We start from the raw sequence: 227580 nt of genomic DNA on the forward strand, positions 1-227580 counted from the left end.
CGCGGTGCTCCTTCTCGGAGCACCGCGGCCGTCCGATGCGCGCGAAGCGCGCTTCCAGGGGCGCGGGGAACTGCGCGACCAGCCCCCGCCGGCCCGCAGCCACCCGGCAACCCCCTGCCTAGACCCGGTCCAAAACCCCCCGCAGCGCTGCGATCGCCGCCTGGTCGACAGGCCCACTGCGCCCCGCGGTCGTACGCCACCCCACGAACCCGTCGGGCCGCACCAGGACCGCGCCCCCGGCCAGCAGCCCGTACCGCCGCCGGAAGGACCCGTCCTGGTCCCACAGCCGCGTCCCCCGCCCGATCCGCACGACCTTCAGCCGGGCCCCCAGCCGCGCGGCCTCCTGTTCCACCGCCCCGGTCCACCGGCCCGCCGCCTCGTCGACGAGCAGGGTGAATCCGTCGCCGTACAGGTCGGTGACCGGCACCGGCCCCTCGGGGCCGTCGAGTTGCAGGTGCGGTGCGCGCGCCCCGGGCCGCGCCGAGGGGTGCGTGGGGTCCTCCACGATCGCGTCGGGCGCCCCCTCCTCCGTGGCGAAGGCCCCGGAGCGGTAGCAGTACCCGAACGTCATGGTCGTCTCGTCGACCAGTTCCGCGGCGACCTCCTGGTACTGCTTGCCCTCCCGCACCGCGAACCGCAGCATCGCCTGCCGGACGGTCTCCTCGGCCACCGGCCGCCGCTCGGCGTCGTAACTGCCCAGAAGCCCGGGGCCGGCCGTGCCGGACAGCACCAGCGCCAGCTTCCAGGCCAGGTTGTACGCGTCCTGGATGCCGGTGCTGGCACCGAACGCCCCGGTCGGCGGCATCACATGGGCGGCGTCCCCGGCGACGAACACCCGGCGCGTCGCGAAGGTGTCCGCCACGCGCGCGGAGATGTCCCACGCGGGCATGTCCACCGACTCGATCTTCAGCGGCAGGTCGGGCATCCCGACCGCGGCGCGCACCAGGGCGGTGCACCGTTCCTCGGTGAAGTCCTCGGCGCGCTGGCCCTGGTCGGGGAAGAACGAGACGTTGATGACCCAGCGGCGGTCGTTGTCGATGGGGATGATCGTGCCGCGCACCTCGGGGTTGTTGACGTACGCGGCGATGATCCGGCGGTCGCGCAGCGCCTCGGTCAGGTCGGCCTCGAAGAAGAAGCTGACGAGGTTGGTGATCGTGCCGCGGCCGTGCGCCCCGATGCCCAGCATCTCGCGCAGCGGGCTGCGGCTGCCGTCGGCCGCGATCACGTACTGTGCGCGAATCTGTGAACTCTCGCCGGTGGACAGGTCGGTGACGTGGGCCAGCACCCCCTCCGCATCTTCTTCGAGCGCGTCGACCCGGGTGGAGAAGCGGACGTCCGCCCCGGCCTCGACGGCCCGCTCCCGCAGGATCGGCTCCAGCTGGTTCTGGTCGATCAGCGTCCACTGGGTGGGGCTGATCCGTCCGATGTCCTCCGGGGAGGCACTGGGCATCCGGACGCGTTCCTTGCCGGCGAGGCTCTCGACGTGCACCAGGTCGGTGTTGCCGGAGATGGGGGAACGCCCGGCCCGTACCCGCTCCTCCATGCCGACCGCGCGGTACAGCTCCATCGTCCGCGGGTTGATGGCACGGGCCTTGGGGTGGGTGGAGGTGTCCGGATGGCGTTCCACCAGGGTGGCGGTGACGCCGTGGTGGGCGAGGAAGACGGCCGCGGACAGTCCGGTCAGCCCGCCCCCGACGATGAGAACGGGGGTCCGGTGCGACGTCATGCTGCCTCCTTGTGGGCGGTGACCAGGGTGTGGGTGCCGAGCAGGGGCTGTGCCTCTCCGTCGGTGAAGCCGGCCCCGCGCAGCCAGGACCTGCAGTCCGCGATCCGGTACTCGGAGCCGTCGGGGCTGACCAGCCGCATGTGCAGGCTGCTCAGCAGCCGCTCCGGGTCGCTGCGGTCGTCGTCGATCATCCGGTCGTAGACGAGGACCGTGCCGCCGGGCCGCACCGCCTCGAAGACCCGGCCGAGCAGCTCGCGCCGGCGGGCGGTGTCGAAGCCGTGCAGGATGTGGCCGAGGACGACGACGTCGGCCGGCGGGATCGGGTCGGTGAAGAAGTCGCCGCCGGCGAAGGCGACCCGGCCGGTCAGGCCCAGGGCCTCGATGTGCTCGGTGAACAGCGGCCGGGTCCGCTCCAGGTCGAAGCAGGTCGCCTTCAGGTGCGGGTGCTGCCGTACCAGGACGGCCGCGAGGTTGCCGCGGGCGCCGCCGAGGTCGACGAAGGAGGAGTGGCGGTCCCAGTCGAGGCGCCGGGCGAGCTCGGCACCCATCCGGTCGCTGTACGCGTCGAGTCCCGCCAGGAAGCGCTTCATCTTGGCGGGGTCCTTGTGCCGGTCCCCGACGAAGCCGCCCTTGTCCGGGTCGAGGTGCTGCGGCTCGCCGGAGCGCATCGCCTCGGTGAGCCGGCCCCAGGTGCCGTAGAGGGTCTCGTTGGTGAGCTCGACGAAGCCGCCGAGGTACGAGGAGGAGCCCGGCACCAGATAGGCCTGCGCGAGCGGGGAGTTGCGGTAACCGTCCTGCGTCCGCTCCAGCAGACCGAGCCCGGTCAGCGCGTCCAGGAAGTCGGGGACCATCCGGTGGTGCGTCCCGGTGCGCCGGGCCAGTTCGGCGGCGTCGGCGGGGCTTTCGGCCAGCGCGCCGAACACGCCGAGGGTGACGGCGCTGTGCAGCACCTTGGCGGCGCAGTCGGCGATGGTCAGCCGGATCAGTGGTCCGGGGTCGACCGCCGGAGCCGTCTGCGGGTCTTCGGTCGTTGTCACACGAGCCTCCTGGTCTGCCTCTGCCGGTTCTCCGGCCTGCGTCCTGCGTCGTACGGCTGTGCAGTGCCGACGATGGTCGCGAGCCGTCGATTCGGGCTCGAAGGGCGCTGAAGGGCTGCCGGGCAGGGCGGACCGGCGCACGGCAGCCGCCGTCCCGTGCGGGACGGCGGCTGTCGACGGGTGGCTGCGGAGGCTCAGTTCCCCTCGGCGGCCACCTCGTGATCCTGGTGGTCCTCTCCGCCCTGGTGGCCCTCGCCCTGGTGCTCGCCGCGCAGCGGGAGGTTCTTCATCGTCAGGGCGGCCAGCAGCCCCAGCACGAGGACTGGTACGGCCGTGAGGAACACGGGGGTGAGCGCGGCGGCGTACGCCTGTTCCACGGCGTTGCGCACGGGCTCGGTGAGCCGGTCCAGTGTCTCGGTCGAGCTCAGCGCGTCGGGGTCGATGCCGCGCAGGGCCCCCGGGGGCGTGCGGTCGGCGATCTCCTCGGTGAGCCGGTTGTAGAAGATCGAGGCGAAGAGGGAGATGCCCACGGTGGTGCCCAGCTGCCGGGCGAAGGACACGGTGGCGTGGACCGCGCCGATGTCGTCGCGGGGTGCGGTGTTCTGCGCGGCCATGGTGAGGACCTGCATGTTCAGTCCGGCGGCGACACCGAAGACCAGCATGTAGGCGATGACCACGGCACGGGGGGTCCCGGTGTCCATGGTGGCCAGGAGCAGCGCGCCCACGATGCCGACGGCCATGCTGAGCACGGGGTACCACTTGTAGCGCCCCGTTTTGGTGATCACCCCGCCGCTGACGACGGAGGAGGCGACCAGGCCGAACATCATGGGCAGCAGCACCACGCCGGACATGGTGGGGCTCGCGCCCGTGACCACCTGGATGTAGATCGCCAGGAAGTTGACCGAGCCGAGGAAGACGATGCCGGCCGCGACGCTCACCAGCACGCTGACGCTGAAGGTGGAGTCGCGGAAGAGGTGGAGCGGGATGACGGGTTCGGGGGCCCGGCGCTCGGCGGCGACGAACGCGACGGCGAGCAGCACCGCCGACGCGGCGAGCCCGAGGATCCGCCAGTCCAGCCACTCGTACTTCACACCGCCCCAGCTGGCGGCCAGGGTGAGGGCGACGATGGCGGCGCTGAGCAGGACGAAGCCGGTGTAGTCGATCCGCGCGACGCGGTCGGCAGGGGGCAGGTGCAGGCAGGTGGAGACCAGCACCAGGATCACGATGCCGACGGGCAGGTTGATCAGGAAGACCCAGTGCCAGCTCAGCAGGTCGGTGAGAACGCCGCCGACGGCGGGCCCGGCCAGCGCCGCGAGGGCGAAGACGATCCCGAAGAGGTTGAAGTACTTGGCGGCCTCACGCGGGTTGAACAGCTCCCCGATGATGGCGAGCACGGAGACGAAGAGGCCGCCGGCGCCGATGCCCTGAACGGTTCGGAACAGGATGAGCTGGTCCATGGACTGGGCGGCGCCACTGAGTGCGGAGCCGGCCAGGAACACCGCGACGGAGATCAGGAAGATCTTCTTGCGGCCGAAGAGGTCGCCGAGCTTGCCGTAGACGGGCGTGGTGACGCTGGCGGCGATGATGTACGCGGTCGTCACCCAGGCGAAGACGTCGAGACCGCCGAGGTCCCCGACGATGCGGGGCAGCGCGGTGGCCACGATCTGCGAGTCCAGCATGGCCAGGAAGACGGCCAGCAGGCAGGCGGTGATGACGGGTTTGATCCTGGTCTGGGGTGGGGCGGCGGCGGTCGTGAGCGGGCCGTCTGCCCCTGTGGTCCGGGAGGGCACGGTGATTCGCCTTTCGGGCTGGAGTGGGTGCCATCCCCGTCCCGCGGGCCGTGACCGGCCGGCGTCGCTGCGGTGTGGGATCCGTCAGGGGATTGCTGTGGACTGCGCCGTACGGCACGAGGGCCTCTCGTGCCGTACGGCGGGTGGCCGGTCCCGAACGGGGGAAGTCGTGGCCGGCCACGTGGGTCGGAGGCGGTGGGTCGCCGGCCCGCGTCAGGGGACGAGGACGACCTTGCCGAGCTGGGCCCGGGCCTCCATGAGTTCGTGCGCCTTGACGGCCTCGTCGAGGCCGAGCCGCTCGTGGACGATCGGGCGCACCTTGCCGGTGGCGATCATGTCGAGCAGGTCGCGCTGTCCCGCGGCGATGGCCTCGGGCTTGTTGTAGAGCATGGCGTACAGCGCGAATCCGGCCACGGTCTTCATCCGGCTGAGCATCAGCGGGTGGATGGGCTTGATATCGCCGCTGGCCGAGCCGTAGAAGACCAGCCGGCCGAACTGGGCGGTGAGCGCGATGGACTTGGCGAGGATGTCGCCGCCGACGGTCTCCAGGACGACGTCCACGCCCCGGCCGTCGGTCGCGGCCCGGACCTGGTCGTCCCAGTCGTCGTCGGTGTAGTTGACGGTGACGTCGGCGCCGAGGTCACGGACGAAGTCCAGCTTGGCCTGCGTGCTGGCGGTGGCGATGACCTTGCCGGCGCCCATCGCCTTGGCGATCTGCACGGCGAGGTGGCCGACGCCCCCGGAGGCGGCGTCGATCAGGATCGACTCGCCGGGTCTGAGCTGGCCGGACTCCTTGATGGCGTGGTACGCCGTCTGGGCGGGGCTCGGCAGCAGGGTCGCTTCGGCCGCGTCCATGGTGTCCGGGAGGGTGATGGCCCAGGCGGCGTCGGCGGTCACGTAGTCGGCGTAGGCGCTGTGGTCGACGTCGACGACGACTCGGTCCCCGACGCTCAGGTTGGTGACGCCTTCGCCGAGTACCTCGACGACACCGGCGACATCGCCGCCGGGGGCGCCGGGCAGCGTGGCGTGGCCGCCGATCGGGATGCCCTGGCGGCGCTGGACCTCGGCGAACGTGACGCCGATGGCCTCGGAGCGGATCAGCACTTCGCCCGGTCCGGGCTGCGGCTTCTCCGCCTCTTCGACACGCAGCACCGAGGGGGCGCCGTGCTCGTAGTGGCGGACGATTCGCATGGTGTTCTCCCAACTAGGAGGTGTTGTCGAGCCGCGGAGGGTGATCGCGCGGCTCCGCCCAGGGATCCGGGTTACATGGTGTGGGACAATTACATGTCCTCATGCATGCACTTGTCAACCGCACATCAGTGATTCGATGCACGACCTGAGGAGGAGTCAGGGCACGAGCACCACACGGCCGAGCTGGGAGCGCGACTCCATCAACTCGTGTGCGGCCGCGGCGTCCTTCAGCGGCAGCTCGGCGTGGACGACGGGACGGACCGTGCCGGAGGTCACCATGTCCAGCAGCTCGCGGGCGCCCCGGGCCATGGCGTCCGGCTTGGCTCCCATCACGCCCCACATGCTGAAGCCCATGACGATGCGGTTGTCGAAGATGTCGGCGACGTCGACGGCCGGCAGCTCGCCACCGGCCGCGCCGTACACGACCGTCCGGCCGAACTGGGCGGTGAGGTTCACGGACTTGGTGAGGATGTCGCCGCCGACGGTCTCCAGGGCGACGTCCACACCCCGGCCGCCGGTCGCGGCGCGCACCTTCTCGTCCCAGCCGTCCTCGCCGTAATCGACGGTGACGTCCGCGCCGAGCGAGGCGGCGAAGGACAGCTTCTGCGCACCGCGGGCGGCGGCGATGATCTGACCCGCGCCGAGCGCCTTGGCCATCTGGACGAGCAGATGGCCGATGCCGCCCGCGGCGGCGGTGATCAGCACGGTCTCACCGGGCTGGAGCTTCGCCGCCGTGACGATCACGTGGTAGGCGGTCTGGCCGGGGATGGGCAGCGAGGTGGCCTGGCCCGCGTCGATCCCCTCGGGGACGGCGAACAGCCAGTCGGCCTGGGTGACGACGTACTCGGCGTAGCCGTCGGCGGCGACGCCGGTGACCACCCGGTCCCCGACCTTCACCTGGTCGACGCCCTCGCCGAGCTGCTCGACGACACCCGCGACGTCACCGCCGGGCGAGCCGGGAAGCGTGGCGGGACCGCCGACCGGGATGCCCTGACGGCGCTGGCACTCGGCGAAGTTGACCCCGACCGCCTCGGCGCGGATCAGCACCTGGCCGGGACCGGGGGTGGGCTTTTCGGCCTCTTCGAGCCGCAGCACCGAGGGGGCGCCGAACTCGTGGTGTCGGACGATACGCATGGACATACTCCTCTTTCCGTGTCGTTCTGTGTCGTTCTGTGTCGTTCTGTGGAGTTCGCGCGCGTGCATGACGGGGAAGCCCTGCCTGCACGGCGGGGGTTCGAAGGGGGGGAGGGAGCGAGCCGGATCAGGTCCGGGTGAGTTCGACGAGCGAGCGCACCGGTCCCAGGTCGACCACGCGGCGCAGGGCGAGCCCGGCGCCGGCGGCCAGCTCGCGCAGCTGCTCGGTGGTGCGCATCCGCCCGCCCAGGTAGATGAGCATCCGCAGGTCCAGGTCCGTCTGGTCGGTCTGCACGTCGAGCAGACCCTCCAGGACCATGACCCGGCCGCCCGGACGGAGGGCCTCGGCGCAGCGCCGGAGGATCTCGACGGCCCGGTCGTCGGGCCAGTTGAGCAGGACGTTGGACAGCAGGTACACGTCGCCGTCGGCGGGCAGCGGGTCGAAGAAGCTGCCGACCACCGCCGCGCAGCGCTCCTGGAGGCCGGCGGCGGCGAAGTCCCGCTCGGCCGCCGCCACGGGCGCCTCCAGGTCGAGCAGGGTGCCCCGCGCGCCCGGGGTGGCGTCGATCACGGCCGCGAGCAGGTCACCGCTGCCGCCGCCCACGTCCACGACATGACGGACGGCCCGCCAGTCGCCTTGGGCCAGCAGTTCGGGGACGACCCAGCGCATGCTCGCGGCCATCCGCCGGGCGAAGGCCTCGGCGAGCGCGCCGTCGGCCTCGACGTCCGTCCAGAACTCCTGTCCGTACAGCGCGGAGTAGACGGGCCCGCCGGAGCGCACCGCGTCGAGCAGGCGGAACACCGCGGCCTCGCCCCGGCCGGTCGGGCCGTCCAGGCGGAGCCAGTCCCGGCCCGACTGCGGGACGTCGTCGCGCAACAGGACACCGAGGTCGGTCGGTTCGTACCCCCCGTCGGGGAGCGTGCGGTAGATCCCGGCGTTGACCAGGTGACCGAGGAGACGGCCCAGGGCGGTCGCGTCCACGTTCACCTCCCGGGCCAGCGCCTCGACCGTGACCGCTCCGGCGGCCATGTGGTCGGAGAGTCCGAGGGTGGCCGCCACTCTGATGGCCATGGGGGTGATCAGGTCGCTCTTTTCCAATAACTCCTGCGACCAGGGGGGATTGCTCACTGCTTCCTCTCACGTGCACAAGCGATGTGGGGGGTGGGAAGGTGCCGTGCCGGCCGAAGGGAGGTGCCCCCCTTCGGCCATCGCGGCCCTTCGTCAGACGGTGCCGAACCAGGTGCTGACGGCCGCGGTCAGCGATTCCCGCAGCTGCGGCTCCGGCATGTCCCGGTCGGCGGCCCAGGCGACATAGCCGTCGGGGCGGACCAGCAGACCGGCCAGCTGCGGCTCTTCGGCGCACTCGGCCCGGACGTGCTGGAGCCGGCCGGCCCAGGAGACGCCCGCGGCCCACTTCTCGTGGACTTGGCCGATCAGCGAGTCGCCGGTCAGGTCGAGCAGCAGACCGGTGCCGCGCTTCAGGAACTTGGGGAGGGGCCGGACGCCGTCCTCGGTCTTCAGTTCCAGGTCGCGGGCGAAGTCGCCGAGCAGCCGGTGCTCGGGGCCGTCGATCGCGTAGCGGACGGTGACACCGCTGAGCATCTCGGCGAGGTACCGGTTCACCTGCTCGGTGCGCATGAGGTCGGTGAACAGCTCGCGCAGCGGGGTGACGTACGGGTCGGGGTTCATCAGCGCGATCTGGGCACGGGTGTTGGCCAGCACCTTGCGGGCCGGCGCCTGGCGCTCCCGGTCGTAGCTGTCGAGGAGGTCCTCGGGAGCCCAGCCGTGCACTGCGGCGGCCAGCTTCCAGCCGAGGTTGAAGGCGTCCTGCAGACCGAGGTTGACGCCCTGGCCGCCGACCGGGAAGTGGGTGTGGGCGGCGTCGCCCGCGATCAGCAGCCGGCCCTCGCGGTAGCGGTCCGCCTGGCACGCGGAGTCGGTGAAGACGGAGAGCCAGCGCGGCGCGTGCGCGCCGAGGTCGTCGCCCCAGATCTCGCGCAGGCTGGCGGTCAGCTCGTCCAGGGTGAGCTCCGTCCCGGGCTCGCGGTCGGCCTCGAAGTCGAACGTGGAGACGCGGTGGTAGGTGTCGTCGAGGGGCACGCAGAACAGCAGGCCGCGTTCGGTGCGCTCCATGCCCATGGGGGCGTTCTCGCGGTCGGCGAGGATCACGTCGCCGAGCCGTGCGGTGACCCGGCCGCCGGTGCCGGGGAAGGCGATGCCGGCCTCCTGGCGGACCAGGCTGCGGCCGCCGTCGCAGCCCACGGCGTAACCGGCGCGCAGCGTGTAGGTGCCGTCGGGTCCGGTCACCTCGGCCTCGACGCCGTCGGCGTCCTGGCGTATCGCGGTGACCTCGTGACCTCGCCGGATCTCGGCGCCGAACTCGGCGGCACGCTCCTCCAGCAGCCGTTCGGTCCGGGTCTGCTCGGAGAGCAGGGCATAGCCGTGCGCGCTGTCGAGGGTGGAGAAGTCGACCCACTCGTCGAGGCCGGCGAAGTGGCCGTTGTTCCAGGAGCGGGCCCCCTCGCGGAACCTCTTGAGCAGGCCGCGCCGGTCGAGGGACTCCAGGGAGCGGGCGTGCAGCCCGAAGGCCTTGGAGTGCGGGGTGCGCTCGGGCAGCCGCTCGAGCACGACCGCCCGGACGCGGGCGATCCGGAGCTCCGCGGCGAGCAGCATGCCGACGGGGCCGCCGCCGACGATCAGCACGTCGAAGTCGACGTCGGTGTCGTAGGCGATCTCGACATTGCGATCGGGGTGCTCGGGTGGCACGGACTGGGACATGAGGTTCCCCCTCGGTTGATGTTCGCGATAGATGTTAGCTCACAGGTATATGCTTAACGTCATGCAGTCGATTGAGAGCATACAGATGCTCGTCTGCCGTAATCAACTCGCTTAGAATGCGGACATGGACACTTCGACTCAGCCCCCGCCGCGGGCAGCGGATCTGCTCGACGCCGTCGGTCCTGCCTTCTCCCGGCTGCGGCGTGCGCAGGCGCTGAATGTGGAGAAGCAGGTGTCCCGCAAGGACTTCACCAGGACGCTGGTGCTCAACATCGTGCAGGACGGGCCCGACCAGGAGGGTCAGGAGATCACCGTGGGTGTCGTGGGCGAGCGCCTCGCCGTCGACCCCTCCGTGGCGAGCCGGATGGTCTCCGACTGCATCTCCGCCGGCTATCTGATCCGTGCGGCCTCGCAGCGCGACGGCCGCCGTACGATCCTGCAGCTCACCCCGGAGGGGCACGAGACGCTGGCCCGCTTCCGCCGCCACCAGCGCGCGGCCTTCGAACGCATCACGCAGGACTGGCCGGAGGAGGAGCGGCTCGAGTTCGCCCGCCTGCTGATCAAGTACGTGGACTCCGTGGGCGAGTTGCAGCACGACGGCTCCGCGTAGCCGCCTCCCCGCACCCCTGGCCCCGGGCGGGCCGCGAACGGCGCCGCCGGGCCGAGGACGGCCCCCGCCGCCCCGGCCCGGCCCACGACGCACCCCGCTACGCGCACCCCCATGTGAGCCGTGGATGCGTCACGGGCATCTCAGCCCCGGTCGAGCACGCCCCGAAGGACCGCCCCCAGCACCGCTTCCTCCGCACCCCCGGGATCCGCGCCCGGCGACCGCCACGCGACGACTCCGTCCGGCCGTACCAGCACGGCGCCCTCGGGGCGCACACCGCCGTAGCGCTCGGACCAGCCGCCGTCCGGGTCGGCCAGCGTGCCCGCTCCGGCGTCCGTCCCCGGCACCACCCGGCGGGCGGTGATCTTCAGGCCCAGTGCGGCGGAGGCGGCGACGGCGGCCGAGATCCACGCCCGGCCGTTCTCCCCGGTCAGCAGGACGAAGTCCCGCCCGAAGAGGTCGAGCGTGGATACGGGTTCACCACCCCGCACGAGCTCCGCGTACGGCGCCCGCGTCCCCGGCTCCCCGCGCAGCGCCCGCGGATCGGAGGCCACCGGCAGGTCCGCACCGCCCGGCTCCGCCACCACCGCGGCGGAACGGTAGGCCTGGCCGGACGTCACGGTCACCGCGTCCGCGACGGCCGCCCGCTGCTCCGGGGTCGCGGTGCCGGAACGCAGGGCGAGCTGGAGGGACCCCTGCTCGGCCGTGTAGACCGCCACGGGCCGCCGCTCGGCGTCGTACGTCTCCACCAGGCCGGGCCCCGCGACGCCCCCGGCCACCAGGGCGAGCTTCCAGGCGAGGTTGTGGGCGTCGGCGATACCGGTGTTGGCTCCGTAGCCCCCGGTCGGCGGCACCACGTGCGCCGCGTCCCCGGCCAGCAGCACCCTCCCGTGCACGAACCTCTCGGCCACCTGCTCCGCCATGTCCCAGGGGAAGCGCGAACGAATCGTCACCTCGACCCCCGGCGCTCCCACCGCGGCCCCCACCAGCTCCGCACAGCGGTCGTCGGTGAAGTCCTCCAGGCTCTCCCCGTCCTCGGGCCGGTACCCGACGATGAGCGTGCCCCCGGTCAAGCTGTCGTCATGCACGAGAATGCCCGTGACCTGCGGGTTCTGCACGTGGACCACGCTGTAGCGGCGGTCCCCCAGCACCGGGCGCAGATCCGCGCCGAAGGCGATGCTCACGTGACGGGACAGCACCCCGCGCCCCTGCCGGGGCACCTTCAGCGCCTCCCGGACGGTACTGCGCGGCCCGTCGCAGGCCACCAGATAGGAGCCGCGGAAGGTACGGGTGCCGGTGTCGTCACCGAGGACGGCGGTGACCCCCTCGGGGTCCTCCGCGAAGGACAACAGCTCCGTACCGAACCTGAGGTCGGCGCCGAGCTCCGCCGCACGGTCCCGCAGCAGCGGCTCCAGCCGGTCCTGCGGCAGCAGGAGCAGCCGGGACGGGGTGAGATCGCCCAGGTCGTCGTCGCCTTCCAGCTCCTCCTTGCTGAACAGCACCTCACCGGCGAGCGACGTCACTCCGGCCCGGGTGCGGTGCGTGGCGAAGCCGGACGCCTCCCGTACGGCGGCGTCCTCGACCCCCGCCTGGCGCAGCAGTTCCCCGGTCCGGGGGTAGTAGCCGACGGCCCTCGGATGGACGGACGTGCCCGGATGGCGTTCCACCAGGGTGCACCGCACCCCGTGCCGGGCCAGGAACACGGCGGTGGACAGCCCGACGAGACTGCCACCGACGATCAGTACGGGTGCGCTGCCGGAAGGGTCGGAAGCGGAGGTCATCACAGGGTCCCTCTCTGGGTGATCGGGCACGGGTTCACGGGGTCGGCAGTCCGGCCCGGCCCAGGGCCAGGTAGTCCACGACCTCCCAGTGCTCCGCGACCTTCCCGCGCTCGATCCGGAACTGGTCGCAGGTACGCATCTCCAGAGGCAGCCCGGACGGGCCGCCCCCGCTCCACGCGCCGGTGAGCGTGCCGGTCCAGGTCACGAAGACCATGACCCGGTCGTCGGCGGCGACGATGTGGTCCACGGTGGTGACCAGGTCGGGGAAGGCGGCGATGTTGTCGGCGAAGAACGCCTTGAACGCGTCGAGCCCGTCCGGCACAGCGTCCGTACGCATGTTGTGGTGCCGGTAGTCCTGGTGGTAGTACTGCTCGGCCAGCTCCAGCCGGTGCTCGCTGAAGACGTCGCGGTACGCGCCCAGCACCAGCTCCGCGTTGGCCCGCTCGGTGTCGCTGTGCGGGCCGTGCAGACCGGGGGCGGCCGGCTGGCCGCTGCGGTCCGGTCCGCCGTCCACGCCGTGCGCGGCCAGCACGTCGCGGTCCACCACGTTCCAGTGCTCGGCGACCCTGCCGTCCGCCAGGCGGTACAACTCGGCTGTGTGCAACCGGAGTTCGGCGCCCGAGCGGGAGCGTCCGGTCCAGGTCGCGAAGAGCATCACCCGGTCGTTGCCGGCCACCAGGTGGTCGATGTCCGCGCGCAGCGCCGGGAACGTGCGGTCCGATGTCCGCCAGTCGGCCGGGGCGTGCTCGACGTGGCCGGTGTGGAAGAAGCGATCCGCCTCCTCGAAGCGGCGCTCGCGGTAGAGCGTCCCGTACAGCTCGCGGATCAGCTCGGCGTTGCGCGTGCGCTGCCCGGCAGGGATCACGGTGGTCATGGGTTCCTCTCGCTCGGCTCTCGATCTGGGTCGTGCTGGGGATCGGGGTCGGTGCGGATGCGCGGGTGCGGTCCGCTCAGGCCTTGAGCGCGTAGGTCGACCAGTACGAGTCGGCCTCGAAGCCCAGCTTCCGGTTGAGCGCGACCACGGCCGTGTCGGCGGTGTCGTTGAAGACCTGGACCAGCGCGAGGCGGCTGTTCTCCCGGGCTGCCCCGAGCAGCAGCTCGCTCTTCAGCCGGGTGGCGAGACCGCGCCGCCGGTGCTGCGGCAGCACCAGCGTCTCGCCGCCGTCCGCCATCGGGCTGTCGCGCACGAACAAGGTGGCGTAGCCGACGATCGCGGTGCCGTGCTCGGGCAGCGCCGCCACGACATGGGGCAGATGCCCGGCCCGCTCCGCCTCGGCCTCCCGCGCCCGTACGTCGCCGGCTGCGGGACGCCGGATCCTGGCCTGGCCGTTGACCCGCTCCTCCAGTGCGCTCCAGGCCCGCGCGTAGGAGTCCACGAGGTCGTCGGGGCAGGGCCCCTGCCACCTCACCAGCCGGTACCCGGGCACCGGCCGGGCCGCCGCGGCCTGAAGCACCGCTGAGGCGGGCCCGGCCAGACGGAGCCGATGCCGCACGCTCTCGCCGATGAGTTCGGCACCGAGCTCCGCCGCGAACCGCTCACCGGCCTCCGCCCTGGGAGCGTCGGCCAGCAGCAGGTCCCGCCCCCGTTCCCGCAGCGCCGCCAGCCCCGCGGCCGCGAGTGCCCGCCCGGCACCGCGCCGCCGGAAACCGGGGAACACCCACAGCGAGCCGTGTCCCGGCCCGCTCGGGTCCGACCGGTCGAGTCCGAGCTTCAGCACACCGGCCGGGGTGCCGTCGTCGTACGCGGCCAGCACGATCCGTTCCGTCCCGTGCCGCCGCTGGAACAGCCGTGCCAGCAGGGCCTGAGTCACCGGCGGGTCCCCGGGCAGTTCCAGGCTCATGGTGTCCCGGAACCCGGGAAGCAACGCGGCGATGGTCGCCGGCTCATCGCCGTCGAGGCTACGAATCTCCATGCCCCACACGGTGACCCGGGCCTCTCGAAACACCGTCGAGGACAACTCGACAGCGGGCGCGGGCACCGGCCGGAACGGAGCGGGCCCCGCCGCACTCCCAGATCCCTGGAATGCGACGGGGCCCTGGCCGGGGCCGGACGCCGGTCCGGCCCGTCAGGCGCCGCCCGTCACGCGGAGCGTCTCGCCGTTGGTGTTGCCGTTGGCGGCCGAGCCGAGGAAGGTGACGGCCCGGGCCACGTCCTCGGGAGCGGACATCCGGCCCGACGGCAACGTCTTGCCCTTCTCCTCCAGGAAGCCCGGGGGCACGTGCGCCCGCACCGTCTCGGTGCTGGTCTGGCCGGGCACGACCATGTTGACCAGGATTCCGTCCGGCCCCAGCTCCCAGGCCAGGCTGCGCATCAGCCCGAAGAGCGCGGACTTGCCGGCGCCGTAGGCCCCCGCCCCGGCCTTGCCGGTGTCCGCGAGCCCCGCGCCGAGCAGCACGATCCGGCCCCACGGCCGTCCGCGCATCCACGGCAGCACGGCCTGGAGCGTGTGGAACACGGCGTCGACGGACGTGCGCAGCACCTCCTGCCACTGCTTCGCGGGTACGTCCTCGAAGCGCGGCACCGGCTGCCCGGGCCGCGGGATCGCCTCGCTCCAGACCACCGCGTTGGCCACCAGCACGTCGATGCCGCCCCACTCCTCGGCGACCCGCCCCACGGCGTCCCGGATGCGGCGCTCGTCCGCGAGGTCGTAGCGCACCACCAGCGGTGTCCCGCCCGCCTCGGTCACCAGCCGTGCCGTCTCCCGGGCCCCGTCCTCGTCGCTGTGGTACGTGATCGCGACCCTGGCCCCCTCCTCCCCGTACGCCACGGCCGTCGCCCGGCCGATCCCCGAGGAGGCGCCGGTGACCAGCACGACCTTGTTCCGCAGATCCGTCCTCATGAGTCCACCTCGGTCGTCGGGGCACGGCCGATGCTCTGCGCGTGCCGGAAGAAGTCCTCCGGGTCGTAGGCCCGCTTCACGGCGCGCAGCCGGAACCGGTTCGCGCCGAAGTACTCCGTCTCCCAGTCCTCGTCCACCCGCGAGCTGGGGAAGTTGATGTACGAGCCGCAGGCGAGCGGCGTGAGGGCCGCGGCCGCCCGGTCCGCCAGGGCGGTGAGCCGCGCCGGTGCCGCCGGGTCCGTCCCCGCCTCGCGGCAGGCGAACTGATAGCCCACCAGGAACCGCGCGTCCCGGTGCGCGTAGGCGGTCGCGCCGCCCGGCACGCGGCTCGCCGCACCGCCCAGGGCGATGCACAGCAGATAGCGCTCCTGCCCCGCCTCGTCGAGCGCGGGGTCCCAGGCATCGAGCAGTGCCGCCGCTTCCGTCCGGGTCGCGGCCCGGCCGGTGAGCCGGTAACTCTGCCGGGTGTACGGGTGGCGGTGCCCCTCGGCCTCGGGCCCGGTGCCCGTACGACGGCACTGGGCCACCGACTTCGAGCCGCACAGCGCCTCGTGCATCACCTCGGCGTACCCGCCCCGTGCACCGACGGTCCTGCTCAACGGCTTGCACCCGGCCCGCTCCGCGAGCTCGTCCAGTCCGTCGCGCAGCGCCTCGTCCGGCCCCAGGTGCACTCCCCAGACCCGGACCACCGGACGCCCGCCGGGCCCGAACATGCCCGGCAGCACGACCAGGGAGGTGCCGAGTTCGTCGGGCCCGTCGACGGCCCACTCCTGCCAGGCCGTCAGCACCTCCACGGCGTCGTCGTACGCCCACAGCGTCTCGAAGCCGGTCATGGCGGGCGCGTCGATCGAGCGCACCTCGAACTCCGTGACCACCCCGAAGGTGCCCCCGCCGCCACCACGCGACGCCCAGTACAGGTCGGGCTCCTCCGTGGGCGAGCAGCGTACGGTCCTGCCGTCGGCGAGCACGACGCGCGCCGCGGCGACCCGGTCGCTGCCCAGCCCGAACTTCCGCGTCTGCCAGCCGATCCCGCCTCCGGTCAGGAATCCGCCCGCGGCGACCGTGGGAAACGTGCCGGTGACGATCTGCCGCCCCTGGGGCCGCAGGGCGTCCAGCGCGTCCAGCGACTGGACGCCCGCGCCCAGCCGCACCACGGGCCCCTCGGCGACGACGTGGTTCATCCGGGACAGGTCGACGACCAGCCCCTCACCGGTCGACCAGCCGTTGAAGCTGTGGCCGCCGGCCCGGACGTGCGGCCGCACCCCCCGCTCCCGGGCGTACCGCACGCACAGCGCGACGTCCCGCTCGGAGGCGCAGTACGCGACGGCGTACGGCTCGATCGTGTCGTACTCGGTGTTCTGCAGCTGCCGGGCCAGAGCGAAGCCCGTCTCGTCCGGCAGAACCAGGTCCCCGTCGAGCCGGTCCCGCAGCGCCGCCGCCCGCATCAGTCGTCGATGCCGAACTTGCCGGCGGTCACCTTGGACCCCGCGTGCCCGCGCAGCTTGGTGCCCTGCGGGTCGAAGAACTCGGCACCGCCGGTGCCCTGCCACTCGGTGTCCGAGACGAACTCGCCCGACACCCGCACGTGCGCCTCGCCCACGTGGTTGCCCTCGGGGTCCGCGGCCAGGATGTGGAAGCCGTACTCGAAACTGCCCGGGCCCGTGGCACGCCAGGTGCCCAGGCCGATGTTCTTCGTGTTGAGCTGGGTGGAGACGACCGTGCCGTCCGCCGAGAAGCTGACGAGCCCGGGGACCGCCTTGCCGTCGTCGTCCAACTGCGTGGTCCAGGTGCCGACCAGCCGTACGTCGCTCATCGCAGATCTCCTCGATTCTCTGGGGGAACTGGGGGAACCGGTGGGTGGGGCTGTCCCGGCCAGGCTTCCGGCCCGCTCTCAAGACCCGCTCGAAACGCCCTGTAGCCGGGCGGCGGCTCCTCCCTCGGCGGCGGGCAGCACGCAGGCCCGAACTCCGGGTGCCAGAGCGCGGCCACGTGCACGGAGCCGAGGGCCACCAGCGCGCGGTACGCCGGCAGCAGCAGGTAACGCACCAGCCCTCGCCACACGACGCGCGGCACGCGGGCGCGGGGCGGGACGGTCTTCTTGTCGGGATGTCCGTCGGGCAGGAACTCCGGGTCGAACGGACGAAGGGACACGGCACTCCTAGAGGGCGGCCGGCCCGGATGCGGTCGGGCGGCGCGTATGCGTCAGGGCGGCGCGGATGCGTCAGGCGGCGCGGACGGCCATTTCCACGCCGCCGCCGTCGCCGTCGCCGTCGAAGGGAAGGGGCAGCGACACGTAGCCGCCGCCGGAGAACCGGACATGGGCGAGGAACTCAGCGCACGGCGCCGGCACGTGCCGCACGCCGAGGGCCACCACCACCGCGCCCGGCAGCATCCGGGGTTCCACCAGCTTCAGCAGCGGCAGGAAGGACTCCGGCGGGCCGCCGAGCAGCAGCAGGTCCACCGGCCCGGGCAGGGTCGCCAGCGACCGTTCGGGACGGCCCACCCGTACCTCCGCGTACCGTCCGAGTCCGGCCTTCTCCACCGCCGTCGCGGCGGCTTCGGCACGTGCGGTCTCCGGCTCGCAGCAGATGACCCGGCCCTGCCCGTTCTCGCTCATCGCGGCCGCGAGCCGGGCGGTGAACGACGCGTGCGGGCAGCCGATCTGGAGCACCGTCAGCGGTCCGGCCGCCAGCACCAGCTGCCGCAGGAGGGTTCCGGTGGCGGCTTCGAAGGAGGAAACGGCGGCATCGGCCGCGGGGTCGGTACAGGAAACGGCACTGGGCATGCGGAACTCCCCGTCACGAGTCTCGAGACGTTCGCGGTCTCTTCGCCGAGAGTTACAGATGCCGTGCCCCCGGGCGACGGCCCTGGATGCCTTCGCGAGCGAGACTCCAGCCGCACTCCAAACCGTGGGCCGGGTGGGCTGGTCCGGCCCCCGTGCTCAGGACCGGTGAGCCGGCGGGCCGTCTAGGAGAGCGCCCCCGCCAGCGTCCCCGCGAGGGTCAGGGCGAGGAAGGCGGCCCCCCACGTCATGGCGTGCCGTATCCGGCGGTGCTTGACGCGGGTGGTCCGGGTCAGGAGCTGCGGCGGGGTGTCGGCGGTCGGGGCCGGGTGGGGCGTCCTCGCCAGGCTCAGCAGGACCAGGGACGGGGCGCAGGCCGCGCAGCCGGTCCAGAGGAGGAGCTGGGGGATCGCGGCGTACTGGGCGGGGGTGATGACACCGGCGGTGATCGCGGTGAGGAGGGCGGCCAGGGCGGCGCCCAGAGTGGCCAGGGTCAGGCCCGCCCGGTGGTCGGCCTTCGCCAGTTCCTCGCGGAACGCCTCGGGCGGAAGCGGTCGGCCGAGGTCCGCCGTGCGCTCGCCCCGGAGTGTGGTCATGCCTACCCCTCGCTGATCAGCGGTCTTCTCCGGGTACCCCAAAAGGACTGCCCCACACCGTAGTTCAGGAATTCCACGTCTCGTCGTACGGGTCGTGCGGAGTGGGGACCGGCCGCGACGTCGTCACCTCGAGGTAGGGGATGGGGCCGTCGTTGACCGGGTCCTTGGTCCGGCGGGGGGTGTAGGTGCCCGTGATCTCCAGCCAGGTGTCCGGCCGCAGGACCGGTGGGGTGTTGCCGGTGAGGGCGATCTTGACCGGCTGGGCGTCGGCGGCACAGCAGTTGAGACCCATGCGGACCAGGTAGGGGGCGCCCTTGCGGTCCAGGGTGACGAAGCCGGTGATCTTCAGCTCGCGGTGGCGGAGGGCCCGGCCGTCGTCGTAGATCGCGCGGCCGGCGTAGTCCGCCACGGCCAGACGCAGGGGTGCGTCGCCGGTGGGAAGGGCCGGGAAGCCGAAGGGTTTCGTCAGGGCCGTACCGGTGTGCGCCGCGCTGTAGGAGCCCAGGGCCGGCGGGGCGACCAGGATCAGGGCGAGGACCGGGAGCGTCAGGAGCCAGGAGACGCGGGGCTCTCGGTGGTGGTCGTGCGTGGGGGCGTTGCGGCGGTCGTACCAGAGGGTGGCCGCCGCCGTGGCGATCAGGACCGCACCCGCGAGGAGGACCAGGGGGCGCAGACCCTCCTTGACGTACCGCAGGTAGAGGTCGGTCGTGCCGGCGTGCAGGAGGGTCGCGCCGAGCAGGAAGAGGAGGGCCGTCTGGGCCAGGCGGTTCACAGCAGGACCGATCCGGTCAGGGCCGACACGACGACGGCCAGGGCGAAGGTCGCGGGGGCGAAGCGCAGGGCGAAGGCGCGGCCGAAGGTGCCCGCCTGCATCGCGAAGAGCTTCAGGTCGATCATCGGGCCGACGACCAGGAACGTGAGACGGGCCGTCAGGGAGAACTGGGTCAGCGACGCCGCCACGAACGCGTCCGCCTCCGAGCAGATGGAGAGCAGGACGGCCAGGGCCGCCAGGAACAGGACCGACAGCAGGGGGTGTCCGGCCGCGACGCCCAGCCAGTCCGCCGGGACCACCGCCTTCAGGGTCGCCGCGGCCATCGCGCCGATCACCAGGAAACCGCCGGCGTGCGTCACGTCGTGGCGGACCGAGCCCCAGAAGGCCGCGCCCTTGCTCTGTCCCTCGTACGACGCACGGGCCGGGGGACGGAGCCAGTCCGTGCGGCCGAGGCGGTGCCAGAGCCAGCCCATCGAGCAGGCCACGAGCAGACTCGCGGCGAAACGGGCCAGGACCATCTCCGGGTTGCCGGGGAACGCCACGGCCGTCGCCGTCAGCACGATGGGGTTGATGGCGGGCGCCGAGAGGAGGAAGGCCAGGGCCGCCGCCGGTGTGACCCCGCGGCGGACCAGAGCGCCGGCCACCGGCACCGACGCGCACTCGCAGCCCGGCAGCACCGCGCCCGCCGCGCCCGCGACCGGCACGGCGAGGGCCGGGTGCTTCGGCAGGGCGCGGGCGAAGAACGACGGCGGCACGAACACCGCGATGGCCGCCGACAGCAGCACCCCGAGCACCAGGAACGGCAGCGCCTGGACCATGACCGCGACGAACACCGTCATCCAGCTCTGCATCACGGGTGCGGCCAGGGCTCCGCGGATCGGGTCCTGGAACATCACCGCCGTGAGCAGCAGAAGGGTCAGCAGGAGCGGCGAGTTGAGCCGCCGGGCCTCTTCCTGGCCGGGGCCCGGCTCCTTGCCCGGGCCTGCCTCCTTGCCGGGTCCCGTCTCCTCGCCCGGTCCCGTCTCTTCGCCCCGGTCCTCCCCGGCGTCGCCGCGCTCGTCGCTGTCCTGCGGGGCTCTGTTCGTGATGGCCACGGGCCCGGTACCTCCGGTGGTGCGCGAGGGCATTGCCCCATTCCCTCCCCTTGCGTACGGGCGGCGACGGCCGGGCGTTCACGCCACGGCCTCTCCGTCTGGAACCGGTCGGCCCGGTGAGGCAGTCTTCTCCTCGTGGCGAGCGTTCCGAACCAAGGTCAGCCGAGTGATCCGGCCACGCACATGATCGTGTGCGGTGACGACGGCCTCGCGCACCGGCTGGCCGCCGAACTCCGCGGCGTCTACGCCGAGCAGGTCACGCTGGTCGTGCCGCCCTCCGGGCGACGGGTGCGGCAGCCCGTGGTCGGACGGGCCCGGGCCGCCTCGGCCGCGCTGCTGGACCGGGTCGTGAACGCGGCCGTCAACCGGACCGGCGCGAGCGGCGAACCGGCCGCGAACGAACAGGTCGTGGAGGCACCGGAGATCACCGAGGCGGTGCTCACCGAGGTGGGCGCCGACCGGGCGGCCGCGCTGGCGCTCGTCTTCGACGACGACGAGACCAACATCCGCGCCGCGCTCACGGCCCGCCGGCTCAACCCCCGCATCCGCCTCGTACTGCGGCTCTACAACCGGCGGCTGGGGCAGCACATCGAGGAACTGCTGGACCAGACCGCCGCCGTCGCCGCCGGGGGCGGTCAGGGAGCGGGCCTCGACGCGTCGACGACCGTGCTGTCCGACGCCGACACGGCCGCGCCCGCGCTGGCCGCCACCGCTCTCGCCGGCACCAGCAAGGTCGTCCAGACGGAAGGGCTCGTGCTGCGGGCGGTGGAACGGCAGCCGCCACGGCCGGGCGAGGTGGCCGACCCGGGGCTGTGCACCCTGGCGCTGCTGTCCGCGACGAGCAACGACCCGGCCGGCGCGGACGGTTCCGAGGGCAGCGGGGAGCACGGGCCGCACCTGCTGCCGGACGAGGCGGCGGTGGCGTCGGCGACCGGGCGCGGGACCGTCGTCCTGGAGCAGGTGTCGTACTCGGGGCCCTCCCTGCCCGCGGGCCGGGGCGGTGTGCCGCCGTTCGCCTCACTGTTCTCGCGGCGGCTGCGGTGGTCGCTGGCCGGGCTGGTGGGCTGTGTGCTGGCGCTCGCCGTCGGGCTGATGGTCGTGGCCGACGAACATCCGCTGTACGCCACGTACATCACGCTGCTCGATCTCTTCGGCATCAACGATCCCGCGCTCCACCAGTCGACCGCCCGGCAGGTGCTGCAACTGCTGTCCGGCCTGGTGGGGTTGCTGTTGCTGCCGGTGCTGCTGGCGGCGGTGCTGGAAGCACTCGGCACGTTCCGCAGCGCCTCCGCGCTGCGCAAGCCGCCCCGGGGGCTCGGCGGGCACGTCGTGCTGCTCGGGCTCGGCAAGATCGGGACGCGCGTGCTGACGCGGCTGCGGGAACTGAACATCCCCGTGGTGTGCGTGGAGTCCGATCCGGACGCGCGGGGTCTGGCCACGGCGCGGCGGCTGCGGGTACCGGTGGTGCTCGGCGACGTCACGCAGGAGGGCGTGCTGGAGGCCGCGAAGATCCACCGCGCCCATGCGCTGCTGGCCCTGACCAGCGCGGACACGACGAATCTGGAGGCGTCGCTGTACGCGCGGTCCGTACGGCCCGACCTGAGGGTCGTGCTGCGGCTGTACGACGACGACTTCGCGACGGCCGTGTACCGGACGCTGCGGGCCGCGCACCCGTTCGCCCTGACGCGGAGCCGGAGTGTGTCGCATCTGGCCGCACCGGCGTTCGCCGGGGCGATGATGGGGCGGCAGATCCTCGGGGCTATCCCGGTGGAGCGGCGGGTGCTGCTGTTCGCGGAGGTGGATGTGGCCGGGCATCCACAGCTGGAGGGGCGGACGGTCGGCGAGGCGTTCCGGGCCGGGGCCTGGCGGGTGCTGGCGCTCAACGCGTCACCTCCCGGGGGCCGTCGGGGAGAGGCCGAGCCCCCGGGGGAGGAGCGCATGCCGGCTTCGGGGCTGGTGTGGGATCTGCCTCCTACGTATGTGCTGGGGCCCGGGGACCGGGTGGTGCTGGCGGCGACCCGCCGGGGGCTCGCGGAGCTGCTGGGACGCAGACGGCGGGAGCGGGCGGGAGCGTGACGGGACGCCGAACGCCCCGAGGGCGCGAAGCGCCCGAAGGGGCGCGGGGAACTGCGCGATCAGCCACGACCCACCCGCAGCCGCCGAAGAACACCCCCCGGGCTACCGGGCGCCCGACACCCCCTTCAGGTGCCGCTCCGCGAATTCCAGCTCCAGCCGCACCTGCTTGATCCGTTCGTCCACCACCAGCGACCCGTGCCCGGCGTCGTAGCGGTACACCTCGTGCACCGCGCCCCGCGCCTCCAGCCGCTTGACGTAGTTCTCGATCTGCCGGATCGGGCAGCGTGGGTCGTTGACGCCGGCCGAGATGTAGACCGGCGCCTTGACCCGGTCGACGTAGGTGAGGGGGGACGACGCCTCGAAGCGGTCGGGGACCTCCTCGGGGGTGCCGCCCAGGAGCGTGCGGTCCATCGCCTTCAGCGCTTCCATCTCGTCGTGGTACGCCGTGACGTAGTCGGCGACGGGCACCGCCGCGATGCCGAGGGTCCACGCGTCGGGCTGGACGCCGAGGCCGAGGAGGGTGAGGTAGCCGCCCCAGGATCCGCCGGTGAGGACGAGGCGCTCGGGGTCGGCGATTCCGGAGCCGACGGCCCATTCGCGGACGGCGGCGATGTCCTCCAGTTCGATGAGGCCGACACGGTGCTTCAGGGCGTCCGTCCAGGCACGGCCGTAGCCCGTGGAGCCGCGGTAGTTGACACGGATCACCGCGTAGCCGTGGTCCACCCAGGCCGCGGGGCCGGCCGCGAAGGAGTCGCTGTCGTGCCAGGTGGGGCCGCCGTGGATGTCGAAGACCGTGGGGAGCGGGCCGGTGCTGCCCGCCGGCTTCTGGACGAGGGCGTGGATGCGGCCGCCCGGACCCTCCACCCACACGTCCTCCACCGGCACCGAGCCGGGCGACTTCATGCCGGGCGGGTCGAGCACCACACCGCCCGCCGTGGAGCGGACCGCCGACGGCTCGGCCGCCGAGGACCACAGGTACTCCACGTTGCCGTCGGGCCGGGCCGTCGCGCCCGAGACCGTGCCCGGCGGGGTCGGGATCTCCGTGAGGGCGCGGCCGGACAGGTCGTAGCGGAACAGCTCGCTGCGGGCCTCGAAGCTGTGGGCGATGAGCAGGCCGCTGCCGTCCGGATACCACTCGGCGCTCACGTCGCCCGGCAGCTCCAGCGCCAGGTCCGTCTCCTCGCCGGTGGCCACGTCCCACACCAGGGGCTCCCAGCGGCCGCGGCGCTGGTGGCCGATGAGCAGGCGGGTGTCGCCGTCGACGGGGGCGAAGCCGAGGACCTCCAGGCCCAGCTCGCGGGTGCCGCCCTCGGTGTCGTCGAGGTCGGCGACCGCAGTGCCGTCGGGCCGCAGGACGCGCAGCGCGGAGTGCATCGCGTCGCCGTGCTCGGTGTGCTCGACGGCGATGAGCGAGCCGTCGTGGGAGAGGTCGCCGACGCCGGCCGACTCACGGTGGCGGTAGATCTCCATCGGGTCCTCGCTGGTGCGGACGAGGTGGATGGTCGTGCCGTCCTCGTCGGTGGAGCGGCCGACGACCGCCGTCCGCCCGTCGCGGCCGAGGGCGAGGCCCGCCGGGTAGGAGGGGCCCAGTCCGGCTGCGGCCGGTTCGTCCGCGCCGCCCTCGAAGGGCTGGCGGCGCCACACGCCGAACTCGTCGCCGTCCTTGTCGTCGAACCACCAGATCCACGCTCCGTCCGGGGACAGCACGCCGTCCGTCGTGCCGTTCGGCCGGTCCGTCACCTGGCGCTGCTCGCCCGTCGCCCGGTCCCAGGCGTACAGCTCGTACGTCCCGGTCGCGTTCGAGACGAACAGGGAGCGGTCCGGCGCGTCCTCCGCCCAGTCGGGCAGGGAGACCCGCGGTGCCCGAAAGCGCTTCTCCCAGTCCGGCATCCGCTCCTGCCGCCCCGCCTGTACCGCTTGCTCGTGCTGGTCCCGCCGGTCGCGTGCTCCGGACCCGTTGCTCTCAGTCATGGCCCCATACTGCCCGCCCCGGCCGACAATTCGCTCGCGAGGTCCCCAGCCTGTGGATAACCTCCACCGGTCCCCCCTCCGAGCAGGCCAGGAGTCCCGCCCATGTACTCCCCCACCCCCGCCGACTGGAACGAGGCCAACCGCGCCCACTGGGACGAGCGGGTCCCGCTGCACGTCGCCGGTGATTTCTACGACCTGGACGCCTTCCGGGCCGGTCAGGACCCCCTGCGCGACTTCGAGCTCGCCGAGGTGGGCGAGGTCGGCAACCGCTCTCTGCTGCATCTGCAGTGCCACATCGGCCTCGACACCCTGTCCTGGGCCCGGCACGGCGCGGCCCGCGTCGTCGGCCTGGACTTCTCCAAACCGGCTGTCGAATCGGCCCGCGGTCTCGCGCAGGACCTGGGTCTCGGCCCGGACCGGGCGGCGTTCGTGGCGGCGGACGTGTACGACGCGGCGGCCGCGGTCCCGGAGCCGTCGTACGACATCGTGTACACCGGCGGCGGCGCGCTGTGCTGGCTGCCCGACATCGGGCGCTGGGCGCGGACCGCCGCGTCGCTGGTGGCGCCCGGCGGGTTCCTCTACCTGGCCGAGTTCCACCCGCTCACCGACGTCCTCGACGACGAGACCGGTTCGCGGATCGTGCACGACTACTTCGCCCGCGACGCCTGGATCGAGGAGAGCGCGGGGTCGTACGCGGCCGAGGGTGCGGAGTTCGCCCACGGCCGGCGGGTGGAGTGGCAGCATCCGGTCGGCGAGGTCGTCTCGGCGCTCGCGGCGGCGGGTCTGCGGATCGAGTTCCTGCACGAGCACGACGTGTCGCTGTTCCGCCGGTTCGGGAACCTCCAGCGGCGGGACGGCTGCTTCCGCTTCCCCGAGGGCCGGCCGCGGATTCCGCTGATGTACTCGATCCGGGCGCGCAAGGGCTGACCGCGGGGAGGTTCACGGCCGTCCGGAACCGGCCGGCGGGCCCGCTCCGTTGCCGACCCCGCGGGCCGGGGCCGCCCGACACCCCCGTACCGTGGGGGTGTGTACCGGTTTCTGCTGACGCCCCGATGGTGGGGGATCAACGTCTTCGTGCTGTTGTCCATCCCCTTCTGCATCTTCATGGGGTCCTGGCAGCTGAGCCGGTTCGAGGACCGTGTGCAGGACCATCGCACCGCGACCGAGCAGGTCTCCGAGGCCCGGCACGAGGCGCCCCGGCCCCTGAAGGACATGCTGCCGGTGGACAAGGCGACCTCCGGGAAGCTGGTCACCGCGAGCGGGCGGTACGGCAAGCAGCTGCTGGTGCCCGGGCGGGAGCTCGACGGCAAGCAGGGCTTCTACGTGCTGACGCTGCTGCGGACCGACTCGGGGGAGGCGCTGCCGGTGGTGCGCGGATGGCTCCCCGGAGCCGCCGCCACGGCGAAGGCCCCCGCCCCGCCGTCCGGTGAGGTCACGATCACCGGGGCCCTGCAGGCGTCGGAGACGCCCGGCGACAACGGGGTCAGTGCGCAGGGCGGCCTGCCGGATGGGCAGACCGCGGCGATCAGCGCGGCGTCCCTGGTGAACCTGGTGCCGTACGACGTGTACGACGCGTGGGTCACCCTGTCGAAGGGCGACGCCGGGATGACGGCGGTGCCGGCCGCCGCGCCGCCGGACTCGGGTCTGGACCTGAAGGCGTTCCAGAACCTGGGTTACACCGCCGAGTGGTTCGCCTTCGTGGGGTTCGTGATCTTCATGTGGTTCCGGTTGCTGCGGCGCGAGGTCGAGTTCGCGCGGGACGCGGAGCTGGGTCTGGTCGCGGACGAGGAGCCCGTCACCGTGGACGCCGCCGTGAAGTGAGTGGCGCCTTCGGCCGCGAGGGGTGGGTCCGCAGCCCCTGCCGGGCCGTGCCCCGCCTACGCTCCCGCCAGCACGCCCGTCCAGTACACCGTGCCCGCGCACGCGTTGGACACCGTGACCGAGGTCCCGCCCGAGCCCGTGCCCGGGGTGTACGACACTGCCACGCTGCCGTCGACCGTGCCGTCCTCCCTGACGAGCTGGGGGGCCGTGCCCGTGTCGCCGCCGGTGGAGGTGCCGGCCGTGGTCGTCGGGTCCTCCGACGGCGTCGGGTCCGGGCTGGGGTCGGGGCCGCCGACACTGCCGCCGGGAGTGGGGCAGGTCTCGGAGGGGACCCAGGCGAACTTCACGTCGTAGCCGATGCCCGGCTGGAGCACCAGCTGAGCGGCCTCCAGGGACGGGTCGGGCAGCAGACCGGCCGCCGCGTCGCCGGCGGTGTGCCGGGCCGAACCGACCTTGCCGGCGTCGGCCGCGCCCTGCGGCAGCGCGTTGACGGAGCCGGGGCCGGTGACGGTGCAGGCCGCGCCGGAGACGTTGACGACACGGAAGGAGCCGGAGACCGCGCCCGTGGAGTCGGGGGCGTTGCTGCTTCCGGAGGCGGGGCCGAGCTGGGCGGCGGTGCACGCCGGGACGCCGGCGGCGACGGTGGAGGAGGGGTCGGCGCCCTGGGAGGCGCCGGTGGAGGCGCCGCCGGATCCCTTGCCCTTGTCCTTCTCCTTCTTCTCGCCCTTCTGCTTGCCCTCGGCCTTGCCGGAGGAGCCGCCCGCGGTGCTCTCGCCGCCGTCCGGGCCCTTGCCCTGGCTCGCGCCGCCCTGGGCCTGTGAGGTGTGGCCGATGGCGGCGGGGTTGGCCTCGGAGCCGGTGGCGTTGGAGACGTGCACGAGGGCGGGGACGGCCGTGCCGATGAAGAGCGCGGCGGCCGCCATGCCGACGACGGCCTGCCGCTTGCGGGCCCGCCGCTGCGGTACCGCCTTGCGCAAGTAGTCCAGGGTGCCGTCGCGCGGTTCCACCTCCTGCACCACGTGGTGCAGCATCGAGCGCAGGTCCAGCTCGTCCGAGTCGAGCCCGTCGAGGCTCTGGTCGTCGGGGCCGTGGTTCACAGTTCCGTTCCCAGCGTGCGATTGCTTCGGATCTTGTCCGTGCCGTGTCGGCACCTGCCACTCGGCCAGGCGCTCGACGGGCTCGGGGCCCTCGCGCCCGTTGCCGCCCGTGCCGTCGCCACCCCTCATGCCGACGCCTCCATGGCCAGCCGGAGCGCAGCGATACCGCGCGATCCGTAGGCCTTGACGGAGCCAAGGGATATGCCGAGCGCCTCGGCGACCTGCGCCTCGGTCATGTCCGCGAAGTAGCGCAGCACCAGCACCTCGCGTTGGCGGCGCTGCAGCCCCTTCATCGCCTTGATGAGGGAGTCGCGCTCCAGCTGGTCGTAAGCGCCTTCCTCGGCGCTGGCCATGTCGGGCATGGGCTTCGACAGCAGCTTCAGGCCGAGTATGCGGCGGCGCAGCGCGGAGCGCGAGAGATTGACGACGGTCTGGCGCAGGTACGCCAGGGTCTTCTCGGGGTCCCGGACGCGCTTGCGGGCGGAGTGGACACGGATGAACGCCTCCTGGACGACGTCCTCGCAGGAGGCGGTGTCGTCGAGGAGGAGGGCGGCGAGACCCAGCAGCGAGCGGTAGTGCGCCCGGTAGGTCTCGGTGAGGTGGTCGACGGTGGTTCCGGCCGCCACGCCGTCCTCTGCGCCGTCACGCTGATTGGGTATGCGGGCCGGCCGCGCTGCGGGCACGGGCGCGATCACCGGCATGCCACCGGGCGTACCGGCCATGCGGGGTCGGAGAGCCGCTGGGCGGGGCGGTCGAAGGACCGTGCCGCGCGCCGCGCTGAAGTCGAGTACCTCTGCCACGCCTGTTGGACACGCTGACCCCCGTGAGGGTTGTACGTGCCGGGCATCACTTTCACGCCGACCGTCGCCGTTGCCGGTCTACCCGCGTCAGGCAGCACAGTCGATGGTGCGTTCATGGCCCTCATGCGTCCCGCTCTTCCCTTATATCCAAATGTGAACGGACGTCCCCACGCCCGGTTCCAGGCGTCCCCACGCCTGTAAGCGCTCCCACGGTCGAAGGGCGACCGCAAAGACGCTCCCCGCCCTTCGCGCGGTTGCGGAGAGCGGGGAGGTAAATCCTCTGATGCCGAAGCGCCACGGACAAGTGGTCCGGATCATCGATCGGCTCACATGTCGTCCACAGATCCTACAAACCACCTCTGACATCGGCCGCGACCAGCTCGGCGATCTGGGCGGTGTTGAGCGCGGAGCCTTTGCGCAGGTTGTCCCCGCACACGAACAGTTCGAGCGCCGTGGGGTCGTCCAGCGCCCGCCGGACCCGGCCGACCCAGGTGGGGTCGGTGCCGACCACGTCGGCGGGGGTCGGGAACTCCCCGGCCGCCGGGTTGTCGAACAGCACGACGCCGGGCGCCGTGGCGAGGATCTCGCGGGCCTTGTCGACGGTGACCTCGCCCTCGAAGCGGGCGTGCACGGTCACCGAGTGCGTGGTGATCACCGGCACCCGGACACAGGTGACGGCCACGGGAAGGCCGGGCAGACCGAGGATCTTGCGGGCCTCGTTCCGCACCTTCAGCTCCTCGGACGACCAGCCGTCCTCGCACGCCGTACCGGTCCAGGGCACGACGTTCAGCGCGACCGGCTCGGGGAAGGGCCCGGTGTCGTCGCCGACGGCCCGGCGTACGTCGCCGGGGTGCACGCCGAGCTCCGTGCCCGCGACCAGGGACAGCTGCCGGCGCAGGGTCTCCACACCGGCGCGGCCGGCGCCGCTGACGGCCTGGTACGAGGAGGCGACCAGCTCGCGCAGCCCGAACTCGGCGTGCAGCGCGCCCAGGGCCACGATCATGGAGAGCGTCGTGCAGCTGGGGTTGGCGATGATCCCGCGCGGGCGCATCCGCACGGCGTGCGGGTTGACCTCGGGCACCACGAGCGGCACGTCCGGGTCCATCCGGAACACACCGGAGTTGTCGACGACGACCGCGCCCTTGGCGGCGGCGACGGGCGCCCACCGCTCGGCGATGTCGTCGGGGACGTCGAACATGGCGACGTCGACCCCGTCGAAGGCCTCCTCGGCGAGCGCGACGACCTCGGTCTCCTCGCCGCGCACGGTCAGTTTGCGGCCCGCCGAGCGCGGGGAGGCGATCAATCGGATCTCGCCCCAGACGTCGGCCCGCTGGGACAGGATCCGCAGCATGACCGTGCCGACGGCTCCGGTCGCACCCACCACGGCAAGCGTCGGACGCCCGGACCGTCCGGTCCGGGCGTCCTGTCGGAATGCGGCCATCAGCGGCCGGTGCCTCCGTAGACGACGGCCTCGTCGCTGTCGGAGTCGAGCCCGAACGCCGAGTGCACGGCGCGGACGGCCTCGGGTACGTCGTCGGCGCGGGTGACGACCGAGATGCGGATCTCGGAGGTCGAGATCAGCTCGATGTTCACGCCCGCGTCGGACAGGGCCGTGAAGAAGTCGGCCGTGACGCCCGGGTTGGTCTTCATGCCGGCGCCGACGAGGGAGATCTTGCCGATCTGGTCGTCGTAGCGCAGGGAGTCGAAGCCGATGCCGGCCTTGTTCTTCTCCAGCGCGTCGATGGCCTTGCGGCCCTCGGTCTTCGGCAGCGTGAAGGAGATGTCCGTCAGGCCCGTGGAGGCGGCGGACACGTTCTGCACGACCATGTCGATGTTGATCTCGGCGTCGGCGATCGTGCGGAAGATCGAGGCCGCCTCGCCCGGCTTGTCCGGCACGCCGACGACCGTGACCTTGGCCTCGGAGGTGTCGTGCGCGACACCGGAGATGAGAGCCTGCTCCACCTGCTTTGCTCCTTGCTTCGGCTCGCTGCTGACCCATGTGCCCTGAAGTCCGCTGAAGCTGGACCGGACGTGGATCGGGATGTTGTACCGGCGGGCGTACTCCACACAGCGGTGGAGCAGCACCTTGGACCCGGAGGCGGCCAGTTCGAGCATGTCCTCGAAGGAGATCCAGTCGATCTTCCGGGCCTTCTTCACCACGCGCGGGTCGGCGGTGAACACGCCGTCGACGTCGGTGTAGATCTCGCAGACGTCGGCGTCCAGGGCGGCGGCGAGGGCCACCGCGGTGGTGTCGGAGCCGCCGCGACCGAGCGTGGTGATGTCCTTGGTGTCCTGGCTGACGCCCTGGAAACCGGCCACGATCGCGATGTTGCCCTCGTCCACCGAGGTCTTGATCCGGCCCGGCGTGACGTCGATGATCCGGGCCTTGTTGTGGACCGAGTCGGTGATGACACCCGCCTGGCTGCCGGTGAACGACTGGGCCTCGTGGCCCAGCTTTTTGATCGCCATGGCCAGCAGGGCCATGGAGATCCGCTCTCCGGCGGTCAGCAGCATGTCGAGCTCGCGCCCGGCAGGCATCGGGGAAACCTGCTCGGCGAGATCGATCAGCTCGTCCGTCGTGTCGCCCATCGCGGAAACCACGGCAACCACCTGGTTGCCGTTCTGCTTCGCTTCCACGATCCGCTTGGCGACGCGCTTGATGCCCTCGGCATCGGCTACGGAGGAGCCTCCGTACTTCTGCACGACAAGGCCCACGTGCGCTCCTCGCTCAATCCGTCTCTATCCGCTCATACGCATTCGTACCGCGGTCGGCTCAGTCTAACGAGCGTCCGAAAAACCCCTCCGCGATATCGCATGGTGAGATCTCGGGCCGCCCGTCCAGAGTCGCTCATGCCCATCTGGGCACCCACCACTCGGAAAAGTGCCCGGCGTCACAATCGCACGAGCCCGCGGTCCCGGTCGCGCAACTTTCAAGCACTAGGGTTCGGCTGTGCGCGTACTCCTGGTGGAAGACGATGAGCCGGTCGCCGAGTCCCTGCGCCGTGGCCTCAAGCGCTACGGCTTCGAGGTGGAGTGGGTCACCACGGGCGAGGCGGCCCTGCGGCACGAGGGCCCCTGCGACGTCGTCCTGCTGGACCTCGGCCTGCCCGACACCGACGGCCTGGACGTCTGCAGGGCGCTGCGCGAGCGGGGCGACGTCCCGATCATCGTGATCAGCGCCCGCAGCGACGAGACGGACCGGGTGGTCGGCCTCGAGCTCGGCGCGGACGACTACGTCTCCAAGCCGTTCGGCGTCCGGGAGGTCATCGCGCGGATCAGGGCGGTCATGCGCCGCACCCGGCCCCGCACCCCCGCGGGGACGCCCGACCCCGGCCCCGACCGCTACGGCACCCGCCTGACGATCGACCGCAAGGCCGCCCGGGTGCGCCTGGACGGCGAGGAGGTCGCCCTCGCGCCCAAGGAGTACGACCTGCTGGCCTTCCTCACCGAGGAGCCCGGGGCGCTGATGTCGCGCGAGCAGATCATGGAAGCGGTCTGGGACGCGAACTGGTTCGGCCCGACGAAGACACTGGACGTGCACGTGGCGGCGCTGCGACGCAAGCTCGCCGGGGCGATAACCGTCGAGGCGGTGCGCGGGGTCGGCTTCCGGCTGGAGATCGCGAAGGACGCGGGCGGAGACGGCGCCGCCTCATGATCCGTCAGCTCGTCCGCAGCTACGTCCTGCTCGTCGCGGTCGCCATCGCGCTGTTCACCGTGCCGGTGGCGTTCACGCTCACGGATCAGCTGCGCGACGACACCAGGTCGGCCGTCACGCGTGAGGCCGACGCCATGGCCCTGCTGCTCGGCGACGGCCGCGCCGCCTCCTGCCGGGCCCTGGAGGAGATGGCCACGGCCTACGACGACGAGATCCAGGTGACCCGCACGGCGAACTGCCCCGCGGACCTGCCGCGGCCCACCCCGGACGCGGCCCTGGCCAGTGCCCTGAAGGACGGCACCCCCACGACGGACTGGGGCTCCTCCTTCATCTGGGGCCCCGAGCTGGTGATCACCGTGCCCGCCCGGGCGGCCGGCACCGACCGGGTCGTCGGCGCCGTACGCATCGTGTACTCGACCGGCGAGATGACCAGCCGGCTGTGGCAGATCTGGGGCTTCCGGGCGGTCCTCGCCGTACTCGTCCTGGGCGTGGCCGCCCTGCTCGGCGTCGCCGTGGCCCGGCGCCTCACCCGGCCGCTGCGCCAGCTCAACGACATGGCCAGCAAGTTCAGCGACGGCGACCTGACCGCCCGCTCCCCCGTGACGGGCCCGCCCGAGACCCAGACCCTGGCGCGCACCCTCAACCAGGGCGCCGAACGCCTGGACACGCTCATCGCGGCCCAGCGCATCTTCGTCGCGGACGCCTCCCACCAACTGCGCACCCCGCTCACGGCGTTGCGGCTGTCCCTGGACAACATCGCCGACGGCGTGGACGACGAGTTCGTGCGGGAGGACGTGGAGCAGGCGACGGCGGAGGTCGTCCGGATGACCCGGCTGGTCAGCGGGCTGCTGGTGCTGGCCCGGGCCGAGGCGAGGGTGACGGCGGCCGAGCCGCTCCCGCTGCTGGACATCGTGCGGGAGCGGCTCGCCGTGTGGAGGCCGGCCGCCGACGAGCGCGGTGTCACCATCGCGCTCGGGGGGAGTACCGACGGCCGGCCGTCCGTGCTGTCCAGTCCCGGTCATCTGGACCAGATGCTGGACAACGTGCTCTCCAACGCCTTGGAGGTCTCGCCCGACGGCGGGACGATCACCGTGCGGGTGGAGCCCCGGGGCGATGTCGTGGAGGTCCGGGTCCTGGACGAGGGTCCCGGCATGTCGGACGCCGAGAAGTCCCGCGCCTTCGACCGGTTCTGGCGCGGCCAGGGCCTGACCGGGAAGTCCGGCTCCGGCCTCGGTCTCGCCGTCGTCCGACAGCTGGTGACGGACGACGGCGGGACGGTCGCGCTGACGGACGTGCCGGGCGGCGGCGGCCTGTGCGTGACGATCACGCTACGGGCGTCCCACCGGGGCGGCGGCTGAGCCGGCTCAGCCCTGCGGCATCTTCGAGGAGTGGTGGTTCACGATCAGCCACCTGCCGTTCGGCTGCTTCTCGTAGGCGTAGGTGTAGCGGGCCTTGACGGTGCTCTTCCCGCCGGTCTCGTGGTCGGTGAGCGCGAACTCGTAGACGCCGGTGTCGATGACGGTGTCGCGGTCGAGGACGTTGACGACGGACTCGACCTTCGTCCCGTGCGGCTTGTTCCGCAGGAAGTGCTCGAAGTAGTCGACGATCCCGGCTCTGTCGGTGCGGACCTGGTTGGAAACGGTCGGCAGCAGGACCGCGTCCTTGGCGTACAGGTCGGCGACCTTCTTCGGATCGCCGGTCTGCAGGGCGGCGTTCCAGTCGTCGAACAGCCCGAGCACCTGCGCCTTGGTCACCGGCTTGGCGTGCTCCTTCCCCTTGCTCCGCGCGTCCGCTCCGGCGGCCCCGGTCCCGAGGGCGAAGGTGCCGGCGGCCAGGACTGCGGTGACGGTGGCGGCTACGGCTATGTGCCGGCGGGCGGGGCGGCGGTCCATGACATCTCCAGTGGGATCGAGGGGAGTCTGCTTCCTTCCGCGTCCTCCGCGGTGGAAGTGACTCCAGCCTCGCGTCCCACCGGTTAGGGCCCGTGCAGCCCGCGTACAGGGGACGTACAAGGCCCCTCCAAATCACCCGGCGTGAGCGGGCCTTGGCGGATACGGTCGGGGCATGGAGACATTGCGCTACGTGGCGTTCAGCACGGATCCCGAGGGCGGCAACCCCGCGGGGGTGGTGCTCGACGCGAGCGGCGCCGACGACGCGGCGATGCTGGCGACGGCGGCCGAAGTCGGCTACTCGGAGACCGCGTTCGTGGTGGACTCCGGCGACGGCCCCCTGGACGTCCGGTACTTCAGCCCGCTCGCCGAGGTGCCGTTCTGCGGCCACGCGACGATCGCCACGGCCGTGGCGCACGCGGAGCGGCACGGCACCGGGCGGCTGCTGCTGCGCACCGCGGCGGGCCTGGTCACCGTGACCACGGACCGGACGGCGGACGGCACCCTCGTGGCGACGCTGGTGAGCGTCGCCCCGCGTACGGTCCCCCTCGATGAGGCCGACCTCGCCGAGTTGCTGGCGATCCTGGACTGGTCCGCCGGCGACCTGGACCCGGCGCTGCCGCCCCGGGTGGCCTTCGCCGGGGCCTGGCACCCGGTCATCGCCGCCGCGAGCCGCGAGCGGCTGGCGGACCTGGACTACGACATGGCCGCGCTCACCGCCCTCATGGCCCGCCGGGACTGGACCACGATCGACCTGGTCTGGCGGGAGTCCCCCACCGTCTTCCACGCCCGCAACCCTTTCCCGCCCGGCGGCGTGGTCGAGGACCCGGCGACGGGGGCGGCGGCGGCCGCGTTCGGCGGCTACCTGCGCGAGTTCGGCCTGGTACCGATCCCTGCGACCCTGACGGTTCACCAGGGCGCGGACCTGGGGCGCCCCGGCACGATCACCGTGACGGTCCCGGCGGAACCGGACACGGGCATCGGCGTGACGGGGACGGCCGTACGGATCTGATCCTCAGCGGTTCAGTGGCCTACGGCTCAACGGCTGAACCGCTGCGACGAACGCCGCCCAGGCAGGCGCGGTGACGTGGAGTTGAGGGCCTGCGGGGGTCTTGGAGTCGCGGATGTGGACCGCTGCGGACCGGGCGACTTCGAGGCAGGCGCCGCCCTCGGAGTCGCTGTGGCTCGACTTGATCCAGCGCAGTTGGTCACTCATGACTGATCCACCATCCGCTCGATGAAACGCACGGACTCGTCCGGACTGAGAGCCTGCGCGCGGATCATGCTAAGCCGCTCCGTGGCGCGGCTGACAGCCCCTGGTTCGGCCGTCATTTCGCTCCCCAACTGGCCTTCGGCGTAGGCGAAACGCTCGTGATCACGCGTTTCCAGCAGCACCAGGGGTCCCAGAAGTGCCGCGGTGATGGCTCCTTCAAAAGGCAGGACCTGTACCACGACGTTCCTCAGCCGGGAGACCTCCAGCAGGCGGTGCAGTTGTTCCACGTCCACCTGCGAACTGCGCAGTGCCGCCTCGTAGATGACGAAACAGAGGGCCACCGGCGGCTTCCGTTCAGTGAGGATCACCTGCCGTTCCAGGCGGGCGGTGATCCGTTCCTCCGTCGTCTCCGCGTCCAGGGGCGGAACATGGTTCTCGATGAGTGTTTGTGCGTAGCGCTTGGTCTGCAACAAGCCGGGGATGTACATGGCCTCGTACCACCAGAGACTGATCGCCTCCCGCTCCCTCTCCATGAAGTCCTGCGCCCGCGCCGGGAACTTCTCCCTCTGCAGGTACTCCTTGGCCGCGCTCAGCAAGCCCTCCGCCCGGCACAGCTCGTCAGCCGCGTCGAGAACTCGGGGCGTCGGCATGCGGACGCCCTGTTCCATGGACTTGATCGTGTCCAGGGAGTAGTTGGCGGCGGTGGCCAGTTCCTCACGGCTGACGTTTGCCTTGGTGCGCCAGCGCTTCAGCTGGTTGCCGCTGTAGCGCCAGGCGACCGGCGGCTGGGAATTGGAGTTGTACTGGCCCGGCACAGCGCCCACCTCCGACGGTTACACCAGCGTGTGTACCACCACAGTCGCTACCGACCGTAGCCGAGCGGGCATCAGAGTGTGGCCATGACGAACGCGATTCACCGCCCTGAGTGGGTTCCGGCGGCAGGTCATCAACTCCACGTGGCGGGTGTGCACTTCGACGCGGTGCGGGTCGAGGGCGTGCGGGGGGAGCTGGTCGCCGAGTGGCTGGTCGAGGTGTCGGACGGGAACGCGGGGCCGATCGTGTGCGAGGCGAGCGGGCCGCGGTGGGTGTACTTCCTGCTCGCCCCCGGGGCGGTACGGAGGCGCGACTGGCCGTTCGGCGTGCAGCAGTTGGGCGGCCGGGACCCGCGTACGGTCACGGTCACCTACATCGGGATCCCGGCCCTCGAGGGAAACACCTGGCCGCTCAGGTGGTACAGCGAGCCGACGCCGACCGCCCCCTACGTCGGCGGGGAAGCCCTGGCCGCCGCCGTGGGCAGGTGAGGGGAACCGGAGGCGACTACGTGGCCGGGCGGATGCCCAGCGGCCCGGCGATCTCCTCCGCCATCACCCGGCCCGCCTCGATCTCCAGCGTGTCGTCGCCCATGCCCTGGTCCGTGTCCAGGCCGTCGAGTTCGGCGAGGGGCTGGTTGAGGCGGACGTGGGCGAGGACCGACTGCAGGGCCCGCAGGCTCGCCGAGGCGGTGGAGCCCCAGTTGGAGAAGTAGGAGAACTGCCACCACCACAGGGCCTCCGTGGTGCGGCCCGCCCGGTAGTGGGACATGCCGTGGCGCAGGTCCGTGATGACGTCCGTGAGGTCGTCGGAGATACGGGCCGGCACCGGGGCCTTGCGGGGCTCGTACGGGTCGAAGACCTCGGAGTAGACGTCGATCGGGTCCAGCAGGCGGGCCAGGTTCTCGCGGAGCTCGTCGACGTCCCCCTCGGGGCCCGTGTCGGGTTCGTAGCGCTCGTCGGGCACGATGTCCTCGTGCGCGCCGAGGCGGCCGCCGGCCAGGAGGAGCTGGGAGACCTCCAGGAGGAGGAAGGGCACGGCCGATTCCGGCTCGTCGCCCTTGGCGACCTCCGTGACGGCGACCAGGAAGCTCTCGATCTGGTCCGCGATCTGGACCGCGAAGTCGTCCGGGTTCTGGTCGGTCGCGTGCAGCGTGGCGTCAGACATCTAGGAGTCGTCTCCCCTCGAAGGCGCGTCCGAGGGTGACCTCGTCCGCGTATTCCAGGTCCCCACCCACCGGGAGGCCGCTGGCCAGGCGGGTGACCTTCAGGCCCATGGGCTTGATCATGCGGGCGAGGTACGTCGCCGTCGCCTCGCCCTCCAGGTTCGGGTCCGTGGCGAGGATCAGCTCGGTGACTGTGCCGTCGGCGAGCCGCGTCAGGAGCTCCCTGATGCGCAGGTCGTCGGGGCCCACCCCGTCGATCGGGCTGATCGCGCCGCCCAGGACGTGGTAGCGGCCCCGGAACTCACGCGTGCGCTCGATCGCCACGACGTCCTTCGGCTCCTCGACCACACAGATGACGGCCGGGTCGCGGCGGGTGTCGCGGCAGATGTTGCACAGCTCCTCCTGTGCGACGTTGCCGCAGGTCGCGCAGAAGCGGACCTTCGCCTTGACCTCCATCAGGGCCTGTGCGAGACGCCGTACGTCCGTCGGCTCGGCCTGCAGGATGTGGAAGGCGATCCGCTGGGCGCTCTTCGGACCGACGCCGGGCAGCCGTCCCAGCTCGTCGATCAGGTCCTGGACCACGCCTTCGTACAACGGACTGCCCTTCCTGGGTCTTCGGAGTCGGTGCGTACCGTCCCGTACGTACCGTAGTTGTCTGCCGCCTGTCCGAGGAAGGCGGTGCGCCGGGTCAGAACGGCAGGCCGGGAATGCCGCCGCCGCCCAGGCCCTGCGCGAGCGGGCCAAGCTTCTGCTGCTGGAGCGTCTGCGCGTTCTCGTTGGCCGCCTGGACGGCCGCCACGACCAGGTCGGCGAGCGTCTCCGCCGTCTCCTCGGCGGACGCGGCCTCCGGATCCACCGCCTTCGGGTCGATCTTCAGCGCGCGCAGTTCGCCGGCGCCGGTGACGGTGGCCGTCACCAGACCGCCGCCCGCCTGCCCGTCGACCTCCGTCTGCGCCAGTTCCTCCTGCGCCTGCGCCAGGTCCTGTTGCATCTTCTGGGCCTGCTGGAGCAGCTGCTGCATATTGGGCTGGCCACCACCGGGGATCACGATCAGCTCCTTGCTCGGTACGGGTTTTCCCGTTCGGCACGAGCCTACGTGGTCGGGGCTGCCGTCGCCCCAGCACTCTTTCGAGTGAGTCCCCCTCGCGCCCTATACCTGATCAAGGAATACTTCCGGGCGGAAAAGAGGCGAAAGCTACGCCTTCGCCACCCATTGGGAGGTAGGAAGAGTCGGGCGCGTTCCGGATACGGGTTTCGTCCATCGCGCAGCGTGATCGGTGAGTGAACCGTACGTGGTCATTCGTGGTCAGTGAGGAGTGCCGGGTGGGTCAGCCGGAGATGCAGCCCGAGGGGCCGCCTCAGGACGGGTGGGGCGAGCAGGCGGCCGGGCTGCGGCCGGGCGATCTGACCGGGCGGGTCTTCCCGCTCGGGGACTGGGGCGAGCCGGCGGTCCGGCTGGACGAGCTGTACCGGTGGGTGGAGCGCGGGGCGCTGCGGACGGCGGCCTGGTATCTCGCCGACCGGGTGTGGAAGCGGCGGTGCGCGCGGGTGCTGCGCTGCGGTGCCGCGGCGGGGGCGGTCACCGGGGTCGCGCTGCCACTGCTGGATCTGACCGGGGTCGCGGGCGGGATCGCGCCCTGGGGGTGTCTGGCGCTGCTGCTGGGGGCGGCGTGCGTGGCCGCCGACCGGTACTTCGGGGTGACGTCGGGGTGGATGCGGGACGTGGCCACCGCGCAGGCCGTGCAGCGGCGGTTGCAGGCTCTGCAGTTCGACTGGGCGGCGGAGAGCGTGCGGGAGGTGCTGGGCCCCGCGGAGGGGACGGCCGGGGAGGCCGCCGAGCGGTGCCTCGGAGTGCTGCGGAGGTTCTCCGAGGACCTGACGGAGCTGGTCCGGGTGGAGACGGCGGACTGGATGGGGGACTTCCGTGCGGGGATCGCCGCGCCGGCGGGGTTGCAGGCGGTGGTGTTCCCGGCGCCGGGACGCGGGGCCGAGGTGGGGGTGAACGGGCGGTTCACGGTGCCCCCGCACGGCGGGACGCGGCCGAACATGCCCCGCCAGCGCCCGCCCGAGCCGAGGTGAGCGGCATCGGCTCGGGCCGCTCCCGTTGCCGCCGGCCCGAAGGTGCCTGAGGTCCGACGCTGCGGCGGGCGAAGGGAGTTCACCGGCCGTTCGGCCACCGACAAGCTGACCGAGAACGTCCGCGAGGTCGTCCCCGGCTCGGCATCGGTCACCGCTTGGTGTACGTCAGCCGTTCCCCGCTGCTCGTGTTCACGCGCTCCAGCGTGCCGTTCGGGAGGAGGGTCACCTCGGTGGCCGCACCCGGGGTGCAGGCGGTGCGCGGCTGCCCGACCTTGACGGTGGTGGGGCCGATCTGCAGCGCGCCGTCGGTGCCGGGTTCCGCGGTCAATCGCCCTTCGAAGACGCAGTGGTAGGTGCCGCCGCCCTTGGTCGGGCCGTCGGCCACGAGGGACAGGACCGTGCCGCCCGGATCGCCCTGCTGGAGGGTGAGCGAACGGCTGTGCTCGCCGTCGGCGTTGTCGATGGTCGTGGTCCAGGTGCCGAGGTATCCGGACGGGATCGTGCCGTCCGCCGGGGAGGGCGAGGTGTCCGGCTGTGAGGTCGTCGGGGACGGGCCCGGGGTGGTCGGGGCCGGGCCCGTGCTCTGCGTGCCGCCGCGGCCGTCGTCGGCCCGGTCGTCGCCGCCGCCCTGCATCAGGGCGTACACCGACCCGCCCGCGGCGAGCGCGACGACCAGGGCGATCACCACGAGCAGCGCGGTGGAACGGCCCTCCCCCCGCGGCGGCTGGGGCTGCGGGGGGCCGTACGGCGGGGTCGTGCCGTAGGGCGGCGGGCCGTACGGCGGGGTGGAGCCGAGGCCCCCGTAGGCGGGGTGCGGCGGGGCCACGCCCGGGGCGCCGGGCTGGGGGTGCTGCCGGGGGTAGCCGTACGCCGGGTACGGGGGCGGCTGGGGCTGCGGGTGGGGCGGGGCGCCCGGGCCCGGGGGCCGCTGGGACGCGGCCATGGTGGGCAGATGGTTCACCGACGGCCCGTCGCCCTGCGGGGCCGGCAGGCCCGGCGGGGGCGGGCCGGGGGTCACCGCGGGCGCTGCCGCGGGGGCCGGGGGCAGCGCCGGGCGCGGTGCCGACTCGTCGGCGGCGGGGGCGTGTTCGGGGGTCGGCCCGGGGTCGGACTCGCCCGCGGGGACCGGACCCGGCTGCTTCGCGGCGCCGCTCTCCGGCTGCGGGCCGGTGGGAGCCGGACGCGCGGCGGAGCCGCCCGTGCCACCGCCCGGCGCCCCTTCGGCGGCGGGCCGGGCCTGCCCCGCATCGCCCTCCGGATCCTCCGTCTCCAGCAACCGCACCGCGTGCCGCCCCAGTTGGGCCACCAGGGCGCTCGGCAGCCAGGGGTCGAGGGCGCGGCCGTCGGAGACGGTGTCGTCCGCGCCCGTGCGCTGCAGGACGCGGTCGAGGGAGGGCCGGGCGGCGGGGTCCTTGCGCAGGCAGTCCCGGACGAGGTCGGCGATGCCCTCCGGGACGCCCTCCAGGTCGGGTTCCTCCTGGGCGATGCGGAACATCAGGGCGTGCACGCCGCTGTTGGCGCTGCCGAAGGGCAGGGCGCCGGTGGCGGCGTAGGCGAGGACCGAGCCGAGGCAGAACACGTCGCACGCCGGGGTGATGCGGTCGCCCCGCACCTGCTCGGGCGCCATGAAGCCGGGCGACCCGACGAGCGCGCCGGTGCGCGTGAGCCCGCCGTCCGTCACGGTCTCCAGGGCGCGGGCGATGCCGAAGTCGATGACGCGCGGGCCGTCGATGGTGACCAGCACGTTGGACGGCTTGAGGTCGCGGTGGACGATGCCGGCCGCGTGGATGTCCTTGAGCGCGTGCGCGAGCCCGGCCGCGAGGATGCGGACCGACCGCTCGGGCAGGGCCCCGTGGTCGTGCCCGACGACCTGCTGCAGGCTCGGCCCGGCTACGTACCCGGTGGCCACCCACGGCACGGCCGCCTCGGTGTCGGCGTCCAGCACCGGCGCCGTCCAGTACCCGCCGACCCTGCGCGCGGCCCGCACCTCCTGCCGGAACCGCTCCCGGAACTCCTCCTGCGCGGCGAGCTCCTCACGGACCAGCTTCACGGCGACCGTACGGCCCCGCCCGGAGCGGGCCAGGTACACGTGCCCCATACCCCCCGCACCGAGCCGCGCCAACAACCGGTACGAACCGATGTGCTGCGGATCCCCCGGCCCCAGCTTCTCCATCGCTCAGCCGCCTTTCCCCCCACACGTGAGCAACAGACCGAGAATAGTGCGGGGCCGGGGCGGGGCGGCCTGGACAACCCCTACGGTTCCGTAACAGGCGGACCCACCTGGTCAAGCACCTTCGACAGCCGTTCCAGCATCCGCACCGCCTCCGCCAGCTCCTCCTCCCCGAACGCCTCCGCCAGCCGGTCCGCGAACGCCGCGTGCCCGGGGTCGATCCGGGCGATCGCCGCCCGCCCCTCCTCGGTCGGCGCGAGGAGCTTGGCGCGGCGGTGCGCGGGGTTCGGCCGGTACTCGGCGAGCCCCTTGCCGACGAGCAGGTCGGCGATGCGCTGGACACTCTGCCGTGTGATGCCCATGGCGCGGGCGATGCCGGAGACGGGCAGCGGCTCCCCGAGGACCGCGCCGAGCACCTGCCACCAGGCGGCGGTGAGGCCGGCCGGCCGGGCCAGTTCCTCCGCGACGGCGAGGAACTGGCCGTTGAGCCGGAACACCCCGAGGGCGCTGCCGCTGAGCAGGTCCTGACGTTCCCGGCTCACAGCGCCCCGGCCTTCTCCAGCACCCCGTAGGCCGCCGCGTCGGAGTCGTGGAACAGCCGGTACCAGGCGTCCAGCACCTCGCCGTCGTGGACGCCGAGCAGCCGGAGGATCTCCCGGGCGAAGGCGACGGGCTCGGTCGGGCCCGCGGTGACCAGTCCGGCGTCTGTGACGGCGTCGGTGTCGACGTAGCGTCCGCCGCCCGCGTAGCCGGTCGCGGCCAGGTAGAAGGAGATCGCGCTGGTGTGGTCGCGGTCGTCGAGCAGGCCCTCGCGGGCCAGTCCGGCGGTGGCGCCGCAGATCGCGGCGACCGGGACGCCCGCGTCGAGGAAGGCCCGGGCCGTGCGGGCGAAGGGGGCGAGGTCGTCCGAGGTGTCCCAGAGGTCGGCGCCCGGGAGGATCAGCAGCGCGCTGTCCTCGGGGCGCAGGTCCGCCAGGGCCAGGTCGGGCTGGATGCGCAGTCCGCCGGTGCTCCGCACGGGGTCCGCAGACGGGCCGACGGTGCGGATCTCGTGGCCGGCGCGGGCGAGGTGGGCGGTGGCGTGGCCGGTCTCCCAGTCGGCGAGGGTGTCGTAGACGGCGAGATGGACGGGCTTGCGGCTCATGGCTCCTCCTCGGCTTCCCTGTATGACAACATGCTGTCGAATAGACAGCAGGTTGTCAATAGGTCCCTCGCGTGACACCTTCCCGTCGACAACCTGTCGCGGAAACCCCCAGACCTCACACACGACGCCGATTTCCCGCCCCCGCCGACCGTGCCTACGCTCGCCCGCATGACCCCTCAGCCGAACCCCGAAGCCGGCGCCGCCGTCAAGGCCGCCGACCGTGACCACGTGTTCCACTCCTGGTCCGCTCAGGAGCTCATCGACCCGCTCGCCGTCGCCGGTGCCGAGGGGTCGTACTTCTGGGACTACGACGGCCGCCGCTACCTCGACTTCTCCAGCGGGCTCGTCTACACGAACGTCGGCTACCAGCACCCGAAGATCGTCGCCGCGATCCAGGAGCAGGCGGCGAAGATGACGACCTTCGCCCCGGCCTTCGCGATCGAGGCGCGCTCGGAGGCGGCCCGGCTGATCGCCGAGCGGACCCCGGGCGACCTGGACAAGATCTTCTTCACCAACGGCGGCGCCGACGCCGTCGAGCACGCCATCCGGATGGCCCGTCTGCACACCGGCCGCCCGAAGGTGCTCTCGGCGTACCGCTCGTACCACGGCGGCACCCAGCAGGCCGTGAACATCACCGGCGACCCGCGCCGCTGGGCCTCCGACAGCGGCACGGCCGGGGTCGTGCACTTCTGGGCGCCCTACCCGTACCGCTCCCGCTTCTACGCGGAGACCGAGGAGCAGGAGTGCGCGCGGGCGCTGGAGCACCTGGAGACGACGATCCGCTTCGAGGGACCCTCGACGATCGCGGCGATCATCCTGGAGACGATCCCCGGCACGGCCGGGATCATGGTCCCGCCGCCCGGCTACCTCGCGGGCGTGCGCGAGCTGTGCGACACGTACGGGATCGTCTTCGTCCTGGACGAGGTCATGGCCGGCTTCGGCCGGACCGGCGAATGGTTCGCCGCGGACCTGTTCGGCGTCACCCCCGACCTGCTGACCTTCGCCAAGGGCGTGAACAGCGGCTACGTGCCGCTGGGCGGTGTCGCGATCTCCGGCGCGATAGCGGAGACGTTCGGGAAGCGGCCCTACCCCGGCGGTCTGACGTACTCCGGGCACCCGCTGGCGTGCGCGGCGGCGGTGGCGACGATCAACGTCATGGCGGAGGAGGGCGTCGTCGAGAACGCGGCCCGGCTCGGCGCGGACATCGTCGGACCGGAGCTGCGGGCGCTCGCCGAGCGGCACCCGAGCGTCGGGGAGGTGCGCGGCACCGGCATGTTCTGGGCGCTGGAGCTGGTGCGCGACCGCGAGACGCGGGAGCCGCTGGTGCCGTACAACGCGGCCGGTGAGGCGAACGCCCCCATGGCCGCCTTCGCCGCCGCCGCGAAGAAGGGCGGGCTGTGGCCCTTCGTGAACATGAACCGGACGCACGTCGTGCCGCCCTGCAACATCAGCGAGGCCGAGCTCAAGGAGGGCCTGGCGGTGCTGGACGCGGCTCTCTCGGTGGCGGACGAGCACACCCGGTAGACACCGGGCACCCACGGTAAACACCTGTAAACCCGTCAGTAACCGACATCCTCGCGCCTCATTCGAACGCGTAAGGTGGCGTGCTCGTAGACATACATATACGCGCACGCCACCCGAACGCGACGAGGGAGACGCCCTGACCATGCCCGCCAGCTCCGGCAACGGCGCCGTGACGCGCAGCACCCTGCGACAGCAGATCGCCGCCGCGCTTCGTGACGAGGTGCTGGCCGGGCGGCTCCAGCCGGGGCAGGAGTTCACGGTCAAGGAGATCGCCGAGCAGTACGGGGTGTCCGCGACGCCGGTGCGCGAGGCGCTCGTCGACCTCTCCGCGCAGGGGCTCCTCGACGCCGACCAGCACCGCGGCTTCCGGGTCCACGAGTACTCGGTCGACGACTTCCGCGGCATGATCGAGGCGCGCGGGCTGGTCATCGAGGGCATGTTCCTCGCGCTGACGGAGGGGCGCCCGGGCGCGGTGCGGCCCGACGATCCCCGGTCCGCCGCCCTGGTCGCCGGGGTCCGCAGGCGCGGCGAGGAAGCGCAGCGGGCGGCCGCGGCCGGTGATCTCAGCGTCCTCATCGGATACGACCTGCGCTTCTGGCGCGAGCTCGGCGCCTGCTTCGGCAACCCCTACCTCGCCGACTTCCTGAACCGGCTGCGCGTGCAGACCTGGGTCTGCGCGGTGCAGCACCTGCGCCGGCTCACCGATCTGCGCGGCGAACTGTGGGCCGGTCACACCCAGCTGGTCGACGCCCTGATCGACCGCGACAACGACGCCGCCCGGGCGATCATCGCCGCGTACAACACGCACTCGCTCACCCTGATCGAGCGGCTCGCCACCGGATGACCCGCGTCGCGGCTGTCCGTATGGGTATGGGACATGCACGGCGGGCGCCGTGACCGCGGCGCACCGCTACCCTTCTTGACCACCGTGCTACCCGACGACCGCGCTGAGCGAGGAGCCTTCTTTGGCCTGTGACCTGTGGCTGGTACCGCTCGTCGACGTGTTGTGCCACACGCCGGACAATCCCTTCGCCGAGGAACTCGCGCAATACAACAAGGTGCTCGCCGAGGCCGGTCTGCCACCGGTGCCGGTGTACCAGTACATGCCGGGTCTGTCCGGCGAGGTCGCCCCGGTCGCGGGCTTCGACTACGACGCGCTGCACTTCCTGCGCCGCGCCTATCTGCTCCAGGTGTGCGGCCTGCCGGTGACGCCGGTGGACGAGCTGGGCGGCGACTACGAGCAGCTGCTGGAGATGTTCGAGTCGACGGCCCAGCAGTCGCACCTGGTCTGGCACTACGACCACGCGGGCGCCTACGTCCCCGTCGACTTCCCCGGGCCGCTCGCCGACGAGGACCTCCTCGCCGGAGGGGGCCCGCTGGGCTCCTCGCACGCCCTGCTGCGGGAGCTGGAGGTGGTCGCCCCGGCCATCGGGATCGACCCGGCCAACCCGCCGGCGGCCCCCCAGCCGCCGCTCGCCCCGACGGAGCTGGAGGAACCCGCCGTTCCCGCCCCGTACGATCCGAGCCCGTTCGCCCGTGAGCGGCACGTCTGGCTCGGACTGCACGCGGCCGTGACCCGCAGTCTGGCCCAGGGGTCGATGATCGTCTTCAGCTGAGTCTGCGGATCACCGTCCCAGCTGGGAGAGGCCCTTCTGCACGTCCTCCATGTTCATCACCGGTGTGTAGGAGATCTCCGCGTCCAGCTGGAGGAAGAAGAGCTCGCTGATGACCGGCATCTGCCAGCTGTCCTGCATGTCGAAGACCACATAGGCGGTGCGCTTGCCGTGGTCGGTGGTGAAGTACGCCGCTTCGGGCTTGATCTGCTCCATCGACTCCTGGATCAGCTTCCCCAGGGTGCCGTTCCGGATGGCCTCGTTGGCCTTCTCCGTGTCCATGGACGCTTTGAGCAGTACGCGCATCGCACTCACCTTCTCCGGCCGACGCGCATGGGGGGTATGGCTTCAGCGTATGCCCGTTCCCGGGAAGTCTCCCGGCGACAGAACGCCGGCCGCCCCCCGTGTGCACGAGGGGCGGCCGGCGGAGGTCGGGGCCTGTCAGAGGAACGAGTTGATCTCGATCGTCTCGTCCCGGCCCGGGCCCACTCCGATCGCGGAGATCGGGGCGCCGGACATCTCCTCCAGCGCCTTCACGTACGCCTGGGCGTTCTTCGGCAGGTCGGAGAAGGACTTCGCCTTGGAGATGTCCTCGCTCCAGCCCGGCAGCATCTCGTAGACCGGCTTCGCGTGGTGGAAGTCGGTCTGCGAGTACGGCAGCTCCTCGACGCGCTTGCCGTCGATCTCGTACGCCACGCAGACCGGGATCTGCTCCCAGCCGGTGAGGACGTCGAGCTTGGTGAGGAAGAAGTCGGTCAGGCCGTTCACGCGGGTCGCGTAGCGGGCGATGACCGCGTCGAACCAGCCGCAGCGACGGTCACGGCCGGTGGTGACACCGCGCTCGCCGCCGATCCGGCGCAGCGCCTCGCCGTCCTCGTCGAACAGCTCGGTCGGGAACGGACCGGCGCCGACACGGGTCGTGTACGCCTTGAGGATGCCGATGACCCGGCTGATCTTCGTCGGGCCCACGCCGGCACCGGTGCAGGCGCCGCCCGCGGTCGGGTTCGACGAGGTGACGAAGGGATAGGTGCCGTGGTCGATGTCGAGGAGCGTGCCCTGGCCGCCCTCGAACAGGACGACCTTGTCGTCCTCCAGCGCCTGGTTGAGCACCAGGACGGTGTCGGAGACGTACGGCGCGAGCTTGTCGGCGTAGGCCAGCAGCTCCTCGACCACCTGCTCCACGGCGATCGCGCGCCGGTTGAAGAGCTTGGTGAGGACCTGGTTCTTGACGTCGAGGGCCGCCTCGACCTTCTGCGTGAGGATCGACTCGTCGTACAGGTCCTGCACGCGGATGCCGACGCGGTTGATCTTGTCGGCGTAGGTCGGGCCGATGCCGCGCCCGGTGGTGCCGATCTTCCGCTTGCCGAGGAAGCGCTCGGTCACCTTGTCCATCGTCACGTTGTAGGGCGTGATGATGTGCGCGTTTCCGCTGAGGAGGAGCTTGGACGTGTCGACGCCACGCTCGTTCAGACCGCTCAGCTCGGAGAGCAGGACCGACGGGTCGACGACGACACCGTTACCGATGACCGGCGTGCAGCCGGGAGACAGGATTCCGGAAGGGAGGAGGTGCAGTGCGTACTTCTGGTCACCGACGACCACCGTGTGGCCGGCGTTGTTGCCGCCCTGGTAGCGCACCACATAATCCACGGAGCCACCGAGAAGGTCGGTGGCCTTTCCCTTGCCTTCGTCACCCCACTGAGCACCGAGCAGCACAAGTGCGGGCACGCGCGTACACCCCTTCCGGGCGGGGCATGTCCATGGTCGAGGGCGAACGCGGAGAATGGCAGCCGCGTGCACCGCGACCGCCGTTGGCCGCCAACCGTCGGACCGGATGCCCCGGAATAGACGAAGCCCCTGGCGCAATAGCGCAAGGGGCTCTTGCACAAAGATGCTACCCGAGGAAGCGAGGCATGGCCGAGGTGGCGACTTCCGCGACGTCCGAGCAGCTGTTGGTGGTGGTCGACCCGGTCGCCCGTAGGTCGGACGGCGAGTCCGTACGGATCGCGAAAGACGTGCTCGGCGCGGGTGCGGGCATGAAGCTGTGCCTGCCGGACGGGCCTGAGGAGTTCGCCCGGGCGCTGGCCCGGCGGGGCTCGCGGCGACCGGTGGTGGTGGGCGACGACCGGACCCTGCTCCGCGCGGTGGCGCTGCTGCACCGTCACCGGGAGCTGGCCGGATGCCCGCTGTCGGTGGTGCCGGTCGGGGGCGCGCTGTCCCTGGCCCGGTCGCTGGGGATACCCACGGGGACGGTGGCGGCGGCGCGTGCGGTGCTCGACGGGGTCGAGCGGCGCATGGACCTGATGGTCGACGACAGCGACGGGGTGGTGCTCGGCACCTTGCGCATACCGCCGCTGCGGCCCGCACCGGCCGGGGCGGCCACGGAGGCCGCGCCGGATCCGGACGACGTGCCGGGCCGGCCCTGGCTGCGGACCTGCCAGTACCTGGTGCGGAGCCTGGTTCCGGCGGGCCGCCCCTCCCGCCTCGCCACCGCGCCCGAGCCTGGGCCGTCCCGGCTGCGGGTCGAGGTGGACGGGGAGACCCTCGTCGATCTGGACCAGCCGGTGGAGGCGGTGTCGGTGGCACCGGCCGCGGCGGGGGTCGCGTCGGTGGAGGTCAGACCGGTGTCGGTGGGCGCGGAGGCCTCACCGCTGCTGGCACAGGGCCGGACGGTGACGGTGTCCGGGGCGCACTTCCGCTACCGCGCGGACACGGTGGTGTCGGGGCCGGTGCGGACCCGGACATGGGTGGTGCGGGAGGGCGCGTGGGGGTTGACGGTGCCGGCGGGGCCGTGAATCAGCCACCGGGGGGCAGGAATCCGGCGGTGTCGAGGGTGCAGCCGAACGGCTCCGGGATGTCGAGCTTCTCACCGAAGGGCTTGGAGAGGCGCAGCTCGTACCCCTTCCCCGACGGGGACCCGTAGACGACCGCCTGCCGCTCCTGCATGTCGAGGATCAGGTAGACGGGGACGCCGGCCTTGGCGTAGACGCCGACCTTGTCGGTCAGGTCGTCGGAACGGGTGGAGGGGGAAGTCAGCTCGGCGACGAGGGACAGGGCTTCGCCGTCGAGGTGGGTGCTCGTGGTCTCGAAGACACGCTCATGCGCCGCGTGGATGTCCGGCCCGAAGGCCCGCTGGTGCTCCGGGAAGACGTAGAGGAACGGCGAACGCTCGATCACATGCTCTTCGGGGAGATGCGGCTCCAGTTGGCTGCACACCAGCCGCATGACGCGGCGGTAGTACCCCTTCGACCACGGCGACACGACGATGCTCCCTCTGACGATCTCGGCCTTGTAGCCGTTGGGCACGTTCAGCTCGTCGAGGAGGCCCAGGAGCTCCTCGAAGTCGCCTCGGGGCTCGGTGCCGCTGATCACCGGTCGCTCTGCCATGAGTGTCATGATGCGCCCTCCCCTTGGATGCGAGCCATCCGCCACCCAGTGTAGTCAGGTGATCACTCCGGGCCGAATGTCTTCTCCCGGTGGGCCCGCCAGCGCTCCATCAGCGCGGCGAGTTCCCCCTCGAGGAACTCGAAGAACGCGAGCGTCTCGCCCAGGCGGCGGCCGGCCGGGGTGTCGGCGCCGAGGCTGGTGACGCCTTCTCGCAGGGCACCCTCCCAGCGCTTCATGACGTTCTCGCGGTTGGTCAGGGCCTCGTACCACTGGTCGCCGTGCACCCGGTAGCGTTCCCGGCGCGAGCCCGGTTCCCGCTCGCGCGAGACCATGTGCGTCTGGGCCAGGTAGCGCACCGCCCCGGACACCGCCGCGGGGCTGATCCGCAGCTGTTCCCCCAGCTCGGCGGAGGTCATCGAGCCCTCGTCGGAGGACAGCAGCGCGGCGAAGACCCGGGCGGGCATGCGCGTCATTCCCGCCTCGACGAGCTGTGCCGCGAAGGACTCCACGAACCTCGACACCGCCTGCGGGTCCCGGCCGCTTCGGGCTGATCCGTTCATGGGACTCATCCTATCCGCGCTTCACACCGTTCCTTAACTTCACAAATTTCTGAAAGAAGCGTACGTTCTGAAGCATGACGAAGGCCATCACCGTCTCCGGGCTGCACAAGTCCTTCGGACGGACGCATGCTCTCGACGGGCTCGACCTGGAAGTCGCCACAGGCGAGGTGCACGGCTTCCTCGGACCCAACGGCGCCGGGAAGTCCACCGCCATCCGAGTCCTGCTCGGCCTGCTGCGCGCCGACTCGGGCGCCGCGCAGGTGCTCGGCCGCGACCCGTGGACGGACGCGGTGGAGGTGCACCGCCGGATCGCCTACGTCCCCGGGGACGTGACGCTGTGGCGCAATCTGTCCGGCGGCGAGGTCATCGACCTCTACGGCCGGCTGCGCGGCGGGCTCGACGCGAGGCGCCGCGCGGAACTGGTCGAGCGCTTCGAACTCGACCCCACCAAGAAGGGCCGCACCTACTCCAAGGGCAACCGGCAGAAGGTCGCCCTGGTCGCCGCGTTCGCCTCGGACGTGGACCTGCTGATCCTGGACGAACCGACCTCGGGCCTGGACCCGCTGATGGAGGAGGTCTTCCAGGCTTGCGTCGAGGAGGAGCGCGACCGGGGCCGTACGGTCCTGCTCTCCTCCCACATCCTCAGCGAGGTCGAGAAGCTGTGCGACCGGGTGAGCATCATCCGGGGCGGCCGTACGGTCGAGAGCGGTTCACTCGCCGACCTGCGCCACCTGACCCGCACCAGCCTCGTCGCCGAGCTCGCGGGCCCGGCCGACGGACTGTCGGCGCTGCCGGGCGTCCACGATCTGGAGGTGCGGGGGCACCGCGTCCGGCTCCAGGTCGACACCGACCGGCTGGACGCCGTCCTGCGGTCGCTGACCGAGTCGGGCGTGCGGTCGCTGACGTCGACACCGCCCACGCTGGAGGAGCTGTTCCTGCGGCACTACCAGGACCAGGCGGCCGAGACGGCCGAGACGGACCGGGCGGTGGCCCGATGACGGCGTTCGCGGTACGACCGGGCAGCTCACGCCACCTGGCCGGCACCGGCACGCTGCTGCGTTTCGCCCTGCGCCGCGACCGGCTGCTGATCCCGGTGTGGATCGCGGTGAACGCGCTGATGGTCCTGTCCATGCCGGGCACCCTGGAGGGTTTGTACGGCACCCCCGCCGATCGCGCGGGCCTCGTCCGGCAGATGGAGACCAACTCCTCGCTGCGGGCGATGGTCGGACCGGTCTTCGGCGACTCCCTGGGCGCACTGACGGCCTGGCGGGTCGGCATCTACGCCGGTGCCCTGGCCGCCGTGATGAGCCTGCTGGTCGTCGTGCGGCACACCCGGGACGAGGAGGAGAGCGGCCGTCAGGAGCTGGTGGCGTCGGGGATGGTGGGCCGCCGGGCCTCCCCGACGGCGGCCCTGCTGGCGGCGGCGGTCACGAACGCCGTACTGGCGCTGCTGGTGGCGGTGGGTCTGGCCGGACAGGGCACGGCCGGGGCCCTGGCCCTCGGGCTCGGGATCGCCGGGGTCGGGATGGTCTTCGCCACCATGGCCGCGATCGTCGCGCAGCTCACGGAGAGCGCGCGGCTGGCCCGCGGCCTGACGGCGGCTTCGCTCGGAGTCGCCTTCGTGCTGCGCGCGGCGGGCGACTCGGGGACGGACGACGGCTCGTCGGTTCTGACCTGGCTTTCGCCGCTGGGCTGGCTGGAGAACCTGCGGCCCTACGCCGGCGAACGCTGGTGGGTGCTCGCGCTCTTCGCCGGGGCGGTGACCCTCCAGGCAGGGGCCGCCTACGCCCTGGCCGGGCGCCGGGACCTCGGCATGAGCTTCCTGCCGACCCGCCCCGGCCCCGCGTCCGGCGGCCTGGACAGCGCGGGGGCCCTGGCCTGGCGGTTGCAGCGGGGCGGTGTGCTGGGCTGGAGCATCGGATTCTTCCTCGCCGGCGTCGTCTACGGCGGTTTGGCCGAGGGCGCGGCGGATCTGGTGGGCGACAACGACAACGCCCGGCGGATCATCGAGCGGATGGGCGGACAGTCCGGCCTCACGGACGCGTTCCTCGCCTCCATGATCGGCATGCTCGGCCTGGTCGCCGCGCTCTACGTCGTTTCCTCGGTGCTGCGTCTGCACGGCGAGGAGACCTCCGGCCGGGCGGAACCGGTGCTGGCGAACGCGGTGGGGCGGCTGCGGTGGGCCGCCGGGCATCTGGTGATCGCCTTCGGCGGCGCCGCCCTGATCATGCTGCTGGCCGGGCTGGGCTTCGCCGTCGGCCACGGCCGGCAGACCGGCCCGGTCCTGGGGGCGTGCCTGGCGCAGCTTCCCGCGGTGTGGGTGGTCGGCGGGGTGGCGGTGCTGCTGCACGGGGCCCTGCCCCGGGCGGCCATGGCGGCGTGGGGAGTCGCCGGGGCGGTGCTGCTGATCGGCTGGGTCGGGCCCGCGCTGGACGTACCGCAGGCGGTGCTGGACGTCTCACCGTTCGGGCACCTGCCGAAGCTGCCGGGCGGGTCCCTGGAGTGGGGTCCGGTGTCCGTGCTGACCGGGGTGGCGGTGGTGCTGGTGGCCGCGGGCCTGGCGGGATTGCGCCGCCGCGACATGTCGACCTGAGCAGCGGCCGGAACTGGCAGCGGCCCGCGTACGTCCATGCCGGGCATGGGACAACGTACGCAGGCTGCAGCGGGATGTCTGACCACCGCGCTCGGGGCGGGCGCGGGACTCGCGGTGTGGGCCGTCGGTGTCCGGGGGCGGTTCCGGCGGTTCGAGGCGGCCCCGGACTGGAGCGTGCTCTACGCCGAACTGCCGCTGGCGGTCCTCGGCGGGGCCGCCGCCGCCCTGGCGGCCTGGGCCCTGCTCCGGCGGCTCAGACCACGACGCTGAGCCCCTCCAGCCCCCTGATCACGAAGTTCGGCTTGCGCACCGGCTCCGCCGCGAGCCGCAGGGTCGGCGCCATCTCCAGCAGCGCCCCCATCGACGCCGCCAGTTCGATACGGGCCAGCGGTGCGCCGATGCAGTAGTGGATGCCGGCGCTGAAGGAGATGTGGGGGTTGTCGGTGCGGGTCAGGTCGAGGGCGGACGGATCGCGGAACACCTCGGGGTCGTGGTTCGCGGAGCCGAACAGCATCGCGATCTCCGCGCCCCGGGGAATCGTCGTGCCGTCGATCTCGATCTCGTCCAGGACCCAGCGTTCGAACAGCTGCAGCGGTGTGTCGTAGCGCATCAGCTCCTCGATCGCGGAGGGGATCAGCGTGTGGTCCGCGCGCAGCTGCTCCAGCTGATCCTCGTTGCGGAACAGCGCGTACCAGCCGTTGACCGTGGCGTTCACCGTGGCCTCGTGACCGGCGTTGAGCAGCAGGACGCAGGTGGAGATCATCTCCTGCTCGGTGAGGCGGTCGCCCTCGTCATGGGCCTCGATGAGCCCGGAGACGAGGTCGTCGCCGGGCTCCTTGCGGCGCGCCGCGATCAGCTCGCGCAGGTAGTCGGAGAACTCGACGGACGCGCGGACGGCCCGGGCCGCGGCGTCCTCGGAGGGGTTCAGCTCGTACATCCCGCAGATGTCCGCCGACCAGGGGCGCAGCGGGCCCCGGTCGGACTCCGGGATGCCGAGCATCTCGGCGATCACCGCGACCGGGAGGGGCTCGGCGACGTCCTTCAGCAGGTCGCCGCCGCCCGCCGCGACCAGGTCGGACACCAGGTCGTCGGCCAGGCCCCGCACATACGGCTTGAGCCGCTCCACCGTGCGCGGGGTGAACGCCTTCGACACCAGGCGGCGGATCCGGGTGTGGTCCGGCGGCTCCAGGTCGAGCATCCCGTGGTCGTTCAGCGTGTGGAACGGCTCGTGCTCCGGCGGGGGCGCCGTGCGGCCGAAGTCCTCGTGCGTGAACCGGTGCTGGTACGTCCGCCCGAGCCGCCGGTCGCGCAACAGGGCCGAGACGTCCGCGTGGTGCGCGACGAGCCACTGGTTCGTGGGCTCGAAGTACCGCACGCGGCCCTGGGCCCGCAGGTCGGCGTAAGCGGGGTACGGGTCGGCGAGGAACGCCGGGTCCCACGGGTCGAACCCGAGGTCGGAGACAGCTGCCATGAACGGACGCTAGCCCGCCACCCCCCACTCTGACCAGGGGCGGCAGCCCCCTGTCACCCCGGCGTCACCAGCCGTGCCTCGTACGCGAACACCGCCGCCTGTGTCCGGTCCCTGAGGCCCAGCTTCACCAGGATCCGGCTGACGTGGGTCTTGATCGTCGACTCGGCGACCACCAGCCGCTCCGCGATCTCCGAGTTCGACAGGCCCTGCGCGATGAGCACCAGCACCTCCGTCTCCCGGTCGGTGAGATCCCCGTAGGCCGCCTGCGCGGAGGGCATCAGCGCCGGCTTCTCGGAGAGCTTGGAGAACTCGGTGATCAGCCGCCTGGTCACCGACGGCGCGAGCAGCGCCTCCCCCGAGGCCACGACACGCACCCCGTCGGCGAGCTGGCGGGCCGAGGCGTCCTTGAGGAGGAAGCCGGAGGCTCCCGCGCGCAGCGCCTGGTACACGTACTCGTCGAGGTCGAAGGTGGTGAGTACCAGCACCTTGGCCGCGCCGTCGGCGGCGACGATCTCGCGGGTCGCCTCGATGCCGTTCAGCTCGGGCATGCGGATGTCCATGAGCACCACGTCCGGGGCGAGCTCGCGGACCTTGGCGACGGCTTCCCGGCCGTTCACCGCCTCGCCGACGACCTCGATGTCCGGCATCGCGTTCAGCAGGACCGAGAAGCCCTCGCGCACCATCATCTGGTCGTCCGCGATCAACACCCGGATGGTCATGAGTCGCCCTCGTCCGGCAGGGCGACCGGCAGGAACACCGCCACCTCATAGCCTCCCTCGTCCGTACGGCCCGCCGTCATCTCTCCGTCCAGCATCGACACCCGCTCCCGCATGCCCGTGATGCCGTGCCCCGCACCGGGCGAGGGCTTGATCAGGCTCGGGTTCGGCGGCGGGCCGTTGACGATGCGCAGGCCCAGGCCGCCGAGCACGTACCCGATCTCCACCCGGGCGGTCGCGCCCGGCGCGTGCCGCAGGGAGTTGCTCAGCGCCTCCTGCACGATCCGGTACGCCGACAGCTCCACGCCCTGCGGCAGCTCGCGCACCGCGCCGGTCACCACCTTGTCGACGCCCAGCCCGGCCTCCCGCACGTTGGCCAGCAGCCCGTCCAGGTCGGCGAGCGTGGGCTGCGGGGCGTCCGGGGCCTCGTAGTCCTCGGCGCGGACGACGCCCAGGACGCGGCGCAGTTCGGTCAGGGCCGCCACCGCGTTCTCCCGGATCGTGGCGAACGCCTTCTCCAGCTCCGGCGGCGGGTTGTCCACCCGGTAGGGCGCGGCCTCCGCCTGGATGGCCACCACCGACATGTGGTGCGCGACCACGTCGTGCAGCTCGCGGGCGATGGTCGTGCGCTCCTCCAGCAGGGTGCGGCGGGAGCGCTCGTGCGCGGTGACCGTCTGCTGGGCGGTGACTTCCTGCTCGGCGTTGCGGCGGATGTGCCAGACGGTGACGCTGAGCAGGATCAGCGCCGAGAGGATCAGCATGGCGCCGGTGTTGCTGCCGTACACGTCGTTCGGGCCGATGCCGCTGTCCGCGACGATGGCGTACAGCGCCGTCAGCACCCACATCCACCCGGCCGTGCGGGGCCTGGTGCGTATCGCCACCACCGTCAGCACGGTCAGATGGCTGACGAAGCTGCCGGCCGCCCACGGCCACTCGAACCAGCGGCTGCCGAGCACGGCCACGAGCGGGGTGGACAGCATGGACGCCCAGAACGCCCCCACCGGCCGCACCATGGTCAGCAGCACCGGGACCGCGCAGAACAGGCCCATCAGCGCGGCGGGCCCACCGGAGTCGACGGTGGCGAAAGCCGTGGCGATCAGGGCCGCCGCGACGATCAGGGCGTGCGGCGTCCAGGTCACGTACTCCCGCAGCCGCCCCGGCAGCCGCCGGGCGAACCACCCGTCCGTGCGCCGGCCCGGCAGCGGCCGGTAGGCGAAGGCGTCGTGGAGGAGGTCCTGGCGCAGTCCGCGCAGGGAGTCCACCGCCACCCGGTACTCCGGGCTGCGGGGCCCGGCCCCGTCCCCCGGCGGCATCGTCTGTGTGTGAGTCGTCTCGGTCACGTACAGAACGGTAAGCGCGCCACGGGCCCCGGTCGTCCCCAGTGAGAGGGGTTCCACAGGGTCCCCCTCAGGTACTACGGGGAGTCGCCGCGCCGCCCCTCAGTACCCCGCCGGCCGCACCAGACCCGACTCGTAGGCGAACACCGCCGCCTGCGTCCGGTCCCTGAGGCCCAGCTTCACCAGGATCCTGCCGACGTGGGTCTTCACGGTCTGCTCGGCCACGAACAGGTGCCGGGCGATCTCCGCGTTCGACAGGCCCTGCGCGATCAGCGAGAGCACCTCCGTCTCCCGCTCGGTCAGATCGCCGACGCGTTCCTTCAGCGGGGCGCGGGGCTTGCCGTCGAGCCGGGAGAACTCGGCGATCAGTTTGCGGGTGATGACCGGGGCGAGCAGTGCCTCCCCGGCCGCGACCACCCGGACCGCCTCGGCGAGCTGCTCGGACGAGGCGTCCTTCAGCAGGAACCCGGAGGCTCCGGCACGCAGCGCGTCGTACACGTACTCGTCGAGGTCGAAGGTGGTCAGGACCAGCACCCTGATGTCCGGGTGGGCGGCGGTGATGCGTTCGGTCGCCACGATGCCGCCGATGCCGGGCATGCGGATGTCCATCAGGACGACGTCCGGGGCGAGCTCGGCGGCCAGGGCGACGCCGTCCTCACCGTTCTTCGCGTCGCCGACGACCTCCATGTCGGGCTGGACGCCGAGCAGCACGGTGAAGCCCTGCCGGACCATCGCCTGGTCGTCGACGATCAGAACCCGGATGGGTTCGCCGGTGCCGCTCGTCATGAGGTCCTTCTCCGGGGTGCGGTGGGTGGGTGGGTGCCCGGGGTGCCGGCGGGCGGGGTGTCCGGGAGGAAGGCGGTGACCTTGAAGCCGTCCCAGTGCCAGGGGTGGGCCGTCATGGTGCCGCCGAGCATCGCGACCCGCTCCCGCATGCCGAGCAGTCCGTGTCCCGCGCCGGTCGACGGCGGGGGCGGCCCGGTCGGGCGGCCGTTGACGATCTCCACCTCCAGGCCGTCCGGCTCGTAGGCGAGACGGACCGTGATCCTCGCGCCGGGCGCGTGCCGCAGGGCGTTGCTCAGCGCCTCCTGCACGATCCTGTACGCCGACAGCTCCACGCCGGGCGGCAGCGGGCGCCGCTCGCCGGTGATGTCGGTGACGACCTCGCGGCCGACGGCCCGGGTGTTCTCCACCAGCGCGTCGAGCCGGTCGAGCGTGGGCTGCGGGGCGTGCGGTGTGCTCTCGTCGCCCGCGTCGGCGAACGGCTCCCCCGGCCCGGGATGCTCCGAGCGCAGCACGCCCAGCACGCGGCGCAGTTCGGTCAGGGCCTCCAGGGCGTTCTGCCGGATGCCCGCGAGGTTCTCCCTGAGCTCGTCGGGCGGGTTCTCCACCAGGTGCGGGGCGACCTGCGCCTGGATGGAGATGACCGACATGTGGTGGGCGACGACGTCGTGCAGCTCCCGCGCGATGCGGCTGCGCTCCTCCAGCAGGGTGCGCCGGGTGCGTTCCTCGGCGGTGAGGGTGGTCTGCTCGACGAGTTGCGCGCGGGCCTCGCGTCGGCCGCGCAGGGCGGTGCCGAGTATCACGACGACGGTGAACAGGGAGAGTGCGAGCACGCCGGTGGACTGGTACCGCGTGCCGGAGTCCGCCCCTTCCTCAAGGAGCAGGGTGACCAGCACGGTCACGGCGAGGGCCTCCGCGGAGACCCGGGTGGGCACCCGCAGGGCCAGCAACAGCATGACGAGCAGCTGGGCGATGATCCCGGCCGCGGTCCACGGCCAGGTGAACGAGTACTCCGGCTCCATCCGGGCGTACACCGAGACGGCGGTCACCGCGGTGACGGCCGTGGACAGCCACCAGGCAGGAACCGGCCGCCACATCGCGAGGAGCACCGCGACACCGTGCCCAAGCGCGAGCAGAAAGGCGTACACGGCGTCCAGATGCCCGTTGTCGTTGAGCTGGGCGGCGTCGCCGAGCGTGATGCCGAAGGCGGCCAGGCACACCAGCCCGTGCGGCAGCCAGCGCAGCCACGTGGACGGCGGCAGCGGGTCCACCCGGACGGTCCACAGGTCCTGGCGCAGCATCCGCAGCCAGCCCCCGACGCGCGCCCGCAGCGCGCGGCCCACCCCCGTGTCCGTCACACGGCCCAGCCTAGACATGGCGCGCCTTCGCCGCCGAGCCCCGGTCGGACGGACGGTGCGCCCGCACCACCCGCGACCTGCGGCCCCGGCCGCCGCCTCGCTCGAAAGAGCGGAAGGCGGCCCAGCAGACCGCGAGGGCCAGCGCGAACACGGGCAGCCAGAGCAGCCGGGCCCCGACCCAGCCGAGGTCGTCGGGCCGGGTGTGCAGCCCCGGAAGCCGGCCGACGAGGAGGCCGGTGGCCGTGGTGGCCATCAGGGCCGTCTGGTGCCACAGGAAGACGGTCATCGCGAAGAGGTTGACGACCGCCACCGCCGCCCACGCCACGGGCCGGCGCATCGCGTGCCGCAGCCGATCGCGCAGCAGCAGGGCGCCACCGCACTGGGCCAGGCCGAACGTGACGACGGCCAGGGTCGGCGGATACAGGTTGGACATGGCCTGGCCCGGGACTCCGACCATCGAGGCCGGATAGCCGGCCCACGCGACGAGTCCCGCGGTCGCCGCCGCACCGCCCACGAGCAATATCCAGCCCGCGCGGCGGCGCTCCAGCTCGCCCCGGGCCCAGGCCGCGCCCAGGGTGTAGGGCACCATCCAGCCGGCCGCCACGTTCACCCAGCCGAGCCAGGCGGGGCCGCCGAGGCCGAAGCGCACAAGGTCCACGTGCAGCACGACGGCCAGCGGCCAGAGCGGGTTGAGCCGGGCGAGCAGCGGGGTGGCCGCCGTCAGGCCGGCGAACACCACGAGGAACCACAGGGGGGACAGGGCGAGCTTCACCAGCGTGCGGACCGTGCCGTACTCGGTGCCCGACAGCAGCAGCGCGACGGCGGCGACCGTCCACAGACCGAGGACGGCGGCGACCGGCTTGAACAACCGGGACAGCCGGGCCGTCAGCCACGAGCGGTACGGGACTCCACGGGCCCGGGCCGAGGCATGGCTGCGGGTGGCGACATGGCCGCCTACCAGGAAGAACACGGCGAGTGTCTGGAACGTCCAGGAGACGGGGGCCAGCCACGGCATGTGCTGCAGCGGGCTCGCCGTGCGCAGCGTACGGCCGTCGGACACCAGGGCCGTGACGAGCCAGTGCCCGAGGACGACACCGAGGACGGCGGCGGCCCGCAGGGCGTCCACGGCCCGGTCACGACCGGGCGGGGTGGCCGCGCCGACGCGGTCGGCGCCTCGGCGTGCTGCCTGCCGGACGGCGCGTACGCCGATGTCAGTCATGGGTCACCGCCTTGGTCTCGCCCAGGACGATCCGGGCCAGGTTGGTCAGGGAGGTCGAGCCGGGCTCGAAGTACGTGCTGTGGCCTGCGTCGCCCGCCGTGAACACCCGGGCGCCGAACGCCGGGGTGACGGGGTCGGTGCCGAAGCCGACGCTGGTGCCGAACAGGTCCACGCTGAGGTGCGGTACGTGCTCCACCCAGTCGTCACCGCCGCGGGCCGCCCAGACCCGGGCCCGGGTGTGCAGTCCGGCGGCGGTGTCCGCGCCGGTGCCGGGGCTGCCGACGAGCGCGATGTCGTCGACGGCGAGCCCGGCGGCGGATCGGCCGCAGACGACCGAGCCGTACGAGTGGCACAGCAGCGAGATGCGCGGTCCGGGGCCCGCGACGGTCCGCAGGTCGGCGACGAGCGCCCGCAGACGGGGGGCCGCCTGCTCCGCCCTGCCGGTCGTGGTGACCGTCGCGCTGACCGTCCCCGGCGTCTCGTAGCCCAGCCAGGCCACGACCGCTGTGTGCGTGCCCGCCGGGGCCTGCCGGGCGAGCTGCCGGTGCAGGGCGGCGGCCGCCGCGTGGAACCGGCCGTAGGTGTCGAGGCTCGTGTCGGAGCCGGGGACCAGGACGGCGATGCGGTCGGCCCGGGCGAGGTCGCCGAGGACCTCCGTCACCCGGCCGGAGCCGCGGCCGTCGAAGTGCAGCAAGTGGTATTCCGGAGAGGCCAGGTGACGGTCCGTGGCGGCGCGGTCCCGGTCGTGATCGGCTGCCGCCATGCGGGCCGCCTCGGCGGCGTTGGCCCGGTTGGCCGCGTAGGCCTCGCCGAGCGTCGACGCGCGCAGCGGTGCGAGCCGGGCGGGGGCCGGGGCCGGGGTCTGCGGCCGTACGGCCGCGGAGAGGGGGAGCACCACCGCACCCGTGACGAGGGCGGCGAGCGTGGCGCGGCACCATCGGCCGGCGCGGTGCCCTCCGCCGACGCGGCGTCTGCCGCCGGCACGGCCGCCACCACGGCGGTACTTCGGTGCGGACCCCATGGTCGTCCCCCTCCAGCGCACCCGGCCATCGGGTCTGCGTGAAAGGGAAGTTACGGAGCGGGCGACCTCGACCGCGTCCCGCCCGGGAACTCACCTGCGGCGTAGCTCTCAGGTACTACGGGTATGACCGGGGCCTGCTCCTACGGGCCCGCCAAGGGCGTCGTCGGCGAAGGCCGCGCGGCGGTGCTCACCAGGCCAGCTGCGCGATCTCCTCCACGACGACCGCGCACGCGTCCGCCGCCGGGTCGATCAGCGGGAAGTGCCCCACGTCCTCCAGCAGCGTCACGCCCACCATCTCCCCGGCCTTGGCCGCCGCTTCCGCGTACGACTCGGCGACCGCCTGCGGCACGTCCTGATCCGCACGGCCCTGGACGAGGGTGGTGGCGATCCCGGTGGGCAGCAGCAGCGCCGGGTCCGCGTATGGCTGCCGCTCGGCGAAGTGCTCGTCCCCGCCCAGGAGTTGGCGTGCAGCGCCGCCGCACACGTCCAGCTTGTCGGCGATCGCGAGGTCCGCGATCGGGGCGAGGGCGACGACGCCGCGCAGCGACACCGGGCTGCCGCTGCGCCAGGGCGAGCCGGGCGGCAGGACGTGCCGGGCGGCGCCCCACAGGGCGAGGTGCCCGCCCGCCGAGTGGCCGGTGAGGACCGTACGGCGCGGGTCGGCCTGCGGCAGCATCTCCCGGACCAGCGCGGGAAGGGCGTCCAGGGCGGCGGCGACGTCGTCGAAGGTGTCGGGCCAGCGGCCCGCGACGGAGTCGCCGTCGCCGCCGCGCCGGTACTCGACGTTGGCCACGGCGAAGCCGCGACGGGCGAGGAAGTCCGCGAAGGGGCTGATGTGACGCCGGTCGTACGGCGCCCGCCAGGCCCCGCCGTGCAGCACGACGACGACCGGAGCCGGCCCCGGGCCGCCCGCCCGGCGCGGTGCGTAGAAGTCGATCACCTGGTCCGGGTGGTCGCCGTAGGCCGCGGTGGCGTCGGGGTCGACGGGCGCGTGGGAGAAGGCAGACTCCTCCTCGGCAGCGGCCCGTGCTGCTGCGACGTCGTCCGTCATGCTCCAACCCTCCAGCGATGTCCCGTACGCGGCGGCCCTGTTGAGGGGCCGGCCGTTGGCCGGGACGGTACCAGGCGCGTGACGTGCGGTGACACCGGGATGTGACGCTCGGTGAAGACCGGACGGGCGCCGCGGGGCCGGACACCTCAGGGGCGTCCCGGCCCCGCCGCCGCTCAGGCCAGCGTCTCGGCCAGCACCCGCGCCGCCCGCTCCACGTCGGCGAACCCGACGTACAGCGGTGTGAACCCGAAGCGCAGCACGTCCGGCGCCCGGAAGTCGCCGACCACACCCCGCTCGATCAGCCGCTTCATCACGTCTCCGGCGTCATCACAGCGCAGCGCGATCTGGCTGCCCCGCTCCGCGTGCGCCACCGGCGTCACGCATTCCACCCGGCCCTCGGGCACATACGCCGCCACGCACTGAAGGAAGAAGTCCGTCAGCGCCAGGGACTTGGCCCGCACCGCCTCGACCGACACCCCGTCCCAGACCTCCAGGGCCGCCTCCAGGGCGAGCATGGAGAGGATGTCGGGCGTGCCGACCCGGCCGCGCAGGGCACCGGGGGCCGGTTCGTAGCCGGGGCGCATGCCGAACGGCTCGGCGTGCGAGTTCCACCCGGGCAGCGGCGAGTCGAAACGGTCCTGCAGCTCCTGCCGCACATACAGGTACGCGGGTGAACCGGGCCCGCCGTTCAGGTACTTGTAGGTGCAGCCGACCGCGAGGTCCACGCCGTGCGCGTCCAGCCCGACCGGCAGTGCGCCCGCGCTGTGGCACAGGTCCCAGACGGCGACCGCCCCTGCCTCGTGCGCGGCGGCCGTCAGTCCGGGCAGGTCGTGCAGCCGGCCGGTGCGGTAGTCGACGTGGTTGAGCAGGACGGCGGCGGTGCGCTCGCCCAGCGCGCCCGGCACGTCCGCGGGTGCCACGGGCCGCAGGGTGCAGCCGGTCATACGGGCGGCGGACTCGGCGATGTACCCGTCGGTGGGGAAGGTCGTCGCGTCGACGATGAGCTCGTCACGGCCCTCCCCGGCCAGCCGCACCGCGCCCACGAGTGCCTTGAAGACGTTGACACTCGTGGAGTCGCCCACGACGATCTGCCCGGGCGCCGCCCCGACCAGCGGGGCGATCCGGTCGCCGATCCGCTCGGGCGCCGTCCACCAGCCGCTCTCCTCCCAGGACCGGATGCGCAGCTCGCCCCACTGGCGGCGTACGACGTCCTCGACCCGGCCGGGGACCACGGCCGGCAGCGCACCGAGGGAGTTGCCGTCGAGGTAGACCCCCGCGGCGTCAGCCGCATGATCAGACGCAGTGTCGAGGACGAACTCGGCCCGCTTGCCGCCCAGTTCGTCGACGGCGTCCAGCTTCTCCGCCACGATGGCCAGGTCAGACATAGGACCGCGCCGTCCACAGCTCGGGGAACACGTTCTTCTGCGCGCGCTTCTCCAGCCAGGCCACCCCGGCGGAACCGCCCGTGCCGGTCTTGGCGCCCATCGCGCGGCGCGTGGCGACCAGATGGTCGTTGCGCCAGCGCCACACCAGCTCGGCGACGTCGCTCAGCGCCTCGCCCAGCCGCGCGACCTCGTCGCTCTCGTCGCCCGAGTAGACGGCCGTCCAGGCCGCCTCCACCTCCGGCGACGGCTCGTAGCGCTTCGAGACGTCGCGCCGCAGCACGGCCTCCGGGATGTCGTGCCCGCGCCGCGCCAGCAGCCTTACGACCTCGTCGTACAGGCTCGGTTCGTGCAGTGCCTTCTCCAGCTCGGCGTGCACCCGCGGTGCGCCCCGGTGCGGGACGAGCATGGACGCGGACTTGTCGCCGAGCAGGAACTCCATGCGCCGGTACATCGCCGACTGGAAGCCGGAGCCCTCGCCGAGCGCGCTGCGGTACGAGTTGAACTGGGCCGGCGTGAGCTGGGCGAGCGGCTTCCAGGAGTGGTTGAGCGCCTCCAGCTCGCGGACGGACCTCTTGAGCGCGGCGACGGCGGTGGGGATGTCGTCACCCCTGAGCGCGCCTGCGGCCGTCTCCCACTCGTGGACGATGACGGTGAACCACAGCTCCATCACCTGGGTCGTCACCAGGAAGACCATCTCTCCGGGATCGTCGGAGAGGGTGTGCTGGAGGTGGGTGAGGACATCCGCTTTGACGTAGTCCTCGTACGGCGTCGTGCCGTGGAAGTCGAGATGCGGGGTCTCGGGCTCGTGAGCCTCGTGGGACATCGCTGTCTCCTGCGTATAACTCCGGGTAGCGGTCCGCCCCTGCCGAATCCGACACGGGGGCCCCGGTCCCCGAGGGCATCTTGCGCAATCGTCCCCCGAAACCGCAAGGCCCGCCTTTCGGGGACGGGCCTCGCGTGCACGGACCGTGTGTCAGCCCAGGACCTGCGCCGCCGTCGGCGAGGAGTCCTTCAGGAACTGGGAGCAGCGCTCGTACTCCTCCTGCTCGCCGATGGCCTGCGCGGCGCGGGCGAGGGCGTGCAGGGCACGCAGGAAGCCGCGGTTCGGCTCGTGCTCCCACGGCACCGGGCCGTGGCCCTTCCAGCCGCTGCGGCGCAGCGCGTCCAGGCCGCGGTGGTAACCCGTGCGGGCGTACGCGTAGGACTCCACGGCCGCGCCCCGCTCGAACGCCTCGTCGGCGAGCTGCGCCCAGGCGAGCGAGGAGGTGGGGTGCGCACCGGCGACCTCGACGGACGCGGCACCCGACGCGAGCATTTCCCGCGGCCCGGGGTCGTCGGGGAGATGGGTCGGGGGAGGGCCCCCGAGAAGGTTCTCGTGAATGGACATGGGTCCAAGTCTGCGCCATGCCGCCCACTGCGGTGCAGCGGGCGGGGGGGATCGACCGGACGACTTCCGCGGCGGGCCGCGCCGGGTCCTGCGAGAGGACCGCCTCCACCGCCCGACGGGGGCCCGGGCCCGGCGGCGGCTGGGCGGACGGTGCCCCGACGGCCCGACGGCCGGGCGGCCCGACGGCATGCAGCACGGCCGGGCGGCCCGAAAGCATGCAGCACGGCCGGGCGGCGCGGCGCCTCCCATGTCAGGCCGGGCACCTCCTATGACGGCAGCCTCTTGCCTACCGGTTCTAGGACGTGCGCGGCGCCTCCCATGTCAGGCCGGGCACCTCCTATGACGGCAGCCTCTTGCCTACCGGTTCTAGGACGGCAACCTCTTGCGTACCGGATCGCCCTCCAGTGGCGGTGACGTCACGCCGGCATGCCGCAGGCACTCCGGGCGCCTGCAGTCCGGGGGCGGCCTGCGGACCGCCGCGGCTGCGATCAGCGCCCCCGCCACCAGCGCCCCCGCGCACCACCCCATGGCCTTTCCGAACGCCGTGTCGAAGGCGGCCGGCTCCCGGTACGCCTCCTCCCCCATGCCCGCCAGCAGCGGCAGCGCCGCCACCGCCATCAGGCCCGCCGCCCGGGCCGCCGCGTTGTTGATGCCGCTGGCCAGCCCGGCGCGCACCACGCTCACCGAGCCCAGCACCGTCGCCGTCAGCGGTGCCACCAGCGTGACCATGCCCAGCCCGAGCACCAGCAGCGCCGGCAGCACGTCGGTGAGGTAGGACGCCCCCGGCCCGACCCGCAGCATCAGCAGCATCCCGCCCGCGCACAGCAGCGGCCCCACCGTCAGCGGGATCCGCGGCCCGATGCGGTCGGCCAGTTCCCCGGAGCGCGCGGACAGCAGCAGCATCAGCACGGTCGTCGGCAGCAGCGCCGTACCGGCGGCGAGGGCCGAGTAGCCCACGACGACCTGGAGCTGGAGCGCGGCGAGGAAGAAGAACCCGCCGAGCGCCGCGTACACGCACAGCGTGACGAGGTTGACGGCCGTGAACTGCCGGGACGCGAAGATGTCCGGCGGCATCATCGGATCGGGCCGGTGCCGTTCGACGAGCACGAACGCGACGGCCGCGGCCAGCCCGGCCACCGCCGAGACGGCCACCACCACCCCGCCCTCACCGGCCTCGATCAGCGCATACGTCACCAAGGCGAGCGCCAGCGCCCCCAGCGCGGCCCCGAGCACGTCGAACCGCCCGTGCGCCTGCTGGTCGCCCGACTCGGGAACGTGCCGCAGGGCCACCGGCACGCACACCAGGGCCACCGGCACGTTCAGCAGGAACACCCACCGCCAGCCCGGCCCGTCCACCAGCCAGCCGCCGACGAACGGCCCGACCGCCGCCCCGATCCCGCCGAAGCCGGACCACAGGCCCACCGCCCGCCCCCGGTCGTCGGGGTGGAAGGACGCCTGGATCAGTGCCAGCGACCCGGGGGTCAGGAGCGCGCCGCCCACCCCCTGCAGGGCCCGCGCGGCGTTCAGCACTCCCACGTTCGGCGCGATCCCGCACAGCAGCGACGCCAGCGCGAACCACACCACGCCGACGACGAACACCTTCCGCCGCCCGAACCGGTCCCCCAGCGCCCCGCCCAGCAGGATCAGCCCGGCCAGCGTGACCATGTACGCGTTGACCGTCCACTGCAGGGCGGACAGGCTCGCGTCGAGGTCCCGGCCGATGCGCGGCAGGGCGACGTTGACGACGGTCGAGTCCAGCATCGCCATGCTGGAGCCGAGGACGGTGGTGAGCAGGACCCATTTGCCCTGCGGGGAAGCCAACCGGACATCGGGCATGCAGGGAGCATACGGAAGAGCCCGGCACCTCAGGAGATGCCGGGCTCTTCCGTGTGCGAGCGGACCGGGACTACTTGATCTTCGTGCCGGTGGAGCGCAGGTTGCCGCAGGCCTCGACGACACGCGCGGACATGGACGCCTCGGCGAGCTTGCCCCAGGTGCGCGGGTCGTAGGTCTTCTTGTTGCCGACCTCGCCGTCGACCTTCAGGACACCGTCGTAGTTGCGGAACATGTGGTCCGCGACCGGGCGCGTGAACGCGTACTGGGTGTCGGTGTCGATGTTCATCTTCACGACGCCGTTCTCCAGGGCGGTGCGGATCTCCTCCTCCGTGGAGCCGGAGCCGCCGTGGAAGACGAAGTCGAACGGCGACGCCTTGCCGTACTGGGCGGCGACGCCCTCGTTCAGCTCCTTCAGCAGCTCGGGGCGCAGGACGACGTTGCCCGGCTTGTACACGCCGTGCACGTTGCCGAAGGACGCGGCGAGCAGGTAGCGGCCCTTCTCACCGAGGCCGAGGGCCTCGGCGGTGCGGATCGCGTCGTCGACCGTGGTGTAGAGGGAGTCGTTGATCTCGTGGGTGACGCCGTCCTCCTCGCCACCGGTCGGGGTGATCTCCACCTCGAGGATGATCTTCGCGGCGCGGGCCTGCTCCAGCAGCTCCTGCGCGATGGAGAGGTTGTCGGCGAGGGTCTCGGCCGAGCCGTCCCACATGTGCGACTGGAACAGCGGGTTCAGACCGGCCTCGACGCGCTTCTGGGAGAGCGCCAGGAGCGGACGTACGTACCCGTCGAGCTTGTCCTTCGGGCAGTGGTCGGTGTGCAGCGCGATGTTCACCGGGTACTTCTCGGCGACGATGTGCGCGAACTCGGCCAGGGCGACGGCGCCGGTGACCATGTCCTTGCTGTACTGACCGCCCAGGAACTCGGCGCCACCCGTGGAGATCTGGACGATGCCGTCGCTCTCCGCCTCAGCGAAACCACGCAGGGCCGCGTGCAGGGTCTGGGTGGAGGTCACGTTGATGGCCGGGTAGGCGAACTTTCCTGCCTTCGCCCGGTCCAGCATCTCGTTGTAGACCTCGGGAGTTGCGATGGGCATGCGTCCGCTCCTTGTATCTGCGGGTTGACGTACTGCTGTGTCTAACGGCCCTGACCTAGACCTTGGGGTGCGACGTCATCGTCGGCCCCATCTTTCCAGACTTGGCCGGAAGGTCCAGGCCACCGTCCACGCCCTGGTCAGTCCCCGGTCAGTCGAGGCCCAGCTCGTCCTTCGAGAAGGCGAAGAGGTACGGCACCCCGGCGCCCTCCTGGATCTTCTCCGCGGCGCCGGTCGCCCGGTCGACGATGGTCGCGACGGCGACGACCTCGGCCCCGGCCTCGCGCACGGCCTCGACGGCGGTCAGCGGGGAACCGCCGGTGGTGGAGGTGTCCTCGACGACCAGCACGCGGCGGCCGGCGATGTCCGGGCCCTCGACGCGTCGCTGCAGGCCGTGCGCCTTGGCGGCCTTGCGCACGACGAAGGCGTCCAGGCGCTTCCCGCGCGCGGCGGCCGCGTGCAGCATGGCGGCGGCGACCGGATCGGCGCCCATGGTGAGCCCGCCGACCGCGTCGAACTCCAGCTCGGCGGTCAGATCGAGCAGCACCTGCCCGACCAGCGGCGCGGCCTCGCCGTCGAGGGTGACGCGCCGGAGGTCGACGTAGTAGTCGGCTTCCAGACCCGACGACAGGGTCACCTTGCCGTGCACCACGGCCTTGTCCTTGATCTGCTGCAGCAGCGCGCCGCGTGTGTCCGTCATGCCGCCCAGCTTAGAGGCGGCGCCAGCTCCAGGTGGTGCTGGCCTCCAGCGGCTCCAGGGGCGTGACCAGGTGCGGCAGGGTGTTGAGGCCGTTGGGCGGGCCGGTCTGCGGCTCCACGCACACGGCCTCCCGCTGCTCGTCGTAGACGACGACCCACTCCTCACCGCTGGTCACCTTCAGCTCCAGCTGACCGGGCCAGGTCAGGGTCGCCTCGACGCCGCCGGGCATGCCGAAGCAGTCGTCCCAGGGGCCGGGCTTCGGGTCGAGGCGGTTGCCGGTGGGCAGGTGGTCCGCGCCGCGCTCCTCCTGCCAGGCGGGGTGGAAGTCGAGGGTGACGTCCTGGCCGCCGAGGTTCCGGTTGAACCAGGGGTGCCAGCCGATCTGCGCCGGGAAGGAGGAGTCGTACGTCTCGACGGACATGGTGAGCGTCAGCGCGTCCTCGGTGAGGGCGACGATCTGGGTGACGAGGCCCTTGTGGGGCCAGGGGTCGACGAGCTCGCAGGTGAGGACGGCCTCGTCCGTACTGGTCCGGGCGGTGCGCCAGGCGCTGTCGCGGACGGTGCCGTGGATGGCGTGGGGCGGGGCGTTGAGGGGCAGCTGCCGCACTTCGGCGCCGTCCAGGAACCGTCCGTCCCGGGTCCGGCCGCACCAGGGCACCATCGGGAAGCAGCCGAAGCGCTCACCCTGGCGCAGCAGTTCGACGCCACCGATCCGCAGTCCTCCGACCCGGCCGCCGTTGCCCGGCTGCACGGTCACCTCCGCGTCACCCGCGGTCAGCGTGATGTCTTCGTCACTCACGGGACGACCCTACTGCGGTGATCAAGAGGGCCTCACCGGTTGCGCGCCGCTTCGGCCTGCGCGCCGGGGCGGACGGGTCCGGCCGCCGGGTGCTGCCGGGGCAGTCCGGCCCCGCCGCCAGGTCCTGCCGGGGCAGTCCGGCCCCGCCGCCAGGTCCTGCCGGGGCAGTCCGGCCCCGCCACCGGGTCCTGCCGGGGCAGTCCGGCCCCGCCACCGGGTCCTGCCGGGGCAGTCCGGCCCCGCCGCCAGGTCCTGCCGGGGCAATCCGGCCCCGCCGCCAGGTCCTGCCGGGGCAGTCCGGCCCCGCCACCGGGTCCTGCCGGGGCAGTCCGGCCCCGCCGCCAGGTCCTGCCGGGGCAATCCGGCCCCGCCACCGGGTCCTGCCGGGGCAGTCCGGCCCCGCCGCCAGGTGCTGCCGGGGCGATCGGGTCCCGCCGCCGGGTTGTCCCGTCCGGCCGCCGGTGGTTCAGCGGCGTCTGCGTAGGGCGCGGACCGCCACGATGGCCGATGCCAGGGCGAGGGCCGCCGCGGGGGCCGCCCAGCGCAGCGGGGCCGGGGCCGTCACGGTCTGGGGCGCGGGCACGGGGGCGTACCGGCCCCGGGGCGGGGCGTGGTCCACCTCCTCGGCGCTGCGTCCGATCATGGTCCGTCGTGCGTGCGCCGCCTCGGCGATGTCGTCGTCCTCGTCGTCGTCTTCGTCGTCCACATCGTCCTCGTCGTCCGCGTCGTCCACGGGTGCGGGAGAGGTGGGCGGGGTATCGGCGCCGAAGGCGGAGGGGCGTTCGGGGGCCGGGGGTTCCTCGGTGAGACCGGGGTCGGTGGAGGCCTTCTCCTCGGCCTCCGCCCGTGCGTCTGCGTCACCCGCGTCCGTGACCGCCGCGGCCAGGTGCTCCGCGAAACGGTTCAGCAGCCGGGTGGCCGCCCCCTCCACCGCGTCCGCCGGGAGGTCCCTGATCCGTCCGTCCGCGGTGGCCGTGCCGTCGTACACGACCGTGCAGCCGCCCTCCGCCTCACGCAGGGTGATCCGCAGGACGAGCTCGACCGAGCCGCTGCCGCGCGACTCCTCCGCCTCGCCCTCGACGACGTACGCACCCTCGCGCCGGGACACCCGCAGGGCACCCCGGTAGGTGACGGAGTGGCTGCCGACGCGGATCTTCAGCCGCCCGGCGACGGGCTCGGCGCCGGCGTCCTGCTGGAGCCCGGGAACGGCCCGGGCGACCCGCGCGGGGTCGTCCAGCACCTCCCTCAGCCGCTCGGCCGGAACCGGAACGAACACCTCGTGCTCCATGTCGACGGACTCTACCCAGCACAGCGCGGAACGCACCCCCGGCTGAGGGATTCACCCCTCGATCCACCCCCACCAGGCGTATCCTCCCGGCCCGCCGGGCGGGTTCCACGAGGAGAGTCCCGCGAGGACGGCCCCGGCAGGGCGGGCACCCGAGGACGGCCCCGTCCCTCAGTAGCGCGGGTGCACCAGCGTCGATGCCGGCAATCCCGTGATCCGCGTCCTGCGCGCCGCCCGTTCCCCCGCGGCCAGGGACGCCTCCGTGAGGACTCGGGACCGCGGGCCGTCCGGGTCGAGCCGCAGTCGCGGGTCCGTGCGGGCGGCCAGGACGAAACCCCAGTCGCGGGGCGCCCGGGAGCGGTCGGCGGGGGTGCGGTCGGGCCCGGCCGCGACATCGGTGTGGCGGCCGCTCGTGCCGTACGGGGCGGTGCGGAAACCGGCCGCGCGCAGGGTCGCCTCGACCGTCCAGTACGCCCGGGGGCCGGACGTGACCGGCCCCGCGTGCACCACGAGCCGTCCGCCGGGGGCCAGTACGCGCCGCGCGAGGCCGTAGAACTCCTGCGAGTACAGCTTCGTGCTCGCGGTGATCCCCGGGTCAGGCAGGTCCGAGACGACCACGTCGTACGTCGCGGGATTCGCTCCGCGCAGCCGGCCGAAGGCGTCGTCGGTCGCCACGTGCACGCGCGGGTCGCCGAACACGTGCCGGTTGAGCTCGGACAGGGCCGGGTCGGTGCGGGCCAGGCGGATCACCTCGGCGTCGAGTTCGACGACGTCGACCCGGTCCACTCCGGGGTGGTGCAGCACCTCGCGCGCGGCCAGGCCGTCCCCGCCGCCCAGGATGAGCACGCGCGCGTGCGGTCCGCTCATCGCGGGGTGGACGAGGGCCTCGTGGTAACGCGGCTCGTCGCGTCCGCTGACCCGCAGCCGGCCGTCGAGGAACAGGTCGAGGGACCGCCCGCTCGTGCCGCCGGTGAGGACGACCTCCTGCACCTCGGTCCGCAGCGCCACGCGGACGTCGTCGCCGTACACCGCCTGCCGCGCGGCCCGTTCGAAGTCGTCGACGAGGACGGCGGCCGAGGCGAGGACCGCGAGGACGAGGGCGTTGCCGACCAGCAACAGCCAGCGGGCGCGCCGGGTCAGGTCCCGGCGGAACAGGCCGAGCACCAGCGCACCGCCGACGACCGCGTTGACCGCGCCGGTGAGCAGCGCGCCGGTCAACTGCCCGAGTAACGGCAGCAGGAGGAAGGGAAAGGCGAGACCGCCGACGAGGGCGCCGACGTAGTCGGCGGCGGACAGGTCGGCTACCGCGCCGCCCGCGTCCTGGCGGCGGATTCTCTGGATCATCTCCATCAGCAGCGGGACTTCGGCGCCGATGAGCAGTCCGGTGGCCAGGGAGAAGGCGACCAGCAGGCAGCGCGGCCCGTTGGCCCACATCCCGCCCCAGTCGCCGGTCCAGGCGAACACCGCGTACAGGGCCATCGCGCTGCACCCGCCGACGAGCGCGAGGGTGGCCTCGACGGCACCGAAGCCTGCCGCGGCGAGCGGGCGCAGCCGCTTCGCGGCGAGGGAGCCGATGCCCATGGCGAAGACCATGACGGAGAGCACTACGGACGCCTGCGTGACGGAATCACCCATCAAGTAGGAGGCGAGCGCGACCAGTTCCAGTTCGTACACGAGTCCGCAGGCCGCGCAGACGAACACGCCCGCGAGGACCAGGAACCGTCCGGTGCCGGGCCGTACGGGCAGTCGCGCCGGGCCGCCGGGGCCGCCCGGGGCGCTCCAGGGCGGCGGGCAACCGGGCGGGGCGGGCGCGTGCGGCTCGATCACGCTGCGACGTTACGTCACACCTCGACCGCGGTACGTCACCCACACGTGTGGTGCTGGTTTACCGGGGACGGGCATCGGTACGGGATGCGGTTCGCAGCACGCGGTGCGGCGGGCCGGGCGACAGCCGGGCAGCGGAGTGCCGAGGTAAGTCACCTTCGCGCCGGGGTCAGTTGACGAGCGCCGCAGCCGGCACGCGCACGCCCACCCTCGTGCGGGTCGCCACCAACTGCCCGTCCTGCGGATAGGCGTGCCAGGTCCGCCAGTGGACCTGGCCCTCGTGATGCTGGGCGAGCAGGGCCGTGAAGGCGTAGGGGCTGCCGGGGAAGACGCCGACGAGACCGTGCGGATGGTCGGAGACGAGGGCCAGCAACTCCTGGGCGCGGCCCGCGAAGGAGCCGGGCGAGAGGACCTCGACGCGGGCCGCGAACTCGTACTCCCAGTCGTTCACCCGCTTCGCGACGCCGAGCGGAAGCGGGGTGCTGCTGCCCGCGATGCACGCCACCGTCTCCGAGCAGATGCCCCGCTCCTCCTCCAGCAGGACCTGGTGGGACGCGCCGAGGAGCCGCAACTGCAGTTTGGTGCCCGCCAGTTCGAGGTCGAGCGCGGCCAGTGCGGGAAGCGGCTCGCGCCCCAGGGCCCACGCGAGATCGGCCGCGCGCGTGTCGGTGTAGGAGGTGTTCAGGGTCGTGAGCATGGATCGGCTCCGCAAGCACACAAGGAGAGGGAGTGGGGTCCGCTGCGCCCCGGTGGCACGGCACCGGGGGATGTCGGCCCGGGGCAGCCCGGTCGGCCGGTTTCGGGAAGGTGTCCGCAGATCGTCCGAGGGGCTGCGTCGGTGACTTAGAGGGAATCACGAACGATGGCGCCGCCACAGCGTTTTTACCCAAGTTCGTAGGGTTTCCATCCCTCAGAGGGCTCCACAGCTCAACTGTTCAACCACGGCGTGCGCCGGTGCCGGGGAGGCGTGCGCCGGTGCGCCGTGGCTCACGCCCGCAGCCGGGACGAAGGGGGTGCCCGGGATTCCGGCGAGATCCCGAAAGGGCCGTTCGGGACGCGAAGTTGCCCGAGTCGCACCAGGTCGGGCGCGAGTTGTCCTACAGACATGGGATGTTGCGGACAGCCGCGCGAAGCCACCCGACAGGAATTCGACGGATCGTCCGTCCGGGCACCGCTGCCCCCTGCCCCCCGGTCCCGTGCCCCCGGTCCCGTGCCCCTGGCTCCCCTGGCCCTCGGTCCCCGGCCCTCGGTCCCGTCCCCTGGCTCACCTGGCCGCAGGGCCCGCTGACCCCACCCCCCTGGCCGCAGGGCCCGCTCCCCCCTGACCGCAGCGTCCCGCCGCCCCCTCGGCATGACAACGCGGGGCCCGCCCCAGGTGCGGACCCCGCGTTCGGTGGATGCGGCTCCCCCGTCGTGAGGAGCGCCGGCGTCAGTCAGCTGCCTCCGCCGCCGCAGCCACCGCCACCACCCCCGCAGGACGACCCGCCTCCGCAGGACGAGCCGCCGCCGCAGGAGTGTCCGCCGTGGTGCCCGCCGCCGGACGAGCCGGAGTCTCCCCCGCCCGCCCACCAGCTGCCGCCGGCGCCGCTGCTGCTCGAACCGCTGGACGCCCACCCCCCGCGACGTGTCGCCCCCCGGGAACCGCCCCCACGGGCCTTGGAGACCAGCGCCCCGACCAGGACGACTCCGACCACCGCCAGGATGATGCCGACGATCATGGCGTCACCCTCCTTCCATGTCCCCCGAAGCGGCCCCCCGTGGGCGCCTCGCTCTTGCGTGAAGCGGTGATGCCCTCCCCGCTTCCGGCCCAACACAGAGTTGAGGAACTCCAGAGCTTCGGCGCAGGATGACCGGTATGACCTCCAGCGCGCGCCCCCTCCTGAACCGCCGGCTCGCCGAGTTCGGGACGACGATCTTCGCCGAGATGTCCGCCCTCGCACTGAGCACCGGCGCCATCAACCTCGGGCAGGGCTTCCCCGACACCGACGGTCCCGAGGAGGTCCGGGAGGCCGCCGTACGGGCGCTGCGGGACGGCCTCGGCAACCAGTACCCGCCGGGCCCCGGCGTCCCCGAGCTGCGCACCGCGGTCACCGCCCACCAGCAGCGCCGCTACGGCCTGGCCTGGGACCCCGACACGGAGGTCCTGGTCACCGCCGGCGCCACGGAGGCCATCGCCGCCGCCCTGCTGGCGCTGGTGGAGCCCGGCGACGAGGTGATCGCCTTCGAGCCGTACTACGACTCCTACGCCGCGTGCATCGCGATGGCCGGCGGGCGCCGGGTACCGGTCACGCTGCGCGCTCAGGAGGACGAGGGCCGGTTCCGTCTCGACCTCGACGAGCTGCGCGACGCCGTCACCGACCGCACCCGGCTGCTGCTGATCAACACCCCGCACAACCCCACCGGCACGGTCCTGACCCGCGAGGAGCTGGCCGCGGTCGCCGAGCTGGCGGTGGAGCGGGACCTGCTCGTGGTGACGGACGAGGTGTACGAGCACCTGGTCTTCGACGACGCCGAGCACGTGCCGCTGGCGACGTTCCCGGGGATGCGGGAGCGCACGGTCACCATTTCGAGCAGCGGGAAGACATTTTCGTTCACGGGCTGGAAGGTCGGCTGGGTGACGGCGGCCCCGGAGCTGGTCACGGCGGTCCGGTCGGCGAAGCAGTACCTGACGTACGTGTCCTCAGGGCCGTTCCAGTACGCGGTGGCCGAGGCGCTCGCCCTCCCGGACAGCTACTTCACCGCCTTCCGCGACGACATGCTCGCCAAGCGGGACCTACTGGCGGGCGGCCTGGCGGAGGCCGGTTTCGGGGTCTTCAAGCCGGCCGGCACCTACTTCATCACCACCGACATCCGCCCCCTGGGGGAGAGCGACGGCTTCGCCTTCTGCCGCGCGCTGCCGGAGCGCGCGGGAGTCGTCGCCATCCCGAACGCGGTCTTCTACGACCACCGGGAGGCGGGCGCGCCGTTCGTGCGGTTCGCGTTCTGCAAGCGGACAGAGGTACTTCAGGAGGCCGTGCAGCGCCTGAAGTCGTAGCTCGGGCCGCAGGGGCTCCGCCCGCCCAGGGGGGTGCCGCATGATCGGATGACAGGTTCTTCAAAGGTTCTTCATCACCTCCGGCCTACGGTCGGGAGGCCTGCCGCGCCCGCGGCCGGGCGCGACAGGAGGCGGGAGAACCGATGAGGACGAACCGGGTGCTGATGGCCGTGGTGACGGCGTCGGTCATGGCGATCACCCTGGCCGGCTGCGGGGACGAGGGCGACACCCCGAAGGTCCCGACCGCGGGCGGTGACAGGGCATCCGGCAAGACGACCGCGCCGAGTGGCGGCGACGACGTGGCCGCGTACGTCAACGCCCAGCGCGAGTGGGTGAATTGTCTGCGGAAGAACGGGGTCGACGCCCCCGACCCGGACGCCAAGGGGCAGGTCGACTTCGGCGACAACGCGGCGCTGAAGAAGAACACGAAGTTCCTGGACGCCTCCGAGAAGTGCGCCTCGCTCAAGGCGGCCGTCCCCGAGAGCCTTGAGAACGCCAACCAGCCCACGCTCTCCCCCGAGCAGATCAAGGTCAAGCGTGACTACGCCGACTGCATGCAGAAGAACGGCGCCCCCGACTTCCCCGATCCCGGCCCCGACGGGACCGCGCAGGGCTCCGAGTGGAACCAGACGTCGGCGGGAGCCAAGCGTGCCACCCGTGTCTGCGCTCCGATCATCGGTGACCCGGCGGACCAGCCCGCGGGCAAGGGCTGACGATGGCGGAGACGGTTGTGCAGGCCGATCACGAGCACGGGGCGGCTCCCGCGCCGCCGCCGCGCGGTCGGCGCGGACGCCGAACGGTCCTGGTGGCGTCGGCTCTGGTCGTCGTGGCGGCAGTCGCCGTGGTCGGTGCGCTGGGCCTCGGCGGAGGCGGGTCGCAGGCGGGCTCCTCCGCCCCGCCCCGCTCAGGCTCCACCGTCCCGGTCACCCGGACCACACTGACCGAACGCACCACGGTGGACGGCCAGTTGGGATACGGCACTGAGATACCGCTGCCCGTCAAGGCGACGGGCACCGTGACCTGGCTGCCCGCGGAGGGCACGACCGTGAAGCGCGGCGGCACTCTGCTGCGCGTCGACGACCGGCCGGTGGTGCTGCTGTACGGGACGCTGCCGATGTACCGGGAGCTGGGCCTGGCCGCGGGCACCCGGCAGAATTCCGGCCCCGCGGGGGACGCCGAGGGCTCGGGTGACCAGGGCCGCACGGACGAGACCTCCGGTGATCCGGACCCCTCCGGATCACCGGCCCCCTCCGGATCACCGACGCCGGGCGGCGCCGGGGCCGGAGGGACAGGGCGCACGCTGCGCGGCATGGACGTACTGCAGTTCGAGAGCAATCTCGCCGCTCTCGGCTACACCGGCTTCACCGTCGACGAGGAGTTCACCGACCTCACCGCCCGCGCGGTCAAGCGCTGGCAGAGATCCCTCGGACTTCCCCAGACCGGCACGGTCGGCATCGGGGACGTCGTCTACTCCGCCGGCAAGGTACGGATCGGCCACGCGGGTGTCCGGCTCGGCTCGCCCGCCACCGATGACGTCCTCACGTACACCGGTACGTCTCGGAAGGTCGTCGTCAACGCCTCGGCGGCGGAGGACTCCTGGGCCGTGCGCGGCGCCGCCGTCACGATCGGGCTGCCCGACGGGAAATCGGTGAAGGGCGAGGTGGCCTCGGTGGGGAAGAGCGCGACCGCGCCCGAGGGGGGAGGCGGGGAGGACGGCCCCGCGGCACCGACGGTTCCGGTGACCATCACCGTCAAGGACCAGAAGTCCGTGGGACGGCTGGAGAGCGCGCCGGTCACCGTCGAGTACGTGGGGCGGGAGCGGGCGGACGTCCTCACCGTCCCGGTCGCCGCGCTGGTCGCCCTGGCCGAGGGCGGCCACGGCCTGGAGACCGCGGACGGCCGGTTCGTCGCGGTGAAGACCGGGCTCTTCGCGGACGGCCGGGTGGAAGTGAGCGGAAGCGCGGTTCGCGAGGGCATGAACGTGAGGATCCCGGAGTGAGCGGAGCATCGGCGGTCGTGGAGTTCGACGCGGTCTCCAAGACGTACCCCGGTGGTGTGGCGGCGGTACGGGACGTGACCTTGCGCATCGGGCGCGGCGAACTCGTCGCGGTCGTCGGCCCGTCGGGCTCGGGCAAGTCCAGCATGCTGAACCTCATGGGCAGCCTCGATCGGCCCTCCGCCGGGCGGGTGCTGGTCGACGGCCACGACGTGGCGAAGCTGACGGACCGTGAGGTGTCGGCGCTGCGGGCCACCCGGATCGGCTTCGTCTTCCAGCAGTTCCATCTGGCGGTGGGGGTTCCCGTCCTGGACTCCGTGGCCGACGGGCTGCTGTACGCCGGAGTACCGCTGCGCCGCCGCCGGGCCGGCGCGGCGGCGGCGCTGGAACGGGTCGGCCTCAGCCACCGCGTCCACCACCTCCCGCACCAGTTGTCCGGCGGCGAGCGCCAGCGGGTGGCGGTGGCCCGGGCGGTGATCGGCGAACCGGCGGTCCTGCTGGCGGACGAGCCGACCGGCAACCTGGACTCCGCTTCGGGAGAGGCCGTACTCGGTCTGCTGCGCGAGCTGAACGCCGCCGGGACCACGGTCGTGATCATCACCCACGACCGGGAGATCGCGGCCGTGCTGCCCCGCCGTATCGAGATGCGCGACGGCCGCGTGGTGGCGGACACCGCGACCGATGCCGCGCCGGACGAGGCGGTCCGATGACCGACGTCACGACGAACGGCCCGCCCATGGACGACGCCCCCGCGACCCCGCCGTCCGGCCCCCGCAGGGGTGGCGGACGTGGCCGCGGACGGGCGGGCGACGACGCCGGTGGCGCGGGCGGCCGACTGCGGGCCGCCCGCCTCGGTCCTCAGGACATCGTGCGGCTCGGCGGGACCGGGCTGCGGACTCGTCCGCTGCGGATCTTCCTCTCCGCGCTCGGGATCGCGATCGGCGTCGCCGCCATGATCGCGGTGGTCGGAATCTCCGGCTCCGGCCGGGCGGAGGTGGACCGCCGACTCGACGCGCTCGGCACCAACCTGCTGCGGGTCGCCCCCGGCGACTCACTCGACGGCACGAAGGCCAAACTGCCCCACGAGGCCGTCGCGATGATCGGCCGTATCCCACCCGTGCAGCAGATCGCCGCCACCGGCGCCACCGACGCGCACATCTACCGCAATGAGCACATCGCCATCGGACGCACCGGCTCCCTCGAGGTCCTCGCGGCCGACAGGCACCTGCTCCCGGCCGTCGGCGGCCACGTCCGCCGGGGCCGCTGGCTGGATTCCGCGACCGAGCAGTACCCCGCGGTCGTGCTCGGCTCCACGGCCGCGGGCCGGCTCGACGTGTACACACCGGGGACCCGGGTCTGGCTCGGCGGCCGCTGGTTCTCCCTCGTCGGCGTCCTCGATCCCGTACCGCTCGCGCCGGAGCTCGACAGCGCGGCGCTGGTCGGCTGGCCGGCGGCCCGGACGTACCTGCGCTTCGACGGCCATCCGTCGACGGTCTACGTCCGCGCCGAGGACAGCCAGATCGCGGAGGTACGAGGCGTGCTGCCGGCCACGGCGTACCCCGAGAAACCGGGACAGGTCCGGATCTCCCGGCCCTCCGACGCGCTCGCCGCCCGCGAGGCCACCGAGTCGGCGCTCACCGGGCTGCTGCTCGGCCTCGGTGGCGTGGCGCTGCTCGTCGGTGGCGTCGGGGTCGGCAACACGATGGTCATCTCGGTGCTGGAGCGGCGCCCCGAGATCGGCCTGCGCCGGGCGCTGGGGGCGACCCGCGGCCAGATCCGGACCCAGTTCGTGACGGAGTCGCTGCTGCTGTCGCTCATCGGCGGCCTCGGCGGAACGGTGCTGGGGACGGTGATCACGGCGGTCTACGCCCTCAGCCGCGACTGGCCGACGGTCGTCCCGGTGTGGGCGAGTGCGGCGGGGATCGGCTGCACCCTGGTCATCGGCATGATCGCCGGACTGTATCCGGCGGTACGGGCGAGCCGGCTGTCACCGACGGAGGCCCTGTCCGGCTCCTGAGCGGCCCGTCCGTCGTACGAGTCAGGGGCGGCCTCGGCGAGACCGCCCCTGACGCACCATCAGTCCTGCTTGGCCGGCACTCTCGCGTAGATGCCGGCGGGCGTGCTAGAAGCCGCAGTAGACGAGACTGCCGCCGTCGCTCAGGAGGTCGTCGCGGACCCAGCCGGACGTACCGGTGGTGTCGTTCCGGAGGTACGTCCAGGTCTCATTGGTGTTGCCGATGCGCGTGTAGCAGTGGTAGTCGAGGCGGTGGGTGTTGTAGGCGATGCCGTTGCTGGCACAGCTGGTGCTGGATCCGCTTCTCTCGTTGGCGCCGTTGGCCGTCCTGTTCCAGGCGCTGCTGTCCATGTCGGAGGCGGTCCTGCCGCAGGACGCGGCCGCGGTGGCCGGGGTGGAGAGGGCGAGCGGGACGGCCATGGCCACCGCCGCCAGGGCGGGTACGACAGCTGCGATTCGACGCTTCACTTTTGAACCCCCATGAATGCGTTCTCGGTTGGCGCTGCTTCCCCAGACCGCTGGACGACACCTGAGCGAAACAGCGACCACAGCACCAATCGGTGCGCAAGTGGCGTCAGTACGATCACAGCCGAAAAGACACTGAAGAAATAATTCCGCCCTCAACCGTCCGATTAATGTCCATGAGAGACCGAAAACACCGGAAGAGGAAATGCGCCACTCCACAGTCGTTTCGGCCGGAAGCGCCCCCTTGACGAACATCCGAGTCCCGTTGGGCACAGACGTCCTGCCAGATGGGCGGGGTGGCGCGCGATGAGCTTCCGGCTTCGGGTACTCGGCCTGCTGATGCTGGTCGCGATGGCCGCCACCGCCGCCACCGGCTGGTTGACCCTGCGTCAGGCGAACCGCCAGGTCCAGGAGAGCGTCACCGCGGGACGGCAGGAGGTCTCCCGGATCACCGGCGACCTCCGCGCGTACGGGTTCGCGCACAGCACCTGGGAAGGCCTCTCGCCGACGGTGAGCCGCCTGGCCAAGGACACCGGCCAGCGCATCCGGGTCGCCACCGAGAACGACGTCCTGCTCGCCGATTCCGACGCGCTCGAGGGCCGTGCCCCCCGCCCGGTGAGCAACCAACCGCCCGTGCTGGTCGACCCGCGCCCCCTCCTGCGGATACCCGCGCGACAGCTACCGCGGACCTCGATGAAGCTGACGGCGACCGCGATCGCCCAGTACCGCGCCGAAGCCGTGTACGCGGCCTGCCTGACCCGGGCGGGGGCCGACGTGACGGTCCGGCCGGACGACACCGGCGTGCCGCGGATCAGCACGGAGCGCCGGACGGAACAGTGCGAGGAGCCGAAAGGCGAACCGGACCCGCAGACTCCGAAGGACCTCGAGGTGATTCGGACATGCGAGTCGGAGCAGCAGCTCACCACCTGCCTGCAGCGGGTGTTCAACGAGCGCGTGGGCTCCGCCGCCCCGCCACGCCTGGTGATCCGTCTCGGCGTCCGGGACGAGTCCCCGCCCGCCCTGGCCGCGGCACCCACGATGGCCGTCGCAGGGGGCGTCGCCCTCGCCGCCGTGCTCGGCGCCCTGCTCCTGAGCCGGGCGGTGCTGCGCCCGGTCCGTGCCATGACCCTGGCCGCCGGGGGGCTGGGCGAGGGAGACCTGGGGAGGCGGGTGCCCGTCTCCGGCCGGGACGAGATCGCCCAACTCGGCCGTGCCTTCAACCGGATGGCGGAGTCCATACAGGCCGGCGAGGAACGCCAGCGCCGCCTCACCGGTGACATCGCCCACGAGCTGCGCACCCCGCTGGCCAATCTGCGCGGCTATCTGGAGGCCCTGCGGGACGGCGTCGTCGAGCCGACCCCCGAGCTGCTCGACTCCCTCCACGAGGAGGCGCTGCTGCAGCAGCGGATCGTGGACGACCTCCAGGATCTCGCGCTGGCCGAGGCCGGTGCGCTCACTTACCACCGGGTGCGCGTCGACCTGCGCGAGCTCCTCGAAGCCGCCGGCACGGCTCACCGTGCGCAGGCCGACGCGGCAGGTGTCGCGCTGCGGCTGGAGGCGCCGCGATCTGTGGAGGTCGTCGCCGACGCCGACCGACTGCGCCAGGTGGTCGGCAATCTGGTCGGCAACGCGCTGAGGGCCACGGCACCGGGCGGCACGGTGACACTGGCGCTGGCCCGGCGCGGCGATCTCGCGTCCGTTCAGGTGCGGGACACCGGAAAGGGGATACCCGCCGAGGACCTGCCGCATCTCTTCGACCGCTTCTGGCGGGCGGACGCGGCACGGGGCCGCGCCACCGGTGGAAGTGGCCTGGGGCTGTCCATCGCCCGCCAGATCGTGACCGACCACCAGGGGACGATCGCCGTGGAGAGCACCGTCGGCGTCGGCACGGCCTTCACCGTCACGCTGGCCACGACCGGGCCGTCGGCCGACGCCGGCTGATCGACCCCGGTCAGGACCCCGCGCGCGCTCGGGTGGGCGCCGAGCCGTCCACCAGGCGGTATCCCCGGCCGTACACGGTTTCCAGGTGGCGCGGCCGGGCGGGGTCGTCCCCCAGCTTCCGGCGCAGGTTGCGCACATGGGCGTCCACCGTGCGCTCGAGTACGTCGCTGTCGAAGCCGAAGGCGCGCTCGATGATCCGGGCCCGGGTGAACACCCGCCCCGGCTCGCGGGCCAGAGCCTCCAGTATCGAGAACTCCTTGGAGGTCAGCGCCACCGGCCGGCCTGCCACCCGGACCTCGAAGCGGGCGGTGTCCAGCTCGACCGCGCCGACCCGCAGCACCTCGCTCCCGGCCGCGCCGGCTTTCCTGGAGCGCCGCAGCAGGGCCCGTACCCGTGCGGTGAGTTCGCGGGGACTGTACGGCTTGGTGAGGTAGTCGTCGGCCCCCAGGTCGAGGCCGAGGAGCATGTCCTCCTCGGTGCTGCGCGCGGTCAGCAGCAGAATCGGTACCTCGCAGGCCTCGGCACGCAGGATGCGGCATACGTCGAGTCCGTCGACGAGCGGCAGCATCACATCGAGAACGATGAGATCGGGCCCCGTCGAACGCGCCCGTTCCAGCGCTGCCCGGCCGTCGGCCACGACCTGCACGGCGTTTCCTTCCCGTTCCAGATAAATCCGGATGAGACGAGATTGTTTTTCGTCATCTTCGGCGATCAGGATGCGCGCGCTCAACGATTCTCCTCAGCGAGGCTCTGCACGATTCCGGCACCGGTGATATCAGCGCGCCTCCGGAATTCCCACCTCCGGAAATCCCCGGGCCGGCCGCACTCGCTGCACAGTACCGCGAGAGACGTACGTCTCGGCCGGCCCGTTCCAGCACGCGATCGCCGAGGCGCACTCGCTGCCCGAGTCGTAATTCACGGACTTCGATCACTGCTACAGGGGAGTCCTTCGTCGGCGGGTGTCCGCCCCGGGCTGGGGATCGCCAGATCGCTCACCGGCTCAGCCGGCCGCACGCAGAGGCTCTTCGGTGAGGCGGTCCCGGCAGCTTCGGCAGTGTCCGGGCTCCTCGGCGCGGAAGGCGCGCTCGCAGCCGTCACAGGTCTGGAAGGGCAGCACGACCGGGCGCCCCACGTCAGACGGAAGTGGCGCAGGGGGCGGCACCGGCAGCGGGGTTTCGCGGAGGCGGAAGGCCAGGACGCTTGCCGGGCGGGCCCGGAAGCGGTCCGGGAGCCGTAGGGTCAGCAACTCCGTGATCTCCCGCGGCCCCACACCGGCCTCCAGCCACTCGGCGACGGCCGGTGCCAGTCGGGCGGCCTCCTGTGCGGAGAGGACGAGTCGGGGGTCGACCCGGCGCAGGGAGGTCAGTACGGCGACGGCCTCGGGGGCCGCGTCGGCGAGTACGGGCACCGCGCTTCCGAGCTCCTCCAGACCGGGCCCGAGCACCGCGCTTCCGGGCTCCTCGACACCGGGAGCGGGGACCGTGTCCCGTCTGGGCGTCTCCCGGACGGCAGTCCGGGCCCGGCGCGGCTTCGGCGGCTCAGGCGGGTCCTCCGGGGCGTCGCCGCCGGGGACGTCGTAGAAGTATGTGCGGGTGCGGACCTGGCCGGTGGGCATGCGCTCACGGCGGCGTTCCAGGTATCCGGCCGCTTCGAGCTCCCTGAGCGCTCGCGAGATGAGGATTTCGCCCTCGCTGAAGTGCTCGCACAGGGCGGTGATGGTGACGGAGGAGCCGTCGGGCAGGGAGGCGATGTACGCCGCGACGCCGATCGTGACCGCGCTGCCGCGCCGCTGGGCGAGGGCGTTGGAGATCACGGTGAAGTCGGCGGTCAGCCGGGTGCGTACATGGATCACGCCGGAGGTCGGAACTCCGGCGTCGGCGCGCAGGCGCGCGTTAGACTGCGAGTCATCCATCGGGAAGGCGTTCACTTCCTGATCGGTCAGGCCCTCGATCGGGATTGCAGTCCCGGCCGGGGGCCGTATCTGTTTGCGGTTGTCGCGGTGAACGTAACGGCCCGTTACCCGCCGCTGCAAGCCGGTCACTCGGACGGGTGACGCCCGCCTTCCGGCGTCGGGAGGGAGGGTGGGCGGGTAGTTCTTTCCCCCGGTTCTTTCAGGAGGTCAGCGGCCCGCCGGACTCTCGTGGGCAAGGGCCCGGTGAGCCCGCAAGGCGGACGGCGACCGGAATCCGGTTCCCTCGGGAACGGTCGCGCCCGGCCTTCACCCCGCAAAAAGCAGACGGCGCGTACAGCGCGTACCCGTTCGTACGCGCCGACGCGCCGCAGGGGCCCCGGCGGGGGACCTACTCGTCGTCCTCGGGCTTCTCCGCCTCGTTGATCTCCTCTTCGAGACCGAGCTGCTCGACGAGCCACTTGTCGAACTCGATCGCCGCGCGCACCCAGCTGACGGTCGAGGAGACGAAGTGCTCCAGGCTGACGCCCATGCCGATCAGCATCTGGGCCTCGCCGATCAGGCGGACCGTGCCGTCGTCGTGGGTGTGGCTGTAGACCTTGGGCCACAGGGTCCGGCGGTTCCAGTCGTCGATCGACTCCAGGATCTGCGGCTTGGCCTCGATCTCGTGGGGCCGGTCGTAGAACGTCCGCACGGAGAAGACCTGCTGGTCTCCCTCTCCCCGGAACATGAAGTAGGTGCGGAACTGCTCCCACGGCGCCGCGAGGTCTCCCTCGTCGTCGACGACGTACTTGAGCTCCATCTGGTCGAGGAGCTGCTTCACGAGGTCCTGATCCGGGACGACGGGGCCGGCCGGGCCGCCGGGCTGCGGCTCGGGCTGGCCCCCGAAGTTCGGAATCGAGGACGGGTCGATGGTCACCGTGAATTTCCCTTCGTACGGATTCCGCCATCCTCCCCCATGCGGGGAGGGGGGTGGCAAGCCCCGACAGAGCCTGTCAGCCCAGGGCTGACACGATCCGGTCAACTGCAACCTCCGGGTACCCGCAACCGTCCTCCTGAGCAGCCGACGAAGGGGGCTGTGCACATGCGGGCAGCGGACAGAGGTCATACCCGGTGGGGCATCGTCCTGCCGTTCCTGGCACTGCCGGTGGTGGTCCTCGGCGTGCTGATCACCGGCCTCTTCCTGTGGGCCTGGTCGGACGACGACGAGCCTCTCGACGACGCCCGCAGGGGCGCGGCGGCGACGGTCCCCTGCACCGAGGCCCTGGCCTTCGGCGCCGCCGAGCGCCCCGCGCACGCCCGCGCCCACGACTGCACCGTGCAGCGGGGCATCGACACCTCGTATTCGGCGGTGTTGCGGATGCCCCGCGAGGACGTCCGCGACTGGCTGCGCGAGACCTACCCGGACGCCCCTGCGCCCCGCACGGGCGGCGGCGCCTGCGGGGCGCTCTGCCTCGACGTGACCCACGAGAACGGTCTCCCCGGCACGGCGGAGGCGCACGTGGTGCGGGTGAGGGTGGAGCACGAGAACGCCGAGACCGCGCTGGTGCGCTTCTCGGCGTTCACGATGTGACCGGGGACGGTCCTACAGCGTCTTGCCCGTGGCCGGTCCGACCAGGAGCCCGTCCTCGAAGCGGTCCACCCGGACCGTGTCGCCGTCCTTGATCTCCCCGGACAGGATCTCCTTGGCGAGCCGGTCGCCGATGGCGGACTGCACGAGGCGGCGCAGCGGCCGGGCGCCGTACGCCGGGTCCATGCCCTCCTCCGCGAGCCAGGCCAGGGCCTCGGGCGTGATGTCGAGGGTAAGCCGCCGCTCGGCGAGCCGCTTGGCCAGGCGCTCCAGCTGGAGCTTCGCGATGCGCTCCAGCTCGGGCTTGGTCAGCGCCGAGAAGACGACCAGGTCGTCCAGGCGGTTGAGGAACTCCGGCTTGAAGGAGCTGCGCACCACCTCCAGCACCTGCTCCTTCTTCTCCGTCTCGCTGGTCAGCGGGTCGACCAGGAACTGGCTGCCCAGGTTCGACGTCAGCACCAGGATCGTGTTGCGGAAGTCGACCGTGCGGCCCTGGCCGTCCGTCAGGCGCCCGTCGTCCAGCACCTGGAGCAGGATGTCGAAGACCTCGGGGTGCGCCTTCTCCACCTCGTCCAGCAGGACGACGGAGTACGGCCGCCTGCGTACGGCCTCGGTGAGCTGGCCGCCCTCCTCGTAGCCGACGTAACCGGGCGGGGCGCCGACGAGGCGGGCCACGCTGTGCTTCTCGCTGTACTCCGACATGTCGATGCGGACCATCGCCCGCTCGTCGTCGAAGAGGAAGTCGGCGAGGGCCTTGGCCAGTTCGGTCTTGCCGACGCCGGTCGGGCCGAGGAAGAGGAAGGAGCCGGTGGGCCGGTCCGGGTCGGCGATCCCGGCGCGGGAGCGCCGTACGGCGTCGGAGACGGCCCGCACGGCCTCGGTCTGGCCGATGAGCCGCTTGCCCAGCTCGTCCTCCATGCGCAGCAGCTTCTGCGTCTCACCCTCCATCAGCCGCCCGGCGGGGATGCCGGTCCAGGCGGCGACGACGTCGGCGATGTCGTCGGAGCCCACCTCCTCCTTGACCATGGTGTCCTTCGCGACCTCCTCCTCGGCCTCCGAGGCGGCCTCCAACTCCTTCTCCAGGGCCGGGATCTCGCCGTAGAGGAGCTTGGAGGCGGTGTCGAAGTCGCCGTCGCGCTGGGCGCGTTCGGCCTGGCCGCGGATCTCGTCGAGGCGTTCCTTCAGCTCACCGACGCGGTTGAGGGACTGCTTCTCCTTCTCCCAGCGGGCGGTGAGGCCGCGCAGCTCCTCCTCCTTGTCGGCGAGGTCGCGCCGCAGCTTCTCCAGGCGCTCGCGGGAGGCGGCGTCGGTCTCCTTGCCGATCGCCAGCTCCTCCATCTTGAGCCGGTCGACGGCGCGCTGGAGTTCGTCGATCTCGACGGGCGAGGAGTCGATCTCCATGCGCAGCCGGGAGGCCGCCTCGTCGACGAGGTCGATGGCCTTGTCGGGCAGGAAGCGGGAGGTGATGTACCGGTCGGAGAGCGACGCGGCGGCGACGAGCGCGCTGTCGGCGATCTGCACCTTGTGGTGGGCCTCGTAGCGGCCCTTGAGCCCGCGCAGGATCGCGATCGAATCCTCGACGGTCGGCTCGGCGACCAGCACCTGCTGGAAGCGCCGCTCCAGGGCGGGGTCCTTCTCGATGCGCTCGCGGTACTCGTCGAGAGTGGTGGCACCGACCATGCGCAGCTCACCGCGGGCCAGCATGGGCTTCAGCATGTTCCCGGCGTCCATGGCGGAGTCGCCGCCCGCGCCGGCCCCCACGACGGTGTGCAGCTCGTCGATGAAGGTGATGATCTGCCCGTCGGAGTCCTTGATCTCGGCGAGGACGGTCTTGAGCCGCTCCTCGAACTCGCCCCGGTACTTGGCGCCCGCGACCATGGCTCCCAGGTCGAGTGCGACGAGCCGCTTGTCCTTCAGCGACTCGGGCACGTCGCCCTTCACGATCCGCTGGGCGAGGCCCTCGACGACGGCGGTCTTGCCGACGCCGGGTTCACCGATGAGCACGGGGTTGTTCTTGGTCCGGCGCGACAGCACCTGCACGACCCGCCGGATCTCCTGGTCCCGCCCGATGACGGGGTCGAGCCTGCCCTCCCGCGCGGCGGCGGTGAAGTCGGTCCCGAACTTCTCCAGGGCCTTGTACTGCCCCTCGGGGTCGGCCGTGGTCACGCGTCGTTGTCCTCGCGTCTTCTGGAAGGCGGCCTGGAGCTTCTTGGCGTCGGCCCCCTGCTTCGACAGCACCTCGCCGGCCGCGCCGCCCTTCGCGGCGAGGGCGATGAGGAGGTGCTCGGTGGAGAGGTACTCGTCGCCCAGGTCCTTGGCGCGGGCCTGCGCGTCGGCGACGACGGCGAGCATCTCGCGGTTGGGCTGGGGCGGCGCGACGGTCGACCCGGTCACGCTCGGCAGCCCGGCGAGCACGCGCTCGGCTCCGGAGCGTACGGCGGCCTGGTCGGCGTCGACCGCGGCGAGCAGGTCGGTGATGTTCTCGTTTTCCTGTCCCTGGAGCAGCGCGAGCAGCAGATGGGCAGGGGTGAGGTCGGCGTGTCCCTCGGTCACGGCCCGGTTGCTGGCAGCGTTGATCGCGTCCCGGCTCCGGTTGGTCAGCTCGGCGTCCACGTTCGCGTTCTCCTCCTTGCACTGACCCGAACGGCTTGCACAAAGTTGAGTCTAGTGCACTCAAGGACGGTTCCGGGAGGATCGGGGGTCTAAGTTCCGGGGGCATGGCGACCAAGTACTCCGTGGACCCCGGCGCTCCGGACCCGTCGTATCTCGATTTCTGGCGGGAGCGGCACCTGTGCACCCTGACGACTCCCCGCCCGGACGGCACTCCGCATCTGGTACCCGTCGGGGTCACATACGATCCCGAGGCCCGTCTGGCTCGGGTGATCACCAACAAGGCGAGCGCGAAGGTGCGGTACGTACGGGCCGCCGGGGAGCAGGGGGCGGCCGTGGCCGTCTGCCAGGTGGAGGGCCGCCGCTGGGCGACGCTGGAGGGCCGGGCCTTCGTCCACGAGGAGCGGGACCGGGTCGCCGAGGCGGAGCGGCGCTACGCGGAGCGCTACGGCAGGACCCCGTCACCGAACCCGTCACGCGTGGTGATCGAGATTCACCTGACCCGGGCGATGGGGCGAGGTTGACCGAAGTGAATATCCACACCGGTGATCGATTGGATCCGGCCACCGCCGGATCATGCCGATACCCGGAAATATCCCTGAAAACTGCAGCGGCGTCACCGTGTTCAGGTCACGGTGACGCCGCTGCGGGGGGAAGCACCTGAGCGATCTGTTACGACGGGGGAATCGCGTCAGGCACTGCGGGGGGTGGCAGAGATGGTCCTCGGGACGGGAGCGTCGGCCTCCACCTGCCGGTGGTCCCGTTGGTCCAGGTTCACAAAGATCATTCCGTACCGTACGGCACATCGCACTGGCTGCGGCGCCCCCCGAGGCCGCCGCAGACACCGGTAAGCCCGTACGTCCTCGTCGTCGTCCCGCGTGACGACCACCGGCTCGCCGAAAACGGTCACCATCAACGAGTCACCGCTGTGGGGGATGGCGGTGACCAGGTCGATGAAGTGCCAGCCGGAGCGGTAGGCGGTGGCCATTTCACGGCGGAAGGAGCGGTCGTCGGGTGGAGTGGTCACGTCAGCTCCCCGCCCCGCCGGCGCCGGGGCTCGGCCACTGGGTGTTGTCCGTAGCTGCTGCGACGCTCGCAACCGCCGCCGGCCACTGCGTGTTCGCCCGGGTTTCGCGCTCCTCATCGGAGAAGCCACTCAGTGCACCGAGGGCTACAACGGCGGAGAAGGCGGCGACAAGCACCGAGCGAAGCATTTTGTTACGCATAGTCGGCTTCGTCCTCACTTGAAGGTCCCCTTTTCCCCCGTCGAGTACGACGATGGCTCATTCGGGCACGTCATGGCCACACAATCGATGCATCATGTTCCTGCATGTTCAGGACCCTGGGGGGTGGAGATTTGGGCGCTAATCGGACTAAGGGTGCGCATACCCACCCGATTACCGAGCTGTGTGAAGCAGGGAGTCGTCTCTATACCACAGCTCTGCGCACCGGACGGGTGGCGCGCGCTGAGGTGGAGTCAGCTCCCTGCCTCGTCGAACTCGCTCTCCTGCACCCCGATCCCGACGATCCGGCCTGGCTGCGCCCGGTGCCCCCGGCGCTCGCGCTGGCACAGCATCTGCACCCCCTCGAGCGGGAGATCACCGAACGCAGGCGTCTGTCCGTACAGCTCGCGGACACCTTCGAGCCGTTCATGGCGATGGGCATGCAGGCGACGGCCACCAGCGACTCCATCACCGTGCTGGAGGGCGGGGAGCGCATCAACGCGGCGCTCAACCTCGCCACCGCCCAGTGCCGGACGGAGCTTTTGACCGTGCAGCCCAGTGACCGTGTCTCCGAACGGAGCCTGCTGCGAAGCCTGGAGCGGGACAAGCCCCTCATCGATCGTGGCGTGAAGGTCCGGAGCCTGTACCAGCACACCGCTCGTTACAACCCGGAGAAGCTGGCCTACGTCGCCCGCCTCTCCGAAGGGAAGGTCGAGTACCGCACCATCGACGAGCTGGTCGAGCGCTTGATCATCTGCGACGAGACCGTCGCGTTCATCCCGGCACGCGACGACCAGCAGGTGGCTCTGGAACTGCGTCATCCCGGGCTCGTCCGCTACCTGATCAAGGTCTTCGAGTACCTCTGGGACCGCGCGGTTCCGATGAGCACCGGCGCGCCCTACGAGGTGGCGTCCGACGGCATCACCGAGATCCAGCACTCCATAGCCAAGCTCCTGGTGGAGGGCCACGTGGACGAGGCCATCGCACGCCGCCTCGGCATGAACGTCCGCACCTGCCGTGCCCATATCGCCAAGCTGGCGTCGGCCCTGGGCAGCGGCAGTCGAGCCCAACTCGGGTACCTCATCGCGCGGTCCGGGATGCTCAAGCAGGACGACGGAACCGGAGGAAGTCCCGAGTGACGTCCGTGCCACACCCGGAGCACGGCTCGGAGGAAGTGTGCCCCGGCGGGGCGGGGCTGTACGAACAGGCCCTGCGTGAAGGCCATGTGACGGCCGATGCCGCCCGAGCCGCGCCGTGTCTCATGGACTTCGGCCTGCTGCAACCCGCCGTCGACGACCTTCATCGGCTGGAGCCCGTCGCGCCGGCCGTCGCCCTCCACCGGCTGCTGCGGACCTCCGGCGAACGGATCGCCCAGGAACGCCGGCGGGAGGAACGGCTGGCCGCCGCCTTCGAACCGCTTATGGACCTCGAAGGGCACCGCGCGGTCGCGGACGCCACCCCGACACTCCGGCTCCTCAGCGGAAAGGGCCGGATCAACGAGGCCCTCACGAAGGCCCTGGCGGACGCGTCCCGGGAGTTGCTCACGATCCAGCCGCGCACCGGCCTGCCCAGGGAACAAGTCGCAGCGGCCTACGCCGTCGCCATCCGCCGCGACCAGGCGCTGCTGGACCGCGGCGGCCGTATCCGCACCCTCTACCCGCACACCCTGCGGCACTCCCCCACGACCGTCGCCTACCACGACCGGCTCTCGGGAGACATCGAGGCGCGGGCGCTGGACGAGATCACCGACCGGCTCATCATCGTCGACCGGGAGGTCGCGTTCATCCCCGCCGACGGCAACGGCGTGGCCCTGGAGATCCGCCACCCCGCCATCGTCGGATACATGGCCACCACCTTCGACCGGCTCTGGCGCCTCGCCACACCGGTCTTCCCCGAAGCCGCCCCCCAGCCCTCCCACGACGGCATCACCCCCCGCCAGCACGCCATAGCCGCCCTCCTCGTCGAAGGCCACACCGACGCCGTCATCGCCGACCGGCTGGGGATGAACATCCGTACCGCACGCGTGCACATCGCCAAGCTGGCGGCGACGCTGGGGAGCCGGAGCAGGGCGCAGCTCGGTTACCTCATCGGGCGGTCCGGGATCCTGGATCGGGCACGCTGAGGGACGGGGACGCGGCCGAGGGGGGCGGGCCGTCCAGGCCCGCCTGGGCGATGCGCACGCCGAGCTGGGTACGGCTGGCCGCCCCCAGCGTCTCCGAGAGCCGCGCGATGTGCGCCCGGCAGGTCCGGACGCTTATGCCCAGCCGTTCCGCGATGACGGCGTCCTGATGCCCCTCCGCCAGCAGCGCCGCGATCGACCGCTCCCGGTGGGAGATGCCCTCGATGCCCGTATCGGGGAGCGGGGCCGTGAGGGGGATGGCGAGGCGCCACAGCCGTTCGAAGACCGTGACGAGGTACTCGACGATCGCCGGGTGCCGTAGTTCGAGGGCCATGGTGCGGTCGGAGTTGGCGGGGATGAACGCCACCGTCCGGTCGAAGAGGATCAGCCGGTCGATCACCTCGTCCAGTGTGCGCGCCTCCACCGCGTCGCCCATCAGCTCCAGGTAGTTCAGCAACCCCTGCCCGTGCCGGGCGACATGGGTGTACAGGTCCCGCATCCGCACGCCCCGGCCGCGCAGCGCCAGCGCCCGGTGCAGCCCCTCGGAGAGCTCCGCCTCGCGGCGGATGCCGCCGGGCTGCACCGTGAGGACCTCGGCCGTGCACGCCTGGGTCGCCTCGTCCATCGCCGCCTGGATCCGGGCGAGCCCGTCCAGGACCCGGATCGCCGGGCCCTCCGCCGCCGGCGCGGCCGGCCGCACCCGGTGGCCCAGCCCCGCGTACCGCTCGACGGCCGCGACGGCCGAACCCACCCGCCGCCGGCTCGCGCTGACCTCGTCGTACATCCCGCGCAGCAGCCGGGTCATGACCTCCTGCGGGGAGGTCGGCACCAGCCAGTCCATGTCGTCGGGGTCCGGGTGCAGCAGGGCGAGTTCCAGCAGGCAGGGCACCGGCTCCGCGTCCCGGCGCGGCACCCGGCCGCGCCGTACGGCCCGGGAATACACGCGATCCCCGGTCTCGCACAGCCGGTCGGCACCATGGGGATGCTCATCCGCCCCGTGCCCGGCCATCGCCCATCCCACCCCCGGTATCGCCGCCTTTCCGCAGCGCAACTATGCGCGGACCGGACGTGCTCCGCAACACGGCTCCCCGCACGACGACCGCCGGAAGCCACCGGTACGCACCGGTATCTCCGGGCTCGGTTCGTCCGGTCGAAGGTCCTGTCGCAGGTCCTGTCACGGCTCCGGTCGCAGCGGAAAACCAGGGGTGGTGAACCCGCCTCTCTGGGCGGCTACTTCAGGCCGATCGCCCGGCACGCCGCCTTGTACTCGGCCGTGCAGATGTCCGACAGCTTGTAGATGTCGTCCGCGACCACCGTGTCCTTGATGTTCTCCTTGGTGAGCGCGACCACCGGCACGAGCTGCGCCGGAATGCCCTTGTCGGTGGGGCTGTCGACCTTGTCGCGGGTGAGGGCGGCGAACTGGATGTCGCGGCCCTGGACCTTGGCGACGGCCATCTCCGCGGCGTTCTCCGCCTCCTGCGGGTAGGACTTGTACACGCTCATGTACTGGTCACCGGAGATGATCCGCTGCACCGCGGGCAGCTCCGCGTCCTGCCCGGTGATCGGCGGCAGTTCGGTCACGCCCGCGGCCCCCAGCGCCTTGACGATGCCGCCCGCCATGCCGTCGTTGGCGGAGTACACCGCCGCGATGTTGCCCTTGCCGATCTTCGCGATGGCCTTCACCATGTTGGCTTCGGCGTTCTCCGGCTTCCAGTCCGTGGTGTCGAAGGACTGGGCGATCGTCACCTTGCCGTTCAGCTCGGACATCGCCCCGGCCTTGAACTGCTTGGCGTTGGGGTCCGTCGGCGAGCCGTTCATCATGACGATCTTGTCGGAGAGGCTCGCCTTCTCACCGATGGCCTCCAGCAGGGAGCGCCCCTGGACCTCGCCGACCAGCTCGTTGTCGAAGGAGATGTACGCGTCGATCGGGCCCTCGGCCAGCCTGTCGTAGGCGATGACCGGGATGCCGGCCTCCTTGGCCTTCTCCACGCCGCTCGCGATGGCCTTGGCGTCGACGGCGTCCAGCAGGATCACGTCGACCCGGTCGTCGATCATCTGCTGAAGCTGGCTCGCCTGCTTGTCCGCGCTCGCCTCGGCGTTGGCGTACTCGACGCGGCCCTTGTCGTTGGTGAGCGACTCGACCTTCGTCTTGATGATCGGGTAGTCGAAGTTCTCGTAGCGCGTGTTCGCCTTCTCCGGCAGCAGCAGTCCGACGGTGATGTCGTTGCCCTTGGCCGGGCTCGCGTCGTCACTGCTCCCCGTCGCGTTGAGCACGCCGCAGCCGGCGAGCGTGACGGACATCGCGGCGGCTGCCACGGATATGGAGAGAGGACGACGCATGCGGGAGCTCACTTCACGTGTGATTCGGACGTGGGCACAGCTTTGCGGCCCATGTGACTGAAAAGCCAACGCGGACGCGCCCCCAGCGTCAAGCGGAACCACTTAACGAGATGGCAACACCACGCTCCGCAAGCGTTGTGAAGACTCTGCGGAATCACCTTCAAGTGGCGTACACCACCCGGTCATCCACGGGAGACCCCGCGAAACCAGGGCAAGACCTGCAAAGCGCGCGAAAAGGGCCGGGAGTCGACTCCCGGCCCTTCACATGCGTACGCGCGTCAGTCGGACTGCTGCTGCCGCTTCGGCCGCCACACCACCAGCGCGCTGGTCTGCTGCACCTCCTGGTACGGCACCAGGTCGCGGCGGTACGACGCGTGCACCGCGGCCTCGCGCTGGCGCATCGCCGCCGCCGCGCCGTCGAGCGCGTCCTGCATCTCGGCCACCCTCGCCTGGAGCGCGGCGACCTGGTTCTCCAGTTCGATGATGCGCTTGATACCGGCCAGGTTGATGCCCTCGTCCTGCGACAACTGCTGGACGGTGCGCAGCAGTTCGATGTCACGGGCCGAATAGCGGCGTCCCCGGCCGGCGGTGCGGTCCGGGGAGACCAGACCCAGCCGGTCGTACTGGCGCAGGGTCTGCGGGTGCAGGCCGGACAGCTGGGCCGCCACCGAGATGACATAGACCGGGGTCTCCTCGGTCAGTTCATACGGATTGCGCCGACGACCGTCCATCTGACTCATGCTCCCTTCGCGGCCTGGAACAGATCCGCCCGCGGATCCTCACCCGCGGTCGCCTCTCGGTACGCCTCGAGTGCGTCACGAGCATTCCCCGACAGGTCCTTCGGAACACTCACCTCCACGGTGACCAGCAGGTCGCCGCGGGTGCCGTCCTTACGGACCGCGCCCTTGCCCCGGGCGCGCATGGTACGCCCGTTGGGCGTGCCCGGCGGCAGCTTCAGCGTGACGGGCGGGCCGCCCAGGGTGGGCACCCGCACCTCGCCGCCGAGGGCCGCCTCGGCGAAGGTCACCGGGACGGTGACCGTGAGGTTGTCCTCCTTGCGGCCGAACACCGCGTGGGCGCCGACGTGCACGACCACGTAGAGGTCACCCGCCGGCCCGCCGCGCTCGCCCGGCGCTCCCTTGCCGCGCAGCCGGATCCGCTGGCCGTCGCTGACGCCTGCGGGAATGCGCACCTGCATGGTCCGCGAGGACTTGGCCCGGCCGCTGCCCTTGCAGACCTCGCAGGCGTTCTCCGCGATCAGGCCGCGGCCCTTGCAGTCCGGGCAGGGGTCGGTCAGGGAGAAGCCGCCGCCGCTGCCCCGGGCGACCTGCCCGGTGCCGACGCAGGTCGGGCACACGCGCGGCGTGCCGTTCTTGTCGCCGGTGCCCGAACAGGCCTTGCAGGGAGACTGCGACGACATGCGCAGCGGGACGGTCGCGCCCTCGATCGCCTCCGTGAAGCTGAGCGTGACCTCGGACTCGATGTCCTGGCCGCGCCGGGGTTGCGTACGCGTCCCCGGCCCGCCCGCGCCGCCGCGGTTGAACAGGCCCCCGAAAACGTCACCGAGACCGCCGCCGAAGCCGCCGGCCCCCTGGCCGCCGCCCTGGGCGCCGCCTCCGAAGAGGTCGCCCAGGTCGAAGTTGAAGGAGCCGCCCGCGCCGCCCGGCCCCGGGCGGAAGCCGCCGTTGCCGAAGAGGGCGCGTGCGTCGTCGTACTCCTTGCGCTTCTTGGGGTCGCCGAGGACGTCATTGGCCTCGGAGATCTCCTTGAAGCGCTCCTCCGCCTTGACGTTTCCCTTGTTGGCGTCCGGGTGGTTCTCGCGGGCGAGCTTCCGGTACGCCTTCTTGATCTCGGCCTCGGTGGCGTCCTTGGGGACGCCGAGGACCTTGTAGTAGTCCTTCTCGATGAAGTCCTTGGTGCTCATCCTCGACGCCCCTCCTTCCCTTCGTCTATGACGTCAGCCCTCGTCCGGGCCACCGCTCTCCTTGTCGTCGGCGTCGGCGGACTCGTCCGCCTTGACCGTCTGCGCCCCCGGCTGGGGTTCGGCCACGGCCACCCGCGCGGGGCGGATGGTGCGCTCGCCGATCCGGTACCCGGGCTGCAGAATCGCCACGCACGTCGTCTCGGTGACGTCCGGTGCGTAGGAATGCATCAGGGCTTCGTGGATCGTCGGGTCGAAGGGCTCGCCCTCCTTGCCGAACTGCTGCAGGCCCATCTTCGCCGCGGTGCTCTCCAGCGACTCGGCGACGGACTTGAAGCCGCCGACCAGTTCGCCGTGCTCCCGCGCGCGGCCGATGTCGTCGAGCACGGGCAGGAGCTCGGTCAGGAGGTTCGCGATGGCGATCTCCTTGACCGCGATCCGGTCACGCTCGACCCGGCGGCGGTAGTTCTGGAACTCGGCCTGGAGGCGCTGGAGGTCCGCCGTGCGCTCGGTGAGCGCCGTGCGGGCCTGGTCCAGCTGGGCCACCAGAGCCACGTCCTGGCCCGTGTCCCCGGCCGGGGCCGCCCCCTCCTCCTCGGAGGGGGAGGCGGCCTTCGGCTCGGCGTCTTCGGAGGTGGCGCCGGAAGGGACGTCGGGCTGCTGCTCGTCGAAGCCCGGGGTCTCCTCCGTCACGCGGCACCGTCCTTCCGGTCCTCGTCGACGATCTCGGCGTCGACGACGTCGTCGTCAGCGGCCTTGGCACCACCGGCGGCACCGGCGTCACCGGCGGGACCACCCGCGGCCTGGGCCGCATTGGCGTCCGCGTACATGGCCTGGCCGAGCTTCTGCGAGACGGCCGCGACCTTCTCGGTGGCGGTGCGGATCTCGGCGGAGTCCTCGCCCTTGAGCTTCTCCTTCAGCTCGGCGACGGCCTCCTCGACCTCGGTCTTGATCTCGCCCGGGACCTTGTCCTCGTTGTCCTTGAGGAACTTCTCGGTCTGGTAGACGAGCTGCTCGCCCTGGTTGCGGGACTCGGCGGCCTCGCGGCGCTTGTGGTCCTCCTCCGCGTACTGCTCGGCCTCCTGGCGCATGCGGTCGACCTCGTCCTTCGGCAGCGAGGAGCCGCCGGTGACGGTCATCTTCTGCTCCTTGCCCGTGCCCAGGTCCTTCGCGGTCACGTGCATGATGCCGTTGGCGTCGATGTCGAAGGAGACCTCGATCTGCGGGACGCCGCGGGGCGCCGGCGGCAGACCGGTCAGCTCGAACATCCCGAGCTTCTTGTTGTACGCCGCGATCTCGCGCTCGCCCTGGTAGACCTGGATCTGCACGGACGGCTGGTTGTCCTCGGCGGTGGTGAAGATCTCGGACCGCTTGGTCGGGATCGTCGTGTTCCGCTCGATGAGCTTGGTCATGATGCCGCCCTTGGTCTCGATGCCGAGGGACAGCGGGGTGACGTCGAGGAGCAGGACGTCCTTGACCTCGCCCTTGAGGACTCCGGCCTGCAGGGCGGCGCCGATGGCGACGACCTCGTCCGGGTTGACGCCCTTGTTGGCGTCCTTGCCGCCGGTCAGCTCCTTGACGAGCTCGGCGACGGCGGGCATACGGGTGGAGCCGCCGACCAGGACGACGTGGTCGATCTCGCTGATGGAGATGCCGGCGTCCTTGATGACGTTGTGGAACGGCGTCTTGCAGCGCTCCAGGAGGTCCGCGGTCAGCTGCTGGAACTGGGCGCGGGTGAGCTTCTCGTCGAGGTGCAGGGGGCCCTCGGCGGAGGCGGTGATGTAGGGCAGGTTGATCGAGGTCTCGGTGGACGAGGACAGCTCGATCTTCGCCTTCTCGGCGGCCTCGCGCAGACGCTGCAGGGCCATCTTGTCCTTGCCCAGGTCCACGCCGTGGCCGGACTGGAACTGCTGGACCAGGTAGTCGACGACGCGCTGGTCCCAGTCGTCACCACCGAGGTGGTTGTCACCGTTGGTGGCCTTCACCTCGACGACACCGTCGCCGATCTCCAGCAGCGAGACGTCGAACGTACCGCCACCGAGGTCGAAGACCAGGATGGTCTGGTCGTCCTTGTCGAGCCCGTAGGCCAGGGCGGCCGCGGTCGGCTCGTTGACGATGCGCAGCACGTTCAGACCGGCGATCTCGCCGGCCTCCTTCGTGGCCTGGCGCTCGGAGTCGTTGAAGTACGCCGGGACGGTGATGACCGCGTCGGTCACCTTCTCGCCCAGGTAGGACTCGGCGTCCCGCTTCAGCTTCTGGAGCACGAAGGCGCTGATCTGCTGCGGGTTGAAGGGCTTCCCGTCGAGCTCGATCTTCCAGTCGGTGCCCATGTGACGCTTCACGGAGCGGATGGTCCGGTCCACGTTCGTGACCGCCTGGCGCTTGGCCACCTCTCCGACGAGCACCTCACCGTTCTTGGCGAAGGCGACGACGGACGGCGTGGTCCTGGCGCCCTCGGCGTTGGTGATGACGGTGGGCTCGCCGCCCTCCAGAACGCTGACGACGGAGTTAGTCGTGCCCAGGTCGATGCCGACCGCACGTGCCATGGTTGATTCCTCCAGCTGACTTGAGTGGAACGGACTCAAGTGTGCACGACGGCCCCCCACCGGTCAACAGAGCTGAGTCGAGCAGGCTCAACTCTTATCCGTTCCTTACGCGCAATGGCGCTCTGACCTGCGTCGATACGCTGCGTCTAGGGCTGTACACCGGTACACGCGAGAGGGTGAACACCACCACGAGCGTCCCTCCCGCGACCCACCACAGGGCGCCCGCCCCGATCCAGCCGGCATGCGCGAGTACCCCGACGAGCATCCCGGACAACGCCCCGGTTCCCAGCAGCAGACTCGCCCCCGGCGCGGTCAGCCCGAGCCGCCGCAGCCGGTGCGCCAGATGGTCGGGCCCGCTGCGCGCGACACTCCGCCCGCCCAGCCGCCGCGACGCCAGCACGAGGACGGCATCGGCGGCCACCACCGCGGTCAGCGCGAACAGGACACCCGCGCTCTCCCCCAACCCGAACCCGGCCCGGGCGTACACGGTCCCCACGGCGATCACGAACCCCGCGGCCATGGACCCGCAGCCGCCCAGCGCCACCCGCGCGGGGTGCCAGTTGTGGAGAAGGAGGCCGGTCAGCGCGGCGGCCAGCACGCTCATCAGCCCCGCGATCCCGTCCATCACCTCGACGGCCGCACAGGCCGCCGCCCCGAAGGCGGCGACCACCCCGACCGTACCCGCCAGCCCGTCGGCGTGATCGAGCCCCCGGAACCCGAACACCACCGCCACGATCCACACGACGGCCAGCAGTCCGGTCCCCAGCCCCGTCTCCCCGTACGGCACGACACACGCCGCCGCCACGGCCGTACCGGCGGCCAGCACCCGCCGCCGCAACCGCAGCACGTCACCGGCGAGCCCGAGCAGGGCGACGGCACCCGCGGCGACGAGCACTCCCCGAGTCCCGTCGGCGGACGGCGCGACCCCCAGCCACTCGCCACCCCCCACGACCAGCCCGGTGACGAGCACGACGGCGAAACCGCCGGACAGCGGCACGTCCCGCTGCCGGCGCCGCTCGACCAGCCGCAGCCGCAGGGCGGGGGCCCGCAGGGCGGCGGCGAGCACGGCGGTGAGGACGAGGGCGGTGGCGGCGGCGGTGATCCCGTAGAGCACGGATATAAGTTAGGCGGGACTATGACATTTCGGTATGAATAACACGACGGGATGGACGACGAGATTCGCGACGGAACCGGCATCGGGACGGCGGCGGCACGCAGGGCGGATCGCGACCGGATCCGGTCCGCTCCTGAGGCAACCCTCAGCGATTCAGATCACTGCCGACCCGGCTACAGTGCGGCGGAGGATGAGGGTAGTCTCAGACGGACTGCATAAGTTACCGCTTAGTAATTTCGGGGAACCGTAAAAACGACAGGTCACCCCGACGAAACCCCTCGCAGGCCCGAGGAGCCCCCATGCAACTCGCCGCGATCATCGTGTCGCTGGTACTGACCGTGGTCGGCGTCGCGCTGCTCGCACGCGCGATCGGCCAGTTCGTCCGGTATTTCAAGCTCGGCCAGCCCGTGCCCGAGGGCGCCCGGACCGACAACCCCTACCAGCGCAGCGTGACCCTGGTGCGTGAGTTCCTCGGCCACACGCGGATGAACCGCTGGGGCATCGTCGGCGTCGCCCACTGGTTCGTGGCGATCGGCTTCCTGACGCTCCCGCCGACCATCATCACCGCGTACGGCCAGCTCTTCCAGGCCGACTGGACGCTCCCGGTGATCGGCGGCTTCCTGCCGTACGAGCTCTACATCGAGTTCATCGCCGCGATGACCACCCTCGGCATCGCCACGCTGATGGTCATCCGCCTGCTGAACCTGCCCTCGCGGCCCGGCCGCAAGTCGCGGTTCGCCGGTTCGAAGATGGGCCAGGCCTACTTCGTCGAGTACGTCATCCTCACCATCGGCCTCGCCATCTACGTGCTGCGCGGCCTGGAGGGTGCGCTGCACCACGTGGACCACTACGAGGCGGCGTACTTCGCGTCGTACCCGCTGGTCCTGGCCTTCAAGGGCCTGAGCGTGGCCGCCCTGCAGAACCTGGTCTACTTCTTCGCGATGATCAAGCTGGGCACGACCATGATCTGGATGATCACGGTCTCGCTCAACACCAACATGGGCGTGGCCTGGCACCGCTTCCTCGCCTTCCCGAACATCTGGTTCAAGCGCGAGGCGAGCGGCGGCACGGCCCTCGGTGCCCTGCAGCCGATGACCTCCGGCGGCAAGCCCATCGACTTCACCGACCCGGGCGACGACGACGTGTTCGGTGTCTCCCAGGTCGAGCAGTACTCCTGGAAGGGCCTGCTGGACTTCTCCACCTGCACCGAGTGCGGCCGCTGCCAGTCGCAGTGTCCCGCCTGGAACACGGGCAAGCCCCTCTCCCCCAAGCTGCTGATCATGTCGCTGCGGGACCACGCGCACGCCAAGGCGCCGTACCTGCTGGCCGGCGGCGGCAAGACGATGGAGGGCGAGGAGAAGGCGTCCGAGGAGGCCCTCAAGGACGTCCCCGCCGCGGCCCTCGCGGAGGCCGAGCGCCCCCTGGTCGGCACGGCCGAGGAGAACGGCGTCATCGACCCGGACGTCCTGTGGTCCTGCACCACCTGCGGCGCCTGCGTCGAGCAGTGCCCGGTCGACATCGAGCACGTCGACCACATCGTCGACATGCGCCGCTACCAGGTGATGATCGAGTCGTCGTTCCCGTCCGAGGCGGGCACGATGCTCAAGAACCTGGAGAAGAAGGGCAACCCCTGGGGCCTGGCGAAGAAGCAGCGCCTGGAGTGGCTCAAGGAGGTCGACTTCGAGGTCCCGGTCGTCGGCAAGGACATCGAGGACCTGTCCGAGGTCGAGTACCTCTACTGGGTCGGCTGTGCGGGTGCCCTCGAGGACCGCGCCAAGAAGACCACCAAGGCCTTCGCGGAACTCCTCCACATCGCGGGCGTCAAGTTCGCGATCATGGGCGGCGACGAGAAGTGCACCGGTGACTCCGCCCGGCGTCTCGGCAACGAGCCCCTGTTCCAGGAGCTCGGCATGGAGAACGTCATGGCGCTGAACATGGCGTTCGGCGAGGAGATGGACGACGAGGGCAAGGTCGTCGCGGAGTCGGCGAAGCCCAAGTCGGCCAAGAAGATCGTCGCCACCTGCCCGCACTGCCTCAACACGCTCGGCAACGAGTACCCGCAGCTCGGCGGTGACTACGAGGTCATCCACCACACGCAGCTGCTGCAGCACCTCGTCGACGAGGGCAAGCTGATCCCGGTCACGCCGGTCGAGGGCATCATCACGTACCACGACCCGTGCTACCTGGGCCGCCACAACAAGATCTACACGCCGCCGCGCGAGATCATCGCCGCCGTCCCGGGCGTCCGCAACGAGGAGATGCACCGCCACAAGGAGCGCGGCTTCTGCTGTGGCGCGGGTGGTGCGCGGATGTGGATGGAAGAGCGCATCGGCAAGCGCATCAACAACGAGCGCGTCGACGAGGCACTGTCGGTCAACCCCGACATCGTCTCGACGGCCTGCCCCTTCTGCCTGGTCATGCTCACGGACTCCGTCAACGGCAAGAAGAACGACGGCAAGGCGAAGGAGTCCATCCAGGTGGTGGACGTGGCCCAGCTGCTGCTGGACTCGGTGAAGACGCCGGTCCCGGCGGAGGACGAGGGCGACGACCCGAACGACGACGGCGAGCCGCCGGCCGGCACGTCGGACTCTACGAGCGCACCGGAGCCGGAGCCGGTGAAGTAGCCGGTCTCCGCCGGCCGTTCCAACCCCTTCGAAGCCCCCTGCCCGATCTTCGGGTGGGGGGCTTCGGCGTTGCCCGCGGTTTATCGGGCAGGACGGCAGGGGTCACGGGTCCGGAAGACTGCGGTGCCTCAGAAGGAGTTCGACGCTGGTCAGGTCCTCCGACTGGGTTGCCGGAAGGGCCCGTTGCGAGACGGATCCGCGAACCGACAGACGCTGCCCGGGATGACTCGCCTCGACCGGGTCGCCATGTCTCAGCAGGACATCCAGCGGTCCACCTCTCGTGCCCGGGTGTCCAACGCGGTGCGGACAGCGGCCGGCGCGGGCCGGGGACTGCCGGGCACCTGCACGTCGGGCTGGACGCCACCAGCCTCGTGGCCGAGCCCGGGAGGCGGTACGTCCACGGCGATCCCGGCGCGCCGCGCAAGTGCGACCGCCGTCGCCACGAACCCCTCGGAGAGCGCGAGGATCACGGAGTGTCCCGTACGGCAGTGCCAGGCGACCAAGCCGCGTGCGAACTCCGCGTACACGGCCGGATCGACCTCGAGTGTGTCCGGGTCGCCCGGGTGCTTGTGGCCGATTCCCGACGGCAGCCCGAGCTCCGCCTCGAAGACCTCGACCTGCCGTACGAAGAGGCGGCCGGCGCCGTTCGAGGGGTTCCACAACGTCTCGTCACCGATGTCGAAGTACATGCTCATCGTCGCTCCCCCTGCTCGGCTGCCCCTGCGCAGGCTAGAAGATCAGGCCGCCGGCAGGCACGTCCTGGCACGTACCCGACGAGGCCGGACCGGCCTGGCGGGGCTGCCGCGTGCTTGGCAGGATCCCGGTATGCAGTTCGACGATCCCGGCAGCCTCACCGACGTGTGCACACAGCGGCTCGGCGAGAGGACCGGCCGGCAGTTCGCCGCCATGGCCCGTCGCGGCTTCCGGCTGGCTCCTGCGACGGGTGTGGCCCGGGCGACAGGCCGGTGCCGGCTCGGCGGTCCCGCGCTCCTCGAACCGGGAACCCCCTGGCCCGAGCTGAGCGGCGTCCCGCTGTCCCCGCACGCCGTCCTGGACACGGACGCCCTCGCCCCCTGGCTGGGTTCCGAACTGCCCGCGCGGCCCGGCCTGCTGAACTTCTTCTACCTGGATCCGGACCTGCCGTACGAGGAGTACCGCAAGCTGGACGTGTACCAGCCCGGGGTGTGGCGCGTCCTTCCCGCCGACCCGGCACGGGCGGTCGCCGTCACCGCCCCCCGGCCTGCGCGGAGTTACCCGGCGATGCCCGTCCACGCGGCCGAGGTGACCATGCTCCCGGACTGCTGGGACGTCGAGGACGACGACCTCGAGTTCGACCGGGACGAACACTGGGGAGTGTCCTCGCTGTTCCTCACCACGATGGCGGATCTCGACGGCAACACCGCGGGCAGCCACTGCGCCTTCGGCTGGCCCGACACCTCGCACACGCTGCCGGTGTCGCCCCGTGACGCCGACGGCACGGCGGCCGTCCATCTGCTCCAGCTCGCCGGGGACACCGACCTGGGGTGGGGCTGGGGCGATGCCGGGACGCTGTACTTCACCATCCCGGCCGAGGCACTCGCAGTCGGCGACTTCGACCGGGCAGTGGCCCAGCTCATCTGCGGCTGACGCGACGCGCGGCGGACTCAAGAGGCCGTTCCACCTGGGCTGACCATGGGTAACCGGTGACCGTGCGGTACCCGCGCGAGAGCACACAGCAGCCGTTTCCGAGCGCGGAACAGCCGTGCCCGGCGGGGTGTCGTCCCGCCGGGCACGGCCGTGCGACGCGTCTCGGGGGCCCGGAGGGGGTCTCCCTCCGGCGAGGCCATCCCCCGCCCAGACCCCAGGGACTCGCGTGACCACCGCGCCCCGCCCCGCGGCAACCCGCAAATTAACCGAACTCACGTACAACCCTTACGTCCCTCCGCAGGTCTCTTGATCGCCGACCGGCCGTGAACCCCCGGACAACGTCCGGCGAACACGGACGGCCCGGCCCTCCATCGACTGTGGATGTCCGCCAGGCATCCCCCGCATGCAGACCTCCGGAGCCCCGCCTTGCGCAACCGCACCCTCCTGCTGGCCGCCGCCCTCACCACCGGCCTCCTCTCCGCCACCCCGGCCACCGCCGCCCCCTCCGGTCTCGCCGGGGACTTCAACGGCGACGGCTACCGGGACGTCGCGGTCGGCGCCGCGTGCACCACCGTCGGCTCGGCCTCCTGCGCCGGTGCCGTCGTCGTCCTGTACGGCTCGGCGTCCGGTGTGTCGGCCACCCGCAAGGCCGTCATCACGCAGAACTCCACGGGCGTGCCCGGCACCGCCGAGTCCGGCGACCTGTTCGGCGCCTCCCTGGCCGCCGGCGACCTGGACCGGGACGGCTACTCCGACCTCGTCGTCGGCGCCACCGGCGAGAGCGTGGGTGACCGGGACGCCGTCGGCTCCGGCACGGTCCTGTGGGGCGGCAAGTCCGGGCTGGCCGGCGGCAAGGGCCTGCCGCAACCGTCGACGCTCTCCGAGTACGGCAGCTTCTCCCGGGGCATCGCCACCGGCGACTTCGACGGTGACGGCGACACGGACGTCACGCTCACCGGCCAGAGCCACACCCGTATCTACAACGGCCCGTTCACCCGCACCGGCGGCCCGCTGAACAACCTCCGCGTCGGTGAGCTCGGCACCACGTCCGAGGTGATGGCGGGCGATCTCACCGGCGACGGAACGGCCGAGCGCGTCTACCCGTTCACCGTCGACGGCGACTCCGGCGGCCAGATCCTCTACTTCCGCTGGAACGGTATGACGCACAAGATGGCCGAGCTGCCGAACGCCGACGGCACCCAGGGCGCGATCGGCGACATCAACGGCGACGGCTACGGCGACCTCGTCCTCGGCGACTCCGGGGACCCGTACGACCTCAAGCCCGGCGGCCACAAGGGTGGCCAGATCACCGTCTGGTACGGCGGTCCGAACGGCCCCGACCCGGCGCAGCAGCCGACCGTCGTCCACCAGGACACGGAGGGCGTGCCCGGCGCGGGCGAGCCGGACGACGGTTTCGGCATGTCCGTGAGCACCGGCGACATCAACGGCGACGGGTACGCCGACGTGGCCGTCGCCGCCCCGGGCGAGGACATCGGCTCGGCGGTGAACGCCGGCTCGGTGACCGTGCTCTTCGGCTCCGCGTCGGGGCTGAAGACCAGTGGCGTGAAGTCGTACACCCAGGACACCGCCGGTGTGCCCGGTTCCGCCGAATCCTGGGACCAGTTCGGTTCCGCGGTCGACCTGACCGACGTGACGAAGGACGGCAAGGCGGACCTGTCCGTCGGCGTCGACGGCGAGAACTCCACGGGCGGCCTGTGGTTCCTGCGCGGCTCCGCCTCCGGCCTGACCACCAGCGGCGCGCAGGGCATCACCACCACCGCCGTCGCCCTCAAGTCCGGCCTCTACTTCGGTTCGGCCATCGCCCAGTGACGCCCCGTCGACCCACCCGTGAGGCACGTACCCGCATGCGCACCCGTATCGCTTCCACCGTCCTCGCCGCGGCCCTGACCCCGCTCGCCCTCACCCTCTCCGCCCCCGCCGCGCACGCCGTGCCGGCCGCCGCCCCCTACGACTTCAACGGCGATGGCCGCACCGACCTCGCGATCGGCGCGCCGGGCGCCACCGTCGCCGGGCAGGCGAAGGCCGGTGCCGTGGCGGTGGTCTACGGCAGCACGAGCGGCCCGAAGAGTTCCACCCGGACCCTGCTGACGCAGAACACGGCCGGGATGCCCGGCACCGCCGAGGCCGACGACGCCTTCGGTACCGCCCTCGCCTCCGCCGACCTGAACACCGACGGCTACGCCGACCTGCTGGTCGGCACGCCCGGCGAGGACGGCAGCGACAACAACGACGGCACGGTCACCATCGTCTGGGGCTCGGCGTCCGGCCTGTCCGGCGCCCGTACGCTGGTCAGCTTCTTCAGCACCGACTACGACCGCTACGGCCAGGCCCTGGCAGCGGGCGACTTCGACGCCGACGGGGACGTGGACGTCGCGGTCGGCTCCACCGGCCCGGTCACCCTGTCCCTCGTGAACGGCCCGATCACCAACACCAGCGCGCACGACGGCGGCTCGGGCAGCGGCTGGGGGTCGTCCTCCAACGGCATCACCCACCTCTCCTCCGGCGACGTCACCGGCGACGGCCACCCTCGCGTGGTCCTACACGGCCGCGCCGCCCACGACGGCGCCGCCACCACCTCCCTCGCCGACATGAAGATCAGCAACTACACCGACTGGCTGCAGAGGCTGCCCGGCGGGTTCGTCTCCGCCGTCGGCGACATCGACGGCGACGGCCACGACGACATCGCCGTGGGCAACGACCGGGAGGTGTCCGCCGATCCGGGGGGCGCCCTCGGCGGCAAGGTCACCGTCGTCTACGGCGGACCCGAGGGCCCGGACCCGGACCGCGCCCCGCTCGTCCTCACCCAGGACACCGCCGGTGTGCCCGGCGCTTCCGAGAAGGGCGACCGCTTCGGCAGCGACGTCTCGCTCGGCGACGTCAACGGCGACGGGTACGCCGACCTGGCGATCGGCACCGCGGGCGAGAACGGCTCCGCCGGCGCCGTCACCGTGCTGTACGGCTCGGCGTCCGGCCTGACCACCAAGGGCGCGACGTCGTACACGCAGAACACGGCGGGTGTTCCCGGCACCTCGGAGAACGGCGACCGGTTCGGCGAGCGCGTCACGCTCACCGACCACACCGGCGACCGCCGCGCCGACCTGTCCGTCTCCGCGCCGGGCGAGAACGCCGGCGACGGCGCGATCTGGTCCCTGCGCGCCACGGCCACCGGCCCGACGGTGTCCGGCTCGACGAGCTTCGGCCCGGGCACGACGGGCATCTCGACGTCCGGCACCCCGGGCTACGGCACCGCGCTCAACTCCTGACCACCACCACTTCCGACCCGACGGGGATCCCGATGCGTAAGCGCACCATCCTCCTGGCCACGGCCCTCACCACCGGGCTGCTCACGGCCCTGCCCGCGACGGCGGCCACCGCCGCACCCGCCGCCGGCCCCACGGCCGACTTCAACGGCGACGGCTACGGCGACGTGGCCTTCGCCGCCCCCTACGCCAAGGTCGACGGCAAGGGCATGGCCGGCTACGTCGCCGTGGTCCACGGCGGCGCCACCGGCCTCGACCCGGCCAAGCGCACCGTCGTCAGCCAGAACACCGCCGGTGTGCCCGGTGACGCCGGCAATGAAGACACCTTCGGCGGCGCGCTCGCCCAGGCCGACCTCAACGGCGACGGCTACACCGACCTCGCGGTCGGCGCTCCCGGCGACCGCGACGGCACCGACGGCGACGGCGGCACCGTCACCGTCCTGTGGGGCTCGGCGAACGGCCTGCAGAACGGCACGACGGTCAAGGACCCGGCCGTCTCCGCCCACAACAACTGGGGCAACCTGCTGACCGCGGGCGACTTCGACGGCGACGGCAACGCGGACCTGGCCGTCGGCACCGACACCGACGACGTCCACATCGTCCGCGGCCCGTTCACCACCACCGGCACCACGGGCGCCACGCAGAAGATCTCCACCCCCGAACCGGCGTGGATCGTCGACGCCATGAACGCGGGCGACACCAACGCCGACGGCAGGTCGGACCTGGTCCTCACCTACCGGGTCTTCACCGACGACGAGACGGGCAGCTGGTCCAAGGGCGTCGCCTACCTCGGCTCCCCCACCGGCCCGGACACCACGGCCCCCCGGGCCCTGAACGGCGGCACCTCCCTGGCCCTCGGCGACATCGACGGTGACGGCCACGACGAGATCGCCCTCGGCAACGTCTTCGAGAAGGGGAGCGATCACACCGGGAGCCTCGGCGGCAAGGTCGTCGTCATCCGTGGCTCCGCGGGCGGCCCGGTCAACGGCGACGCGCCCATGGCCGAGCTCACCCAGGACTCCCCGGGCGTCCCCGGCGCCGACGAGGAGCGCGACAACTTCGGCGGGTCCGTCTCCATCGGCGACACCAACGGCGACGGCTACGGCGACCTCGCCATCGGCGTCGGCTTCGAGGACATCGGCACCACCGAGGACGCCGGCGCCGCGATCCTCATGAACGGCTCGGCCTCCGGTGTCTCGCGCACCGGCGCCCGCACCGTCACCCAGAACACCGCCGGCGTCCCGGGCACCGCGGAGGCCACGGACTACTTCGGCTCCGAGACCCTGCTGACCGACGTCACCCAGGACGGCCACGCCGAGTTCACGATCACCGCCGGTTTCGAGGACGAGGGCATCGGCGCCATCACAGCCCTGCGCGGCTCGGCCACCGGCCCGATCACCGACGGCGCCCGCACCTTCGGCCCGGGCAGTCTCGGCCAGACCCGCTCCTACGGCGCGTTCGGCGCTAACCTCATCGGCTGACCGGCCAGGGAGACAGCATGCGCAGATCCACCACCACCGCCCTGATCGCCGCCCTGCTGGCCACCGGCGTCACCCCCGTGCTGCTCACCGGCCCCGCCGCCGCGGCGCCGGCCAAGCACTACGACGACTTCAACGGCGACGGCCGCCGCGACCTCGCCTACGGCGGCTACGACGACGTCGACCGCGAGGGCGGCACGATCACCGTCGTGTACGGCACCACGTCCGGCCTCGACACCGCCCACCCGAAGCGCTTCCACCAGGACAGCCCCGGCGTCCCCGGCTCCGGCGAGGAGGACGACCGGTTCGGCGAGTCCCTCGCGAGCGCCGACCTCGACAAGGACGGCTACGCGGACCTCGTCGTCGGCAACCCCATGGAGCACGTGGGCAGCGACGACTACCGCGGGACGGTCACCGTCCTGTGGGGCTCGAAGTCCGGCCTGTCCGGCGGCACGAACATCGCCCCCGTCGGCGGCGCGGGCGGCCACTTCGGCCGCGACCTGGCGACCGGCGACTTCACCGGCGACGGCTCCCCCGACCTGGCCGTGATCGGCGGCGAGGAGGCGTGGCTGTACCGCGGCCCCTTCACCAAGTCGGGCACTACCGGCAAGGTCAGCAAGATCGACAAAAGCTCCGGCGGCTGGTACTCCACCGCCCTCGGAGCCGGAAAGGTCGACGGGGACGGCAAGACCGACCTGGTGGTCATCGGCACGGAGATCACCGACAGCGACATCCGCGAGCGCGCCTGGTACCTGAAGGGCACGTCCTCCGGCCTCTCCTCGGGCGTCTCCAAGACCCTCAGCGACCGGCAGGAGGGCCTCTACCCGAGCCCCGTGATCGGCGACTTCGACAAGAACGGCTACGGCGACGTCGCCCTGGGCGTGCCCGACAAGGACAACGGCAGGGGCGCGGTCACCATCTGGCGCGGCACGTCGTCGGGCCCGGGCACCTCGGTCACCCTGACCCAGGCCACGTCGGGCGTCTCCGGCAGCCCCGAGGCCGACGACAACTTCGGTTACGCGATCTCGGCCGCCGACACCGACGGCGACGGCTACGCGGACCTCGCGGTCGGCGTCCCGCACGAGGACGTCGACGGCAAGGCGGACCAGGGCGGCGTCCACGTGTTCCGGGGCGGCTCCGGCGGCCTCGGCGGCGCGCGCTCCTCGTGGATCGCCCAGACGGTGCTGGGTCCCGCGGACTCCGGCACCGCCTTCGGCTACACGGTCCGCCTGCGCGACCTGACCGCCGACGGCAGGGCCGACCTGGCCATCGGCGCGGCGGACGGCGCGCTGCTCATGCGCGGCACGAGCACGGTCCCGACGAAGACCGGCGCGATCACCCTGCCGGAACTGGGCGGCACCCTTCCCGACTGACGCCGCCCGAGCGGGCCCGGCCGAATCCGCCGGAGCCCGCTCCGGCGGACCCGGGGCGGGACCCGTACGGCCGAACCCCGACACCCCACGGACACCCAACCCCCCTGCCCCTTAAGGGATGTCACAGCTCGGCCGCAAAGCCGGGCCCGGGAGGCCGGGCCCGGCACACCACCGCCGGGGACCAGGTACGTTCGAAGACGTGGCTGGATTCAGGATCGGACGCGGCCGGAACAACGGCGCTCCTCAGACGCGACCGCACAACCCTCCGTACGGGCAGCAGACGCCGCAGGGACCGCCGTACGGCTCCCCGCCGGCGCCTCAGGCGTACCCGCGGCAGCAGCCGTACGGCAACGGCGGCGGCCCCTCGTGGCCGCAGCCGAACGCCGGACACGGCGGCGGCTACGGCGGGCAGGGCGAGCCGGAGTACTTCGGCGACGGCGCGTACCCGCCCGGCCCGCAGGGTCCGGCCGACCCGTACGCGGCGAACAACCCGGGCCACACCCAGGCCTTCTCGGTCGGCGACGACCCCTACACCCAGGGCGACACCTACCGCGCCGGTTCTGCGGCCCCGGCGCCCGGCCCGGTCGGCCCGCGCCTGCACTGGAAGGCCCTGCTCCGGGGGATCGTCCTCGCCCCCAACCAGACGTTCCTCCAGATGCGGGACTACTCGATGTGGGGTTCGGCCCTCATCGTCACGTTCCTCTACGGCCTGCTCGCCGTCTTCGGCTTCGACGGCGCCCGCAAGGATGCGATAAACGCCACACTGTCGAACGCGGTGCCGATCGTCCTGACGACGGCCGTGGCGATGGTGCTCAGCGCGTTCGTCCTGGGCGTGGTCACCCACACCCTGGCCCGCCAGCTCGGCGGCGACGGCGCCTGGCAGCCCACGGTCGGCCTGTCCATGCTGATCATGTCCCTCACGGACGCGCCACGCCTGGTCTTCGCGATGTTCGCGGGCGGCGACGCGACGTTCGTCCAGCTGCTGGGCTGGGCCACCTGGGTCGCGGGCGGCGTCCTGCTGACCCTCATGGTGGGCCGCTCCCACGACCTGCCCTGGCCGAAGGCGCTGGGCGCGTCGGCGATCCAGCTGATCGCGCTGCTGTCGATCGTGAAGCTGGGCACGGTCTGAGGCCACACGGATACGCGAGAGGGGCTCCCCGCGGGGAGCCCCTCTTTCTGCGTCCGGCCGCGCCGGTCAGGCGTCGAGCACCTGGTTGTCCCGCCGCACGACGGGCGGCTCGACACTCCACGGGAAGTTGATCCAGTCGTCGGTGCGCTTCCACACGTACTCGCACTTCACGAGCGACTGCGACTTCTCGTAGACGACGGCGCTGCGCACCTCGGCGACGGTGTCGAGGCAGAAGTCGCGGACCAGCTTGAGCGTCTTGCCGGTGTCGGCGACGTCGTCGGTGATCAGCACCTTCTTCCGCGAGAAGTCGATCACGTTCGGCACCGGCGCCAGCATGACCGGCATCTCGAGGGTCGTCCCCACGCCGGTGTAGAACTCCACGTTCACCAGGTGGATGTTCTTGCAGTCCAGGGCGTAGGCGAGCCCGCCGGCCACGAAGACGCCGCCGCGGGCGATGCTGAGAACTATGTCGGGCTCGTAACCGTCGTCGGCGATGGCCTGCGCGAGCTCGCGCACGGCGACACCGAACCTCTCGTAGGTCAGGTTCTCGCGCACGTCACTCATGCCTGCTTCGCTCACGTTCGGGTCGCTCACACCTGGGTCCGGTGGAAGTTGAGGAAGGACCGGGACGCGGTCGGCCCGCGCTGTCCCTGGTACCGGGATCCGTACCGCTCGCTGCCGTACGGGAAGTCGGCGGGCGAGCTGAGCTTGAACATGCACAGCTGCCCGATCTTCATGCCCGGCCAGAGCTTGATGGGCAGGGTGGCGAGGTTGGACAGCTCCAGGGTCACGTGCCCGCTGAAGCCCGGGTCGATGAAGCCGGCCGTCGAGTGCGTGACCAGTCCCAGCCGCCCCAGCGAGCTCTTGCCCTCGAGCCGGGAGGCGAGATCGTCGGGCAGCGTGATGACCTCGTAGGTGCTGGCGAGGACGAACTCGCCGGGGTGCAGGATGAACGGCTCGTCCCCCTCCGGCTCCACGAGCCGGGTCAGATCTGCCTGCTCGATGGCGGGGTCGATGTGCGGGTACCGGTGATTCTCGAACACCCGGAAGTAGCGGTCCAGCCGCACATCGATGCTCGACGGCTGCACCATCGCGTCGTCATACGGATCGATCCGCACCCGCCCGGCGTCGATCTCGGCCCGGATGTCCTTGTCTGAGAGAAGCACGCCCCGAGGATACGCAAGGCGCGCGGAGCGACCACAACCGGTCGTCTCCGCGCGCCTTGCGCCTGTTGCTTTCGTGTCTGTGTCCGTCACCTGCTGCTACGGCTGCTGCCGCCGCAGCTGTTGCCGCTACCGCTTCTGATAGCTGACGGGCACCACGCTCCGGAGCCGCGCACATCGCGGGCACCGAAGCAGCCGCCCGGGGCCGAGCCGCTCGGCCTGCTGCATCGGGAACGAAGCGGTGCTGAACACGTGCCCATCGGCACAACGGACGACGGTGCGCTCCATCAAGTCCAAGAGTCCCTTCCCCAAGAGCCGCGTCTGGCTGTTGCTTGCCTGACGACAAAAGCCACAGTACGGGATCAAAGGGACGGCCTTACAGGCGGCACTCCGGTCCCGCCCGGGCCCTCTTACGCCCCTCCACCGTACGCCCCAACTCCGTTCCCCCGCAGCCGCATCCCATCCCTGAAACGCCCTCAGGCCTCACGGCGCGAACGCCGGAGGCCTGAGATGAGGTACAGTGAGCGAGCATTCGGACACCGACCCAGATCGGCGTCTTACGCGGGTGTAGTTTAATGGTAGAACATCAGCTTCCCAAGCTGAGAGCGCGAGTTCGATTCTCGTCACCCGCTCCACGAAGGCCCAGGTCAGAGACCTGGGCCCTTTTGCTGTCCGCTGTGATCACTGACTGCGTGCCAGATCCGTGCCAGTATGCGCCGCCCCGACCGCGGGCGACGCCGCGACGGCAGGTTCCGCCGTCACCTCCACCGGAAGGGGCGCCGCAGGCGGCGGCCTCACCTTTTTGAAAGGTGATTACGATAATCCTGGGTGCAGTGACGCGCATTCAACAGTTGAGTCGTCCATATCTGAATCGTGAACTGGGCCATACCCACTCGAAGTTTTCGCCGCGCCGGGAGTGGACAAAAGATCGAGATGCAAGAGTGCACCACGAGGGTGCAGTATGACGGAAAGGACTTCCCTGGCCCCACCACTAGGAAGTAACCATGCATGGCACCGGGATTCAACTGTCAAGAGTCATACGCAACAGTGCGGGTGCTGCCCTCTTGAGCTGTACTCTCATCGCCATGAGCGGTGAGGCCACCGTGGAGGCGGAACCCATTTCGTTGCCCGGGGAACTGGTGGGTAGCTGGATCACCGAAGACGATGCCCACTACACAGAATTCGAATCCGATTCGACTTACGTATACAAGGAAGGAAACTATACCGAGGTCGGGGATTTCGAAGTCCAGGGGGAAGAGGTGAAATATGCGCCCCAAAAGGCACTGGAGAACGAAGAGGAGCAATCCCTCCCTGAGCCCTACACGGAAACCTGGAGCGTGGAAAGGCCCGACGATGGGATCGACAAGCTGACCACTAAAGGGGAAGATGTCAGTTTGACCTATGTCGAGATGACTATAGGTCAGTGCTCTTAGAGCCTCGTTCGAGGTGCTCCATATGAGACGAGGCACGTGCCGTGGCGGACACGTGGCGGGCCAACTCGGTGGCCAGGCGTCGCATGACCGTGCGGTTGGCGTGCCGCATCGTGGCCCGCACGACAGGGGCCAGTAGCCGGTCGGTGAGAGGGGCGCGTACCCACGTGTACGTGAACGAGATGCGGGTTCCCCCGGTTCGCAGCGGCTCGATGGCATAGGTGCCGTGGGCCTTTCGCCGGCCGGCCGCGCTGACGTTGCGTTCGACGATGCGCCGAGGCGCCTCCGCCTCGACGACCTCGATGGTGACATCGGTCTTCGTGCCGCCGAGCGCGGCGGTGACCGTGGCGCACGCTCCGATGCCCCGGGCGGGGCCGCTGTAGCGCCAGTTGGTCAGGTAGTGGTCGGTGAACCGTTCGTGGTGAGCCATGACGTCGAGGAAGCCGTAGACCTGCCCGGGCGTCTGAGGTACATCGATCGACACGGTGACAGACTTCATGTACCACACGGTACATGCGGCATGTACCGGTTGGTACAGTCGTGACGTGGTGACCATGGATGCCTCGCAGCCCGAGGGCGAGGACGGGCAAGGCGCGCACGGGGATCGGCGCGCACAACTGGTGGACGCGGCCGTCGACCACGTCGCGGCACACGGCCTCGCGGACCTGAGCCTGCGCGGCCTGGGCGCCGCGATCGGCGTCAGTCACCGCATGCTGATCCACTACTTCGGCTCCAGGGAACAGTTGCTCGTCGAGATCGTCCGGACGTCGGAGCGGCGCCAGCGCGATGTGCTGTCCCGGCTCCGCCTGGAGCCCGGTCTCCCGCCCGCCGAGGTCGCCCGGTTGCTGTGGCGGCAACTGACGGACCCTCGGCTGGCCGGTCAGGAGCGGCTCTTCTTCGAGATCTGCGGGCAGGCCCTGCGCGGCCGCCCGGAGGCCCTCCCGGTCCTCGAAGGGCTCGTGACGGACTGGCTGGAGCCGCTCGTGGCCGCCGAGGTCCAGGCGGGGGCGGACCCTGACGCGGCCCGGAGCCGGGCCAGGCTGGGGCTCGCCACCGTCCGCGGCCTGCTGCTCGACCTGCTCGCCACCGGTGACCGCGCCGGCGTCGACGCGGCGATGGAGGAGTTCCTCCGGCTGTTCTACGGCGAGGAGTGACGAGTCACCGGTGAGGCGAAGCGGCTGGGCCGGACGGCATTGTCGCTTGGCGCCGCGGAGCGTCTGGTCGCAGTTCAGACGCGGTTGGAGTCCGACGGCGGGCGTGGGCCGCCGAAGCCGTGTTCCGAGAGGTCGAACCAGTTGCCCTCCGGGTCCATGGCGCGGTACTCGGCGAAGGGGCGGTTGGTGAAGCGTTCAGCCGGTTTCGGAGTACCGGCCGTCAGCAGGGCCTCGGTCGTGGCCGCCGTGTCTTCGATGTGGAAGCCGAAGTGGTTGAAGCCGACCGGGGTGTCACCGTCGAGCTGGTGCTTGATCAGGGCGAGGGAGAGGTAGCCGTCGGAGAGGAAGCAACTTCCGTCCGGATCGCGGTGGAAGACTTCCATCGCGAAGACCGAGGAGTAGAACTCGGCCAGCCTCTCCGGGTCCCGGGCCACGATGGCCAGGTGGCGGAGTTTGGGCCTGGCTGCGGTGGGTTCGGCCACGGCGGAATCCTCCGGGGCTTGGGATGGGGCCTGCTGCGCCGGGCGGGGTGCGGGGATCATGTTGTGGAACGCGCTGATCGACCAGCGACGCTCCGCCGTCCGTTCCACGACGGCCAGTGCGTGCGTGGTGATCAGCGGATGCCCGTCCGGGGCGCTGATGGTCGACTCCGCCTCCACCGTGGCCAGGTCAGGGCGGAGGAAGCGGACGGCCACGACACGTGCGTCCAGGACGGTTCCGGCGTACGGCCCCTGGAAGAGGGCGTCGTGCCCGGCCGCGATGCCGGACCGGCCGCGTGGCTTGTCGCCCCGTACGGTCGTGAAGGCGCAGTCGTCCGCGAAGCTCGCGGCGAAGAGGGCGGCGTCACCTGCCGCCCAGCCACGGGCCATCTCGGCCCAGAGGGCCCGGATCGCCCGGGCGTCGTCCTGGGTGCCGTCCTCGGTGCCGCCCTGGGCGGGGGCGTTCGTTCCTTCGGGCTGCTGCATCGCTCTCACGCCTTCGTCGGTGAACTCGTACGGATACGCAGGTCGACCTCGGGGCACTGGGCGCCCTCGGAGTCTTCGGCGGAATGCCGGGGAGGCGGGGCCCAGGCGGCCAGGGCGTGGTAGAACTCGCCTCCCCGGCACTCCAGATAACAGATGATGTTGAGGGGCCACCCGGTCCGGCCGAAGAGGTGACGGTCCATGGGGGTGGGGCGCTCGCTGAGTGTCCGGGCCCGTTCCGACGGCGGGCCCAGGCGGTGCCAGTCCGGGTGCATGTGGATGGAGCCGAGCAGGTCCATCCCGAGGGCATCGGCCTCTCGGGACGCCCGCAGGAGGTCGTGGGAGTCCATCCACCAGCCGCGGTGCTCGTTCTCGTAGGCCGGCCCGAACCTCGGCACGATCTCCTCGCGGAACTCCCGTCTGGCCGCCGGGTCGCTGGTGCGGGCGTTACGGCCGAAGGCGATGCGCCGCACGTGATACGTCGTCGCCTCCGCGCTGCCGAGCAGGAGCGCGAAGCAGGGTAACGGGGCGTCGGGCGTGATGAGTCGGTACTCACCCACAGCCACCTCGAGAAAGTCCGCGAGCGCCTGGTCGTCCATCAGGACGGTGGGAGGAGCGGGGCTCGTACGACCGGTGGGGGAACGCTCGGGCGAGCTGCCTCGGATGTCCGGCGAGCCTGGGTCGGGCGCGTTCGTCACAGCGGACATGGCGTGGGGTCTCCGTGGAGGTGGGGGGGGGAGGCCGTGGAAGCGGGGCGCCCGGCGAGGTTATTTGAGAGTTCAACGCTCGCCGCTCGGCTTCCGTGAACTGTCGGGTTTTCCCTACGGCTTGATAGTCGCTTGCCATCACAGAGGGCGTTCCGACCCGCTCACCCACTCCCTCCCCGCGCTCGGCGCGCAAGCGGTTACCGGAACGTAACCTTCAGGGGTGTTACCAGCGGTAACTAACAGTGCTAGTTTTCCGGGCAATCACGCAACGCACAGCGCGAGGAGTGCACTGTGAGCCGTTATCGCAGCCGTCCGCGTTCCACCTTCAACCGTCTGGCCGCCGCCGCGCTCGCCACCGTGGCCTGCGTCTGCGCCGGCGCGACCACGGCCGACGCCACCGCGACCGCCGACGAGCCCGTCGTGTCCCGGGGAGTCACCATCCCGGCCTTCTACACCCCGCCCGCCCGACTGCCCTCCGCCAACGGTGCCTTGATCCGGCAGGAGTCCCTCCCTCTGGGACTCTCGCTGCCCGGCCTCGACGGCCGCCCCCTGCCGGGCACCGCCACGCGACTGATGTACAAGTCCACCGACTCCAGCGGTCAGGCCGTCGCGGTGACCGGCGCCTACATCGAGCCGTCGGCGAGGTGGGAGGGCGCCGGGCCCCGCCCGCTGGTGGCGGTGGCCTCGGGAACCATGGGCCAGGGCGACCAGTGCGCGCCCTCACTGGCCCTCCAGCACCCCCTCACCGTCAACGGGCAGACCACGTCCCTCGCCTACGACAACCTGGCGATCTACCGGCTCCTCGCCACCGGGGCAGCCGTCGTCGTCACCGACTACGTCGGCCTGGGCGCCACCGACCGTCTGCACACCTACGTCAACCGCCTGGACGAGGGGCATGCCGTGCTGGACGCCGTCCGTGCGGCGCGCGCGCTTCCCGGCACCTCCCTCTCCTCCGGCTCCCGCGTCGGCCTGTACGGGTACAGCGAGGGCGGCGGCGCCACCGCCTCGGCGGCCGAACTGCAGCCCGCCTACGCACCCGACGTCCCGCTGGCCGGCACGTACGCCGGCGCGCCGCCCGCCGACCTGACCGCCGTCATGAAGGGGATCGACGGCAGTTCCCTGGCGGCTGCCCTGGGCTGGGCGATCAACGGCTTCGTCCAGGCCTACCCCGACATGCGGGACGTCGCCGCAGCGAACCTCAACGACGCCGGGCGCAAGGCCCTCGCCGACACGTCGACCATGTGCGTCGGCGACGCGATCCTCGGCTACGGCTTCTCGCGGAGCAGCGCGTGGACGACCAGCGGCAAGTCCGTCGCCGAGATCATCGCCGCCGAACCGCGTGCCCGGGCCGTCCTCGACGAGCAGCGCATCGGGACGCTCAAGCCGGCCGGCCCGGTCCGGGTGGCCACCGGCGTCCAGGACGACATCGTTCCGCACGCCCAGGCCCGCCGGCTGGCCGTGGACTGGTGCCGTAAGAGCGGCAACGTCACCTACGAGGCCATCAGCCTGCCCAACCTCGGCGACAAGCTCCTCACCAACCACCTCGCCCCCCTCATCACCGACCAGGGGGAGGCGATCTCCTGGCTCACCGACCGCCTGGAGGGCAAACCGGCCACCTCCAACTGCTGGACGATGCCCTTCCAGCCCTGACCGAGCCGGCCGGCGGCCCCGCCCACCCGGTCTCCGGGCAGGCCGGGCCGCTGACGGATGTGACGGGAGGGGCGGCTCCGTGGGCAGCCTCACAGGCCGGCCGGGATTGCGAGGGAATTCGAAGAAAACGTATCTTGACCGCCTGCTTCTCGGGTTCATCAGGTAAGAGGTGCTTCCGGTGGGACGTCGCGAAAAGCCGGTCGACCCCGACGCCGGTCCCGTACAGCGGCTCGCGCACGATCTCCGTGTCCTCCGGGAGAAGGCGGGGAAGCCGCCGTACAGGGAGATGGCCGGGCGGGCGGGCTACTCCCTCACCGCGATGTCCCAGGCGGCGGCCGGCGATCAGCTGCCCTCGCGGGCGGTGGTGAGGGCGTACGCCGAGGCACTGGACGCCGACCCGGACGAGTGGGAACGGCGCTGGCGGGAGGCGGACGCCGAGGTCCGGGTGCCCGCGCCGGACGAGAAGCCGCCGTATCGGGGACTGACCCGCTTCGAGCCGGACGACAGTGGCCTGTTCTTCGGCAGGGAGGCGCTCGTCACCGACCTGATGGAGCTGGTGCGCGAGCACCGCTTCGTGGCGGTGTTCGGTGCGTCCGGCAGCGGCAAGTCGTCACTGCTGCGGGCGGGGCTGATTCCGAGACTGCGGCAGGCGGAAGGTGCCCGGCGGCCGGCGGCGATCCGTGTGCTCACCCCCGGTGAGCGGCCCGCCCTCACGCACGAGAGGGCGCTCCTCCCTCACGACGGCGACGGGGACACCTGGCTGATCGTCGATCAGTTCGAGGAACTGTTCACCCTGTGCCACGACCGTGCGGAGCGGGACCGGTTCCTGGATCTGCTGCTCGCGGCCCGCCGGCCGGAGAGCCGGCTGCGCGTGGTGATCGCGGTCCGGGGCGACTTCTACGGGCACTGCGCCGATCACCGTGAGCTGGCGGAGACCGTCACCCGGGCCGCTCTGCTGATCGGGCCGATGAGCCGCGACGAGCTGCGCGAGGTGATCACCGGCCCGGCCGCCTCCGCCGGTCTGAACGTGGAGCGCGCTCTCACCGCCCGCATCATCGACGAGGTCGTGGACCGGCCGGGCGCGCTGCCCATGCTCTCCCACGCACTGCTGGAGACCTGGCACCGCCGCCGCGGCCGGTTGCTGACCCTGGCCGCCTACGAGGAGACGGGCGGCGTTCGCAGCGCGATCGCCGCCACCGCGGAGGAGGCGTACGGGGGGCTTCCGGCGGAGCAGGGCAGGACCGCCCGGCGCATCCTGCTGCGGCTGATCGCGCCCGGCGACGGCACGGCCGACACCCGTCGTCCGGCGTCCCGCACCGAACTCGGCAGCGGTGCGCACGACGTGCTGGAACGTCTCGCCGCCGCTCGTCTGGTCACCCTGGACGGCGGCACGGTGGAACTCGCGCACGAGGCACTGATCACCGGCTGGCCGCGCCTCGCCGACTGGATCGAGGAGGACCGGGAGCGGCTGCGCGAGCGGTGCCGGCTCGGTGAGGCGGCGCGCGGCTGGGAGGAACTGGCACGCGACTCCGGCGCGCTGTACCGGGGCAGGCGACTTGCCCGGGCCGAGGAACTCTTCGCCCGGCAGGGGAGCGACGACCGGTCGGCGCGGCCGGAGGACGACCTCACGCCGCAGGAACGATCCTTCCTCACCGCCTCCCTCACCGCCCGGGACACCGAGCTGGACGCCGAGAGCCGCTCCGCGCGGCGGACGCGCTCGCTGGTCGTCGGTCTGTCCGTGTTCCTCGTGCTGGCGCTGACGGCCGGCCTGGTCGCCTGGCAGCGTGATCAGGTGAGCCAGGAGGAGGCCGCCAAGGCCGCCGCCCGCCGCCTGGCCACCGTGGCCGGCAGTCTGCGCTCCACCGATCCCCGCACCGCCGCCCTGCTCGGGGTGGCGGCATGGAGGATCGCCCCGCTCACCGAGTCCCGCTCGGCGCTGCTGGGTGCACTGGCGCAGCCGGAACGGGATGCCTACACCGACCCCCGGGCGGGCAAGGGCGTACAGCGCTTCCTCTCCGACGGCGGCCGGACGCTGGTCAGCGTCGACGGCTCCGCGGTGACCGCCCGGAACGTGGCCGGCCACGAGGTCACCGCCGCCTACCGCCTGCCGAGCGGTACCGAGGTGGGCGATGTCGGGCCCGGCTCCCGGTACCTGGACGTCATCGGGCCGGACGGGGGCGAGAAGGTGTGGGACCTTCCACGGGGCCGGTCCGCGGCCGACCTGGGCGACGCGTCGCCGCAGCACAGCGCGCCCGACGGGAGCGCCTATCTCAGCGCGCCGGTGGACGGCCCGGGCGCGGTCCGGCTGCGCCGGACGGACGACGGCAAGGTCCTCTTCACCACCGGCCTCGGGCGCACGCTCACCTCGGCGGCCGTCGGCCCCGGTGGGCGCCTTGTCGCCCTCTGTCCCGCCGAGGGGGCGCCCCAGCTGTGGGACACCGTCGGCCGCGAGCGGCTGCCGGGAGATTGGGACAAGGCGGACGGGATCGTGTGCGGCACCGGCTCCGGCGCGGACGGCGGCGCACGCCTGATGCGGTTCAGCGCGGACGGCGGACGACTGACCGCCGTCTACGGCACGACGGCCGTGGTCTGGGACACCCGCACCGGACACACGGTCGCCGAGATCGCCAGTGACGGGGTCACCGGCTTCACCCAGGCCGCTCTCTCCCCCGACGGCGAGTTCCTCGCCACGGCGGACGATCACGCACTCACCGTGTGGCGCCTGGCCACCGGCGGCACGCAGGTCTTCCTCCGACCGCTCTCCAAGGATGAGGCGAGCGGGCTGACCTGGGACCCGGGCACGCCCCGTCTCCTGCGCTACCTCGACGGGGCCACGGTCCACACCTTCGACCTGACCGACCGTCTCACCCCGCGGTGGCAGAACACCCCGGCCGACGGGAGCGCGCTCAGCCCGGACGGCACCGCCCTGGCCACCGTCACCCGGTCCGGCGGCGGCTACCGTTTCGAGCTGCGTTCGACAGGCACCGGCGCGGTCGTCGCCCGCGCGGGGCTCGGCGCGCTGCCGGGCATGTCCGGTGATGACGTCCCCCTGCTGTCCTTCAGCCCGGACGGCGCAGCGCTGGCCGTCGCCGACACCGCGTCGGCGCACGGCGTGCAGCGGCTGCGCTTCACCGTGTGGGACGTGCGGGCGCACCGGGTGCGTACGGTCCTCGACGCCTCCGGTGCCGCCGACCGCCCGGCCACCGCCCTCGCCCTGGGGCCCGGTGGCCGCACGGTGCTGGCGGCCCGCTCCGCCACCGGCGTCTCCACCACGGAGCTCTGGGACACCCGCGACCACCGGCGGTCGGGAGCCGTGCGCGGTCTCTCCGGGGACGCTCTGGCCGTGCGATCCGACGGGGATCTGCTCGTGACCTCCGACGACCAGTACGCCGATCCGGGGACCGGGAAGGTGTCGGGGCGCGCGCTCGCCGACGGCCGCCAGGTGACCGCGCTGGCGTTCAGTCCCGACGGCACCCGGCTCGCCGTCGGCGACTCCACCGGGCACGTCACCCTGTGGGACGGCGATGTGCGTCACCGTGCGGGTGCGCTGACCGGCACCTCCGACACGGCCTCACAGGGCGAGCCGGAGGCGGTGGGGGCGCTCGCCTTCTCCTCCGACAGCGGCACGCTGGCGGTGGGCGGCGCGAACGGGACGCTACGGCTGTGGGACACCGCGACCCAGCAGCAGCTCGGGACGGACCTGCCCACGCCCGGCGACGAGATCCGCTCCCTCGCCTTCGCCGAGGACGGCCGGACGGTCTACGCGGACGGCCCCGACGTACCGCTGCAGCGTTTCCCCATCGCTCCGGACCGGGCCGTCCGCACCATCTGCGCCCGGACCGGTGGCGGGCTGACCGAGGCGCAGTGGCGGACCTACGTCCCCGACGCGCCGTACGAGAACGTGTGCGCCAAAAGCGACTGAACCCTCTGAAACCAGACGAGTCACCCGGGGATCGGATTGTTCAGGGTGGCCTCGCGGGTCGCTGAAAAACGCCTCTGACCTGGACGATCAGTGACCAGAACGACCGTGGCGCGCCCATCGGCGGCGTCCGGACATCCCCTCAGTCAGGTTCTGGTCCCATGCGCACTCATGCCCTCGTCCCCTCGCTCCTCCTGCTCGGCGCCCTCTCTCTCACAGCGGCCTGCTCGTCCGGATCGGACGGCTCCTCGGATGTGACAGGCGCCGACGGCCGGCACGGATCCACCGCCACTCCGTCACCGGTCCGCGGCGTCGATCCGTCGAAGATCAAGGACCTGCGGATCGTCAGCCACAACAGCGAGCAGAGTTCCTGCCCCTTCGCCACGAGCTATCCGGACGTGCCCGGTGCCGAGGCGATGACGGCCGCGATGCAGAAGGACGTGGAGAAGCGCCTGACCGGCTTCCGTTCGGGGCAGTGCGAGGACGGTACGGTCGGCACGCCGCCCGGAGAGCTCAACATCAGCCACCAGTTCCTGGTCGCCTCCGGCGACGTCCTCGGTGTCCGCCTCAGCACGCAGGACCACAGCGCCGCGGCGTCCGGGCTGTCCACCACGACGTACTGGTACGACGGCAAGGCCGGCGCGTACCGCACGGCCCTCGGACTCGTCGCCGAAGGATCCCGGGAAGCCTTCGTCGCCGCCCTGAAAGACCGGCTCAAGGGGCGCGAAGGCATCGACGCCGACACCCTCGACGACACGTTCTCCGACCCGGCGTCCCGCACCACCGTCCTGGACGACATGGCGATCACCGCCGACGGCGGACTACGGGTGAGCCTCGACCGCGGTGACGTGGGCGTCCCGGCAGCCGGGGCCCAGACGGTGACCCTCCCCAGGGAGACGGTCACGCCCTGGCTGTCCGCGTTCGGAAAGCGTGTCCAGCGGCAGACGGTGACGCCCAGCCCTTCGCTCGACCTGGGGGTGACCCACATCGCCACGCCGACCGCCCCCGCCCCCACCGCCTCCGGCGACGACAACACCGACTGCAAGAAGGTCGCGTGCATCGCGCTGACCTTCGACGACGGACCGGCGGCGCCGGAGACCGCGACCTTGCTCACCTACCTGGCGCAGTACCGGGCGCGCGCCACCTTCTTCACCGTCGGCCAGAACGTCGCCGCCCACCCCGACCTGGTCCGCGCCGAGGCCCGCGCCGGACACGAGGTCGGCAACCACTCCTGGAACCATCCCGATCTCACCAAGCTCACCCGCGGGCAGGTCGCGTTCCAGCTCAACCGCACCAGCGCCGCCATCAAGGCCGCCACCGGCAAGGCCCCCACCCTCTTCCGTCCGCCCTACGGCGCCGTCAACGCCCAGGTGAAGGCCGCGACCACGCTCTCGCCCGTGCTGTGGGACGTGGACACCGAGGACTGGAAGTACCCCGACGCCGACAAGGTCGCCCAGAGCGTCATCACCAAGGCGCGGCGCAACGGCGTCGTCCTGATGCACGACATCCACCCCACGTCGGTCGCCGCGGTCCCGCAGATCCTGCGCACCCTGAGCGCCCGCGGCTTCCACTTCGTCACGGTCAGCCATCTGCGCGCCACCCTCTGAACGCAAGCTCACCCCGCTCGCCGACAGTTCCTTACGCGCGCATGGGACACCGATGCCCCTGCACGCTCGCCGGCACCTGACCCGCCGCCGCGACGACATCACGTCAGCGGCTCCGGCGGCAGCGCCCATCTCCGCCCCGGGGTGTCGTACGACGCGATCGAGCTCCTGCCCTGAGCGACACATGGCGGCGGGAAGTCCGCTCGCCATCACCGACCGTCCACGTCACCCGCCACGGCGGCCGAAGCCGGCGAGTGAGCCGGGTGCAGGCGGGCCGCCACGCCGCATAAGCGCAGGTCAACGATCACCTGCCCGCCCAAGCGCCGTCGCTGCCCAGCGCGCAGAGGGCACGGTCGTGAGTGGTGCACAAGCCCCTTGCGGAAACAGGCGCTCGACCGCCGAGGAGCGGCGTCAGAGGGGGAGGTCGTCCGGGAGTACCCGGAACGCCTTGTAGCGGCCCAACGGGCGTACGGCCCGGAAGTCTCGTCGGTCGAGGGTGAGAATCGCGTCCGTGTCGTAGTCGGCTGCGAGCGCCACGATCACCGCGTCGGCGAGGTCGAGGTCCAGCGCACCGTAGCGGACACGGACGGACTGGGCGGCGCCCAGATGGTCCTCCGTGATCTCCGGCATGACGACACGACCCCGGCTCATCCAGCGCCGCAGGTCGTCGACCGCGCTGAGGGCGGCATCCCTGCCGAGCTCACGCGTCGCCACGTGATCCAGTTCGGCCAGCAAGAGCGGGGACATGACCAGCAGGCCGGCCGACATGATCGCCTCGTTCGCCGCCCGGTGTTCCGGATGAGCCGAGTCCAGGGCTGCCAGAACGCCGGTCGGACATGTGGTCTTGAACATGCGTTGACTGCCCGCTTCCGCCGCCTGCCGCCCTGTGCCGGACACCCTCCGCCGCCCCGCCGCCGCTGGCATTACCTCCTTTGATACATGGGAGGCACCTTGTGGACCGATTCGCGCAGTGAATACAGTCCCGCAGGGCCGAGCGCACTCTTTGACACGCCACACCGGGCATTGGAGCCGGCCGTTGGAGGACACGACGTGCGACTCACCGACCTGAGCCACCAAACAGACATTCCATTGAAGACACTGCTCCTGTATCAGCGCCTGAATCTGCTGCCCGCCGTGCCGGAATACACCGAGCGCCATGTTCGCAGGGCGATCCTGGTCAGGACCCTCATCGACGTCGGCGGCCTGTCGTACGCGGCTGCCCGCAACTTGGTGCGTCACATGGACGGGGCGAGTCCCTCGGTGAACGAACTGTTCGGCGCGATCCAACGGGCGTTACCCGTAGCGGGTTCCACGACCCAGGACGATCAGGAGTGGGCAAGTGCCCGCGAACAGGCCCGTGCCCTGGTCGAAACCCGTCGCTGGAAGGTGAGCAGCACCAATCCGGGGTGGCAGCCGCTCACGCAGGCCCTGGTGGTCTACAAGTGGCTTGGGCAGCAGGCCCCTCAGCGCCTCCTTGAGGCCTACGCGGAATCGTTGGAGTCCGCAGTGCGGGCGGAGGTGGGACACATCTGCCGGCACGACGATCCGGACAGTGCCGTGTCGGAACTGGTCGTCTGGACGGTGCTGGGCGACGTCGTCACGTCCGCCCTGCGGCACCTCATCCATGAACACACCTTGGACTCGCTCGATCCGCAGGGTCACCGCGAGGCGTCGACCCCGGTGGAGCCGTGAGAAACGGGGCGAGCGACCGGTCGTGCTCCGGTTCAGCAGTCGGTGGAGTAAGTGCTTTCCCCCATAAACGCGGTTGTTCCACGAGGTAGTTCACAGCTACGGAACGCAAGATCGACGTTGCGTTTGTGAAGGCTCGGTAACTGCTGTTGCTTGACGCTGCGTCGACTGCCATGCATTCTGTCACTGATCACCGAGGTACATCCGCCCTGCCTGTTGACAGAGGATGTGACGCAGGGCACGGGAGCTCGGTGACGACTGGGGGAAGAGAGCGTGTCGCGTTCGGGGGAGCAGGGGAGTCATTTAAGTGCGCGGGAGAGCAACGACACTTGGCTGGCGCGGGAACTCTACGCACGGCAATCCAGCCTTCTAGAGACCTACCGAGCCCGCCTCATCGATCAGGGCAATCCACTGGGGCGCAACCCGGAAGCCTGGGTCACCTGCGAGGAACAGGCGCGGCACATACTCGCCGAGTGCCGCTATGCCATGGACAACGGTGCCGAGGCCCCCATGGAGCCCCGGCACACGCTCAAGACACGCAGGATCGGAGGGGCCCGGGTCTCCCAGGGCATTTCCCCGATCCATTCTGTGCGTGCGGGAGCTCTGCTGTTCCATCTCACGATGGACTATCTCATCCGCATCACCGATGAACGTCCCGGTGCCGAACGTCTTCTGCTGAAGGCGCTGCCGGCCGTGCAGTCCTCCATCACCCGGCGCCTCGAAGAAGGAGCGATCGGGCACGACCTCTTCCTGCTCGACATCGTCCGGGACACGTCGAAGCGCAGCCGGACCAACATGTCGCGCGAGATCCACGACCGGATCGGCAGTGCGGCCAGTCTCACGCTGCGGCAGCTGGAGTTGTACGAGCTCACCCACAACGTCTCCTCGGACACCGACCCGCGGCTGGGGAGCCTGAAGCAGGCCATCATGGAGACGCTCGACGCCACCCGCGACATCGTTTCCGACCTGCGGACCCGGACCGACACGATGCGTTCCCTGCAGGTGGCGCTCACGACGTTCGTCGCCGCCATGGCGCTGGACAGCCCGACGGTCGACATCCAGGTGGACGACCCGGAAGACCTCCTGCCGCAAACCGTGGGCGAGGAGATGTACTTGATGCTGCGCGAATGCCTGCGCAACGCGTTCGCCCACGCCCGCGCCTCGCACGTCGCCATCGCCGTCCGCATAGATCCGCGTCAGGTGTGGGCGTCCGTGAAGGACGACGGCACGGGTTTCATCCCGGAGCTCCGGCAGGGCCACGGGCTCGCCTCTCTCGAGGAGCGCGCCCGAATGCTCAGCGGCCGTCTGACCATCGACAGCGCCCCGGGAACGGGCACAGCCATCGAACTGTCCATCCCGATCGAGCAGGAGGGTCATGTCCGTGACGACCGAAGACCGCACGGGGCCTGAGCCGATCCGTGTCATCGCGATCGACGATCACTCCCTGCTGCGCAGCGCGCTGTGCGAACTGATCGCGGAGGAGGACGACTTGCGTGTCGTGGCCCAGTCGGACACCTCCGAAGGCCTGGGCGACCTGGTGGAACGCACCCGTGCCGATGTCGTCCTGCTCGACGTCGAGATGCCGGGCCATCACGCACCCTCGGTGGTGAGGGAGCTGACCGCGCGCTTTCCGGCTCTGCACGTCCTCATGCTCACGATGCACAGCGACACCCAACTGGTCCAGGAGATGCTCTCCCACGGTTCCCGCGGATTCCTGCACAAGAGTGTCCCCCGCGAGGCGTTGCTGGCCGCCATCCGGAACACCGCTTCCCGGGATCCGCACGTCACCATCGCCCTGCCCAGCAGCGGTGTATCCGAGTCCGGATTCGCTGCTTCACCGCAAGCGCTCTCCCCGCGGGAACGCGAGGTGCTCAGGCACGCGGCGGCTGCGCTGAGCAACCGGCAGATCGCCACCAAGCTCGGCATCACCGAAGGCACGGTCAAGCGCCATCTGCGCAACACCTTCGAAAAGCTCGGGGCTGTTTCGCGGATCGACGCCGTCAATAAAGCAGTTGACGCGAGACTGATCCGGCGTCCCGAATTCCAGCACGGACGCCACTCGTGAGTCGATAACGCTGATGTGTCTTATGGGGTAGCAGCACTACCACCGGAGACGCTGCCCGTAAATGAGTGCGAGCGCTAGATTCACACTATGCCGACAGCGACGCGTTTCGATCTGCACAGGACCGATCTTCCCGAGATATCGAACGTCAGCGACAAGCATGGGGTATTCCCCCGGGGACCTCGGCTGGCCGGCTTCTGCCTACAGGAAGCCCGGGTATCCGTGCAAGTTATTTTCCTGGTGCGATTCGTCTTCGCCGGGACAGCCGGAGTGACTTTATGGGATGTTTCCACGAGGTTACTTCCCGGGGCCGTCCTGTGGTTTCTCGCTGTTACGGCCGTGTATCTCTACAACGGAACCACCGATGTCCGGGAGGACCGGGCCAACGGCTCCGGACGGCCCATCGCCCGGGGCGCCCTGTCCGTACGCTCCGCACGCCGCAGCGCTGCGGTCCTCAGTGCGTCGGCGCTCGTCGGAGGCCTCCTCATGGCACCGCCGGTGGGCGCCGCGATCGGGGCGCTGCTGCTTCTGGGATACGCGTATTCGACGCCCGGCATCTCGCTCAAGAGACATACACCCGGAACGGCTCTCACTGTCATGGCGAGCGGCGCTCTCACCTACGCGACGGGTGTCCTGTGCGGCCGGGCCACCGTGTCACCGGCGCTCATCGCCTTCTGCGCGGCGATGTGCCTCTGGATGGGGCTGGCGGAACTCGCCATCGCGGTGCCGAGGCTGAGGAGGACGAGGGGGACGGCGGCCAGGAGGGCGGTCGTCCAGACGTAGGGGGCCAGGCCCGTGGCGCGGCCGCGCCGCCGGGTCACGGCGAGCCCGGCGAGCGCGGGCACCCATCCAAGGGTGACACCGCAGACGCCGGCGTGCGCGGCCTCCGACAGCGCCGCCCAGAGCCCCTCGGTTCCGATCGGGTTCATCGGCAGCGCCAGCAGGCCGGTCGCGGCGGCCAGTCCGGCGGCCGTGTGGGCCCAGGTCCGCGCGAAGGAGGAGGCACCGGCCCAGGCGACGAACACGCCGGCCAGTGTCACCAGGAGCAGCGGCGGCCCGGCGGTCACGCCCCAGGGCAGGGGGAAGCCCGGCATGGCGTCGCCCAGCGGAGCGGACCAGTTCCCCCAGTCACCGAAGAGGGCCGCGAGGACCGCCGTCACACAGGCGGCGATGGTGGCGGCGAACCTCGCGCGATCATCGTCGGCGGCCGGGCCGGTGAGGGGGCCTCGGGCGGGAACGGCGGGGGCGTGGTCCTCGACGGGCGTCCCCGCAACGGTGCCCAGGGCAGGCGTATCGGGGACGGAGTCTTCGGTGGGCGTCGCGCCCCGGGTCCCCTGTGGGGGATGAAGGGGGCCGGGGCGCGACGCGGTCCGGGGCGTGGGGGGTGCGGTGACGTCCCCCCGAGGGCCGGGGCTCCCGTTCGAGGGAGCCCCGGGCTGCCGGGCCGTGGTCATCGCACGGCCTGGGCGCCGGCGGCGGCCGCCGCCGAGTTCGGCACCGGTCCGTCGGACCCGGACTCGCGCAGGCCGTGGCGGGACCACCAGCGGGCCAGCGGTGCCGGGGCCCACCAGGCCCACTTGCCGAGCAGTGCCATGGTCGCCGGCACGAGCAGTCCGCGCACGATGGTGGCGTCGACGATCACTGCGATGACCAGTCCGACGCCGATCATCTTCATGAACAGGATCGACGAGGTCATGAACCCGCCGACCACCACGACCAGCAGCAGTGCCGCACTGGTGATGATCTTCGCTGTGTGCTGGACGCCGAGGGCCACCGACTCGATCGGGTCGCCGCTGCGCTCCCACTCCTCCCGGACGCGGGAGAGCAGGAACACCTCGTAGTCCATGGCCAGTCCGAACGCGATCGCCACGACCAGGACCGGGAAGTTGGCATCGACCGCGCCGATGGGCTCGAAGCCGAGCAGCCCCGACAGATGGCCGTCCTGGAAGATCCACTTGATCGCGCCGAACGCGGCGAGCAGCGACAGCAGGTTCAGGATCACCGACTTGAGCGGCAGCAGCAGGGAACCGAAGGCGAGGAAGAGCACCAGGAAGGAGACGACCGCCACGAACAGGGCCATCCAGGGGAGCCGTTCGCCGATCATGCCGACGATGTCCACGCGGGACGCCGGCATGCCGGTGACCAGGGTCTCCGAGTCGCGCGGCGGCGCGACGGCGCGCACCTCGTGCACCATTTCCCGGGCCTGCTCGGACATCGGCTCGGGCCCGTAATGGATGGTGACACGCGCGTCGTTGCCCTCGAAGGCCGTCGGCGTGGCCGAGGACACGCCCTTCACCTCCGCCAACCGCCCGGCGTAGCCGTCCACTTCGGCGCTCTTCGCGGGCCCGTCGAAGCGGACGACGGCCGTCATCACCCGGCCGGGGTTGGTCTCGAAGTCGGTCTCCAGCGTCTTGCTGACCACCTTCGCGTCCGCGTCCGAGGGGAGCACCCACTCGCCCGGCCGCGCCCAGTTGACGCCCAGCAGCGGGGCACCGAGGCCGACCAACGCGCCGATGATCACGAGCGTGGACAGCAGGGGCTTGCGCATGACGGCGTGGGCCGTGCGGTACCAGCGGCCCTCCGTCCGCTGCCGGCGCGGGTTCGCCCGGCCGCGGCCGAGGGGGATGCGCCACTTGTCAATGCGGTGCCCGGTGTAGCGGAGCAGCGCGGGGAGCAGGGTCAGCGAGCCGATCACGGCGAAGGAGACGACCGCGACAGCCGCGTACCCCATGGACGACAGGAAGCGTGAGGGGAACAGGATCAGGCCCGCGAACGAGATCACCACCGCGAGCCCGGAGAAGGCGACCGTGCGGCCGGCGATCTCCGTCGCGCGGCGCACCGCCGTGTCGACGTCCGCGCCGGCGTGGAGCTCCTCGCGGTAGCGGTTGACCACGAACAGCGCGTAGTCGATGGCGAGTCCGAGCCCGAGAATCGTGATCACGTTGATGACGGTGCTGGAGATCTCGGTGAACATCGTCAGCACGCGCAGCACCACGAAGGAGCCGAGGGCGACGAACGTCCCGACGGCCAGGGGCAGCAGCGCGGCGATCGCGCTGCGGAAGATCAGCACGAGCAGGACGAGCAGCAGGGGGACCGAGAGCATCTCGGCGCGCGCGATGTCCGACCCGGTCAGGGAGTTGACCTGCTCCGTCATGGCCGCGACACCGCCGTAGTGGACGTCGACCCCATCCGCCTCGAACGTGTCCTTGATCTTCTTCAGCGCCTCGACCTGCTCCTGGTCGTCGTCGCTGGCGAACTGGACGGTGGCGTAGGTCTGCTTGCGGTCCTCGGAAAGGTAGGCGTCCTTGTCCTGCCTGCCGGGGTGCCAGTAGGAGTCGAGCCGTTCGATGCCGGTGCGCGGGACGCGGTCGAGCGCGGTGCGGACCGTCTCGCCGAACTGGTCCACCGTCCGCGCGCCGTCCTTCGCCTCGTACAGGACGATCAGGTCGTTGGACTCGCGTCCGAGCGGGCCGTCGAGCACACGGTCAGCCTTGACCGACTCGCTGGACGGATCGTCGAATCCGGCACCGCCGGAGAACGAGCCGAAGACGCCGGTTCCCCACACGCCGGCGAACAGCGTGAAGACGACGGCCGCGATCACGACCCATTTCCGACGCCGCACTGTGAAATCCCCGATGGCGGCAAACAATTGAGTCTCCCTGGCTGAAATTTAAGAGCAGTTGTTCCAGGCTCCGTACCGGCCTGCAACACTTTCAGAGCCGGGACCGGAGCGACATACTCGCTTGGGCAGAGCGCTATACGTCCTTCGGTACATGCGGCGGCGAATTCACCGGGCCGGCCACCGGGCGGGTGGTGCGCCGCTGCACGAGCATCGCGACACCGCCGACGGCCAGTGACAGGACGAGGCCGATGGCCAGGGAGTGCACGGGGTCGTCACTGATGACCCCGCCGAGATAACCGACTCCGACCGAGTACGACGCCCAGATCACCTCCGCGAGCGCCGCCCCCAGGGCGAAACGGCCGGCCGGGTAACCGGCCGCGCCGGCGGCGAGACCGCCGAGCAGACGCCCGCTGGGCAGGAAGCGTACGCCGACGACGAACGGAAGGCCGCCGCGCCGTATCCGGCGTCCCGCCCACTCGAACATCTCACCGCTGCGCCCCCGCGTCGCCAGGCGGCGGCGTGCCCGGTCGCCCGCGCCGCGGCCGAGGCGATGGAGCAGCACATCCCCCAGCAGGGCGCTGCCCGCCACCGACAACAGCACCAGCAGCAGAGACATCTCGCCGCGCGCGGCGAGCATGCCGCTGGTGACGAGGAGGACGTTGTTGGGCAACAGCGGCGGCAGCGTGGTGAGAGCCAGGATCGCGTACGCCCAGCAGGCCGCGCCCGGCAGCCCGGCCGCCAGGCCCGAGGTGATGTCGATCCAGGACATGACTGAGGCGACGTCCACAGCTCTCCCCTCTCCTCCGAGTCCGGCCCCGGGGGGTCCGGCTGCCCGGTCGGCGTATGTGTCCTTGGAGGCATAGGCCGGGTCTTGGGTAGGTGGTGACCCCAGGTCACAGGCCCGTTAGCGTCAGGTCCGGCAACGAGTGGGCTGCCCTGGACTCCGACCGTAACCTAATGTATCGATAGTTTCACTATCACCAAGGAAACAGGTAGGCCATGACCGATGTGACGCTGTTCCTCAGGGAGTTCGCCCGGACCCGCCGGGACACCGGAGCCATCGCCCCCAGCAGCGCCCGGCTCGCCGGCGCCCTCACCCGCTACGTGATCCCCAGCCCCGGCCGTCCCCGCGCGGTCCTCGAAGTCGGCCCCGGCACCGGCGCGGTGACCCGGCACATCCGCGCCGCGCTCGGTCCCCTGGACAGCCTCGAACTGGTCGAAGCCAACACCCAGTTCGCCGCCGTACTGCGGCGCACGTACGCGTCGGACCCGCAGGTGCGCCTCATGACGGGCCTCGTACAGCGGCAGCGGCTCGGCTCGTACGACACCATCGTGTGCGGTCTGCCGTTCGCCAACTTCGATGCCGCGACCGTCGAGGACATCTTCGGGTGCCTCATCGGCGCGCTGCGGCCCGGCGGCACACTGTCGTTCTTCGCCTACACCGGGATGCGTCCCCTGCGCCGCGCCTTCACCGCGGGGGAGGACCTCAGGCGGATGCTGGAGACCCAGGCGGTTCTCGAACGCACCCTGCGCAGGCACCGGTTCCGCAGCGAGACGGTGCTGTGCAATCTCCCGCCGGCCCGCGTGCACCACCTGGCCCCCGCGGCCCCGGCCGCCCGCGCCGGGCAGAGTCCCGCGTTCGCCTACGCCGACCAGTAGCCGGCCTGCACCCGGGCGGAGGCGTCCTCCTGGGCGATGCGGCGCAGCGCCGCCATGGCCGCGTCACCGAGGACCGTGCCGAGCACCACGCCCTCTGCCTTGCCGTCCGTGCCGGCCACACCGGCGATCTTGGCCAGCTCTGCCTCCGCGAGGCGGCCCGCCGCCTCGGCGTACGCGTCGAGCAGCGTGAGCAGGTCCTCCCGGTCGAGGTCGCGGTAGGTCACGACGATCTGGACCAGTGCCTGCCAGCCCGGGTTCTCGGGCTTCACCGCCCAGCCCCGCCGCCGCACCAGCTCGCGCACGTCGTGCTCGGCCCGCTCCCACTCCTCCCCCGCCCCGCGTCCGGCCGCCGACCTGGTCACCGCGGACTGGGCGACGCCGAGCATGCCGTGGACCGTCCGCTCCGGTGAGCCGAGCTCGCCGACCACGTCACGCGCGGCCGCGACGGACAGCCCCCCGACCTCCAGCATCGCCCGGATCAGCTTGATCCGGCGCACGTGTGCACTGCCGTAGCGCACCTGGTTCGGGCTGGTGCGCTCACCGGGCGGCAGCAGTCCCTCGCGCACGTAGTACTTGATCGTCGGAACCGAAACCCCGGTAAGTTTCGCCAGCTCTCCGATACGCATCCCACGAGGATACTGCCTTCCCATTCCGCCCTCGAGAGCCGTGCCAATTACCGGCTTTTATCGCCCTTGAATTCCGGCGCCATCGCGATTCCATGCGCCCCTGCGACGCTCATGGCACGCAAAGAACCTCCGCTGGGCCAGACGCCTTGACGGTAAGCCAGCCGAAGGAAAACAGGTATGACCACTCCAACGGCACCGGAGATCGCCCCGGCGCCCGCTGAACTCAGCTACCGGCAAACCGTGGACCGCACACTGGTCCACCGGGCGGCGGTCTCCGAAGTCTTCGTCACGGACATCCAGCCGCTCGCCGCCAAGCGGGTGCGTGCAGCGGTCCAACTGCCCCTCACCCACGGCTACTACAGCGACCACCTGCAACGGCCCGCCGCCTACGACGCGTTGCTGCTGCTGGAGTCGGGCCGGCAGGCCGCGATCGCCGGGTCGCACACCCACATCGGGCTGTCCGAGAACACCACCATGATCGTCGACGCGTTCCGGCTCGAACTGTCCGGCCCGAAGGAGCTGCTGATCGGGGCGGAGCCCGGCAGGCTGCGCATCGACACCGACTACATCGGGCGCCCGACCCGGCGGGGCCGCTACCGCAAGGGCAAGGTCGCCCAGCGGTACATCATCGACGGCACCGAAGTGGGCGAGCACGAGATGGACGTGCTCTTCCTCAACCGGCACGAGAATGAGGTCCTGCGGCACGCCCAGCGCGGCACACCCGCCCCCCTGACCTCGGACTTCTGCGACCACGGGCCCGGCGCCGACGACAGCCGGCAGGTCGAGCCCGAGCGTGTGGGCCGGGGCAACCCGCTCAACGTGGTGCTCTCCGGCGCCCGGCTCACCACCCACTCGGTCACCGCCGAGGTCACACCGCGCTTCGACAACCGCGCGCTGTTCGACCACGTCTACGACCATCTGCCCGCCATGACCCTCGTCGAGGCGGCACGGCAGCTGAGTCTGCTGTCCGTGGGGGAACCGCAGGCCACGTACACGGTCGGGTTCGAGGCCCGCTTCTCCCGGTTCGCGGAACTGGACGAGGTGGTCCTGGCCGAGGCCCCGCGGGGGCGGCCCGAGGGCGGCCGCGGTGCGATACCGGTGCGGTTCCTGCAGGACGGCGCGGAGATCGCCCGGGTCACCGTGACCGTGGCCGACGGGGGTGAGCTGTGAACGCGCGGCGCCTCGCCATCTGGTCCGACTTCGGGGGTGTGCTGACCCCGCCGATCGCCCACACGATGAGCACCTTCTGCCGGGCACAGGGCCTGGACCCCCAGGTGCTGCAACAAGCCCTGGCGAAGGTCACGGCCCGCTACGGCACGACCGACATCATGGAACCCATCGACACTCCGCTCGTCTCCGAGAAGGAGTGGCTCGACCAGGTCTCCGACGTGCTGGCCGCCGACCACGGCATCACCGGCGTGCGGCTGACGACCCTCGCCGACGCGTGGTTCGACGGACGCGAGACGAACCACGCGTGGGTCGCCGCCCTGCGCGCGGCGCGGCAGCAGGGCGCGTTCGTCGGGCTGCTCTCCAACATGGTGCCCACCTGGGACGCCCACTGGCGCCGGATGGTCGACCCGGCGGAGCTGTTCGACGACGTACTGCTGTCATTCGAGGCCGGCCACCGCAAGCCGTCCCCGGGGATGTTCGCCCTGGCCGCCGAGCGGGCCGGCGTGCCCGCCTCCGACTGCGTCCTCGTCGACGACCTGTCGCACAACTGTGCGGGAGCGAAGGCGGCCGGCTGGCAAGTGATCCACTTCACCGACACCGACGCGGCACAGGAGCAGTTGCGGGCGCTCCTGACGACAGCCGTCCCGTCGCAAGGAGCTGACAGGCCATGAGCCGTTCCGTTCTCGTCACCGGTGGAAACCGGGGCATCGGTCTCGCCACCGCGCGCGCCCTCGCCGAGCAGGGCGACAAGGTCGCCGTCACCTACCGCACCGGTGAGCCGCCCGAGGGGCTGTTCGGAGTGCGCTGCGACGTGACGGATCCCGAGTCCGTGCGCCGTGCCGTCGAAGAGGCCCGCATCCAGCACGGTCCCATCCAGGTCCTGGTCTCCAACGCCGGCATCACCCGGGACCAGTTGCTCGTCGGCATGGACGACGACGACTTCCGTTCCGTCATCGAGACGAACCTGATGTCGGCCGTCACGGTCGCCAGGGAGGTCGTACCGGACATGCTCAAGGCTCGCTGGGGCCGGGTGGTCTTCATGTCCTCGATGAGCGCTCTGGCCGGCGCCCCCGGCCAGACCAACTACGCCGCGTCCAAGGCCGCCCTGATCGGCTTCGGCCGCTCACTCGCCCGCGAGGTGGGCAAGCGCAACGTCACGGTGAACATCGTCTCGCCGGGGCTGATCGAGACCGACATGGTCAAGGACGTCACCGACGCGCGCCGTGAGCACGTGCTGAGCCAGACCTCGCTGTTCCGGCCGGGGCGCCCCGAGGAGGTCGCCGACGTCGTGAAGTTCCTGGTCAGCGAGGAGGCCTCCTATGTGACCGCGGGCATCATCCCCGTCACCGGCGGCCTCGGAGTCGGTCACTGACCTCTGCCCTCACCATCCCACCCGTATACGGAAGGAAACCCATGTCCAACGACAAGGTGCTGGAGATCGCCCAACAGATGGGCAGGATCTTCAACGACCTGGACGAGAAGGTCGCCCACGAGCTGGTCGCTCCGGACTTCGTCGACTACGAGGCCCCGCCCGGCACCCCCGGCGGGCCGGCCGGCTACCTCGGTACCGCCCGCTGGATGAACTCGGTGTTCGCCGAGGCGAGCTGGGACCACATCGACTCCTTCGCCGACGGTGACAAGGCCGTGATCCGGGTGCGCTTCACCGGCATCCACAGCGGCGACTTCCTCGGCTTCGAGGGCACCGGCAACAAGGTCGACGTCGAGCACATCCACATCTACCGCGTGGGTGACGACGGTCTGGTCCACGAGCACTGGGCCTGCCGCCAGGACCTGTTCCTGCTGGCGCAGATCGGCGCCGTCGAGCTGAAGCTGCCGCCCACGGGCACGCAGGCGTAAGCCCCCCACCCGCAGGCCGCTGGACCCTCTCCGGGTCCGGCGGCCTGCGCGCATGTCCGAGTGGACCGAGAGGAAGGAAGGACACACGTCATGAGGAGCAAAGGCGTCGGGTGGGCGCTCGCGGCGGCCTCGCTGCCGATGTTCATGGTGGCCGTGGACAACCTGGTCGTCACCAACGCCCTGACTGTCATCGCAGAGGACCTGGACACCGACCAGGCCGGCCTCCAGTGGGTCATGAACGGCTACATCCTGGCCTTCGCCGGGCTGCTGCTGGCCGGAGCCGCCCTGGGCGACTCGGTGGGCCGCCGCAAAGTCTTCGCCTGGGGCATCGGCCTGTTCACGGTGGCCTCAGCCGCCTGTGCGCTCGCCGACTCGACCGCCCTGCTGATCACGGCACGCGCCGTGCAGGGCGTCGGTGCCGCGGCGATCCTCCCGGTGTCCCTCACCCTCGCCGTCCAGGCGGTGCCCCCACACCGCCGCCCGCTCGCGGTGGGTGTCTGGGGAGGCGTCAACGGCTCGGGCATCGCCCTGGGGCCGCTCGCCGGCGGTCTGGTGACGCAGGGCCTCGACTGGCATTGGATCTTCTGGATCAACGTGCCCGTGGGGGCCGTGGCCCTGCCGCTGGCCCTGTGGGCGCTTCGCGAGTCCCGGGGCACACCGCGCCCTCTGGACGTGCCCGGCACGGCCCTGGTGACGGGCGCCGTGGTCGCCGCGGTGTGGGCCATCGTGGAATCGGCCGGCGGCGCCGGGGCGATGCCTTGGTCCCTGGCCGGACTCCTGCTGTCCGGGACGCTGTTCGCCGCGTTCCTCGTCCGGCAGCGGCGCGCTCCGCACCCGCTCGTTCCGCTGCGGCTCTACCGCGTACGCGGGTTCATGCTGAGCAACGTGCTCGCCCTCGCCATGTACTTCGGGGTGTTCGGCTCGATCTTCTTCCTGGCCCAGTTCCTCCAGGAGCCGATGGGCTACTCACCGCTGGAGGCCGGGCTGCGCACCCTGCCCTGGACCGCGGCGCCGATGGTCGCCGTACCGCTGGCCAGCGCGCTGGTGGGCCGGCTGGGCGGCGGTGTCCTGCAGGCGGCCGGCTGTCTGATGCAGGGGACGGCCCTGGTGTGGCTGGCCGTGATCGCCCGGCCCGGGGTCCCGTACGGGGCGATGGCCGGCGCCATGGCCCTGGCGGGGGTGGGCATGGGGCTGGTGTTCGCCGCCAACCCGGCGACGGTGATCGGTTCGGTGGCCGAGGAGGAGCACAACGTGGCGTCCGGGGTGAACAACACCATCCGCGAGTTCGGCGGCGCCCTCGGCATCGCTGTGCTCACCGTGGTGCACATCCACGGCGGCCTCCGCAGCGCGGTGCTGACGGGGGCCGCCGTGGTGTTCGCCGGTGCTGTCGCGGGATTCGCTATCGGTCGTACACCAGCACGGCCCGCGTCCGCGCCAGTACCTTCTCACTCCCGCAGTGCACCGTCAGATCGACCCGCACCGAGCCGTCTTCCCTGAACCCGGCGACGGTACCGCCGACGACGATGTCCACGCCGTCGGCGGTGTCCGGCACCAGCACGGGACGGGTGAAGCGTGTGCCGAACTCGACGACGGTGGCCCCCTCGCCGGCCCATTCGGTGAGGGCGGTCGCCGCGAGCCCCATGCTGAGCATGCCGTGGGCGATGACGCCCGGCAGCCCGGCCCGGCCTGCCTGCGAGTCGGACCAGTGGATGGGGTTGTGGTCGCCGGACGCGGCCGCGTACCGGACCAGTTCGGCCCGGGTGAGGCGGAACGCGCGGGCCGGGAGCCTGTCCCCGGGGCCGATCACAGCGCCCCCTGCCCGGCCGTCCGGCGCGAGACCAGGGTGGACGTCGTCGTGCACACCAGTGCCCCGCCCTCCGCCTCCCGCACATGCCCGCGCAGAACGAGCAGGTCGTTCCCGGACAGGGTCTCGGCGTCCAGCACCTCGACGGTGACCGTCAGCCGGTCCCCCGCGCACACGGGCCGGACCGCGTCGAAGCGCTGGTCGCGGTGGAGCACCCGGGAGAAGTCGAAGCCGAGGCCGGGATCGTCCGCGACGACACGCTCGGCGGCCATGGACAGCACGATGGGGAACGTCGGCGGTGCGACGAGCCCGTCACCGGGGTCGGCGCCCACGGCGGCGGCGAACTCCCGGATCTTCTCGCGGCCCACCTCGTAGGGGCGGGTCGGCGGATAGACACGGCCCACGAAGGACCGGTTGAGAGTGGTCGGCACGGAATCTCCTCGGTTGCGTGGCGGAATGACGGGGTGCGGACACAGCGCAGCGGCGCCCGCGGGGGGACGGCGGGCGCCGCTGCGGAACGGGACGCTGTCAGCGGGGGCTGCGCACCACCAGCGCCGCCGCGTTGCCGTCCCGGCCCACCGAGGTGACCAGCGCGGTCACCCCGGGGACGGGGGGGGTTGTCCTGCCAGAGGGAGAGCAGGGCGGCGAGCTGCATCGCACCGCTCGCGCTGTACGTCTCACCGAGCGCGTCGGCGACCCGTACGGTGCGCGGCAGCTCGCCGCCCAGCGCGGTCCGCACACCGCGCTCCTCGATCCGCTCCAGACCTCGCTGGTGGACGGCGCCCAGGGAGACGACGTCCACCTCGTCCGGGCGGATCCCACTGCGGTCGAGGGCCCGCGTGACGGCGTGGGCCAGACCGTCGGCGTACTCGCGGGGTTCCGGAGTGAAGCGCACTTCGCAGGCGAGCAGTTCGGCCAGCCCCCCGCCCGCCGGCCGTTCCCGCTGCACCGTGAAGACCGCCGCACCCTCGCCCAGTGCCGCGCCCTCGCGCAGCGCACCGGTCCGGTGCCAGGCCCAGGCCGCCGGAGCGCTGAGCTCCTCCGCACCGCCGACCAGCAGCCGTTCGACGCGCCCCAGGTCCAGGGCGAGCCGGGCGTGCCGGAAGGCGAGGAGGGAGGCCGTCTGGCCCCGTGGACGCGTGCGGCCATCGCGACGCCGAGGCCTGGCCCGGGCTGCTGGAGCGGCAGCTGACCGCTCCGGTGCTGTGGGCGGAGTCGGTGCGGACGATGGCCGACGCGCTCTACTGCGACATGTTCGTGGAAGTCGGCCCGGGCCGCACGCTCACGGGCCTGGCCCGCCGGATCGCCCCGCAGGTCTCCCGGCTCGGCATCGCCGAGCCCGGCCAGCTCCCCGCCGTTCCGGCCACCCCGGCCTGGAGCGCCGCATGACCCCCCGCGTGCGGGAGGGCGGGCACTGGGACGCGATCGTCGTCGGGTCCGGCATCGGCGGTCTGGTCTGCGCCGCCTATCTCGCGGTCGGCGGCAAGCGGGTCCTGGTCGCCGAGCAGGCGTCCGTCGCCGGCGGCAACAGCCACGTGTTCCGCCGCCGACGTGCCTACGAGTTCGACGTCGGCGTGCACTACCTCGGCGACTGCGGCCCCGACGGGGTGCTGCCCGCCATCCTCGACGGCCTCGGACTGCGCGACCGGGTGACGTACCGGCCGATGTCCTCGGACGGCTTCGACCGGATCGTCATGCCCGGCGCGGTACTCGACGTGCCGGCCGACTGGGACGCGTACCGCGAACGGCTGACGGAGCTGTGCCCCGGGGAGGCAGCCGGGATCGGCACGTTCCTGGACGTGGTGGCCGGGCTCGGTGCCGAACGGCGGGACGCGATCCTGGCCGCCGAGGACGTGCCCATGGCGGAGGTGCCTCAGCGCGCGCCGCACTCGGTGGCCTGGGGCCGCCGGACGCTTCGGGAACTCTTCGAGCACTGCGGCCTCTCGGCCCGCGCCCGCACCCTGCTCGCCGCGCAGTCGCCGAACTACGGGATGGGTCCCGGTGATGCGACGGTCGCCCTGCACGCCACACTCATGGACCACTACCTGCGCGGCGCCTACTACCCGGAGGGCGGCGGGCAGATGCTGGCCGCGGGCCTGCTGGAAGTGATCCTCGCGCACGGCGGCACCCTGCGCACCCGCACCCGGGTGGCGCGCCTGCTGGTCGAGGGGGGCGACGTCCGGGGCGTGCGGTTCGCGGACGGCACCCGCGAGACCGCCCGGACCGTGGTCTCCAACGCCGACTACCGGCGCACCATGCTGGACCTCGTGGGCGAGGAACACCTGCCCCGCCGCCTCGCCGCGAAGACCCGGGAGGCCCGGATGGCGCTGCCCTGGGCGACCGTGTACGTGGCACTGGACAAGGACATCGAGCGGCGGGCGAACCTGTGGTGGTACCGCGGTGCGGACATCGAGCGGTTCTACGACGCCCTGCGGAACGGCGGCACGGGCGGCATGGACTTCCTCTTCGCCTCCTTCGCCTCCGGCAAGGACCCCGCGACCCGGCGGATCTGCCCGCCTGGGCACTCCAACTTCCAGCTGATGACGCTCTGCCCGCCCGGCTTCGAGCGGTGGGGGGTGGGGACCGGACCGGCGGAGGGCGGCGATTACCGCCACGATCCCGTCTACCGGAAGGAGAAGGCCGCCCTGACGGAGAGCGTGCTGGACGCCGCGGAAGAGGTCCTCGGCCCATTCCGCGGCCACATCACGCATGTGGAGACCGCGACGCCGCTCACCCACGAGCGTTACACGCTGTCCAGCGGCGGGACCCCCTTCGGCATGGCCCGGTGGGGGGCAGCCGGCGCCCGCCCCGACACCACGACCCTCATCGACGGGCTGTACATCGCAGGGGCCAGCACCCGCTACGGCAACGGCATCACCGGCTCGGCGGTCAGCGGCATCGCGTGCGCCGGCCAGATCCTCGGACGCCGGCTGATGCACGAGGTGCACTCGGGGGCGGTGCTGGGGGACGCGGCGCTCCTGCCGGACCGTGACCCGGCCTGGGATCCGCTGGCGGTCTCGCGCGGGCGGACATCCGGCTGAACCTGCGGGCCCGCCGCAGTCCGCCGTACCCGAGTGAAGCCAGGAGGCCCGCACATGAGGGCACGTACGCAGGAGCGGCGGGACACCGTCGTCCGGGCCGCGGTGGCAGAGTTCGCCAAGGGCGGTCTGCACGGCACGCCGACCGCGGCGATCGCCCTGCGGGCCGGGGTGTCCCAGCCCTATCTGTTCCGGCTCTTCCCCGGCAAGCGGGAACTCTTCACGGCCGCGACGGTCCGGGCGTTCGAGTGCTCGGCGGAGGTATACGCGCGAGCGGCGCGTGGGCTGAGCGGGACCGCGGCACTGGAGGCCATGGCCCTCTCCCGCGGTGTGCTCCTCGGCGGGAGCGGTGTCCTGCTGATGCGGCTGCAGGCCGTGATGGCGGTGGCCATCGAGGGCTCGGAGGCCGTGAGAACGTTGGGTTCCGTGGGTGGCCCCGGTTCCCTGGGCGACTCGGCCTCCTCGGGCGACTCCGGGACCGGCGCGGCCTTCGCCTCGGTCGTCCGCGGTTGCTGGGCGGGGCTCTGGGACGTGGTGCGGGACAGGTCCGGTGCTCCGCCGTCCGCGCTCGACGCGTTCTTCGCGAACGAGTCGCTGGCGGCCGTCCGGGCAAGCCTGGAGGCACGGGACCACCCCGTCGATCACGCCCAGGACGGCTGCCGCGATCCGGCCACTCAGCTGAAGGGGTGACCGGCTCCGATGCCGGTCCAGCAGCTCCGCGCCTGCACCCGCGTCGAGGTGGCGGCCTGGTGCGCGATCCCTGCGACCCGAACTGCGCCTGTCAGAAACCCCCTCCCTGTGAAACCCCAGGTCACCGACCTGGGGTTCTGTCTGTTGTCACTCCGTGGGGCAGCAGGCTCAGTGGACGCTGTCCAGCTTCGCCCGCTGCTCCGGGGTCAGGTCCAGATCCACCGCGCCCAGGCTTTCCTCCAGCTGCGCCACCGACGAGGCGCCGACCAGCGGGAGAACCGGGATGTCCCCGCCCATGAGCCAGGACAGCACCACCTGGTTGACGGTCGCGCCGGTCTCGGCCGCCACCTCGCGGATCGCCTTCAGCCGGGGCTGGGTGCCCGCATGGTCGAAACCGGGGCCGAGCGGCTTGTCGTCGCGGACGTACGCGCCGGAGATCAGGGGGGAGTACGCGACCTGGGTGAGCGACGGGTTGGCACGCAGGTAGCTGAGCAGGTCACCGCTGACCAGGCCCTGGTTGCCGTCGGGGGAACGCATGCTCGGGATGTCGGTGCGCTGGCGCAGGTAGCTGTGGTGGTGCTGGAGCACCTCGTAGCCGGGGACACCGGCTGCGGCGGCCAGGGCGCGGGCGCGCTCGATCCGCCAGGACCAGTGGTTGCTCGCGCCGAGCAGGCCGGCCACTCCGTCGGCGACCACGTCGGCGAAGCCCTGGACGGTCTCCTCGAGGGGGGTCCGCTCGTCCATGATGTGCGCGTACAGCAGGTGGATCTTCTCGATGCCGAGGTATTCCCTGCTGCGCTCCGCCGACTCGCGGATGACCTTGGCGGACAGGCCCTCCACGTCGAGGCTGAAGGTCTGGGTGGGCTGGTTGGGGCGGGCGCCGAGCTTGGTGGCGATGGTGATCTCGTCGCCGATCCCGCGGCTGCGCAGCCAGCGGCCGACGAGCTGCTCGCTCTCGCCGCCCTGTGTGCCGTTCACCCAGAACGCGTAGTTGTTCGAGGTGTCGATGAACGTGCCGCCCGCCTCGACGAACCGGTCGAGGATCGCGAAGGAGGTGGCCTCGTCGACGGTGGTGCCGAAGGTCATGGCACCGAGGCTCAGGACGCTGACCTCACGACGGGTCTCGGGCGTGCTGCCGATGACGCGGTACTTCATGGTGAACCTTTCAGTGGTGGGAGGTGACCGACTCGGCCACGGAGGAGGCCGCGGCACGGACCGGCAGGTCCGCTAGCAACTCCGCCACGACGGCGTCGATGTGGGGTACGAGGTAGAAGTGGCCGCCGGTGTACACGCGCAGGCGGAACGGTCCGGTGCCGTGACTCCGCCAGGCCTGGGCCTGGGGCTCGTCGACCCGCGGGTCGGCGTCGCCGATCAGGGCGGTGACCGGGCACGGGAGCGGGTCCGCCCCGCGGAACCGGTACGTCTCGGTGGCCACGTAGTCGCTGCGGACGGAGGGCAGGATCGCGGCGAGCAGCTCCGGGTTGTCGAGCATCCCCTGATCGGTGCCGCCCAGCAGCTTGATGTCGGCGATCAGCTGGTCGTCGTCCGCGAGGTGCACCGATCCGGGAGCGGGTATCGACGGGGCACGGCGGCCGGAGACGGTGAGGGCGGCGGGCGGGAAGCCCGCGTCCCGCAGCCGGCAGGCCACCTCGAAGGCGAGGGAGGCGCCCATGCTGTGTCCGAAGAGGCTGAACGGCCTTGCCGGTGACAGGCGTGGCACCAGCTCCCGCGCGATCAGATCGGCCATCTCGTGCAGGGACTCCACGCACCGGTCGGCGAACCGCTCCTGCCGCCCGGGGTACTGGACGACCAGCACATCGGCGTGCGCGGCCAGCCGGGCCGAGAACGGGAAGAAGTACGAGGCGCTGCCGCCGGCGTGCGGGAAGCACAGCAGGAGCGGGGAGCCGGCCGGCGCGGCGTGGAAGCGGCGGAGCCACGCGCTGCCGGTGGGCGGGACGGCGTTCGGGTGCGGCCGTGTCATCCGGTGCTCCGGGCACGCCCGTTGCCGCCGCGGGCTCGGCGGGCGGTGATGGGGATGTGCTTGTAGCCGGAGACGAAGTTGGAGCGAAGCCGCTCGGGAGGACCGGCCGGCCGGAAGTCCTCGAAGCGGGTGAACAGCTCGTGGAACAGGGTCTTCAGGCTGACGCGGGCGACGCTGTGCCCGATGCAGTAGTGGGGCCCGATGCCGAAGGCCAGGTGCTTGTTGGGCCTGCGGCGGATGTCGAACTCCTGGCCGCGCGTGAAGACGGTCTCGTCGCGGTTGGCGGAGCCGAGCCAGATGACGACCGCGTCCCCGGCGCTGATCCGGGTGTTGCGGATCTCCACGTCGCGGGTGGCGTACCGCAGGAAGTGGTTGACCGGCGAGGCCCAGCGCAGGGCTTCGTTCAGGGCCGTGTCGTCGGCCTCCGGGTGCGCCGCCCAGTCCTGGAGCACTCCCGTGTCGATGAACTCGGCCATGACGAAGTTCGGCGGGTGGGGGGTGGTGACGTTCGCGCCGAGCAGGAGGCTGTAGCAGTTGGCGACGATCTCCTCGGACGCCATGTGGCGGCCTTCGAACTGCGTGGAGATGAGCACGCTCAGCAGGTCGTCCCCGAGGTGGTCGCGGCGGAACCGGACCAGGTCCTGGAAGTACGCGAACAGGTCGCGGTGGGCGGCCTTGAGGGTGACGTCCCGGCCGCCCGGGTCCTGGTACTCGGGGTCGTCGGCGGCGATGCACACCGTGGTCAGCCGGCTGAGCCAGGCCCAGTCCGCGGTCGGCAGGCCCATCATGGTGCCGGTGACCGACATCGGCATGGCCAGCATGGTCTGCGCGAAGTCGAACGTGCCGCCGTCGCCGAGCGGTTCGATGAGGGGGACCACCAGATCGCGGATCATCTCGCGTTGCCGGTCGACCGACTTGATCGCCAGGGCCTTCTTGAGGCGTCCCTGCATCTCGGTGTGGCGGGGCGGGTCGGTGGCCGCGAGCTGCTTGCCGCCGGCCGGGTCGTCCGTGCCCAGCAGGTCGAGCATGGTGCCGCGTTCGGAGGTGAAGGTCGCGGTGTCCCGCAGGACCCGGTCGGCGTCCTCGAAGCGCACGACGTTCCAGAACCAGCGCTCGTCGTCGACCTGGTGACGGGTCAGCGTGTCCATCGCGCGCATCCGTCGCCAGACGGGGTGCGGGTCGCCGTCGCTGTAGAGGGCCGGGTCCACGAGGTTCACGCCGTCGGCGGTTCCGGTGGTGGCCGCGTGCATCGGGCAGCCCGGCGGCGGAGCGAGTGAGGGTCCGGCAGGGGCGGGTGTGGCATGGACGGTCAAGGCCCGTCTTCCTTTCACCGTGATGGGCAGGAAGGCGCCGTGCCGTGTGCCACGCTTCACCCCCTCCTCGCGGCTCCGGGCCGTCGTGCGCCGGAGAACGGCACGGCGTACGGCAGCGGGCGGAGACCCGAGGGGATGAGGTGGGCGGGCTACACGGCCAGAACGGGATACGGCTCCGGGAGTACTGCCGGAGCTCGTCCCTCACAGCGCGACGGGGAACCAGCCGGTCTGCGCGGTGGGACGGCCGTTGAACGGCCGGGCCTGAAGTTGCTTCCGGCACAACGTACATGACACCGACGGGAAGGTGAAGCCCGCACCGGGTCCCCCGGCCGCGTCAGTCCGGCACCGAATCCAGGAAGCCGCTCTTGCCTATGAGGTAGGCCAGTTGGGCCCGGCTGCGACTGCCGAACAGTTCGGCGGCCCAGCGCATGTGGTTGGAGACGCTGCGCGGGCTCATGCCGAGACGGCTCGCGATCGCCTCGTCCGTGTGGCCGTTGACCATGTGCCGCAGGATCGTGCGCCGTACCTCGTCGGTGAGGAGCGGAGGGAGCCGGCTGCTGGGGAACTTCCGCAGCGGCTGGGCCCGTTGCCAGGCGTGGTCGAAGAGCCCCACCAGGTAGCGCACCACCCCGGGATGCTCGACGGCGAGTGCCGTGTCACGGCGTTCCGAGCCGGGGTCGGGGATGAACGCGATCTTCCGGTCGCAGACGATCAGCCGGTCGAACACCTCGTCCAGGGTGCGCACTTCGCCGCCCGCCTGCGAGATGCGCTCGGCGTAGGTGAGCGTGGGCTGGTGGGTGCGGATCGTGTGCTGGTAGATGGTGCGCTGCAGCACTCCGCGGCCGATCGCCTCCAGATCGCTCTCGAGCGCCTTGTCGAGCAGTTCCTGGGGGCGGCCGCCGCCGGGCTGCGCGGTCAGCAGCTCCTGCTGGCAGGCGTGCACGGCCGCCGAGAGGGTCGCGCTGATCGCCTCCTGGCCCCGCACGGCACGGATCAGGTGCGACTCGCCCTTCCCGTAGCTCTCCAGGTAGACGTCCTGGGCCCGGTTGATCGAGGCACGCAGCGTCGCGAGAGCGGTCCGCCTCTCCTCGATGACGTGTTCGAGATGGTCCAGCCGGGCACCGGCCGCCAGGCGTGGCGGGATGGCGGCCAGACTGCCGTCGGGCAGCCGCTGGACGAGACCCAGGTCCAGCAGACATGAAGGGCACTCGGTGGCGGGGGGCCGGCCACGAAGGGCGTCCGAGTAGTACCGGAGCCCCTCGTCGCAGAGGACGGCATCGCGATCCTCTGCCTCATTGTCCGTAGTTGTGCACATTTTTCCCCCTGCTGGTTTCAGCAATGCGGGATCATCCTGCTCGATCCTCGATGACCTTGCACGCCGATACGTGCATGCTTCCGGCGGGGAACCACCACAGATCTGCCGCACAACCGCCACAGCCCTGGACACCGGGGGAGCCCGATACGGGTTCCGTTCCGCAGATGTCCGGGTCTCTCGCAGAAGCAAAACAATGGGGGACAGATGAACAGGAACGTTCTCAGACACATACTCGGCACGCTTGCCCTCGTGGGCGCGGCCGTCATCGGCGTCACCGCCGCCCAGGCCCCGGCCGGCCAGGCCGTTCTGGCCGACTCCCAGTGGGGCAGCACCCCCGCCCCGGACAGCGGCGAGGACGACTCGCAGTGGGGCTGATCCCCCGCCCGCCCTTCCCGGTCCCGGGCCCGCCCTGTTCGATCCCGGGCCCGCCCTTCCCGGCGGACCGGCACTGATCCCGGCGCACACCGGCCGGCCCGCCCCGCCCTGATCAACGGAGCGGCCGTACACGCGGCGGATCCCGTACGCCGCATGCCACCCCCTCTTCCCACAGATTTCGGAGGTCGCTTCGTGCTGCCCGAAACGCCGAACGGTGCGTCACCCGACGGCCACACCTGGTATCCGGCCACCCGGGTCCAGCAAGGTATGTGGGTTCTGGACCGCGACACGCTGCTGCGGCCCACCCAACTGGTACCCACCGTTGTGGAGTTCACCGGTCCGGTTGACCACGAGGTGCTGGTCTCGTCCGTTCGGAAGGCCCTCGCGCGGCACCCCTCGCTGCGGGCCCGCTTCCGGCTCGACATCAAGCGCCGCCGGGTCGAGTACCACACCGACGGGCCGCCCGCCGAGCCCGGACTGCGCGACGCCGCCGCCGAGGGATGGAGCGAGGACGATGTCGACCACCGCGTACGGACCCTGAGCGGCGCGCCCTTCGACCTGGGCCGGGACGCGCCCGCACGCGCCGAGATCATCCGTCTCGGCCCGGAGCGCACGCTGCTCGCCCTCAACGTGCACCACATCGTGTTCGACGGGGTCTCACGCGGCATGCTCCTCGACGAGATCCGCTCCCTCTACCGCGCCGGACTCGACGGCGTTGAGCCGGAACCGAGCGACCCGCCGCACCCGGCGACGGTGGCCGCGAAGCGCACCCCCGAGGAGATCGAGGAGCAGGTCGCCGACGTCGTCGGCCGGCTCCGCGGCGCACCCCCCGAGGTCCGGCTGCCGTTCACCCGCACACCGCGGGAGGGCGAGGAGTCCCTGCTCGGCGCCACCCTGGCGACGGCTCTCGACGAGGAGACCACCGAGAAGGCGATGGCGGTGGCCGCACAAGAGGGGTGCACCCCCTTCATGGTCGGGGTCGCCCTGCTCGCCGGCACCCTCGCCCGCACCGGGCCACAGCGTGACTTCCTCATCGCCTTCGCCTGGCCCGGACGGGACGATCCCGCCACCGCGGACGTGATCGGGATGTTCATGACCACGGTCGTGCTGCGCGTCACCATCGGCCCGGATGACACCTGGCGCGACCTGCTCAGCGGGGTTCGCGTCGGCGGCATGGAGGCGTTCGTCGACAGCGACGTCCCCCTCGACGCCGTCTCCGCCGCCCTCAACCCCGACCGCAACGCCCTGTGGCCGCCGCTGTCGCCGGTCCTCGTCAACCTCGACGAGGCGCCGCGGTCCCTGGAGCTCACCCCGGACGTCACGGGCCGGCTCCGCCCGCTCGACCCGATGTTCGTCAAGTACGACCTGGCGATGTTCGTCCGGCTGGAGGACACGGCGGGGGGACGGCGACTCGCCCTCTCGCTGGACTACCCCGTCAACGTCTTCGCCCACACCGACGTTTCGCGCTTCCTTCACGATCTGCGGCGCAGCGCCGCGGGCCTGGCCACATTCCCGGAGAAACCCGTGCTCGAAGAGACCGTACGCCCCACCGCCGCCCCGGCCGACCTGGACGACCCGGCGGCCCGCCTCGACCTCGTCCGCTCCGTGTGGCACGAGGTCCTGGGCACCGACGACTTCGCCGACGACGTCAGCTTCTTCGAGGCCGGCGGCGATTCCCTGCTGCTCGTGCTCCTCGTGGAGCGGCTCGGCCAGGTCTCGGGCCGAGAGGTCCGGACCATGGACCTGTTCCGCTCGCCGACCGTCGGCGGCCAGGCCGAGCTCATCGCCGGCGCCGCCGCGTCGGCCGCCGAGCCCACGGGTGGCAACCGATGACGGCCCACGCGCTGGCCGCCGAGGTCATGGAGATACCGGACGGCCCGGACGCGTTCGGCGACGCCAGTTTCATCGCGCTCGGCGGCGACTCGCTGCGTGCCATGCGCCTGGCCGGCGTACTCCAGGAGCGTCTGGGGCTGCGCGTCCCGATCATGGAGTTGCTCGGTGACGCCCCGCTCACCGAGGTCCTCGCCGCCGCCACCCCCGCTGCCACGGCGACCGGGGCGGCGCCGGCCTCCCCGTCCGGCCTCGACGCCGAACAGGCGCTCACTCCCGCCCAGCGCGGCATGTGGCTGATCGAGAAGGTGGCCGGGGGCTCCCCGTACAACCTGGTGTTCCGGTGCTTCAGCCGGGGCGGCCGGCTCGACCCCGGCATCCTGGCCAAGGCCCTCGCGGCCACCGCCGCACGCCACGAGGGACTGCGGGTCGTCTTCCGCGAGGCCGGCGACGACGTGGTCCAGGAGGTCCTGCCCGTCCACGCACCGGACGTCGTCGAGTACGTCCACGACGACCCGACCGAGACCTTCGAGAACCACGTACGGCGCCGCAGCGCCGAACTGGGCCGCGAGCCCTTCGACCTGGCCGCCGCTCCCGCCTACCGGTTCGCCCACTGGACCCCGGCCGACCCCTCCGACGAGCGCTCCGCCCTGGTGCTGACCGCGCACCACATGGTGCTGGACGGCTTCGCGGTCGGCTACCTGCTGCGCGAGATCTTCGACAGCTACGCCGAGTCGAAGGCCGCGTGCGAACGAGCCGCCCAGAGCCTCGGCAGCCCGCTCTCCGCCCTGCGCCGGCACCAGGAGGAGGCCCGCGCCCGAGGCGTCTGGGACGAGCAGACCGAGTTCTGGAAGCAGCACCTCGCCGGGGTTCCCAGTGTCCTCGAACTCCCCGCCGACCGGCAGCGCCCCACCCTTCAGGACGGTGCCGGCGACCGCCTCGGCCTCGACCTCGGCCCGGACACCACCGACCGGGTCGCCCGCCGGGCACAGGCCCTCGGCATCACCCCGTACTCCCTGCTCCTCGGCGCCTTCGGCCTGTGCCTGGCCCGGCGCACCGGCAACCGCCGGCTCCTGGTCGGCGTCCCGCTGCTCGGCCGCGGCAGCTCCGAGCTGCGTCGGCTGGTCGCCGTCACGGGCAATCTCGTACCCCTGCTGATCGATGTGGACGACGACCTCGACGTCGCCGCGTTCCTCCGGGGGGTGCACCGCAATCTCGGTGCCGCCATCGACGCCGGCGATCTGCCGTTCGAGGAGATCGTCGCCCGTCTCGGCATCGAGCGAAGCCTCGGCTGCCACCCGCTCGTCCAGGTCTGCTTCGGCATGCACGACCAGCTGGTGCCGAGCGAGCTCAGCGCCGGGCCGGTCCGGATCCAGGTCGAGGAAGGGCACGGCGGCGGCTCGCAGTTCGACCTGACCATGCTGATCGGCCAGGCGGACCCCTCCTTCGCCGGCCACCTCGAATACGCGACCGGCGTCTGGCACGAGGCCGAGGCCCAGTCCTTCGTCGCCGACTTCCTCGCGACCGTCGAGCAGGTCAGCGCCGCCCCCGAGGCCCGCCTCGAGGACGTCCGCTGCATCTCCGCCGAGGGGCACCACCTGCTCGACGAGATCAACGGAACCGGCCGGGACTTCCCCCGGACGTCCCTCGACGCGCTGTTCCGCGAGACGGCGGCGCGTCACCCCGACACCGTCGCCGTCCGCGACGGGCAACACGCCCTCACCTACGGCGAACTCGCCGCCGCCGCCGCCGAGCAGGCCCGCCTGCTGATCGACGCCGGCGTCAAACCGGGCGACCGGGTGCTCGTGGGCGTGGAGCGGTCGGTGGCCGAGACCGTCGCCGTGCTCGGTGTGCAGTGGGCGTCGGCCGCGTACGTGGGCATCGACCCGGCGCAGCCGGACAGCCACCTCGCGCGGATCGTGGAGCGGGCCCGGCCCAGCGCCGCGCTGACGGGTCCCGTCGGCTCGCCGGCCGCGCGCCGGTTCGCGGAACTCGGCGCCCCGGCCGTGCCGGTCTGGGAACCGGGCTGGCGGCCCGCCGACCCGCGGACGGTGCCCGCACCGCCCGAGGACCCGGCCCGCCTCGCGTACGTCGCCTTCACCTCCGGCTCGACCGGCAATCCCAAGGGCGTCGGCGTCCCGCACCGCGCGGTGATCCGCCTGGTCCACGAGGCTGGTTACGTGCGGCTCGGCGAGGGCGAGCGGATGCTGCGGCTGTCCCCGCTCTCCTTCGACGCCTCCACCCTCGAACTGTGGGGCGCGCTGCTGACCGGCGCCACCCTGGAGGTGCACCCGGCCGGACTGGCGTCCCCGACCGAGCTGGGCGCCTTCCTGCGGGAGCGGGGGGTCACCGTGGCATGGCTGACCGCCGGGCTCTTCCGGCTCGTCGAGGAGTTCGCCTCGGACTCGCTCGGCAGCCTGCGCCAGCTCCTCACCGGCGGAGACGTGGTACCGCACGAGCACACCGCGCGGGTCCTGGCCAGGCATCCCGGCCTGGTCGTCACCAACGGCTACGGCCCCACCGAGAACACCACCTTCACCACCACCCACTCGGTGGCACGCGCGGAGGACGTCGACGGGCCGCTGCCCATCGGCCGCCCCGTCCCCGGCACTCGCGTGTACGTGCTGGACGCGCGCCGCCGGCTGCTTCCGCCCGGTGCCGTGGGTGAGCTGTACACCGGCGGTGAGGGCCTCGCCGACGGCTACCTGGGCGACGAGCAGGAGACGGCCCGGGTGTTCGGGCACCTGTCACCGGACGTACCCGAGCGGCTGTACCGCACGGGCGACCTGGTGCGGATCGACAGCCGGGGCCGGGTGCGCTTCCTCGGCCGCGCCGACGACCAGGTCAAGCTGCGCGGCTACCGGATCGAGCTGAGTGCGATCAGCGACGTCCTCGCCGAGCACCCCGGGGTGCAGGACGCCGTGGTCGTCGTCAGCGAGGGAGACAGCGCCGAGAAGCGGCTCGTCGCCGCCGTCGTCCCGGCCCCCGGTGCGGCCGTCGGCACGGCCGCACTGCGCGACCTGCTCACCGAGCGGCTGCCGTCCTACATGGTCCCGGCGCTGTGGGCCGTGGTGGACCGGCTGCCCGTCACCGCCAACGGCAAGGTGGACCGGCGCGCACTGGCCGCGCTCGCGGGGCCGGCGAAGCGGACCGCGGCCGTGACCGCCACCGGGGCGCAGGCCCTCACCGGCACGGAGGCCGCGGCGCGGGCCGTCACCGGCACAGCAGCCGCGGCCGGGGCCGTGGCCGAGGCGCCTGCCGGTATCAGCCTCGAAGGCATCGCCGAACTGTTCGCCGCCGTCATCGAGGCGCCGGAACCGGTCACCGGCATCACCGAGGACACCGACTTCTTCGTGATCGGTGGCAACTCCCTCGGCGCGGTCCGCCTCATGCGCCAGGTCAAGCAGGAGCTGGGGGTGTCCGTACGGCTGCGGGACTTCCTGCTGTCCCCCACGCCCGCCGGGCTGCGCGCGCTCGTCGAGAAGGCCGCGGTCTGATGGCCCGTACCGCGGCGCCGGTCCCGCCGCTGTCCCTGGCGGACGGCGTGCGGGCACCGGAGTGGGACGAGGGGCTGGAGTGCTGGGTCGTGGCCGACCCCCGCCTGGCCCGGCAGGTCCTCAACCACCCCGGATTCGCCTCGGGGACCTTCGAGCGGTCCTTCCAGCTGTACATGGCGGACGCGACCCGCACCGAGTACCGCGAGCTCACCGAGTTCCTGCGGCTCTGGTTCGTCCAGGCCGACGCCCCCGAGCACACGGCGCTGCGGCGCCCCGTCCAGCGGATGCTGTCCGCCTCGTACGTACGGTCCCTGACGCCCCGCGTCGAGGAGATCACGGAGGAGTGCCTGACCCGGCTCGCGGCCACACGTCCCTGTGACGTGATGCCGGCCGTGGCCGAGGGCGTCTCCGGCGAGGTGATGGCGCACGTGGTCGGCGTCGACGTACCACCGCCGGTGCTGCACGAATGGTCGCGGACCCTGTCGCTGTTCATCGGTGCCATGTACCGCCGCGACCACGCCCGGGCGGCACAGCGGGTCATGGTGGAGATGACCGAGGCGCTCGCCGGGGCGCGAGCGCTGGAGGACTTCCCCACCGACACGCCCGAGGACCGGGCGCGCACCAACGCGACCTGGGCGATGTGCCTCTTCGGCGGCCTGGAGACCACCGCCTCGCTGCTCGGCTCCACCGTGCTCACGGCGCTCGGCGACCGGGAGCTGTGGGAGGCGGTACGGGCGGAGCGGCCCGGCGTGGTCGAGAACCTGGTGGAGTCCGTGCTGGTACGCCGGCCGCCGCTGCGGCACCTGGGGCGGGTCGTCGCCCACGACCAGGAGATCGCCGGAGCCCGGCTGCGCGCGGGCGACCTGGTCCTGGTGAGCCTCACCGGGCAGGGGCCGCTCGACGAGGCCGCGCCCGAGGCGGTGTGCCCGGTCACGGGCGCGTCCGCCCCCGCGGGACCGGCCACCGGCGAGGGCACCGACCGCAATCTCGTCTTCGGCTACGGGCCGCACTACTGCGTCGGCGCCCCGCTGGCCCGTATGGAGGCGGCGGTCCTGCTGCGGCGCCTGGCGCGGCGGTTCCCGAGGGCCCGGCTGTCCGACGAGGCCGCCGTGTGGGGCCCCAACCTCAGCTACGTCGGTCTCGACCACCTCTACGTCGACCTGGGCGGAGAAGCCTGACATGTCACTCCCTCCCGTGTCCTCCTCTTCCGGTGAGCACGCCGTCGCCGTCGTCGGCATGGCCTGCCGGCTGCCCGGCGCGCCCGACGTCCGGGCGTTCCGGTCGCTGATCCGGGCGGGCGGGGACGGCATCAGCCGCCCCACCCGTGAGGAGCTGCGCCGGCGCGGGGTGGATCCCGCCTACGTGGGCCGGGAGAACTTCGTCCCGGCCATGGGCGTCATCGAGGACTCCCGCCGCTTCGACTGGTCCTTCTTCCGGTACAGCCGGGCGGAGGCGGCGGCGACCGACCCCCAGCAGCGGGTCTTCCTGGAGTGCGCGGCCACGGCGGTCGACGACGCGGGCATCGACCCCGCCCGGTTCCGGGGACGGATCGGCGTGTACGCCGGTGCCGACCGCTCGGGGCCCGGCCGGGACGACGCCGCGCTGGGCGAACTGGCCCGGTACATCGGGCGGGAGAAGGACTTCGTCGCCACGCGGGTGGCGTACAAACTGGGGCTGCGCGGTCCCGCGATCACCGTGCAGACGGCCTGTTCGACCTCCCTGACGGCCGTGCACCTGGCGGTGCGGGCGCTGCGCGGCGGTGAGTGCGACGCCGCTCTCGCGGGCGGGGTCACGGTGATGCCGCACGGCGAGTGGGGCTACCTCTTCGAACCCGGCGGGATCCTCGCCCCGGACGGGTACTGCCGCCCGTTCGACGCACGGTCCGCCGGGACCGTGCCCAGCGAGGGCGTCGGTGTCGTGGTGCTCAAGCGGCTCGCCGACGCCGTGCGCGACGGCGACCGGATCGCCGCCGTCATCGCCGGAACGGCGGTCAACAACGACGGCGCGGACAAGATGGCGTACACCGCGCCCTCCGCGGCCGGGCAGAGCGAGGTGATCCGGGACGCCCTGGAGGACGCGGGGATCCCCGCAGCGGCGGTGGGCCACGTCGAAGCGCACGGGACCGCCACCCGGCTCGGCGACCCCATCGAAGTGCAGGCGCTGACGGACGTGTTCGGGCCGGCCCGCGGCGAGACCGGCCGCTGTGTGCTCGGCGCCGTGAAGGGCAACGTCGGTCACACCGGCGCGGCCGCGGGCGTCACGGGTCTGATCAAGACGGCTCTCATGCTGGAGCACCGGGAGATCGTCCCGACGGCGCACTACACGACTCCCAACCCGCTGCTCGAACTGGACGGTTCGCCGTTCCGGGTGGCCACCGGGCTCGAGCCGTGGGCGCCGCGCGAGGGCCGGGCGGAGCGGGCCGGCGCGGTCAGCTCGTTCGGCGTCGGCGGCACCAACGCGCACGTCGTCCTCACCGAGGCACCCGCCGTCCCCCGGCCCGTACGAACGGCCCGCCCGCAGGTGCTGCCGCTGACGGGGCACACACCGGCGGCGCTCGCCCGGCTCGGCTCGGCGCTCGAGGAACGTTTCCGCGACGGCGTGGACGGCCCCGATCCGGCCGGGGCCGCCCGGACCCTGGCCGGGCGCCGCCGCCACCGGCACCGGCAGGCCGTGGTCGTCCGGGACACCGAACACGCCGTCGAGGCGCTGCGCGCCGCGCAGGGCGCGGCCGAACGGCCCGGCTCCCCCGGGCGGCTGGGCAAGGTCGCCTTCCTCTTCCCCGGCCAGGGCGTCCTCAAGGACGCGGCAGGGGAGGCCGCGCACCGTCTGCTGCCGGAGTTCCGGGCCGCGTTCGAGGAGATCCGCAAGGCCGCGGCCGACGACTGCGGTGTGGACCTGGGGCCCGTGGTCATTCCGGGCGAGACGCACGAAGGCCAGGCCGACTGGTTCTCCGACACCGTCCACCAGCAGCTCGGCCTCTTCGCCCTCGGCTACTCCTTCGGCCTTCAGCTCGCGGCGTGGGGGGTCACCCCGCACGCCATGCTCGGCAACAGCATCGGCGAGTACACCGCCGCGGCCCTCGCCGGCGTGTGGTCCCTGCCCGATGCGGTCGGCCTCGTCCATGCGCGGGCCCTCGCGATGCGCGACGCCGCCCCCGGCCGCATGGTCGTCGTCCACGCCTCGCCCGAGGACGTCGAAGCCCTGCTGCCGGACCACAGCGGCGTGACCGTCGCGGTACGCGGCAACGGTTCCGCCGTTCTCGCCGGCGGCGAGGCGGAGATGGACCTCCTCGTCGCGGGGGACGCCCTCCACGGGCTGCGCGTCACCCCGGTCCACACCCGGCGTGCCTTCCACACGCCGGCCATGAACCCGGCAGCCGAGGCGGTGCGGGACCATCTGTCGTCGATGCCCGCCCGCCCGCCCCGGCTGCCGTACATCACCAACACCACCGGCCGGTGGGCCGATCCGCAGGCGGCGGCCGGCCCGGAGCAGTGGGCGGCGCACCTGCGCGAGCCGGTCCGCCTGGACACCTGCACGGCCACGCTGCTCGGCTCCGGCTGCACCACCTTCTTGGAGCTGGGTCCCGGCGGGTCGATGACCGGCTCGCTGCGGGCCGCGCCCGGCTGGGATCCCGCCCACCGGACCGTCCGGTTCGCCCCCGGCCGGCCGGACGGCCAGGCCGGACTCCTCGACGCGATCGGCGCCCTGTGGGAACTGGGCGTGGACCGCGCCCTCGACACCGTCCTGGACGGCGGACACGGCGACCCCGGCGACCGGCCGAGGCGCTGCTCGCTGCCCGCGCACCCGTTCCTGGGCGAGGACCCCGATCCGGAACCGGCGGCGCTGCGAGGGGAACGCGTACCGGCCGCCGTAGGGCCCGGCGCGGCCGTCACCCCGGCTGCCCGGGACGCGGCGGTGGCCCCGGCCTCCCGGACGGAGCGATCCGTGCGGTCACTCCTGGAAGAGGCCTGGTGCCGGACCCTCGGCGTGAGCACGGCCGCCGACCCGGACGACTTCTTCGGCCTCGGGGGCGAGTCACTGCTCGCCCTCGCGCTCACCACCGCGGTCCGCGAGCGGGTGGGAGCGGAAGTGTCCGTCACCGACTTCATGCTGAAGGCGACCTTCGGCGGGCTCGTCGGGCTGGTGGAGCGCGTGCTCGGCGACCGGTCCGGCCCGGCCTCCCCCCTGCCGGGCGTGGCCACCCTGCGGGAGGGCTCCGGACGGCCCTTCTTCCTCGTCGCGGACGCCCTCGGCAACGCCCTGCCCTACCGGGCCCTGGCCGCGCGGCTCGTCCTCGAGGGCGACCGGCCGGTCCTGGCCCTGGAGCAGCCGGCCCACGACGACCGGGACGGGCGCCGCTCGATCGGGTCCCTGGCTGCCACCCATGTGAGGAACCTGCTGCGGGCCCAGCCCACCGGCCCGATCACCCTCGGCGGTTGGTCCTTCGGCGCGGTGGTCGCGCACGAGACCGCCCGGCTGCTCGCCCTGCGCGGGCACGAGGTCGACCTGCTGGTCTCGCTGGACGGATACGTGCCCGACACCCACCCGCTGCCGGTCGCCGCGGCCCCCCGCTTCATGCTCGGCGGGCTGAAGGCCGGTCTGGACACGCTGCTCGGCGTCGGGCCCCTGGCCGCAGTGCACCGCCGCAGTCCCGAGGCGCGGCGGCGGTTCCTCGCGGGCCAGGCCGCCGTACTGGCCCACCGGCCACGCCCGGTGAACTGTCCGGCCGTCCTCTTCAAGGCGGAGACGGACCCCGCGGCGGCCGGCCGGCTCGCCCGCCGCCTCGCGGGCCTCCACCCGGCAGGACTGCGCGTGACGGCGGTGGGCGGCGACCACTGGTCGATGTTGAAACCGCCGTACGTCGACGACCTGGCCGCACGCATCGGCGAGGCACTCCGCCCGGACACCCGGTCCGCGGCACCGCACGAGGAGAGGAACGACTCTTGACCGTCTCGCAGACACCTCCCGGCACCGAGTCCGAGGACCCGGCGCCGCAGGACGCCGACGCCGCCGGAAGCACCGACAAGCCCGAGGACACCGAGAAGCCGCTGCTGCGCAATCGCGACTTCCAGGCCCTGTGGACCAGTGAGGCGTTCGCCGCGCTCGCGAAGGAAACGGCGGAGGTCGCGTACCCGCTGCTCATCCTCACCACCACGGGTTCGGCCTTCTACGCGGGAGCCGTCGGCTCGGCCCAGCTCATCACCACCAGCCTGTTGTCCATCCCCGGCGGCACACTCGCCGACCGGATGGACCGACGGCTGCTGATGATCATCTGCAACCTGGTCCGGGTCGCTCTGCTCGGCCTGTTCAGCGTGCTGATCTTCGCCGGCCAGACGCAGCCGGCCCTCGTGTTCGCCATCGCCGTCGGCTCGGCCGCGTGCCTCGGCATCTCCAACCCGACGGGGCTCGCGGCCATCAAGCAGCTCGTTCCGCCGTCCCAGCTGACCCAGGCCACGGCCCAGAACCAGATCCGGTACTTCGCCGCCACCATGGGCGGCCCGCCCGTCGGCGGCTTCCTGTTCGGCGTGGCCCGCGCGTTCCCGTTCCTGAGCTCGGCGATCGGCTTCCTCGTCTCCACCGTGCTGCTGCTGTTCATCCGCAAACCGATGAAGGTTGAGCAGTTCACCCCGGGCGAGAAGCGCAACACGGCCGAGGGCTTCCGCATCCTCGCCCGGCAGCCGGTCCTGCGCCTGCTGATCGTGTGGATCATGGGGTCGAACATGGCGTTCACCCACTCCGGTGTGTTCCTCGCCCTGATCGCCACCGCCGAAAGCCGGGGCGCCTCCTCCGGGTTCACCGGCCTCCTGCTGTCCATCGCGGGCATCGGCGGTCTGGCCGGCTCACTGATCGCGGGACCCGTCATCAAGAAGGTCGCGCCGGCGAAACTCTTCCTGGCCGCCGCCTGGATCGGTCCCGTCGCCGCCGTCCTGCTCGCCAACGTCTCCGGGCTCGTCCCGCTCGGCATCATCGTCGCCTGCGTGTTCCTGCGCGGCCCGATCACCAGCGCGCTGTTCCTCGCCTACCTCGCGGCGATGGTCCCCGACAAGGCGCAGGGCCGGGTGCTCGGCGCGGTGATGTTCATGTCGATGATCGCGGCCCCGGCCGGTGTGTTCATCATCGGCACCGTCTTCGACCAGGCCGGCCCGGTCTGGGTGTTCACCATCATGGCCGTCATCTCCGGCCTGGCCGCCCTGCCCACCCTCAGTCCGCGCATCCGCGGGCTCGCGCCCCCCGAGGCGTACACGGACACCGTCGCCACCGGCACGCCCGCCGAGGGCGGCCACTCCCAGGAGGCTCCCGCAGCCCCGCACAAGGAAGGGGATTCCTGATGACCACCGAGCTGCCCCGTACCCAGGAACAGCTTCCCCCCGAGTTCTTCACCGCCCCCGAGGGCAACGACCTGCACACCGCCAATGCCAAGCTGCGCGCGAGCGGTTGCCCGGTACACGCCATCAACTACCCGGTGGGCGGCGAGGGTTACGTCGTCGCCGACTACACGACCGTACTCAAGGCGTTCAGCGACCCGCGGCTGTCCAAGCGGGTCGACAACGCCCCCGCGTGGTTCCGCGACCTCGTCAAGGACTCCAGCCCGGTCCTGGTGCGCAACATGCTGACCGCCGATCCGCCGGAGCACACCCGGCTGCGCAAGCTCGTCAGCCGCGCCTTCGTCCCGCGCCGGATGGAGCTGCTGCGCCCGCGGGTCCAGGAGATCACCGACGAGCTCATCGACGCCTTCCCCGAGCAGGGCGAGGTGAACCTGATGGAGTTCGCCTTCTCGCTGCCGATGCGGGTCATCTGCGAGTTCCTCGGCGTCCCGGTCGCGGACCGGCCCCAGCTGCACACCTGGGGCAACTGGCTCAGCGGCGCTCCGTATCCCGACGCGGAGTCCAACGAGAAGCTCAAGGACGCCAGCGAGAACATCGAGCGCTACCTCCTCGACCTCCTCGCCGACCGTCGCGCGAACCTCGGTGACGACCTGGTCAGCATCCTGGTGCGGGCCGCCGACGAGGAGGACCGCTTCACCAACGACGAACTGGTCTCCACCCTGGTCCTGCTGATCATCGCGGGCCACAAGACCACCGCCAACCTCATAGGCAGCGGCACCCACGCCCTGCTCACCCACCCCGACCAGCTCGAACTCCTGCGCTCCCGGCCGGAGCTGGCCGATTCCGCCGTCGAGGAGTTCCTGCGCTTCGAGTCCCCCGTCTACCGGGGAACCCTCCGTGTCGCCGCCGAGGACATGGAACTGGGTGGCTGCCCCATTCCCAAGGAGAGCTTCGTCCACCTGCTGATGGGCTCCGCCAACCGGGACCCCGAGGCCTTCGAGAGGCCGGACGAACTCGACATCACGCGCACCGCCAACCGGCACCTCGCGTTCGGCCAGGGCCCGCACTTCTGCGTCGGCGCCCCGCTCTCCCGCGTCGAGGGCGACATCGCCTTCACCACCCTGCTGCGCCGGCTGCCGGGCCTGCGCCTGGCCGTCCCGGCCGACGAGGTCGACTGGCTCTTCGACAACTCGACCAGCCGCGGCCTGGTGAAGCTGCCCGTCACCTACGACGCCCGCCTCGCGGCCGGCACCCGCCCGGCCGCCGACACCTCCCAGGACCGCTGACATGGCCGACCGCATCTCGCTCGTGTGCCTGCCCTTCGCCGGCGCGGGTGCCTCCTTCTACCGTCCGTGGCAGCGGCTCGCCGAGCCGCACGGCTTCGACGTCCTGCCGCTCCAGCTCCCGGGGCGCGAGCGGCTCATCGACGAGGAGCCGTACCGGGACGCGAGTGCCGCAGCCGACGGGCTGCTCACCGATCTGCTCACCACGCTCGACGGCGGCCCGCGCCCTCACCGCGTCGCCCTGTTCGGCCACAGCCTGGGCGCCGTCCTCGCCTACGAGCTGGCACGCCGCCTCGTCGAGGTGCCCGAGGTGCGGGTCGCGGGGCTGTTCGCCAGCGGCTCGCCGCATCCCGCCGAGCCGCGGGCCCGCCAGGCTTCCGGGCTCGACGACGACGCGTTCCTGGAGCGCGTCAACGAGTTCGCCGGCTACACGGACGAGGCCCTCCAGGACCCCGAGATGCGTGAGCTGATCCTGCCCACGCTCCGCGCGGACGTGGAGATGCACGAGTCGTACCGGCCGGCGGACGACCGGGCCCTGCCGGTGCCCGTCACCAGCCTGCGCGGTGCCGACGACACCCTCGTCAGCCGCGCGGGGGCCGAGGCGTGGGCACGCACCACCGTCGCGGGTTTCCGCGCCGTGGAGCTGCCCGGTGGGCACATGTACCTGACCGGGTCGGCACCGGAACTGCTCCGGACCGTCGCCGAGGAGCTGAACCGGGCAGCGGAGGAACAGTGCGTCTGACCGGGAAGACCGTTCTGGTCACGGGCGCCGCCCGGGGCCTGGGCCGGGCCACCGCGCTCGCCTGCGCCGCCGAGGGGGCCGCCCTCGCGCTGCTGGACGTGTGCGGCGACCTGGCGGGGGTGCCCTATCCGCTGGGCACCAGGGGGCAGTTGGAGCACACGGCGACGCTGTGCCGAAAGGCCGGCGCCGCGGTGCTCACCGCGGCCTGCGACGTGCGCGACCTGGCCTCCGTGGAGTCGGCCGTGGCCCTCGCCGAGGACCGCTTCGGCCGCATCGACGCCGTCGTCAACAACGCGGGCATCGCGGCCCCCTCGGGCAAGGCGGTGCACGACATCGCCGAGGACGAGTGGGCGCTGATGATCGACGTCGACCTGACGGGAGCCTGGCGGGTGATGCGTACGGTCGCCCGCGCGATGAGCGCCCGCCGCTCCGGTTCCATCGTCAACGTCGCCTCGACGGCCGGACTCGTGGGCTACCGGCACTTCGCCGGGTACGTCGCCGCCAAGCACGGCCTGATCGGCCTGACCAAGGCCGCCGCCCTCGACTACGCGCCCACGAAGGTACGGGTCAACGCCGTCTGCCCCGGATCGGTGCGGGACGACGCGACCGCCGAGGGCCGGATGCTCGCCGAGATCGCCCGCGCCCTGGACGTGCAGGTGGGCGAGCACGAGCAGACGTTCACCGAGGCGCAGCCGATGAACGCGCTGATCGAGCCGGAGGACGTCGCCGCCGCCGTGGTCTACCTGGTCTCGGACGACTCCCGGCAGGTGACCGGCTCCGTACTGACCGTGGACGGCGGGTTCACCGCGCGCTGACGGGCGGGCCCGAAGAGGCGGTCCGTTGTGAGAGTTGTGAGAGAGGAAGGACGCCTCATGGTGGGGGAACACATGGCGGGGGAACAGTGCCATGCCGTACGGGTCCGGCTGAACGGCCCGGTGGCCGTGGCGGAGCTGACCGCGCGGCTTGCCGCGGTGGGGCCCTGGCGGCTGTGGGTGGAAGAGACAGCGGTCGGTTCCGGTGAGCCGGTGGCCCGGCGTCTGCGGGCCGCGGAGCTGAACCGGCCCACGGCCTCGGTGCGTTGTGTGCTGCTGCGCCACCGGGACGACGTCGCCGACCTGGTGGTCGTCGCGCACCGCGCGGTGCTCGACCGGGACGGGCTGGACCGGCTGGTCGACGTGCTGGTCTCCGGGGCGGCGGGACCGCTGCCGGTGCCGTCCGCCGCGCCCGTCACACCGCCCTCCGCGGCTCCCGCCCCCGACTGGGGCGGCGGCCGCCGGGGCGACACCTCGTGGAGCACCCGGGCACTCGACCTGCCCGACGGCCTCGCCCCGTCCGGCTTCCTCGCGGCACTCGCCCTCACCCTCCACCGCTACGCGGGCCACGGGGCCGGCGGTGACGTCTGCGTGGCCACCGACCGGCGCGGTGCCCTGCGGGTCGAGGTGCCCGCCGATGCCCCGGCCTCCGCCCTCCGGCCGGCACTGCCGGCTCCGGCCGACAGCCCGGTGCTCGCCGGTCTCGTCGAACCGGCCGGCGAGTCGCCGTTCCGCGCCGGTGCCCCGGCGGAGTATCTGCCGTGCCTCGCGCCGCCCTTCCCCCTGACGCTGGCCCTGCTGCCCCGGCCCGCCGGGGGGACCCGGCTGTGGGCCGCGTACCGGCACAGCCACTTCTCGGCCGGGGCCGTCGAGACGTTCCTGCGGCACCTGGCGCATGTCCTCGGACAGGTCACGGACGCGGCACCGGACACGCTCGCCGACGACGTCGAACTCCTCGACGCGGCCGAGCGCGAGCGGGTCGCGCTGCTCGGCCGGCCGGCCGGCACACCGCCCGGCACACCGGAGCGGATCACCGACGCGCTGGCGCGGGTCACCGCCGCGACACCGGACGCCCCGGCGGTCGGCGACGGCACCACCGCCCTCACCTACCGCGAACTCGACGAACGGGCCGCACAGGTGGCACACGGCCTGGTCGCACGGGGGGTAGCGCCCGGCGACCGGGTGGGGATCTGCCTGGAGCGGACCACCGAACTCGTGGTGACCATGCTCGCGGTCCTCAAGGCGGGTGCGGCGTACGTGCCCACGGACCCCGCTTATCCCGCCGACCGGCTCGCCCACACCGCGCGGGACGCCGGCCTGGACCTGGTGGTGACCCGGCTGGCGGAGTACCCGGCCGACGCGGGAACGCCCGTCACCCCCGACGAGCTGACCGCGGCGGCCGCGCAGGCCGTCGAACTCCCCACGGGCGCCGGCCCGGACGACCCGGCCTACGTCATCTACACATCGGGCTCCACCGGCCGCCCGAAGGGCGTCGTCGTACCGCACCGCAACGTCGTCGCGCTCGTCGACGCCACCCGCGAGGAGTACGGCCTCGGCCCCGGCGACGTCTGGAGTCTCTTCCACTCCGGCGCGTTCGACTTCTCCGTGTGGGAGACATGGGGCTGCCTGCTCACCGGCGGACGGCTCGTGGTCGTGCCCTACCTCGTCTCCCGCGAGCCCGGGGAGTTCCGGGACCTGCTGGTCCGGGAGCGGGTCACCGTCCTGAGCCAGACGCCCTCCGCCTTCTCCCAGCTCCTGGAGACCGACCACGCGCCGCTCGTGGTGCGGCTGGTCGTCTTCGGGGGCGAGCCGCTCGACGCCCGCATGCTGCTGCGCTGGTTCGACCGGCATCCGGAGGACGAGTGCCGCATGGTCAACATGTTCGGCATCACCGAGACGACCGTGCACGTCACCGCCCAGACACTGACCCGGGAACTGGCCCTGGCCGGCTCGAAGTCCGTCGGCCCGGCGCTGCCCGGCTGGCACCTGTACGTCACGGACGCGCGAGGCCGGCTCGTCCCGCCCGGCGTCACCGGTGAGATCCGCGTCGGAGGCGCGGGCGTCGCCCTCGGCTACCTCGGACAGCCCGACCTCACGGCCGCCCGCTTCAGCCCCGACCCGTACGCCGAGGGCCGCCAGTACCACAGCGGCGACCTGGGGCGGCTGCGTCCGGACGGCACGCTCGAACACCTCGGGCGCATCGACAGCCAGGTCAAGATCCGCGGCTTCCGGATCGAACTCGACGAGATCCGTTCGGTGCTCCTGGAGGACCCCGAGGTGCACGCGGCGGCCGTGGTGGTCCGCCGGGACGACCCGTCCGATCCCGCCACCGCCCGCCTCGACGCGTATGTCGTTCCGGCTGACCTGGACACGGCCGGGGTCCGCAAGCGGGCCGCGGCCGTGCTGCCCGCGTACATGCTCCCGGCGACCGTCACGGCGCTCGACGCCCTGCCGCTGACCACGAACGGCAAGCTCGACGCGCAGCGGCTGCCGGAACCGGCCCGGACCGCCCCCGCCGCGCCGGCGCCCGAGGGGACGGACGGTGCGGCGGCGGTCCTGCGGGAGATCTGGTCCGACATCCTCGGCCTCCCGGTGGGGATCGACGACGACTTCTTCGAACTCGGGGGCAACTCCCTGCTCGCCGTGCGGATCAGCGCCGCACTGCGCGGCCGCGGGATGCCCGCCGTACCGCTGCGCGACCTGTTCCGCACGCCGACCATCCGGGCCCTTACCGAGGCGGGCCGGCATGCGTGAACCACGGTGAGGAGAACGGCGGCGAGGTGGAGCGAGGCGTTCAGGCGCCCAGGGGTCAAGGCCCTGAAGCCCGGCACATGAACCAAGGCCTCCTCGAGAGAGCAACCCCGGGTCATCGGCCTGGGGTTGCTCGGCGTCCAGGCCTCAGTCCGCCCCGGGGTCATCGGGAGGACCGGCGGCGCGGGCAGCGGACCGCAGCGCCTCCAGCAGACCGCGCAGAGCGGGCTGTTCGAGAGCCGTCTCCCGTACGGCCGCCGAGATCACCCGGAACGGTTCGGGGCCCCGGACCGGGCGTACGACGACACCGGGGTGCCGGGTGCGCAGTCCCAGCATCGGCATCAGGCCGACGCCGAGACCGGCCGCTACGAAGCCCTGAGCGGTGGCGTAGTCCTCGCTCTGGATGGCGAAGTCGGGGCTGAAGCCGGCCGCCGCACAGGAGTCGATCACCGGTTCCAGACACGGCCCGGGCGGCTCGCTGCCGACCCACTGCTCACCGGACAGCTCGTTCAGGTCGATGATCTCTCGGTCGGCGAGGGCGTGACCGAGGGGCAGAACGGCGGCGTACGGGTCGTCGAGAAGGTGGACGAACCGGAAGCCGTCGCCCACGCGGTCGGACGCCTGGACGACCACGGCCAGGTCGGCCCGGCCTCGCGCCACCTCCTGGAGCGGGTCCTCCGGGTCGGTGAGCTGGAGGTCGACCCGGACGCCGGGGTGCTCGGCACGCAGACGGGCCAGTGCGGGGGCCACCAACGTGGAGCCCGACGTGGCGAAGTAACGGACCGACAAGCGGCCGGTGCGTCCGGCGCGGAGATCGGCGAGGGCGGTCTCCGCCTGGGCGACCGCCGCGCTGATCAGGGCCGCGTGCTCGGTGAGCAGCAGACCGGCGGCGGTGGGCCGCAGACTGCGGCCGACCCGTTCGAACAGCGCCGTACCGGCCTGTTTCTCCAGCACCGCGATCTGCTGGCTGACGGCGGACGGTGTGTACCCCAGGTGGGCCGCGGCGGCGGTGACCGTGCCACTGGTGACCACCGCACGCAGGACCTGAAGTCGCCTCACATCAAGCATGTAGCTGAGCTTAACAGGATAGGCAGAATCATTCGCTTGTCCTGAATACACGGCTGAGGCACCTTCAAAGGAGCGGGTCCGAGGGGCCGGCGATCGAACGAGCCGTCGGGCCGAATGGAGGAACGCGTCGTGAGCAGCCGTACACGGAGTCCGCGGGGCGCGGTGCGGGTGGTCGTGCTCGCCCTGCTGTGGGGCTCCACCTTCCTGTGGATCGAGCTCGCCCTGCGCGGACTCTCCCCGCTCCAGGTGACGTTCGTCCGCTGCGTCCTCGGCGCACTCGTCCTCACCGTCGCCTGCTTCGCATCGGGCCGACGCCTGCCGCGGGGTGTCGCCGTCTGGCGCCACATCGTCGTCGCGGCCTTCTTCTGCAACGCGCTCCCGTTCGCGCTGTTCAGCCTGGGCCAACAGACCGTCGACTCGGGCCTGGCCGGAGTCCTCAACGCCACGACCCCGCTCTTCTCGATCGCCCTCGGCCTCGCCCTCGGCTCTGAACGCGGGCTCCGCCCGGTCCGCCTCACGGGCCTTCTGCTCGGCTTCGCCGGCGTGATGCTCATCTTCGCCCCCTGGCAGACGACCGGGGCCACCGGCTGGGGCGCCCTTGCCATCCTCGGCGCGGCCGCCAGCTACGCCGTCGCGTTCACGTACATGGGCCGCACGCTGGTCGGCAAGGGCACCCCCACCATCTCCCTCTCCGCCGCCCAGCTCGTCGCCGCGAGCGGACTGACCGCCCTCGCCATGCCGGTCGGTGGCCTGGACTCGGTCAGCGCGGGACCGACGGTCGTGATCGCGGCCGTCGCCCTCGGTGTCCTGTGCACCGCGATCACGTTCCACCTCACCTACCGGATCATCAACGACGAGGGGGCCACCAACGCGGCCGTGGTCGGCTACCTGCTGCCGGTGGTCTCCGTCCTCCTCGGCGCGGTCTTCCTGGGCGAGAGCCTGAGCATCCGGGTCGTGCTGGGCATGGCCGTCGTCCTCGCGGGCGTCGCGATGACACGGCGGACGGGGCCGACGACCGCTGCCGCGGCTCCGGCCGACCGGGAGCCGGTGGACGGCACGACCGGGACGACCGGGACGACCGAGAAGCGGACGGCCGGGATGCCTTCGACGAGCCCCGGACCACGGCGCTCAGGCGCCAGTGCCCTCGTCCACCCACAGGCTCTCCACCGCCCGCGCCGGGCCACCCACGCCACGGACCCGGTCCATGGCCACCTGAACGAAGGCCTTTAGCCGGGCCGTCTCGTGGCCGGTGGGCCAGACGAAGGCGTAGTCGATGCCCGGGGCGTCCGTGAGCGGCTTGAAGACCAGGCCCTGGCGGTTGCAGTAGGGCGCGCCGGCGGCCGCGACCGGTGTCACGGGCCCTTGCCCGAAGAGGACCAGGGCGTCGTCGGCGCAATGCTCGTCGGCGCCGTACCGCGCGAGCGGACCACGGCGTAGGCCGCCCCGAGCCCGGCATACGGCACCGACCCCTGATAGATCCGAGCTATTTCGAGAGATCCAGTCGGGATCACGACCCGGCAACCGGGCCGATCTTGACCATATGGCCTACTGAACAGGGAGATTGACGAGCTTCCGTCACACCCCTGGACGCCACAGTCACGCAGCATCTATAAATTCATCCGATGTAGCCGATCGGCGATCCAGGAGCCGCACCATGTCCTCTGCACCCCTGAGCAGACGTTCCCTGATCAAGGCCGCGGCGCTCGCCGGAGGCGTCGTGGCCTTCGGGCTGCCGCAGGTCCTGTTGCCGGCCACGGCCGAGGCCTACTCCGTCCCCTCCAAGATGGACTGGTGGTACCAGGCCCGGTTCGGGATGTTCATCCACTTCGGGTCCTACTCCTCTCTCGGCCACGGTGAATGGGCGTTCAACAACGAGGGCTGGTCCAAGGCCGACTACCAGACCCAGGTGTCCGCGCGCTTCAACCCCACCGCGTTCAACGCGGCGGCCATCGCCCAACTGGCGGCGGACGCCGGCATGAAGTACCTGGTGATCACCGCCAAGCACCACGAGGGTTTCGCCATGTGGGACACCGACGTCCCCGGGTTCACCGACACCACCGGCACCAAGCCGTACAACCTGCACGACTACGCCGGTGTCCAGGGCGATCTGCTGGCGGCGCTCAAGACCGAGTGCGAGGCGCGGGGCGTCAAGTTCGGGCTCTACTACTCGATCCTGGACTGGAACCACCCCTCCCAGACCATCCGGAGCGGCGGCCTCACCACCATGGCCTCGACGGCCGCCCGCACCGGTTACATCGCGGACATGAAGGCCCAGCTGCAGGAGCTGCTGGACCGCTACGACCCGGCACTCCTGTGGTTCGACGGCGACTGGTTCGGCGAACCCGCGAGCCCCACCCTGCAGGACTGGTGGCTCGAGTCGGACGGCGTCGACCTCTACAACTGGCTGATCGCCCGCAAGCCCGGGCTCGTCGTCAACGAACGGGTCAAGCGGGACCTCGGTCTGGGCGACTACGCCGTCGCGGAGTTCGGTGTCCCCGACGCGCCGCTGGACCGCCAGTGGGAGCGGTGCGACACCATGAACGGCGCCTGGGGTTACGACGCGAGCCGGGAGAACTCCTACCGGCCGGTCAAGGACTTCGTCCAGGAGCTCGTCACCTGCGTCTCACGGGACGGCAACTTCCTGCTGAACATCGGGCCCAAGGGCGACGGCTCGGTCACCGCAGGATCCGTGACCGTCCTGCGCGGCCTGGCCTCGTGGATGGCGACCTACGGCGACAGCGTGCACGGAGCCACGGCGAGTCCCTTCGCCACCGACCCCTCCTGGGGGAGGGCCACCAAGAAGGACGGCAAGCTGTTCGCCCACGTCTTCTCCTGGCCCACGGGCGGTGTGCTGCAGATCCCGGCCATCACCAACACGATCAGCCGCGTCTACCTGATCAACAACCCCTCCACCTCGCTCACTTACACCGTCGGCGGCGGGCAGATCAGCGTCACCGTGCCGGCCACCGCCCCGGATGCCAATGACTCCGTGGTGTGCGTCGAGGTCAGCGGTGTCCCCACAGCCGCGGCCGGAGCCAGGGTGACGGTGTTCCAGGACGTGAACTACTCGGCGGCGAGCGCCGCTTTGGCGCTGGGCGGCTACACCTCCTCCCAGCTGTCGGCCGCGGGCGTGGGGGCCGCGACCATCTCCTCGCTGAGGGTGCCCCAGGGGTACCGGGTGACGGGTTACTCCGGCGACGACTTCACCGGCACGGCCTGGACGTTCACCGCGGACAACCCCGACCTGCGGGTGACCGGCAACAACGACGCCATCGTGTCGCTGAAGGTCACGTTCAATCCGGCCACGTACTTCCGGCTCATCAACGTCACGGACGGGCTGGCCCTGGACAGCGGCGGCGACGTCGCCGGTGGCTCGAACCTCAAGCAGTGGACGCCGGGCGGCAGCACCAACCTCCAGTGGCAGGCCGTCGACCTCGGCAACGGCTACTACAGGCTGGTCAACCGCACCAACGGCATGGTCGCCGACGGCTGGGGCTCCACCAGCGACGGAGCTCCCGCCCGGCAAGCGGCCTGGGACGGCAGTACCGACCAGCAGTGGCAGATCACCGACCGCGGCAACGGCCGGTACTCGATCGCCAACCGCACCACCGGACTGGTCCTCGACGGCGGCGGACAGGTCCCCTCCGGATCCGTGACCAAGCAGTGGACCTGGGTGAACAGCACCAACCTGCTGTGGACGTTGCAGCCCGCCTCCTGACCAGCCCACCTCCGGACCACCCCGGCGGGCCGCCGGCGAGACCCTGGTCGGGTCACCCCGGGATGGCGTCTCTGGGTGCGGTGTCCGTTTCCGGGGTCCCGTGGGCGTCCGGTGCCTCGGTGGGGTTCGGGATGGGCGCGAGCGGACGGGTCGCCCACCGTCGGGTGACCCGTACGTAGCCGTAGATCACCGACGTCATCGCCAGGATGAGGAGGGGACCCGACACCTCCGGGAGGGTGGCCATCTCCATCGGCAGGTAGCGGTACGACACCAGGAGGGCGGCGAAGACCGCCGTGCCGTGGGCGACCAGCTGGATGCCCGGCCGGTCCCAGCCGCGCTGCTGTGCGCGCAGGGCCGCCTCGATGGTCAGGGCGAACACCACACCGGCGACCAGATCCACACCGTAGTGGTAGCCGAATCCCAGTGTCGCGGCGAGCGTGACGACCAGCCAGAACGTGCCCGCGAACCGCAGCAGCCGCGGGGCCCGGCGGGTGTGGACGAAGATCGCGACGGCCCATGCCGTGTGCAGGCTGGGCATGCAGTTGCGGGGCGTGATGCCGTCGTACGTCATCGGGGCCGGGGTGCTGACCGGCAGCGCCGTGTGCGGCCACAGGTTGGCCGTCGCCCACTCCACACCGCCGGTGCCGGAGGCGCCCGGGCCGTAGGCGAAGACCGGTCCGACCACCGGGAAGAGCATGTAGATGCCCGGCCCGAGGAGGCCGATCACCAGGAAGGTGCGCACCAGGTGGTGGCTCGGGAAGCGGCGCTCGGTCGTCACGTCGCGCAGCTGGTAGAGGGCGACGACGACGGCGGCCACCGCGAGCTGGCCGTAGACCAGCTGGAGGAGATGGGTGCTGAACGGGGCGGTGGCCTCGACGAGACGGCCCGCCGCCCAGGACGGGTTGCCCAGCGCGTGATCGGCAGTCGCCACGTACTGGTCGAGCACCGTCGGGCGGGTCTTCGCCGTGATGAACAGCCAGGTGTCGCCGGTCTTGCGGGCCGCCACCAGCAGCAGGCCCAGCCCGACGCCCTTCAGCAGCAGGACGCGTTCGGCGCCGGTGCGGCGCGTGACGGCGACGACCGCGAAGCCCAGCATCACCCACAGCGCACCGGTGCCCACGGAGTGGCCCTCGACCGTCTCGGCCCCGGCCGCCCGGCGCACCAGCAGCAGGACGGCGTCGATGCCGAGCGCGGCGCCGGCCGCGATGAACCGCTGCCGCCAGGTGAGCACCACCATCATCAGCGCCAGGCCGCCGTACAGCGGCCCCGGCTTGGGGGCGAAGACCAGGGCCTTCACCTGGGTGCTGACCGGGCCGGGCTCACCGTAGCGGCGGGCGGCGACCTCCAGCACGACGAGGAACGCGAGAGCCACCACGGCTGCCGCGCCCCACAGCACCGCGCGCCGATGGCGCCACGCGTCCCATGACGTCATGCCGCTTGTTCGCGAAGACACCCGCGATTCCCTGGCTGTCAATCTTTTGGCCGATTCATCCGAATGGCTGGGTAGATGGAGAGCGATGGAGGGACCACCGCGAGTTCGAACATGCTAGCGGAGTCGGAGTCCGGCGGATCGGCCGCTCTGCGGGCGATCCGGCAGGCGCGGCGGTCGCGATCCGGCTCGCGACCCTGCCCGACGACGGCCCGGCCGGTGGCTTCTTCGACGACGAGGGCGAGGTGCCGTGGTAGCCCCGCGGGGAGCTGCGGGTTCGTTCAGCCGAAGGGGACGGCGTCCGCCGGGGAGGTGTGCCAGTTGGTGACGACCGGCTTGTCGACCGTGATGGTGCCGACCTTCAGGGAGACAGGGTTGGAGTCGTCGTCACCAACGGCGACGATGATGCTGTCCAGTTCCTTGCCGCCGTCGCCGTTGGTGCTCTTGGGGTTGACCCCGGCGTAGGCGGTGGTGTTCCCGCTCAGCGTGATCTGCCGGCCCACGGCCTGCTCGGCGGGGCCCGCCTCGGTGCCGTCGGACCCGAAGGCGACGGTCGGCAGCGCGGCGGGCAGGATGCAGGTGATCCCCGGCTTCGCCTTCGCGGAGATCAGGATGTAGCCGCCGGCCTGGCTCTCGGACCGGGTGTTCCAGGAGATGTCGTTGGCGCCGCAGACCTGCCCGACCGGCTCCCGCTTGCCGTTGCCGGTGTCGGCGCCGGAGCCGGCCCCGTCCTCGGTTCCACCCGTCGCCCCGGAGCCCTTGCCGGTGCCCTGGCCGCTGCCCGATGCCGAGGAGCCGGACGGGGTGGCCTCGTCGCCCGGCGTGCTCGCGGACGAGGACCCCTGCCCGGTGCCGGTGTCCGCGGCCTGGTCGGTGTCCTGGCACGCGGTCATCAGCAGGGCTCCGCTCACGAGGGCTACGGAGACGAGGAAGGCCTTGCGACGGTTGCCGGACATGAAATCCCCTTGGTTCTCGGCTGGTTGAGGCCGCGGTCGGTTCGGCCTCTCGGTGTTTCTTGATCACTATGAGGGCGCCGAGATCCGAAGGGATCCCGCCGTCGCCGTTCCCGCACAACGCTGTCACCGATCGGTGACATGTCCACGTAGTTGCGGTCGACGCGGCCTGGCTGGGGGATGTGACCTTCGTCGCCGCGCGGCGTCCCGGCGCGTTCACCGGCGCGGCGCCCACCGACGGCGGGTGAGGGCGGCACATCTCCCATCGGAGGAGGTCACGGGGCCGGTGCGCCAAGGTGCGGCAGGAAGGTCCGTGCCCGTGGAGGGCAATATCTGTGCCCGCAAAATGAGAAATAGAAGCGGGGCCCACCGAATATTCCTCGATCACCCGCCGGACCGGAATTATCGAACGACACGGGACGGAACCCACCGTGCTACTGTCGATCTCAGTTGCAGGTGTGGTTGCCAGAAGGTTCATTTCCTACGGGGTAATCATCACGGCGACACGGAATTACCAGAAGGTGAATTCCTGAAACCGCCTCCGAAGGAGAAACAAAATGGCTACTGGCACCGTGAAGTGGTTCAACTCTGAAAAGGGCTTCGGCTTCATCGAGCAGGACGGCGGCGGCGCCGACGTCTTCGCCCACTACTCGAACATCGCCGCCCAGGGCTTCCGCGAGCTGCTGGAGGGCCAGAAGGTGTCGTTCGACATCGCGCAGGGCCAGAAGGGCCCGACGGCCGAGAACATCGTGCCCGCCTGACACCGGCGCTCGCGCATATTTCGCAGCTGGGGCCCGCACCTGAAGGGGTGCGGGCCCCAGCTCGCTGCTTTTCGCCGCCGGTCCGACCGACCCGGCCGCATCCACTCCGGCTCGTCTCGAGATTCTCTGCGCCGCTCCTCTGCTGCGGATTTCCTTGCTACGCGCCCCGTCAAGGAAGGTCTCGCATGAAGCGTGCCCACACATCCCGTACCCGTGACCGTTACGCGAGGGGTGACGGTGCCGACCGCCGCTCCCGGAGCCACGGAAGCCGCCGCGCTCCCCAGGGCGAGTTCGCCCCGCCGAAGACGGTCACTCCCCCGCTGCCCGCCGTCGAGGCGTTCGCCGATCTCGACCTGCCCGCACAGCTGTTGGCCACGCTCGGCCGGGAGGGCGTGACCGCGCCGTTCCCGATCCAGGCGGCGACCCTGCCGAACTCGCTGGCCGGACGGGATGTCCTCGGCCGGGGCCGGACCGGCTCGGGCAAGACCCTGGCCTTCGGCCTCGCCGCACTGGCCCGGACGGCGGGGCGGCGTGCCGAGCCGCGGCAGCCGCTCGCCCTGGTCCTCGTGCCCACCCGCGAGCTGGCCCAGCAGGTCACCGACGCGCTCACTCCGTACGCCCGCTCCGTCAGCCTGCGGCTCGCCACCGTCGTCGGCGGGATGTCCATCGGCAGGCAGGCCAGTGCGCTGCGCGGTGGGGCCGAGGTCGTCGTCGCCACGCCCGGACGCCTCAAGGACCTCATCGACCGGGGCGACTGCCGTCTGGACCACGTCGACATCACCGTCCTCGACGAGGCCGACCAGATGGCCGACATGGGCTTCATGCCGCAGGTGACCGCCCTGCTCGACCAGGTGCGTCCCGACGGCCAGCGGATGCTGTTCTCGGCCACCCTGGACCGCAACGTCGACCGGCTGGTCCGCACGTACCTGCACGACCCGGTGGTGCACTCCGTCGACCCCTCGGCGGGCGCCGTCACCACCATGGAGCATCACGTGCTCCATGTGCACGACACGGACAAGCACCGGACGACCACCGAGATCGCGGCGCGGGACGGCCGAGTGATCATGTTCCTCGACACCAAGCACGCCGTGGACCGGCTGACCCGGCACCTGCTGAGCAGCGGTGTCCGTGCGGCGGCCCTGCACGGCGGCAAGTCCCAGCCCCAGCGGACACGGACCCTCGCCCAGTTCAAGAGCGGGGACGTGACGGTACTGGTGGCCACGAACGTCGCGGCGCGCGGGATCCACGTCGACAACCTCGACCTGGTCGTGAACGTGGACCCGCCCAGTGACCACAAGGACTACCTGCACCGCGGCGGTCGTACGGCCCGTGCCGGCGAGTCCGGCACCGTCGTCACCCTGGTCACCCCGGGCCAGCGTCGCGGTATGAGCCGGCTCATGACGTCTGCGGGCATCACCCCCCAGGTCGCCCAGGTGCGTTCCGGCGAGGCGGAGCTGAGCCGCATCACGGGCGCCCAGGCCCCTTCCGGCGTACCGGTCGTCATCCCCGCCCCGCGCGCGGAACGCCCGCGCGGCGCGTCCGCTTCGTCCCGGGGCCGCCGGGGTCGCCGTCCCGCCGGCGAGGCGGCGCGATCCAGGCCACAGCGGCGGGCCGGCTCCGGCTCGGCCGCGTAGAGGTCTGTCCGCTCACCAGGCCATCCCCCCTCGACAGGAGACGCCCATGACGCCGGCTCGGACGCACCACCACGCCGAGGTCGACGCACCTCGGATCCGTGATGACATGACCGTCGAGGTGGCGCTGTCCCTCATGGCCGGAGCCCGGGTCGATCACCTCGTCCTCTGCGACGGGGACGACCAGAGCACGGGCCTGGTCACCCTGGCCCGGCTCACCGGCCTCCGGAACGCCCCCACCTACACGGACCGGGTCCGTGTCCGGGATGTTCCGCAAGGGTGAGACACAGGCGGTCAACCGCCACCCCAGACCAGTGAGGGCCCTGCCGACGCGCGTCGGCAGGGCCCTCACTGCCGTGTCGCCACGCGAGCGGAGGCCAGAGGATGCCTGCAACCACCGCAATCCAAAATCTGTCTTTGTCGGAGTAGACATTGCTCCTCGTCGTGGTTAACCTTCTTCTCGTAGACATGGTCAGACCAGATCCGAGAAGGACGGAGGAGCAGACGCCATCAGGATCGCCCGGCCGGGGAGCTCTCGGTCCGGGTACCGCAAGACCCCGGATTGGATGGTGGTCCCCGGTCACGCAGCCGCGATCCCCGCACCCCTCCCGTAGTCGGGCCGGGTAGCGGAAACAGAAGGTCGGCACCGCATGAAGGCCGACCGATGGTGTTGAATTTCCTTCGGGGCCCTGGTGCCGTACGGCACCAGGGCCCCTCGACGCGTTGCACTACGAGGTGACATGCCAGCAGATACCCCGCTCAGCGATCGTCTGGACGACGACGACTACCCGGCCTACACCATGGGCCGGGCCGCCGAGATGCTCGGTACCACCCCCGGCTTCCTCCGGGCCATCGGTGAGGCCCGTCTGATCACTCCGCTGCGCTCCGAGGGCGGACATCGCCGCTACTCCCGCTACCAGCTGCGGATCGCCGCGCGCGCACGCGAGCTCGTCGACCGGGGAACCCCGATCGAGGCCGCCTGCCGCATCGTCATCCTCGAGGACCAGCTCGAGGAAGCCCAGCGCATCAACGCCGAGTACCGCCGCGCCGCGAACGAAGCCTCCAGCGGTCCCGGTTCCGGTTCGAGCTGATCACGTGACAGCAGGCGGGCCGTCACCCGCCCGGTTCCGTGCAACCCCAGGTCGGCGACCTGGGGTTTGTTGTTGCCTCCGGACCATGCCCTGGACCCACCCGGGGCCGACCAGGCACCTCCGTCATCAGGTCAACCGTCCCGGACCCTTGACTCGTCAGGCGGGAGTGGCGATTCTCGTCGCACGCTTTGCGAGGTCATGACAAGACGGCCTCGCTGATCCGCCGACCGAGGGACGTGGGCTGTGACCGGTTCCGGACGCCCGTACCGCAGGCGCAAGAACGTCACCGTGGTGTCGCTCCTCCTGCTCGTGCTCTCGATCGCACTCGGGCCCACACCGAGTGCGGCGGCCGGCGACGCATGGTGGGAGCCCACCGCACGACCCGCGCCGGACTCCAGGATCAACGTCACGGGTGAGCCCTTCACCGGCACGAACGCCAGGGGCGAGGTGCGCGGGTTCGTCGACGCGCACGACCACATCTTCGCCAACGAGGCCTTCGGCGGCCGTCTGATCTGCGGCAAGGCGTTCTCCGAGCAGGGCGTGGCCGACGCGCTCAAGGACTGCCCGGAGCACTACCCCGACGGCTCGCTCGCGATCTTCGACTTCATCACCAACGGCGGCGACGGCAAGCACGACCCGAACGGCTGGCCCACCTTCAAGGACTGGCCGCGGCACGACTCGCTGACCCACCAGCAGAACTACTACGCCTGGGTCGAGCGGGCCTGGCGCGGCGGCCAGCGGGTGCTGGTCAACGACCTCGTCACCAACGGCGTGATCTGCTCGGTGTACTTCTTCAAGGACCGCCCCTGCGACGAGATGACGTCCATCCGGCTGCAGGCGAAGCTGACGTACGACATGCAGGCCTTCGTCGACAAGATGTACGGCGGGCCCGGCAAGGGCTGGTTCCGGGTCGTCACCGACAGCGCGCAGGCCCGCAAGGTCATCGAGCAGGGCAAACTCGCGGTCGTCATGGGCGTCGAGACCTCCGAGCCGTTCGGCTGCAAGCAGGTCCTGGACATCGCGCAGTGCAGCAGAGCCGACATCGACAAGGGGCTCGACGAACTGCACGCGCTGGGTGTGCGCAGCATGTTCCTGTGCCACAAGTTCGACAACGCCCTGTGCGGGGTGCGGTTCGACTCGGGCGCGCTCGGGACGGCCATCAACGTCGGGCAGTTCCTGTCGACCGGCACGTACTGGAAGACGGAGAAGTGCACCGGCCCGCAGCATGACAACCCCATCGGCAACGCGGCGGCGCCGGCGGCCGAGGAGAGGCTTCCGGCGGGCGAGGAGGTCCCCTCGTACAGCGCCGACGCCCAGTGCAACGTGCGGGGGCTCACCGACCTCGGCGAGTACGCGGTGCGCGGCATGATGAAGCGCGGCATGATGCTGGAGATCGACCACATGAGCGTCAAGGCCACCGGCCGGGTGCTCGACATCTTCGAGTCCGAGTCCTACCCCGGCGTGCTCTCCTCGCACAGCTGGATGGACATGGACTGGACCGAGCGGGTCTACGGACTCGGCGGCTTCATCGCCCAGTACATGCACGGCTCCGAGGGCTTCGTCGCGGAGGCGAAGCGCACCGAGGCCCTGCGCGACAAGTACGGCGTGGGCTACGGCTACGGCACCGACATGAACGGCGTCGGAGGCTGGCCGGGACCGCGCGGGGCGGACGCCCCGAACAAGGTCACGTACCCGTTCAAGAGCGTCGACGGCGGCTCGGTCATCGACCGGCAGACCACCGGTGAGCGCACCTGGGACCTGAACACCGACGGCGCCGCGCACTACGGACTCGTCCCGGACTGGATCGAGGACATCCGCCGGGTCGGCGGCCAGGACACCGTCGACGACCTGTTCCGGGGCGCCGAGTCCTACCTCGGCACCTGGGCCGCCTCCGAGAAGCACGAACCCGGAGCCAACCTGGCGGCCGGCTCCGAGGCGTCGGCCAGTTCCTCGGAATGGAGCCTGTTCACCAGCTACAAGCCCCACCGGGCCGTCGACGGCGACCGCGGCACCCGCTGGGCCAGCGACTGGAGCGACGACCAGTGGTACCAGGTCGACCTCGGCTCCCCGCGGACCGTCGGGCGGGTCACCCTCGACTGGGAGCGGGCGTACGGGAAGTCGTACCGGATCGAGCTGTCCACCGACGGCACGACCTGGCGGACCGCCTGGTCCACCACCGCCGGTGACGGCGGTCTGGACACCGCGCGCTTCACCGGCACCCCGGCCCGCTACGTCCGTGTCCACGGCCTGGAACGCGGCACCGGCTGGGGTTACTCCCTCCGCGAGGTCGGCGTCCACAGCGGCTGACCCGCGAGAGGGGATCCATGGCACGGTTGCCGTCCGCCGAGCGGCGGCGACAGCTCACCGAAGCGGCGATCAGGGCGATGGCCCGGGACGGCGTCCCCAGGACGACGACCCGGTCCATCGCCGCCGAGGCGGGCGTCTCGCTGAGCGTCTTCCACTACTGCTTCGACTCCAAGCAGCAGCTGATCGAGTCCGTCATCACCACCATCACCGGGCACTACGTGACGGTGGTGAAGGACGCCATCCGGCCCAGGGACACCCTGGAGGAGACCGTCCGGGCCGGTTTCCAGGCGTACTGGGACCACGTCCGCGCCCACCCCGACGAGCACATGCTCACCTACGAGCTCACGCAGTACGCCCTGCGCCAGCCCGGTTTCGAACACCTGGCACGCCGTCAGTACGAGCTGTACGCCGAGTGTTACACCGAACTCATCGAGCAGCTGCGGCAGTCGATGGGGCTGCGCCTGCGCGTACCCGTGCCGGTCCTGGCCCGTTACCTGGCCGCCATGACCGACGGCCTGACGCTCAACTACCTCGTGCTGGGCGACGACTCGGCCTGGGCGGGCATCCTCGACACGGTCACCGCGCACGTCGCCGGGCTGGTGCGGGAGAACTGACGGCGGACTCCGCCGAATTGGTTGTCATGGGAACGCCCCGGAGGGGCATTCGAACAAAACAAGTCGAAAAAGTGAGGAGAGTGCGGCCCGTTCGGTCCGCGCCATCGACAACTGGGAGTTCTCATGGCGAGTTACGGCGGTTCCTCTGCCGCGTCCTCCGGTTCGCGCACCAACGGCCTGGCGATCGCGAGCCTGTGCTGCGGCATCATCGGCCTGTTCTTCCTGAACATCGTCCTCGGCCCGCTGGCCATCATCTTCGGTGCGGTCGCCCGTCGTCAGGCATCGGTGAAGAACGGCGCAGGCATGGCGAAGGCCGGCATCATCCTCGGCATCGTCGACGTGGTCCTGTGGCTCGTCCTCCTGGCCATCGCCAGCAGCAACGGCGGCTTCAGCTGGTACGTGGGCGGCTGACGGCCGTCCGGGCCGACGTGGGGCGTGCGGCGGACGGGTCGGCGCCGGTCCGCCGGGTCAGGGGGCCGTTCCGGTCTTCTTGCGGGCGCGGTAGGCGGCTGCCTTGATCTTGTTGCCGCAGGAGTCCATCCCGCACCATTGCCGCCGCATGCCCCGCGAGCGGTCGATGTAGGTCCGCGTGCACTCCGGGTTGCCGCACTCCTTGAGCAGGGGCACGTCCGGGCCGCTCAGGAGCTCGACGGCGTGCCGCGCCACCATGGAGAGGGCCTCGTCCGGCGTCGCCTGCGTCCAGCGCCCCGACGGGGTGAGCTGGGGCACGGCGGGCGCCGTACGGGCCGCGTTGTTCACCACGGTCAGCGCCGCCCCGTCGTACTCCTCCCCGAGCCGGCGGGCGGTGACCAGCCGGTAGACCGCTTCCCGTACGGCCCTGGCCCGCTCGACGTCGGCCTCTTGGCCGGGCGAGACGGCGTCGACCAGGCCGGACTCCACGTACCACGCGGTCAGCCGGTCCGGCGTCACGAACATCTCGAAGCGTGCCGAACGGCGCGCCCGGAGCGTGGCGGCGAAGTCGAGCGCCGGGTTCCCGCAGACGAAGACATGGTCCAGATTCACGTCACCATTCTGACCGGTGACCCATGGTGCGGCAAGCCTCAGAGGCGGTCGGCGTCCGTGACGGCCCGCGCGAAGGCGGCGGGCGCCTCCTGGGGCACGTTGTGGCCGATGCCGGGCAGCGTGCGGTGCTCGTAGGGGCCGGTAAACCGGTCGCGGTACGAGGCGCCGTCGCCCGGAGCGGTGAAGGGATCCCGCTCGGCGTCGAGAGTGACGGTGGGGACGGAGACCGTGGGGCGGGTGGCGAGCCGCTTCTCCAGTGCGTCGTAGCGGCGCTCCCCGTCGGCGAGGCTCAGCCGCCAGCGGTAGTTGTGGACCACGACGGCCGCATAGTCGGGGTTGTCGAAGGCCGCCGCCGTGCGCTCGAAAATCGCGTCGTCGAAGTCCCACGTCGGGGAGACCGTGTCCCAGACCAGCCGGGTCAGGTCGTGGCGCAGGGCCTTGTCCTCCAGGGCGAGCCGGCCCCGCTCGGTTGTGAAGTAGTACTGGTACCACCAGGCGAGTTCGGCCTTGGGCGCCAGCGGCTTCAGGTTGGCCGCCAGGCTGGTGACGAGGTAACCGCTCACCGACACCAGGGCCTTGCAGCGTTCGGGCCGGAGCGCGGCGACGATGTCGGCGGTGCGTGAGCCCCAGTCGAAGCCGGCCAACACCGCCTTGTCGATCTTCAGGGCGTCCATCAGCGCGACGACGTCCATGGCGATCGCCGACTGCTGGGCGTTGCGGACGGTCCGGGCGGACAGGAAGCGCGTCGTGCCGTGGCCGCGCAGGTACGGGACGATCACCCGGTACCCCTGCCCGGCGAGCAGCGGGGCGACGTCGACGAAGCTGTGGATGTCGTACGGCCAGCCGTGCAGGCAGATGACCACGGGGCCGTGGACCGGGCCCAGTTCGGCGTAACCGACGTCCAGGACACCGGCCCTGATCTGCTTGATCCGCGGAAACGCACGATGTGCGCCGGCGGCGACGGCGGGCGCAGCCGCCGCGGGGGCGCTCAACGGCCCGGCCAGTCCCGCTGCCGCCGCGCCCGCGCCCACTCCCAGGGCCTTGCCGAAACTACGCCTGCCGATCACATGGGCCTCCGTGGTGTACATGCACGGACTGATTGCGTCGACCTGACTGTGACACGCGGATCGTCACCTGTCAAAGGGGTGACGGATGGCGAGTCAGGAGCTACCCGCCCTCACACTTGGGGACTTTGCGGCACATTGCCGCCACGACGCCACCACTTGAACTGGTGACACGCAAGAGAGAAGTCGGGGCGGTCAGGAGTCGTACGGGCCGTCGCCCCCCGCCGAGTCGGGCCGGGCGCGGCCGGGGACCAGGCGGCGGTAGGCGGCGCGCGCGTGGACGAGGCGGGCCAGGCCCGTGCCGATGAGGGCGGCGGTGAACAGGCAGGCCAGCCAGGTGGTGTCGCGGTGGCCTGCCCAGGTGAGGACGCCCGCGGGCGGTATGGCGAAGCCGTTGAGGAACAGCCAGCACAGCACGGCCGTGCCGGGAGCGGCCGTGAAGCGGGCGCACAGGCCCAGCAGGGCGGCCAGCACGGACAGTGCGGGCAGGGCCAGTTCGGGCCGGTCCGGCCCCACCGCGGTGTTGAGGAGCGCCACCAGCGCCAGCGCGCCGGCCCCGGCCCCCGCCCAGACCAGCGGTGTGGCCACGGGCTGGGGCACGGGTCGGGCTCCGGTGCCCAGGGGCTTCCACTCGATCATGCTGGCGCTTCCTTCCGGTCCTCCTGGACGGAATTCTCCCCCGGCTGCCGCGACCGGCTCCCGGGGTGCTCGTCAGAGTGCCGGCAAGCCCTCCTCCGGAGAACAGCCAATCCGGACACCCGCTCCTCGCTCAAGGGCGGGCGGCGGCGGTCGCCTTGGGCGTCTCGGCGACCGGTTCGGCGGTCGGTGTCCGCGGGGCCGGGCGGCGGACGACGCGGAGGGCGAGGGGCTCGGTCCAGCGGGCGGCCGGCGGGCCGAGGACCACCAGGATCAGGACGTACGCGGTGGCCAGGGGGCCGATGCGGGGCTCGGCGCCGACGGCGAGTCCGGCGATGACGATGGAGAACTCGCCGCGGGCGACCAGCGTGCCGCCCGCGCGCCAGCGGCCCCGGGGCGAGATCCCGGCCCGGCGGGCGGCCCACCAGCCGGTGGCTATCTTCGTCAGGGTGGTGACGGCGGCCAGGGCGAGCGCGGGCAGCAGCACGGGCGGGATGGCGGCGGGGTCGGTGTGCAGCCCGAAGAAGACGAAGAACACCGCGGCGAACAGGTCCCGCAGCGGGGTGAGGAGGCTGCTGGCGCCCTCCGCGACCTCGCCGGACAGTGCGATACCGACCAGGAACGCGCCGACGGCGGCGGAGACGTGCAGCTGCTGGGCGAGCCCGGCGACGAGCAGGGTCAGCCCGAGGACGGCCAGCAGCAGCATCTCGGCGCTGTCCGAGGACACCGCGCGGCTGACCAGCCGGCCGTGCCGCAGGGCCACGTAGAGGACGGCGCCCACCGTGCCCAGCGCGATCAGCAGCGTGACGGCGCCGCCCGCGAGGCCCACCCCGGCCAGCAGGGCGGTGAGGATCGGCAGATAGACCGCCATGGCCAGGTCCTCCAGGACCAGCACACCGAGGACGACCGGAGTCTCGCGGTTGCCGAGCCGGCGCAGGTCGCCCAGCACCTTGGCGATGACCCCGGACGAGGAGATCCAGGTGACACCGGCCAGCGCGACGGCGGCCACCGGCCCCCAGCCGAGCAGGAACGCCATCGCGGCCCCGGGCACGGCGTTGAGGAGGAAGTCGACGGCCCCGGAGGGATATTGGGTCTTCAGCGTGGTGACGAGTTCGGAGGCGCTGTACTCCAGGCCCAGCAGGAGCAGCAGGAGGATGACGCCTATCTCGGCGCCGGTGGCGACGAACTCCTCGCTGGCCCGCAGCGGCAGGATGCCGCCCTGGCCGAAGGCGAGCCCGGCCAGCAGGTACAGGGGTATCGGTGAGAAGCCCACCCGTCCGGCGAGGCGTCCCAGGAGCCCCAGGGCGAGGATGATCGCCCCGAGTTCGATGAGCATGGCGGTGGTGTCGTGCACGGGCGTCTGACCTCCGTTGATCGGGTCTGCGGCGTCTGTGCCAGGGGGCGTGGGGGCCCGGGGGTACGGCTCGGTGAGCGGGAGGAGAGAGAAGGAGCGTGGCCTCGCGAGCCGGGCGACGGGCCCGGGCCACGCGATGTGCGGCGTCGGCGGTGCCTCCGCTCCGGCCGTCATCGGCCGGGGTACGCGTGACACGCCACGTCACGCCGCGAGGTCGGGCGTCGGAGGCAGGCATCACGCGCGGACGTCACGCGTCACGCGAGGGGAGACCGCTACGCGGCGCGGCCGGTATCAGGGACGCCGTCACGGGCGGCGTTGTGGACGCGGACGGGCACCACTCGCCCCATGTCACGCCCCCCTCACGCCGGCCCGGAGACCGGGCGGCCACTGTGTCGTCGTACCGAGCGGCCGAGCGTCTGTGCGCGGCCACGCTCAACCGAGCGTAATGGCTGGGTAAAGAATCCTAGCGCACGCCAAGGGCCGTTGATCGCACAGCAGTTCTGGGGGTGAAGGCCGGCATGCCGGTGACGGTCCGCCGTCCCTCACACCCCGCCTCTCACGCCCCGGCCGCCCGCCGCACGGCCCGCGGCGACGCGCCGAGTTCCTTGCGGCAGGTCTTGTTGAAGGCCTGGAGGTCGGGGATGCCGACCGTCGCCGCGACGGCCGGGATCGCCAGGGTCGAGGCGATGAGCAGGTGACGGGCGCGCTCCATGCGGCGGCGCCGGACGTAGCCGACGACCGTGTGCCCGGTGTCCTCGCGGAACAGCCGGGTCAGGTGTGTGTGCGATACCCCCGCGGCCCGGGCTATCACGGGAACGCTCAGCGGGTCGGCCAGGTGCTCCTCGATGTGGGCCATGGCCGCCCGCAGCGCCGGGTGCCGGGCATCGGAAGGCGATGCGGCGGCCTCGGTCAGGCCGGTCGTGCGCCACAGCACCGTCCACAGTTCCGCGGAGGCCCGGGCCGGGGACTGCGCGCTCGCCGCGATGGTCTGGCGCAACAGGGCGCTCAGCACCGCCGCTTCCGGGCCGGCGTCCTGCATCGCCGGGAGCCGGCGCCGCTCCCCGTCGCCCGGCAGCCGGAAGTGGACGTACAGGTGCTCGCAGCGCGGGGCGTCGTAGTGGAAGTGCACCTCCGTGCCGGGTGGAACGAGGCTGAGGTGGCCGGGGCGGATCGGGTGCCGGGCGTCGTCGAACTCCAGCGTGCCGGAGTAGCCGTAGAGGTGGAGCTGCCACAGGTGCGGGAGGCGGAAGACCTCGTGCGGGCCGGCCGAGCCGTGCACGCCCACGCCCGCGTGCACCAGGTCGGGCGGCAGATCGAGGGGCAGTTCCACAAAGGTCGGCATGGTGGAAAATTACCAGTGGTTGCCGATTACGCCCCACGACTGCACGCCTGCCCGCTTCTACGGTTGCGTCATGTCAACCACCACACAGCTGCTGAGCTCCGTCGAGGTGGCGCGGTTCACGGCCCACGGCTTCCTGCGCCTCGACGGCGTCGTGCCCCGGGAGATGAACGAGGAGGCGCTCGGGCTCTTCGCCGCCTGGACGCTGCCCGCCGTGCCCTACGGCACTCCGGTGCCGGCGGCGTTCCCCGAGGGTTCCTTCACCCGCCGGCTCCTCGAACTGCCGGCGGTGGCAGGCGCGTTGGAGAGTCTGGTCGGGCCCGATCCGGAGATCGACCACCACTTCGTCCACACCCGCATGCCCCGCGAGGGCAGTGCGCAGGCGCTGCACGCCGACGCGCTCATCGATGTGCGGCCCGACGCGTTCGACGTGCAACTCATGTACTACCCGCAGGAGGTGACCGCCGACATGGGCGGCACGCTCGTCGTCCCGGGGAGCCATCTGCGGCGCATCAACGAGTCCGACACCGGCCGCTACCAGAACCTGCTCGGCCAGACCCGGCTGACCTGCCCGGCCGGGACCGTGCTGCTGATGCACCACGGCATCTGGCACGGCGGGCGGCGCAACGACAGCGACGCGGTGCGCCACATGTACAAGATCCGCTTCAACCCGACCGTGCCGCAGGTGCGGCTGTGGGACACGCGGGACCTGGACTCCCCTGGCGTCACCGAGGAGTTGGGGCGCTTCTTCCCCTGGTACGAGCAGGCCACCGGACGGCTGGAGATCCACAACCGGGTCCTGCTGTGGCGCTCCCTGTCCGCCGACCCCGGCTTCGACATCGAGCACTGGGCCACCCGCATCGCCAACCGGCCCGCCACGGCCGCCGCACCCGCCGCGCAGAGGAGCACCGCATGACCACCACCCGGCAGCAGGTCCTCGTCCTCTACCTCGACAATTCCGCTCTCGACTCCCGGGTCGTCGGCTGGGCCCGCTACGACGGCACGGGCGCGACCCGTCCGACGACCGGCGACAGCGACGAACCCCCGTACAAGACGGGGGTCGGCGCCCTGGAGGACGGCTGGCGGCTCTTCCAGGCGTCCCCGCTCATTCCGCCGTATCCGGGGGCGGAGCACGCGACGTCGTTCCTCAAGCACGAGTTCTTCTTCGAGAAGCTCGTGCGTCGGTGAGGCCGGCCGGGCGCGACGAAACCCCGGGTGAAGACCCGGGGTTGGTTCGTCCTGGTGTGTGCGGGTGCTCAGACGAAGGCGCTCTGGCCCGTGATCGACTTGCCGACGATCAGGGTGTTCATCTCGCGGGTGCCCTCGAAGGAGTAGATCGCCTCGGCGTCGGCGAAGAAGCGGGCGATGTCGTGCTCCAGCAGGATGCCGTTGCCGCCGAAGATCTCACGGCTCCAGGCCACGACCTCCCGCATCCGGGAGGTGACGAACGCCTTGGCCAGCGAGGAGTGTTCGTCGCGGAAGATGCCGGCGTCCTGCAGCCGGGCGAGCTGCGTCATCATGCCCCAGGAGGCGGTGATGTTGCCGAGGCTCTTGACCAGCAGGTCCTGCACCAGCTGGAAACCGCCGATCGGGCGGCCGAACTGGCGGCGCTCCCGGGCGTAGTCCAGGGCGAGTTCGTAGGCGCCGATCATGACACCGAGCGCCTGCCAGGCCACTCCCGCGCGGGTCGCGCGCAGGATCTCGGCGACGTCGCGGAAGGAGTTGATGTTCTGCAGGCGGTTGGCCTCCGGCACCCGGACGTCGGTCAGGGTGATCTCGGCGTTCTCGACGATCCGGAAGGCGATCTTGCCCTCGATCTTCACGGGATCGAAGCCGGGTGTGCCCTTCTCGACGACGAAGCCCTTGACGTGGTTGTCGTCGAGGTCGCGTGCCCACACCACGACGTAGTCGGCGAAGGTCGCGTTGCCGATCCACTTCTTGGCACCGTTCAGGACCCAGGTGTCGCCCTCGCGCTTGGCGGTGGTGCGCATGCCGCCCGCGACGTCGGACCCGCCGAGCGGCTCGGTCATGGCGAACGCGCCGATCTTGTCCATCGCGGCCATCGCCGGGAGCCAGCGGTCGCGCTGCTCCTGGTCGCCGCCGGAGTAGATCGAGTACATCGCCAGGCCGTTGTGGACGCCGAAGAAGGTGGAGACCGAGGCGTCGGTGCGGGCCATCTCCATGGCCATCGTGCCGCTGAGCAGGTTGCTGACGCCGGGACAGTGCTCGCCGTAGCCCTCGTAGGGGAGACCGGCGAGGCCGCTGTCGCGGAACAGGCCGATGAGCTCCGTCGGGAACCGGTCCCTGCCCCAGTTCTCGTTCACCAGCGGCTTGACCTCGTCGCGCATGAGGGCGCGGGTCTTGAGGAGCAGCTTGCGCTCGTCGTCCGGCAGCAGCGACTCGTAGTTGTAGAAGTCGGCGGTCAGCTGGTCCTCGAGCGGCTGCATGGTGGTGGTCATCTCAGTTCTCCTCCTTGTCCGCGCTGTCCAGGGCTGCCAGGACAGCGAGTTGCCTGCGGTCGCGCGTCTCGGTGAGTTCCGAGTACGTGGAGGAGCCGTAGGCCTTTTCCACGGCTTCGATGAGCCGTTCCTGTGCTTCCTCTTGTTCCTTGTTCTGTTCCTTGCTCTGCGACGGGGTGCCGAGCCCCGCTCCCGTCTGCTGCATCGACTTGCCGATGTGCTCGACCAGGTGCCGGTAGCCGCCGGGTCCGCCGCCCAGGTGCGCGCCGAGGAACGGCCCGACGGTGGCCCAGCGCAGGCCCAGCGAGTTGATCACGACCTTGTCGAGGTCCTCGGGGGTCACCACACCCTCCTGGACGAGGTACGCGGCCTCGCGGCTGAGGGCGTTCTGCAGGCGGTTGCCGACGAAGCCGGGGATCTCCTTGCGCTCGACGACCGGGGTGCGGCCGATCGAGGTGTAGAAGTCCACCGCGTCCAGCACGGCGTCCTCGCCGGTGCGTTCGCCGGGGACGACCTCGACGAGCGGGACCAGGTGCGGCGGGTTGAAGGGGTGGCCGATCAGCACCCGGGCGGCGTCCTCGTCGGACAGCTCCCCGGTGAACGCGCTCGACGGGATCGCCGAGGAGGAGCTGAGCAGCAGGGCGTGTGCGGGTGCCTCCCGGGCGAGCGTGGCGAACAGGTCCTTCTTGAACTCGGCCCGCTCCGGGCCGTTCTCCTGGACCACGTCGGCGTCCCGGACGGCCTCGGTGACATCGGCGGCGAGGTGCACGCGGTCGGCGAGGCCGGTGACGTCCAGGCCGCGGGCGGCCAGATGCGGGGCGTAGGTGGCCAGGGCCTCGTCCACGGCCTCGGCGAGGTCGGGGCGCGGGTCGCTCACCCGGACGGTCAGGCCGTGCGCGGCGAACAGCGTGGCCCAGGACAGTCCGATGGTCCCGGCGCCGATCACCGCGGCGGTACGGAAGGCGCGGTTCATGACGCGGCTCCCTTCAGGTAGTCGTGGACCGGCTCGACGCCTGCCAGCGTCAGGTCGGTGAGGATGTGGCTGGCGGAGACGACCTCCAGCACCGGCAGGTCGGCCAGCGGGGCGAGCACGTGCTGGAACAGCTGGAGCCGGGCGGGGCCGGTCCAGGCGCCCTTGACGGTGATGTCGGTGATGCGGGTGCGGACGAGTTCCTGCACGCGCGGCAGACCGTCGTAGCCGGGGATCGTCTTGAGCATGAAGGTCGGCACGGTGATCTGTGCCTCGGCCTCGGCCGGGTCCAGCTCGTGGTGCTTGTAGCCCATGGTCGCGGTGGCGACCCGCAGGCTGCCGTGGTCGAGGGTGCCGACGAGCGCGCCGGAGTCGACGAAGAGCGACGGGGAGCCGATGACCTTCGGGTAGGCGGAGACCTCGCGGCCGGAGGCGGTCGCCGGGAAGTTGTCCAGGTGCATCGCGTGCAGGTACTCGCCCCGCTCGCCCTCGAAGCTGACGGGGATCGCCTGGCCGGCCTCGGTGTAGGGGCCGTACCCGGTGACGTCGCCCATCTTCATGACCTCGAACCGGACCAGCGGCTCGTCGATCCGCAGGGGTTCGGGGACGACGGCCCGCAGCGCGTCGGGGTCGGTGCGGTAGACGACGTTGAGGTACTCGCGGTCGGTGAACCGCGGCACCATCGGCGCGTACGCCGGGCTCGTGAGGGGGGTGGTGACGTGCTGTCGTACGTCTGCGGTCTTCATGTCCGGCTCACCGCCCGGTCCACCGCGCGGGGCGGCGCTCGGCGAAGGCGGTCATGCCCTCGCGTACGTCGTCCGAGGCCATCAGGGGCTTCATCTGCGTGCGCTGGAAGGCGAAGGCCTCCTCGTCGGACGCTCCCTCGGCGGCGCGCACGACGCGCTTGACGGTCGCGAGGGCGAGCGGGGCGTTCTCCGCGACCCGTTCGGCCAGCCGCAGCGCCTCGGCGACGGCCTGCCCCTTGGCGGTGACCCGGTTGGCCAGGCCGAGTTCGCCGGCCCGGCGGCCGTCGACGGGATCGCCGGTCAGCAGGAACTCCATGGCGAGGTGGTGCGGGATGCGCTGGGGCAGCCGGATCACGCCGCCGCCCGCGGCGATCAGGCCGCGCTTGACCTCGGGCAGACCGAAACGGGCGTCCTCGGCGGTGACGATCAGATCGCAGGCCAGGGCCAGTTCGAAGCCGCCGCCCATGGCGAAGCCCTCCACGGCGGCGATGAGGGGCTTGTCCGGCCGGGCCTCGGTCAGGCCGCCGAATCCGCGGCCCTCGGCCTCGGGCGACTCGCCGCGCAGGGCGGCCTTCAGGTCCATGCCGGCGCTGAAAGTGCCGCCCTCGCCGGTCAGGACGCCGACCCACAGGGCGGGGTCGGCCTCCAGCTCGTCGAGTGCGGCGGCCAGCGCGGTGGCGGTCGCCGCGTTCACGGCGTTGCGGGCCTCGGGACGGTCGAGGGTGATCAGCAGGGTGGAGCCGATGCGTTCGGTGCGCACGACGGGAGGTGCGGGGGTGCTCATGACTGTTCCTCCTGTGACAAACAGCTGACGATCAGCGGGTGGCGGCGTCGAGTTCGGCGAAGACGTCCTCGGTGTCCTGGCCCGCGACGGGTGCGAGGCGGCGGATCGAGCCGGGGGTGGCGGAGAAGCGCAGCGGGATGCCGATGGTGCGGACCGTGCCCTCGGTGGGGTGCTCGACGCTGTCGAGCAGGTGGCCGTCACGGACGTAGGGGTCGTCGTGGGCGCGGTCGAGTTCCAGCACCGGGGCCATCGGGATGCTGTGCTTGGCGCACACCTCCGCCCACTCCTCGGTGGTCAGCGCCGGGGCGCAGGCCGCGAGCAGCTCGGCCAGGTCCTCGTGGTCGGCGCTGTCGATGGCGTCGCCGTTCACGCGCGGGTCCTCGGCGAGGTCCGGGCGTCCGGCGGCGGTGAAGAAGTCCCGGTAGTTGTGCGGGTTGTACGGCATGACACAGGCCAGGCCGTCCTTGGTGCGCACCGCCTTGTGGCCCTTCAGCATCGACAGCGCGAAGCCCGTGGGGCCGGTCTCGGGCACGTGGGTGTGCCCCGCGAGGTGCTCGACCAGGTTGAACGCGATCAGGGTGTCGGTCATCGGGACCTCGATGAGCTGGCCCTGGCCGGTGTTGTTCCGGTGCAGCAGGGCGGCCAGCACGCTGTAGGCGATGGTCAGCGAGGAGACCTTGTCGCCGATGATGGTCGGCAGGTAGACGGGCTCGCCGAGGGCCCGGTCGGCGATGTCGACCAGACCGGAGGCGGCCTGCACGGTCTCGTCGTACGCGGCGTTGCCGGCCCGGTCCGAGTCGCTGCGGAAGCCCTGGGCGTGCGCGTAGACGAGGCCGGGGTTGCGGGCGGCGATGTCGTCGTAGGACAGGCCCAGGCGGTGCAGGGCGCCGGGGCGCATGTTGGTGATCAGGACGTCCGCGGTGTCGATCAGCCGCAGTGCGCGCTCGCGGTCGGTGTCGTCCTTGAGGTTGAGGGCGACGCTGCGCTTGTTGCGGTTGACGTTGAGGTTCAGCGGGGTCATGCCCGGGGTGGTCTTGTAGTGGCCCACGCGGACGGTGTCGGCCGGCGACTCGATCTTGATCACGTCGGCGCCCAGGTCTCCGAGGATCTGGGCGGCGTAGGGGCCCATCACCACGGTCGAGAGGTCGATCACGCGGACGCCCTGCAGCGGGCCGGCGACGGTGTCGGTGCTGTCCGTCATCGGTTTCTTCACTCCTTCGACTCACCATGTGTGTGTATCTGGAAACTAAGTTAGCGCGGTGAGTCACCGAATGGAAACGAATGGCATGACCGAATAACGAAAAGCGGTATGACCGCAGTGGTCATACCGCTTTTCGTGAAGGTGTTGCGGTGATTATGAGTGGAGTGGCTCGGCGAAGACCTCTCGGGCGGCCGCCACGACTTCCCGCAGGTCACCGCCGTTGGCCCGGTCCTTGCGCCAGATCAGCCCGGTCTCCAGACGAGGGTGGAAGTCGGAGAAGGGAAGGACGGTGACATTGTCGAGACGGTAATTCTGTACCGGACTCCTCGAATCCAGCATGGAAATGGAGAACGCCAGACCGCTGGAAACTATTTCGGAAATTCCCTCGAATGTGGCGCTGCCCAGTTCGATGCGCTTCTTGATGCCGAGTTCGGCGAGCTGCTGGTCGAGGCCGCGGAAGTAGGCGTTCGTCACCGCCGTCGGGGAGCCCGCGTAGGCGAGTTCGGCCAGTTCCGCGAGGGCGACGGACTCGCGCCCCGCGAACCGGTCCCGGGGCACGACCGCGCCGAGCCGCTCCGACATCACCGGCATCTGCTCCAGCGCCGGGTCACCACCGGCCGGGAGCCGGGCCAGGGTCAGCGCCAGCCGGCCGTCGCACACGGCGTCGACGAGCCGGTCGGTGCCGCCGGGCCAGCGTTTGATCTCGAACCGGTCGCTGACCCGCTCGGCCAGGGCGTCCATCCGTTCCCGCAGGTCGGGATGGACGCCGGTGGGCACACCGAGCAGCAGCGTGGTGCGCTGCGGCCGGGCCGTCTCGTCCAGCCGCCACCGGATGGAGTCGACCTGCTCCAGCACCCCGCGCGCGATCGGCAGCAGCGCGTTGCCGGCCGCGGTGAGCCGTACGTGATGGGTGTCCCGGTCGAACAGCCGGTGCCCGACCTCGTTCTCGAGATCCTTGATCCGCCGGCTCAACGGGGAGGCCGCCATGTGCAGTTTGCGGGCGGCGGTGGAGAAGTTCAGCTCTTGGGCGACGGCGAGGAAATAGCGCAGGTGCAGGAGCTCCACGGGATCAAGCCTAGCCGCTGCGCCCCTGCCCCTCGCCGGAGCCGTCAGGTGTCAGGCGTCTTCGATCGTGATGAAGGGGTCCCACTGGAAGTACCCCTTCAACTGGCGGTGGCGGTCGAGGATCTGGAAGGAGAAGTGATACACGACCTTGCCCGGCCTCTTGACGGTCGTGCGCCAGTAGTGGTCGGCGTAGCGCTGGGTCTCGAACTCCGGCCTGCCCTCCGTCCCCTCCTTCGGCAGGGGGTAGACGCCGTCGACGACCTCGATCTCGGGGGTGCGGATGAGCTGGTGCTGGGGGGGAGAAGTCGGTTCGAGTGCTCATTCGCGGAATATGAACGTCCTGAAAACCCCGACGGTCGAGGTCACGCCGGCGGATTCGACACGATGTGTTCCCCAAAGGCCGGTTCCCGCCGAGCGGTTGGACAGCGACCGGCCACCACACCCGCGCCCCAGGGCCAGGCCATCGACAGCGCGACCGGCAGGCCCGGTCCCGGCGCAGCCCGTGGGCGATGCCGAACAGGGCGGGTCCTGCAGAGGCTCGTCCTCCCTCCGGCGGCCCCGGACGACCACCGCCGGGTGCCGGCGGTCCTGGCCTATCTGTAGGCCTGAGGCCGGACCGAAGAGCTCACGACGGCTGCACGCGGGTGAATCCCGCCCGGCGTGCAGGGCGACCGCCGGGAAGGCATGCCGCACCTCCGACAAGCGATGGGCGGGAAAGAATATGCCGAAGTTCCTCATCCAGGCCGGTTACACCACCGAAGGCACCAAGGGCCTGCTCGGAGAAGGGGGCAGTGGGCGCCGGGCCGCCGTGGAGCAGGTCGTCGGCGGGCTCGGGGGGCGGGTCGAGGCGATGTACTTCGCCTTCGGGGACGACGACGTCGTGATGATCGTCGACTTCCCCGACAACGTCTCCATGGCCGCAGTCAGCCTCACCGTCAAGGCCAGCGGAACCGTCCGCACCCGGGCGACGCCGCTGCTCACCGTCGAGGAGATCGACGAGGCCGCCCGCCGGGAGGTCACCTTCCGGGCCGCGGGAGCGTGATGGGGGGCACGCCCGCGACGAGGACGTCGAGGCCCGTCACACCGGCTCGGACACCCGGCGGTGGCCGGAGAGGACCACGAGCCCGCCGACGACGGCGAGGCCCATCAGGACGGTGCCGAAGAGGGTCGCGCCGGTCGGCAGCCCCACCGCGTCCATGAGGTAACCCGTGGACACCGGAAGGAGGCCGGCGGGGATGTAACCGCCCACGTTCAGCGCGGCGTTGGCCTCGGCGAGGCGCTGCGCCGGAACGGTGGAGTTGAGCAGGGACAGACCGCCGAGCTGGCCCATGCCCTGGCCGGCCCCGGCGAGCAGGGCGGAGGCGACCAGCAGCACGACCGACGCGGCGTGCACGGCGGCGATCAGCGCGGCCATGCTGAGGGTGGTGCTGATCGCACCGGCGGTCAGAATGGTGCGCCGGGACAGCTTCCGCACGGCGAACTGGACGCCGGTGGCGGCGAGGAACATGACGAACGCCATGGCTCCGGCGACGATCCGGCTGGTGGTGCCGAGCAGTTCGGTCAGCAGGGTGGGGCCCAGCGACAGCACGAAGGACGTGGCGGTGATGCCGGGGGCGAACACCGCGATGCCGAGGGTGAGGTGGATGCCGTTGCCCTGCGGGACGGCGGGCACGCGCACCCAGGCGCCCTTGCCGCGGGTGGCGGGACGGCGTACCGGCATGCGCAGCACGGCGAGGACGGCCGTGCACAGCAGGACCGCCTCGACGACGAAGACGGTGGCGGTGGGGGCCGGGAGCGTCTCGGACAGCAGACCGGCGAGCAGAGGGCCGAGGCCGGCGCCGAAGACCATCGCGCAGGAGGCCAGCAGCGCGGCCAGCCGCTTGCGCTCCGGGCCCGCCACGTCCGTCACGGCGGCCATGCCGGCGGAGACGACCGCGCCGACGGCGATGCCGGTGAACAGCCGGGCGACGATCAGTGCCGCGACGGTCGTGGCGGTCGCGAAGATCGCGCAGGCGGCCAGGGCGAGCGCGAGGGCGGGCAGCAGCACGGACTTGCGTCCCAGCCGGTCGGAGACGACGCCCGACACGAGCAGCGAGCCGAGCAGTCCGACGATGTAGAACGCGAAGACGACGGTCAGGGTGCCCTGGGAGAACCCGATGTCGCGCTGCCACAGCACGTACAGCGGGGTCGCCGCGTTGGACAGCACGAAGACGGCGGTGACCGGCCAGGCCGCCAGCCACACCCACCAGGTGGGCGTGCGGGCCGTGGCCGGCTCCGGCGGTGCGGCCTGCTGTTCGTCCGTCGTCCCGTCGGACAGGGTCCGGCTCCGCGACATGGGTTGCTCCCTCCGGCAAGCTAAGTACGAGTCCATTCGAACTTAGCATCCAGTACGATGGAACTCGTACATAGGATTTCGGTGACAGGGAGCTGCCCATGGCTGCGACAGGTCGACAGGCGCCGGTCGTCAAGGTGGTGCCGGAGCCGGAGAACCTGCCGGAACCGCTGCCCGAGCCGGCGGTCGGGGAGCTGCGGCTGGAGACCGTGCTGGGCGCGCTCAGCGACCCGCTGCGGCTGCGGATCGTGCGCAAACTCCTGCTCGAGTCGGAGGCGTTCGACCACTCCTGCGGCTGGTTCGGCCTCGACCGCCCCAAGTCCTCCCTCACCCACCACTTCAAGGCTCTGCGCGAAGCCGGCGTCACCCGCCAGCGCCAGTACGGCCTGGAACGCCGCAGCCACGTCCGGGTGGAGGACCTGAACGCCCGTTTCCCCGGGCTGGTGGACCTGGTCGCGGCGTGGAGGCCGCCGGACGCGCCCTGAAACAGGGCTTGTCCTTCCGGCGCGTGAGGCCATCGCCCCCCGTTACGGTTTCGGCAATCGGGCCGCACGCGAGGGGAGGCGTACGCCGCCATGGGCATACGGGGGCGATGGCGCGGGTGGTGGTCGCGGGGCAGGGTCCTCGCGACGGCACATCCGCTCCTGGTCGACATCGGCGTCGCGCTGCTCGTGCAGGGCGCTATGACCATGCCGTTCCTCGTGCCGCGCGCGCCCGGGCTGCCGCCGGCGACCTGGGGCGCCTACGGGCTGAGCACTCTCACCGTCGTCCCCCTGGTCTGGCGGCGGCGCGCACCCGTCGCCGTGCTGTTCGGAGTGCTGGCCACGAGCGCCCTGTACCGGTTCACCCTGGACGGGCCCGGGCAGCCGTTGCCGTACAACGGGCTCGTCGTCGCCTACACGGTCGCCGCACTGTCCTCGGCGCGCAAACGGCTCATGACCGGGGCCGTGCTCCTGGTCGCCGTGCCGGTGGGGGTCTGGCTCAACACCCGGTCGGCCCGTGAACTGACCTTCTCCCTCTTCGTGTTCGCCGCCGCCTACGTGTTCGGACGGCTGACCGACGCCCGGCAGCGGGCCCACCGCGTCGAGGCCGAACAGGCCGCCGCCCGCGAACGGGCCCGGATCGCACGGGAGATGCACGACGTCCTCTCCCACGCCGTGAGCCTGATGATCGTGCAGGCCGAGGCCGGACCGGTGGCGGTGCGTGCCGCGCCCGAGCGGGCCGTGGCCGCCTTCGACGCCATCTCCGCGACCGGGCGGGACGCCATGACGCAGTTGCGGAACATGCTGGGCGTGCTGCGGGACGACGCCGGCGAGCCCGGCTCCGCCGCCCCGCGCGAGCCACAGCCCGGACTCACCGCCCTGCCCGGTCTCCTCGACCGGGTGCGCGGGAGCGGGCTCGACGTGACGTACCGGGCCGTGGGGGACGTCCGGCCCGTGCCGGAGGGCGCCGGGGCCACCGTCTTCCGGGTGGTCCAGGAGGCCCTGACCAATACCCTCAAGCATGCGGCGGCACGGACGGTACATGTTCAACTGTCCTATCGAAAAAGCGAGTTGGAGATCTTGGTGATCGATGACGGAAAGGGGCCGCGCGGGATGTCCCGTCGGGGCGGGCACGGGCTCGCCGGTATGCGGGAGCGGGCGGCGGCGCACGGGGGCAGCGCGGTGGCGGGGCCCGGCGCGGACGGGCGTGGGTTCGAGGTGCGGGTGCGGATTCCCGTGCCCGACGCGGCGGAGGCCGGGCGATGACGCTCCGTGTCGTCGTCGCCGACGACCAGGAGCTCGTGCGCAGCGGCTTCGCGATGATCCTGGACGCACAGCCGGACATCGAGGTCGTCGCCGAGGCGGGTGACGGGGTCGAGGCGCTGGACGCCGTGCGGCGGCACGCTCCCGATGTGGTGCTGCTCGACATCAGGATGCCGCGCATGGACGGGATCGAGGCCTGCCGTGCGATCAGCGCCCTGGGCGACTGCCGGACGGTGATGCTGACGACCTTCGACTCCGACGAGTACGTGTACGAAGCGCTGCACGCGGGCGCGAGCGGCTTCCTGCTCAAGGACGTCCGCCGGGACGACCTCGTGCACGCCGTGCGGGTCGTCGCCCGGGGCGACTCGCTGCTCGCGCCCTCCGTCGCCCGGCGCCTGGTGGAGCAGTACACCCGGCCCGCCGCCCGTACCCGCCGGCCCGATCCCCGGCTGGAGGCCCTGACCACCCGGGAGCGCGAGACGCTGCTGCTGCTCGCACGGGGCCTGTCGAACGCCGAGATCGCCGCGGAACTGGTGGTCAGCGACCACACGGTGAAGACGCACGTGGGCAATGTGCTGGCGAAGCTGGGCCTCAGGGACCGGATCCAGGCCGTGATCTGTGCGTACGAGACGGGCCTCGTCACGGCCGGGGATCCCCCGCCGGGGGGAGGGGCCCGGACCGGATCCTCCCCCGCGTCGGCGAGGAAGTGACGCCGCGGGACCACCGCCGGGGGCGATCCACGCGGCGGCTGCGATCCGGAGGATGAAGGCGTCGCACAACGTCGGCCCCTCTCAACGGAGTTCGCCATGAAGACCCGTACCAGCCTGCTCACCGCCGCCGTGCTCGTCGCGGGCATCGCCGCAGGGCCGTCCGTGCTCCCGGCCGCCGCCTCCGCCCCGCCCGCGACGACCGCGCGAGCAACCGCCGAGCAGGCCCCGAACACCGCCCTCGAAACCGCCATCGCCGGCCTGCCCACCGCCGACGCCACCGCCGCCCTCGTGCGGGTCGGCGGCAAGGAGGGTGTCTGGCGCGGCAGTTCGGGCGTGCACGACCTGCGGACCGGACGGCCCGCCGATCCCGCCGCCCGCTTCCGCGCCGGGTCCGTGACCAAGGTCTTCACCGCCGCCGTCGCCCTGCAACTCGCCGCAGAGGGCCGCCTGGACCTGGACCGCAGCGCCCGCTCCTACCTCCCGGATCTGATCCCCGCGTCGTACGCGGGCGTCACCGTCCGGCAGCTCCTGAACCACACGCACGGCATTCCGGCGCCGGACTTCCCCGGCACCACCGTCGAGGAGGCGTACGCGAACCGTTTCCGGATCCACGACCCCGAGGACATGGTCCGCTCGGCGACCTCGAAGAAGCCCGAGTTCGCGCCGGGCGAGCGGCAGCACTACCTCAACATCGGATACACCATCGCCGGCCTGCTCATCGAACGCGTCACCCACGACTCCTACGAGCATCAGGTCGCCCGGCGGGTGCTCGGGCCGCTGGGACTGCGGGACACGTACTTCCCGGGGGCGAACCCGCGCATCACCGGGCCGCACAACCACGGCTACCAGACCATGCGGCTCGACGACGGCACGGCCGGGCTCCGGGACGTCTCCGTGTGGGGGACGACGGACGGCTGGGCGGCCGGGGACCTCGTCTCGACCACCGCCGACCTGGAGCGGTTCACCAATGCCCTGTTCGGGGGGCGGATCGTGCGCGGGCCGCTGATGGACGAGATGTTCACACTGCCCGAGGTGACCGACTTCGGGACCGGGGAGCCGGCCGCCTACGCCGTCGGTCTGTCCATGAAGGTGCTCGGCGGGCGGGAGGTCTGGGGCAAGACGGGCGGGCGCTGGGGGTACAACGCCGCCATCGCCTCCACCCGCGGCGGCTCGCGCACCCTCGTCTACAGCGTCAACTCCACCGACGCCAAGGGCCAGGGCATGAACCGGACCGCCGAGAAGATCATGGTCGCGGCCTACGGCAGGCCGTAGGCGGGGCCGGGGCCGGGCTCACGCCGGTGGCGTCGCCCGTACGAGACCCGTCTGGTACGCGATGACGACCAGCTGCGCGCGGTCCCGGGCGTGCAGCTTGGTCATGGCCCGGTGGATGTGCGTGCGGACGGTCAGCGGGCTGAGGGTGAGGTCCTCGGCGATCTCCGTGTTGGACCTGCCCTCCGCGGCCAGGGCCATCACCTCGCGTTCGCGGACGGTGAGGTCGGCGAGGCGCTCCGGTGGGGCCAGGTGGGTCCCGGGGGCGGGGGCCAGGAGGAAGCGGGTGATGAGGGAGCGGGTGGCGACGGGCGACAGGAGGGCCTCGCCGGAGGCCACCGTGCGCACGCCGTCCAGCAGGGTGTCGGCGGTGACGTCCTTGCCGAGGAAGCCGCTGGCTCCGGCGCGCAGGGCCTGGGCGACGTAGTCCTCGGTCTCGAACGTGGTGAGGATCAGGACACGGGTGGCGGACAGCTCCGGGTCGGCGCACAGCTCGGAGGTGGCGGTGAGGCCGTCGGTGCCGGGCATGCGGATGTCCATGAGGACGATGTCCGGGCGCAGCTTCCGGGTCAGGCCCACCGCCTCGGCGCCGTCGGACGCCTCGCCGACCACCTCCATGTCCGCGCAGGAGTCGATGAGGATCCGGAAGGTGGCCCGCAGCAGGGCCTGGTCGTCGGCGAGCAGCACCCTGATGGTCATGCGATGGTTCCTTCGGCGAGGTGGGGGGCGGGTTGCAGGGGCAGCGCGGTGGTGACCTCGAAGCCGCCCTGGGGACGGGGACCCGCGCACAGTTCGCCGCCGATGGAGAGGGCGCGTTCGCGCATGCCCATGACGCCGAAGCCGCGCCCCCGGGCGACCTCCGGCACGCTGGGGCCGTCGTTGGTGACGGTGATCAGCAGACGGGATCCGGTGTAGACGAGGAGCACGTGCACGGCCTCGGCCGTGGCGTGCTTGGTGACGTTGGTGAGGGCTTCCTGCACGATCCGGTACGCGGTCAGGTCGACGCCGGGCGACAGCGGCTGCGGTTCCCCCTTCGTGGTGACGGTGACCTCCAGACCCGCCGACTCGCACGCCGAGACCAGCTCCGGCAGGCGGGCCAGGCCCGGGGACGGTTCCAGTCCCGAGGAGCCGGGGGCGTCGTCGTCCCGCAGCAGGCCGAGCGTGGCCTTCAGCTCCCGCAGCGCGGAGGACGTGGTGCCGGTCAGGTCGGTGAGGATCTTCCGGCTCTGCTCGGGGCTGGTGAGGGCGAGGTGTGCGGCCGTGCCGGCCTGGGCGTTGGCCAGGGCCATGTGGTGGGCCACCACGTCGTGCAGCTCCCGGGCGATGCGCACCCGCTCCTCGGTGACGCGCAGGCGGGCCTCCTCCTCCCTGGTGCGCTCGGCGTGTTCCGCCCGGGCCTGCAGCGACTGGAGGTAGGCGCGCCGCAGCTGTGTCATCTTGCCGGCGGCGAGCGGCAGCATCAGCCAGAAGATCGGGCCGATCGTGCGCAGCAGCAGGGAGACGTGGTTCATGGAGCCGGAGAACACCGCCGCGACCGTCACCGCGAGCAGGGCGGGAAGGCCGTAGACGCGGGTGGACCTGCGGTCGGTGAGCGCGGCCAGCCAGTAGAGGGCCGCCATGACCGGTGCCAGCAGCAGCGGCGTGACCAGGTAGCCGAGTCCGACCGCGGCCACCGTGCAGGCCCCGGCCACGACGACGGCGACGCGCGGATGCGTGCGGTGCTTGAGCAGCACGAGACAGGCCACGCCCATGACGGCGGCGGTGGTCTCGTCATGGTCCGGCGGGCCGGCACCGGGCATGGTGAGCGTGGCGCCGAGGGCGGTACAGCCCATCAGTGCCAGGACCATCGCCAGGTCGACGAGGAACACGTGGCGTGCCGAGAATTCCTCGAGGCGACCCTGGTAGCGCCGCTCCAGACTGATGTTCATCGGGCTCTCCGGTCGGTGGGGCTGGGACCATCGTGGTCGACGCGGGGCGGGAACGCCCGAGGGGCCGTCCGTGGCCTTCGCCACGGACGGCCTCGGGTGCGGCTGTCTCAGGTGCGGGCCGGCTCCAGGTCGCGGGCGGGGTCCGCGGCCGCCTCCGGCTCCGGCCGGCTGAGGGCCTCGCCCTCCACGTCGACCCGGGGCAGCGCCCGGTCCAGCCACTTCGGCAGCCACCAGGCCTTGTCGCCGAGCAGGGCGAGGACGGCCGGCACGATCGCCATCCGTACGACGAAGGCGTCGAAGAGGACGGCGGTGGCAAGCCCGAAGCCGATCATCTTGATCATGGAGTCGCTCTCGCCGATGAACCCGGCGAACACCGCGATCATGATCAGGGCGGCGGCCACGACCACCCGGGCGCTGTGCCGGAAGCCGGACGTGACCGCCTGGGCGGGCGACTCCCCGTGGACGTACGCCTCCCGCATCCGGGAGACGAGGAACACCTCGTAGTCCATCGCGAGGCCGAAGACGATGCCCACCAGGAAGATCGGCATCAGGCTCATGATCGGGCCGGTCTGCTCCACGCCGAAGAGTTCCGCGCCGTGGCCCTGCTGGAAGACCACGACGACCGCGCCGAGGGAGGCCAGCACCGACAGCAGGAAGCCGAGGGCCGCCTTGATCGGGACGAGCAGGGACCGGAAGACCACCAGCAGCAGCACGATCGCGAGGCCCACCACGACGACCAGGTACGGGATCAGCGCGTCCTGCACCTTCTCGGCGATGTCGATGTTCATCGCGGTGGTGCCGGTGACCTCGTAGGTGGCACCGGTGCCGGACTCGAGTCCGGGGCGCTCGTCCCGGATGGTGGTGACCAGGTCCTTGGTCTTCTCGTCGGTCGGCGCGGTGGCGGGCACGACGGAGAAGACCGCGGTGTCGCCGGCTTCGTTGAAGCGGGCCGGGGAGACCGACACGACGCCCTTCGTGCCGCCGATCTGCTTCGCGATCGTGCCGGCGGCGGTCTTCGGGTCGGCGGTGCCCTTGGCGTCCACGACGACGGTCAGCGGCCCGTTGAAGCCCGGCCCGAAGCCCTCGGCGAGCGCGTCGTAGGCCCGGCGCTCGGTGGTGGAGGTGGGCTTGGCCTCGTCCCCGGGCATGCCGAGCTGTAGGTCGGCGGCGGGCAGGGCGAGGGCGCCCAGGCCGACGACGCCGAGGAGCAGGACGGGGATGGGGCGGCGCAGCACGAACCGCGCCCAGCGGGTGCCGGCGTTGGCGGCGGTGCTCTCCTCGATCCGGCCGCTCCTGCGGGCCCGCCGGGTGAGCACGGCGTTCGGCCAGAAGCCGAGGAGGGCGGGGACGAGGGTGAGCGCGATCAGTACGGCGACGACGACCGCGCCCGCGGCGGCCAGCCCCATCTTGGTGAGCATCGGGATGCCGACCACGGCGAGCCCGGCCAGCGCGATCACGACGGTGAGCCCGGCGAAGACGACCGCGGAACCGGCCGTGCCGACGGCCAGCGCCGTCGCCTCCTGCGGCGTGCGGCCCTTGGCGCGCTCCTCCCGGTAGCGGGAGACGACGAACAGGGCGTAGTCGATGCCGACGGCGAGCCCCAGCATCATCGCCAGGGTGCCGGTGGTCGTGGACAGGCCCAGGGCGCTGGACAGGGTGAGGATCGTGGCCATGCTGACGCCGACGCCGACCACGGCCGTCAGCAGGGGCAGCCCGGCGGCGGCCAGCGATCCGAAGGTGACCAGGAGCACCACGGCGGCGATCGCGACACCGATCACCTCGGCCGCGCCGCCCGGCCCGCCCTCGGCGGCCAGCGCGGTGCCGCCCGCCTCGACGGTCAGTCCGGAGTCCCGGGCCTGGTCGAGGGTCCGCTCCAGGTGGCCGCGGCCGGCGTCGGTGAGGTCGTCGGCCTTGACCTTGTAGGTGACCGTGGCGAAGGCCGTCCTGCCGTCCTCGCTGACCGTCTTCGCCCGGAACGGGTCGACGGCGCTCGCGACCTGCGGGCCGTCACCGAGCTCGGCCACGGTCTTCTCGACGGCCTTCCTGTTCCCGGCGGCCGTGACCTTCTCGCCGCTCGGCGCGATGAAGACGACCCTGGCCGTCGCGCTGTCGGCCGTGGCCCCGGGGAAGCGCTGGTCCATCAGGTCGAACGCCTTCTGGGACTCGATGCCGGGCATCGAGAACCCCTCGTCGGCGGCCTCCGGCGCCTTGAGGGAGCCCAGCCCCACGGCGGCCAGGACCGCCGCCCAGACCAGGGCGACGTACCAGCGCCGCCGGAAGGCCAGACGGCCCACTCGATACAGGAAAGTTGCCACGGCAGGAGGTCTCCACATCTGGTGTCGGACGTCTGCCAAGCCTCTCCGTGGGGGTCCTGTCCCGTCGTCGTGCGCCTGCCGACAATCTCCGGTACTCGGAACGCAGTACGAAGGGGCGGCGGGTCCACCCCGGGTACGAGATTCCCGAGCCTTCCGACGCGGCCTGTGCTACCTTGGCTGGCGTTGCAGTTTTGGTTCCCAGAGACTTCGAGTGCTCTTTCGACCTTTGTCGACGCGAGCACTCTTTTTTGTTTCCGAGGATTCTCGGATCTCCTTAGGGTGATCATTTCGGCGACTACGGGTCCGCAAGGTGCGGGCCCTGAGTACTGCCCTCAAGGGAGATTCATATGGCTACCGGCACCGTGAAGTGGTTCAACTCGGAAAAGGGCTTCGGCTTCATCGAGCAGGAGGGTGGCGGCCCGGACGTCTTCGCCCACTACTCGAACATCGCCACCTCTGGCTTCCGTGAGCTCCAGGAAGGCCAGAAGGTCACCTTCGACGTCACGCAGGGCCAGAAGGGCCCGCAGGCCGAGAACATCGTTCCCGCCTGACGCGTACGCGCATGCCCTGACCGGGGCCCGCACCCTCGCGGTGCGGGCCTCGGCTCGTTTTGTTTGTCTCCGGCTCAACTCTTGCGAATCCTGCGGCACCACGGTGCCGTCGCGCATTCCTCGACGCGTGCCGCATCGAGGAAGGTTCCCCATGGACCGTACGGCTCGCAGGAACAACGGCTCTCCCCACTCCCGCGGCAACGGGTCCCGGTCCCGTAAGCCGGGTGGCCAGGGCACGGCCTCCCGCCCGTCCGGCGGCGGCCGCGGCGGGCGCCGCCCCGCCCCCAGCCAGGAGTTCGCACCCCCCGCCACCATCACCCCGGCGCTGCCCGCCGTCGAGGCGTTCGCCGACCTCGACGTGCCCGAGCGGCTGCTCGCCGCGCTGCGCTCCGAGGGGCTGACCGCGCCGTTCCCGATCCAGGCGGCGACCCTGCCGAACTCGCTGGCCGGACGGGACGTCCTCGGCCGCGGGCGCACCGGCTCGGGCAAGACGCTCGCCTTCGGGCTCGCCCTGCTGGCCCGCGTCGACGGGCGGCGGGCCGAGGCCCGGCAGCCCCTCGCCCTGGTCCTCGTACCCACCCGCGAGCTGGCCCAGCAGGTCACCGACGCCCTCACCCCGTTCGCCCGCGCGCTGCGGCTGCGGCTCGCCACGGTGGTCGGCGGCCTGCCGATCGGACGGCAGGCGAACGCGCTGCGCAGTGGCGCCGAGGTCGTCGTCGCCACGCCCGGACGCCTCAAGGACCTCATAGACCGCGGCGACTGCCGGCTGGACCACGTCGACATCACCGTCCTCGACGAGGCCGACCAGATGACCGACATGGGCTTCATGCCGCAGGTCACCGCCCTGCTCGACCAGGTGCGCCCGGGCGGGCAGCGGATGCTGTTCTCGGCCACCCTGGACCGCAACGTCGACCGGTTGGTGCGCACGTACCTGCACGACCCGGTGGTGCACTCCGTCGACCCCTCCGCGGGCGCCGTCACCACCATGGAGCACCACCTGCTGCACGTGGAGGACGACGACAAGCACGCCACCACGACCCGCATCGCCGCCCGCGACGGGCGCGTGATCATGTTCCTGGACACCAAGCACGCCGCCGACCGGCTGGCCAAGAAGCTGCTCGCCGTCGGCGTGCGCGCCATGGCCCTGCACGGCGGGAAGTCCCAGTCCCAGCGGACCAGGACCCTGGCCCGTTTCAAGGACGGCCAGGTCTCGGTGCTGGTGGCGACCAATGTCGCCGCCCGCGGCATCCACGTCGACAACCTCGACCTCGTCGTCAACGTGGACCCGCCCGGCGACCACAAGGACTACCTGCACCGGGGCGGCCGTACGGCCCGCGCCGGGGAGTCCGGCACCGTCGTCACGCTGGTCCTGCCGCACCAGCGGCGCGAGATGACCCGGCTGATGGCCGACGCCGGGATCACCCCGCAGATCACCCGGGTCCGCTCGGGCGAGGCCGAACTGAGCCGCATCACCGGGGCGCAGGAGCCCTCGGGCGTGCCCGTCGTCCTCGCCCCGCCGGCCACCGAGAAGCCCGCCGCGCGGACGGGTCCCGCGCCGAACGGGCGGCGGAGCAGGCCGTCCCGGGGCCGCCGCCGCTGAGGCGCCGGGCGGGGGCGGGGGCGGTGCCGGTGACCGCCCCGGCGGGGGGTACATCCGCGGCCTCACGCCCACGAGCGTCCGGGTGTCGGCCCGGCCGCCCTGTCGGCTTCGGGGACCTCCGCCCAGCACACCGTTGATCCCGCCGCCCCCTCGGTGGTCGCCACGGGCCGACGGCTGCCGGACGGGCGGAAGAGCACCACGACGCCCCCGCCGCCCGTCGCACAGAGGCGACGGGCGGCGGGGGCGTCTCGGTGAGGGGCGTGCGGAGGCGTCAGCCGCTCGTCACGTCCGTCACCGTCCAGCGCTGGTTGGAACCGGAGTTGGGCTGCCAGACGCCCACGGAGGCGCCGTCGTTCGTGGACTGCCCCCCGACGTCCGGGAGCTGGCCCGTCGCCGCGTTCACGAGCGTCCAGGTGCCGTCACCGGTCGTGGACATGATCCACTCGGTGGCCTTGTCGCGGCGGCCCTCGTCCGGCTCGGCGACCAGAGCGCCGTCACGGATGGCCAGGCGCTTGTCGGAGGCCGTCTCCGTGAGGACGTACCGCTTGCGGTTGTCCGAGCCGCGGACCTGCTCGACCCGCCACTGCTGACCGCTCGGGTCGGTCGCGTTCGCGCCCTTGATGACCAGGCCCGTGCCGTTGCCGGCGATGGTGAGGTCCTTGCCGCTCTGGACGCCGGTGAGGCGGTAGGTGTGGCCCTTGCGCAGCTCGGCGGCGTCCTTCGCCACCCCGGAGACGCCCTTGACCAGGAAGGACGTCACGGACTGCGCGGGCACGGTGAGCGTGGCCTGCTTGCCGGAGACCCGGACGGCCTTCTGCTTGTCCAGCTTGCCGTCGGCGCTGGTCACCACCGGGGTGACGGTGGCGCGGGAGGAGACCCGGCCGAACTTCGACAGGTCGAGCGTGACCTCGCGCGCCTCGGTGGCGCTGTTGACGTGGACGACGGTCGCCGCGTCGCCCTTGCGGGAGACCGCCGCGGTGCTGGAGGTGTCGTTCGTCTTGATCAGCCGGTCGCCGGGCTTGATGAAGTGCGTGAAGTTGCGGGCCGTGTCGAACTTGGTGTTCGTGTAGACCGGGCAGGACTTCAGGGTGTCCTTGGAGGTGCAGCTGAACGGGAGCTGGATCTCGCCCCAGTTGCCGCCCTTGGCGGACTCGCCGCCCGGCTTCATGTTGTCGTAGTCCTCGACGGGCTGCCAGAACACCCAGGCCTTGGGCTCCAGTTCACGCAGGTCGTCCACCATGCGCTGGGCCAGGCCCAGGCCGGGCCGCATGTCCGTGAAGCTCTGCCCGTCGCCCCAGTCGCCCTCGACCTCGCTCATCCACAGCGGCTTGTCGGCGGCCTTGGCCAGGTCGCGGACGGTGGTGCGCTGTCCGGTGCCGTAGGTGTGGACGTTCATCTGGCCGACGAGGTCGCGGACCTCCTGCGGGTAGGAGTTCCAGTTCGTGGCGAACGTGCCCGGGTTGGTCTCGTCCATCGCGGATATCTCCGCGTCGGACCGGGACTTCTTCAGGACCGGCGCCAGGGCGCGGATCACCTTCTGCTGGAGCTCGGGGCCGATGTGGGCGCCCTCCTGGCGGCCGCCGACCGGCTCGCCGTCGGGGCCGAGCTTGGTGCCCCAGTAGTTCGTGTTCGGCTCGTTGAAGGGGTCGAGGGTGTCGACCTTGATGCCGTGCGCCTTCTCCAGCCGCTCGGTCGCGCCCACCAGGTACTTGGCGAAGTCGTCGACCGACCCGGGCTTCAGCTGGTCCTTGCCCGCGTCGAAGTTGCCGGAGACGTAGCCGCTCTCGGTCATGAACCAGGGCGGGGAGTTGCTGAAGGTCTCCCAGTGGGTGATGTCCTTCTTGATGCGGTCGACCCACCAGCGCTGGGTCTTGTCGGCGTTCTTGTTCCAGTCCCGGGGGTCGTCCGCGTCCCACCAGTCGACGTCCTCGCGGGTGGTGCCGGCCGGGGCCTTCCACCAGCCCTCGACCGCGCCGCCGGCCCGCAGGTAGTCCTTGACGTCGGGGGCGTTGCCGCCGCCGATGTTGTAGCGGGCGATGTTCAGGGCGAGGCCCTCGTCGCCGAAGAGGAGCTTGTAGAGCTTCTCGCGGACCGCGGGCGGGTAGTCGCCGGTGGCGTTGGCGAACCAGACCAGGCTGGTGCCCCAGCCCTCGAACTTCTCCCCCGCGTAGGAGGGGTCGGGCCGGACGGTGACCCCGGCGGCCGCGGCCTGGGCCGGCTCGGCGTGCGCGGCGGGCAGGGTCGTCGTGGCCAGGAGGGTTCCGGTCGCCACGGCGGTGACGCCGATGGCCCCGAGGAGCCTTCTCTTACGGGTGCGGTGTGCCATCTCGAGTACTCCAGCTCTTCTGCGTGCCGCGCGTCCCGGCGGACGCAGAGATCGGGGCCTACGTGGTGCGACTGGTACGGGTTCGGCGGGTTCTCGTACGATTTCGGCTAGGCAATGTTTACGTAAACATCCACTGGCGGGATGTCTACACTGTCCGAATCTCAGGGGTCAAGGACTCGTTCCGGACCGAAATCCGCGCCCGGTGCGCCGTGAGGGAAGCGAGGGGCAGGTGAGCACGGTGAACGGCGAGAGCGAGCCGGGCGTCACGAGCCGTACGAGAAGGCGTGCGGCCCGCCCCCGCCAGGGCGCCTCCATGGCCGACGTCGCCCAGCTCGCCGGGGTCTCCTCCCAGACGGTCTCCCGCGTCTCGAACGGCTTCCCGGGCGTCACCGAGGAGACCCGTGCGCAGGTGCTGGCCGCCATGCGGGAACTCGGCTACCGGCCCAACAGCGCGGCCCGGGCGCTGCGCCGGGGCGAGTTCCGCACCCTCGGCGTGATCACCTTCTCGCTCTCCACCATGGGCAACATCCGCACCCTGGAGGCCATCGCCACCTCCGCCGCCGAGCACGGTTACGCCGTCACCCTGCTGCCCGTGGCCGTCCCCACCCAGGACGAGGTGAACGGTGCCTTCTCCCGGCTGGGGGAACTCGCCGTGGACGCCGTCATCGTCATCATGGAGATCCATCTGCTCGACGCGGCGACGGTCTCCCTGCCGCCCGGTGTGCAGGTCGTGGTGGCCGATTCCGACGCCGGCGACCGCTACACCGTCGTCGACACCGACCAGGCGGGCGGCGCCCGGGACGCCGTACGGCACCTGCTGGACCTCGGCCACGACACGGTCTGGCACCTGGCCGGCCCGGAAGGCTCCTTCGCCGCCCAGCGCCGTGCCAACGCCTGGCGCGACACGCTGACCGCGGCGGGCCGGGTTCCGCCACCGCCGGTCCGGGGCGACTGGTCGGCCGAGTCCGGCTACCGGGCGGGCCTGCTCCTCGCCGACGACCCGAACTGCACGGCGGTGTTCGCGGCCAACGACCAGATGGCCCTGGGCCTGCTCCGCGCCCTGCACGAACGCGGCCGCCGCATCCCCGACGACGTCAGCGTCATCGGCTTCGACGACATCCCCGAGTCCGCGTCCTTCCTCCCGCCCCTGACGACGATCCACCAGGACTTCGCGGAGGTGGGGCGGCTGTGCGTGGAGGGGGTGCTCAGCAAGATGCGCCAGGACGGGGTGGAGCACGGGACGACGTTGGTGCCGACGCGGTTGGTGCGGCGGGAGAGCACGGGAGCGCGGCGGCGGCCGAGCTAGTGCCCCGGAGGGCAACGTCCGCCCCGTCGCGACGCCCGGCACGCCCTCTCGCCGCACCGGACGCCGCTCCTTGACGGGCAAACATTGCCTGAGGGGGCACTGGTGACCTGAGGCCCGTCGAACGAGGCCCGCCGGACGCCGGTTCGTTTCGGCCTCAGCCGGTGGGAGCGGTGAACTCTGGCTGGTCGAGGACGCGCAGCCAGCTTCCGTCGGGCTGGCGCCTGACCACCTGCGCGCGGGCACCCGCCCCGTCCTTCGGCGGGGTCGACGTCAGGGCGATGTCGCCGCTGACCAGGGTCGGCAGCGGTGCTTCCGGCTCGAAGCGGGGGCGCTCGGCCAGCACCTTCTCCCACAGTGCGCGGATCGCTTCCCGCCCCACCGTCCGTTCGCCGGGCGGGTAGGCCAGTACCGCGTCCACTTCGTAGAGCGCTGCCACCCCGGCCGCGTCACCGGCGTTGGAGCGTTCGACGAACAGGCGGGTGATGTCCTCGGGGCGCATGGCCTTCTCGTACTCCGGCACGAATCCTCCTGGTGTCGGGATGGCTCGGTGCCTCCAGCCTCTTCGGGCAGTGATCAGAAGTCCAACAGATGGATCTGATGAGAACTAGAATTGCCAGTCATGGAACTGAGGCAGCTGGAGTACTTCGTCGCGGTCGCCGAGGAACGGAACTTCACGCGAGCCGCCGAGCGGGTGCACATCAGCCAGTCCGGAGTCAGCGCCCAGATCCGCCGGCTGGAGCGTGAGCTCGGGGCCGAGCTCTTCGACCGTTCGGCCCGCACCACGACGCTGACCGCAGCGGGAAGGGCAGCGCTCGACCACGCCCGTGCCGCGCTCGCCGCGGCCACGGCGGTCGGGCAGGCGGTGGGCGAGGTGACCGGCCTGATCCGGGGCCGGCTCGTGGTCGGCATGGTCATCGGCTGCACCGTCACGCCCCTGTTCGAGGCACTCTCCGCGTTCCACCGTGCGCATCCGGGGGTGGAGATCTCCCTGCTGGAGGACAACTCCGACCGGCTCGTCGAAGGGGTGCGCCTCGGCACGCTCGATGTGGCCCTCGTCGGGACGGCTGCGGCCCCGGAGGGCCTCGAGTCGTTGACGATCATCAGCGAGCGGCTCGTCGCGCTGGTCCCGGAGGGCCACGCCCTGGCGCAGCGGCGGCGGCTCACGCTGCGGGACGTCGTCGACCATCCGATCGTGTGCATGCCTCCGGGCACCGGCCTGCGGGCGGTCTTCGACGGAGCCTGTGCCGCGCGGGATCTTCGGCCCCGGGTCGCACTGCAGGCCGGCGCCGCGGACGCCGTCGCGGACCTCGCGGCGCGAGGGCTGGGCGTCGGCGTCCTCAGCGAGTCGATGGCCGCGGGACACCGGGACCGGCTCGTCGCCCGCACCATCGACGACGTCGAGACACCGGCCCTGCTCGCTCTGGTCTGGCGGAACGGGCGGAGTCCCGCGGTGCGCGAGATGCTCGCGCGGTGTGGGCGGGCGTTCGACCTGCCCGGCGGCCCCGCGTAGCGGTCAGCGCCGTCCGATGACCTCCGCGACGCGGATGAAACCGTCCTGCCCGTGCCCGAGCCCGATGGCGCGGCGGGCCATTCCCTCGGCGGCGCGCATGACACCGGCGTCGATGCCGTGCGACTCGGAGACGTGGACGATGTGGGACATGGACGACACGGCCGAGGTGAGCGGGTTGCCCTCGCCGGAGTAGGCGCCGGTGTCGGCGTCCTCGGCGGTCTCCGCGAACAGCGGCGGGAGGATCGCGCCGATGCCCTGGGCGAAGGGCGCCAGTTCCCTCGCGGTGACGCCCTCGGCCCTGGCAACCGCCATGGCGTGCGCGTAGCCGGCCATGGCCGTCCAGAAGATGTCGAGCAGGGCGATGTCATAGGCCGCGGCCCGGCCCGTCTCCTCGCCGAGATGGGTATGGGTACCACCCAGCGCTTCCCGGACCGGGGTGAGTTCGCGATAGAGGTCCTCGGGTCCGCTGTGCAGGAAAACCGCCTCGGGCGTGCCGATGGTGGTGGCCGGGGTCATGATCGCGCCGTCCAGGTAGCGGATGCCGTGCGCGGCGGCCCAGGCGGCGGTGTCGCGGGCCCGGGCGGGGGTGTCGGCGGTCAGATTCACGACCGTACGGCCCTTGAGGGCGGCTTCGACCTCGTCCTGGCGCAGCACGGCGTCGGCAGCCTCGTAGTTCACCACGCAGACGACGGTCACCTCGCTCGCCGCCGCCGCTTCGGCCGCCGACGCCGCGCCCACCGCACCGCGGTCGAGGAGCTCCCGGTCGCGGCCCGGAGTACGGTTCCAGACAGTGGTGCGCAGGCCCGCGTCGACGAACGCACCGGCCAGGGCCCGGCCCATCGGGCCGAGACCGAGGACGGTCACCGTGCCGGCCGGGCGATCGGCGGGCGGCCGGGCGGAATGCGCCGGGGCCGGCGAAGCGCTGTACGAAGGCATGGTGAACTCCTCAAAGACGTATGGCAATTGACAACAAACGGGGGCGAGTGTGACGCGTCGGCGCCAGGATCCGAACGTCTGCGGAGTGACCGCCGCGATCGCCGTGATCGACGGCAAATGGAAGACGGCCCTGCTCTGGCTGCTGGAGTCGGGCCCGCACCGCCCGGCGGAACTGCGCCGGCGACTACCGGGCCTTAGCGAGAAGGTGCTGACGGAGGCCTTGCGGGAGATGGCGGCGGACGGACTGGTGCACCGTGAGGTGCACGACGTGCTGCCGCCGAAGACGGTCTACTCCCTCACCGCGTTCGGCCGCGAACTCTCCGAGGCACTGGCGCCGTTGTCCGACTGGGGCCACCGTCGCCTGGAGAAGCTGACCGAGGCCGCCCGGCCGGCCTCCTGACGCGGGTGCCACCTCCGTCCCTTCCGCGTCCTGTGCCTCACCGGCCGCCCACCACCAGGTTCGCCCGGCGTCGGCGCACTGCCAAGTCCCCACAAAAAGGTGGGTACTCCGGGGGCCCGAGACGCCGGGCCGGTTAGCGTGGTCTCGTGATCACGCTGCTGCAATGGGACGGCCTCACCGACCGCGCGCGGTTCGACCGGGCACCTGCTGCCGCCCCTCGCTCCCCGTCACGCGTGTACGAAGGCGAGAGGGGAACTCCGGCATGACCGAGCTCTATCCCGCCGGCATCGAGCCGTACGCGCACGGCATGCTCGACGTCGGTGACGGCAACCGCGTGTACTGGGAGGCCTGCGGGAACCCCGCGGGCAAGCCCGCTGTCGTGCTGCACGGCGGGCCGGGGTCCGGGGCGGGGCCGTTCTGGCGCCGGCTGTTCGACCCGGCGGTGTACCGCATCGTGCTCCTCGACCAGCGCGGGTGCGGACGCAGTACGCCCGACGCCGCCGATCCGCGGACCTCGCTCGCCGCCAACACCACGCGCCATCTGATCGCCGACATCGAGCAGTTGCGACAGCACCTCGGCATCGGAGAGTGGCTCGTCCTCGGCGGCTCCTGGGGCGTGACCCTCGCACTGGCCTACGCCGAGCGGCACCCGGAATCCGTCTCCGAGCTGGTCCTCTTCAGCGTCACCAACACCACGCGCCGCGAGGTGGAGTGGGTCACCCGGGACATGGGGCGGATCTTCCCCGAGGAGTGGGCCCGCTTCCGGGACGCCGTACCGGAGGCGGAGCGCGAGGGGAATCTGGCCGATGCCTATGCCCGGATGCTCGCCGGCCCCGACCCGGCCGTTCGGGAGCGGGCCGCGCTCGAGTGGTGCCGGTGGGAGGACGTGCACGTCTCCACCCTGCCCGGGCACCGGCCCGACCCCCGCTACGACGACCCGCGCTTCCGCATGCGCTTCGCCCGCCTCGTCACGCACTACTGGCGGCACGCCGCGTTCCTGGAGGACGGGGCGCTGCTGCGCGACGCCGGGAGACTGGCCGGCATCCCGGGCGTGATGATCCACGGCCGGATGGACATCAGCGGCCCCGTGGACGTCGCCTGGCGGCTGGCCCGGGTGTGGCCGGACGCCGAGCTCGTCCTGATCGGCGACGAGGGACACGGCCTGTCGGGGGCCTCCACGACGGCGGCGGTGCTGGCGGCCACGGACCGGTGCCGGACGGCCTGAAGGGGCCGCGCCCGGGCATGTGGGCAGACCGCGGGCGTGACCGATCCCTCACGGATCCCTCGCGCACGGCACTGGCCCCGCCGCCCCGCCCCACCCGATCGTGGGCACCATGAATGATCACGCTGCCGAGTCCGACGCCGTACGCCGCTTCTGGGGGCGGCTCGGGCTCCCCGGCCTCGTCGACGTGCACACGCACTTCATGCCCGAGCGGGTCCTGCGCAAGGTCTGGGAGTACTTCGACTCCCTCGGGCCGCTCACCGGCGGGCTGGAGTGGCCCATCACCTACCGGGAGGCGGAGGCCGAACGGGCCCAGATCCTCCGGGGGTTCGGCGTGCGGGCCTTCACCTCGATGCTCTATCCGCACAAGCCCGGCATGGCCCGCTGGCTGAACGGCTGGGCGGCCGACTTCGCGAGCCTCACCCCCGACTGCCTGCACACCGCCACCCTCTTCCCCGAGCCGGGCGTCGAGGCGTACGTCCGGGAAGCCGTCGCCGCGGGCGCGCGGGTCTTCAAGGCGCATGTGCAGGTGGGGGCGTACGACCCGGCCGACGACCTCCTCCGGCCGGCCTGGGGGCTGCTGGCCGAGGCCGGGGTCCCCGTGGTGATCCACTGCGGTTCCGGACCCGCCCCCGGCAAGCACACCGGCCCCGGGCCGATCGCGCGGGTGCTGGCGGAGCACCCGCGGCTGAGGCTGATCGTCGCGCACATGGGGATGCCCGAGTACGAGGAGTTCCTCGACCTCGCCGAGCGGTACGGGGAGGTGCGGCTGGACACGACGATGGCGTTCACCGACTTCACCGAGGCGCTCGCGCCGCTCCCGCGCCGGGTCCTGCCCCGGCTGGCCGGCGTCGGCGACCGTGTTCTGTTCGGTTCCGACTTCCCCAACATCCCCTATCCGTACCTGCACCAGCTGGACTCACTGGAGCGGCTGGGCCTCGGCGAGGAGTGGCTGCGGGCGGTGTGCCACGACAACGCGGCGGAGCTCTTCGGGTTGTGAGGCCCGGAGCGCAATCGGCCGGCCGCCGCGGCACTCCGGGAACTCCGGGAGTTCCGGGTATTGACCCGCCTCGGCGGCTGCGCGTACAACTGCACTCGCCACCGGTGGAAAACGGTTACTACCTCATTACTGCACGGGAAGGTCCCTCACGATGAGAGCTTCGGGAGAACGGGAAGAGCCGTCCGCCGGGCCGGGGTCGCGCCGGGTGGTGCTGAAGGGAGCGGCGCTCACCGCCGGGCTGGCCGCGACGGGCCTCACCGCCGCCCACCCCGTGTACGCCGCCGCGGATCCCCCGGATTCCACGGACGCCGGCAGCCGGCCGGGCCGCCCGGAGCAGGTGACCGCCCGCATGGGCGGAACCTCCCTCACCCTGTCGCTGGTCGACGGAGCGCTCCACTGGTCCGTCCGACGCGACGGCCGGGAGGTGCTCGGCACGTCGGCCCTCGGTCTCAGGCTCGCCGACGGCACGGTCCTCGGCGGTGACGTGCGGGTGACCGGGGAGCGGCACCGCACCCGCCGCACCACCTGGACCCCGGTCTACGGCCGCAACGCGACCGTCACCGACCACTACCGGGAACAGTGCTGGGACCTGAGGGACCGGGCCACCGGCATCCGGTTCGGCGTGCAGGCCCGCGCCTACAAGAGCGGTGTCGCCCTGCGCTACGTCCTCCCCGGCGAGGGCACCGCCACCGTCGCCGACGAGCTGACGACGTTCGGTTTCCCCGGCGGCACCACCGTCTACAGCGCCCGCGACGAGGACGCCTATGTGCCGGTGGCGCCGGACTCCATACCGGTCACGGGCACCGCGACGACGGACAGCGGGCCCCTCACCGACCTCCCCCTGACCGCCACGCTCCCGGGCGGCCTCATCGCCTGTGTCTGCGAGTCGTCACGGGTCGACTACCCGCGCATGATGCTGAGTTCGGTCCCCGGCGAGCCGAACGCCCTCTCCGCCTTCCTCATGGAGCACACCGCCCGCGGCACCGGCCCCGTGTCGACCACCACGACCGTCGCCACGCCCTTCACCACCCCCTGGCGCGTGGTGGTCGTCGGCACCACCCACGCCGAACTCGTCGACAACGCCGAGCTGGTCCTCAACCTCGCCCCGCCGAACGCCCTTTCCGACACCTCCTGGATCAAGCCCGGCAAGGTCTTCCGCTGCGAGCTCAGCACCGCCGCCGGCCTCCAGGGCATCGACTTCGCCGTGGCCCGGGGCCTTGAGTACATCGAGTACGACGCCGGCTGGTACGGACCGGAGTTCACGACCCCGGACGCCACGAAGCCGATCGCCGCGATCGACCTCCCCGCCGTCCTGTCGTACGCGGCGGACCAGGGCATCGGCGTCTTCCTCTACGTCAACCGGCTCGCCCTGACCGACGCGGACTCCCTGTTCGGCCTCTACAAGAGCTGGGGTGTGCGGGGCATCAAGCTCGGGTTCATCAACGACGGCACGCAGTCGATGACCAACCAGATCATCGACTGGGCGAAGACGGCCGCCCGGTACGAGCTGCTGATCGACATGCACGACGACGTCCGGCCGTTCGGCTACGAGCGCACCTACCCGAACTGGATCAGCCTGGAGGGCGTGCGCGGCAACGAGCAGTTCCCGACCGCCACGCACAACGTGACGCTGCCCTTCGCCCGCAACATCGGCGGCCCGATGGACTACACCATCTGCTACGGCCAGTCCCGCGACAAGACGACCGACGCCCACCAGATGGCGATGGCCGCGGTGTACTACCAGCCCCTCGACTTCCTGTTCTGGTACGACAAACCGTCCAAGTACAGCAACCCGGCCAACTGGCCCGGCCTGCCCTGGTTCAACGCCGTCCCGGTCACCTGGGACGAGAGCCGCACCCTGGCAGGTGCGATCGGCGAGTACGTCGCCGTCGCCCGGCGCGCGGGCTCCGACTGGTACCTGGGCGCGATGACGAACGAGTCGTCCAGGACCCTCGCGCTGCCGTTGTCCTTCCTCGGCAGCGGCACCTACACGGCGACCGTGTACGCCGACGGCACCCCGGGCGCGAGCCCGTTCCGGACGCCGGTCGTGGTGAGCACCCGGACCGTCACCGCCGCCGACACCCTCGACGTGGCGATGGCTCCGGCGGGCGGTCAGGCGGTCGTGCTGAAGCCGGGCTGAGCCCGAGCCAGGGGGTCGGGGGTTTTCCCCAGGGCAGGGGTCATCCGACCGGTGGACGGCAGGTTCAACCGAGTACCTCTGTCCGGCCACTGTCGTGCTCGGCAAGGCTTTTGGGCATGAATTCATTGTCTGTGCGCGTGGCGCGCTGGAGTGCGCGACATCCCTGGCGGGCGATCGTCGGCTGGCTGGTGTTCGTGGTGCTGTGTCTGGGGGCCGGCAGCGCTGTCGGCGTGAACAGTGCGAAGACGGCGGACTACCGGGTCGGTGAGGCCGGCCGGGCCGAGACCCTGGCGGCCGAGGCGCATCTGGAGCGCAGGTCAGCCGAACAGGTGCTGATCTCCTCCCGTTCGGGCGGTGCCCTGGACCAGGGCACCGCCCGGGCCGCCGCGAAGGATCTCACCGACCGGATGCGGCGACTGCCGGAAGTGGCGAACGTCGCCGAGCCGTTGCTCTCCGACGACCGGCGGATCCTCATGGTCGAGGTGGCCCTGAAAGGTGAGGAGCGGGACGCCAAGGACAAGGTCGACGCGCTGCTGGCGCAGACCGCGGCGGTGCAGAAGAGCCACCCCGGGCTGCTGCTGGAGGAGACCGGGAGTCCTTCCGTCAGCAAGGGAGTCGACAAGCAGCGCAGTGACGATCTGGCTCTGTCCGAGGCGATCACCCTGCCCGTCACCCTGCTCACCCTGCTGGTGGTGTTCGGGTCGGTGACCATGGCCTGGGTGCCGTTGCTGCTGGCGCTGTCGTCGATCGCAGCCGCGGTGGGCCTGTCGATGGTCGTCTCGCACGTGTCGCCCGACGCCGGGGTGGGCACCAACGTCATCCTGATGATCGGCCTCGCGGTCGGCGTCGACTACACGCTCTTCTATCTCAAGCGCGAACGAGAGGAACGGGCCCGCTCCGGCGGCCGGCTCTCCTCCGAGGCCCTGGTCGAGCTGGCCGCCGCAACCTCGGGACGAGCGGTGGTGGTCTCCGGCCTCGCGGTGGTCGCCTCCACGGCGACGCTGTACCTGGCCGCCGACGTGATCTTCTCCTCCCTCGCGACCGGCACCATCGTGGTCGTGCTGGTCGCGGTGGCCAGTTCGCTGACCGCTCTGCCCGCGCTGCTGGTGAAGCTGGGACAGCGGGCGGAACGCCGGGCGCTGCGGCGGGCGGAGCGGGGCAAGCCCGCCCGCCGGGTGCGGGGCGAGGGCGGTGGCAGCCGGGTCTGGACCGTGCTGCTGCGGCCCGCCGCCCGGCATCCCCTGGCCACCCTGTGCGTGTCGGTCCTGGCGCTGCTGGCCCTGGCCGTACCGCTGACCGGGCTGAAGATCACCGAGATGAGCCGGGATACGCACTCCCGGGACATCCCCGCGATGCAGGTGTACGACCGGCTCAACGAGGAGTTCCCCGAGCAGCGGGTGACCCATCAGGTCGTGGTGCGGGCCGAGGCCACGCGGTCGGCGGAGGTGACCGCCGCTCTGGTTGAGGTCGTCCGGCGGGCGAAGGCCGACCCGCTGTTCACCGGGGCGTCGCGCCTGCGGACCTCCGCCGACGACCGCACCAGCACCCTCGAACTGAAGGTGCCGTACCTCGGCAACTCCGACGAGGCGCACGACTCCCTCGACCGGCTCCGGGACGACTTCCTGCCCGCCACCGTCGGCCGTATCGCCGGCGCCGAGTACGGCGTGAGCGGGGACGTGGCCCGCTACGCCGACTATCCCGCCCATCAGAACGACAAACTGCCGCTGGTGCTGGGCGCGTTGCTGCTGGTGACGTTCGGGATGACGGTGTACGCCTTCCGCTCGGTGGTCCTCGGACTGCTCGGCGTCGCCCTGAACCTGCTGTCCGCGGCGGCGGCGCTCGGGCTGCTGGTACTGGTCTTCCAAGGGACCTGGGCCGAGGGCCTGCTGGGCTTCGACTCCACCGGGTCGATCGGTTCCAGGGTGCCGCTGTTCCTCTTCGTGATCCTCTTCGGTCTGTCGATGGACTACCAGGTGTTCGTGGTGAGCCGGATCCGCGAGGCCGCACTCGCCGGGGTGCCCACGCGGCGGGCGGTACTGGACGGCATCCGGTCCTCGGCGAGCGTGGTGACCAGCGCAGCGGTCGTGATGACGACCGTGTTCGCCAGCTTCGTCTTCCTGCACATCATCGAGATGAAGCAGATCGGCTTCGTCCTGGCGGCGGCCGTGCTGATCGACGCGTTCGTGGTGCGCGTCATGGTGCTGCCGGCGGCGATGCTGCTGCTGGGCGAGGCGAGCTGGTGGCCCTCGCGGGCGGCACGGCGGACGGCGTCCGTTCCGGAGAAAAGACGCCCCTCCCGCCCGGCGGTCGACGTACGTTGACCGGTATGACCGCTCTCGCCGGGTCCACCGCCGACACCCTCTGGGCCGTCTCACTGCGCCGCTGGAACGCGGTGTGCTGGCTGCTGTTCGCCCTGATGGCCGTCGGGTTGGTCGCCATGAACCGGCCCGGCGGGAGCAAGTGCCTGGCGCTGGTGCTGCTCGGTGGCGTGGTGCTGTGCTACGGGGTCATCGACCGCTTCCCGGCCAACCCCGTCGTACGGCCGCACGTGTACCTGTCGGTGCTGGTGGTGGCGCTGGGCGGGCTGGCGTATCTGCGCGGCAACTACGCGGCCCTGTTCATGGTGACACTGCCGCACTACTGGATGTTCGGGCGGACGCCGAGGGCCGCGATGGTGTTCCTGGGGCTCGCCGCGGCCGCGACCCTGGCCGGGAGCGTGCTGCGGGACGACGGCTGGACGGTGGAGTTCTTCACCGAGACGCTCGTGTCCACGCTGCTCGTCGTCGCCGTGGGGGCGCTGATCGGGCTATGGGCGCACTCGGTGGTCGCACAGAGCGCCGAACGGGCCCGGCTGCTCGCCGAACTGGAGGAGGCACAGGCCGAGTTGACCGAGGCCCACCAGCGTCAGGGCGCGGCGGACGAGCGGGAGCGGATGGCGCGGGACATCCACGACACGCTCGCGCAGGGCTTCGCCTCGATCATCGTGCTCGCCGAGGCCGCCCGGACGGGGCTCGACATTGATCCGGCCCGGAGTGGCCGGCAGTTGCGGTCGATCGAGTCCACCGCACGGGAGAACCTCGCCGAGGCACGGGAGCTGGTCGGGTCGGGCCGTGGTCCGGGCCAGGTCGCGGCCGGTTCGGTGGCCCAGACCCTCCGCCGCACCCTTGCCCGCTTCGCCGAGGACACCGGCCTCACCGTCGACGCCGAACTGGAAAACCTGGAGTGCGACCAGCAGACCCGGATCGCACTGCTGCGCTGCACCCAGGAGTCCCTGGCCAACGTCCGCAAGCACGCCCGGGCCTCCACGGTCGGCGTGGTCCTGGCCCGGCAGCCGTACGGGGTGGAGCTCGAAATCACCGACGACGGAACGGGGTTCCTCGTGGAGGAGTCGTCGGGCTTCGGTCTGGACGGCATGCGCAAGCGACTGGCGGAACTGGGCGGGCGGCTGACGGTGACGAGTTCGGTGGGGGACGGGACACGAGTGCTGGCACTGATACCGCTGGGGGCGACGGCATGACGGACGGACCGCTGCGCATCGTCGTCGTGGACGACCACACCGTCATGCGCGCCGGGGTGGTCGCCCTCCTCGCCTCCGGGACCGGCATCGAGATCGTCGGCGAGGCGGGCGACGGCCGCGCCGCCCTCGACCTCGTCGCACGCCACCAACCCGATGTCGCCCTGGTCGACCTGCGCATGCCCGTACTGGACGGCGTGGCCACGACCACCGAGATCGTGGCGCGTTTCCCCCGCACCCGGGTGCTGATCCTGACCACGTACGACACGGACGCGGAGATCGAGCGTGCGGTGGAGGCCGGGGCGATCGGCTACCTCCTGAAGGACACCACCCGTGAGCAACTGGCCGACGCGATCCACGCGGCGGCCCGCGGGGAGACGGTGCTGGCGCCCCGGGTCGCCGAGCGCCTGGTCGCCAGGATGCGCCAGCCCGCCCACATCCCCCTCACGGCCCGCGAATCGGACGTGCTGAACGCGGTCGCGGACGGCCTCACCAACGCCGAGATCGGCCGCCGCCTCGTCATCGCCGAGGCCACGGTGAAGACGCATCTGCTCCGCCTGTTCGCCAAGCTCGACGTCAACGACCGGACGCGGGCGGTGGTGGTGGCGATGGAACGGGGGCTGCTGCACCGGCCGTAGGGCGTTCAGGAGCCGATGTCCACGACCCGGGCCCACGCGGGGGGTGAGTCCGGGACGTACTCGGGGCTGGACTCGTCGTAGGCGTGACTCGCGTACTGGCGCGGGAAGAGGCCGATCACCGTGCGGCACGGGGGCCGGGTGTCCGGCCAGGGGGTCTGGCCGTCGGTGAGGACCACGACGACGTCGGGGGACGGGCGGGTGCGCAGGGCGCGCGTGAAGCCGGCCCGCAGGTCCGTGCCGCCGCCGCCCGTGAGCGGGATGCCCTCCTCACGGCACAGGCGGCGGGCGAACCCGGCCGAGGCGTCACAGGGCACGACCGTGACCAGGTCGCGACGGCCGCCCACGGCCCGGGCGATCGCGGCGACCTCCAGGAGCGCGCTGCCCAGTTCGGCGTCGCTGACCGAGCCGGAGGTGTCGATGACGACCGACACGCGGGGCGGGCGGCGGCGCAGGCTGGGCAGCACCGTGCCGGGCAGGGCGGTGGAGCGCCGGGCGGGGCGGCCGTAGGTGTAGTCCTCGCCCGCGCCGGGGCCGGACGCCGCCGAGCGGACCGCCGCGCCCAGCAGCTCCCGCCAGGGCTGGGGCGGGTGGAAGGCCTCCTCGGCCCAGCGCCGCCAGCTCTTCGGGGCCCTGCCGGGGCGGCCGGTGATGCCTTGCGCGACCCGGAAGCGGACCGCGTCCCGCTCCTGCTCACTCAGGCCGTGCGCCCCGTCCGGGCCCAGCTCCCACTCCCGGTCCAGGCCGTCGGCGCCGCTGCCGCAGTCCAGCCAGGCCAGGTCCTGCATCCTCGGGCCCACGGCGAACTGCCGCAGGTACTCCTCCATCAACTCGCCCTCGGCCAAGCCGATGTCGCCCGGTTCGACGACGTCCTCGGGGCGGGCCAGGCCGTCGCCGTAGACGTCGTCGTTGATCTCGAAGTCCGCGGCGATGTTCATCCGCAGCCGCTCCCCCGGGCCGTGCAGACCCCGCTCCTTGGCGACCCGGTCGCTGCGCCCGTGGTGGTCGCGCAGCAGGTGCGACACCTCGTGCACCCACACGCCCGCCAGCTCCTCGACGGGCGTTCGGTCGACGAACCCCGGCGACACGTAGCACCGCCAGTACCGGTCGACGGCCATGGTGGGCACGCGCCGCGACTCGACGACATGCAGGGCGAAGAGGGCGGTCGCCAGGTAGGGGCGGACGCGGGCGGCGTGCAGCCGGGCCGTGAACAGCTTGTCCCGGTCGAGGGTCCCGGAGGCGGTCCCGGAGACCGTCTCGCGGACGGCCCCGGAGGCGGCCCCGGGGGTGATCTCGCGGACGACCCCGGGGGTGGTCTCGCGGGCGGTCCCGGGGGTGGCCCCGGGCACGGGCTCGCGCTCGGGGGCGGCGGTTCCGGGTCCGCCCGCCGTCACCGACCCGCCGTCGCCGCCCGCCTTAACCGACCCGCCGTCGCCGCAACCGCGACCGCCGCCGCTCGTCGTCACCCGCCCGCCCTCGCCCGAGTCGCGCCCACCGCTGTTCGTCTTCACCTTCACCGGCCCGCCTTCGCCGCAGCCGCGACCGCGGCCGTGGCCCGGTCCGCCCTCCTGGACAGGGTCACCACTCCGGCCAGGCGCTCGATCGTCGCCGGGACGTCCCAGTCGTCGCGGCGCAGGGCGGCGAGGGTGGTCGCGGGGACGACCACGACGTCCGGGGGGCCGGTCTCCAGGGCCTTGACCAGGAGCGCCCAGGCGGCGTCCCAGCGGGTCCGCTCCGGGCGGTTGCGTACCGCCGCCACGACCCCGTCCAGCGCGGCCTGCCGCAGATCCCCGCGTTCGGGCAGCACCGCACCGGCCGGGTCGGCCAGCAGCGTCTCGGGGTCCGGGAGGTCCATCCGGTCCAGACTCGCCAGCAGTTCGAGGCCGGGGCCGTCCCCGACCGTGCCCCTGACCAGCAGGGAGAGGACGTCACGGGAGGAGCCGGCCGCGGTCGCGAAGGCGATCAGATGCAGCGTCATCTCCCAGCTGCGCGGCGACGGCCAGGGCCCGCCCCGGCGCACCTCGCCGCTGGGCAGCCGGTGTGCGAGTGCGGGACGGGCGGCCAGCAGCCCGCACACCGCACGGCGGGCGAACTCCACGGCCTCCGGCAGCTTCCCCGGGTCGAGCCGGGGCAGGGTCGCCCGCGGCCAGATCCCGCCGAGGCCGCGGACGACGACGTCGGTGTCGTGCGTCCACTGCAGGTGGACGAAGCGGTTGGCGAGCGGCGGGCTCAGTTCCCAGCCGTCGGCGGCCGAGGAGCGCGGATTGGCGGCGGCCACGATCCGCACGCCCGGCGGCAGCCGCAGCGCGCCGATCCGCCGCTCCAGCACGAGCCGGAGCAGGGCGGCCTGCACGGCGGGCGGCGCGGTGGACAGTTCGTCGAGGAACAGCAGCCCCCGCCCGGCCCGCACCAGGCGTACGGCCCAGTCCGGCGGGGCCAGCGGCACGCCCTGCTCGGCCGGGTCGTCGCCGACGATCGGCAGCCCGGAGAAGTCGGACGGCTCGTGCACGCTGGCGATCACCGTGGTCAGGGGCAGGTCCAGGGCCGTGGCGAGCTGGGTCAGGGCCGCGGTCTTGCCGATGCCCGGCTCGCCCCACAGCAGCACGGGCAGGTCGGCGGCCACGGCCAGGGTGAGGGCTTCCAGTTGGGTGTCGGGGCGCGGTTCGGTCGTGGTGTCCCGCAGCAGGGCCAGCAGATCGCCGGCCACGTCGAGCTGGTCGGCGGTGCCGGGCAGGGGCGAGGTGTGAGTACGCATGTGTGATCACCAGTTGCCGGTGGTGGGCCGTCTCGGTGGTATGAAACGCAGTCGGGGGCACAGCGGTTGACCCCGGTCGGGTCGGGTCGGACCGGGGCCGCGTCACATGTGGCGTGGGTGCGGGCCGTCGTCGCGGGAGCGGCGGCGGTCCCAGGGGCGCAGGCTGCCGGGCGGGGGACCCTCGAGTCCCGCCCGGAACAGCCCGTGGGCGATGCGCCGCCGCGCGGCCGTCTCCAGCACGTCCCGCAGCGGGCCCTCGCGCAGCACCGCCTCGGGGCCGAGCAGCCGCTCGACCGCGGCGAGCGCCCCGGCGGTGTCGCCGTGGTGGAGGCGTTCGCGGACGCCGGGAAGGCACTCGGGCCGGCGGTGTGCGTCGTCGACGGCCCGCAGACAGGGCAGCGGCGGCCCGCCGAAGGCGGCGAGCAGTTCCTCCCGCCGGACCTCGGCCGGGTCGTGGTCGAGGGCGGCCAGGACACCGTCGACCAGGCCGATCCGGTGCCGGGCGCCCCGGCATTCCACCACCCGTGGATCACCCGCCCGCTCCGGCACCCGGGAGGTGCCGGAGCGCTGCGCCCCCAACGCCGAGGCGACGAGCGGATGCAGGCGCCCGGCGTCGATCGCACCGGCCCGCAGCAGTTCGAGGTCGGGCAGCACCCAGGTCGCCGCGTCGGGCAGCACGGGCAGCGAGGAGTCGGGGGCCCGCGCGTACGACAGGGCGGTCTGCTCGCCTTCGTCGGACATGTTCAGGACGACGCGGTGCCGTGCCCCGAGCCGTACGCCGACCCTGCCGTCGGACCGGCCCTCGGCCCGCAGCAGGATCGCGGCCTCGGCCGCCCACCGGTCGACGGCGCACCGCTTCCCGTCGGGCAGAGGCCCGGCAGGCAGGTGCCCGGCAAGCAGCGGTCCGGCGACTTCAGGGCCGGACCCGCCGTCGCCGGAACGTGCCCGCAGCTCACCTGCCCGGCGCGCGTCCCACAGGTGGCGGTGCAGGTCGAGCCGGAAGCGCCGGCTGGGCCGGGGGTGCGGATGCCGCCGGTCTCTCTCGTGCCTGCTGGAGGCGTCCCACAGGGCGAGGCTGATCCGCTGCCCGGCGTTCGCCCAGGCAGGCGGCGTCCGCGCCACGAGGTGCAGCGCCTCCGTGCCCGTGCCGTACCGGGCCAGGGTGAGGGTCAGGCCGGGCCGCAGCAGCCCGTCGGGGGCGATCCTGGGCATGTGCCAGCGCAGCAGGTCGGGCGCGAGGTGGCGGAGGTCGGCGCGGAGCAGGGCGGCGAACGCACTGCCGTGGCGCCGCGCGAGGAGACGGGGCCGGAGGTCGACGTCGATGTTCGCGGCGGCGCAGGCACCGGCCCAGTCGCCGGCACGGCGGCGCGCTGTCGCGGTCTCGATCATGGAGGGCGGCACGGCGAACTCGCGCACGCGCGGCCAGAAGGAAAGCGGGAAGTCCCCGTTCGCGAGGTCGGTGAGCATCAGCACTCACCTTGCGCGGACGGGTCCCCCAATCTGTTCATGGAGTGAGTCGTCATCGCGTCGGATGCTAGCGGCCCCGACTCCCGTGCGCAGCCGAGTTTTTCGGAGCCACCGCGACGACTTTGCCATCTCTTTACAACCCGACCTGCCGCCGCCTCGTCTCTCCGCACGATCTGTCCCCAGCCCGCCGACCGTCGGGCGGACGACGAAGGAGTGCGATTCCATGCGCCGAACTGTCCTCAGCGCCCTGGCCCTCGCGGGCACCGCCGTACTGCTGGGCACGGGGCCCGCGTTCGCGGACGGGGCGACGACCCCGAGCCCCGTCCCGTCGGCCGCCTCGCCCACCACCCAGCCCAAGGAGAGCGCCGAACCGACCCGGGCGGCCGAACCGACCCGGACGCCCGAGCCGACCCGGGCGCCGGCCGAGGGCGAGCCCACCCGGGCGCCCGCCGACGGCCAGGTCTCCGTCCGGCCGAGCGGCGCGCCCGACACCGGTGTGACGGCGTCCCAGGACTCGGGGGCGGGCGGCACGGCCATCGGCGCGGGCGCCGCCGCGGTGCTCGCCCTGGGCGGCGGCACCGTCTTCGTCGTGCGCCGCCGCCGGGCGACCGGGGCGTGAGCCCGTTCTCCAGGCGCGCGTTCGCGGCCGGGGCGCTGGCGTCCCTGCTGACGGCGTGCGGCGGCCAAGGAACCACCGGCCCCGAAGCCACCGGCCACGGAACCACCGGCCCCGACACCGCCGGTCACGGCACTGCCGGTCACGACGCCGCCGCGCGCCGGCCGAGCGCCACCGCTCGGCCGGCGCCGTCCGACAGGGCGCACCCCCTGGCCCGTTCGGTCCCGGTCCGGCTCCTGATCCCGGCGATCGGCGTCGACACCCCGGTCATCCGGCTCGGCCTGGCGGCCGACGGCACGGTGCGGGTGCCGCCGGTCACGGACCACGACCGGGCGGGCTGGTACCGGCACTCGCCGACCCCCGGCCAGACCGGCCCGTCGGTGCTCCTCGGCCATGTCACGGTCGGCCCGTACGGTGACGGCGTCTTCCGTCACCTCGCCCGGCTGCACCGGGGCGACCGGATCGAGGCGCGCCTGGAGAACGGCACGACGGCCCAGTTCGCCGTCACGGCCATACGGACCGTCCCGAAAACCGACTTCCCGGCGGACGACGTCTACGGGAACGTGGACCGCCCCGAGCTGCGGCTGATCACGTGCGGCGGGGCGCGGACCGGAGACGGCTACGCGGACAACGTGATCGTGTTCGCGGCGTTGAGCGGCGCGAACTCCCCCACCTCTGGAGAGCGTTGAAACGGTCCCGCGAGAAGGCAGCGTCCGAGCTGTTCGCCGCCCTCTACCCGCGCCTCGCCGGCTGGTGCCGCCGGCTCGTCGACGACGACGGAACGGCCCACGAGATCGCCTCGGAGGCGTTCACCCGGCTCTGGGCCCGCTGGACGTCCGTGGCGGAACCGCGCGGGTTCCTCTACGTCACCGCGGCCAACCTGGTCCGGGACCACTGGCGCAAGCTGGAGCGCGAGCGCCGGGCCCTGCACCGTGTCACCTCGGAAGCCGCCGTGCGCCCGCCCGAGGAGCAGACCGACCCGTCCGTGCGGCTGCTCGTACAGTCGCTGCCGGAACGACTGCGCGTCCCGATCCTCCTCCACTACTACGCTGACATGCCGATCCGGGAGGTGTCCGCGCTGACCGGGCGCAAGGAAGGCACCGTCAAGGCCGATCTGCACGCGGCCCGGGAACTGCTCCGCGTCCACCTGAGGAGAAGCCTTGACCACACGTCTTGACGGCGATCCGGGCGACCCGGAGTACGCCCCCGACGACCCGCTCGCCGTGATCCTGCGCCCCTCCTCCCCCGACTACCTGGGTGCCCCCGCCGGCCAGTACGAGACGATCCGCCGCCGTGCGGCCCGTCGCCGCCTGCTGCGCGGCGCGGCCGGGGCGGGCCTGTGCTGCGTCGCGGCGGCCCTCATCGCGCTCCCCCTGCGCCACACCGCGGCCGAGCACCCCCCGACCCCGACGATCCCGATGGCCCCGCCCACCACGAGGCCGGCGCCCAGCACGGACGCGGCGCCCCCCACCCCCGTGCCGTCCCCGTCCGCTTCCCGCTCCCGGCCCTCGTCCCCGGGCACCGGCGGCCCCCGCACGACCAGGCCCGGCACGGCCGCCCCCGAGGAGGCGACCGGCCGGACGGAGGCGTCCCGGGCCCCGTCGGCCACCCCCACCTCGATCCGCCCCGTCCCGTCGGCGGCGCGGTCGGGCACGGGCCGGGAGGCGGTGCGGGAGAGCCGCTGACCGGCACCGGCACGGTGCCGGGTCAGTCACCCGGCCGCTGCCGCCGCATCCGCTCCGCCACCTCGCCCGCTTCGGTCTCCCACCAGGGCCGGACCAGTTCGGCAGGCCCCTCCGTGGCGGCCGCGGACACGAGTTCGCTGTCGAGACGCCGGTCCAGTACGGCCGTCCGGGCGCGCTCGGCCCGCACCCACTGGGCGAGGACCGCCAGCAGGAAGGGGACCGCGACCAGTTCGGCGATGCCCAGCATGGCGCCGCCGCCGAGCTGCTGGTCGTGGAGCACGTCGGGGGACCAGGGCGGTGCGTGGTGCAGGTACCAGGCGCCCGCGATCAGGGTGCCGTGCGTCATGACCACCAGTCCCGGGACCGCGTCGACGACCCCGTCCAGGAAGACCAGGGCCGCCCGGACCGGGTGGGTGCACCAGGCGGGCAGGGCCTGCTCGCGGGAGAGCACCGGCAGGACGAACAGGCAGCCGGCCGCCAGCAGATGGAGATACATCAGCTCGTGCAGCCAGCCCACACGCAGCGCGGTGGCGAAGTACGGCGTGAAGTAGAGGGTCAGTTCGGTGGTCAGCACCAGCGCCGTGCTGACGAGGGGGAACGTCAGCAGCCTGACCGGCCTGCCGGTCAGCACCCGCCGCAGCCGGGCCGCACCGCGCTCCGGCAGCGCCTCCACCGCGAGCCGCAGCGGGTCGCCCAGGGCCAGACCCAGTGGCGCGAGCAGGTCCAGGCCGACGTTCTGCACGGCGGCCGGCCAGAACAGTTCACGGTCGTACACGGCCAGACCGGACATCGTGGCCACGACGATCGCGCCCAGACCGAGCAGCACGAACGCGGCGGACCGCGCGGGCGGCCAGGCTCCGCCCCGCCCTCGCACCCGGACGACACCCCAGCCGTAGAGCCCGCCCAGCACGGCGACGAGCAGCAAAGCGGGCACGTCCGGCTGCCACGATCCCAGCAGCCGTCCGGTGGTCGCTTCCGGCAGGTACACAGCCGACAGTTCGCTCACGAGCGGACGATAACCGCCGAAGTTCAGGGGGCCGGCGGCAGGGGTGGGCAGGGCGCACCACGGCTCGTCATGACGTTCGGCGGCCCCGGGTAGCCTGGCCGCATGGCACTTGCATGCAACGCTCTGCCGCACTGCTTCCTCTGACGCCGCGGTGAGGACGGCGACGTGGATCGGTCACGTCGCGTCCTCCGCGTGCCCGCCCCCCTGCCGCCGGTCCACGGTGGCCGGCCGGCGTGCGCCGACGCCCCACCGTCCGCCGCCCGCACGCGATGGGCCGCCCCGCCGCGGCCACCGCGTTCCGAGGAGCATGCCTTGCCTTCCGATCGTCTTCTGTCCGTCCTGACCTGCCCGCTGTGCCCGGCCGCCCTCGAACACACCGCCGGTGCCCTGCGGTGCGCGGGCCGGCACACCTTCGACATCGCCCGCCAGGGATACGTCAGCCTGCTGACCGGCCACCGGCGGGCCCCGAGCGCCGACTCTTCCGCCATGGTCCGCAGCCGCGCCGCGTTCCTGGGCGCCGGGCACTACGGACCGCTCGCCCGCACCCTCGCACGCCTGGCCTCGGAAGCGGCCCCGCCCGACGCCACCGTGCTGGACGCCGGGGCGGGCACCGGCCACTACCTCGCCGCGGTCCTGGACGCCCTGCCCCGGGCGCTGGGTCTGGGGCTGGACAGCTCCGTTCCCGCCCTGCGCGCCGCGGCCCGCGCGCACGCCCGTGCCGAGGCCGCCTGCTGGGACGTGTGGCAGCCGTGGCCCGTGCGCACCGGCACCGCCGACCTCGTGCTCAACGTCTTCGCGCCCCGCAACGGGCCCGAGTTCCACCGCGTCCTGGGCCCGGACGGAGCGCTGCTCGTGGTCACGCCCACCGGCCGGCATCTGCGTGAACTGCACGAGCCGGTCGGGTTGCTGGCGGTCGACCCGCGGAAGGAGGAGCGCCTGCGCCGGTCCCTGGACGCCCGCTTCCGGCTCGATCGCACCGAGCCGCTGGAGTACGCCATGAGCCTCACGGCCGAGGACGTCACCGGCCTGGTGGGCATGAGTCCGACGGCGCATCACCTCACCGCAGCTCGACTGGACGACCGCATCGACCGGTTGGGGGCGCCGGTGTCGGTGACGGCCTCGTTCGCCGTGTCGGTGTTCCGGCCGCTGCGGGCCGGTCAGTAGCCCTTGGCGGCGATGTGCTCCTGCTGTGCCGTCGTGAGCGTGTGGACCATGAGGGCCGCCGCCCCGGCCGCGGCCACGATCACCAGGTCGGCGGCGAGCAGGGGCGCGACGCCGTGGTAGGCACGGGCGATGACCTCGTCCGTGTCGTCGGCGTAGACGATCCCCACGCCGCCGGCCAGACCGGCCAGCCACAGGCCCCACCACCAGTTGACGACGGCGGGCAGCCGCCGCTCGGGGAAGACCGAGCGGTGGACGTCCGCGACGACGCCCCGGGGTATCCACAGGTTGGCCACGGGCACGATCCAGCCCAGCCAGAGCCAGCCGTAGCCGTAGCGGGGGGCCTCACCCGAGAGGGCCTTGGCGTTGTCGCGCACCCGGTCCAGCCAGGAAAGGAACACGATCGCGCAGACGACCGTGACGGCGCCGCCCGCCGAGGCGACCAGGTGGTAGGAGTCCTCCAGGGCGTTCAGCGGACGGTGCACCCCGCCGCCCTGGTCGGGCGGGCCGGACGCCGGCTCGCCCGCGACGGCGAGCCGGATGTGCCACACCGCCCGGACCGTCCAGGCGGCTCCGGCGAGGGCGAGGGCCACGACGGCGCAGCGGGCCGCTCCCCGGGCGGGGCGCAGGCCGGACGGAGCGTCGGCGGGGGAGGACTTCTGTTCGATCACCCCGTCATCCTGCCGCACGCAGCTCCGCGGCCCGGCCCTCCTCGTCGAACCGCACCTGAAGGACGTGGTCGACGGCGTCCCGGTCGAGTGGGCCGAAGACGTGCGGGAACAGGACGTCACCGGAGACGCCGGGCGGCGGGGCGGGGGCCGCCGCCTCCCACTCGACCCGGGCGGTGAGCCGCGCCTCGTCGAGCGCGAGCACCAGCAGGGGTCCGGGCGCGTCCCGGTAGAAGGCGTTGACGACGGCCAGCGTGGTCGCCTCGTCCGGGGAGCAGTGCACGAAGCCCTCCTCGGCGAGGGACGCCGGCACGTACGTCCGGCCGGTGGCGGTGGTCCAGACGGTGCGCGGTACGACGTGATAGATCATGGCCCCGTTATAGACGGCGACGGCGGCCCCGGGAGCCCCAGGGCCGCGACGGTCCGCCGGGTCGCCTCGGCGATCACTGCTATGTCGTTGGTTCCCGGCGCGGGGGCGGGGCGGGAAGTGCCCCTGACCGCGGCGGCAGGCGGGGGCGGGCTCCCGTCACGGCGACCGGAGCCCCCCGCTCACCGATCAGAGCTGGAACTCGGCCGGGGACACCCCCAGGGCCGCGCAGGCCTCGCGCAGGACCATCTGCTCGGCCTGGGAGAAGTCGCCGTCGGACCCGGCGATGACGATGCCCGTCTGAATCACGGCCCTGGCCTCGGTGGGCTTCTTGGCGGCCTTGGCGATCTCCTGCATCGCCTCCGACTTCCCGAGCTGGAAGTTGGCGGTCAGCTGGTCCACGTGCTTGTTGAACCGCTGCCGGAGCTGCTCGGGCGGGAAGTTCTGCAGCACGTCGTTGCTGAGGATCATGGACTCGACCTGCTGGCGCTCGGCCGGGTCCACGCGTCCGTCGGCCGCCGCGACCAGGGCGCACATCGCCATGCTCGCGTCCCGGTACGCGCCGCTCTTCAACTCGTTCTTCAGCGAACCGAGCTGTGTCTTCAGCAGGCCGACCAACTGGGCCTTGCCGCCACCGCCGGGCCTCGTCCCACCGCTGTGCCCACCGGTCGTCGCACCCCGCGCCCCCTGACCCTGCTGGAGGGCCTTGGCCTGGTCCTTGAGCCGGTCCCACACTGCCATTGACGTCACCTCGGTACTAGTCGGCATCACCTGGCGCACCCGCTCACGCGCGCACACCCGTCCAACGCCCGGCCCACGGGCAAAGGTTCCGCAAAACGAAAGGCGACGGTGCGGTGGCGTACGCGTCAGAGGGAAGGCCGGGTCCGGCTCCCGAGCGGCACACGCGGGGACGCGACGGCCGGACCCGGCCTCTGGCCGCAATCTGCCACTCCGCTCCCCGCTCCGCCTCCTGGGAGGGCCGAAGGAGGGCGGGCAGGGCGGGCCTGTGATGATGAGCGCATCGACCGTCGCCACGCTCGCGGTGCTGGCCCTTGCCGCGCTCCACGCCTACATCCTGGTGCTGGAAATGTTCCTGTGGACCACGCCGAGGGCCCGGGCGGCCTTCGGCACCAGTGCCGAGTTCGCCGAGGGGACGAAGGCCCTGGCGGCCAACCAGGGCCTCTACAACGGCTTCCTCGCCGCCGGTCTGGCGTGGGGCGCGGTGGCGTCCGACCCGGTGGGCTTCCAGGTCTCGGTGTTCTTCCTGGTGTGCGTGGCGGTCGCGGGGCTCTACGGCGCCGCCACCTCCAGCAGGAAGATCCTCTTCGTGCAGACCGTCCCGGCGCTGGCCACCCTGGCGCTGGTGCTGCTGGCGCACTGAGCGGCGGGGCGGGGCGTCACGCGCCCTGGGTGACGGCCCGCTCCATGAGCCGGCCGGCCTCGGCCTCCGCCGTCGCGGGCGGCACCACCAGCAGGTCGTAGCGGCCCCGGCCGGGCGCGAGCAGGCAGACCGTGTGCGGTGCGGAGGGCGAGTCGTTGTGACCGACGTGCACCGTCTGCCCGGCGACGACCATCTGCGCCGGGCAGTGCGGCCAGGTGCCCCCGTGGACCAGGACGCTGCTGATGCGCCCCCAGGCGCGCGGCAGCACGCCCAGCAGCCCGGTCAGCTCCTCGGCCAGGTCGTCCGACCGGGGCCACCACGCGCCGTCGATACGGCGTGGCGTGCGGCCGTAGGGTGTCGGCCCGGCGAGCCGTAGCCGGACTTCTCGCGGTGCGGGGAGCGGTGGCGGCGACGAGGAGGCGGAGGTCATCAGGGGGCTCCTGCTGGGGCCGGGGGCGGCCGGGAGACCGGTGCGGCCAGTGGTTGCGGCACGCCCTCCGTTCCCCCACCGTACCCCGCCAGG

The 227580-nt window shown here is 72.0% G+C and carries 208 protein-coding genes, 1 tRNA gene and 1 pseudogene; 97 read left to right on the forward strand and 113 right to left on the reverse strand.

From position 1 onward, the window contains the following. Positions 1–118: 118 nt before the first annotated feature. The 7 genes from ABTX60_RS07715 to ABTX60_RS07745 form a co-directional block, all read right to left on the reverse strand. Complete coding sequence (locus tag ABTX60_RS07715) at positions 119–1726, reverse strand: FAD-dependent oxidoreductase (RefSeq protein WP_352096174.1); 1608 nt, start codon at positions 1724–1726, stop codon at positions 119–121. Further along, the gene (locus ABTX60_RS07720) at positions 1723–2763 is read right to left on the reverse strand and encodes a methyltransferase (RefSeq protein ID WP_352096175.1); all 1041 of its coding nucleotides are present in this window, start codon (positions 2761–2763) and stop codon (positions 1723–1725) included. Before ABTX60_RS07720 ends, ABTX60_RS07715 begins: the two co-directional genes overlap by 4 nt. Positions 2764–2957: 194 nt before the next feature. Beyond that, positions 2958–4553 (reverse strand): MDR family MFS transporter, encoded by a 1596-nt coding sequence (locus ABTX60_RS07725; protein ID WP_352096176.1) that lies wholly within the window; start codon positions 4551–4553, stop codon positions 2958–2960. Between the two features lie 213 nt (positions 4554–4766). After that, the gene (locus ABTX60_RS07730) at positions 4767–5744 is read right to left on the reverse strand and encodes a quinone oxidoreductase family protein (protein WP_352096177.1); all 978 of its coding nucleotides are present in this window, start codon (positions 5742–5744) and stop codon (positions 4767–4769) included. A 156-nt stretch (positions 5745–5900) separates the two neighbouring features. Continuing rightward, positions 5901–6878, reverse strand: a complete 978-nt coding sequence (locus tag ABTX60_RS07735; RefSeq protein WP_352096178.1) for a quinone oxidoreductase family protein — start codon at positions 6876–6878, stop codon at positions 5901–5903. A 127-nt stretch (positions 6879–7005) separates the two neighbouring features. Next, positions 7006–7950: a methyltransferase gene (locus ABTX60_RS07740; RefSeq protein ID WP_352096179.1), complete on the reverse strand. Its 945-nt coding sequence runs from the start codon at positions 7948–7950 to the stop codon at positions 7006–7008. A 150-nt stretch (positions 7951–8100) separates the two neighbouring features. Beyond that, positions 8101–9657 carry an FAD-dependent monooxygenase gene (locus tag ABTX60_RS07745; RefSeq protein ID WP_352096180.1) on the reverse strand — a complete coding sequence of 519 codons (1557 nt, stop codon included), beginning with the start codon at positions 9655–9657 and terminating at the stop codon, positions 8101–8103. A gap of 124 nt (positions 9658–9781) precedes the next feature. Here ABTX60_RS07745 and ABTX60_RS07750 point away from each other — a divergent pair, with 124 nt between their 5' ends. Next, the gene (locus ABTX60_RS07750; RefSeq protein WP_351639446.1) at positions 9782–10267 is read left to right on the forward strand and encodes a MarR family winged helix-turn-helix transcriptional regulator; all 486 of its coding nucleotides are present in this window, start codon (positions 9782–9784) and stop codon (positions 10265–10267) included. A gap of 140 nt (positions 10268–10407) precedes the next feature. Here ABTX60_RS07750 and ABTX60_RS07755 read toward each other — a convergent pair whose 3' ends face one another. The 10 genes from ABTX60_RS07755 to ABTX60_RS07800 all read right to left on the reverse strand — a co-directional run bounded on the left by ABTX60_RS07755 (position 10408) and on the right by ABTX60_RS07800 (position 20129). After that, positions 10408–12045, reverse strand: coding sequence for an FAD-dependent oxidoreductase (locus ABTX60_RS07755; RefSeq protein ID WP_352096181.1), 1638 nt, complete (start codon positions 12043–12045; stop codon positions 10408–10410). A 34-nt stretch (positions 12046–12079) separates the two neighbouring features. Beyond that, positions 12080–12919, reverse strand: coding sequence for an ester cyclase family protein (locus ABTX60_RS07760; protein WP_352096182.1), 840 nt, complete (start codon positions 12917–12919; stop codon positions 12080–12082). Positions 12920–12995: 76 nt separating this feature from the next. Continuing rightward, positions 12996–13958, reverse strand: coding sequence for a GNAT family N-acetyltransferase (locus tag ABTX60_RS07765; protein WP_352096183.1), 963 nt, complete (start codon positions 13956–13958; stop codon positions 12996–12998). A gap of 153 nt (positions 13959–14111) precedes the next feature. Next, on the reverse strand, positions 14112–14885 hold the full coding sequence (locus ABTX60_RS07770; protein ID WP_352096184.1) for an SDR family NAD(P)-dependent oxidoreductase: 774 nt from the start codon (positions 14883–14885) through the stop codon (positions 14112–14114). Continuing rightward, complete coding sequence (locus ABTX60_RS07775) at positions 14882–16330, reverse strand: FAD-binding oxidoreductase (protein WP_352096185.1); 1449 nt, start codon at positions 16328–16330, stop codon at positions 14882–14884. Before ABTX60_RS07775 ends, ABTX60_RS07770 begins: the two co-directional genes overlap by 4 nt. After that, positions 16330–16698 (reverse strand): hypothetical protein, encoded by a 369-nt coding sequence (locus ABTX60_RS07780; RefSeq protein WP_352096186.1) that lies wholly within the window; start codon positions 16696–16698, stop codon positions 16330–16332. Before ABTX60_RS07780 ends, ABTX60_RS07775 begins: the two co-directional genes overlap by 1 nt. Positions 16699–17106: 408 nt before the next feature. Further along, a complete protein-coding gene (locus ABTX60_RS07785; protein ID WP_352096187.1) occupies positions 17107–17670 on the reverse strand; it encodes a class I SAM-dependent methyltransferase in 564 nt (187 codons plus the stop codon). A gap of 182 nt (positions 17671–17852) precedes the next feature. Next, positions 17853–18263: a Pycsar system effector family protein gene (locus tag ABTX60_RS07790; protein WP_352096188.1), complete on the reverse strand. Its 411-nt coding sequence runs from the start codon at positions 18261–18263 to the stop codon at positions 17853–17855. Between the two features lie 64 nt (positions 18264–18327). Next, positions 18328–19035 (reverse strand): TIGR03943 family putative permease subunit, encoded by a 708-nt coding sequence (locus ABTX60_RS07795; protein ID WP_352096189.1) that lies wholly within the window; start codon positions 19033–19035, stop codon positions 18328–18330. Continuing rightward, the gene (locus ABTX60_RS07800; RefSeq protein ID WP_502992290.1) at positions 19032–20129 is read right to left on the reverse strand and encodes a permease; all 1098 of its coding nucleotides are present in this window, start codon (positions 20127–20129) and stop codon (positions 19032–19034) included. Before ABTX60_RS07800 ends, ABTX60_RS07795 begins: the two co-directional genes overlap by 4 nt. A gap of 183 nt (positions 20130–20312) precedes the next feature. Here ABTX60_RS07800 and ABTX60_RS07805 point away from each other — a divergent pair, with 183 nt between their 5' ends. After that, positions 20313–22205 carry a potassium channel family protein gene (locus ABTX60_RS07805; RefSeq protein WP_352096467.1) on the forward strand — a complete coding sequence of 631 codons (1893 nt, stop codon included), beginning with the start codon at positions 20313–20315 and terminating at the stop codon, positions 22203–22205. Between the two features lie 102 nt (positions 22206–22307). Here ABTX60_RS07805 and ABTX60_RS07810 read toward each other — a convergent pair whose 3' ends face one another. After that, complete coding sequence (locus ABTX60_RS07810; RefSeq protein ID WP_352096191.1) at positions 22308–24176, reverse strand: S9 family peptidase; 1869 nt, start codon at positions 24174–24176, stop codon at positions 22308–22310. A gap of 102 nt (positions 24177–24278) precedes the next feature. Between ABTX60_RS07810 and ABTX60_RS07815 the strand changes: the two genes are divergently transcribed. Next, a complete protein-coding gene (locus tag ABTX60_RS07815; RefSeq protein WP_352096192.1) occupies positions 24279–25103 on the forward strand; it encodes a class I SAM-dependent methyltransferase in 825 nt (274 codons plus the stop codon). 99 nt (positions 25104–25202) lie between these two features. After that, entirely contained in the window at positions 25203–25997 is a 795-nt protein-coding gene (locus tag ABTX60_RS07820) for an SURF1 family protein (protein ID WP_352096193.1), read from the forward strand. A 56-nt stretch (positions 25998–26053) separates the two neighbouring features. Here ABTX60_RS07820 and ABTX60_RS07825 read toward each other — a convergent pair whose 3' ends face one another. From ABTX60_RS07825 to ABTX60_RS07840, 4 genes are all read right to left on the reverse strand, one after another. Then, positions 26054–27094 (reverse strand): hypothetical protein, encoded by a 1041-nt coding sequence (locus ABTX60_RS07825; protein WP_502992296.1) that lies wholly within the window; start codon positions 27092–27094, stop codon positions 26054–26056. A 125-nt stretch (positions 27095–27219) separates the two neighbouring features. Beyond that, the gene (locus ABTX60_RS07830; RefSeq protein WP_352096195.1) at positions 27220–27795 is read right to left on the reverse strand and encodes a SigE family RNA polymerase sigma factor; all 576 of its coding nucleotides are present in this window, start codon (positions 27793–27795) and stop codon (positions 27220–27222) included. Between the two features lie 445 nt (positions 27796–28240). Further along, complete coding sequence (locus tag ABTX60_RS07835) at positions 28241–29335, reverse strand: aspartate-semialdehyde dehydrogenase (protein WP_352096196.1); 1095 nt, start codon at positions 29333–29335, stop codon at positions 28241–28243. Further along, entirely contained in the window at positions 29335–30609 is a 1275-nt protein-coding gene (locus ABTX60_RS07840; protein ID WP_161369440.1) for an aspartate kinase, read from the reverse strand. The genes ABTX60_RS07835 and ABTX60_RS07840 overlap by 1 nt, the downstream gene beginning before the upstream one ends. Positions 30610–30844: 235 nt before the next feature. On the opposite strand from ABTX60_RS07840, the gene ABTX60_RS07845 reads away from it, so the two are divergent. Together ABTX60_RS07845 and ABTX60_RS07850 are read left to right on the forward strand one after the other, a co-directional pair. Further along, positions 30845–31549, forward strand: coding sequence for a response regulator transcription factor (locus ABTX60_RS07845; RefSeq protein ID WP_352096197.1), 705 nt, complete (start codon positions 30845–30847; stop codon positions 31547–31549). Then, entirely contained in the window at positions 31546–32907 is a 1362-nt protein-coding gene (locus ABTX60_RS07850; RefSeq protein WP_352096198.1) for a sensor histidine kinase, read from the forward strand. The genes ABTX60_RS07845 and ABTX60_RS07850 overlap by 4 nt, the downstream gene beginning before the upstream one ends. A 6-nt stretch (positions 32908–32913) precedes the next feature. On the opposite strand, the gene ABTX60_RS07855 is transcribed toward ABTX60_RS07850, so the two are convergent. Next, complete coding sequence (locus ABTX60_RS07855; protein WP_352096199.1) at positions 32914–33441, reverse strand: SgcJ/EcaC family oxidoreductase; 528 nt, start codon at positions 33439–33441, stop codon at positions 32914–32916. 172 nt (positions 33442–33613) lie between these two features. Between ABTX60_RS07855 and ABTX60_RS07860 the strand changes: the two genes are divergently transcribed. Next, positions 33614–34450 carry a PhzF family phenazine biosynthesis protein gene (locus ABTX60_RS07860; RefSeq protein WP_352096200.1) on the forward strand — a complete coding sequence of 279 codons (837 nt, stop codon included), beginning with the start codon at positions 33614–33616 and terminating at the stop codon, positions 34448–34450. Between the two features lie 3 nt (positions 34451–34453). On the opposite strand, the gene ABTX60_RS07865 is transcribed toward ABTX60_RS07860, so the two are convergent. Both ABTX60_RS07865 and ABTX60_RS07870 read right to left on the reverse strand, forming a co-directional pair. After that, positions 34454–34654: a DUF397 domain-containing protein gene (locus ABTX60_RS07865; RefSeq protein ID WP_352096201.1), complete on the reverse strand. Its 201-nt coding sequence runs from the start codon at positions 34652–34654 to the stop codon at positions 34454–34456. Further along, a complete protein-coding gene (locus tag ABTX60_RS07870; RefSeq protein WP_352096202.1) occupies positions 34651–35466 on the reverse strand; it encodes a helix-turn-helix domain-containing protein in 816 nt (271 codons plus the stop codon). Before ABTX60_RS07870 ends, ABTX60_RS07865 begins: the two co-directional genes overlap by 4 nt. 84 nt (positions 35467–35550) lie before the next feature. Here ABTX60_RS07870 and ABTX60_RS07875 point away from each other — a divergent pair, with 84 nt between their 5' ends. Then, complete coding sequence (locus ABTX60_RS07875) at positions 35551–35952, forward strand: hypothetical protein (RefSeq protein ID WP_352096203.1); 402 nt, start codon at positions 35551–35553, stop codon at positions 35950–35952. 16 nt (positions 35953–35968) lie between these two features. On the opposite strand, the gene ABTX60_RS07880 is transcribed toward ABTX60_RS07875, so the two are convergent. The 3 genes from ABTX60_RS07880 to ABTX60_RS07890 all read right to left on the reverse strand — a co-directional run bounded on the left by ABTX60_RS07880 (position 35969) and on the right by ABTX60_RS07890 (position 37674). Continuing rightward, complete coding sequence (locus ABTX60_RS07880; protein ID WP_352096204.1) at positions 35969–36628, reverse strand: DUF5063 domain-containing protein; 660 nt, start codon at positions 36626–36628, stop codon at positions 35969–35971. Beyond that, positions 36621–37220, reverse strand: coding sequence for a recombination mediator RecR (gene recR / locus ABTX60_RS07885; protein ID WP_352096205.1), 600 nt, complete (start codon positions 37218–37220; stop codon positions 36621–36623). The genes ABTX60_RS07880 and recR overlap by 8 nt, the downstream gene beginning before the upstream one ends. A gap of 94 nt (positions 37221–37314) precedes the next feature. Then, positions 37315–37674, reverse strand: a complete 360-nt coding sequence (locus ABTX60_RS07890) for a YbaB/EbfC family nucleoid-associated protein (protein ID WP_344461247.1) — start codon at positions 37672–37674, stop codon at positions 37315–37317. Positions 37675–37949: 275 nt separating this feature from the next. On the opposite strand from ABTX60_RS07890, the gene ABTX60_RS07895 reads away from it, so the two are divergent. Beyond that, positions 37950–38705 carry an SLATT domain-containing protein gene (locus ABTX60_RS07895; RefSeq protein ID WP_352096206.1) on the forward strand — a complete coding sequence of 252 codons (756 nt, stop codon included), beginning with the start codon at positions 37950–37952 and terminating at the stop codon, positions 38703–38705. A 148-nt stretch (positions 38706–38853) separates the two neighbouring features. On the opposite strand, the gene ABTX60_RS07900 is transcribed toward ABTX60_RS07895, so the two are convergent. The 3 genes from ABTX60_RS07900 to ABTX60_RS07910 form a co-directional block, all read right to left on the reverse strand. Beyond that, positions 38854–40878, reverse strand: coding sequence for a serine/threonine-protein kinase (locus tag ABTX60_RS07900; RefSeq protein ID WP_352096207.1), 2025 nt, complete (start codon positions 40876–40878; stop codon positions 38854–38856). Positions 40879–40958: 80 nt separating this feature from the next. Then, a complete protein-coding gene (locus ABTX60_RS07905; protein WP_352096208.1) occupies positions 40959–41417 on the reverse strand; it encodes a MarR family winged helix-turn-helix transcriptional regulator in 459 nt (152 codons plus the stop codon). Beyond that, the gene (locus ABTX60_RS07910; protein WP_352096209.1) at positions 41414–42019 is read right to left on the reverse strand and encodes a DJ-1/PfpI family protein; all 606 of its coding nucleotides are present in this window, start codon (positions 42017–42019) and stop codon (positions 41414–41416) included. The genes ABTX60_RS07905 and ABTX60_RS07910 overlap by 4 nt, the downstream gene beginning before the upstream one ends. Before the next feature lie 168 nt (positions 42020–42187). Between ABTX60_RS07910 and ABTX60_RS07915 the strand changes: the two genes are divergently transcribed. The 3 genes from ABTX60_RS07915 (at position 42188) to ABTX60_RS07925 (ending at position 45159) form a co-directional block, all read left to right on the forward strand. Next, a complete protein-coding gene (locus ABTX60_RS07915) occupies positions 42188–43543 on the forward strand; it encodes an aspartate aminotransferase family protein (protein WP_352096210.1) in 1356 nt (451 codons plus the stop codon). A 142-nt stretch (positions 43544–43685) separates the two neighbouring features. Then, positions 43686–44387 carry a GntR family transcriptional regulator gene (locus tag ABTX60_RS07920; RefSeq protein ID WP_352096211.1) on the forward strand — a complete coding sequence of 234 codons (702 nt, stop codon included), beginning with the start codon at positions 43686–43688 and terminating at the stop codon, positions 44385–44387. A gap of 121 nt (positions 44388–44508) precedes the next feature. Continuing rightward, on the forward strand, positions 44509–45159 hold the full coding sequence (locus ABTX60_RS07925; RefSeq protein WP_352096212.1) for a putative DNA-mimic protein: 651 nt from the start codon (positions 44509–44511) through the stop codon (positions 45157–45159). 9 nt (positions 45160–45168) lie between these two features. On the opposite strand, the gene ABTX60_RS07930 is transcribed toward ABTX60_RS07925, so the two are convergent. Together ABTX60_RS07930 and ABTX60_RS07935 are read right to left on the reverse strand one after the other, a co-directional pair. Beyond that, positions 45169–45462: a hypothetical protein gene (locus ABTX60_RS07930; RefSeq protein ID WP_352096213.1), complete on the reverse strand. Its 294-nt coding sequence runs from the start codon at positions 45460–45462 to the stop codon at positions 45169–45171. 135 nt (positions 45463–45597) lie between these two features. Continuing rightward, positions 45598–46881 (reverse strand): adenylosuccinate synthase, encoded by a 1284-nt coding sequence (locus tag ABTX60_RS07935; RefSeq protein WP_352096214.1) that lies wholly within the window; start codon positions 46879–46881, stop codon positions 45598–45600. 185 nt (positions 46882–47066) lie between these two features. On the opposite strand from ABTX60_RS07935, the gene ABTX60_RS07940 reads away from it, so the two are divergent. Then, complete coding sequence (locus ABTX60_RS07940) at positions 47067–47948, forward strand: diacylglycerol kinase family protein (RefSeq protein WP_352096215.1); 882 nt, start codon at positions 47067–47069, stop codon at positions 47946–47948. A gap of 1 nt (position 47949) precedes the next feature. On the opposite strand, the gene ABTX60_RS07945 is transcribed toward ABTX60_RS07940, so the two are convergent. Next, complete coding sequence (locus ABTX60_RS07945; protein WP_352096216.1) at positions 47950–48549, reverse strand: Uma2 family endonuclease; 600 nt, start codon at positions 48547–48549, stop codon at positions 47950–47952. 53 nt (positions 48550–48602) lie between these two features. Beyond that, positions 48603–49100, reverse strand: coding sequence for a GbsR/MarR family transcriptional regulator (locus tag ABTX60_RS07950; protein ID WP_352096217.1), 498 nt, complete (start codon positions 49098–49100; stop codon positions 48603–48605). Between the two features lie 74 nt (positions 49101–49174). Between ABTX60_RS07950 and ABTX60_RS07955 the strand changes: the two genes are divergently transcribed. Genes ABTX60_RS07955 through ABTX60_RS07965 form a run of 3 tightly spaced genes read left to right on the forward strand, consistent with a single transcriptional unit; the run spans position 49175 to position 51963 of the window. Then, positions 49175–50098: an ABC transporter ATP-binding protein gene (locus ABTX60_RS07955; RefSeq protein WP_352096218.1), complete on the forward strand. Its 924-nt coding sequence runs from the start codon at positions 49175–49177 to the stop codon at positions 50096–50098. Beyond that, complete coding sequence (locus ABTX60_RS07960) at positions 50095–51693, forward strand: ABC transporter permease (protein WP_352096219.1); 1599 nt, start codon at positions 50095–50097, stop codon at positions 51691–51693. Before ABTX60_RS07955 ends, ABTX60_RS07960 begins: the two co-directional genes overlap by 4 nt. 45 nt (positions 51694–51738) lie before the next feature. Beyond that, on the forward strand, positions 51739–51963 hold the full coding sequence (locus ABTX60_RS07965) for a hypothetical protein (RefSeq protein ID WP_037820309.1): 225 nt from the start codon (positions 51739–51741) through the stop codon (positions 51961–51963). Here the strand turns inward: ABTX60_RS07965 and ABTX60_RS07970 are convergent. The 19 genes from ABTX60_RS07970 to ABTX60_RS08060 form a co-directional block, all read right to left on the reverse strand. Next, complete coding sequence (locus ABTX60_RS07970; RefSeq protein WP_352096220.1) at positions 51947–53164, reverse strand: cytochrome P450; 1218 nt, start codon at positions 53162–53164, stop codon at positions 51947–51949. The two genes, ABTX60_RS07965 and ABTX60_RS07970, sit on opposite strands and share 17 nt — an antisense overlap. A 53-nt stretch (positions 53165–53217) precedes the next feature. Then, a complete protein-coding gene (locus tag ABTX60_RS07975) occupies positions 53218–53883 on the reverse strand; it encodes a response regulator (protein ID WP_352096221.1) in 666 nt (221 codons plus the stop codon). Next, a complete protein-coding gene (locus ABTX60_RS07980) occupies positions 53880–55220 on the reverse strand; it encodes a sensor histidine kinase (RefSeq protein ID WP_352096222.1) in 1341 nt (446 codons plus the stop codon). The genes ABTX60_RS07975 and ABTX60_RS07980 overlap by 4 nt, the downstream gene beginning before the upstream one ends. A gap of 99 nt (positions 55221–55319) precedes the next feature. Beyond that, on the reverse strand, positions 55320–56003 hold the full coding sequence (locus tag ABTX60_RS07985) for a response regulator (protein WP_352096223.1): 684 nt from the start codon (positions 56001–56003) through the stop codon (positions 55320–55322). Beyond that, on the reverse strand, positions 56000–57376 hold the full coding sequence (locus ABTX60_RS07990; protein ID WP_352096224.1) for a sensor histidine kinase: 1377 nt from the start codon (positions 57374–57376) through the stop codon (positions 56000–56002). Before ABTX60_RS07990 ends, ABTX60_RS07985 begins: the two co-directional genes overlap by 4 nt. Further along, positions 57369–58577 (reverse strand): acyltransferase family protein, encoded by a 1209-nt coding sequence (locus ABTX60_RS07995; protein WP_352096225.1) that lies wholly within the window; start codon positions 58575–58577, stop codon positions 57369–57371. The genes ABTX60_RS07990 and ABTX60_RS07995 overlap by 8 nt, the downstream gene beginning before the upstream one ends. Continuing rightward, positions 58570–59598, reverse strand: a complete 1029-nt coding sequence (locus ABTX60_RS08000) for an alpha/beta hydrolase (RefSeq protein WP_352096226.1) — start codon at positions 59596–59598, stop codon at positions 58570–58572. The genes ABTX60_RS07995 and ABTX60_RS08000 overlap by 8 nt, the downstream gene beginning before the upstream one ends. A gap of 187 nt (positions 59599–59785) precedes the next feature. Continuing rightward, a complete protein-coding gene (locus ABTX60_RS08005; protein ID WP_352096227.1) occupies positions 59786–60649 on the reverse strand; it encodes an alpha/beta hydrolase in 864 nt (287 codons plus the stop codon). A 173-nt stretch (positions 60650–60822) separates the two neighbouring features. Next, positions 60823–62034: a kynureninase gene (kynU, locus tag ABTX60_RS08010; protein WP_352096228.1), complete on the reverse strand. Its 1212-nt coding sequence runs from the start codon at positions 62032–62034 to the stop codon at positions 60823–60825. Further along, complete coding sequence (locus ABTX60_RS08015; RefSeq protein ID WP_352096229.1) at positions 62027–62857, reverse strand: tryptophan 2,3-dioxygenase family protein; 831 nt, start codon at positions 62855–62857, stop codon at positions 62027–62029. Before ABTX60_RS08015 ends, kynU begins: the two co-directional genes overlap by 8 nt. Positions 62858–63007: 150 nt before the next feature. Beyond that, entirely contained in the window at positions 63008–63421 is a 414-nt protein-coding gene (locus tag ABTX60_RS08020; RefSeq protein ID WP_352096230.1) for a DUF3151 domain-containing protein, read from the reverse strand. A 366-nt stretch (positions 63422–63787) separates the two neighbouring features. Beyond that, positions 63788–65257, reverse strand: a complete 1470-nt coding sequence (locus tag ABTX60_RS08025) for an MFS transporter (RefSeq protein WP_352096231.1) — start codon at positions 65255–65257, stop codon at positions 63788–63790. Between the two features lie 70 nt (positions 65258–65327). Continuing rightward, on the reverse strand, positions 65328–66350 hold the full coding sequence (gene fbaA / locus ABTX60_RS08030; protein ID WP_104783177.1) for a class II fructose-bisphosphate aldolase: 1023 nt from the start codon (positions 66348–66350) through the stop codon (positions 65328–65330). A gap of 148 nt (positions 66351–66498) precedes the next feature. Further along, a complete protein-coding gene (gene pyrE, locus ABTX60_RS08035; protein ID WP_161361521.1) occupies positions 66499–67047 on the reverse strand; it encodes an orotate phosphoribosyltransferase in 549 nt (182 codons plus the stop codon). 10 nt (positions 67048–67057) lie between these two features. Beyond that, positions 67058–67846: an aldose epimerase family protein gene (locus ABTX60_RS08040; RefSeq protein ID WP_352096232.1), complete on the reverse strand. Its 789-nt coding sequence runs from the start codon at positions 67844–67846 to the stop codon at positions 67058–67060. 466 nt (positions 67847–68312) lie between these two features. Continuing rightward, positions 68313–69134 carry an SRPBCC domain-containing protein gene (locus ABTX60_RS08045; protein ID WP_352096233.1) on the reverse strand — a complete coding sequence of 274 codons (822 nt, stop codon included), beginning with the start codon at positions 69132–69134 and terminating at the stop codon, positions 68313–68315. A gap of 168 nt (positions 69135–69302) precedes the next feature. Next, positions 69303–70958 (reverse strand): polyamine aminopropyltransferase, encoded by a 1656-nt coding sequence (locus tag ABTX60_RS08050; protein ID WP_352096234.1) that lies wholly within the window; start codon positions 70956–70958, stop codon positions 69303–69305. A 166-nt stretch (positions 70959–71124) separates the two neighbouring features. After that, on the reverse strand, positions 71125–71652 hold the full coding sequence (locus tag ABTX60_RS08055; RefSeq protein ID WP_352096235.1) for a DUF2617 family protein: 528 nt from the start codon (positions 71650–71652) through the stop codon (positions 71125–71127). A gap of 736 nt (positions 71653–72388) precedes the next feature. Beyond that, positions 72389–72673, reverse strand: coding sequence for a hypothetical protein (locus ABTX60_RS08060; RefSeq protein WP_352096236.1), 285 nt, complete (start codon positions 72671–72673; stop codon positions 72389–72391). A gap of 128 nt (positions 72674–72801) precedes the next feature. On the opposite strand from ABTX60_RS08060, the gene ABTX60_RS08065 reads away from it, so the two are divergent. The 5 genes from ABTX60_RS08065 to ABTX60_RS08085 all read left to right on the forward strand — a co-directional run bounded on the left by ABTX60_RS08065 (position 72802) and on the right by ABTX60_RS08085 (position 78002). Beyond that, a complete protein-coding gene (locus tag ABTX60_RS08065; RefSeq protein WP_352096237.1) occupies positions 72802–73989 on the forward strand; it encodes a pyridoxal phosphate-dependent aminotransferase in 1188 nt (395 codons plus the stop codon). A gap of 143 nt (positions 73990–74132) precedes the next feature. Further along, positions 74133–74702: a hypothetical protein gene (locus ABTX60_RS08070; RefSeq protein ID WP_352096238.1), complete on the forward strand. Its 570-nt coding sequence runs from the start codon at positions 74133–74135 to the stop codon at positions 74700–74702. Between the two features lie 2 nt (positions 74703–74704). Next, positions 74705–75988 carry a peptidoglycan-binding protein gene (locus ABTX60_RS08075; RefSeq protein WP_352096239.1) on the forward strand — a complete coding sequence of 428 codons (1284 nt, stop codon included), beginning with the start codon at positions 74705–74707 and terminating at the stop codon, positions 75986–75988. Then, on the forward strand, positions 75985–76695 hold the full coding sequence (locus ABTX60_RS08080) for an ABC transporter ATP-binding protein (RefSeq protein ID WP_352096240.1): 711 nt from the start codon (positions 75985–75987) through the stop codon (positions 76693–76695). Before ABTX60_RS08075 ends, ABTX60_RS08080 begins: the two co-directional genes overlap by 4 nt. Next, positions 76692–78002 (forward strand): ABC transporter permease, encoded by a 1311-nt coding sequence (locus ABTX60_RS08085; RefSeq protein ID WP_352096241.1) that lies wholly within the window; start codon positions 76692–76694, stop codon positions 78000–78002. Before ABTX60_RS08080 ends, ABTX60_RS08085 begins: the two co-directional genes overlap by 4 nt. 105 nt (positions 78003–78107) lie before the next feature. Here the strand turns inward: ABTX60_RS08085 and ABTX60_RS08090 are convergent, their stop codons facing one another. After that, complete coding sequence (locus tag ABTX60_RS08090) at positions 78108–78467, reverse strand: SH3 domain-containing protein (RefSeq protein WP_352096242.1); 360 nt, start codon at positions 78465–78467, stop codon at positions 78108–78110. 303 nt (positions 78468–78770) lie between these two features. Between ABTX60_RS08090 and ABTX60_RS08095 the strand changes: the two genes are divergently transcribed. Next, positions 78771–80405, forward strand: coding sequence for an ATP-binding protein (locus ABTX60_RS08095; protein WP_352096243.1), 1635 nt, complete (start codon positions 78771–78773; stop codon positions 80403–80405). A 10-nt stretch (positions 80406–80415) separates the two neighbouring features. On the opposite strand, the gene ABTX60_RS08100 is transcribed toward ABTX60_RS08095, so the two are convergent. The 3 genes from ABTX60_RS08100 to ABTX60_RS08110 form a co-directional block, all read right to left on the reverse strand. Beyond that, complete coding sequence (locus ABTX60_RS08100) at positions 80416–81135, reverse strand: response regulator transcription factor (RefSeq protein WP_352096244.1); 720 nt, start codon at positions 81133–81135, stop codon at positions 80416–80418. Positions 81136–81405: 270 nt separating this feature from the next. Continuing rightward, the gene (locus ABTX60_RS08105; protein ID WP_352096245.1) at positions 81406–82317 is read right to left on the reverse strand and encodes a hypothetical protein; all 912 of its coding nucleotides are present in this window, start codon (positions 82315–82317) and stop codon (positions 81406–81408) included. Positions 82318–82705: 388 nt separating this feature from the next. Next, a complete protein-coding gene (locus ABTX60_RS08110; RefSeq protein WP_053670429.1) occupies positions 82706–83233 on the reverse strand; it encodes a YbjN domain-containing protein in 528 nt (175 codons plus the stop codon). 165 nt (positions 83234–83398) lie between these two features. Here ABTX60_RS08110 and ABTX60_RS08115 point away from each other — a divergent pair, with 165 nt between their 5' ends. Further along, positions 83399–83887 carry a hypothetical protein gene (locus ABTX60_RS08115; protein ID WP_352096246.1) on the forward strand — a complete coding sequence of 163 codons (489 nt, stop codon included), beginning with the start codon at positions 83399–83401 and terminating at the stop codon, positions 83885–83887. A gap of 12 nt (positions 83888–83899) precedes the next feature. On the opposite strand, the gene clpB is transcribed toward ABTX60_RS08115, so the two are convergent. Further along, the gene (clpB, locus tag ABTX60_RS08120) at positions 83900–86497 is read right to left on the reverse strand and encodes an ATP-dependent chaperone ClpB (protein WP_352096247.1); all 2598 of its coding nucleotides are present in this window, start codon (positions 86495–86497) and stop codon (positions 83900–83902) included. A 104-nt stretch (positions 86498–86601) separates the two neighbouring features. Here clpB and ABTX60_RS08125 point away from each other — a divergent pair, with 104 nt between their 5' ends. Beyond that, the gene (locus ABTX60_RS08125; RefSeq protein ID WP_352096248.1) at positions 86602–87018 is read left to right on the forward strand and encodes a pyridoxamine 5'-phosphate oxidase family protein; all 417 of its coding nucleotides are present in this window, start codon (positions 86602–86604) and stop codon (positions 87016–87018) included. A 167-nt stretch (positions 87019–87185) separates the two neighbouring features. Here the strand turns inward: ABTX60_RS08125 and ABTX60_RS08130 are convergent, their stop codons facing one another. Next, positions 87186–87482, reverse strand: a complete 297-nt coding sequence (locus ABTX60_RS08130; RefSeq protein WP_352096468.1) for a (2Fe-2S)-binding protein — start codon at positions 87480–87482, stop codon at positions 87186–87188. Between the two features lie 342 nt (positions 87483–87824). Between ABTX60_RS08130 and ABTX60_RS08135 the strand changes: the two genes are divergently transcribed. Then, on the forward strand, positions 87825–88856 hold the full coding sequence (locus tag ABTX60_RS08135; protein WP_352096249.1) for a helix-turn-helix transcriptional regulator: 1032 nt from the start codon (positions 87825–87827) through the stop codon (positions 88854–88856). Further along, a complete protein-coding gene (locus tag ABTX60_RS08140) occupies positions 88853–89839 on the forward strand; it encodes a helix-turn-helix transcriptional regulator (protein WP_352096250.1) in 987 nt (328 codons plus the stop codon). Before ABTX60_RS08135 ends, ABTX60_RS08140 begins: the two co-directional genes overlap by 4 nt. On the opposite strand, the gene ABTX60_RS08145 is transcribed toward ABTX60_RS08140, so the two are convergent. The 7 genes from ABTX60_RS08145 to ABTX60_RS08175 all read right to left on the reverse strand — a co-directional run bounded on the left by ABTX60_RS08145 (position 89802) and on the right by ABTX60_RS08175 (position 97757). Further along, on the reverse strand, positions 89802–90845 hold the full coding sequence (locus ABTX60_RS08145; protein WP_352096251.1) for a helix-turn-helix transcriptional regulator: 1044 nt from the start codon (positions 90843–90845) through the stop codon (positions 89802–89804). The genes ABTX60_RS08140 and ABTX60_RS08145 overlap by 38 nt on opposite strands. Before the next feature lie 221 nt (positions 90846–91066). Continuing rightward, positions 91067–92188, reverse strand: coding sequence for a sugar ABC transporter substrate-binding protein (locus ABTX60_RS08150; protein WP_502992291.1), 1122 nt, complete (start codon positions 92186–92188; stop codon positions 91067–91069). A 266-nt stretch (positions 92189–92454) separates the two neighbouring features. Then, entirely contained in the window at positions 92455–92907 is a 453-nt protein-coding gene (locus ABTX60_RS08155; protein WP_033310108.1) for a heat shock protein transcriptional repressor HspR, read from the reverse strand. Between the two features lie 5 nt (positions 92908–92912). After that, on the reverse strand, positions 92913–94100 hold the full coding sequence (dnaJ, locus tag ABTX60_RS08160) for a molecular chaperone DnaJ (RefSeq protein ID WP_352096253.1): 1188 nt from the start codon (positions 94098–94100) through the stop codon (positions 92913–92915). 33 nt (positions 94101–94133) lie between these two features. After that, the gene (gene grpE, locus ABTX60_RS08165) at positions 94134–94790 is read right to left on the reverse strand and encodes a nucleotide exchange factor GrpE (RefSeq protein WP_352096254.1); all 657 of its coding nucleotides are present in this window, start codon (positions 94788–94790) and stop codon (positions 94134–94136) included. Further along, positions 94787–96643 (reverse strand): molecular chaperone DnaK, encoded by a 1857-nt coding sequence (dnaK, locus tag ABTX60_RS08170; RefSeq protein WP_030846406.1) that lies wholly within the window; start codon positions 96641–96643, stop codon positions 94787–94789. The genes grpE and dnaK overlap by 4 nt, the downstream gene beginning before the upstream one ends. A gap of 94 nt (positions 96644–96737) precedes the next feature. After that, positions 96738–97757: an MraY family glycosyltransferase gene (locus tag ABTX60_RS08175; RefSeq protein WP_352096255.1), complete on the reverse strand. Its 1020-nt coding sequence runs from the start codon at positions 97755–97757 to the stop codon at positions 96738–96740. Between the two features lie 299 nt (positions 97758–98056). Here ABTX60_RS08175 and ABTX60_RS08180 point away from each other — a divergent pair, with 299 nt between their 5' ends. Continuing rightward, on the forward strand, positions 98057–100381 hold the full coding sequence (locus tag ABTX60_RS08180; protein WP_352096256.1) for a (Fe-S)-binding protein: 2325 nt from the start codon (positions 98057–98059) through the stop codon (positions 100379–100381). 251 nt (positions 100382–100632) lie between these two features. Here the strand turns inward: ABTX60_RS08180 and ABTX60_RS08185 are convergent, their stop codons facing one another. Further along, a complete protein-coding gene (locus tag ABTX60_RS08185; RefSeq protein WP_352096257.1) occupies positions 100633–101076 on the reverse strand; it encodes a DUF6086 family protein in 444 nt (147 codons plus the stop codon). A gap of 130 nt (positions 101077–101206) precedes the next feature. Between ABTX60_RS08185 and ABTX60_RS08190 the strand changes: the two genes are divergently transcribed. From ABTX60_RS08190 to ABTX60_RS08215, 6 genes are all read left to right on the forward strand, one after another. After that, positions 101207–102007: a DUF1963 domain-containing protein gene (locus tag ABTX60_RS08190; RefSeq protein WP_352096258.1), complete on the forward strand. Its 801-nt coding sequence runs from the start codon at positions 101207–101209 to the stop codon at positions 102005–102007. 426 nt (positions 102008–102433) lie between these two features. Continuing rightward, positions 102434–103837 (forward strand): FG-GAP-like repeat-containing protein, encoded by a 1404-nt coding sequence (locus ABTX60_RS08195; RefSeq protein WP_352096259.1) that lies wholly within the window; start codon positions 102434–102436, stop codon positions 103835–103837. A gap of 35 nt (positions 103838–103872) precedes the next feature. After that, positions 103873–105291, forward strand: a complete 1419-nt coding sequence (locus ABTX60_RS08200) for a hypothetical protein (protein ID WP_352096260.1) — start codon at positions 103873–103875, stop codon at positions 105289–105291. Between the two features lie 32 nt (positions 105292–105323). After that, on the forward strand, positions 105324–106769 hold the full coding sequence (locus tag ABTX60_RS08205; RefSeq protein WP_352096261.1) for an FG-GAP-like repeat-containing protein: 1446 nt from the start codon (positions 105324–105326) through the stop codon (positions 106767–106769). Positions 106770–106786: 17 nt separating this feature from the next. Then, complete coding sequence (locus tag ABTX60_RS08210) at positions 106787–108139, forward strand: FG-GAP and VCBS repeat-containing protein (RefSeq protein ID WP_352096262.1); 1353 nt, start codon at positions 106787–106789, stop codon at positions 108137–108139. 118 nt (positions 108140–108257) lie between these two features. Continuing rightward, complete coding sequence (locus ABTX60_RS08215; protein WP_352096263.1) at positions 108258–109268, forward strand: YIP1 family protein; 1011 nt, start codon at positions 108258–108260, stop codon at positions 109266–109268. A 66-nt stretch (positions 109269–109334) separates the two neighbouring features. On the opposite strand, the gene ABTX60_RS08220 is transcribed toward ABTX60_RS08215, so the two are convergent. Further along, positions 109335–109832: a phosphoribosyltransferase gene (locus tag ABTX60_RS08220; RefSeq protein WP_352096264.1), complete on the reverse strand. Its 498-nt coding sequence runs from the start codon at positions 109830–109832 to the stop codon at positions 109335–109337. Positions 109833–109858: 26 nt separating this feature from the next. Then, the gene (dcd, locus tag ABTX60_RS08225) at positions 109859–110434 is read right to left on the reverse strand and encodes a dCTP deaminase (protein WP_053670409.1); all 576 of its coding nucleotides are present in this window, start codon (positions 110432–110434) and stop codon (positions 109859–109861) included. A 558-nt stretch (positions 110435–110992) separates the two neighbouring features. Between dcd and ABTX60_RS08230 the strand changes: the two genes are divergently transcribed. Further along, positions 110993–111066, forward strand: a tRNA-Gly gene (locus ABTX60_RS08230). A gap of 450 nt (positions 111067–111516) precedes the next feature. Continuing rightward, positions 111517–111864 carry a hypothetical protein gene (locus ABTX60_RS08235; protein ID WP_352096265.1) on the forward strand — a complete coding sequence of 116 codons (348 nt, stop codon included), beginning with the start codon at positions 111517–111519 and terminating at the stop codon, positions 111862–111864. On the opposite strand, the gene ABTX60_RS08240 is transcribed toward ABTX60_RS08235, so the two are convergent. After that, on the reverse strand, positions 111845–112360 hold the full coding sequence (locus ABTX60_RS08240) for an SRPBCC family protein (protein ID WP_352096266.1): 516 nt from the start codon (positions 112358–112360) through the stop codon (positions 111845–111847). The two genes, ABTX60_RS08235 and ABTX60_RS08240, sit on opposite strands and share 20 nt — an antisense overlap. A gap of 55 nt (positions 112361–112415) precedes the next feature. Between ABTX60_RS08240 and ABTX60_RS08245 the strand changes: the two genes are divergently transcribed. Beyond that, entirely contained in the window at positions 112416–113015 is a 600-nt protein-coding gene (locus tag ABTX60_RS08245) for a TetR/AcrR family transcriptional regulator (RefSeq protein ID WP_352096469.1), read from the forward strand. 74 nt (positions 113016–113089) lie between these two features. On the opposite strand, the gene ABTX60_RS08250 is transcribed toward ABTX60_RS08245, so the two are convergent. Both ABTX60_RS08250 and ABTX60_RS08255 read right to left on the reverse strand, forming a co-directional pair. Beyond that, the gene (locus tag ABTX60_RS08250) at positions 113090–113980 is read right to left on the reverse strand and encodes an SgcJ/EcaC family oxidoreductase (protein WP_352096267.1); all 891 of its coding nucleotides are present in this window, start codon (positions 113978–113980) and stop codon (positions 113090–113092) included. Between the two features lie 5 nt (positions 113981–113985). Then, positions 113986–114684, reverse strand: a complete 699-nt coding sequence (locus ABTX60_RS08255) for a hypothetical protein (RefSeq protein ID WP_352096268.1) — start codon at positions 114682–114684, stop codon at positions 113986–113988. Between the two features lie 291 nt (positions 114685–114975). Between ABTX60_RS08255 and ABTX60_RS08260 the strand changes: the two genes are divergently transcribed. From ABTX60_RS08260 to ABTX60_RS08270, 3 genes are all read left to right on the forward strand, one after another. Beyond that, positions 114976–116334: a lipase family protein gene (locus ABTX60_RS08260; protein WP_502992292.1), complete on the forward strand. Its 1359-nt coding sequence runs from the start codon at positions 114976–114978 to the stop codon at positions 116332–116334. A gap of 178 nt (positions 116335–116512) precedes the next feature. Then, positions 116513–120256, forward strand: coding sequence for an nSTAND1 domain-containing NTPase (locus ABTX60_RS08265; protein WP_352096269.1), 3744 nt, complete (start codon positions 116513–116515; stop codon positions 120254–120256). Between the two features lie 158 nt (positions 120257–120414). Further along, entirely contained in the window at positions 120415–121860 is a 1446-nt protein-coding gene (locus tag ABTX60_RS08270) for a polysaccharide deacetylase family protein (protein ID WP_352096270.1), read from the forward strand. Between the two features lie 408 nt (positions 121861–122268). On the opposite strand, the gene ABTX60_RS08275 is transcribed toward ABTX60_RS08270, so the two are convergent. After that, positions 122269–122709, reverse strand: coding sequence for a PIN domain-containing protein (locus ABTX60_RS08275; RefSeq protein ID WP_352096271.1), 441 nt, complete (start codon positions 122707–122709; stop codon positions 122269–122271). Positions 122710–122907: 198 nt separating this feature from the next. Between ABTX60_RS08275 and ABTX60_RS08280 the strand changes: the two genes are divergently transcribed. The 4 genes from ABTX60_RS08280 (at position 122908) to ABTX60_RS08295 (ending at position 126391) form a co-directional block, all read left to right on the forward strand. Next, the gene (locus ABTX60_RS08280) at positions 122908–123549 is read left to right on the forward strand and encodes a MerR family transcriptional regulator (RefSeq protein ID WP_352096272.1); all 642 of its coding nucleotides are present in this window, start codon (positions 122908–122910) and stop codon (positions 123547–123549) included. Positions 123550–123819: 270 nt separating this feature from the next. After that, on the forward strand, positions 123820–124956 hold the full coding sequence (locus ABTX60_RS08285) for a sensor histidine kinase (protein ID WP_352096273.1): 1137 nt from the start codon (positions 123820–123822) through the stop codon (positions 124954–124956). Next, on the forward strand, positions 124928–125611 hold the full coding sequence (locus ABTX60_RS08290; RefSeq protein WP_352096274.1) for a response regulator: 684 nt from the start codon (positions 124928–124930) through the stop codon (positions 125609–125611). Before ABTX60_RS08285 ends, ABTX60_RS08290 begins: the two co-directional genes overlap by 29 nt. Positions 125612–125698: 87 nt before the next feature. Next, the gene (locus ABTX60_RS08295; RefSeq protein ID WP_352096275.1) at positions 125699–126391 is read left to right on the forward strand and encodes a UbiA family prenyltransferase; all 693 of its coding nucleotides are present in this window, start codon (positions 125699–125701) and stop codon (positions 126389–126391) included. A gap of 667 nt (positions 126392–127058) precedes the next feature. Here ABTX60_RS08295 and ABTX60_RS08300 read toward each other — a convergent pair. Beyond that, the gene (locus ABTX60_RS08300) at positions 127059–129230 is read right to left on the reverse strand and encodes an MMPL family transporter (RefSeq protein ID WP_352096276.1); all 2172 of its coding nucleotides are present in this window, start codon (positions 129228–129230) and stop codon (positions 127059–127061) included. 133 nt (positions 129231–129363) lie between these two features. Continuing rightward, positions 129364–130017, reverse strand: coding sequence for a DedA family protein (locus tag ABTX60_RS08305; protein WP_352096277.1), 654 nt, complete (start codon positions 130015–130017; stop codon positions 129364–129366). 212 nt (positions 130018–130229) lie between these two features. On the opposite strand from ABTX60_RS08305, the gene ABTX60_RS08310 reads away from it, so the two are divergent. Beyond that, complete coding sequence (locus tag ABTX60_RS08310; protein ID WP_352096278.1) at positions 130230–130889, forward strand: class I SAM-dependent methyltransferase; 660 nt, start codon at positions 130230–130232, stop codon at positions 130887–130889. Here the strand turns inward: ABTX60_RS08310 and ABTX60_RS08315 are convergent. Further along, positions 130874–131515, reverse strand: coding sequence for a MerR family transcriptional regulator (locus ABTX60_RS08315; protein WP_352096279.1), 642 nt, complete (start codon positions 131513–131515; stop codon positions 130874–130876). The genes ABTX60_RS08310 and ABTX60_RS08315 overlap by 16 nt on opposite strands. 177 nt (positions 131516–131692) lie before the next feature. Between ABTX60_RS08315 and ABTX60_RS08320 the strand changes: the two genes are divergently transcribed. The 5 genes from ABTX60_RS08320 to ABTX60_RS08340 all read left to right on the forward strand — a co-directional run bounded on the left by ABTX60_RS08320 (position 131693) and on the right by ABTX60_RS08340 (position 136039). Further along, on the forward strand, positions 131693–132685 hold the full coding sequence (locus tag ABTX60_RS08320; RefSeq protein WP_352096280.1) for an AfsA-related hotdog domain-containing protein: 993 nt from the start codon (positions 131693–131695) through the stop codon (positions 132683–132685). After that, positions 132682–133356, forward strand: a complete 675-nt coding sequence (locus ABTX60_RS08325; protein WP_352096281.1) for an HAD-IA family hydrolase — start codon at positions 132682–132684, stop codon at positions 133354–133356. Before ABTX60_RS08320 ends, ABTX60_RS08325 begins: the two co-directional genes overlap by 4 nt. Beyond that, positions 133353–134057 carry a 3-oxoacyl-ACP reductase FabG gene (gene fabG / locus ABTX60_RS08330; RefSeq protein WP_352096282.1) on the forward strand — a complete coding sequence of 235 codons (705 nt, stop codon included), beginning with the start codon at positions 133353–133355 and terminating at the stop codon, positions 134055–134057. Before ABTX60_RS08325 ends, fabG begins: the two co-directional genes overlap by 4 nt. A gap of 41 nt (positions 134058–134098) precedes the next feature. Continuing rightward, entirely contained in the window at positions 134099–134542 is a 444-nt protein-coding gene (locus ABTX60_RS08335) for an ester cyclase (protein ID WP_352096283.1), read from the forward strand. A gap of 90 nt (positions 134543–134632) precedes the next feature. Further along, a complete protein-coding gene (locus ABTX60_RS08340) occupies positions 134633–136039 on the forward strand; it encodes an MFS transporter (RefSeq protein ID WP_352096284.1) in 1407 nt (468 codons plus the stop codon). On the opposite strand, the gene ABTX60_RS08345 is transcribed toward ABTX60_RS08340, so the two are convergent. Continuing rightward, positions 135942–136349 (reverse strand): MaoC/PaaZ C-terminal domain-containing protein, encoded by a 408-nt coding sequence (locus tag ABTX60_RS08345; RefSeq protein WP_352096285.1) that lies wholly within the window; start codon positions 136347–136349, stop codon positions 135942–135944. The genes ABTX60_RS08340 and ABTX60_RS08345 overlap by 98 nt on opposite strands. After that, positions 136346–136777, reverse strand: coding sequence for an FAS1-like dehydratase domain-containing protein (locus ABTX60_RS08350; RefSeq protein WP_352096286.1), 432 nt, complete (start codon positions 136775–136777; stop codon positions 136346–136348). The genes ABTX60_RS08345 and ABTX60_RS08350 overlap by 4 nt, the downstream gene beginning before the upstream one ends. A gap of 152 nt (positions 136778–136929) precedes the next feature. Here ABTX60_RS08350 and ABTX60_RS08355 point away from each other — a divergent pair, with 152 nt between their 5' ends. From ABTX60_RS08355 to ABTX60_RS08370, 4 genes are read left to right on the forward strand one after another with little or no spacing between them, the layout of a single operon-like run. Continuing rightward, the gene (locus ABTX60_RS08355) at positions 136930–137538 is read left to right on the forward strand and encodes a hypothetical protein (protein ID WP_352096287.1); all 609 of its coding nucleotides are present in this window, start codon (positions 136930–136932) and stop codon (positions 137536–137538) included. Next, positions 137478–137735, forward strand: a complete 258-nt coding sequence (locus tag ABTX60_RS08360) for a hypothetical protein (RefSeq protein ID WP_352096288.1) — start codon at positions 137478–137480, stop codon at positions 137733–137735. Before ABTX60_RS08355 ends, ABTX60_RS08360 begins: the two co-directional genes overlap by 61 nt. Next, complete coding sequence (locus ABTX60_RS08365) at positions 137732–139387, forward strand: phytoene desaturase family protein (RefSeq protein ID WP_352096289.1); 1656 nt, start codon at positions 137732–137734, stop codon at positions 139385–139387. The genes ABTX60_RS08360 and ABTX60_RS08365 overlap by 4 nt, the downstream gene beginning before the upstream one ends. A 54-nt stretch (positions 139388–139441) precedes the next feature. Next, on the forward strand, positions 139442–140074 hold the full coding sequence (locus ABTX60_RS08370; protein ID WP_352096290.1) for a TetR/AcrR family transcriptional regulator: 633 nt from the start codon (positions 139442–139444) through the stop codon (positions 140072–140074). 168 nt (positions 140075–140242) lie between these two features. Here ABTX60_RS08370 and ABTX60_RS08375 read toward each other — a convergent pair whose 3' ends face one another. The 4 genes from ABTX60_RS08375 to ABTX60_RS08390 all read right to left on the reverse strand — a co-directional run bounded on the left by ABTX60_RS08375 (position 140243) and on the right by ABTX60_RS08390 (position 144683). Further along, entirely contained in the window at positions 140243–141229 is a 987-nt protein-coding gene (locus ABTX60_RS08375) for an aldo/keto reductase (protein ID WP_352096291.1), read from the reverse strand. Between the two features lie 10 nt (positions 141230–141239). Beyond that, positions 141240–142055 carry a thioesterase II family protein gene (locus ABTX60_RS08380; protein WP_352096292.1) on the reverse strand — a complete coding sequence of 272 codons (816 nt, stop codon included), beginning with the start codon at positions 142053–142055 and terminating at the stop codon, positions 141240–141242. After that, positions 142052–143368, reverse strand: a complete 1317-nt coding sequence (locus ABTX60_RS08385) for a cytochrome P450 (RefSeq protein ID WP_352096293.1) — start codon at positions 143366–143368, stop codon at positions 142052–142054. Before ABTX60_RS08385 ends, ABTX60_RS08380 begins: the two co-directional genes overlap by 4 nt. A 334-nt stretch (positions 143369–143702) precedes the next feature. After that, positions 143703–144683, reverse strand: a complete 981-nt coding sequence (locus tag ABTX60_RS08390; protein ID WP_352096294.1) for a LuxR C-terminal-related transcriptional regulator — start codon at positions 144681–144683, stop codon at positions 143703–143705. 204 nt (positions 144684–144887) lie between these two features. Between ABTX60_RS08390 and ABTX60_RS08395 the strand changes: the two genes are divergently transcribed. The 10 genes from ABTX60_RS08395 (at position 144888) to ABTX60_RS08440 (ending at position 162302) form a co-directional block, all read left to right on the forward strand. After that, the gene (locus ABTX60_RS08395; RefSeq protein ID WP_352096295.1) at positions 144888–145058 is read left to right on the forward strand and encodes a hypothetical protein; all 171 of its coding nucleotides are present in this window, start codon (positions 144888–144890) and stop codon (positions 145056–145058) included. Between the two features lie 192 nt (positions 145059–145250). Continuing rightward, positions 145251–146891: a condensation domain-containing protein gene (locus ABTX60_RS08400; RefSeq protein WP_352096296.1), complete on the forward strand. Its 1641-nt coding sequence runs from the start codon at positions 145251–145253 to the stop codon at positions 146889–146891. Continuing rightward, positions 146888–150385 carry a non-ribosomal peptide synthetase gene (locus ABTX60_RS08405; RefSeq protein ID WP_352096297.1) on the forward strand — a complete coding sequence of 1166 codons (3498 nt, stop codon included), beginning with the start codon at positions 146888–146890 and terminating at the stop codon, positions 150383–150385. The genes ABTX60_RS08400 and ABTX60_RS08405 overlap by 4 nt, the downstream gene beginning before the upstream one ends. Beyond that, positions 150385–151563, forward strand: coding sequence for a cytochrome P450 family protein (locus tag ABTX60_RS08410; RefSeq protein WP_352096298.1), 1179 nt, complete (start codon positions 150385–150387; stop codon positions 151561–151563). Before ABTX60_RS08405 ends, ABTX60_RS08410 begins: the two co-directional genes overlap by 1 nt. Position 151564: 1 nt before the next feature. Beyond that, positions 151565–155332, forward strand: a complete 3768-nt coding sequence (locus ABTX60_RS08415) for a type I polyketide synthase (protein WP_352096299.1) — start codon at positions 151565–151567, stop codon at positions 155330–155332. Further along, the gene (locus ABTX60_RS08420) at positions 155329–156714 is read left to right on the forward strand and encodes an MFS transporter (protein ID WP_352096300.1); all 1386 of its coding nucleotides are present in this window, start codon (positions 155329–155331) and stop codon (positions 156712–156714) included. Before ABTX60_RS08415 ends, ABTX60_RS08420 begins: the two co-directional genes overlap by 4 nt. Continuing rightward, a complete protein-coding gene (locus tag ABTX60_RS08425) occupies positions 156714–157997 on the forward strand; it encodes a cytochrome P450 family protein (protein WP_352096301.1) in 1284 nt (427 codons plus the stop codon). Before ABTX60_RS08420 ends, ABTX60_RS08425 begins: the two co-directional genes overlap by 1 nt. A gap of 1 nt (position 157998) precedes the next feature. Next, entirely contained in the window at positions 157999–158736 is a 738-nt protein-coding gene (locus ABTX60_RS08430) for a thioesterase II family protein (RefSeq protein ID WP_352096302.1), read from the forward strand. Next, entirely contained in the window at positions 158727–159551 is an 825-nt protein-coding gene (locus tag ABTX60_RS08435) for an SDR family oxidoreductase (protein ID WP_352096303.1), read from the forward strand. Before ABTX60_RS08430 ends, ABTX60_RS08435 begins: the two co-directional genes overlap by 10 nt. Before the next feature lie 57 nt (positions 159552–159608). Next, positions 159609–162302 (forward strand): amino acid adenylation domain-containing protein, encoded by a 2694-nt coding sequence (locus ABTX60_RS08440; protein WP_352096304.1) that lies wholly within the window; start codon positions 159609–159611, stop codon positions 162300–162302. Positions 162303–162446: 144 nt separating this feature from the next. Here the strand turns inward: ABTX60_RS08440 and ABTX60_RS08445 are convergent, their stop codons facing one another. Beyond that, entirely contained in the window at positions 162447–163367 is a 921-nt protein-coding gene (locus tag ABTX60_RS08445; protein ID WP_352096305.1) for a LysR family transcriptional regulator, read from the reverse strand. A 114-nt stretch (positions 163368–163481) separates the two neighbouring features. On the opposite strand from ABTX60_RS08445, the gene ABTX60_RS08450 reads away from it, so the two are divergent. After that, a complete protein-coding gene (locus tag ABTX60_RS08450; RefSeq protein ID WP_352096306.1) occupies positions 163482–164597 on the forward strand; it encodes a DMT family transporter in 1116 nt (371 codons plus the stop codon). A gap of 424 nt (positions 164598–165021) precedes the next feature. Continuing rightward, positions 165022–167085: an alpha-L-fucosidase gene (locus ABTX60_RS08455; RefSeq protein ID WP_352096307.1), complete on the forward strand. Its 2064-nt coding sequence runs from the start codon at positions 165022–165024 to the stop codon at positions 167083–167085. A gap of 52 nt (positions 167086–167137) precedes the next feature. Here ABTX60_RS08455 and ABTX60_RS08460 read toward each other — a convergent pair whose 3' ends face one another. Beyond that, complete coding sequence (locus tag ABTX60_RS08460) at positions 167138–168517, reverse strand: phosphatase PAP2 family protein (RefSeq protein WP_352096471.1); 1380 nt, start codon at positions 168515–168517, stop codon at positions 167138–167140. A gap of 164 nt (positions 168518–168681) precedes the next feature. Between ABTX60_RS08460 and ABTX60_RS08465 the strand changes: the two are divergent. Further along, positions 168682–168771: pseudogene (locus ABTX60_RS08465) on the forward strand (dehydrogenase); the annotation flags it as partial. Between the two features lie 24 nt (positions 168772–168795). Here ABTX60_RS08465 and ABTX60_RS08470 read toward each other — a convergent pair. Then, a complete protein-coding gene (locus ABTX60_RS08470; protein ID WP_352096308.1) occupies positions 168796–169470 on the reverse strand; it encodes a DUF4232 domain-containing protein in 675 nt (224 codons plus the stop codon). 554 nt (positions 169471–170024) lie between these two features. Between ABTX60_RS08470 and ABTX60_RS08475 the strand changes: the two genes are divergently transcribed. From ABTX60_RS08475 to ABTX60_RS08505, 7 genes are all read left to right on the forward strand, one after another. After that, the gene (locus ABTX60_RS08475; protein ID WP_020119326.1) at positions 170025–170228 is read left to right on the forward strand and encodes a cold-shock protein; all 204 of its coding nucleotides are present in this window, start codon (positions 170025–170027) and stop codon (positions 170226–170228) included. A gap of 185 nt (positions 170229–170413) precedes the next feature. Further along, complete coding sequence (locus tag ABTX60_RS08480; RefSeq protein ID WP_352096309.1) at positions 170414–171862, forward strand: DEAD/DEAH box helicase; 1449 nt, start codon at positions 170414–170416, stop codon at positions 171860–171862. A 46-nt stretch (positions 171863–171908) separates the two neighbouring features. Beyond that, the gene (locus tag ABTX60_RS08485) at positions 171909–172142 is read left to right on the forward strand and encodes a CBS domain-containing protein (protein WP_352096310.1); all 234 of its coding nucleotides are present in this window, start codon (positions 171909–171911) and stop codon (positions 172140–172142) included. A gap of 457 nt (positions 172143–172599) precedes the next feature. Continuing rightward, the gene (locus ABTX60_RS08490; protein ID WP_352096311.1) at positions 172600–172950 is read left to right on the forward strand and encodes a MerR family transcriptional regulator; all 351 of its coding nucleotides are present in this window, start codon (positions 172600–172602) and stop codon (positions 172948–172950) included. 243 nt (positions 172951–173193) lie between these two features. Beyond that, complete coding sequence (locus tag ABTX60_RS08495; RefSeq protein ID WP_352096312.1) at positions 173194–175257, forward strand: discoidin domain-containing protein; 2064 nt, start codon at positions 173194–173196, stop codon at positions 175255–175257. Positions 175258–175274: 17 nt separating this feature from the next. Next, entirely contained in the window at positions 175275–175871 is a 597-nt protein-coding gene (locus ABTX60_RS08500) for a TetR/AcrR family transcriptional regulator (RefSeq protein WP_352096313.1), read from the forward strand. Between the two features lie 123 nt (positions 175872–175994). Continuing rightward, complete coding sequence (locus ABTX60_RS08505) at positions 175995–176282, forward strand: DUF4190 domain-containing protein (protein ID WP_142161610.1); 288 nt, start codon at positions 175995–175997, stop codon at positions 176280–176282. A 57-nt stretch (positions 176283–176339) separates the two neighbouring features. On the opposite strand, the gene ABTX60_RS08510 is transcribed toward ABTX60_RS08505, so the two are convergent. From ABTX60_RS08510 to ABTX60_RS08530, 5 genes are all read right to left on the reverse strand, one after another. Then, positions 176340–176894 (reverse strand): CGNR zinc finger domain-containing protein, encoded by a 555-nt coding sequence (locus ABTX60_RS08510; RefSeq protein ID WP_352096314.1) that lies wholly within the window; start codon positions 176892–176894, stop codon positions 176340–176342. Between the two features lie 38 nt (positions 176895–176932). After that, positions 176933–177961 (reverse strand): alpha/beta fold hydrolase, encoded by a 1029-nt coding sequence (locus tag ABTX60_RS08515; protein ID WP_352096472.1) that lies wholly within the window; start codon positions 177959–177961, stop codon positions 176933–176935. A 192-nt stretch (positions 177962–178153) separates the two neighbouring features. Beyond that, entirely contained in the window at positions 178154–178597 is a 444-nt protein-coding gene (locus ABTX60_RS08520; protein ID WP_352096315.1) for a hypothetical protein, read from the reverse strand. A 130-nt stretch (positions 178598–178727) separates the two neighbouring features. Further along, positions 178728–179948 (reverse strand): cation:proton antiporter, encoded by a 1221-nt coding sequence (locus ABTX60_RS08525; RefSeq protein ID WP_352096316.1) that lies wholly within the window; start codon positions 179946–179948, stop codon positions 178728–178730. A gap of 556 nt (positions 179949–180504) precedes the next feature. After that, complete coding sequence (locus tag ABTX60_RS08530; RefSeq protein WP_352096317.1) at positions 180505–181290, reverse strand: AraC family transcriptional regulator; 786 nt, start codon at positions 181288–181290, stop codon at positions 180505–180507. Between the two features lie 70 nt (positions 181291–181360). On the opposite strand from ABTX60_RS08530, the gene ABTX60_RS08535 reads away from it, so the two are divergent. Together ABTX60_RS08535 and ABTX60_RS08540 are read left to right on the forward strand one after the other, a co-directional pair. Next, positions 181361–182203: a phytanoyl-CoA dioxygenase family protein gene (locus ABTX60_RS08535; protein WP_352096318.1), complete on the forward strand. Its 843-nt coding sequence runs from the start codon at positions 181361–181363 to the stop codon at positions 182201–182203. Then, positions 182200–182475 carry a hypothetical protein gene (locus ABTX60_RS08540; protein ID WP_352096319.1) on the forward strand — a complete coding sequence of 92 codons (276 nt, stop codon included), beginning with the start codon at positions 182200–182202 and terminating at the stop codon, positions 182473–182475. Before ABTX60_RS08535 ends, ABTX60_RS08540 begins: the two co-directional genes overlap by 4 nt. Before the next feature lie 68 nt (positions 182476–182543). Here the strand turns inward: ABTX60_RS08540 and ABTX60_RS08545 are convergent, their stop codons facing one another. From ABTX60_RS08545 to ABTX60_RS08575, 7 genes are all read right to left on the reverse strand, one after another. Beyond that, a complete protein-coding gene (locus ABTX60_RS08545) occupies positions 182544–183746 on the reverse strand; it encodes an acyl-CoA dehydrogenase family protein (protein ID WP_352096320.1) in 1203 nt (400 codons plus the stop codon). A 1-nt stretch (position 183747) separates the two neighbouring features. Then, positions 183748–184719, reverse strand: a complete 972-nt coding sequence (locus tag ABTX60_RS08550; RefSeq protein WP_352096321.1) for a 3-hydroxyacyl-CoA dehydrogenase NAD-binding domain-containing protein — start codon at positions 184717–184719, stop codon at positions 183748–183750. Further along, positions 184716–185462, reverse strand: a complete 747-nt coding sequence (locus ABTX60_RS08555) for an acetoacetate decarboxylase (RefSeq protein ID WP_352096322.1) — start codon at positions 185460–185462, stop codon at positions 184716–184718. The genes ABTX60_RS08550 and ABTX60_RS08555 overlap by 4 nt, the downstream gene beginning before the upstream one ends. A 7-nt stretch (positions 185463–185469) precedes the next feature. Further along, positions 185470–186246, reverse strand: a complete 777-nt coding sequence (locus ABTX60_RS08560) for a crotonase/enoyl-CoA hydratase family protein (protein ID WP_352096323.1) — start codon at positions 186244–186246, stop codon at positions 185470–185472. A 31-nt stretch (positions 186247–186277) separates the two neighbouring features. Further along, positions 186278–187447 carry a CaiB/BaiF CoA transferase family protein gene (locus tag ABTX60_RS08565; protein WP_352096324.1) on the reverse strand — a complete coding sequence of 390 codons (1170 nt, stop codon included), beginning with the start codon at positions 187445–187447 and terminating at the stop codon, positions 186278–186280. 153 nt (positions 187448–187600) lie between these two features. Continuing rightward, entirely contained in the window at positions 187601–188512 is a 912-nt protein-coding gene (locus tag ABTX60_RS08570) for a LysR family transcriptional regulator (RefSeq protein ID WP_352096325.1), read from the reverse strand. A 51-nt stretch (positions 188513–188563) separates the two neighbouring features. Then, positions 188564–188794 carry an AidA/PixA family protein gene (locus ABTX60_RS08575; RefSeq protein ID WP_352096473.1) on the reverse strand — a complete coding sequence of 77 codons (231 nt, stop codon included), beginning with the start codon at positions 188792–188794 and terminating at the stop codon, positions 188564–188566. Between the two features lie 439 nt (positions 188795–189233). On the opposite strand from ABTX60_RS08575, the gene ABTX60_RS08580 reads away from it, so the two are divergent. Then, a complete protein-coding gene (locus ABTX60_RS08580) occupies positions 189234–189554 on the forward strand; it encodes a GYD domain-containing protein (RefSeq protein WP_352096326.1) in 321 nt (106 codons plus the stop codon). A 36-nt stretch (positions 189555–189590) separates the two neighbouring features. Here the strand turns inward: ABTX60_RS08580 and ABTX60_RS08585 are convergent, their stop codons facing one another. Then, on the reverse strand, positions 189591–190847 hold the full coding sequence (locus tag ABTX60_RS08585; protein WP_352096327.1) for an MFS transporter: 1257 nt from the start codon (positions 190845–190847) through the stop codon (positions 189591–189593). A gap of 98 nt (positions 190848–190945) precedes the next feature. Between ABTX60_RS08585 and ABTX60_RS08590 the strand changes: the two genes are divergently transcribed. From ABTX60_RS08590 to ABTX60_RS08605, 4 genes are all read left to right on the forward strand, one after another. After that, a complete protein-coding gene (locus tag ABTX60_RS08590) occupies positions 190946–191329 on the forward strand; it encodes an ArsR/SmtB family transcription factor (RefSeq protein WP_352096328.1) in 384 nt (127 codons plus the stop codon). A gap of 90 nt (positions 191330–191419) precedes the next feature. Then, on the forward strand, positions 191420–192592 hold the full coding sequence (locus tag ABTX60_RS08595; protein ID WP_352096329.1) for a sensor histidine kinase: 1173 nt from the start codon (positions 191420–191422) through the stop codon (positions 192590–192592). Further along, positions 192589–193299, forward strand: a complete 711-nt coding sequence (locus ABTX60_RS08600; protein WP_352096330.1) for a response regulator transcription factor — start codon at positions 192589–192591, stop codon at positions 193297–193299. The genes ABTX60_RS08595 and ABTX60_RS08600 overlap by 4 nt, the downstream gene beginning before the upstream one ends. A 96-nt stretch (positions 193300–193395) precedes the next feature. Continuing rightward, on the forward strand, positions 193396–194571 hold the full coding sequence (locus ABTX60_RS08605) for a serine hydrolase domain-containing protein (protein ID WP_352096331.1): 1176 nt from the start codon (positions 193396–193398) through the stop codon (positions 194569–194571). A gap of 18 nt (positions 194572–194589) precedes the next feature. Here the strand turns inward: ABTX60_RS08605 and ABTX60_RS08610 are convergent, their stop codons facing one another. The 3 genes from ABTX60_RS08610 to ABTX60_RS08620 form a co-directional block, all read right to left on the reverse strand. Then, complete coding sequence (locus tag ABTX60_RS08610; protein WP_352096332.1) at positions 194590–195267, reverse strand: response regulator transcription factor; 678 nt, start codon at positions 195265–195267, stop codon at positions 194590–194592. Then, on the reverse strand, positions 195264–196496 hold the full coding sequence (locus ABTX60_RS08615) for a sensor histidine kinase (RefSeq protein WP_352096333.1): 1233 nt from the start codon (positions 196494–196496) through the stop codon (positions 195264–195266). Before ABTX60_RS08615 ends, ABTX60_RS08610 begins: the two co-directional genes overlap by 4 nt. A 107-nt stretch (positions 196497–196603) precedes the next feature. After that, the gene (locus ABTX60_RS08620; RefSeq protein WP_352096334.1) at positions 196604–198811 is read right to left on the reverse strand and encodes an MMPL family transporter; all 2208 of its coding nucleotides are present in this window, start codon (positions 198809–198811) and stop codon (positions 196604–196606) included. 347 nt (positions 198812–199158) lie between these two features. On the opposite strand from ABTX60_RS08620, the gene ABTX60_RS08625 reads away from it, so the two are divergent. Together ABTX60_RS08625 and ABTX60_RS08630 are read left to right on the forward strand one after the other, a co-directional pair. Next, positions 199159–199362 carry a cold-shock protein gene (locus ABTX60_RS08625; RefSeq protein ID WP_003991681.1) on the forward strand — a complete coding sequence of 68 codons (204 nt, stop codon included), beginning with the start codon at positions 199159–199161 and terminating at the stop codon, positions 199360–199362. Positions 199363–199513: 151 nt separating this feature from the next. Next, positions 199514–200962, forward strand: a complete 1449-nt coding sequence (locus ABTX60_RS08630; RefSeq protein WP_352096335.1) for a DEAD/DEAH box helicase — start codon at positions 199514–199516, stop codon at positions 200960–200962. Positions 200963–201233: 271 nt separating this feature from the next. On the opposite strand, the gene ABTX60_RS08635 is transcribed toward ABTX60_RS08630, so the two are convergent. Further along, positions 201234–203288 (reverse strand): RICIN domain-containing protein, encoded by a 2055-nt coding sequence (locus ABTX60_RS08635; protein WP_352096336.1) that lies wholly within the window; start codon positions 203286–203288, stop codon positions 201234–201236. A 313-nt stretch (positions 203289–203601) separates the two neighbouring features. Between ABTX60_RS08635 and ABTX60_RS08640 the strand changes: the two genes are divergently transcribed. Beyond that, complete coding sequence (locus ABTX60_RS08640) at positions 203602–204594, forward strand: LacI family DNA-binding transcriptional regulator (protein WP_352096474.1); 993 nt, start codon at positions 203602–203604, stop codon at positions 204592–204594. 154 nt (positions 204595–204748) lie between these two features. On the opposite strand, the gene ABTX60_RS08645 is transcribed toward ABTX60_RS08640, so the two are convergent. Continuing rightward, positions 204749–205114 carry a YybH family protein gene (locus ABTX60_RS08645; RefSeq protein WP_352096337.1) on the reverse strand — a complete coding sequence of 122 codons (366 nt, stop codon included), beginning with the start codon at positions 205112–205114 and terminating at the stop codon, positions 204749–204751. Between the two features lie 99 nt (positions 205115–205213). Here ABTX60_RS08645 and ABTX60_RS08650 point away from each other — a divergent pair, with 99 nt between their 5' ends. Continuing rightward, on the forward strand, positions 205214–206104 hold the full coding sequence (locus ABTX60_RS08650; protein WP_352096338.1) for a LysR family transcriptional regulator: 891 nt from the start codon (positions 205214–205216) through the stop codon (positions 206102–206104). A gap of 3 nt (positions 206105–206107) precedes the next feature. On the opposite strand, the gene ABTX60_RS08655 is transcribed toward ABTX60_RS08650, so the two are convergent. Then, positions 206108–207040, reverse strand: coding sequence for an NAD(P)-dependent oxidoreductase (locus ABTX60_RS08655; protein WP_352096339.1), 933 nt, complete (start codon positions 207038–207040; stop codon positions 206108–206110). A 49-nt stretch (positions 207041–207089) separates the two neighbouring features. On the opposite strand from ABTX60_RS08655, the gene ABTX60_RS08660 reads away from it, so the two are divergent. From ABTX60_RS08660 to ABTX60_RS08690, 7 genes are all read left to right on the forward strand, one after another. Continuing rightward, the gene (locus tag ABTX60_RS08660; protein WP_352096340.1) at positions 207090–207440 is read left to right on the forward strand and encodes a winged helix-turn-helix transcriptional regulator; all 351 of its coding nucleotides are present in this window, start codon (positions 207090–207092) and stop codon (positions 207438–207440) included. Positions 207441–207702: 262 nt separating this feature from the next. After that, positions 207703–208665, forward strand: a complete 963-nt coding sequence (pip, locus tag ABTX60_RS08665; RefSeq protein ID WP_352096341.1) for a prolyl aminopeptidase — start codon at positions 207703–207705, stop codon at positions 208663–208665. 109 nt (positions 208666–208774) lie between these two features. Beyond that, the gene (locus tag ABTX60_RS08670) at positions 208775–209662 is read left to right on the forward strand and encodes an amidohydrolase family protein (protein WP_352096342.1); all 888 of its coding nucleotides are present in this window, start codon (positions 208775–208777) and stop codon (positions 209660–209662) included. A 151-nt stretch (positions 209663–209813) separates the two neighbouring features. Further along, the gene (locus ABTX60_RS08675) at positions 209814–211802 is read left to right on the forward strand and encodes a glycoside hydrolase family 97 protein (RefSeq protein WP_352096343.1); all 1989 of its coding nucleotides are present in this window, start codon (positions 209814–209816) and stop codon (positions 211800–211802) included. A gap of 116 nt (positions 211803–211918) precedes the next feature. Then, the gene (locus ABTX60_RS08680; protein ID WP_352096344.1) at positions 211919–214123 is read left to right on the forward strand and encodes an MMPL family transporter; all 2205 of its coding nucleotides are present in this window, start codon (positions 211919–211921) and stop codon (positions 214121–214123) included. Positions 214124–214128: 5 nt separating this feature from the next. Continuing rightward, entirely contained in the window at positions 214129–215319 is a 1191-nt protein-coding gene (locus tag ABTX60_RS08685; protein WP_352096345.1) for a sensor histidine kinase, read from the forward strand. Then, on the forward strand, positions 215316–215954 hold the full coding sequence (locus ABTX60_RS08690; RefSeq protein ID WP_352096346.1) for a response regulator: 639 nt from the start codon (positions 215316–215318) through the stop codon (positions 215952–215954). Before ABTX60_RS08685 ends, ABTX60_RS08690 begins: the two co-directional genes overlap by 4 nt. Before the next feature lie 5 nt (positions 215955–215959). Here ABTX60_RS08690 and ABTX60_RS08695 read toward each other — a convergent pair whose 3' ends face one another. From ABTX60_RS08695 to ABTX60_RS08705, 3 genes are all read right to left on the reverse strand, one after another. After that, positions 215960–217165, reverse strand: coding sequence for a vWA domain-containing protein (locus tag ABTX60_RS08695; protein ID WP_352096475.1), 1206 nt, complete (start codon positions 217163–217165; stop codon positions 215960–215962). Between the two features lie 299 nt (positions 217166–217464). Beyond that, complete coding sequence (locus ABTX60_RS08700; RefSeq protein ID WP_352096347.1) at positions 217465–218706, reverse strand: AAA family ATPase; 1242 nt, start codon at positions 218704–218706, stop codon at positions 217465–217467. A gap of 102 nt (positions 218707–218808) precedes the next feature. After that, positions 218809–220173 (reverse strand): hypothetical protein, encoded by a 1365-nt coding sequence (locus ABTX60_RS08705; RefSeq protein WP_352096348.1) that lies wholly within the window; start codon positions 220171–220173, stop codon positions 218809–218811. Positions 220174–220396: 223 nt separating this feature from the next. Between ABTX60_RS08705 and ABTX60_RS08710 the strand changes: the two genes are divergently transcribed. The 4 genes from ABTX60_RS08710 to ABTX60_RS08725 are packed head-to-tail and all read left to right on the forward strand — an operon-like array spanning position 220397 to position 222474. Beyond that, positions 220397–220792 carry a sortase-dependent protein gene (locus ABTX60_RS08710; RefSeq protein ID WP_352096349.1) on the forward strand — a complete coding sequence of 132 codons (396 nt, stop codon included), beginning with the start codon at positions 220397–220399 and terminating at the stop codon, positions 220790–220792. Further along, on the forward strand, positions 220789–221478 hold the full coding sequence (locus tag ABTX60_RS08715; protein ID WP_352096350.1) for a class F sortase: 690 nt from the start codon (positions 220789–220791) through the stop codon (positions 221476–221478). Before ABTX60_RS08710 ends, ABTX60_RS08715 begins: the two co-directional genes overlap by 4 nt. Then, the gene (locus ABTX60_RS08720) at positions 221475–221966 is read left to right on the forward strand and encodes an RNA polymerase sigma factor (RefSeq protein ID WP_352096351.1); all 492 of its coding nucleotides are present in this window, start codon (positions 221475–221477) and stop codon (positions 221964–221966) included. Before ABTX60_RS08715 ends, ABTX60_RS08720 begins: the two co-directional genes overlap by 4 nt. After that, complete coding sequence (locus tag ABTX60_RS08725) at positions 221950–222474, forward strand: hypothetical protein (RefSeq protein WP_352096352.1); 525 nt, start codon at positions 221950–221952, stop codon at positions 222472–222474. The genes ABTX60_RS08720 and ABTX60_RS08725 overlap by 17 nt, the downstream gene beginning before the upstream one ends. A gap of 22 nt (positions 222475–222496) precedes the next feature. On the opposite strand, the gene ABTX60_RS08730 is transcribed toward ABTX60_RS08725, so the two are convergent. After that, positions 222497–223480 (reverse strand): cytochrome c oxidase assembly protein, encoded by a 984-nt coding sequence (locus ABTX60_RS08730; protein ID WP_502992293.1) that lies wholly within the window; start codon positions 223478–223480, stop codon positions 222497–222499. Between the two features lie 312 nt (positions 223481–223792). On the opposite strand from ABTX60_RS08730, the gene ABTX60_RS08735 reads away from it, so the two are divergent. Next, complete coding sequence (locus ABTX60_RS08735; protein ID WP_352096353.1) at positions 223793–224644, forward strand: putative RNA methyltransferase; 852 nt, start codon at positions 223793–223795, stop codon at positions 224642–224644. Here the strand turns inward: ABTX60_RS08735 and ABTX60_RS08740 are convergent. The 3 genes from ABTX60_RS08740 to ABTX60_RS08750 form a co-directional block, all read right to left on the reverse strand. Next, a complete protein-coding gene (locus ABTX60_RS08740; RefSeq protein ID WP_352096354.1) occupies positions 224638–225312 on the reverse strand; it encodes a DUF4328 domain-containing protein in 675 nt (224 codons plus the stop codon). The genes ABTX60_RS08735 and ABTX60_RS08740 overlap by 7 nt on opposite strands. Positions 225313–225316: 4 nt before the next feature. Beyond that, entirely contained in the window at positions 225317–225679 is a 363-nt protein-coding gene (locus ABTX60_RS08745) for a DUF952 domain-containing protein (protein WP_352096355.1), read from the reverse strand. A 186-nt stretch (positions 225680–225865) separates the two neighbouring features. Further along, a complete protein-coding gene (locus tag ABTX60_RS08750) occupies positions 225866–226417 on the reverse strand; it encodes a tellurite resistance TerB family protein (RefSeq protein ID WP_352096356.1) in 552 nt (183 codons plus the stop codon). Between the two features lie 268 nt (positions 226418–226685). Between ABTX60_RS08750 and ABTX60_RS08755 the strand changes: the two genes are divergently transcribed. Beyond that, positions 226686–227057: a DUF1304 domain-containing protein gene (locus ABTX60_RS08755; protein ID WP_502992294.1), complete on the forward strand. Its 372-nt coding sequence runs from the start codon at positions 226686–226688 to the stop codon at positions 227055–227057. Positions 227058–227073: 16 nt separating this feature from the next. Here the strand turns inward: ABTX60_RS08755 and ABTX60_RS08760 are convergent, their stop codons facing one another. Further along, positions 227074–227487, reverse strand: a complete 414-nt coding sequence (locus tag ABTX60_RS08760) for a DUF5994 family protein (protein ID WP_352096358.1) — start codon at positions 227485–227487, stop codon at positions 227074–227076. Between the last annotated feature and the right edge of the window lie 93 nt (positions 227488–227580).

The sequence above is a fragment of the Streptomyces sp. NPDC126510 genome (assembly GCF_040302345.1).
In the GTDB taxonomy this organism is placed as follows: Bacteria; Actinomycetota; Actinomycetes; order Streptomycetales; family Streptomycetaceae; genus Streptomyces.

Coding starts and splice junctions, on each gene's coding strand:
- ABTX60_RS07715 (WP_352096174.1), bottom strand. CDS start 1,726: ATGACGTCGCACCGGACCCCCGTTCTCATCGTCGGGGGCGGGCTGACC.
- ABTX60_RS07730 (WP_352096177.1), bottom strand. CDS start 5,744: ATGCGAATCGTCCGCCACTACGAGCACGGCGCCCCCTCGGTGCTGCGT.
- ABTX60_RS07735 (WP_352096178.1), bottom strand. CDS start 6,878: ATGCGTATCGTCCGACACCACGAGTTCGGCGCCCCCTCGGTGCTGCGG.
- ABTX60_RS07740 (WP_352096179.1), bottom strand. CDS start 7,950: ATGGCCATCAGAGTGGCGGCCACCCTCGGACTCTCCGACCACATGGCC.
- ABTX60_RS07745 (WP_352096180.1), bottom strand. CDS start 9,657: ATGTCCCAGTCCGTGCCACCCGAGCACCCCGATCGCAATGTCGAGATC.
- ABTX60_RS07750 (WP_351639446.1), top strand. CDS start 9,782: ATGGACACTTCGACTCAGCCCCCGCCGCGGGCAGCGGATCTGCTCGAC.
- ABTX60_RS07755 (WP_352096181.1), bottom strand. CDS start 12,045: ATGACCTCCGCTTCCGACCCTTCCGGCAGCGCACCCGTACTGATCGTC.
- ABTX60_RS07760 (WP_352096182.1), bottom strand. CDS start 12,919: ATGACCACCGTGATCCCTGCCGGGCAGCGCACGCGCAACGCCGAGCTG.
- ABTX60_RS07765 (WP_352096183.1), bottom strand. CDS start 13,958: ATGGAGATTCGTAGCCTCGACGGCGATGAGCCGGCGACCATCGCCGCG.
- ABTX60_RS07770 (WP_352096184.1), bottom strand. CDS start 14,885: ATGAGGACGGATCTGCGGAACAAGGTCGTGCTGGTCACCGGCGCCTCC.
- ABTX60_RS07775 (WP_352096185.1), bottom strand. CDS start 16,330: ATGCGGGCGGCGGCGCTGCGGGACCGGCTCGACGGGGACCTGGTTCTG.
- ABTX60_RS07780 (WP_352096186.1), bottom strand. CDS start 16,698: ATGAGCGACGTACGGCTGGTCGGCACCTGGACCACGCAGTTGGACGAC.
- ABTX60_RS07785 (WP_352096187.1), bottom strand. CDS start 17,670: ATGCCCAGTGCCGTTTCCTGTACCGACCCCGCGGCCGATGCCGCCGTT.
- ABTX60_RS07790 (WP_352096188.1), bottom strand. CDS start 18,263: ATGACCACACTCCGGGGCGAGCGCACGGCGGACCTCGGCCGACCGCTT.
- ABTX60_RS07805 (WP_352096467.1), top strand. CDS start 20,313: ATGATCGTGTGCGGTGACGACGGCCTCGCGCACCGGCTGGCCGCCGAA.
- ABTX60_RS07810 (WP_352096191.1), bottom strand. CDS start 24,176: ATGACTGAGAGCAACGGGTCCGGAGCACGCGACCGGCGGGACCAGCAC.
- ABTX60_RS07815 (WP_352096192.1), top strand. CDS start 24,279: ATGTACTCCCCCACCCCCGCCGACTGGAACGAGGCCAACCGCGCCCAC.
- ABTX60_RS07830 (WP_352096195.1), bottom strand. CDS start 27,795: ATGCCGGTGATCGCGCCCGTGCCCGCAGCGCGGCCGGCCCGCATACCC.
- ABTX60_RS07835 (WP_352096196.1), bottom strand. CDS start 29,335: ATGGCCGCATTCCGACAGGACGCCCGGACCGGACGGTCCGGGCGTCCG.
- ABTX60_RS07850 (WP_352096198.1), top strand. CDS start 31,546: ATGATCCGTCAGCTCGTCCGCAGCTACGTCCTGCTCGTCGCGGTCGCC.
- ABTX60_RS07855 (WP_352096199.1), bottom strand. CDS start 33,441: ATGGACCGCCGCCCCGCCCGCCGGCACATAGCCGTAGCCGCCACCGTC.
- ABTX60_RS07860 (WP_352096200.1), top strand. CDS start 33,614: ATGGAGACATTGCGCTACGTGGCGTTCAGCACGGATCCCGAGGGCGGC.
- ABTX60_RS07865 (WP_352096201.1), bottom strand. CDS start 34,654: ATGAGTGACCAACTGCGCTGGATCAAGTCGAGCCACAGCGACTCCGAG.
- ABTX60_RS07875 (WP_352096203.1), top strand. CDS start 35,551: ATGACGAACGCGATTCACCGCCCTGAGTGGGTTCCGGCGGCAGGTCAT.
- ABTX60_RS07880 (WP_352096204.1), bottom strand. CDS start 36,628: ATGTCTGACGCCACGCTGCACGCGACCGACCAGAACCCGGACGACTTC.
- ABTX60_RS07900 (WP_352096207.1), bottom strand. CDS start 40,878: ATGGAGAAGCTGGGGCCGGGGGATCCGCAGCACATCGGTTCGTACCGG.
- ABTX60_RS07910 (WP_352096209.1), bottom strand. CDS start 42,019: ATGAGCCGCAAGCCCGTCCATCTCGCCGTCTACGACACCCTCGCCGAC.
- ABTX60_RS07915 (WP_352096210.1), top strand. CDS start 42,188: ATGACCCCTCAGCCGAACCCCGAAGCCGGCGCCGCCGTCAAGGCCGCC.
- ABTX60_RS07920 (WP_352096211.1), top strand. CDS start 43,686: ATGCCCGCCAGCTCCGGCAACGGCGCCGTGACGCGCAGCACCCTGCGA.
- ABTX60_RS07930 (WP_352096213.1), bottom strand. CDS start 45,462: ATGCGCGTACTGCTCAAAGCGTCCATGGACACGGAGAAGGCCAACGAG.
- ABTX60_RS07940 (WP_352096215.1), top strand. CDS start 47,067: ATGGCCGAGGTGGCGACTTCCGCGACGTCCGAGCAGCTGTTGGTGGTG.
- ABTX60_RS07945 (WP_352096216.1), bottom strand. CDS start 48,549: ATGACACTCATGGCAGAGCGACCGGTGATCAGCGGCACCGAGCCCCGA.
- ABTX60_RS07950 (WP_352096217.1), bottom strand. CDS start 49,100: ATGAACGGATCAGCCCGAAGCGGCCGGGACCCGCAGGCGGTGTCGAGG.
- ABTX60_RS07955 (WP_352096218.1), top strand. CDS start 49,175: ATGACGAAGGCCATCACCGTCTCCGGGCTGCACAAGTCCTTCGGACGG.
- ABTX60_RS07960 (WP_352096219.1), top strand. CDS start 50,095: ATGACGGCGTTCGCGGTACGACCGGGCAGCTCACGCCACCTGGCCGGC.
- ABTX60_RS07965 (WP_037820309.1), top strand. CDS start 51,739: ATGGGACAACGTACGCAGGCTGCAGCGGGATGTCTGACCACCGCGCTC.
- ABTX60_RS07970 (WP_352096220.1), bottom strand. CDS start 53,164: ATGGCAGCTGTCTCCGACCTCGGGTTCGACCCGTGGGACCCGGCGTTC.
- ABTX60_RS07975 (WP_352096221.1), bottom strand. CDS start 53,883: ATGACCATCCGGGTGTTGATCGCGGACGACCAGATGATGGTGCGCGAG.
- ABTX60_RS07985 (WP_352096223.1), bottom strand. CDS start 56,003: ATGACGAGCGGCACCGGCGAACCCATCCGGGTTCTGATCGTCGACGAC.
- ABTX60_RS07990 (WP_352096224.1), bottom strand. CDS start 57,376: ATGTCTAGGCTGGGCCGTGTGACGGACACGGGGGTGGGCCGCGCGCTG.
- ABTX60_RS07995 (WP_352096225.1), bottom strand. CDS start 58,577: ATGACTGACATCGGCGTACGCGCCGTCCGGCAGGCAGCACGCCGAGGC.
- ABTX60_RS08000 (WP_352096226.1), bottom strand. CDS start 59,598: ATGGGGTCCGCACCGAAGTACCGCCGTGGTGGCGGCCGTGCCGGCGGC.
- ABTX60_RS08005 (WP_352096227.1), bottom strand. CDS start 60,649: ATGACGGACGACGTCGCAGCAGCACGGGCCGCTGCCGAGGAGGAGTCT.
- kynU (WP_352096228.1), bottom strand. CDS start 62,034: ATGTCTGACCTGGCCATCGTGGCGGAGAAGCTGGACGCCGTCGACGAA.
- ABTX60_RS08015 (WP_352096229.1), bottom strand. CDS start 62,857: ATGTCCCACGAGGCTCACGAGCCCGAGACCCCGCATCTCGACTTCCAC.
- ABTX60_RS08020 (WP_352096230.1), bottom strand. CDS start 63,421: ATGTCCATTCACGAGAACCTTCTCGGGGGCCCTCCCCCGACCCATCTC.
- ABTX60_RS08025 (WP_352096231.1), bottom strand. CDS start 65,257: ATGCCCGATGTCCGGTTGGCTTCCCCGCAGGGCAAATGGGTCCTGCTC.
- fbaA (WP_104783177.1), bottom strand. CDS start 66,350: ATGCCCATCGCAACTCCCGAGGTCTACAACGAGATGCTGGACCGGGCG.
- pyrE (WP_161361521.1), bottom strand. CDS start 67,047: ATGACGGACACACGCGGCGCGCTGCTGCAGCAGATCAAGGACAAGGCC.
- ABTX60_RS08045 (WP_352096233.1), bottom strand. CDS start 69,134: ATGGAGCACGAGGTGTTCGTTCCGGTTCCGGCCGAGCGGCTGAGGGAG.
- ABTX60_RS08055 (WP_352096235.1), bottom strand. CDS start 71,652: ATGCTCACGACCCTGAACACCTCCTACACCGACACGCGCGCGGCCGAT.
- ABTX60_RS08060 (WP_352096236.1), bottom strand. CDS start 72,673: ATGATCGTCGGCATCATCCTGGCGGTGGTCGGAGTCGTCCTGGTCGGG.
- ABTX60_RS08065 (WP_352096237.1), top strand. CDS start 72,802: ATGACCGGTATGACCTCCAGCGCGCGCCCCCTCCTGAACCGCCGGCTC.
- ABTX60_RS08070 (WP_352096238.1), top strand. CDS start 74,133: ATGAGGACGAACCGGGTGCTGATGGCCGTGGTGACGGCGTCGGTCATG.
- ABTX60_RS08075 (WP_352096239.1), top strand. CDS start 74,705: ATGGCGGAGACGGTTGTGCAGGCCGATCACGAGCACGGGGCGGCTCCC.
- ABTX60_RS08085 (WP_352096241.1), top strand. CDS start 76,692: ATGACCGACGTCACGACGAACGGCCCGCCCATGGACGACGCCCCCGCG.
- ABTX60_RS08095 (WP_352096243.1), top strand. CDS start 78,771: ATGAGCTTCCGGCTTCGGGTACTCGGCCTGCTGATGCTGGTCGCGATG.
- ABTX60_RS08105 (WP_352096245.1), bottom strand. CDS start 82,317: ATGGATGACTCGCAGTCTAACGCGCGCCTGCGCGCCGACGCCGGAGTT.
- ABTX60_RS08115 (WP_352096246.1), top strand. CDS start 83,399: ATGCGGGCAGCGGACAGAGGTCATACCCGGTGGGGCATCGTCCTGCCG.
- ABTX60_RS08125 (WP_352096248.1), top strand. CDS start 86,602: ATGGCGACCAAGTACTCCGTGGACCCCGGCGCTCCGGACCCGTCGTAT.
- ABTX60_RS08130 (WP_352096468.1), bottom strand. CDS start 87,482: ATGGCCACCGCCTACCGCTCCGGCTGGCACTTCATCGACCTGGTCACC.
- ABTX60_RS08135 (WP_352096249.1), top strand. CDS start 87,825: ATGTTCAGGACCCTGGGGGGTGGAGATTTGGGCGCTAATCGGACTAAG.
- ABTX60_RS08145 (WP_352096251.1), bottom strand. CDS start 90,845: ATGGCCGGGCACGGGGCGGATGAGCATCCCCATGGTGCCGACCGGCTG.
- ABTX60_RS08155 (WP_033310108.1), bottom strand. CDS start 92,907: ATGGACGGTCGTCGGCGCAATCCGTATGAACTGACCGAGGAGACCCCG.
- dnaJ (WP_352096253.1), bottom strand. CDS start 94,100: ATGAGCACCAAGGACTTCATCGAGAAGGACTACTACAAGGTCCTCGGC.
- dnaK (WP_030846406.1), bottom strand. CDS start 96,643: ATGGCACGTGCGGTCGGCATCGACCTGGGCACGACTAACTCCGTCGTC.
- ABTX60_RS08180 (WP_352096256.1), top strand. CDS start 98,057: ATGCAACTCGCCGCGATCATCGTGTCGCTGGTACTGACCGTGGTCGGC.
- ABTX60_RS08185 (WP_352096257.1), bottom strand. CDS start 101,076: ATGAGCATGTACTTCGACATCGGTGACGAGACGTTGTGGAACCCCTCG.
- ABTX60_RS08190 (WP_352096258.1), top strand. CDS start 101,207: ATGCAGTTCGACGATCCCGGCAGCCTCACCGACGTGTGCACACAGCGG.
- ABTX60_RS08200 (WP_352096260.1), top strand. CDS start 103,873: ATGCGCACCCGTATCGCTTCCACCGTCCTCGCCGCGGCCCTGACCCCG.
- ABTX60_RS08205 (WP_352096261.1), top strand. CDS start 105,324: ATGCGTAAGCGCACCATCCTCCTGGCCACGGCCCTCACCACCGGGCTG.
- ABTX60_RS08210 (WP_352096262.1), top strand. CDS start 106,787: ATGCGCAGATCCACCACCACCGCCCTGATCGCCGCCCTGCTGGCCACC.
- ABTX60_RS08215 (WP_352096263.1), top strand. CDS start 108,258: ATGTCACAGCTCGGCCGCAAAGCCGGGCCCGGGAGGCCGGGCCCGGCA.
- ABTX60_RS08220 (WP_352096264.1), bottom strand. CDS start 109,832: ATGAGTGACGTGCGCGAGAACCTGACCTACGAGAGGTTCGGTGTCGCC.
- ABTX60_RS08235 (WP_352096265.1), top strand. CDS start 111,517: ATGAGCGGTGAGGCCACCGTGGAGGCGGAACCCATTTCGTTGCCCGGG.
- ABTX60_RS08240 (WP_352096266.1), bottom strand. CDS start 112,360: ATGAAGTCTGTCACCGTGTCGATCGATGTACCTCAGACGCCCGGGCAG.
- ABTX60_RS08245 (WP_352096469.1), top strand. CDS start 112,416: ATGGATGCCTCGCAGCCCGAGGGCGAGGACGGGCAAGGCGCGCACGGG.
- ABTX60_RS08250 (WP_352096267.1), bottom strand. CDS start 113,980: ATGCAGCAGCCCGAAGGAACGAACGCCCCCGCCCAGGGCGGCACCGAG.
- ABTX60_RS08255 (WP_352096268.1), bottom strand. CDS start 114,684: ATGTCCGCTGTGACGAACGCGCCCGACCCAGGCTCGCCGGACATCCGA.
- ABTX60_RS08270 (WP_352096270.1), top strand. CDS start 120,415: ATGCGCACTCATGCCCTCGTCCCCTCGCTCCTCCTGCTCGGCGCCCTC.
- ABTX60_RS08275 (WP_352096271.1), bottom strand. CDS start 122,709: ATGTTCAAGACCACATGTCCGACCGGCGTTCTGGCAGCCCTGGACTCG.
- ABTX60_RS08295 (WP_352096275.1), top strand. CDS start 125,699: ATGCCGACAGCGACGCGTTTCGATCTGCACAGGACCGATCTTCCCGAG.
- ABTX60_RS08310 (WP_352096278.1), top strand. CDS start 130,230: ATGACCGATGTGACGCTGTTCCTCAGGGAGTTCGCCCGGACCCGCCGG.
- ABTX60_RS08315 (WP_352096279.1), bottom strand. CDS start 131,515: ATGCGTATCGGAGAGCTGGCGAAACTTACCGGGGTTTCGGTTCCGACG.
- ABTX60_RS08320 (WP_352096280.1), top strand. CDS start 131,693: ATGACCACTCCAACGGCACCGGAGATCGCCCCGGCGCCCGCTGAACTC.
- fabG (WP_352096282.1), top strand. CDS start 133,353: ATGAGCCGTTCCGTTCTCGTCACCGGTGGAAACCGGGGCATCGGTCTC.
- ABTX60_RS08335 (WP_352096283.1), top strand. CDS start 134,099: ATGTCCAACGACAAGGTGCTGGAGATCGCCCAACAGATGGGCAGGATC.
- ABTX60_RS08340 (WP_352096284.1), top strand. CDS start 134,633: ATGAGGAGCAAAGGCGTCGGGTGGGCGCTCGCGGCGGCCTCGCTGCCG.
- ABTX60_RS08365 (WP_352096289.1), top strand. CDS start 137,732: ATGACCCCCCGCGTGCGGGAGGGCGGGCACTGGGACGCGATCGTCGTC.
- ABTX60_RS08370 (WP_352096290.1), top strand. CDS start 139,442: ATGAGGGCACGTACGCAGGAGCGGCGGGACACCGTCGTCCGGGCCGCG.
- ABTX60_RS08375 (WP_352096291.1), bottom strand. CDS start 141,229: ATGAAGTACCGCGTCATCGGCAGCACGCCCGAGACCCGTCGTGAGGTC.
- ABTX60_RS08380 (WP_352096292.1), bottom strand. CDS start 142,055: ATGACACGGCCGCACCCGAACGCCGTCCCGCCCACCGGCAGCGCGTGG.
- ABTX60_RS08390 (WP_352096294.1), bottom strand. CDS start 144,683: ATGTGCACAACTACGGACAATGAGGCAGAGGATCGCGATGCCGTCCTC.
- ABTX60_RS08395 (WP_352096295.1), top strand. CDS start 144,888: ATGAACAGGAACGTTCTCAGACACATACTCGGCACGCTTGCCCTCGTG.
- ABTX60_RS08405 (WP_352096297.1), top strand. CDS start 146,888: ATGACGGCCCACGCGCTGGCCGCCGAGGTCATGGAGATACCGGACGGC.
- ABTX60_RS08410 (WP_352096298.1), top strand. CDS start 150,385: ATGGCCCGTACCGCGGCGCCGGTCCCGCCGCTGTCCCTGGCGGACGGC.
- ABTX60_RS08415 (WP_352096299.1), top strand. CDS start 151,565: ATGTCACTCCCTCCCGTGTCCTCCTCTTCCGGTGAGCACGCCGTCGCC.
- ABTX60_RS08425 (WP_352096301.1), top strand. CDS start 156,714: ATGACCACCGAGCTGCCCCGTACCCAGGAACAGCTTCCCCCCGAGTTC.
- ABTX60_RS08430 (WP_352096302.1), top strand. CDS start 157,999: ATGGCCGACCGCATCTCGCTCGTGTGCCTGCCCTTCGCCGGCGCGGGT.
- ABTX60_RS08440 (WP_352096304.1), top strand. CDS start 159,609: ATGGTGGGGGAACACATGGCGGGGGAACAGTGCCATGCCGTACGGGTC.
- ABTX60_RS08445 (WP_352096305.1), bottom strand. CDS start 163,367: ATGCTTGATGTGAGGCGACTTCAGGTCCTGCGTGCGGTGGTCACCAGT.
- ABTX60_RS08450 (WP_352096306.1), top strand. CDS start 163,482: ATGGAGGAACGCGTCGTGAGCAGCCGTACACGGAGTCCGCGGGGCGCG.
- ABTX60_RS08455 (WP_352096307.1), top strand. CDS start 165,022: ATGTCCTCTGCACCCCTGAGCAGACGTTCCCTGATCAAGGCCGCGGCG.
- ABTX60_RS08460 (WP_352096471.1), bottom strand. CDS start 168,517: ATGACGTCATGGGACGCGTGGCGCCATCGGCGCGCGGTGCTGTGGGGC.
- ABTX60_RS08470 (WP_352096308.1), bottom strand. CDS start 169,470: ATGTCCGGCAACCGTCGCAAGGCCTTCCTCGTCTCCGTAGCCCTCGTG.
- ABTX60_RS08475 (WP_020119326.1), top strand. CDS start 170,025: ATGGCTACTGGCACCGTGAAGTGGTTCAACTCTGAAAAGGGCTTCGGC.
- ABTX60_RS08480 (WP_352096309.1), top strand. CDS start 170,414: ATGAAGCGTGCCCACACATCCCGTACCCGTGACCGTTACGCGAGGGGT.
- ABTX60_RS08485 (WP_352096310.1), top strand. CDS start 171,909: ATGACGCCGGCTCGGACGCACCACCACGCCGAGGTCGACGCACCTCGG.
- ABTX60_RS08490 (WP_352096311.1), top strand. CDS start 172,600: ATGCCAGCAGATACCCCGCTCAGCGATCGTCTGGACGACGACGACTAC.
- ABTX60_RS08500 (WP_352096313.1), top strand. CDS start 175,275: ATGGCACGGTTGCCGTCCGCCGAGCGGCGGCGACAGCTCACCGAAGCG.
- ABTX60_RS08505 (WP_142161610.1), top strand. CDS start 175,995: ATGGCGAGTTACGGCGGTTCCTCTGCCGCGTCCTCCGGTTCGCGCACC.
- ABTX60_RS08520 (WP_352096315.1), bottom strand. CDS start 178,597: ATGATCGAGTGGAAGCCCCTGGGCACCGGAGCCCGACCCGTGCCCCAG.
- ABTX60_RS08530 (WP_352096317.1), bottom strand. CDS start 181,290: ATGCCGACCTTTGTGGAACTGCCCCTCGATCTGCCGCCCGACCTGGTG.
- ABTX60_RS08535 (WP_352096318.1), top strand. CDS start 181,361: ATGTCAACCACCACACAGCTGCTGAGCTCCGTCGAGGTGGCGCGGTTC.
- ABTX60_RS08540 (WP_352096319.1), top strand. CDS start 182,200: ATGACCACCACCCGGCAGCAGGTCCTCGTCCTCTACCTCGACAATTCC.
- ABTX60_RS08545 (WP_352096320.1), bottom strand. CDS start 183,746: ATGACCACCACCATGCAGCCGCTCGAGGACCAGCTGACCGCCGACTTC.
- ABTX60_RS08550 (WP_352096321.1), bottom strand. CDS start 184,719: ATGAACCGCGCCTTCCGTACCGCCGCGGTGATCGGCGCCGGGACCATC.
- ABTX60_RS08555 (WP_352096322.1), bottom strand. CDS start 185,462: ATGAAGACCGCAGACGTACGACAGCACGTCACCACCCCCCTCACGAGC.
- ABTX60_RS08560 (WP_352096323.1), bottom strand. CDS start 186,246: ATGAGCACCCCCGCACCTCCCGTCGTGCGCACCGAACGCATCGGCTCC.
- ABTX60_RS08565 (WP_352096324.1), bottom strand. CDS start 187,447: ATGACGGACAGCACCGACACCGTCGCCGGCCCGCTGCAGGGCGTCCGC.
- ABTX60_RS08580 (WP_352096326.1), top strand. CDS start 189,234: ATGCCGAAGTTCCTCATCCAGGCCGGTTACACCACCGAAGGCACCAAG.
- ABTX60_RS08585 (WP_352096327.1), bottom strand. CDS start 190,847: ATGTCGCGGAGCCGGACCCTGTCCGACGGGACGACGGACGAACAGCAG.
- ABTX60_RS08590 (WP_352096328.1), top strand. CDS start 190,946: ATGGCTGCGACAGGTCGACAGGCGCCGGTCGTCAAGGTGGTGCCGGAG.
- ABTX60_RS08595 (WP_352096329.1), top strand. CDS start 191,420: ATGGGCATACGGGGGCGATGGCGCGGGTGGTGGTCGCGGGGCAGGGTC.
- ABTX60_RS08600 (WP_352096330.1), top strand. CDS start 192,589: ATGACGCTCCGTGTCGTCGTCGCCGACGACCAGGAGCTCGTGCGCAGC.
- ABTX60_RS08605 (WP_352096331.1), top strand. CDS start 193,396: ATGAAGACCCGTACCAGCCTGCTCACCGCCGCCGTGCTCGTCGCGGGC.
- ABTX60_RS08610 (WP_352096332.1), bottom strand. CDS start 195,267: ATGACCATCAGGGTGCTGCTCGCCGACGACCAGGCCCTGCTGCGGGCC.
- ABTX60_RS08615 (WP_352096333.1), bottom strand. CDS start 196,496: ATGAACATCAGTCTGGAGCGGCGCTACCAGGGTCGCCTCGAGGAATTC.
- ABTX60_RS08625 (WP_003991681.1), top strand. CDS start 199,159: ATGGCTACCGGCACCGTGAAGTGGTTCAACTCGGAAAAGGGCTTCGGC.
- ABTX60_RS08630 (WP_352096335.1), top strand. CDS start 199,514: ATGGACCGTACGGCTCGCAGGAACAACGGCTCTCCCCACTCCCGCGGC.
- ABTX60_RS08635 (WP_352096336.1), bottom strand. CDS start 203,288: ATGGCACACCGCACCCGTAAGAGAAGGCTCCTCGGGGCCATCGGCGTC.
- ABTX60_RS08640 (WP_352096474.1), top strand. CDS start 203,602: ATGGCCGACGTCGCCCAGCTCGCCGGGGTCTCCTCCCAGACGGTCTCC.
- ABTX60_RS08650 (WP_352096338.1), top strand. CDS start 205,214: ATGGAACTGAGGCAGCTGGAGTACTTCGTCGCGGTCGCCGAGGAACGG.
- ABTX60_RS08655 (WP_352096339.1), bottom strand. CDS start 207,040: ATGCCTTCGTACAGCGCTTCGCCGGCCCCGGCGCATTCCGCCCGGCCG.
- pip (WP_352096341.1), top strand. CDS start 207,703: ATGACCGAGCTCTATCCCGCCGGCATCGAGCCGTACGCGCACGGCATG.
- ABTX60_RS08670 (WP_352096342.1), top strand. CDS start 208,775: ATGAATGATCACGCTGCCGAGTCCGACGCCGTACGCCGCTTCTGGGGG.
- ABTX60_RS08675 (WP_352096343.1), top strand. CDS start 209,814: ATGAGAGCTTCGGGAGAACGGGAAGAGCCGTCCGCCGGGCCGGGGTCG.
- ABTX60_RS08680 (WP_352096344.1), top strand. CDS start 211,919: ATGAATTCATTGTCTGTGCGCGTGGCGCGCTGGAGTGCGCGACATCCC.
- ABTX60_RS08685 (WP_352096345.1), top strand. CDS start 214,129: ATGACCGCTCTCGCCGGGTCCACCGCCGACACCCTCTGGGCCGTCTCA.
- ABTX60_RS08690 (WP_352096346.1), top strand. CDS start 215,316: ATGACGGACGGACCGCTGCGCATCGTCGTCGTGGACGACCACACCGTC.
- ABTX60_RS08700 (WP_352096347.1), bottom strand. CDS start 218,706: ATGCGTACTCACACCTCGCCCCTGCCCGGCACCGCCGACCAGCTCGAC.
- ABTX60_RS08705 (WP_352096348.1), bottom strand. CDS start 220,173: ATGCTCACCGACCTCGCGAACGGGGACTTCCCGCTTTCCTTCTGGCCG.
- ABTX60_RS08710 (WP_352096349.1), top strand. CDS start 220,397: ATGCGCCGAACTGTCCTCAGCGCCCTGGCCCTCGCGGGCACCGCCGTA.
- ABTX60_RS08745 (WP_352096355.1), bottom strand. CDS start 225,679: ATGATCTATCACGTCGTACCGCGCACCGTCTGGACCACCGCCACCGGC.
- ABTX60_RS08750 (WP_352096356.1), bottom strand. CDS start 226,417: ATGGCAGTGTGGGACCGGCTCAAGGACCAGGCCAAGGCCCTCCAGCAG.
- ABTX60_RS08755 (WP_502992294.1), top strand. CDS start 226,686: ATGATGAGCGCATCGACCGTCGCCACGCTCGCGGTGCTGGCCCTTGCC.
- ABTX60_RS08760 (WP_352096358.1), bottom strand. CDS start 227,487: ATGACCTCCGCCTCCTCGTCGCCGCCACCGCTCCCCGCACCGCGAGAA.